219 protein-coding genes, 3 tRNA genes and 1 riboswitch (2 of these 223 only partly in view) are annotated in these 228759 nt (G+C 62.4%); of the genes, 149 read left to right on the forward strand and 73 right to left on the reverse strand.

Features of this window, described 5'->3' with window-relative positions; all coding sequences use genetic code 11:
- The 20 genes from rplP to map form a co-directional block, all read left to right on the forward strand.
- Nucleotides 1–314: the 3' portion of a 50S ribosomal protein L16 gene (rplP, locus tag BMY91_RS02360; RefSeq protein WP_003803795.1), read on the forward strand. The gene continues 103 nt to the left of window position 1, outside the view; only the last 314 of its 417 coding nucleotides appear in the window; the start codon falls outside the window, past its left edge; it ends in the stop codon at nt 312–314.
- A gap of 2 nt (nt 315–316) precedes the next feature.
- Nucleotides 317–637 (forward strand): 50S ribosomal protein L29, encoded by a 321-nt coding sequence (gene rpmC, locus BMY91_RS02365; protein ID WP_014922387.1) that lies wholly within the window; start codon nt 317–319, stop codon nt 635–637.
- Entirely contained in the window at nt 634–930 is a 297-nt protein-coding gene (rpsQ, locus tag BMY91_RS02370; protein WP_011775587.1) for a 30S ribosomal protein S17, read from the forward strand. The genes rpmC and rpsQ overlap by 4 nt, the downstream gene beginning before the upstream one ends.
- 352 nt (nt 931–1282) lie before the next feature.
- A complete protein-coding gene (rplN, locus tag BMY91_RS02375) occupies nt 1283–1651 on the forward strand; it encodes a 50S ribosomal protein L14 (protein WP_003803789.1) in 369 nt (122 codons plus the stop codon).
- A 3-nt stretch (nt 1652–1654) separates the two neighbouring features.
- Complete coding sequence (gene rplX / locus BMY91_RS02380) at nt 1655–2014, forward strand: 50S ribosomal protein L24 (protein WP_062073171.1); 360 nt, start codon at nt 1655–1657, stop codon at nt 2012–2014.
- Complete coding sequence (gene rplE, locus BMY91_RS02385; protein ID WP_011775585.1) at nt 2014–2592, forward strand: 50S ribosomal protein L5; 579 nt, start codon at nt 2014–2016, stop codon at nt 2590–2592. Before rplX ends, rplE begins: the two co-directional genes overlap by 1 nt.
- Nucleotides 2593–2670: 78 nt before the next feature.
- Nucleotides 2671–3069, forward strand: a complete 399-nt coding sequence (gene rpsH / locus BMY91_RS02390) for a 30S ribosomal protein S8 (RefSeq protein ID WP_011775584.1) — start codon at nt 2671–2673, stop codon at nt 3067–3069.
- An 18-nt stretch (nt 3070–3087) separates the two neighbouring features.
- Nucleotides 3088–3624 (forward strand): 50S ribosomal protein L6, encoded by a 537-nt coding sequence (gene rplF / locus BMY91_RS02395; RefSeq protein ID WP_090817769.1) that lies wholly within the window; start codon nt 3088–3090, stop codon nt 3622–3624.
- Nucleotides 3625–3627: 3 nt separating this feature from the next.
- The gene (gene rplR / locus BMY91_RS02400) at nt 3628–4011 is read left to right on the forward strand and encodes a 50S ribosomal protein L18 (protein ID WP_089595796.1); all 384 of its coding nucleotides are present in this window, start codon (nt 3628–3630) and stop codon (nt 4009–4011) included.
- 29 nt (nt 4012–4040) lie between these two features.
- Nucleotides 4041–4712 carry a 30S ribosomal protein S5 gene (gene rpsE, locus BMY91_RS02405; protein WP_011775581.1) on the forward strand — a complete coding sequence of 224 codons (672 nt, stop codon included), beginning with the start codon at nt 4041–4043 and terminating at the stop codon, nt 4710–4712.
- A 2-nt stretch (nt 4713–4714) separates the two neighbouring features.
- Complete coding sequence (gene rpmD, locus BMY91_RS02410) at nt 4715–4921, forward strand: 50S ribosomal protein L30 (RefSeq protein ID WP_090817772.1); 207 nt, start codon at nt 4715–4717, stop codon at nt 4919–4921.
- A complete protein-coding gene (gene rplO / locus BMY91_RS02415; protein WP_090817775.1) occupies nt 4921–5403 on the forward strand; it encodes a 50S ribosomal protein L15 in 483 nt (160 codons plus the stop codon). Before rpmD ends, rplO begins: the two co-directional genes overlap by 1 nt.
- 184 nt (nt 5404–5587) lie before the next feature.
- A complete protein-coding gene (secY, locus tag BMY91_RS02420; protein ID WP_090817778.1) occupies nt 5588–6898 on the forward strand; it encodes a preprotein translocase subunit SecY in 1311 nt (436 codons plus the stop codon).
- A gap of 5 nt (nt 6899–6903) precedes the next feature.
- Nucleotides 6904–7473 carry an adenylate kinase gene (locus BMY91_RS02425; protein ID WP_177179847.1) on the forward strand — a complete coding sequence of 190 codons (570 nt, stop codon included), beginning with the start codon at nt 6904–6906 and terminating at the stop codon, nt 7471–7473.
- A gap of 110 nt (nt 7474–7583) precedes the next feature.
- On the forward strand, nt 7584–8627 hold the full coding sequence (locus tag BMY91_RS02430; protein WP_090817784.1) for a 3-oxoacyl-ACP synthase III family protein: 1044 nt from the start codon (nt 7584–7586) through the stop codon (nt 8625–8627).
- A gap of 23 nt (nt 8628–8650) precedes the next feature.
- Nucleotides 8651–9436: a glycosyltransferase family A protein gene (locus BMY91_RS02435; protein WP_090817787.1), complete on the forward strand. Its 786-nt coding sequence runs from the start codon at nt 8651–8653 to the stop codon at nt 9434–9436.
- Nucleotides 9433–10620, forward strand: a complete 1188-nt coding sequence (locus BMY91_RS02440) for a cytochrome P450 (RefSeq protein ID WP_090817790.1) — start codon at nt 9433–9435, stop codon at nt 10618–10620. The genes BMY91_RS02435 and BMY91_RS02440 overlap by 4 nt, the downstream gene beginning before the upstream one ends.
- Nucleotides 10610–12352 carry a class I adenylate-forming enzyme family protein gene (locus BMY91_RS02445; RefSeq protein ID WP_090817793.1) on the forward strand — a complete coding sequence of 581 codons (1743 nt, stop codon included), beginning with the start codon at nt 10610–10612 and terminating at the stop codon, nt 12350–12352. Before BMY91_RS02440 ends, BMY91_RS02445 begins: the two co-directional genes overlap by 11 nt.
- Entirely contained in the window at nt 12349–13260 is a 912-nt protein-coding gene (locus BMY91_RS02450; RefSeq protein WP_256212528.1) for an NAD-dependent epimerase/dehydratase family protein, read from the forward strand. The genes BMY91_RS02445 and BMY91_RS02450 overlap by 4 nt, the downstream gene beginning before the upstream one ends.
- Nucleotides 13261–13293: 33 nt before the next feature.
- The gene (gene map, locus BMY91_RS02455) at nt 13294–14121 is read left to right on the forward strand and encodes a type I methionyl aminopeptidase (RefSeq protein ID WP_090817796.1); all 828 of its coding nucleotides are present in this window, start codon (nt 13294–13296) and stop codon (nt 14119–14121) included.
- A gap of 58 nt (nt 14122–14179) precedes the next feature.
- Here the strand turns inward: map and BMY91_RS02460 are convergent, their stop codons facing one another.
- From BMY91_RS02460 to BMY91_RS02470, 3 genes are read right to left on the reverse strand one after another with little or no spacing between them, the layout of a single operon-like run.
- A complete protein-coding gene (locus BMY91_RS02460) occupies nt 14180–15526 on the reverse strand; it encodes an ABC transporter substrate-binding protein (protein WP_090817798.1) in 1347 nt (448 codons plus the stop codon).
- Nucleotides 15527–15586: 60 nt separating this feature from the next.
- Nucleotides 15587–16495, reverse strand: coding sequence for a carbohydrate ABC transporter permease (locus tag BMY91_RS02465; protein WP_090817801.1), 909 nt, complete (start codon nt 16493–16495; stop codon nt 15587–15589).
- Nucleotides 16492–17481: a carbohydrate ABC transporter permease gene (locus BMY91_RS02470; RefSeq protein ID WP_177179830.1), complete on the reverse strand. Its 990-nt coding sequence runs from the start codon at nt 17479–17481 to the stop codon at nt 16492–16494. Before BMY91_RS02470 ends, BMY91_RS02465 begins: the two co-directional genes overlap by 4 nt.
- Before the next feature lie 390 nt (nt 17482–17871).
- On the opposite strand from BMY91_RS02470, the gene BMY91_RS02475 reads away from it, so the two are divergent.
- From BMY91_RS02475 to truA, 8 genes are all read left to right on the forward strand, one after another.
- Complete coding sequence (locus BMY91_RS02475; RefSeq protein ID WP_177179831.1) at nt 17872–18810, forward strand: P1 family peptidase; 939 nt, start codon at nt 17872–17874, stop codon at nt 18808–18810.
- Between the two features lie 195 nt (nt 18811–19005).
- Nucleotides 19006–19227 carry a translation initiation factor IF-1 gene (gene infA, locus BMY91_RS02480; RefSeq protein WP_011775571.1) on the forward strand — a complete coding sequence of 74 codons (222 nt, stop codon included), beginning with the start codon at nt 19006–19008 and terminating at the stop codon, nt 19225–19227.
- Between the two features lie 72 nt (nt 19228–19299).
- Nucleotides 19300–19413, forward strand: coding sequence for a 50S ribosomal protein L36 (rpmJ, locus tag BMY91_RS02485; protein WP_011775570.1), 114 nt, complete (start codon nt 19300–19302; stop codon nt 19411–19413).
- A gap of 195 nt (nt 19414–19608) precedes the next feature.
- A complete protein-coding gene (rpsM, locus tag BMY91_RS02490; RefSeq protein ID WP_011775569.1) occupies nt 19609–19986 on the forward strand; it encodes a 30S ribosomal protein S13 in 378 nt (125 codons plus the stop codon).
- Nucleotides 19987–20037: 51 nt separating this feature from the next.
- Complete coding sequence (rpsK, locus tag BMY91_RS02495) at nt 20038–20439, forward strand: 30S ribosomal protein S11 (protein WP_014922380.1); 402 nt, start codon at nt 20038–20040, stop codon at nt 20437–20439.
- Between the two features lie 149 nt (nt 20440–20588).
- A complete protein-coding gene (locus tag BMY91_RS02500; RefSeq protein WP_011775567.1) occupies nt 20589–21599 on the forward strand; it encodes a DNA-directed RNA polymerase subunit alpha in 1011 nt (336 codons plus the stop codon).
- 66 nt (nt 21600–21665) lie between these two features.
- Nucleotides 21666–22226: a 50S ribosomal protein L17 gene (rplQ, locus tag BMY91_RS02505; RefSeq protein WP_090817804.1), complete on the forward strand. Its 561-nt coding sequence runs from the start codon at nt 21666–21668 to the stop codon at nt 22224–22226.
- A gap of 32 nt (nt 22227–22258) precedes the next feature.
- Nucleotides 22259–23149 (forward strand): tRNA pseudouridine(38-40) synthase TruA, encoded by an 891-nt coding sequence (truA, locus tag BMY91_RS02510; RefSeq protein WP_175538559.1) that lies wholly within the window; start codon nt 22259–22261, stop codon nt 23147–23149.
- A 120-nt stretch (nt 23150–23269) separates the two neighbouring features.
- On the opposite strand, the gene BMY91_RS02515 is transcribed toward truA, so the two are convergent.
- The 9 genes from BMY91_RS02515 to BMY91_RS02555 all read right to left on the reverse strand — a co-directional run bounded on the left by BMY91_RS02515 (nt 23270) and on the right by BMY91_RS02555 (nt 31269).
- A complete protein-coding gene (locus tag BMY91_RS02515) occupies nt 23270–24148 on the reverse strand; it encodes a type II secretion system F family protein (protein ID WP_090817807.1) in 879 nt (292 codons plus the stop codon).
- 12 nt (nt 24149–24160) lie between these two features.
- Nucleotides 24161–25102, reverse strand: a complete 942-nt coding sequence (locus BMY91_RS02520) for a type II secretion system F family protein (protein WP_090817810.1) — start codon at nt 25100–25102, stop codon at nt 24161–24163.
- 2 nt (nt 25103–25104) lie between these two features.
- Entirely contained in the window at nt 25105–26424 is a 1320-nt protein-coding gene (locus tag BMY91_RS02525; protein ID WP_090819093.1) for a TadA family conjugal transfer-associated ATPase, read from the reverse strand.
- A 122-nt stretch (nt 26425–26546) separates the two neighbouring features.
- The gene (locus tag BMY91_RS02530) at nt 26547–27746 is read right to left on the reverse strand and encodes a CpaE/TadZ family protein (RefSeq protein WP_090817813.1); all 1200 of its coding nucleotides are present in this window, start codon (nt 27744–27746) and stop codon (nt 26547–26549) included.
- Nucleotides 27743–28510, reverse strand: coding sequence for a Flp pilus assembly protein CpaB (locus BMY91_RS02535; RefSeq protein ID WP_090817817.1), 768 nt, complete (start codon nt 28508–28510; stop codon nt 27743–27745). The genes BMY91_RS02530 and BMY91_RS02535 overlap by 4 nt, the downstream gene beginning before the upstream one ends.
- Before the next feature lie 50 nt (nt 28511–28560).
- On the reverse strand, nt 28561–29607 hold the full coding sequence (locus BMY91_RS02540; RefSeq protein ID WP_090817820.1) for a TadE/TadG family type IV pilus assembly protein: 1047 nt from the start codon (nt 29605–29607) through the stop codon (nt 28561–28563).
- Nucleotides 29595–29996, reverse strand: a complete 402-nt coding sequence (locus tag BMY91_RS02545; protein WP_090817822.1) for a TadE/TadG family type IV pilus assembly protein — start codon at nt 29994–29996, stop codon at nt 29595–29597. Before BMY91_RS02545 ends, BMY91_RS02540 begins: the two co-directional genes overlap by 13 nt.
- A gap of 113 nt (nt 29997–30109) precedes the next feature.
- Nucleotides 30110–30304 (reverse strand): Flp family type IVb pilin, encoded by a 195-nt coding sequence (locus tag BMY91_RS02550; RefSeq protein ID WP_175538560.1) that lies wholly within the window; start codon nt 30302–30304, stop codon nt 30110–30112.
- 320 nt (nt 30305–30624) lie between these two features.
- On the reverse strand, nt 30625–31269 hold the full coding sequence (locus BMY91_RS02555; protein WP_090817824.1) for a prepilin peptidase: 645 nt from the start codon (nt 31267–31269) through the stop codon (nt 30625–30627).
- A 288-nt stretch (nt 31270–31557) separates the two neighbouring features.
- On the opposite strand from BMY91_RS02555, the gene rplM reads away from it, so the two are divergent.
- The 3 genes from rplM to glmM all read left to right on the forward strand — a co-directional run bounded on the left by rplM (nt 31558) and on the right by glmM (nt 34101).
- A complete protein-coding gene (gene rplM, locus BMY91_RS02560) occupies nt 31558–32001 on the forward strand; it encodes a 50S ribosomal protein L13 (RefSeq protein WP_011775554.1) in 444 nt (147 codons plus the stop codon).
- Between the two features lie 38 nt (nt 32002–32039).
- Nucleotides 32040–32546 (forward strand): 30S ribosomal protein S9, encoded by a 507-nt coding sequence (gene rpsI, locus BMY91_RS02565; protein WP_035760464.1) that lies wholly within the window; start codon nt 32040–32042, stop codon nt 32544–32546.
- A 190-nt stretch (nt 32547–32736) separates the two neighbouring features.
- Nucleotides 32737–34101: a phosphoglucosamine mutase gene (gene glmM, locus BMY91_RS02570; protein WP_090817826.1), complete on the forward strand. Its 1365-nt coding sequence runs from the start codon at nt 32737–32739 to the stop codon at nt 34099–34101.
- A 66-nt stretch (nt 34102–34167) separates the two neighbouring features.
- Here glmM and BMY91_RS02575 read toward each other — a convergent pair whose 3' ends face one another.
- A complete protein-coding gene (locus BMY91_RS02575; RefSeq protein ID WP_090819099.1) occupies nt 34168–34959 on the reverse strand; it encodes a M15 family metallopeptidase in 792 nt (263 codons plus the stop codon).
- A 61-nt stretch (nt 34960–35020) separates the two neighbouring features.
- Nucleotides 35021–35992, reverse strand: a complete 972-nt coding sequence (gene coaA, locus BMY91_RS02580) for a type I pantothenate kinase (RefSeq protein WP_026539842.1) — start codon at nt 35990–35992, stop codon at nt 35021–35023.
- Nucleotides 35993–36131: 139 nt separating this feature from the next.
- Here coaA and glmS point away from each other — a divergent pair, with 139 nt between their 5' ends.
- The 8 genes from glmS to BMY91_RS02620 all read left to right on the forward strand — a co-directional run bounded on the left by glmS (nt 36132) and on the right by BMY91_RS02620 (nt 48827).
- Nucleotides 36132–38015, forward strand: coding sequence for a glutamine--fructose-6-phosphate transaminase (isomerizing) (gene glmS, locus BMY91_RS02585; protein ID WP_090817829.1), 1884 nt, complete (start codon nt 36132–36134; stop codon nt 38013–38015).
- A 4-nt stretch (nt 38016–38019) separates the two neighbouring features.
- Complete coding sequence (locus BMY91_RS02590; RefSeq protein WP_018760400.1) at nt 38020–38367, forward strand: holo-ACP synthase; 348 nt, start codon at nt 38020–38022, stop codon at nt 38365–38367.
- 17 nt (nt 38368–38384) lie between these two features.
- A complete protein-coding gene (locus tag BMY91_RS02595) occupies nt 38385–39962 on the forward strand; it encodes an NAD(P)H-hydrate epimerase (RefSeq protein ID WP_177179832.1) in 1578 nt (525 codons plus the stop codon).
- A gap of 69 nt (nt 39963–40031) precedes the next feature.
- Nucleotides 40032–42311, forward strand: coding sequence for a glycogen debranching protein GlgX (gene glgX / locus BMY91_RS02600; protein WP_090817831.1), 2280 nt, complete (start codon nt 40032–40034; stop codon nt 42309–42311).
- Complete coding sequence (treY, locus tag BMY91_RS02605) at nt 42308–44620, forward strand: malto-oligosyltrehalose synthase (RefSeq protein WP_090817834.1); 2313 nt, start codon at nt 42308–42310, stop codon at nt 44618–44620. The genes glgX and treY overlap by 4 nt, the downstream gene beginning before the upstream one ends.
- Before the next feature lie 60 nt (nt 44621–44680).
- The gene (gene treZ / locus BMY91_RS02610) at nt 44681–46453 is read left to right on the forward strand and encodes a malto-oligosyltrehalose trehalohydrolase (protein ID WP_090817836.1); all 1773 of its coding nucleotides are present in this window, start codon (nt 44681–44683) and stop codon (nt 46451–46453) included.
- Nucleotides 46454–46535: 82 nt separating this feature from the next.
- Complete coding sequence (mgrA, locus tag BMY91_RS02615) at nt 46536–47573, forward strand: L-glyceraldehyde 3-phosphate reductase (protein ID WP_090817839.1); 1038 nt, start codon at nt 46536–46538, stop codon at nt 47571–47573.
- Between the two features lie 168 nt (nt 47574–47741).
- Complete coding sequence (locus BMY91_RS02620) at nt 47742–48827, forward strand: inositol-3-phosphate synthase (RefSeq protein ID WP_090817844.1); 1086 nt, start codon at nt 47742–47744, stop codon at nt 48825–48827.
- 526 nt (nt 48828–49353) lie between these two features.
- Here BMY91_RS02620 and BMY91_RS02625 read toward each other — a convergent pair.
- Both BMY91_RS02625 and mshA read right to left on the reverse strand, forming a co-directional pair.
- On the reverse strand, nt 49354–51042 hold the full coding sequence (locus tag BMY91_RS02625; protein WP_090817846.1) for a formate--tetrahydrofolate ligase: 1689 nt from the start codon (nt 51040–51042) through the stop codon (nt 49354–49356).
- Nucleotides 51043–51146: 104 nt separating this feature from the next.
- Nucleotides 51147–52391, reverse strand: a complete 1245-nt coding sequence (gene mshA, locus BMY91_RS02630) for a D-inositol-3-phosphate glycosyltransferase (protein ID WP_090817849.1) — start codon at nt 52389–52391, stop codon at nt 51147–51149.
- 109 nt (nt 52392–52500) lie between these two features.
- Here mshA and BMY91_RS02635 point away from each other — a divergent pair, with 109 nt between their 5' ends.
- Entirely contained in the window at nt 52501–53019 is a 519-nt protein-coding gene (locus BMY91_RS02635) for a GNAT family N-acetyltransferase (RefSeq protein ID WP_090817852.1), read from the forward strand.
- Nucleotides 53020–53031: 12 nt separating this feature from the next.
- Here the strand turns inward: BMY91_RS02635 and BMY91_RS02640 are convergent, their stop codons facing one another.
- Nucleotides 53032–54411 (reverse strand): 6-phospho-beta-glucosidase, encoded by a 1380-nt coding sequence (locus tag BMY91_RS02640; RefSeq protein WP_090817855.1) that lies wholly within the window; start codon nt 54409–54411, stop codon nt 53032–53034.
- 46 nt (nt 54412–54457) lie between these two features.
- Here BMY91_RS02640 and BMY91_RS02645 point away from each other — a divergent pair, with 46 nt between their 5' ends.
- From BMY91_RS02645 to tsaD, 6 genes are read left to right on the forward strand one after another with little or no spacing between them, the layout of a single operon-like run.
- A complete protein-coding gene (locus BMY91_RS02645; protein ID WP_254779654.1) occupies nt 54458–55552 on the forward strand; it encodes a carbohydrate kinase family protein in 1095 nt (364 codons plus the stop codon).
- Nucleotides 55553–55601: 49 nt separating this feature from the next.
- Nucleotides 55602–56849 carry an alanine racemase gene (gene alr / locus BMY91_RS02650; RefSeq protein WP_090817861.1) on the forward strand — a complete coding sequence of 416 codons (1248 nt, stop codon included), beginning with the start codon at nt 55602–55604 and terminating at the stop codon, nt 56847–56849.
- On the forward strand, nt 56846–57424 hold the full coding sequence (tsaE, locus tag BMY91_RS02655) for a tRNA (adenosine(37)-N6)-threonylcarbamoyltransferase complex ATPase subunit type 1 TsaE (RefSeq protein ID WP_090817863.1): 579 nt from the start codon (nt 56846–56848) through the stop codon (nt 57422–57424). The genes alr and tsaE overlap by 4 nt, the downstream gene beginning before the upstream one ends.
- Nucleotides 57424–58095, forward strand: a complete 672-nt coding sequence (gene tsaB, locus BMY91_RS02660) for a tRNA (adenosine(37)-N6)-threonylcarbamoyltransferase complex dimerization subunit type 1 TsaB (protein ID WP_090817866.1) — start codon at nt 57424–57426, stop codon at nt 58093–58095. The genes tsaE and tsaB overlap by 1 nt, the downstream gene beginning before the upstream one ends.
- A gap of 13 nt (nt 58096–58108) precedes the next feature.
- Nucleotides 58109–58621, forward strand: a complete 513-nt coding sequence (rimI, locus tag BMY91_RS02665; RefSeq protein WP_090817869.1) for a ribosomal protein S18-alanine N-acetyltransferase — start codon at nt 58109–58111, stop codon at nt 58619–58621.
- Nucleotides 58608–59744: a tRNA (adenosine(37)-N6)-threonylcarbamoyltransferase complex transferase subunit TsaD gene (tsaD, locus tag BMY91_RS02670; RefSeq protein WP_090817872.1), complete on the forward strand. Its 1137-nt coding sequence runs from the start codon at nt 58608–58610 to the stop codon at nt 59742–59744. The genes rimI and tsaD overlap by 14 nt, the downstream gene beginning before the upstream one ends.
- A 52-nt stretch (nt 59745–59796) precedes the next feature.
- Here tsaD and BMY91_RS02675 read toward each other — a convergent pair whose 3' ends face one another.
- Nucleotides 59797–60948, reverse strand: coding sequence for a glutamate--cysteine ligase (locus tag BMY91_RS02675; RefSeq protein ID WP_090817875.1), 1152 nt, complete (start codon nt 60946–60948; stop codon nt 59797–59799).
- Nucleotides 60949–61113: 165 nt separating this feature from the next.
- Here BMY91_RS02675 and BMY91_RS02680 point away from each other — a divergent pair, with 165 nt between their 5' ends.
- From BMY91_RS02680 to BMY91_RS02690, 3 genes are read left to right on the forward strand one after another with little or no spacing between them, the layout of a single operon-like run.
- The gene (locus BMY91_RS02680) at nt 61114–62265 is read left to right on the forward strand and encodes a GTP-binding protein (protein WP_090817878.1); all 1152 of its coding nucleotides are present in this window, start codon (nt 61114–61116) and stop codon (nt 62263–62265) included.
- A 47-nt stretch (nt 62266–62312) separates the two neighbouring features.
- Nucleotides 62313–62435 carry a type B 50S ribosomal protein L36 gene (ykgO, locus tag BMY91_RS02685; protein WP_011775528.1) on the forward strand — a complete coding sequence of 41 codons (123 nt, stop codon included), beginning with the start codon at nt 62313–62315 and terminating at the stop codon, nt 62433–62435.
- A gap of 25 nt (nt 62436–62460) precedes the next feature.
- On the forward strand, nt 62461–63273 hold the full coding sequence (locus BMY91_RS02690; RefSeq protein ID WP_090817881.1) for a shikimate 5-dehydrogenase: 813 nt from the start codon (nt 62461–62463) through the stop codon (nt 63271–63273).
- Between the two features lie 13 nt (nt 63274–63286).
- Here BMY91_RS02690 and BMY91_RS02695 read toward each other — a convergent pair whose 3' ends face one another.
- Nucleotides 63287–64516: a THUMP-like domain-containing protein gene (locus tag BMY91_RS02695; protein ID WP_090817884.1), complete on the reverse strand. Its 1230-nt coding sequence runs from the start codon at nt 64514–64516 to the stop codon at nt 63287–63289.
- A 67-nt stretch (nt 64517–64583) separates the two neighbouring features.
- Here BMY91_RS02695 and BMY91_RS02700 point away from each other — a divergent pair, with 67 nt between their 5' ends.
- The 5 genes from BMY91_RS02700 to BMY91_RS02720 all read left to right on the forward strand — a co-directional run bounded on the left by BMY91_RS02700 (nt 64584) and on the right by BMY91_RS02720 (nt 70227).
- Nucleotides 64584–64946, forward strand: coding sequence for a hypothetical protein (locus BMY91_RS02700; RefSeq protein ID WP_090817887.1), 363 nt, complete (start codon nt 64584–64586; stop codon nt 64944–64946).
- Between the two features lie 193 nt (nt 64947–65139).
- Nucleotides 65140–65436, forward strand: coding sequence for a co-chaperone GroES (groES, locus tag BMY91_RS02705; protein WP_011775524.1), 297 nt, complete (start codon nt 65140–65142; stop codon nt 65434–65436).
- Nucleotides 65437–65521: 85 nt separating this feature from the next.
- On the forward strand, nt 65522–67135 hold the full coding sequence (groL, locus tag BMY91_RS02710; protein WP_090817890.1) for a chaperonin GroEL: 1614 nt from the start codon (nt 65522–65524) through the stop codon (nt 67133–67135).
- Nucleotides 67136–67299: 164 nt separating this feature from the next.
- Nucleotides 67300–68934: a response regulator transcription factor gene (locus BMY91_RS02715; protein ID WP_090817893.1), complete on the forward strand. Its 1635-nt coding sequence runs from the start codon at nt 67300–67302 to the stop codon at nt 68932–68934.
- A 141-nt stretch (nt 68935–69075) separates the two neighbouring features.
- The gene (locus BMY91_RS02720; protein ID WP_090817897.1) at nt 69076–70227 is read left to right on the forward strand and encodes a flavin-containing monooxygenase; all 1152 of its coding nucleotides are present in this window, start codon (nt 69076–69078) and stop codon (nt 70225–70227) included.
- Here BMY91_RS02720 and BMY91_RS02725 read toward each other — a convergent pair.
- Nucleotides 70122–71117: a DUF389 domain-containing protein gene (locus BMY91_RS02725; protein ID WP_090817900.1), complete on the reverse strand. Its 996-nt coding sequence runs from the start codon at nt 71115–71117 to the stop codon at nt 70122–70124. The two genes, BMY91_RS02720 and BMY91_RS02725, sit on opposite strands and share 106 nt — an antisense overlap.
- Nucleotides 71118–71343: 226 nt before the next feature.
- Between BMY91_RS02725 and BMY91_RS02730 the strand changes: the two genes are divergently transcribed.
- The 4 genes from BMY91_RS02730 (at nt 71344) to BMY91_RS02745 (ending at nt 79227) form a co-directional block, all read left to right on the forward strand.
- On the forward strand, nt 71344–73401 hold the full coding sequence (locus BMY91_RS02730) for an acyltransferase family protein (protein WP_254779708.1): 2058 nt from the start codon (nt 71344–71346) through the stop codon (nt 73399–73401).
- Nucleotides 73401–75494 carry an acyltransferase family protein gene (locus BMY91_RS02735; protein WP_371261015.1) on the forward strand — a complete coding sequence of 698 codons (2094 nt, stop codon included), beginning with the start codon at nt 73401–73403 and terminating at the stop codon, nt 75492–75494. Before BMY91_RS02730 ends, BMY91_RS02735 begins: the two co-directional genes overlap by 1 nt.
- Nucleotides 75495–75733: 239 nt before the next feature.
- The gene (guaB, locus tag BMY91_RS02740) at nt 75734–77245 is read left to right on the forward strand and encodes an IMP dehydrogenase (RefSeq protein ID WP_026539869.1); all 1512 of its coding nucleotides are present in this window, start codon (nt 75734–75736) and stop codon (nt 77243–77245) included.
- 104 nt (nt 77246–77349) lie between these two features.
- The gene (locus tag BMY91_RS02745) at nt 77350–79227 is read left to right on the forward strand and encodes an ABC transporter ATP-binding protein (RefSeq protein ID WP_090817910.1); all 1878 of its coding nucleotides are present in this window, start codon (nt 77350–77352) and stop codon (nt 79225–79227) included.
- 3 nt (nt 79228–79230) lie between these two features.
- Here the strand turns inward: BMY91_RS02745 and BMY91_RS02750 are convergent, their stop codons facing one another.
- Genes BMY91_RS02750 through BMY91_RS02760 form a run of 3 tightly spaced genes read right to left on the reverse strand, consistent with a single transcriptional unit; the run spans nt 79231 to nt 81450 of the window.
- On the reverse strand, nt 79231–79881 hold the full coding sequence (locus BMY91_RS02750; RefSeq protein ID WP_090817913.1) for a hypothetical protein: 651 nt from the start codon (nt 79879–79881) through the stop codon (nt 79231–79233).
- Nucleotides 79878–80516, reverse strand: a complete 639-nt coding sequence (locus BMY91_RS02755; protein WP_090817916.1) for a hypothetical protein — start codon at nt 80514–80516, stop codon at nt 79878–79880. The genes BMY91_RS02750 and BMY91_RS02755 overlap by 4 nt, the downstream gene beginning before the upstream one ends.
- 49 nt (nt 80517–80565) lie before the next feature.
- Complete coding sequence (locus BMY91_RS02760; RefSeq protein WP_090817919.1) at nt 80566–81450, reverse strand: WXG100 family type VII secretion target; 885 nt, start codon at nt 81448–81450, stop codon at nt 80566–80568.
- A 179-nt stretch (nt 81451–81629) separates the two neighbouring features.
- Between BMY91_RS02760 and BMY91_RS02765 the strand changes: the two genes are divergently transcribed.
- The 7 genes from BMY91_RS02765 to BMY91_RS02795 all read left to right on the forward strand — a co-directional run bounded on the left by BMY91_RS02765 (nt 81630) and on the right by BMY91_RS02795 (nt 92643).
- Nucleotides 81630–82766: a GuaB3 family IMP dehydrogenase-related protein gene (locus tag BMY91_RS02765; protein ID WP_090817921.1), complete on the forward strand. Its 1137-nt coding sequence runs from the start codon at nt 81630–81632 to the stop codon at nt 82764–82766.
- 139 nt (nt 82767–82905) lie between these two features.
- Nucleotides 82906–84660 (forward strand): glycerol-3-phosphate dehydrogenase/oxidase, encoded by a 1755-nt coding sequence (locus BMY91_RS02770; RefSeq protein ID WP_090817924.1) that lies wholly within the window; start codon nt 82906–82908, stop codon nt 84658–84660.
- A 48-nt stretch (nt 84661–84708) separates the two neighbouring features.
- Complete coding sequence (locus tag BMY91_RS02775) at nt 84709–85197, forward strand: PTS sugar transporter subunit IIA (protein WP_090817927.1); 489 nt, start codon at nt 84709–84711, stop codon at nt 85195–85197.
- A gap of 65 nt (nt 85198–85262) precedes the next feature.
- Nucleotides 85263–86123: an SURF1 family protein gene (locus BMY91_RS02780; protein ID WP_090817930.1), complete on the forward strand. Its 861-nt coding sequence runs from the start codon at nt 85263–85265 to the stop codon at nt 86121–86123.
- Complete coding sequence (locus tag BMY91_RS02785) at nt 86120–86620, forward strand: DUF3817 domain-containing protein (protein WP_090817933.1); 501 nt, start codon at nt 86120–86122, stop codon at nt 86618–86620. Before BMY91_RS02780 ends, BMY91_RS02785 begins: the two co-directional genes overlap by 4 nt.
- Nucleotides 86621–86727: 107 nt before the next feature.
- Complete coding sequence (gene guaA / locus BMY91_RS02790) at nt 86728–88317, forward strand: glutamine-hydrolyzing GMP synthase (protein ID WP_090817937.1); 1590 nt, start codon at nt 86728–86730, stop codon at nt 88315–88317.
- A 165-nt stretch (nt 88318–88482) separates the two neighbouring features.
- Nucleotides 88483–92643 carry a DUF4011 domain-containing protein gene (locus BMY91_RS02795; protein WP_090817939.1) on the forward strand — a complete coding sequence of 1387 codons (4161 nt, stop codon included), beginning with the start codon at nt 88483–88485 and terminating at the stop codon, nt 92641–92643.
- Nucleotides 92644–92669: 26 nt separating this feature from the next.
- Here BMY91_RS02795 and BMY91_RS02800 read toward each other — a convergent pair whose 3' ends face one another.
- The 3 genes from BMY91_RS02800 to BMY91_RS02810 all read right to left on the reverse strand — a co-directional run bounded on the left by BMY91_RS02800 (nt 92670) and on the right by BMY91_RS02810 (nt 94570).
- The gene (locus BMY91_RS02800; RefSeq protein ID WP_090817942.1) at nt 92670–93470 is read right to left on the reverse strand and encodes an RcpC/CpaB family pilus assembly protein; all 801 of its coding nucleotides are present in this window, start codon (nt 93468–93470) and stop codon (nt 92670–92672) included.
- A 70-nt stretch (nt 93471–93540) separates the two neighbouring features.
- Complete coding sequence (locus BMY91_RS02805) at nt 93541–93801, reverse strand: FmdB family zinc ribbon protein (protein WP_090817945.1); 261 nt, start codon at nt 93799–93801, stop codon at nt 93541–93543.
- Between the two features lie 154 nt (nt 93802–93955).
- Nucleotides 93956–94570 carry a 5-formyltetrahydrofolate cyclo-ligase gene (locus BMY91_RS02810; RefSeq protein WP_090817949.1) on the reverse strand — a complete coding sequence of 205 codons (615 nt, stop codon included), beginning with the start codon at nt 94568–94570 and terminating at the stop codon, nt 93956–93958.
- Nucleotides 94571–94670: 100 nt separating this feature from the next.
- On the opposite strand from BMY91_RS02810, the gene galU reads away from it, so the two are divergent.
- The 11 genes from galU (at nt 94671) to BMY91_RS02865 (ending at nt 102678) form a co-directional block, all read left to right on the forward strand.
- Nucleotides 94671–95603 carry a UTP--glucose-1-phosphate uridylyltransferase GalU gene (gene galU / locus BMY91_RS02815; protein WP_175538562.1) on the forward strand — a complete coding sequence of 311 codons (933 nt, stop codon included), beginning with the start codon at nt 94671–94673 and terminating at the stop codon, nt 95601–95603.
- Between the two features lie 6 nt (nt 95604–95609).
- A complete protein-coding gene (locus tag BMY91_RS02820; RefSeq protein ID WP_090817952.1) occupies nt 95610–96236 on the forward strand; it encodes a GNAT family N-acetyltransferase in 627 nt (208 codons plus the stop codon).
- Nucleotides 96237–96366: 130 nt separating this feature from the next.
- The gene (locus BMY91_RS02825) at nt 96367–97257 is read left to right on the forward strand and encodes a hypothetical protein (RefSeq protein WP_090817955.1); all 891 of its coding nucleotides are present in this window, start codon (nt 96367–96369) and stop codon (nt 97255–97257) included.
- 6 nt (nt 97258–97263) lie between these two features.
- A complete protein-coding gene (locus BMY91_RS02830) occupies nt 97264–98064 on the forward strand; it encodes an SDR family oxidoreductase (protein ID WP_090817958.1) in 801 nt (266 codons plus the stop codon).
- Nucleotides 98065–98100: 36 nt separating this feature from the next.
- Nucleotides 98101–98173 (forward strand) — tRNA-Ala (locus BMY91_RS02835).
- Between the two features lie 320 nt (nt 98174–98493).
- Nucleotides 98494–99036 (forward strand): PadR family transcriptional regulator, encoded by a 543-nt coding sequence (locus tag BMY91_RS02840; RefSeq protein ID WP_090817961.1) that lies wholly within the window; start codon nt 98494–98496, stop codon nt 99034–99036.
- A gap of 5 nt (nt 99037–99041) precedes the next feature.
- Nucleotides 99042–100757 (forward strand): ABC1 kinase family protein, encoded by a 1716-nt coding sequence (locus BMY91_RS02845; RefSeq protein WP_256212532.1) that lies wholly within the window; start codon nt 99042–99044, stop codon nt 100755–100757.
- A 28-nt stretch (nt 100758–100785) separates the two neighbouring features.
- Nucleotides 100786–101307 (forward strand): universal stress protein, encoded by a 522-nt coding sequence (locus BMY91_RS02850; protein WP_090817964.1) that lies wholly within the window; start codon nt 100786–100788, stop codon nt 101305–101307.
- Nucleotides 101291–101725 (forward strand): fluoride efflux transporter FluC, encoded by a 435-nt coding sequence (locus tag BMY91_RS02855; protein WP_256212533.1) that lies wholly within the window; start codon nt 101291–101293, stop codon nt 101723–101725. Before BMY91_RS02850 ends, BMY91_RS02855 begins: the two co-directional genes overlap by 17 nt.
- Nucleotides 101722–102093: a fluoride efflux transporter CrcB gene (gene crcB, locus BMY91_RS02860; protein ID WP_090817969.1), complete on the forward strand. Its 372-nt coding sequence runs from the start codon at nt 101722–101724 to the stop codon at nt 102091–102093. The genes BMY91_RS02855 and crcB overlap by 4 nt, the downstream gene beginning before the upstream one ends.
- 54 nt (nt 102094–102147) lie before the next feature.
- Entirely contained in the window at nt 102148–102678 is a 531-nt protein-coding gene (locus BMY91_RS02865) for a ferritin (protein WP_024817501.1), read from the forward strand.
- Nucleotides 102679–102720: 42 nt separating this feature from the next.
- Here the strand turns inward: BMY91_RS02865 and zapE are convergent, their stop codons facing one another.
- From zapE to BMY91_RS02885, 4 genes are read right to left on the reverse strand one after another with little or no spacing between them, the layout of a single operon-like run.
- The gene (gene zapE / locus BMY91_RS02870) at nt 102721–103872 is read right to left on the reverse strand and encodes a cell division protein ZapE (RefSeq protein WP_256212534.1); all 1152 of its coding nucleotides are present in this window, start codon (nt 103870–103872) and stop codon (nt 102721–102723) included.
- Nucleotides 103869–104864: a magnesium/cobalt transporter CorA gene (gene corA / locus BMY91_RS02875; protein WP_090817975.1), complete on the reverse strand. Its 996-nt coding sequence runs from the start codon at nt 104862–104864 to the stop codon at nt 103869–103871. The genes zapE and corA overlap by 4 nt, the downstream gene beginning before the upstream one ends.
- 10 nt (nt 104865–104874) lie before the next feature.
- Nucleotides 104875–105300, reverse strand: a complete 426-nt coding sequence (locus BMY91_RS02880; protein WP_090817978.1) for a DUF1761 domain-containing protein — start codon at nt 105298–105300, stop codon at nt 104875–104877.
- A gap of 10 nt (nt 105301–105310) precedes the next feature.
- On the reverse strand, nt 105311–105835 hold the full coding sequence (locus tag BMY91_RS02885) for an Lrp/AsnC family transcriptional regulator (protein WP_090817981.1): 525 nt from the start codon (nt 105833–105835) through the stop codon (nt 105311–105313).
- Between the two features lie 172 nt (nt 105836–106007).
- Here BMY91_RS02885 and BMY91_RS02890 point away from each other — a divergent pair, with 172 nt between their 5' ends.
- A complete protein-coding gene (locus tag BMY91_RS02890; RefSeq protein ID WP_090819110.1) occupies nt 106008–107243 on the forward strand; it encodes an MFS transporter in 1236 nt (411 codons plus the stop codon).
- 18 nt (nt 107244–107261) lie between these two features.
- On the opposite strand, the gene BMY91_RS02895 is transcribed toward BMY91_RS02890, so the two are convergent.
- Genes BMY91_RS02895 through BMY91_RS02905 form a run of 3 tightly spaced genes read right to left on the reverse strand, consistent with a single transcriptional unit; the run spans nt 107262 to nt 109725 of the window.
- The gene (locus BMY91_RS02895) at nt 107262–107768 is read right to left on the reverse strand and encodes an Lrp/AsnC family transcriptional regulator (protein WP_011775479.1); all 507 of its coding nucleotides are present in this window, start codon (nt 107766–107768) and stop codon (nt 107262–107264) included.
- Nucleotides 107769–107825: 57 nt separating this feature from the next.
- Complete coding sequence (locus tag BMY91_RS02900) at nt 107826–108464, reverse strand: TMEM175 family protein (RefSeq protein WP_090817984.1); 639 nt, start codon at nt 108462–108464, stop codon at nt 107826–107828.
- A gap of 31 nt (nt 108465–108495) precedes the next feature.
- The gene (locus BMY91_RS02905; RefSeq protein WP_090817987.1) at nt 108496–109725 is read right to left on the reverse strand and encodes an MFS transporter; all 1230 of its coding nucleotides are present in this window, start codon (nt 109723–109725) and stop codon (nt 108496–108498) included.
- 95 nt (nt 109726–109820) lie between these two features.
- Here BMY91_RS02905 and BMY91_RS02910 point away from each other — a divergent pair, with 95 nt between their 5' ends.
- Entirely contained in the window at nt 109821–110795 is a 975-nt protein-coding gene (locus BMY91_RS02910) for a LysR family transcriptional regulator (RefSeq protein ID WP_090817991.1), read from the forward strand.
- Here the strand turns inward: BMY91_RS02910 and BMY91_RS02915 are convergent.
- A complete protein-coding gene (locus BMY91_RS02915) occupies nt 110770–111813 on the reverse strand; it encodes a nitronate monooxygenase (protein WP_177179833.1) in 1044 nt (347 codons plus the stop codon). The genes BMY91_RS02910 and BMY91_RS02915 overlap by 26 nt on opposite strands.
- Before the next feature lie 41 nt (nt 111814–111854).
- Between BMY91_RS02915 and BMY91_RS02920 the strand changes: the two genes are divergently transcribed.
- Entirely contained in the window at nt 111855–112796 is a 942-nt protein-coding gene (locus BMY91_RS02920) for an N-acetylglucosamine kinase (RefSeq protein WP_090817997.1), read from the forward strand.
- 7 nt (nt 112797–112803) lie between these two features.
- Here BMY91_RS02920 and BMY91_RS02925 read toward each other — a convergent pair whose 3' ends face one another.
- Nucleotides 112804–113823 carry a pirin family protein gene (locus BMY91_RS02925; protein ID WP_090818000.1) on the reverse strand — a complete coding sequence of 340 codons (1020 nt, stop codon included), beginning with the start codon at nt 113821–113823 and terminating at the stop codon, nt 112804–112806.
- 50 nt (nt 113824–113873) lie between these two features.
- Here BMY91_RS02925 and BMY91_RS02930 point away from each other — a divergent pair, with 50 nt between their 5' ends.
- From BMY91_RS02930 to BMY91_RS02970, 9 genes are all read left to right on the forward strand, one after another.
- Complete coding sequence (locus tag BMY91_RS02930; protein WP_090818003.1) at nt 113874–115670, forward strand: glycoside hydrolase family 35 protein; 1797 nt, start codon at nt 113874–113876, stop codon at nt 115668–115670.
- A gap of 31 nt (nt 115671–115701) precedes the next feature.
- On the forward strand, nt 115702–116154 hold the full coding sequence (locus tag BMY91_RS02935) for an NUDIX hydrolase (protein ID WP_090818006.1): 453 nt from the start codon (nt 115702–115704) through the stop codon (nt 116152–116154).
- A gap of 215 nt (nt 116155–116369) precedes the next feature.
- Entirely contained in the window at nt 116370–117539 is a 1170-nt protein-coding gene (rsgA, locus tag BMY91_RS02940; protein WP_090818009.1) for a ribosome small subunit-dependent GTPase A, read from the forward strand.
- Nucleotides 117540–117693: 154 nt separating this feature from the next.
- Nucleotides 117694–118788: an ABC transporter ATP-binding protein gene (locus BMY91_RS02945; protein ID WP_090818012.1), complete on the forward strand. Its 1095-nt coding sequence runs from the start codon at nt 117694–117696 to the stop codon at nt 118786–118788.
- Complete coding sequence (locus BMY91_RS02950) at nt 118788–119528, forward strand: ABC transporter permease (protein ID WP_090818015.1); 741 nt, start codon at nt 118788–118790, stop codon at nt 119526–119528. The genes BMY91_RS02945 and BMY91_RS02950 overlap by 1 nt, the downstream gene beginning before the upstream one ends.
- Nucleotides 119525–120268 (forward strand): ABC transporter permease, encoded by a 744-nt coding sequence (locus tag BMY91_RS02955; RefSeq protein ID WP_090818018.1) that lies wholly within the window; start codon nt 119525–119527, stop codon nt 120266–120268. The genes BMY91_RS02950 and BMY91_RS02955 overlap by 4 nt, the downstream gene beginning before the upstream one ends.
- Nucleotides 120265–121221, forward strand: a complete 957-nt coding sequence (locus tag BMY91_RS02960; RefSeq protein WP_090818021.1) for an ABC transporter substrate-binding protein — start codon at nt 120265–120267, stop codon at nt 121219–121221. Before BMY91_RS02955 ends, BMY91_RS02960 begins: the two co-directional genes overlap by 4 nt.
- Nucleotides 121222–121341: 120 nt before the next feature.
- Entirely contained in the window at nt 121342–122562 is a 1221-nt protein-coding gene (locus BMY91_RS02965) for a pyridoxal phosphate-dependent aminotransferase (RefSeq protein ID WP_090818023.1), read from the forward strand.
- Nucleotides 122563–122615: 53 nt separating this feature from the next.
- On the forward strand, nt 122616–123470 hold the full coding sequence (locus BMY91_RS02970) for a polyphosphate kinase 2 family protein (RefSeq protein ID WP_090818025.1): 855 nt from the start codon (nt 122616–122618) through the stop codon (nt 123468–123470).
- 37 nt (nt 123471–123507) lie between these two features.
- Here the strand turns inward: BMY91_RS02970 and BMY91_RS02975 are convergent, their stop codons facing one another.
- Complete coding sequence (locus tag BMY91_RS02975; RefSeq protein ID WP_090818029.1) at nt 123508–123765, reverse strand: exodeoxyribonuclease VII small subunit; 258 nt, start codon at nt 123763–123765, stop codon at nt 123508–123510.
- A gap of 41 nt (nt 123766–123806) precedes the next feature.
- Complete coding sequence (gene xseA / locus BMY91_RS02980; protein ID WP_090818031.1) at nt 123807–125084, reverse strand: exodeoxyribonuclease VII large subunit; 1278 nt, start codon at nt 125082–125084, stop codon at nt 123807–123809.
- A 185-nt stretch (nt 125085–125269) separates the two neighbouring features.
- Between xseA and BMY91_RS02985 the strand changes: the two genes are divergently transcribed.
- Both BMY91_RS02985 and BMY91_RS02990 read left to right on the forward strand, forming a co-directional pair.
- Nucleotides 125270–126133 carry a hypothetical protein gene (locus BMY91_RS02985; RefSeq protein ID WP_090818034.1) on the forward strand — a complete coding sequence of 288 codons (864 nt, stop codon included), beginning with the start codon at nt 125270–125272 and terminating at the stop codon, nt 126131–126133.
- A 24-nt stretch (nt 126134–126157) separates the two neighbouring features.
- Nucleotides 126158–127243: a 4-hydroxy-3-methylbut-2-enyl diphosphate reductase gene (locus BMY91_RS02990; protein ID WP_090818037.1), complete on the forward strand. Its 1086-nt coding sequence runs from the start codon at nt 126158–126160 to the stop codon at nt 127241–127243.
- 74 nt (nt 127244–127317) lie between these two features.
- On the opposite strand, the gene BMY91_RS02995 is transcribed toward BMY91_RS02990, so the two are convergent.
- Complete coding sequence (locus BMY91_RS02995) at nt 127318–128604, reverse strand: DNA recombination protein RmuC (protein WP_090818040.1); 1287 nt, start codon at nt 128602–128604, stop codon at nt 127318–127320.
- Between the two features lie 111 nt (nt 128605–128715).
- Between BMY91_RS02995 and ychF the strand changes: the two genes are divergently transcribed.
- The 5 genes from ychF to BMY91_RS03020 all read left to right on the forward strand — a co-directional run bounded on the left by ychF (nt 128716) and on the right by BMY91_RS03020 (nt 135508).
- Nucleotides 128716–129801, forward strand: coding sequence for a redox-regulated ATPase YchF (ychF, locus tag BMY91_RS03000; RefSeq protein WP_090819114.1), 1086 nt, complete (start codon nt 128716–128718; stop codon nt 129799–129801).
- Between the two features lie 316 nt (nt 129802–130117).
- Nucleotides 130118–131800 carry a peptide ABC transporter substrate-binding protein gene (locus BMY91_RS03005; RefSeq protein WP_090818043.1) on the forward strand — a complete coding sequence of 561 codons (1683 nt, stop codon included), beginning with the start codon at nt 130118–130120 and terminating at the stop codon, nt 131798–131800.
- 124 nt (nt 131801–131924) lie between these two features.
- Nucleotides 131925–132854 (forward strand): ABC transporter permease, encoded by a 930-nt coding sequence (locus BMY91_RS03010; protein ID WP_026539948.1) that lies wholly within the window; start codon nt 131925–131927, stop codon nt 132852–132854.
- Entirely contained in the window at nt 132844–133788 is a 945-nt protein-coding gene (locus BMY91_RS03015) for an ABC transporter permease (RefSeq protein WP_090818045.1), read from the forward strand. Before BMY91_RS03010 ends, BMY91_RS03015 begins: the two co-directional genes overlap by 11 nt.
- A 10-nt stretch (nt 133789–133798) precedes the next feature.
- Complete coding sequence (locus tag BMY91_RS03020; RefSeq protein ID WP_090818047.1) at nt 133799–135508, forward strand: ABC transporter ATP-binding protein; 1710 nt, start codon at nt 133799–133801, stop codon at nt 135506–135508.
- 172 nt (nt 135509–135680) lie between these two features.
- On the opposite strand, the gene BMY91_RS03025 is transcribed toward BMY91_RS03020, so the two are convergent.
- A complete protein-coding gene (locus BMY91_RS03025; RefSeq protein ID WP_256212536.1) occupies nt 135681–136526 on the reverse strand; it encodes an SGNH/GDSL hydrolase family protein in 846 nt (281 codons plus the stop codon).
- Between the two features lie 283 nt (nt 136527–136809).
- Between BMY91_RS03025 and typA the strand changes: the two genes are divergently transcribed.
- The 5 genes from typA to BMY91_RS03055 all read left to right on the forward strand — a co-directional run bounded on the left by typA (nt 136810) and on the right by BMY91_RS03055 (nt 142501).
- Nucleotides 136810–138726, forward strand: a complete 1917-nt coding sequence (gene typA / locus BMY91_RS03030) for a translational GTPase TypA (protein ID WP_062072937.1) — start codon at nt 136810–136812, stop codon at nt 138724–138726.
- A gap of 33 nt (nt 138727–138759) precedes the next feature.
- Entirely contained in the window at nt 138760–139176 is a 417-nt protein-coding gene (locus tag BMY91_RS03035) for a hypothetical protein (RefSeq protein WP_090818053.1), read from the forward strand.
- A gap of 319 nt (nt 139177–139495) precedes the next feature.
- On the forward strand, nt 139496–139822 hold the full coding sequence (gene fdxA, locus BMY91_RS03045) for a ferredoxin (protein WP_024817464.1): 327 nt from the start codon (nt 139496–139498) through the stop codon (nt 139820–139822).
- A 14-nt stretch (nt 139823–139836) separates the two neighbouring features.
- Nucleotides 139837–140985: a succinyldiaminopimelate transaminase gene (gene dapC / locus BMY91_RS03050; RefSeq protein ID WP_090818056.1), complete on the forward strand. Its 1149-nt coding sequence runs from the start codon at nt 139837–139839 to the stop codon at nt 140983–140985.
- A gap of 232 nt (nt 140986–141217) precedes the next feature.
- Complete coding sequence (locus BMY91_RS03055; protein ID WP_090818059.1) at nt 141218–142501, forward strand: citrate synthase; 1284 nt, start codon at nt 141218–141220, stop codon at nt 142499–142501.
- An 84-nt stretch (nt 142502–142585) separates the two neighbouring features.
- Here the strand turns inward: BMY91_RS03055 and galE are convergent, their stop codons facing one another.
- A complete protein-coding gene (gene galE / locus BMY91_RS03060; RefSeq protein WP_090818062.1) occupies nt 142586–143626 on the reverse strand; it encodes a UDP-glucose 4-epimerase GalE in 1041 nt (346 codons plus the stop codon).
- Between the two features lie 80 nt (nt 143627–143706).
- On the opposite strand from galE, the gene BMY91_RS03065 reads away from it, so the two are divergent.
- Complete coding sequence (locus tag BMY91_RS03065) at nt 143707–144333, forward strand: TetR/AcrR family transcriptional regulator (protein ID WP_090818065.1); 627 nt, start codon at nt 143707–143709, stop codon at nt 144331–144333.
- A 102-nt stretch (nt 144334–144435) separates the two neighbouring features.
- On the forward strand, nt 144436–145047 hold the full coding sequence (locus BMY91_RS03070; protein ID WP_090818067.1) for a hypothetical protein: 612 nt from the start codon (nt 144436–144438) through the stop codon (nt 145045–145047).
- 1 nt (nt 145048) lies between these two features.
- Here the strand turns inward: BMY91_RS03070 and BMY91_RS03075 are convergent, their stop codons facing one another.
- Nucleotides 145049–145891, reverse strand: coding sequence for a hypothetical protein (locus tag BMY91_RS03075; protein ID WP_090818071.1), 843 nt, complete (start codon nt 145889–145891; stop codon nt 145049–145051).
- 13 nt (nt 145892–145904) lie between these two features.
- Nucleotides 145905–146930, reverse strand: a complete 1026-nt coding sequence (dapD, locus tag BMY91_RS03080; RefSeq protein ID WP_090818074.1) for a 2,3,4,5-tetrahydropyridine-2,6-dicarboxylate N-succinyltransferase — start codon at nt 146928–146930, stop codon at nt 145905–145907.
- A gap of 95 nt (nt 146931–147025) precedes the next feature.
- On the opposite strand from dapD, the gene dapE reads away from it, so the two are divergent.
- Nucleotides 147026–148150, forward strand: coding sequence for a succinyl-diaminopimelate desuccinylase (gene dapE / locus BMY91_RS03085; RefSeq protein ID WP_090818076.1), 1125 nt, complete (start codon nt 147026–147028; stop codon nt 148148–148150).
- A gap of 6 nt (nt 148151–148156) precedes the next feature.
- Here the strand turns inward: dapE and BMY91_RS03090 are convergent, their stop codons facing one another.
- The gene (locus BMY91_RS03090) at nt 148157–148885 is read right to left on the reverse strand and encodes a helix-turn-helix transcriptional regulator (RefSeq protein WP_090818080.1); all 729 of its coding nucleotides are present in this window, start codon (nt 148883–148885) and stop codon (nt 148157–148159) included.
- 73 nt (nt 148886–148958) lie between these two features.
- Between BMY91_RS03090 and BMY91_RS03095 the strand changes: the two genes are divergently transcribed.
- Nucleotides 148959–149690, forward strand: coding sequence for an alpha/beta fold hydrolase (locus BMY91_RS03095; RefSeq protein ID WP_090818083.1), 732 nt, complete (start codon nt 148959–148961; stop codon nt 149688–149690).
- Between the two features lie 189 nt (nt 149691–149879).
- Here BMY91_RS03095 and BMY91_RS03100 read toward each other — a convergent pair whose 3' ends face one another.
- From BMY91_RS03100 to BMY91_RS03115, 4 genes are all read right to left on the reverse strand, one after another.
- Nucleotides 149880–150773 (reverse strand): amino acid ABC transporter permease, encoded by an 894-nt coding sequence (locus BMY91_RS03100; protein ID WP_090818086.1) that lies wholly within the window; start codon nt 150771–150773, stop codon nt 149880–149882.
- Nucleotides 150770–151420, reverse strand: a complete 651-nt coding sequence (locus BMY91_RS03105; protein ID WP_090818089.1) for an amino acid ABC transporter permease — start codon at nt 151418–151420, stop codon at nt 150770–150772. Before BMY91_RS03105 ends, BMY91_RS03100 begins: the two co-directional genes overlap by 4 nt.
- A gap of 92 nt (nt 151421–151512) precedes the next feature.
- Nucleotides 151513–152388 (reverse strand): glutamate ABC transporter substrate-binding protein, encoded by an 876-nt coding sequence (locus tag BMY91_RS03110; RefSeq protein WP_090818092.1) that lies wholly within the window; start codon nt 152386–152388, stop codon nt 151513–151515.
- Nucleotides 152389–152463: 75 nt separating this feature from the next.
- Nucleotides 152464–153219 carry an amino acid ABC transporter ATP-binding protein gene (locus BMY91_RS03115; protein ID WP_090818095.1) on the reverse strand — a complete coding sequence of 252 codons (756 nt, stop codon included), beginning with the start codon at nt 153217–153219 and terminating at the stop codon, nt 152464–152466.
- 163 nt (nt 153220–153382) lie between these two features.
- On the opposite strand from BMY91_RS03115, the gene BMY91_RS03120 reads away from it, so the two are divergent.
- From BMY91_RS03120 to BMY91_RS03135, 4 genes are all read left to right on the forward strand, one after another.
- Entirely contained in the window at nt 153383–154222 is an 840-nt protein-coding gene (locus tag BMY91_RS03120; protein ID WP_175538566.1) for an LOG family protein, read from the forward strand.
- A gap of 18 nt (nt 154223–154240) precedes the next feature.
- Nucleotides 154241–154582 (forward strand): DivIVA domain-containing protein, encoded by a 342-nt coding sequence (locus tag BMY91_RS03125; protein WP_090818099.1) that lies wholly within the window; start codon nt 154241–154243, stop codon nt 154580–154582.
- Between the two features lie 77 nt (nt 154583–154659).
- A complete protein-coding gene (locus tag BMY91_RS03130) occupies nt 154660–155862 on the forward strand; it encodes a hypothetical protein (RefSeq protein ID WP_090818102.1) in 1203 nt (400 codons plus the stop codon).
- A gap of 227 nt (nt 155863–156089) precedes the next feature.
- On the forward strand, nt 156090–156257 hold the full coding sequence (locus BMY91_RS03135) for a DUF3117 domain-containing protein (protein WP_064721643.1): 168 nt from the start codon (nt 156090–156092) through the stop codon (nt 156255–156257).
- Between the two features lie 82 nt (nt 156258–156339).
- Here BMY91_RS03135 and BMY91_RS03140 read toward each other — a convergent pair whose 3' ends face one another.
- Nucleotides 156340–156972 carry an O-methyltransferase gene (locus BMY91_RS03140; protein WP_090818104.1) on the reverse strand — a complete coding sequence of 211 codons (633 nt, stop codon included), beginning with the start codon at nt 156970–156972 and terminating at the stop codon, nt 156340–156342.
- A 236-nt stretch (nt 156973–157208) separates the two neighbouring features.
- Between BMY91_RS03140 and sigE the strand changes: the two genes are divergently transcribed.
- Genes sigE through BMY91_RS03155 form a run of 3 tightly spaced genes read left to right on the forward strand, consistent with a single transcriptional unit; the run spans nt 157209 to nt 159184 of the window.
- A complete protein-coding gene (gene sigE / locus BMY91_RS03145) occupies nt 157209–157832 on the forward strand; it encodes an RNA polymerase sigma factor SigE (protein ID WP_090818107.1) in 624 nt (207 codons plus the stop codon).
- Between the two features lie 7 nt (nt 157833–157839).
- On the forward strand, nt 157840–158754 hold the full coding sequence (locus tag BMY91_RS03150; RefSeq protein WP_256212540.1) for a hypothetical protein: 915 nt from the start codon (nt 157840–157842) through the stop codon (nt 158752–158754).
- 31 nt (nt 158755–158785) lie between these two features.
- Nucleotides 158786–159184, forward strand: coding sequence for a twin-arginine translocase TatA/TatE family subunit (locus tag BMY91_RS03155; RefSeq protein WP_090818111.1), 399 nt, complete (start codon nt 158786–158788; stop codon nt 159182–159184).
- Nucleotides 159185–159221: 37 nt separating this feature from the next.
- On the opposite strand, the gene BMY91_RS03160 is transcribed toward BMY91_RS03155, so the two are convergent.
- From BMY91_RS03160 to BMY91_RS03170, 3 genes are read right to left on the reverse strand one after another with little or no spacing between them, the layout of a single operon-like run.
- On the reverse strand, nt 159222–160349 hold the full coding sequence (locus BMY91_RS03160; RefSeq protein ID WP_090818114.1) for an Mrp/NBP35 family ATP-binding protein: 1128 nt from the start codon (nt 160347–160349) through the stop codon (nt 159222–159224).
- A 4-nt stretch (nt 160350–160353) separates the two neighbouring features.
- Nucleotides 160354–161085 (reverse strand): DUF1003 domain-containing protein, encoded by a 732-nt coding sequence (locus tag BMY91_RS03165; RefSeq protein WP_090818117.1) that lies wholly within the window; start codon nt 161083–161085, stop codon nt 160354–160356.
- Entirely contained in the window at nt 161066–162349 is a 1284-nt protein-coding gene (locus BMY91_RS03170; protein ID WP_026539974.1) for a magnesium transporter MgtE N-terminal domain-containing protein, read from the reverse strand. Before BMY91_RS03170 ends, BMY91_RS03165 begins: the two co-directional genes overlap by 20 nt.
- A 76-nt stretch (nt 162350–162425) precedes the next feature.
- Between BMY91_RS03170 and BMY91_RS03175 the strand changes: the two genes are divergently transcribed.
- Complete coding sequence (locus BMY91_RS03175; protein WP_177179835.1) at nt 162426–163244, forward strand: YflT domain-containing protein; 819 nt, start codon at nt 162426–162428, stop codon at nt 163242–163244.
- Between the two features lie 79 nt (nt 163245–163323).
- Here the strand turns inward: BMY91_RS03175 and BMY91_RS03180 are convergent, their stop codons facing one another.
- Nucleotides 163324–164925 carry an aminopeptidase P family protein gene (locus tag BMY91_RS03180; RefSeq protein ID WP_090819125.1) on the reverse strand — a complete coding sequence of 534 codons (1602 nt, stop codon included), beginning with the start codon at nt 164923–164925 and terminating at the stop codon, nt 163324–163326.
- Nucleotides 164926–165005: 80 nt separating this feature from the next.
- Between BMY91_RS03180 and BMY91_RS03185 the strand changes: the two genes are divergently transcribed.
- Complete coding sequence (locus BMY91_RS03185) at nt 165006–165851, forward strand: PHP domain-containing protein (protein WP_090818123.1); 846 nt, start codon at nt 165006–165008, stop codon at nt 165849–165851.
- A 13-nt stretch (nt 165852–165864) separates the two neighbouring features.
- Entirely contained in the window at nt 165865–166473 is a 609-nt protein-coding gene (locus BMY91_RS03190; RefSeq protein ID WP_090818126.1) for a MarC family protein, read from the forward strand.
- Nucleotides 166474–166480: 7 nt separating this feature from the next.
- Here the strand turns inward: BMY91_RS03190 and BMY91_RS03195 are convergent, their stop codons facing one another.
- The 3 genes from BMY91_RS03195 to BMY91_RS03205 all read right to left on the reverse strand — a co-directional run bounded on the left by BMY91_RS03195 (nt 166481) and on the right by BMY91_RS03205 (nt 170830).
- On the reverse strand, nt 166481–167365 hold the full coding sequence (locus tag BMY91_RS03195) for a DNA-methyltransferase (RefSeq protein ID WP_090818129.1): 885 nt from the start codon (nt 167363–167365) through the stop codon (nt 166481–166483).
- Nucleotides 167366–167373: 8 nt separating this feature from the next.
- Nucleotides 167374–169080, reverse strand: a complete 1707-nt coding sequence (locus tag BMY91_RS03200) for a DEAD/DEAH box helicase (protein ID WP_090818132.1) — start codon at nt 169078–169080, stop codon at nt 167374–167376.
- A gap of 277 nt (nt 169081–169357) precedes the next feature.
- Nucleotides 169358–170830, reverse strand: a complete 1473-nt coding sequence (locus BMY91_RS03205; protein ID WP_090818136.1) for an RNB domain-containing ribonuclease — start codon at nt 170828–170830, stop codon at nt 169358–169360.
- Nucleotides 170831–170952: 122 nt separating this feature from the next.
- Here BMY91_RS03205 and BMY91_RS03210 point away from each other — a divergent pair, with 122 nt between their 5' ends.
- The gene (locus BMY91_RS03210) at nt 170953–171621 is read left to right on the forward strand and encodes a ferritin-like fold-containing protein (RefSeq protein ID WP_090818139.1); all 669 of its coding nucleotides are present in this window, start codon (nt 170953–170955) and stop codon (nt 171619–171621) included.
- A 22-nt stretch (nt 171622–171643) separates the two neighbouring features.
- Here the strand turns inward: BMY91_RS03210 and thiE are convergent, their stop codons facing one another.
- Entirely contained in the window at nt 171644–172312 is a 669-nt protein-coding gene (gene thiE / locus BMY91_RS03215) for a thiamine phosphate synthase (protein ID WP_090818142.1), read from the reverse strand.
- A gap of 27 nt (nt 172313–172339) precedes the next feature.
- Nucleotides 172340–172458, forward strand: a riboswitch (TPP riboswitch).
- On the opposite strand from thiE, the gene thiO reads away from it, so the two are divergent.
- From thiO to BMY91_RS03235, 4 genes are all read left to right on the forward strand, one after another.
- Nucleotides 172451–173716, forward strand: a complete 1266-nt coding sequence (gene thiO, locus BMY91_RS03220) for a glycine oxidase ThiO (RefSeq protein WP_090818144.1) — start codon at nt 172451–172453, stop codon at nt 173714–173716. It overlaps the preceding riboswitch by 8 nt.
- Nucleotides 173713–173949 carry a sulfur carrier protein ThiS gene (thiS, locus tag BMY91_RS03225; protein ID WP_090818147.1) on the forward strand — a complete coding sequence of 79 codons (237 nt, stop codon included), beginning with the start codon at nt 173713–173715 and terminating at the stop codon, nt 173947–173949. The genes thiO and thiS overlap by 4 nt, the downstream gene beginning before the upstream one ends.
- A 3-nt stretch (nt 173950–173952) precedes the next feature.
- Entirely contained in the window at nt 173953–174750 is a 798-nt protein-coding gene (locus tag BMY91_RS03230; RefSeq protein ID WP_090818150.1) for a thiazole synthase, read from the forward strand.
- 47 nt (nt 174751–174797) lie between these two features.
- On the forward strand, nt 174798–175133 hold the full coding sequence (locus BMY91_RS03235; protein ID WP_090818153.1) for a 4a-hydroxytetrahydrobiopterin dehydratase: 336 nt from the start codon (nt 174798–174800) through the stop codon (nt 175131–175133).
- Nucleotides 175134–175191: 58 nt separating this feature from the next.
- On the opposite strand, the gene BMY91_RS03240 is transcribed toward BMY91_RS03235, so the two are convergent.
- From BMY91_RS03240 to BMY91_RS03250, 3 genes are read right to left on the reverse strand one after another with little or no spacing between them, the layout of a single operon-like run.
- Nucleotides 175192–175494, reverse strand: coding sequence for a cytochrome c-type biogenesis protein (locus BMY91_RS03240; protein WP_090818156.1), 303 nt, complete (start codon nt 175492–175494; stop codon nt 175192–175194).
- A 34-nt stretch (nt 175495–175528) separates the two neighbouring features.
- Nucleotides 175529–175753, reverse strand: coding sequence for a DUF3107 domain-containing protein (locus BMY91_RS03245; RefSeq protein WP_090818159.1), 225 nt, complete (start codon nt 175751–175753; stop codon nt 175529–175531).
- 50 nt (nt 175754–175803) lie between these two features.
- Entirely contained in the window at nt 175804–176538 is a 735-nt protein-coding gene (locus BMY91_RS03250; protein WP_175538568.1) for a TetR/AcrR family transcriptional regulator, read from the reverse strand.
- 6 nt (nt 176539–176544) lie between these two features.
- On the opposite strand from BMY91_RS03250, the gene moeB reads away from it, so the two are divergent.
- Both moeB and BMY91_RS03260 read left to right on the forward strand, forming a co-directional pair.
- Nucleotides 176545–177747: a molybdopterin-synthase adenylyltransferase MoeB gene (moeB, locus tag BMY91_RS03255; RefSeq protein WP_090818165.1), complete on the forward strand. Its 1203-nt coding sequence runs from the start codon at nt 176545–176547 to the stop codon at nt 177745–177747.
- Between the two features lie 40 nt (nt 177748–177787).
- Complete coding sequence (locus BMY91_RS03260) at nt 177788–178774, forward strand: SDR family NAD(P)-dependent oxidoreductase (RefSeq protein WP_090818167.1); 987 nt, start codon at nt 177788–177790, stop codon at nt 178772–178774.
- Nucleotides 178775–178782: 8 nt separating this feature from the next.
- Here BMY91_RS03260 and BMY91_RS03265 read toward each other — a convergent pair whose 3' ends face one another.
- On the reverse strand, nt 178783–180105 hold the full coding sequence (locus tag BMY91_RS03265; RefSeq protein WP_090818170.1) for a glutamyl-tRNA reductase: 1323 nt from the start codon (nt 180103–180105) through the stop codon (nt 178783–178785).
- A 158-nt stretch (nt 180106–180263) separates the two neighbouring features.
- Between BMY91_RS03265 and hemE the strand changes: the two genes are divergently transcribed.
- From hemE to hemL, 9 genes are all read left to right on the forward strand, one after another.
- Nucleotides 180264–181379, forward strand: a complete 1116-nt coding sequence (gene hemE / locus BMY91_RS03270) for a uroporphyrinogen decarboxylase (RefSeq protein WP_090818173.1) — start codon at nt 180264–180266, stop codon at nt 181377–181379.
- Nucleotides 181380–181384: 5 nt separating this feature from the next.
- A complete protein-coding gene (gene hemG, locus BMY91_RS03275) occupies nt 181385–182848 on the forward strand; it encodes a protoporphyrinogen oxidase (protein ID WP_090818176.1) in 1464 nt (487 codons plus the stop codon).
- 75 nt (nt 182849–182923) lie between these two features.
- Nucleotides 182924–183625, forward strand: coding sequence for a hydrogen peroxide-dependent heme synthase (gene hemQ, locus BMY91_RS03280; protein ID WP_090818179.1), 702 nt, complete (start codon nt 182924–182926; stop codon nt 183623–183625).
- A complete protein-coding gene (locus tag BMY91_RS03285) occupies nt 183622–184845 on the forward strand; it encodes a ferrochelatase (protein ID WP_090818182.1) in 1224 nt (407 codons plus the stop codon). Before hemQ ends, BMY91_RS03285 begins: the two co-directional genes overlap by 4 nt.
- Complete coding sequence (hemC, locus tag BMY91_RS03290; RefSeq protein WP_090818185.1) at nt 184842–185840, forward strand: hydroxymethylbilane synthase; 999 nt, start codon at nt 184842–184844, stop codon at nt 185838–185840. Before BMY91_RS03285 ends, hemC begins: the two co-directional genes overlap by 4 nt.
- 70 nt (nt 185841–185910) lie before the next feature.
- Nucleotides 185911–186705 carry a uroporphyrinogen-III synthase gene (locus BMY91_RS03295; protein WP_371261005.1) on the forward strand — a complete coding sequence of 265 codons (795 nt, stop codon included), beginning with the start codon at nt 185911–185913 and terminating at the stop codon, nt 186703–186705.
- Nucleotides 186702–187682, forward strand: coding sequence for a porphobilinogen synthase (hemB, locus tag BMY91_RS03300; RefSeq protein ID WP_090818190.1), 981 nt, complete (start codon nt 186702–186704; stop codon nt 187680–187682). The genes BMY91_RS03295 and hemB overlap by 4 nt, the downstream gene beginning before the upstream one ends.
- Complete coding sequence (locus tag BMY91_RS03305) at nt 187682–188761, forward strand: LLM class flavin-dependent oxidoreductase (RefSeq protein ID WP_090818193.1); 1080 nt, start codon at nt 187682–187684, stop codon at nt 188759–188761. Before hemB ends, BMY91_RS03305 begins: the two co-directional genes overlap by 1 nt.
- A 43-nt stretch (nt 188762–188804) precedes the next feature.
- Nucleotides 188805–190124, forward strand: a complete 1320-nt coding sequence (hemL, locus tag BMY91_RS03310) for a glutamate-1-semialdehyde 2,1-aminomutase (RefSeq protein ID WP_090818196.1) — start codon at nt 188805–188807, stop codon at nt 190122–190124.
- Between the two features lie 86 nt (nt 190125–190210).
- Here hemL and BMY91_RS23350 read toward each other — a convergent pair whose 3' ends face one another.
- Entirely contained in the window at nt 190211–190504 is a 294-nt protein-coding gene (locus BMY91_RS23350; protein WP_256212548.1) for a hypothetical protein, read from the reverse strand.
- Between BMY91_RS23350 and BMY91_RS03315 the strand changes: the two genes are divergently transcribed.
- Complete coding sequence (locus tag BMY91_RS03315; RefSeq protein ID WP_256212549.1) at nt 190503–191510, forward strand: glycoside hydrolase family 3 N-terminal domain-containing protein; 1008 nt, start codon at nt 190503–190505, stop codon at nt 191508–191510. The genes BMY91_RS23350 and BMY91_RS03315 overlap by 2 nt on opposite strands.
- An 85-nt stretch (nt 191511–191595) precedes the next feature.
- Here the strand turns inward: BMY91_RS03315 and BMY91_RS03320 are convergent, their stop codons facing one another.
- From BMY91_RS03320 to BMY91_RS03335, 4 genes are all read right to left on the reverse strand, one after another.
- Entirely contained in the window at nt 191596–192333 is a 738-nt protein-coding gene (locus tag BMY91_RS03320) for an amino acid ABC transporter ATP-binding protein (protein ID WP_090818202.1), read from the reverse strand.
- Complete coding sequence (locus BMY91_RS23285) at nt 192330–193094, reverse strand: amino acid ABC transporter permease (protein ID WP_090818204.1); 765 nt, start codon at nt 193092–193094, stop codon at nt 192330–192332. Before BMY91_RS23285 ends, BMY91_RS03320 begins: the two co-directional genes overlap by 4 nt.
- A gap of 12 nt (nt 193095–193106) precedes the next feature.
- Nucleotides 193107–194057, reverse strand: coding sequence for an ABC transporter substrate-binding protein (locus BMY91_RS23290; RefSeq protein ID WP_090818207.1), 951 nt, complete (start codon nt 194055–194057; stop codon nt 193107–193109).
- A 325-nt stretch (nt 194058–194382) separates the two neighbouring features.
- Complete coding sequence (locus BMY91_RS03335; RefSeq protein WP_090818210.1) at nt 194383–195093, reverse strand: 3'-5' exonuclease; 711 nt, start codon at nt 195091–195093, stop codon at nt 194383–194385.
- A gap of 65 nt (nt 195094–195158) precedes the next feature.
- On the opposite strand from BMY91_RS03335, the gene BMY91_RS03340 reads away from it, so the two are divergent.
- Genes BMY91_RS03340 through BMY91_RS03350 form a run of 3 tightly spaced genes read left to right on the forward strand, consistent with a single transcriptional unit; the run spans nt 195159 to nt 202455 of the window.
- Nucleotides 195159–195575 carry an MGMT family protein gene (locus BMY91_RS03340; protein WP_090818213.1) on the forward strand — a complete coding sequence of 139 codons (417 nt, stop codon included), beginning with the start codon at nt 195159–195161 and terminating at the stop codon, nt 195573–195575.
- Nucleotides 195572–198910, forward strand: coding sequence for an ATP-dependent helicase (locus BMY91_RS03345; protein ID WP_090818216.1), 3339 nt, complete (start codon nt 195572–195574; stop codon nt 198908–198910). The genes BMY91_RS03340 and BMY91_RS03345 overlap by 4 nt, the downstream gene beginning before the upstream one ends.
- Entirely contained in the window at nt 198907–202455 is a 3549-nt protein-coding gene (locus tag BMY91_RS03350; protein ID WP_090818219.1) for an ATP-dependent helicase, read from the forward strand. Before BMY91_RS03345 ends, BMY91_RS03350 begins: the two co-directional genes overlap by 4 nt.
- Here the strand turns inward: BMY91_RS03350 and BMY91_RS03355 are convergent.
- The gene (locus BMY91_RS03355; RefSeq protein ID WP_177179836.1) at nt 202418–203716 is read right to left on the reverse strand and encodes a macrolide 2'-phosphotransferase; all 1299 of its coding nucleotides are present in this window, start codon (nt 203714–203716) and stop codon (nt 202418–202420) included. The genes BMY91_RS03350 and BMY91_RS03355 overlap by 38 nt on opposite strands.
- Before the next feature lie 172 nt (nt 203717–203888).
- Between BMY91_RS03355 and nudC the strand changes: the two genes are divergently transcribed.
- Genes nudC through BMY91_RS03370 form a run of 3 tightly spaced genes read left to right on the forward strand, consistent with a single transcriptional unit; the run spans nt 203889 to nt 207624 of the window.
- The gene (gene nudC / locus BMY91_RS03360; protein ID WP_090818226.1) at nt 203889–204878 is read left to right on the forward strand and encodes an NAD(+) diphosphatase; all 990 of its coding nucleotides are present in this window, start codon (nt 203889–203891) and stop codon (nt 204876–204878) included.
- On the forward strand, nt 204875–207007 hold the full coding sequence (locus tag BMY91_RS03365; protein WP_090818228.1) for an ATP-dependent DNA helicase UvrD2: 2133 nt from the start codon (nt 204875–204877) through the stop codon (nt 207005–207007). Before nudC ends, BMY91_RS03365 begins: the two co-directional genes overlap by 4 nt.
- The gene (locus BMY91_RS03370) at nt 207007–207624 is read left to right on the forward strand and encodes a M48 metallopeptidase family protein (protein ID WP_090818231.1); all 618 of its coding nucleotides are present in this window, start codon (nt 207007–207009) and stop codon (nt 207622–207624) included. The genes BMY91_RS03365 and BMY91_RS03370 overlap by 1 nt, the downstream gene beginning before the upstream one ends.
- Before the next feature lie 51 nt (nt 207625–207675).
- Here the strand turns inward: BMY91_RS03370 and BMY91_RS03375 are convergent, their stop codons facing one another.
- Nucleotides 207676–209115 carry a zinc-dependent metalloprotease gene (locus tag BMY91_RS03375; protein WP_090818234.1) on the reverse strand — a complete coding sequence of 480 codons (1440 nt, stop codon included), beginning with the start codon at nt 209113–209115 and terminating at the stop codon, nt 207676–207678.
- A gap of 210 nt (nt 209116–209325) precedes the next feature.
- Here BMY91_RS03375 and BMY91_RS03380 point away from each other — a divergent pair, with 210 nt between their 5' ends.
- From BMY91_RS03380 to BMY91_RS03400, 5 genes are all read left to right on the forward strand, one after another.
- On the forward strand, nt 209326–210462 hold the full coding sequence (locus tag BMY91_RS03380) for a YlbL family protein (protein ID WP_090818236.1): 1137 nt from the start codon (nt 209326–209328) through the stop codon (nt 210460–210462).
- A 125-nt stretch (nt 210463–210587) separates the two neighbouring features.
- The gene (locus BMY91_RS03385; RefSeq protein ID WP_177179837.1) at nt 210588–213584 is read left to right on the forward strand and encodes a UPF0182 family membrane protein; all 2997 of its coding nucleotides are present in this window, start codon (nt 210588–210590) and stop codon (nt 213582–213584) included.
- A gap of 138 nt (nt 213585–213722) precedes the next feature.
- Nucleotides 213723–213796 (forward strand) — tRNA-Met (locus BMY91_RS03390).
- A gap of 279 nt (nt 213797–214075) precedes the next feature.
- Nucleotides 214076–214149: transfer RNA gene (locus BMY91_RS03395), tRNA-Met, on the forward strand.
- 160 nt (nt 214150–214309) lie between these two features.
- The gene (locus BMY91_RS03400; protein WP_090818242.1) at nt 214310–215107 is read left to right on the forward strand and encodes a GntR family transcriptional regulator; all 798 of its coding nucleotides are present in this window, start codon (nt 214310–214312) and stop codon (nt 215105–215107) included.
- A 90-nt stretch (nt 215108–215197) separates the two neighbouring features.
- Here the strand turns inward: BMY91_RS03400 and BMY91_RS03405 are convergent, their stop codons facing one another.
- Nucleotides 215198–215986, reverse strand: a complete 789-nt coding sequence (locus BMY91_RS03405) for a PspA/IM30 family protein (RefSeq protein ID WP_090818245.1) — start codon at nt 215984–215986, stop codon at nt 215198–215200.
- Nucleotides 215987–216084: 98 nt separating this feature from the next.
- Entirely contained in the window at nt 216085–218139 is a 2055-nt protein-coding gene (locus tag BMY91_RS03410) for a TPM domain-containing protein (RefSeq protein WP_177179838.1), read from the reverse strand.
- A gap of 319 nt (nt 218140–218458) precedes the next feature.
- Between BMY91_RS03410 and BMY91_RS03415 the strand changes: the two genes are divergently transcribed.
- The 6 genes from BMY91_RS03415 (at nt 218459) to BMY91_RS03440 (ending at nt 224962) form a co-directional block, all read left to right on the forward strand.
- On the forward strand, nt 218459–220159 hold the full coding sequence (locus BMY91_RS03415; RefSeq protein ID WP_090818248.1) for a S1C family serine protease: 1701 nt from the start codon (nt 218459–218461) through the stop codon (nt 220157–220159).
- 226 nt (nt 220160–220385) lie between these two features.
- A complete protein-coding gene (locus BMY91_RS03420; protein ID WP_090819130.1) occupies nt 220386–221189 on the forward strand; it encodes an electron transfer flavoprotein subunit beta/FixA family protein in 804 nt (267 codons plus the stop codon).
- Between the two features lie 14 nt (nt 221190–221203).
- Nucleotides 221204–222157 carry an electron transfer flavoprotein subunit alpha/FixB family protein gene (locus BMY91_RS03425; RefSeq protein ID WP_090818251.1) on the forward strand — a complete coding sequence of 318 codons (954 nt, stop codon included), beginning with the start codon at nt 221204–221206 and terminating at the stop codon, nt 222155–222157.
- Nucleotides 222158–222162: 5 nt separating this feature from the next.
- Nucleotides 222163–222942 carry a PIG-L deacetylase family protein gene (locus BMY91_RS03430; RefSeq protein ID WP_090818254.1) on the forward strand — a complete coding sequence of 260 codons (780 nt, stop codon included), beginning with the start codon at nt 222163–222165 and terminating at the stop codon, nt 222940–222942.
- Nucleotides 222943–223016: 74 nt separating this feature from the next.
- Nucleotides 223017–223562: a gluconokinase gene (locus tag BMY91_RS03435; RefSeq protein ID WP_090818257.1), complete on the forward strand. Its 546-nt coding sequence runs from the start codon at nt 223017–223019 to the stop codon at nt 223560–223562.
- Entirely contained in the window at nt 223559–224962 is a 1404-nt protein-coding gene (locus tag BMY91_RS03440; protein WP_090818260.1) for a GntT/GntP/DsdX family permease, read from the forward strand. The genes BMY91_RS03435 and BMY91_RS03440 overlap by 4 nt, the downstream gene beginning before the upstream one ends.
- Nucleotides 224963–225043: 81 nt before the next feature.
- Here the strand turns inward: BMY91_RS03440 and BMY91_RS03445 are convergent, their stop codons facing one another.
- From BMY91_RS03445 to BMY91_RS03460, 4 genes are all read right to left on the reverse strand, one after another.
- A complete protein-coding gene (locus BMY91_RS03445) occupies nt 225044–225877 on the reverse strand; it encodes an anti-sigma factor (RefSeq protein WP_090818265.1) in 834 nt (277 codons plus the stop codon).
- Nucleotide 225878: 1 nt separating this feature from the next.
- Nucleotides 225879–226484, reverse strand: a complete 606-nt coding sequence (gene sigK, locus BMY91_RS03450; RefSeq protein ID WP_090818268.1) for an ECF RNA polymerase sigma factor SigK — start codon at nt 226482–226484, stop codon at nt 225879–225881.
- Nucleotides 226485–226673: 189 nt separating this feature from the next.
- Nucleotides 226674–227141, reverse strand: coding sequence for a tRNA (cytidine(34)-2'-O)-methyltransferase (locus tag BMY91_RS03455; RefSeq protein WP_090818271.1), 468 nt, complete (start codon nt 227139–227141; stop codon nt 226674–226676).
- 76 nt (nt 227142–227217) lie between these two features.
- Nucleotides 227218–228162, reverse strand: a complete 945-nt coding sequence (locus BMY91_RS03460; RefSeq protein WP_090818275.1) for a J domain-containing protein — start codon at nt 228160–228162, stop codon at nt 227218–227220.
- Between the two features lie 122 nt (nt 228163–228284).
- On the opposite strand from BMY91_RS03460, the gene BMY91_RS03465 reads away from it, so the two are divergent.
- On the forward strand, nt 228285–228759 hold the 5' portion of the coding sequence (locus tag BMY91_RS03465; protein ID WP_090818278.1) for a diacylglycerol/lipid kinase family protein. Its footprint extends 458 nt past the window's final position; 475 of the gene's 933 nt are visible here — the first part of the coding sequence; its start codon is at nt 228285–228287; its stop codon lies beyond the right edge, outside the window.

Raw genomic sequence — 228759 nt, forward strand, 5'->3', positions numbered from 1 at the left:
AGGCCCTGAGCCCGGCATACGTGACGAACCGTCAGATCGAGTCCGCTCGTATCGCGATGACCCGCCACATCAAGCGTGGCGGTAAGGTCTGGATCAACATCTACCCGGACCGTCCGCTGACGAAGAAGCCTGCTGAAACCCGCATGGGTTCCGGTAAGGGTTCTCCGGAATGGTGGGTCGCAAACGTCAAGCCGGGCCGGGTTCTCTTCGAACTCTCCGGTGTCAATGAAGAGGTAGCTCGCGAGGCCCTGCGCCTGGCAATCCACAAGCTCCCGTTGAAGGCACGCATTGTGCGTCGCGAAGGTGGTGAATAGAAATGGCAGTAGGGTCGAAGGATCTCGCACCCGCACAGCTGGACGGTTTCGACAACGAGCGTCTCGTTGAAGAACTCCGCAAGTCCAAGGAAGAGCTGTTCAACCTGCGTTTCCAGTCCGCCACCGGACAGCTGGAGAACCACGGTCGCCTGCGCGCGGTAAAGAAGGACATCGCACGCATCTACACCGTTCTCCGTGAGCGCGAGCTGGGCATTCGTGCCGAGGTTGCCGCACCGGTTGTGGAAGCCAAGGAAGAAAAGAAGTCCAAGAAGGCTGCCAAGGCTGAAAAGGCCGAGGTTGAAGCTGGAGAGGACGCCAAGTGAGCGAGAAGGAAACTGTGACGGAAGCAGCAGCCAGCGCTGAACAGCGCGGTTACCGTAAGACGCGTCGCGGCTACGTTGTCTCTGACAAGATGGAAAAGACCATCGTTGTTCAGGTTGAAGACCGCGTGAAGCACGCTCTGTACGGCAAGGTTATTCGCCGCACCTCGAAGATCAAGGCTCACGACGAAGAGAACACCGCCGGCATCGGCGACCTCGTTCTCATCTCTGAGACCCGCCCGCTCTCCGCTACCAAGCGGTGGCGTCTGGTGGAGATCCTCGAAAAGGCCAAGTAAATCCAACGTCAGGCTTGCCTGGCAGGGTTCACTGGGAAGGCCCGCATTCCTTCGGGAATGCGGGCCTTTCCGCATCTCCGGCCGTTTCGGAATCAGGCCGTAAACGTGCTAGGATATTGAGTTTGTATGGCGCCACTTGTGCGTCATCAACTACCTCGTAAACAATCGTGCCGCTGCATACTGCCCCGCGCAGAGTTTTCTGCAAGGGAAGCTGATGCTTGTGGCACGGGCGTTTAGGCCTGTACTGGCAAAATCCAGGCAGGTCAAGAGACACCCCGATCAACCGTTCCGCAAGGCTCATTCCGTATGCATGATTTCGGTCTGAGAACCGGCGCGACGCAAGGAGTAAAAATTGATTCAGCAGGAGTCGCGACTCAAGGTCGCCGACAACACGGGTGCTAAGGAAATCCTTACCATTCGCGTTCTCGGTGGATCCGGTCGTCGCTACGCAGGCATTGGCGACGTCATCGTCGCTACCGTCAAGGACGCTATCCCTGGCGGCAACGTAAAGAAGGGTGACGTCGTCAAGGCTGTCATCGTTCGTACCAAGAAGGAACGCCGCCGTGCGGATGGTTCCTACATCAAGTTTGACGAAAACGCAGCTGTGATCCTGAAGAACGACGGTGACCCCCGCGGTACCCGTATCTTCGGCCCGGTTGGTCGTGAACTTCGCGACAAGAAGTTCATGAAGATCGTTTCGCTGGCCCCGGAGGTGCTTTAGTCCATGGCTAAGATCAAGAAGGGTGACCTCGTTCAGGTCATCACCGGCGCCAAGCAGGAACGCGGCGGCGACCGCGGCAAGCAGGGCAAGGTCCTGCGCGTATTCCCGGACACCAACCGCGTGCTGGTAGAGGGAATCAACCGCGTCACCAAGCACACCAAGGTCGGTCAGTCGCAGCGCGGCACCAAGACCGGTGGCATCGAGGTTGTTGAAGCCCCGATCCACGTTTCCAACGTTGCTTTGGTTGACCCGTCGACCAAGAAGCCGACCCGTGTTGGTTTCCGTCTCGACACCGTTGAGAAGGATGGCGCTACCAAGACCGTCCGTATCCGCGTGTCCAAGGCCACCGGGAAGGACATCTAATGACTGAGACTCTCGAGACTCCAGTAAAGATCGTTCCGCGTCTGAAGACGAAGTACGCAGAGACCATCAAGAAGTCCCTGCAGGACGAATTCAGCTACGCGAACGTCAACCAGGTTCCCCGCCTGGTGAAGGTTGTAGTGAACATGGGTGTTGGAGATGCCGCCAAGGACTCCAAGCTGATCGACGGCGCTGTCCGCGACCTCACCCTGATCACCGGCCAGAAGCCGCAGGTAACCAAGGCCCGCAAATCGATCGCACAGTTCAAGCTGCGCGAAGGCATGCCGATCGGTGCACACGCAACTCTGCGTGGAGACCGCATGTGGGAATTCGTGGACCGTCTGGTTTCGCTGGCTCTGCCGCGTATCCGTGACTTCCGCGGCCTCAACGGCAAGCAGTTCGATGGCAACGGCAACTACACCTTCGGTCTGACCGAGCAGGTTATGTTCCACGAAATCGACCAGGACTCCATCGACCGCGTTCGCGGTATGGACATCACGGTCGTCACCACCGCCAAGACCGATGACGAAGGCCGCGCGCTGCTCAAGGCGCTTGGTTTCCCGTTCAAGACCGAAAACTAACTACGTGACAGGTCCGTCTGCGCAGGCTCCTAAGAGCCAGCGCAACGGAAACCGGTACGAGGAAGGGCTATAGCCCAAATGACTATGACAGATCCTGTCGCAGACATGCTCACGCGTCTGCGCAATGCAAACTCGGCATACCACGACACCGTGTCCATGCCGTACAGCAAACTGAAGGCACGCGTTGCTGACATCCTGAAGGCAGAAGGCTACATTGCCGGCTGGAAGGAAGAAGACGCCGAGGTTGGCAAGAAGCTGACCATCGACCTGAAGTTCGGTCCGAACCGCGAGCGTTCCATCGCTGGCGTCCGCCGCATCTCCAAGCCGGGCCTCCGCGTTTACGCGAAGTCCACCAACCTGCCGCACGTGCTGGGTGGCCTGGGTATCGCAATCCTGTCCACCTCTTCCGGCCTCCTGACTGACAAGCAGGCCGGCAAGAAGGGCGTGGGCGGCGAAGTCCTCGCGTACGTCTGGTAACGGGAAAGGAAGAGAATAATGTCACGTATTGGACGTCTCCCCATCACCGTTCCTGCCGGAGTTGAGGTCAAGCTCGATGGCTCCGTCATCAGCGTCAAGGGTTCCAAGGGCGAGCTGAGCCACACTGTTGCCAGCCCGATCGAGGTCTCCCTGGAAGAGAACACTCTCACGGTCACCCGCCCGAACGACGAGCGCAACTCGCGTTCGCTGCACGGCCTGACCCGCACCCTGATCGCCAACATGATCCAGGGCGTTACCGAGGGCTACGAGAAGAAGCTTGAAATCGTTGGTACTGGTTACCGCGTTCAGGCAAAGGGTTCTGACCTGGAGTTCGCTCTGGGCTACAGCCACCCGGTTAGCGTCTCTGCACCCGAAGGCATCACCTTCGTAGTAGAGGGTCCGACCAAGCTCTCTGTTGCGGGTATCAACAAGCAGCAGGTCGGCGAGGTTGCTGCCAACATTCGCAAGCTGCGCAAGCCTGACCCCTACAAGGGCAAGGGTGTCCGTTACGCCGGCGAAGTCATCCGCCGCAAGGTCGGAAAGGCTGGTAAGTAAACCATGGCCATCGCAATTAACAAGAAGCGTACGAACAAGAGCAAGTCTGCTGCACGCAGCCGTCGCCAGCTTCGTATCCGCAAGCGCATCACCGGTACGGCTGTACGTCCTCGTCTGGTCGTCAACCGTTCGGCACGTCACGTATTCGTTCAGGTTGTCGATGACAGCAAGGGTGTAACCGTGGCTTACGCTTCCACCCTGGAAGCTGACCTTCGCGCATTCGACGGAGACAAGACTGCCAAGGCCAAGCGCGTCGGCGAGCTCGTTGCCGAGCGTGCCAAGGCTGCAGGCGTCGAGGCTGTTGTCTTCGACCGTGGCGGTAACAAGTACCACGGCCGCATCGCCGCCGTCGCTGACGGTGCTCGCGAAGGTGGGCTGGCACTGTGACCGTTGAAAATAACGAAAAGGACATTCAGGTGACTGAAGCTGTAGCTGCTGAAGCAACTGAGACCGCACCCGCTACCGATGACCGCCGCGGCGGACGTCGTGGCGAGCGTGGCGACCGTGGCCAGGGCCGCGGCGACCGTGGTGGCCGTGGTGGCCGCGACGGCGGTCGTGAAGCCGAGAAGAGCCAGTTCGTAGAGCGCGTTGTCACCATCAACCGCGTTGCCAAGGTGGTCAAGGGTGGTCGTCGCTTCAGCTTCACCGCCCTGGTCGTCGTCGGTGACGGCAACGGTATGGTCGGCGTAGGCTACGGCAAGGCCAAGGAAGTTCCCGCAGCAATCGCCAAGGGCGTTGAAGAGGCCAAGAAGTCCTTCTTCCGCGTTCCCCGCGTTGGCAGCACCATCCCGCACCGTGTGCAGGGTGAAGCTGCTGCAGGCGTAGTCCTGCTGCGTCCGGCTTCTGCCGGTACCGGTGTTATTGCCGGTGGTCCGGTCCGCGCTGTACTGGAGTGCGTGGGCATCCACGACATCCTCTCCAAGTCGCTCGGTTCTTCCAACGCGATCAACATCGTTCACGCGACCGTTGCCGCTCTGAAGCAGCTCGAAGAGCCCGCTTCCGTGGCTGCCCGCCGTGGCTTGCCGCTGGACGAGGTTGCTCCTGCTGCTCTGGTGCGCGCGCTCCAGAACCAGAAGGCAGGTGTTTAGTCATGGCTAAGAACCTGACTCCCTCCGACGCCAAGTTGGAAATCACCCAGATCAAGGGCGTCATTGGCGCCAAGCAGAACCAGATTGCGACCCTTCGGTCCCTCGGTCTCAAGCGCATCGGACACACTGTTGTCCGTAACGCTGACGCCGTGACCGTTGGCATGCTGAACACGGTTCCGCACCTCGTGAATGTAGAGGAGGCGAAGTAATGGCAGAGAACAAGACCGCCGCAGAGACTGCTGAGAAGCAGAACGCTCTGAAGGTCCACCACCTGCGTCCCGCCCCGGGTGCCAAGACCGCCAAGACCCGTGTTGGTCGTGGTGAAGGCTCCAAGGGTAAGACCGCTGGTCGCGGTACCAAGGGTACGAAGGCCCGCTACCAGGTAAAGGCTGGCTTTGCCGGCGGCCAGCTGCCGCTGCACATGCGCCTGCCGAAGCTGCGCGGCTTCAAGAACCCGTTCCGGGTTGAGTTCCAGGTTGTGAACCTGGAGAAGCTCAACGAGCTGTTCCCGGAAGGTGGCACCGTCACCGTTGAGTCCCTGGTTGAGAAGGGCGCCGTTCGCAAGAACCAGCCCGTCAAGGTGCTTGGCACCGGCGACATCACCGTCAAGGTTGATGTTACGGCCCACGCATTCTCCGCCAGCGCTACGGAGAAGATTGCTGCAGCAGGCGGAAGCACCACTGCTCTCTAAGAGCCAGTGGGGCTGAGGCCCGTTGAAAAAGATCCCGGTATGCGGGGCTTCGGCCCTGTGTACCGGGATTTTTTGCGTGATTGTGCACTCTCGATTATTAAGACGGCGTCACAAGACGTTAGACTCGGTTGTTGGGTTTCATTGAGCCCCATCACATCCTTGTACTTTCTACTCAGGAGGACGCTTGCTAAGCGCATTCGGCCGGGCGTTTCGGACGCCTGATTTGCGACGCAAGTTGTTGTTCACGCTGGGAATCATCACAATCTTCCGCTTGGGAGCTTTCATCCCCTCGCCTGGTGTGAACTACCAGAATGTCCAGCAATGCTTGAACACAGGTGACACCTCGCAGGGCATCTACCAGCTGGTGAACTTGTTCAGCGGCGGCGCGTTGCTGCAGGTCTCAGTCTTCGCCTTGGGCATCATGCCCTACATCACGGCGAGCATCATCGTGCAGTTGCTCCGGGTGGTTATTCCCCGCTTCCAGCAGCTCTACGAAGAGGGCGCCTCGGGTCAGTCAAAGTTGACGCAGTACACCCGGTACCTCACCATTGCCCTCGGCCTGTTGAACGCCACCACGCTGGTGTCCTTGGCCCGATCCGGCCAGTTGCTGCCGGGCTGTAACCTGCCCATCATTCCTGATGAAAGCATCATCACCACCATCCTCATCATCATCACCTTGACGGCCGGTACCGGCCTCATCATGTGGATGGGCGAGCTGGTAACGGAAAAGGGTGTCGGCAACGGAATGTCGCTGCTGATCTTCACCTCCATCGCTGCAAGCTTCCCCGGTTCGCTGGGTTCGATCTGGAACACCAAGGGACCGGGAACGTTCTTCATCGTTCTGGCTGTCGGGTTGCTGACGGTGGCCCTGGTGGTCTTCGTGGAGCAGTCCCAGCGCCGGGTTCCTGTGCAGTACGCCAAGCGCATGATTGGTCGCCGCACGGTGGGTGGCACCAGCACCTACATCCCCATCAAGGTGAACATGGCCGGCGTCGTGCCCGTCATCTTCGCTTCCTCCATGCTGTACCTGCCCGGCCTGATCTCGCAGTTCAATCAGCCGGCACCAGGGGAGCAGATCGCGCCGTGGGTTGAGTGGATCAACAACAACCTCACCCGTGGCGACCACCCCATCTACATGGCGCTCTACTTCGCCATGATTGTGTTCTTTACCTACTTCTACGTGGCCATCACCTTCAACCCTGAAGAAGTGTCGGACAACATGAAGAAGTACGGCGGGTTCATTCCGGGCATCCGGGCGGGTAAACCGACCGCGGACTACCTGCAATACGTGCTTTCCAGGATCACTTTGCCTGGAGCCCTTTACCTGGGCTTCGTGGCGTTGATTCCGCTGGTTGCACTCGTCCTGATCAATGCCAACCAGAACTTCCCGTTCGGTGGCACGTCAATTCTGATCATGGTGGGTGTGGGCCTGGAAACCGTCAAGCAGATTGATGCGCAGCTACAACAACGTCACTACGAAGGGCTTTTGCGATGACGAGAATGCTGATCATTGGACCTCCCGGTTCGGGCAAGGGTACACAGGCTGAGCGGATTTCCGAGCGCCTCGGCGTAGTCGCCATCTCCACCGGCGACATCTTCCGTGCCAACGTCAAGGGCGAGACCCCCTTGGGCATCGAAGCCAAGAAGTACATGGACGCCGGCGACTTCGTTCCGGACAGCGTTACGAACAACATGGTTCGTGACCGCCTGGGTCAGAGCGATGTGGAGAACGGCTTCCTCCTGGATGGATACCCGCGCACTACTGCGCAGGTTAACTACCTGGACCAGATCCTCGCTGAGGGTGAGCAGGAGCTCGACGTCGTGCTCCAGCTGACCGCCGACGACGAAGAACTGGTGGCCCGTCTTCTGGGTCGTGCCAAGGAGACCGGCCGCTCGGACGACAACGAGACTGTGATCCGTCACCGTCTGGACCTCTACCACGAGCAGACCGAAGCAGTTGTTGCCAAGTACGCCGAGCGTGGCATCCTGACACAGGTTGATGGCATCGGCGGTATCGACGAAGTTACCGATCGTGTCCTCACGGCCATTGAGTCGGCCAAGGCTGTCTAGCGTGTTATCCACATAGCCGGTTCACCGGCGGTGGAGCCGAAGGGTGTGTCCCGTACCATTGGTGCGGGACACACCCTTTTTCGTTTCGCGGCAGACTGTGGGGGAACCGCATGAAGACAGCTCTATCAGGACGCAGCCGGATTTCAGGGCTTGAGGTATACCTGCCACCCGCCCGGCTGGACACGTCCGCCGTCGAGCGCCGTATAGCCGAGTCCAGTCCCGGGTTCCGGGTCCCCAGGGGTCTTATTGGCCGCGTGACAGGAATCCGCTCACGGAGCGTCATGGCGGATACTGAACAAGCGTCGGATCTGGCCGCCAATGCTGCTGCGAAGGTCCTGGCCGGGTGTGGTCTGCAGGCCCCGGACGTGGACTTGCTGATCTTTGCCTCGGCCAGCCAGGACATGGTGGAGCCTGCCACAGGTCATATGGTTGCGGCGAAACTGGGGCTCGGCTGCCCGGTGATGGACGTCAAGAACGCCTGCAACAGCTTCCTGAACGGAATGGAAGTTGCGGATTCCCTGATTGCTGCGGGCCGCTATGCACGAGTGGTGGTGGCCACCGGCGAGTCCCCGTCCAGGGCAGTGCGATGGTCTGTGGCGGACTTTGAGACCTTTGCGTCGAGCTTTCCCGGGTACACCATGAGCGACGCCGGCGCTGCCGTGCTACTGGAGGCGACTGACCCGCCAGCGTCGGAGGTCAACGATGCTCCGGGAATTCTGGGCATGGCCTTCACGGCGAGAAGCCGCCACTGGTCTGTGGGGACGCTCGCGGCGGGAGGGTCTGCATTTCCCAGGGATCCTGAAGCCAGTTATTTCAGCATGGATGGGGAGAAACTGAAGGACGCGTTCCTGGATCTGGGCTGCGATGTCCTGGACCAGACTCTGGCGGGCCTTGATTTGACGTGGACCGATTTCACCGTGGTGTGCGTGCACCAGGTCAGCGCCCCCTATAGGTCGATCTTTGCTGAGCGGGCCGGCGTCCCCACCGAATTGCTGGTTCCGTCCGTGGAAGACTTTGGCAATCTGGCCTCGGCCAGCCTGCCCCTGCAATTGAAGCTTGCTCTGGACAGCGGCCGTTGCGGACCGGGGGATCTCGTGGCCTTGGTGGGGCTGGCCGGTGGCGTGAGCCTGGGCATGGCCGTGGTGCGTCTATGACAATGCAGCAGCCCAGGAGCGGGATGAGCGGCGAAGGACTGAGCAGCACTGCGCCCACCCGTCCGCTATGCATCGCCGTACCCATGCTCAACGAGGAAAAGCTGGTCCAACAGACCCTTGATTCCCTGGCGGCACAGGAGCTGCAGGACTTCACCGTAGTGGTGGTGGACAACGGCTCCGTGGATCGCAGTTGCGGCATCGTTGCCGACTTCGCGAAAGGACATCCGGACATGGACATCCGGTTGATCCGGGAACCTCAGAAAGGCACGGGTGCCGCGGCGGACACGGGAATGCGTTTCGGGGTGGAGCATGGAGCCGAATGGTTGGCACGCACGGATTCCGACTGCCTGGCGGCGCCTGACTGGACGGCGCGGGTCATGGCGGGTTTTCACGATGGCCTGGAACTCATCGCCGGGCAGTTGATTCCACGCTTGGACGAAGGCATCACACCTTGGGAGCGCCGCATGATGTTGCTCGCTGTGGAAGTGGCGTCATTCTTTGGCCGTATCCGTCCGGGCAACAAGGGCGACGGCTATCTGGGCCCCTACCAAATGCTCCCTGGCTGCAACATGGCCATTACGGCGGCCATGTATGACCGCTCCGGTGGCTTTCCCCGGAGCAGGATCGAAGACCTCCATGAGGACCGCGCACTCTCCAACCAGGTCCGCAAGCTGACCCGGAAGTATGCGCTGCGACGCGACGTGGTGGTGTTTGGCTCCTCCCGCAGGGTCAAAGCGTGGGGCCTGAAAAACACTCTGGCGTGGTACGCGGACCATCGATACCGCCCCGAGCATGTGGATATCCGGTGACGTCGCCAACGGTTACTGCTGAGCGTTGGGAGCAACGCATCCACCTGGGCGCGCATCCCTTGTTGTATCCCCTGATCAGAGGTTTGGGACACGCAAGGCCGGTGCTGCGGTTGCCCGGGCTCGGGGTGTTGGTCAGTGAGGCGGGGTTGGTGCGGGAAGTCCTCATGGACCAGCAGCGGTTCGTCAAGAATGGCCCAACAGGCTCGGGTGCGTTGTGGACCCCTGTAGTGGGACCCAAGGCACTGGTAAACATGGATGGCGCGGAACACCGGGAGCTGCGCCAGCGCCTGGGGGACTTGTTCACTCCACGATCGGTGGCTGGCATCGTGGAACCGGCGGCGGGCGCCCTCCACGCGCGGATCCATGGCGAGCTGGATTCAGGGCGTGCACTGGACCTGGTGGACTGTGTCAAAGAGCTGGCCGGGGGAGTGATCGCCCGCCTCCTCGGGGTGCCGGACAACGCCCCCGGCAGGCTCCCGGACAGGGAGCTTTTCAATCTTGGCTCCTCCATCTCATCCCTCGTCCGGCTGGGGCGCCCCACCCTGACGGTGAGGCAAATTGCGAAGGGGAGATCCGCCGTCGGGATTTTGGCTGGACCCGCCACAGCCGCCTACCGCGACAGCGATCCCGGGACTTTTCCTGGAAGGCTCCGCGAGCTGGGAATGTCAGAGGATGAGGCGATGGGCATCATCAGCGCCTTTGTGATGGTGGGCACAGAAACCCTGGTGTCGTTCGTCCCGCGGTTGGTTGCATTATTGGCAGACACTGGGCGTGTTGGCATGTTGGCTAAGGACCGCTCAGCCCTTCCTGGCGCCATCAATGAGGCGCTCCGGTTTACGGTGCCGTCACCCATGATGTTGAGGGACACCGTGGAGGCAGGGGTCATCGGCGGGACAGCTGTCCGGGCCGGCGACCGGATCCTGTTGTCCACCATTCATGCGGCCAAAAGCCTGGGAGGCTTTGATCCGTCCCGGGCCATGCCACCGCAGGCCCGCCAACTCTGGTTCGGTGCAGGCCCGCACTTTTGTATTGGCATGCCGCTTGCCATGGCGGAGATCCACGCGTCGCTGGATGTGCTGTTGAACAGGTACATCGAGCAACCTTGGACAATTTCAGGACGCCGGATCAGCAGGGGTGTGCTTATTCCGGGTTACAAAAGTTTGGAGTTGTCCAATGCTCAATGATTCGGTGGACCAGACTGACCTGATTACAGCCGTCTTCGCTGCGGCGGATCGGGTTCCCGACGCTCCGGCCATCACGGCGCCCGGCAGGGTACGGCGGGTTCTGGGGCGTGGGGGCAACGCAGTTCGGCCGGGACGAACCATCACCTACCGCGGCTTGGTTGACGGGATCGAAGCCACTGCACTCCGGCTCCGACACGATGGATTCGGACCCGGGGAGCGCATGCTGTTCTCGGTGCGGCCCAGTCCAGCAGCATTCATCCTGGCCCTCGGGGCTGTCCGCGCGGGTGGTTCGGTGGTGTTCATTGACCCGGGAATCGGTCCCTCGCTTTTTCGGGACCGGGCAGAACTCGCCGCACCGCGTTGGGCCGCCGCTGAGTCGCTTCTGTATTCGCTGAGCACCAAGAGCCCGCTCCGGCCCCTGGCTCGCAAGCGGGGATTGTTGCTCCCGGACTATGGGGCCATGGACGTCCGCCACTACTATTCGGGGCCGTGGCTCCCGGGCGTCCCGAGGGGAGCGACGCCGGTGAAGGCTCTGGCTTCGCCGTTGGAAGGGCCGGCGTTGGAGGGACCGCCATTGGAGGGGGCGCTGCCGGAGGGGAACTCTCCAAGCGCGGATCATGCCTCCGATCAGGAAGCAGTCATCATTTTTACGTCCGGGACTACGGGTGCTCCCAAAGGTGTCATTCACACCAGGGGCACACTCGCCGCTGGCTTCGGGCAGTTGACCAGCCGCTGTGCCTTTGGCGAGGGCGATCGGGTCCATTCCGAACAACTCATGATGGGACTCCCGGCCCTGATCGCCGGCGCCCACTGGACCATGCCCTCGTACGGGTTCTCCGCACACATTGATCCGCTTCGCCTGGCCAGCGAACTGGGACCGGTGACAAGCAAGGAGACAGAGTACGACGGCGCCACCCACCTTTTTCTGGTGCCCTCACAATTGGCGCCCATCCTGCACGCGATCGAGGACGGCACGGTCACCTTGCCCGGTACGCTCAGGACCGTCATGCTGGGTGCAGCACCCATTCTTGCGCCGTTTCTGAAACGCGCCATGAAGTTGTTGCCGGAGGTCGACTTCAAGCTCATCTATGGGATGACTGAAGTTCTGCCCATCGCCATAGCTGATGGTCGGGAGAAGCTGGCGTTCGCCTCCGGAACAGAAGCGGAATTCACTGCGCCGGATGGCAGCGGCGAAGGCGACTTCCTCGGAGCGCCGCTTCCCGCCGTCGGAATCCGGGTGGCAGATGACCACGAACTGTTTGCCCACGGGCCCAACATGTGCCGCGGCTATCTGGGCGAAGATCCCATGCTGGAACATGCCACCGGTGACTTGGTGCGGCTGGACCACGGTGATTCCGGCGAGCCGAGGTTGGTGATGATCGGGCGCAAAAAGGACATGATCATCCGCGGCAAAACGAACATCTACCCCGCACTGTACGAGCCCGTCATCAGCGGTGTGCCCGGAATCATGCAAGCGGTGATGGTGGGCGTCCCGGATGTCATCGGAGACGAAGCAGTCTGGTTGGCTGTGGTGGCCGATGCCGGCGAGTCTGCGGGGGCCGTGAAGTCCCGGCTTCTGAAGGAACTCCCCAGGCTCATTGATGAATCCGCGCTTCCGGACCACATCGAAGTCCTGGATGCCATCCCGTCGATCGGGCGGCACAGGAAGCCTGACCGGGTAGCACTGCGGCAGGAGTTCGCTTCCAGGCCCCTGAGCGAGGCTGTGACATGAAAATTGCGGTGACGGGAGCCACCGGCTTTGTGGGGGGAGCGGTGGCCAAGGCCGCGGAAGCCCGTGGGTGGGAGGTGGTCCGATTCGCGCGTCGCGCCGGAGCCGGATTGAACTACTGGGACCTGACAGGGCTCCCGCCGGCGCAGCTTCCCGGCGTCGATGCCGTGGTCCACGCCGGTGCGCATGTGTCCGATTGGGGCGACCCTGGCCTCTTCCACCGGGCAAATGTCCTGGGGACGCGCGCCGTTGCCGAGGCCTACGCAGGAACCCGGCTGGTCCATATCTCCAGTTCCAGCGTTTATCCGTGGTGGGAGCCATGTGTCAATCGGGCCGAGGATGAGGTGGCGGCGCGCCACCTCAACGCCTATGGACGCAGCAAGGCGCTCGCAGATGTGGAGGCCCGCAGACATGGCAACGCGGTGGCGCTGCGCCCACACGGCATTTATGGTCCGGGGGATCGGACGCTCCTGCCGCGTTTGGTCAGCAATGTTCGGCGTGGCCGGCTCTTGAGCGTCGGACATGCACGCGTAAAGCATCAGCTGACGCACGTGGACAACCTGACGCGGACTGTCCTGTCCGCCTGCGAGTCGGAGGTGCGGGGCGCTGTCAATGTAGGCGATGCGGAGCCCGTGGAGTTGGGCAGCGTCCTCCGCCAAGTCCTCGACTTTTCCGGTCACGCCGGGGTTCCCATCACGTACCTTCCGGAGCCGGCAGCCATGGCGCTGGCTCGCGCGTTGGAGGTAGTGTCCAGCGTCCGGGGCCGGCCGCCAATGCTGACGCGCTACGCAGTGAGCCAGCTGGGGCGGGAGCGAACCTACCGGCTGGACCGGCTCCGGGGTGAGCTGGGAATCGAGCCAATTTCAACCACAGTCCTTGATGCGGGAAAATGGTTGAAGCATGGGGCCTGATCGGCTCCTACAGCAAACTTTCCAGAGGAGAACATGGCGTTCGGTCAGCCCCGCATTGAATACAAGTCCAACGAGCAGATGCGCACCATGCACCAGGCCGGACTTGTCCTGAGCCGTGCACTCGATGCGGCTGTCGCGGCTGCCAAGCCCGGCGTCACCACCAAAGACCTGGATGATGTCTTCGCCGCAGTCCTCAACGACGCCGGAGCCAAATCGAACTTCCTGGGCTATCACGGATTCCCGGCCACCATCTGCACGTCGGTCAACGAAGAAGTAGTCCACGGTATCCCCGGAGGCCGTGTCCTCAACGATGGCGACATCATCTCCATCGACGGCGGCTGCATCGTGGATGGCTGGCATTCAGACTCGGCGCGGACGGTCATTGTGGGCTCCGTGGATCCGGAAGACCAGCGGCTCTCCGATGTCACCGAGGCCGCAATGTGGCGCGGCATCGCGGCTCTTGCCCAGGGGAAGTTCGTGGGGGACATCGGGAACGCCATCGATGACTACGTCTCCTCTGTCCCGGGCAAGCCCTTGGGCATCCTGGAAGACTACGTCGGCCACGGAATCGGTTCCGAAATGCACATGGCACCGGATGTCCTGAATTACCGGACCAGCCACCGCGGTCCCAAGATCCGCCCGGGCCTCTGCCTCGCGATCGAACCCATGTTGGTACGTGGCGGCATCGAAACAGCAACACTCGACGACGACTGGACTGTGGTGACCACCGACGGCAAGCGCTCCTGCCAGTGGGAACACTCGGTAGCTGTGCACGAGAAGGGCATCTGGGTTCTGTCCGCCCCGGATGGAGGCGCCGAACACTTGGTGCCCCTCGGCGTCGTGCCTGTCCCGATCCCGTAACGGTTGGGAAAAGAGCCGGGCTGCTGAAGCAGCCCGGCTCTTCCATTATCGGCAGGAACTATGCTTTCAGCTTTGGCTTGACGTCCTTGGTGTAGATGCCCTCGAGCGTCTTCTTCAACTCAGTCATGGTTGCCTGCACATCGCCCTGTTGCGTGAGGATCTTGGCCGCTGACTTGGCCATCTCCTGGTCCGCACCCGGCAGGAACACGCGGGCGTTGTCCTGGACCTTGGTGGCCGCGAGCTGGTCCATGGCGGTCTTAATCTGCGGTGTGGCGGCGAGAACGGCCGACATGTCCGCCGACAGCCGGGTTGGCATGTAGCCAGTGGCGGCGGAGAAAGCAGCGGTGTTTTCCGGCTCGGTCATGAACTTCAGGAAGGTTGCAGCGGCCAGTTGCTCTTCCTTGGTGATGCCGCTCGGGATGCCCAGGCCGGCGCCGCCGGTGGGGCACACACCGCTGGGTACCTCGGGACCGCCGGGCAGGAAGCCGACGCCCACGTTGAATTTGGCCGCCTTCAGGACACCAAGGAGTGAACCGGTGGACGAAATGGTGGACGAGGTAATACCGGCGGCAAAGTCATCAGCGGCTTCCTTGGAGGAAACACCCGCCCAGGCGTCCTTGTAGATGGAATCCTGTGCCCACTGGAGTGCCGCTACGGATTCCTTCGAGTCACACGTGATGTCCCAGTCCTTGGACCAGCTGCCGCCCCAGCCCCACAGGTTGTTCTGCAGAGTCCAGCCCGCGTAGCCAGCCAAGGCCGGGTAGATGTAGGCGTACTGTGCGCCGGAGGTGGCCTTGAGTTTGGGGGCCCACTCGGCGAATTCCTGCCAGGTTGCCGGCGCGCGATCCGGCAGGCCGGCTGCTTTGAAATGGTCCTTGTTGTAGTAGAACAACGGCGTGGAGCGGCCGTAGGGGAGCGCCCATTGCTTGTCGTCGTACTTGTAGTCGTCCACCAAGGACTTCTGGAAGTCGTCGATCTTGATGTCCAACTGCTTCACCAGGCCATCAATGGGGATGATGCTGCCGTTGGAGAAATAGCGGAACCACCAAACGTCGGAAAGAACCACCAGGCCCGGCAGGCCGGTCTTGGCTGCCTGTGACGTCTGGAACTTCTGGGCAATTTCCTCGTAGTTGGCGCCTGCCGTTACCAGGTTGACCTTGATGTCCGGGAATTTGGCGTGGAATTTCTCAATGATCGCCTTCTCCACGTCCTGCGACTTGCCCGGGTGGTTGGTCCAGAAATCGATGGATGCCGCGGGCTTCACGCCGGTGAAGTCGATGGCTGCAGTGTCGACGGCGTCTGCCGTGCCCGCCGTGGAGGGCCCGCCGCAAGCGGCCAAAGCGGCTGCTCCGGCTCCGAGGCCTGCCAGCCCCAGGAAATGTCGGCGGTCAAGGTTGGTGCGCATGGTGCTTCCTCTCAATAACTTTCACTAGGGGTACTTCGATGCGATTGGTGCCGTTGGAAATCAGCCGGTGACACTGCCCTGGGTCAGGCCGGCAACGATGTAGCGCTGGAGCGCGGCGAACACCAGCAGGATGGGGACGATCACCAGAACGGCTCCGGCCATGAGGATTCCCCAGCCGGCCCCGTTGCCTTCAGAGTTCTGCAGCAACGTCAGGCCTACGGGAAGTGTCATGGTTTCGGGGCGGTCCGTGATGATCAGCGGCCAAATGTAGTCGTTCCATTCGCTGACGACGGTCACCAGCGCCACGGTCGCAATGGATGGGACGGACACCGGAACGATGATCTGCCACAGGCGTCGCCAGTGGCCCGCACCGTCGATTTCGGCGGCTTCAAGGATGGACGGCGGCAGTGTCAGGAAGTGTTGCCGCAGCAGGAAGGTGCCGAACGCCGTCCCGAGGCCTGGAAGGATGATGCCCCACAGGGTGTTCTTGCCTCCCATCCCTGCGATGAGGATGTAGTTGGGCAGGATGGACACTTGTGCCGGCACCATCAGGGCTACCAGTATCACTACGAAGATCACGTTCTTGAACGGGAAACGGACAAAAACCAGCGCGTAGGCGGTCAGGATGGCCAGGATGACCTTGATGGATGATCCCACCACCGTGACGATGAGGCTGTTGGCAAAGAACTGTGCGAAGGGCACGGTGGTCATCGCGGTGACGTAGTTCTGCAGGTTCAGTGACTCGGGCAGGATCCTCAGGTCCATGGTGACAATCTCGCCCGGTTGCTTGAAGGAGCTCAACAGCATCCACAGCAGTGGCAGGAACACCACCAGGGTGGCAATGACCAGGGGAAGGTAACCGGTGGCAACAGTCTGGAGCAGGTTCGCTCTGGAGAGCGGGCGCGGCAGTTCCTGCCGTGACTCCGGTTCGTGGGAAATAACGACGGCGGCTGGTGACGGCGCGCTCATGAGTAGTGGACCTTTCGCTCGACGAACCGCAGTTGCAGGACCGTAATAACCAGCAGGATGGCGAAAAGGACCACCGAGATTGCGGCGGAGTATCCTGCCCTGTTATACGCCCCGAAGGCCTGCAGGTATGCCTCGTAGATCAGTGTGCTGGTGCCGTTTCCCAGGGGTGTCATGATGCGGATCAGGTCGAATGCCTGCAGCGAGCTGAGCATGGTGGTGATCAGGAGGAAGAACGTGGTGGGTGAGAGGAGCGGGAGGGAGATGTTGAGGAAACGGCGCAGGCCATTTGCCCCATCCAGTGCCGCGGCTTCCATGACGTCCCGTGGAAGGGATTGCAAGCCAGCAAGGTAGACCACCGCGCAATAGCCCAGGTTCTTCCAGATGTACACAATGATCACCATCACCAAGGAAAGCTGGGGATCGTTGATCCACTGCGGGCTCTGCTGCCCCATGCCACGGAGTATCCAGGCGAGCACGCCGTACCCGGGATCGAAGATGAACAGCCACACGAGCCCCACGCCCACCCCGGACAGCACGTAGGGTGCGAACACGGCAGACCGGGCAAACGTTGTGCCACGGACCTTTGAATTCAGAGCGAGGGCAACCAGCAATCCGAGCACCATGGAACCGCCCACGGTTATCAGCGTGAAAACGGCAGTGGTCCCCAGGACTTTGGAGGCATCCTCGCTGGTGAAGAACGTGACGTAGTTCTGCAGTCCAACCACTGTGGCCGAGGCCGAACCGAGCGTCCAGTCCAACGTGGAGTAGTAGATGTTGTTGATGAGTGGCCAATACGTGAAGGTTCCGATCAGGACCAGGTTGGGCAGGGCCATGGCCAGGAAGACCAGGAAATCCTTACGGCTGCGGCCGGACCAGCGACGTCTTTCCGGGCTGGGCTTGCTGGCAGGTGCGGGCGGGGCAGACGGCGATGCCGGCAGCCTGTCTGCGGGCGCGGTGCTGCTGTTGTGAATCAAGGGGGCAGTCATGGGTCACTATCGTTTTCGGGCGAATGTGGGACGCCAGCTCCCGGATCGGGGCGGCGAAGACAGGCCTAGCTCACCACACGCGATGTCCCGGATCGGTCCAAAAGGGGATCCCTTGGCGATAGTTGTCTTACACTTCCCAACCCGTTTACTCAGCGTTTCTCGCGTGTTCGTATTTGAGGCACGGCTCCCACTTGTCGCAGCACATTCCCGCGCTGGCGATGCCAGCCGGGGCGCAACCCTCGGCGCGCTCGGTCGTGCCGTCCCCACGGCCCCCTTACCTCGCAAGCTCGGCCAGGGAATCCGGCCGTCGTGGGCCCACCTTTGACGCGTGGAGGCGGGTCCCGGCGCACCGCCAGTTCGCTCTGCTCCCGGCAGGTGGAGAATGGAGCCATGAATTCGATCACCGATGTTGCCGGCATACGGGTTGGGCATGTGCAGAGGGTGGGGGATGGGTGGCTCAGCGGCGTCACTGTGGTGCTCCCTCCTGTGGGGACCGTAGGTTCCGTGGACGTGCGTGGGGGAGGTCCCGGGACGCATGAGACTGATGCCCTTGATCCGACGACGTTGGTGTCCACCGTTGATGCCGTGGTGTTGACCGGGGGCAGTGCCTTTGGGTTGGCGTCGGCGACAGGTGCTCAGCTGTGGTGCGAGGAGCAGGGCAGGGGTTTTGCTGTTCCGGGGACTGTGGTGCCGATCGTTCCGGCCGCGGCCATCTTTGACCTTGGCAGGGGTGGCGACGTCAAGGCGCGACCCGGTGCGGAGATGGGTTACCAGGCTGCTGCCGCGGCGTTCGCTTCCGGTGACCATGCCGCCGTCGAGCGTGGAAACGTGGGTGCCGGGACTGGGGCTGTTGTTGCCCGCGGGCACTACAAGGGCGGGATCGGTACCTCATCGATCACTCTGGACGGCGGTGTGCTGGTTGGTGCCATTGCGGTGGTAAATGCGCTGGGAGCGCCAGTCGGACTGGGGATCGGCACGCAGTCGTCGGCGGGCGAGCAGGGGCTTAACACGACCCTTGTGGTGATCGCCACCAATGCTGTCTTGGACGTGGCCGAGTGCAAGAGGACTGCCTCTGCAGGCCATGCAGGCCTGGCCCGGGCCTTGGATCCGTCCCATACCCTTGCGGACGGCGATACCGTGTTCGCCTTGGCGACCGGCGCCGTCGAGCTTGACCGCAGTACCGAAGAGGCGCGGCAAGTATCACTGATTACTCTCCAAAGTGCGGCGGCAGAGGCCGTTCGGCTGGCGATTCTGGACGGCGTGCGCTCGGCCGAAAGCGTCACCACAACGGCAGGTGAATTCCCGGCGTTCCGGCCATCGGGAGGGTGACGACAGCGGGTGCTTGCGCTACCATGGACGGATTTAACTTTCCGGCCTGATTGGCGTAGAGTTATTTGTTGGTTGTCTGTGCAGCCACGCCCTTTTTGGTGTCGTGGTTCCAAGAGGGCCAAGCAAACAAAAAACGTCCGCTGGATCTTCGGTGCCTAACTGAAGGACGGTGGCAAACAACAGTTAGCGGAGGATATGGCCAAGAAGGACGGGGTCATTGAGATCGAGGGCGTTGTGACTGAGGCGCTGCCCAATGCGATGTTTCGTGTTGAGCTCACCAATAAGCACGTCGTTCTCGCACACATCTCTGGGAAGATGCGACAGCACTACATTCGAATCCTCCCCGAGGACCGGGTAGTGGTTGAGCTGAGCCCATACGACCTCACACGTGGTCGTATCGTCTACCGCTACAAGTAAATTGCTGGGCGGCAAGGCAACAGTGCCTAAGCCGCTCCAGCAGATCAACTGCAAAACACGCAAAGGAACGCCATGAAGGTCAAGCCGAGCGTCAAGCAGATCTGCGACAAGTGCAAAGTGATCCGCCGTAACGGCCGGGTCATGGTGATCTGCGAGAACCCGCGCCACAAGCAGCGCCAGGGCTAATTCCCCTTAGGGAATCTGCGTCCGCAAGGACAAACCTGGGCTGCTAGCCCACGCAAGTAAATAAAGGCAGCACAAGCTGTGCCAGGACTGCATTACAGAGCCTGGTCAGCGAACCCCCGGTCGGAGGCTGGGGCCACACTGAACGTGTGGGTGTACTGCCTACGACCTCCGGTTTATTCAAGGAGTACTGCCACTATGGCTCGTCTCGCTGGCGTAGACATTCCCCGCGAAAAGCGGTTGGAAATTGCGCTTACTTACATCTACGGCGTGGGCAAGACCCGTGCACACGAAACCCTGGCTGCCACCGGCATCAGCGCTGACGTTCGCGTCAAGGACCTGACTGACGCCGAACTGGTCCAGCTGCGTGACTACATTGAAGGCAACTACAAGGTTGAGGGTGACCTTCGCCGCGAGGTAGCCGCTGACATCCGCCGCAAGGTAGAGATCGGCAGCTACGAAGGCCTGCGCCACCGCAAGGGCCTGCCCGTACGCGGTCAGCGTACGAAGACCAACGCTCGTACCCGCAAGGGCCCGAAGCGCACCGTCGCCGGCAAGAAGAAGGCCGGACGTTAATCCCTCGGGATTGATCCGGTTTTCCCCCGATAACTTTCTGTAGGAGAAACAATGCCCCCGAAGACTCGTGGAGCGGTTCGTAAGCCGCGTCGCAAGGATAAGAAGAATATTGCGCTTGGCCAGGCGCACATCAAGAGCACCTTTAACAACACCATCGTGTCCATCACGGACCCGAACGGTGCTGTAATCTCATGGGCTTCCGCCGGTGAGGTTGGCTTCAAGGGCTCCCGTAAGTCCACCCCGTTCGCTGCCCAGATGGCTGCCGAAGCTGCTGCAAAGCGCGCTCAGGAGCACGGTCTGCGCAAGGTTGACGTATTCGTCAAGGGCCCGGGATCCGGACGCGAAACCGCAATCCGTTCGCTTCAGGCCGCTGGCCTCGAGGTTGGCTCCATCCAGGACGTCACCCCCAGCGCCCACAACGGTTGCCGCCCGCCGAAGCGCCGCCGCGTCTAATTAGGTCTTCCCCGCCTGACCGGCCGGGCCTGCTATGGATGGTTTAGATCATTCATCAGCATGGCCCGGCTGGTCAGGCTGGAAACCGAAGCCGATTTCCACCACCTGTGTTGCGTCATATAGCGGATGCTCGCCGAAAGGAAACCTAAGTGCTCATTGCACAGCGCCCCACCCTGTCTGAAGAAGTTGTATCCGAGAACCGCTCCCGTTTCATCATTGAACCGCTGGAGCCGGGCTTCGGCTACACCCTCGGAAACTCCCTCCGCCGTACCCTGCTCTCCTCCATCCCCGGTGCCGCTGTAACCAGCATCCGGATCGATGGCGTGCTGCACGAGTTCACCACGGTTCCGGGTGTCAAGGAAGATGTCACCGAGATCATCCTGAACATCAAGAACCTTTCGGTTTCCTCCGAGCACGATGAGCCGGTTGTTGCTTACCTGCGCAAGCAGGGCCCCGGAGTCGTCACCGCCGCGGACATCGCTCCGCCGGCCGGCGTCGAATTCCACAACCCGGATCTGCACATTGCCACTCTGAACTCGAAGGGCAAGTTCGAACTCGAACTGACCATCGAGCGCGGCCGTGGCTACGTTTCGGCAGCTCAGAACAAGTCCGGCGACTCCGAGATCGGCCGTATTCCGGTTGACTCGATCTACTCGCCGGTCATGAAGGTAACTTTCCGCGTGGAAGCTACCCGTGTTGAGCAGCGCACCGACTTCGACAAGCTCATTGTCGACGTCGAGACCAAGCAGGCTATCGCCCCGCGCGATGCTGTTGCTTCCGCAGGCACCACCTTGGTGGAACTGTTCGGTCTGGCTCGTGAGCTGAACACCGCAGCTGAAGGTATCGAGATTGGCCCGTCGCCGACGGACGCTGCCCTGGCAGCGGACATGGCTCTGCCGATCGAGGATCTGGACCTCACCGTCCGTTCCTACAACTGCCTCAAGCGTGAGGGCATCCACACCGTGGGTGAACTCGTTGCCCGCTCCGAGGCTGACCTGATGGACATTCGTAACTTCGGTGCGAAGTCCATTGACGAGGTCAAGGCAAAGCTCGTGGAACTGGGTCTGTCCCTCAAGGACTCCCCTCCCGGTTTCGATCTCGCAGCCCGCGCCGCAGCCATCGAAGAGGACGACGCCGCGTTCAGCGACGACGAGCTCTAAACAGCAGATCTTGGCCGCCGGGTCCAGCAATGGACCTGATCGGCTTACATAACAGGAGAAATAACTATGCCTACCCCCACTAAGGGTCCGCGCCTCGGAGGCGGCCCGGCTCACGAGCGCCTGATGCTCGCGAACCTGGCAGCTGCTCTCTTTGAGCACAAGCGCATCACCACCACGGTCACCAAGGCCAAGCGCCTCAAGCCGTACGCAGAGCGTCTGGTCACCTTCGCCAAGCGTGGCGACCTCGCTTCCCGCCGCCGCGTTCTCGGCCTGATCAGCGACAAGGGCGTTGTCCACGAGCTGTTCACCGACATCGCCGGCGCTGTTGCCAACCGCGATGGTGGCTACACCCGCATCACCAAGATCGGCAACCGCAAGGGCGACAACGCTCCCATGGCTGTCATCGAGCTCGTTCTCGAGCCGGTTTCCCCGAAGCAGGCCGTTGTTGCTGAAGCAACCGCTGCCGCTGCCAAGGCTGCTCCGGCTGCCGAGGAAGAGGTCGTTGAGACCGAAGCCGTAGAGACCGAAGCTGCTGAAACCGAAGAGGCTCCGGCCGCTGAGGCAGAGGCAACTGAAGCTGAAGCTGCTGAAACCGAAGAGGCTCCGGCCGCTGAGGACAAGAAGTAATTCACTGAATTCTTCGCAGTAGACTTGAGTCTATGAACGAACGAAAACCCGCTGCCCCCGTTTTGGGGGGCGGCGGGTTTTTGCGTGTCCGGCTTGATCTTTCGTACGATGGCGGACCCTTCAACGGTTGGGCATTGCAGCCAGGGCTTCGGACGGTGCAGGGTTCGCTGGAGGAAGCGTTGGGGCTCCTGTTGCAACGGCCCGTTCGCGTAACAGTCGCAGGCCGGACCGACGCCGGCGTCCACGCCCGCGGCCAAGTGGTTCATCTGGACCTGACTGAAGCCGAGTGGCTGTCACTGCCGCGCGGGCACGAACTTGATCCCGCCGTCGCGCTTCTACGGCGGTTGCGCGGAGCCTTGAGCCGCATCCTTGGTGGCCTCACCGGTGCTGTGGAGGTGCACGACGCCGGTCTGGCGCCGGAAGGGTTCGACGCCCGCTTTTCGGCGTTGTGGCGAAGGTACAGTTACCGGATTGCTGACGGTCCTGAACGGTGGGATCCGGTTCTCCGCGGCATCACTCTGTGGCACAAAGCGCCGCTGGATGTTTCTGTGATGAACGAGGGTGCGTCTTCGCTGCTGGGGCTTCAGGACTTCCGTTCTTATTGCAAACCCCGCGAAGGTGCCACCACCATCCGCGAGCTGCAGAAGTTTGCCTTCTCCCGGGGGAGCGACGGCGTCATTACAGCCACAGTGCAGGCCGACGCTTTCTGCCACAACATGGTGCGTTCCCTGGTGGGCTCTGCGCTGCGTGTGGGGGAGGAGCTTGAGTCTCCGGCGTGGTTGCACCACCGCCTGCTGGAGCGGAAACGCGACGCCAAATCTGTCCTGGCTGCCCCGCACCCGTTGGTGCTGGAGGAAGTGGCCTACCCGTCGGACAGTGAACTCCTGGCCCGGGCTGAGCTGACACGGGCTCGGCGGGAGTAGTCTTCTTTCAGTCCGGGCGTTGGAGGACCCCCTCCCGGCTCTGGGTACCGGAAGGGGGCCGTTGTGGCACTCCGTGGTCTGGGATCCACGAAGTGCCGGTCTATTTCCTGCACGGCAGGGTCAGCTGAATGCCTCCATGATTCTGATACCTGCGGGGCCCAGAAGGATGATGAAGAGTACCGGGAAGATACAGAACAGCAGGGGGAAAAGAACCTTGACCGGCAACTTCATGGCTTTCTCTTCTGCATTCTGACGCCGCTTGACACGGGCTTGTTTGGCCTGCGCACGCAGTACGTTGGCGATGCCGATTCCATACTTGTCTGCTTGAATGACCGCAAGAACGAAACTGCGGACGTCCGTCACAGTCGAACGGTCCGCCAACGCCTCGTAGGCCTCCTGCCGGGGCCTCCCTACTTGGATGTCTTGGAGGGTCCTCATGAGTTCATGTGCCAGCGGACCAGTCCCCTGAGCGGATGCCCGTTCCATGGCAGACTCGAAACCAAGTCCCGCCTCAACCGAAATCAACATCTGGTCGAGGGTATTGGGAAACTCCATCTTCATGGCTTCCTGCCGTTTGGCGCCTTGGTTGTAGACCAACAGGTCGGGAATGAAGTAAAGAAACAGCGAGAGGAAAAGACCAAACCCAACAACCGTGGGGCTGGGGTTTGCAACGAACAGCAGGATGCTGAAGAGGGCGCCGACGGCCGCCATCATCGGCTTGATTGCAATGAGCTTAGTGAGGGGCATGGACTTCGGGCGCCCCGCAAGTGCCAGCCAGTGGTCAAGTTTGGCTTCGTAACTTCCTGGCGTCAGTTTCCGGGCGACACCAAGCAGCATGGGAGGCCGCTGGATGGTGACGCCGGCCCCCTGCGCGAAGCCCGACCCGAGGTTGGTGTTAATGGCCACAATGCCCTTGCGGTCGATGGTGGCCAAGGACCAGACAAAGTAGGCGAGTGGAAGAACAATCGCGGCGATGATCAGCCACACATGGGTCGACATGTCACTTACCTCCTAGAACTTGATCTTTACGGTGCGGTTCATCCAGAAGCCCCCGACGACGAAGAGCACGCAGCTCAGGACGGTTAATCCGATTCCGACGGGGTGGTGGACGAAAACCCGCAGATACCCCGGGTTGATAACGCCAAGTACCGCGCCAACACCAACAGGCAATGCCATCAGGATGACGGCAGACATCCTGCCCTCAGCACTCAGGGATCGGACGTGGCCCTTAATTTCACTGCGTTCGCGGATAGTGCCCGCCACTTGTTCCAAAACTTCTGCCAGGTCTCCACCGACTTCGCGGTTGATTTGTATAGCCTGGCCGATCCAGCGAAAGTCCTCGCTGTCCATGCGGGCCGCGCAATCATCTATTGCTTGGCGGGCGTCCTTGCCAATCCTCACTTCATTGACGATCCGGGCCAGTTCTTCTGATGTCGGACCTTGAGACTCCTGGGCCGCGGCCTCAAGCGACCGCATGATGCTGTGGCCAACACGAAGCCCGCCGATCAGCATCTGTATGGTGTCGGTCAATTGCGTTTCAAATTTGGATCGACGCTTCTCGGTTCGATAGACCAGAACCAGTTTTGCCGCAAAGGGGGTTGTTATGGCAGCCATGACGCCGATCAGGGGATTGGTCAGCAGCGCCCCCAGGATGCCCAGCATCACGGTGGCGAGGGCTACCAGAACCGTAAAGTCAGCTGGAGACTGCTTCACACCTGCGTTGTATAAAACCTCCCTGTTGTAAGGTCCTCCCGAACGGCCAAGGGCAGTGTCAACCACTTGGACGGCAGACTGGGATACTCGCCCCAACGCCGACTCGTCCGGGGTGAAGCCCAGGCGGCGGCGCTCCAGGGGAATGCTTCCGTTGCGGGGCTTCATCACCACGACGACGAGAATCAGGAGGGCGGCAGCACATGAAGCAATCGCGGAAAAGAACAGTACTGGAGTGTCCACGTTTACCGCCTCCCGCTGGTGACCGGTGCGGCTCCGAAGACGGAAGGCGGAACATTGATCCCCAGTTCCGTAAAGCGGTCCAGGAAGCGAGGGCGAATGCCTGTAGGCAGGGCCTTGCCAAGGAAACGGCCCTCGGAATCGAGTCCAGCTGCGTAGTCGAACAGAAATGCATCCTGGAGGGTCACCACCTCGCCCTCCATCCCCTGTACTTCGGTGACGTGCGTGATTCGCCTGCTTCCATCGCGTAATCGCGTGACTTGGACGATCAAGTCGACGGCCGAGGATACTTGCTCCCGCACTGCTCGGAGCGGCAGGTCCATGCCTGCCATCAGGACAAGGGTCTCCAGCCGTGCGATGGCATCGCGAGGGGAGTTTGCATGGACCGTCGACAACGAGCCGTCGTGCCCTGTGTTCATGGCCTGGAGCATGTCGAGTGATTCTCCACCACGTACTTCCCCGACAATGATCCGATCGGGCCGCATACGGAGTGAGTTACGCACCAGGTCTCGAATGGTGACGGCGCCCTTACCCTCGATATTGGGCGGGCGACTTTCCAACCTGACCACATGACGTTGCTGCAGCTGGAGTTCCACAGCGTCCTCGATGGTGACAATCCGGTCGGATTCCGGGATGAACGACGACAACACGTTCAAAAGCGTTGTCTTGCCCGTTCCCGTTCCTCCGGAGACGATGACGTTTAACCGGGCACGCACGCAGGCACTGAGCAGTTCAGCCATTTCGTGGCTCATCGATCCCCAGTCGATGAGATTTCGAACCGTCAAGGGAACGTGACTGAATTTCCTGATGGTGAGAGACGGACCGTTCACGGCCAGCGGAGGAATGATGGCATTGACACGGGAACCGTCCTCCAGCCGGGCATCCACGAGTGGCGAGGACTCATCTATGCGACGTCCGACCTTGGATACAATCCGCTCAATGACTTTTCTGAGGTGGGCATCGGAGCTGAACTGCAGGTCCGTGAAGGCCAAGTGTCCATGCCGCTCGACGTAGATCTGGTCGAAGCGATTCACCATGACTTCCGTGACAGAAGGGTCCTCCAAGAGGCGCTGCAGGGGACCCAGCCCCATCACTTCGTCCGAAATCTCGCGAATCAGCCGCCGCCGCTCTTCGGGACTGAGCGGCACCTGTTCTTCGTCAATGACAGCCGACAGTTCCTCAACTGCGAAGGAACGCAATTCCTCCTCGGAAGCCGATGTGTCCCCAATTCTGCTTCCCATGCGATCAAAGAGCGCCGAAGCTGCCCGTTGTTTCAGGCCGGCAAGAGCATCCACCGCTGGCGCGGAAAGAGTTCCGCCCAACATCGGGCCGCTGGCGGGTGGCAGGGTTTGAGCGCTGCGCGGGTCCTCGCCCTGATGTCCGTCGTCGGAAGCCTGGGCTTCGGCGATAATGTCCGGGTTCTTCTTCGAGAGCCGTTCTGACAGTTTCACGAGACCACCACCCTTCGGTGAAGTTTGCCCTGGGGGACTGTTTCCAGCCGGGGATCGAAGCGTTCCACGAGTTTTTTCAGCCCCTTTACGGCTGAGTCCCGCGAGGTCCCTTGGAGAACAGGCACCCCACGGTTGGTCGAATAGGGGAGATTCCGCGATCGTGGAATCACGGTGTCGATGGGCACTCCAATGGTGGCTTCGACGTCCTGGACGGAGATTCCGCTCTTCCTGTCCGCGAAGTTCAGCACAGTATGCCGGCCTTGCGGCAGGAGTTGGAGTTCTCTCAAAACGCTGAAGCACTTCCGTAAGCCGCGGATGCTGGGTACGTCCATTCCGCATACCCAAACGCCATCCGTCGCAAGCTCCAACGTTGCGAGGCAATGCTCGCCCAAGCCCGGGGCAGTATCCACTACGACGTACCTGAACTCTGTGGCAAGTTGGTTGATCAGCCTTGTCACGTGATCCGCCGTGATGTAATCCGACTCAGACGGCTTCTTGGGTGCGCAGAGCGCGTAGATGCCTGACGGGTGCACAGTGAGGAATGCCTTGAGAACCATGGAGTCCTGTGAGGCTGAGCCATGAACAGCCTCGGTGATGGAATGCTCCGGCTCAAGCAGCAAGCCGGAAGCAACATCTCCGAATTGGAGATCCAGATCCACAATCACGACACTCATCGGGGCAACGGCACCCAGCCCGACGGCAAGGTTCGTCGCAACAGTAGTCTTGCCAACGCCACCTTTGGGTGACATGACAGCTATGACTCTGCCCCTTTCCTGACCGGGTTCGGAAACCGACTGCATTCCACGGCGCCTGCTGGCTGCGGCCAAACAGGCCCTTTCCAAGAGAACCCGTAGCTCGTTGACGTCGATCTCAGGTGTCACGACGTCTCGAATCCCGGCGTGCATGGCGCGAAGGATGATGTCCGGGCTCGGGTCCGATACCAGCAGGAGACTGATTTCCGGGTATTGGAGGTCGAAGACCGTAGCCAGCTTCAGGGCGTCGTCCGGGTTTACGCCAGGCCCCAAGATCATGACTTCCGGCGGTGCCCCGGTCAGCTGCTTGAAAACGTCATCTGTTCCGCCCGTCAGTACATCGGGCGACAGAGTTTGCAGGTCGCCGTGCAGCGCGCCGGTGACGGCTTGACGCACACGGCCTTCGAAGTCGCGGACCGCCGTGATGGCTACGAAGCGGCTCATTGGACCAGCCCTCCAAAATTGGTGGTGGGTGGGTCCGTCTTCACGGTCTTGTCGGTCTGCTTGGAGAGCCAGAGCGTGCCAAATTCAGCGCCAAAGACCATCTTTGCAGCGTTCGCATCGCTGAGGGCGACGGTGACATAGGCGGAACCATTCGGCAGCGCTACTCCCTTGTCGGCTCCGGCCGACTTCTCGGCATCAGGTGCTGCTTGCTGAACTGCTGTCACCAAGACGTCGTGATACAGCAGTTCCGTGAAGTCTTTCCACCCGGTCATACCGGCTGGAAGGCCGGCTCCTGCCGGAACGGCCTCATCCAACTTGAAGGATGCGAATACTGTGACAGCGTCTCCGGCTTCAATTCTTCCACCGAGGATTCTTTCCGGGGCAAGGACAAAGGTAGCTTCCTGCAGGCCGTCCGGCACTGGCACGGTCCCAGGCGCCAGCTCCTTCGGGTCCACGAGCTTGACGCCCAGCAGTTGCTCGCCGGGCTGAAGGTCGGCCGAAGTGACCTTTCCCTTCTGGTCAGTGAGTGCCTGGATGGTGCCAGGCGCTACCGCGGTCTGTGGAAGGGTTTCCACCCGAACCTTTGAATCAAGCTCCTCGGCCTTGGTACCAGCCGGAACACGTTCCTTGACGACCAGGACGTTGACGGGATCGAGCCCTTGCTGCGCACGTTTGTCTGCTCCCTGTACATAGGTAACCAGCAAAACGGTGCCAATGACTGCCAAGAGCAGTGCTGCAATGCCTCCCAGTAGGCGTGTTTTCACTTTTAACTCCTTTCGAGCTTTGGTGATGCATTTGTTGATACTGCGCGCAGCTAATCGGTCAGTGTGACTACGGAGGCGCCGTAGTTGGGGACAGTGCCGCCTATCTGCGAGCCCTCTTCGAGAGATACGAAGCGGGAGAAGTACCCTTGAAGCCCCCGGCAGTTTCCAGTGCAGTTAGGGGCTAGAGGGTCGAGTACCGCCCCTGATCCGCTGAACTTGTAACCGGTGACCTGAAAGGCTGCGAAGCCGATCAGCGTGTACTTTGCATTGCTTCCGTTTCCGGTTGCAGTCTTGAAAAGTGGTATGAGCGCGGGTTCGTCCATGATGGTGGAAAGTACAGCGTCACAAGCGGCCGCGTTGGGGAAATGATTGCCGGTTTGCCCGTTGACAGTCGCGTTGACAGAGATGTTTGTGGAGCAACCCGCGTTGGTGACGAGCCACCCAAAACCACCGGGTTGGTAGCCGTTTTGTGCAGCGCAACCTGGCATAGTGGGGGCGTTTTCGTCGTAGCGAAGCAGGATATGGGTGGGAATTGGGTCGCCGGAGAAGTTGCCTGTGGAGTTGAGCGATGCCAGTTGAGTCGGTGAGAGGTACTTCTTGAAAACGCACTCACTCACAGTCCACGGCAACGTCGTCGCAGCGTTTGGCGCACCCCATTGGGCTTCCGCGGCGGCATCCACGGTTGCTGTGTCCATCCCCAGAACCCGGGCGAAGTACAGTGAGAAGCTGTTCGCCCCTGAGCCGTCATCGCGTGCATTCGTCACAACGCGGACGGTGGTGGACGCCGGAAACGACACGGCGGATCCGCTGGAACCATCATTGGCGTTGCTGTTGGCGAAGCTGTTTGCCGTTGCAGTGCTGTCTCCGCAATTCCCGTTGGCGCAATCGGTTGCGATGGCCAGCGCGGCGGCATCGGCGCCGTTCTGCAGTTGGGCCTTCTCCGCATACAGGGCGCCGACATCTATGGCCAGAGCCGCGAAGCCCAAAAGGACAACCATCAACCCTGCGACAACTATGGTTGCTGCTCCCCGTTCGTTTGACCGGATGTCATTCGGCGGAGTCTGGCTCTTATCCCGGATTTGCTTTAGCCGCCGCATCTCATCACCCCAACCCCTGTCATGTTGAGTGGGAAGATTCCCGGTGCTCCGAAGAAACCGGCGTCCAGGAATCCCGACATCGACGGCAGCGAAACGCTGGTTGTAACTTCGACATTCGAGCCGGGCGTGCAACTGGAAGCGTTGTCGGTGACACTTACCCCTAAACCATCCAACGAAGGCGCTGCGGTCAATGCCGTGCCGGCAACATCCAAACCGCCATCCTGATAGTGAACCGCTGCATAGCGTGCACCCTCCCGTGCCGCTTGTGTCAGGGATACCTGCACGTTAAGCACGCGTCCGAACTCGATGATTCCTATGAGGATGAGAAGCAACAGTGGCAGGAGGATCGCCATTTCAATTGCTACCGCGCCTCGTTCTTTCCGATCCATGTCGATTCCCCGGCTTTCCCAGATAGGGCTGAAAGTGGAACTATTCGGAAAGCAGTTTTGGCTCCGGTGGAACGATGCCACCAGAGCCAAAACTGCGTTTGGGGTGGTGATGCCTAGATGGCGGCGTCCACTCGGGTGAAGAGGTTTGCGATCTGCGGACCAAGGAGGGTGACGGCCGCAAGCACCAGGAGCGCGATGAAGGCGACCATGATGCCGTATTCAACCATCGTCGCGCCCTTCTCCTCTTTGGTGAAGCGGTCCTTGACGCCGGCGATGTACGAGGTGACGGTGAAAATGAAAGCAGACATTGGTAAATCCTTCCCAGAAAAATGATTTGCGAAATAGGTTATAGGTCCAGCAAATTATCGGAATTTGCTTCGACTCCCGAACTACCCCCATGTTTCCTTTAGCGGTTCGGATTTCGATGAGATAAGAATTCACCCTGGGAGGGTTGCCAAACAATGCGTAGTCCTACGCGAATTCACGGGGCGGCGTTATGCCACCACTCGTTCCGGGGCAGGGGTGTACTCGGTTTAGGGGTGAGCGGAAGGGCAGGACTACTTGTTTTTGTCAGCACCCTTAGGGAAACCGGCGAGAATCGAGCCGCATCGAACCCCGCGGGAAGCTCCTATTGGAGTACCAGCACCACGCCAATGGCGGCTGCGATCATGGCGGGCCCGTGAGCGGTTTCTGCGGGCATTTCCTTGCGTCGCAGACGCAACATCAGCACCGTCAGCACCCCGCCCACCACGAATCCCAGGAGGCCGCCATAGAGTACTTGCTCCCAACCCAAGTACCCCAAGTACATTCCGAGGGGTGCCGCGAGCTTCACATCGCCCATTCCGATGCTTCCCGGCGAAAAAAGTCCAAGAATCAGGTAGCCGGAGAACAGGATTGCCCCTCCGGCGAGGGCTCGGAACAGCCCGGGCCAGTCCGGCGTGAAGGCGGCGGCCGGGGCGAGAAGTACTAAACTGCCCGTCAGCAACAGTAAAACCAAGGGGTTGGGCAGCAAATGCAGCGTGAAATCGATCCTCGCAAGCTGCGCGCCAAGCAGTGCCAATAACAGGAACGCCGGCAATTCCGGAGAAAAGCCAAAACGCCACGCAAGCAGGCCAAACAGCAGCGCGGTGACTGCCGCCGTCGTGATCCGGATCTTAAGGGCAGGGAGTCCGCCAAGTCGCGGCAGTATCCGGGCGATCAGGAACTCGGACGCCGGGCTCAACAACAGGCCGCCCAAGGCAACAAGGAGGGGGAGCGTGGGGTCGTGGGTCATGTGCTCTCCCTCTGCGCGGTGCTTGACCCCGAGGGGCGGATACCCCATTTTGACCCGGGCGCCCCGTTGAAGGTATTGTTTAGAGTCGTTGTGCGTGTCCTATCTCGATGACACATGCCTTGCGGGGGATCCAGTTGCAGGATCGCTAACTCCAGAGGCATTTCGAGATCCTGGGATAACTGGTACATAGAGCCCTCACCTCTGCTCCGGTAGCGCATACATAGTAGGTACACGCCTTATTGCGTGTGGCCTAAAACATGAACGCCAGAACAAGAACGAGGCAAAACCGTGCGTACGTACACCCCGAAGCCCGGCGATATCAACCGCCAGTGGCACGTCATTGACGCCACCGACGTTGTCCTTGGTCGTCTTGCCAGCCAGACCGCAACACTGCTGCGCGGAAAGCACAAGCCGACCTTTGCGTCCCACATGGACATGGGCGACTTCGTCATCATCATCAACGCTGAAAAGGTTGCCCTCACCGGCGCCAAGCTGGAGCAGAAGCGCGCATACCGCCACTCCGGTTACCCGGGCGGCCTGACCTCCGTCAACTACGCCGAGCTGTTGGAATCCAACCCGGTTCGCGCTGTTGAGAAGGCCATCAAGGGCATGCTCCCCAAGAACTCCCTCGCAGCTCAGCAGCTGGGCAAGCTCAAGGTCTACGCAGGCCCCGAGCACCCCCACGCTGCACAGCAGCCGAAGACTTTCGAAATCACCCAGGTCGCCCAGTAGTCCTGGCCACCAACCAACTTTTCATTACAAGGAGAACCGTGGCTCAGAACGAAGAACTGACCGCCGAAGCCGTCGAGGCTGAGGAAACCCTCACCAGCTACACCTCTGAAAGCACGTCTGCTGAAGACGCGCCGAAGAAGGAACGCCCGGCACTGACCGTTGCCGGTGCAGCTGTTGGCCGTCGCAAGGAAGCCGTTGCACGCGTTCGCGTTGTTCCGGGTTCCGGCAAGTGGACCATCAACGGCCGCACGCTGGACAACTACTTCCCGAACAAGCTGCACCAGCAGGACGTCAACGAACCCTTCAAGATCCTTGATCTCGAAGGCGCTTACGACGTCATCGCCCGCATCCACGGCGGTGGCATCTCCGGCCAGGCCGGTGCACTGCGCCTCGGTGTTGCTCGCTCGCTGAACGAGATCGACGTCGACAACAACCGCGCTACCCTCAAGAAGGCCGGTTACCTGCGCCGTGACGCCCGCGTCATCGAGCGTAAGAAGGCCGGTCTCAAGAAGGCACGCAAGGCTCAGCAGTACTCCAAGCGCTAAACCCGCTTTCCCGGACCGATGGCCGCTCTCGCGGCCATCGGTGGGGTATCGAACGCCCGTTCCGCCATTTCGGCGGGGCGGGCGTTCGCCGTTTAAAAGGCCACTGCCGCCCACCGAATCCGGGCGCTCATATGACGCTCCGGCACGCCCCTGAACTGATGGCGTCCCGTCGTCGTCTAAACTTGAGCCGATGTCTAGATTATTTGGAACAGATGGCGTGCGCGGTCTCGCGAACGGATTGCTCACCGCTGAGCTGGCTATGCAGCTCGCCCAGGCCGCCGCCGTCGTACTTGGCCATGACCGCGCAACCAACGGCAAACGGCCGCGTGCCGTTGTCGCGAGGGACCCGAGAGCGAGTGGCGAGTTCCTCGCCGCAGCCGTCGAGGCAGGGCTGTCCAGCTCGGGCATCGACGTCTATGACGCCGGCGTCCTCCCCACACCGGCTGCCGCTTACTTGGTGGCAGATCTCGACGCTGATTTCGGCGTCATGTTGTCGGCCTCCCACAACCCCGCGCCGGACAACGGCATTAAGTTCTTTGCCCGGGGTGGCCAGAAGCTCCCGGACCACGTGGAAGATGCCATTGAGGCGCAGCTCGGCAAAGAGCCGCAGCGCCCGATTGGAGCGGACGTCGGACGCATCCAGCGCTTCTCGGACGCTGAGGACCGTTACATCGTGCACCTGTTGGGCACGCTTCCCCAGCGCCTGGATGGCCTGAAAGTTGTCCTTGACTGCGCCCACGGCGCGGCCAGTGGTTGTTCGCCCCAGGTCTTCAAAGACGCCGGCGCGGATGTCATCGTTATTGGCGCCGAGCCTGATGGATTGAACATCAATGAAGGGGTCGGCTCCACGCACTTGGGTCCGTTGAAGGAAGCGGTAGTGAAGCACGGGGCTGACCTTGGTGTCGCCCACGACGGCGACGCTGACCGCTGCCTTGCGGTTGACCATGAAGGCAACGAAGTAGACGGTGACCAGATCATGGCGATCCTGGCATTGGCCCTCAACGAGGCCGGCAAGCTCAAGGACAACATCCTGGTTGCGACCGTCATGAGCAACCTGGGGCTGAAGATCGCCCTCCGTGATGCCGGCATCACCATCCGGGAAACCGGAGTAGGCGACCGTTATGTCCTGGAAGAAATGCGCGACGGCGGTTACAACCTGGGCGGCGAACAGTCCGGCCACGTGATCTTCTCCGATTACGCGACCACCGGCGATGGTGTCCTGACCGGCCTGCAGTTGGCAGCGCAGGTTGCCCTGACAGGCCGGAGCCTCAAGGAACTTGCCACCGCGATGACCAAGCTGCCGCAGCTGATGATCAACGTCAAGGACGTGGATAAGGCACGCGCGGGCACTGACGAAGGCGTGGCGGCCGCAGTAGCCGCTGCCGAGCTCGAACTGGGGGAGACCGGCCGTGTGCTGCTCCGCCCGTCCGGCACGGAGGCACTGGTGCGCGTCATGGTGGAAGCTGCGGACATGGAAACCGCAGAGCGCATCTGCACCGGTCTGGCTGCCGTCGTCAAGGAACGCCTTGGCGCAACCAGCGAACTGGCTGTCTAAGAACTCCCACGGCTTCGGCCCGCACCGCTGGTTGGCCAGCGATGCGGGCCGAACCCTTTTTAAGTGTTAGAGATAGTCGGGCGCTGCTTCCAGCCCGAAGTACTCCTCGAGGGTCGCGATGCCCCGATTGGCCATGTCCGTGGCGGCCTCGACACCTACGTAGCGCAGATGCCAGGACTCGTAGAAATAACCCGTGGTGTCGTGGAACATCCATGGATACCGGACCACGAATCCGAACTTGTGGGCATTGGCTTTGGCCCATACGGCAGCCGGTTGATCGGCAAAACACGGTTGGAAGCTGCAGGCGCCGCCGCCATCCGCGATGTCGAAGGACCAGCCCGTTTGGTGTTCCGAATGTCCGGGGCGGGCCGACGCACGGTCAGCTGCCGCCTGGCCGGTGCTTGCGACGTACCCGTTGTACGTGGCCACCTGCGTGGTGTAAGAGCGGTAGCCCGAAGCCAGGGCCATGACGACGCCCTCGGATGCGGCAGCGCCGAACATCTTTTCTGCGGCAGCCGCCGTCGTGCCGTTAACCATGGATGCTTCGCCGCTGACGGCGAGCCGAACGTTCGGCTGGACGAGGTCTGCCGGAACGAAGTCCTGGGGATTCAGCGGCCGGTGCTTGTTCACGATGACCCAAGGGCTGGTGGGATCCGTGAGGGAATGCTGAGGAGCAACGGCGCTGGAGGGAGCTGCACTGGAAGGCTCCGGGCTGGCCGGGGGAGTTACAGCCGCCGGATCCGTGGTGGGGATACTGGAGGGCGTTGCAGAAGGGGCAGGGGAGGCCATGCTGGGCGCATTGGCAGCGGCGGGGGAGGGAACGGATTTGTCCGGCGTGCAGGCGGCCAGGGCTGCCATACCGGCCCCCGCAGTGAGGAAGCCTGCGAATGCCCGCCGGTTGGGAAGGGGTTTGGCCACGCTAGACCTTCCTTAGCAACATGCGCCGGATGGAGTGGTCCGCGTCCTTGGTCAGCACCAGCTGCGCCCGCCCGCGTGTGGGCAGCACGTTTTCTTCGAGGTTCGGTTCGTTGATGCGCTTCCAAATGCCGCGGGCGGTCGATTCGGCATCGTCGTCGGACAGTGTGGCGTACCGGTGGAAGTAGGACTCCGGCTGCGCGAAGGCAGTGGTGCGGAGCTTCCGGAACCGGTCAACGTACCATTCCTCGATGTAGGAAGTCTTGGCATCGACGTAGATGGAGAAGTCGAAGAAGTCGCTGACGGCCAGTCCTTGTTTGCCATCCATGCGGGGTCGGGCCGGGGCCAGAACGTTCAAGCCTTCCACGATCAGGACGTCAGGACGCCGCACCACGACTTCCTTGCCCGGCACGATGTCGTAGGTAACGTGGGAATACCACGGTGCCCGGACTTCCTCGGCCCCGCCTTTGACTTCGGACACAAAGCGAAGGAGCCCGCGGCGGTCATAGGATTCCGGGAAGCCCTTGCGTTCCAGCAGGTGCCTGCGTTTGAGCTCCGCCAGGGGGTACAGAAACCCGTCCGTGGTGATGAGTTCCACGTTGGGCGTCCCCGGCCAGCGCCGCAGCATTTCCCGAAGGACGCGGGCGATGGTGGACTTACCCACAGCCACCGAGCCTGCAACGCCAATCACGAACGGCGTGCGCTGCGTTTGTTCGCCCAGGAAGGTGGTGGTGGCGGCATGAAGTTGGTGCGAAGCCTGGACGTACAGGTGCAGCAGCCGTGAAAGCGGCAGATAGACCTCCCTGACTTCCTTCATGTCCAGGGGATCGCCAAGTCCCCGGAGACGGAAGATGTCCTCTTCGTTGAGGGGCTGCTCCATCTGTGCCGCGAGCCGGGACCACGTCTGCCGGTCCAGCTCCACGAACGGGGAAGCGCCGTCGCCATTAGCTTCGGTGCGTTGCAAAGTCACGCTCATGATTCTGCCCTCCGCGTGCCGGATCAGGAAATGCGCGACGACGGGAAGGTGAATTGTGAGTGATGGACGTCTCCACCGCAAGGGGAGGAGCTGGGATGTCCCACGTCAGTTGTTTGCGCTAGCCGTTAGGCTTGTACCCATGTGTGGAATCGTAGGCTATGTTGGCAATTCGTCTCGCAAGGCAGCTGGTCACAGCGCCCTTGACGTCGTCGTGGAAGGGCTGCGTCGTCTTGAGTACCGCGGCTATGACTCCGCAGGCGTCGCAGTGGTGGCTGACGGGACGATTTCGTCCCGCAAAAAGTCCGGCAAGCTGAGCAACCTGATCGCGGAGCTGGAAGCAAACCCGGTCCCTGAATCCCTTACCGGCATTGGCCATACCCGTTGGGCCACGCACGGCGGCCCCACGGACCGCAACGCGCACCCGCACCTCTCCGACGGCGGGCGCCTGGCGCTGATTCACAACGGCATCATTGAAAACTTCGCCGAGCTCAAGCAGGAACTGCTCGCCAAGGGCGTTACCTTTGAGTCGGAAACCGACACCGAGGTTGCGGCCGCCCTGGTTGGCGACATCTTCCGCAACCAGCTCAATGGCGACGGCGGCAACCTCACCGAGGCCATGCGCCTTGCCTGCCAGCGCCTTGAGGGCGCCTTCACCCTCCTCGCTGTCCACGCCGACCAGCCTGACGTGGTTGTGGCAGCCCGCCGCAACTCCCCGCTGGTAGTGGGCTTGGGCGACGGCGAGAACTTCCTGGGCTCCGACGTCTCCGGCTTCATCGACTACACCCGTCGCGCCGTGGAACTGGGCCAGGACCAGATCGTTACCATCACCGCGGATTCCGTGGAAATCACCGACTTCTTCGGCGCTCCCGCCGAAGGCAAGGAATACCACGTTGACTGGGATCCGGCATCTGCCGAAAAGGGTGGCTTCAACTCCTTCATGGAGAAGGAAATCCACGACCAGCCCGACGCCGTTGCGCAGACCCTCCTGGGCCGCTCGGACCTTGACGGCAAGCTGACCCTGGACGAGGTCCGCATCGACCCCGAGCTCTTGAAGCAGGTTGACAAGATCATCGTCCTGGCTTGCGGTACCGCAGCTTACGCCGGCCTGGTGGCAAAGTACGCGATTGAGAACTGGTGCCGTATTCCCACGGAAGTGGAGCTTGCACACGAGTTCCGCTACCGCGATCCGATCGTCGACTCCAACACTCTGGTGGTTTCCATCAGCCAGTCGGGCGAGACCATGGACACGCTGATGGCCGTCCGTTACGCCCGCGAGCAGGGTGCCAAGACGATCTCCATCTGCAACACCAACGGATCCACCATCCCGCGCGAGTCCGACGCCGTGCTCTACACGCACGCGGGTCCGGAAATCGCTGTTGCTTCCACCAAGGCATTCCTGGCGCAGATCACTGCTGCTTACCTGCTGGGTCTGTACCTGGCCCAGCTGCGTGGCAACATCTTCTCCGGCCAGATCAAGGACGTCCTTGCGGACCTCAACAAGATCCCGGCCAAGATCCAGCACATTCTGGACAACGCCGGTCCTCTGCGCGAGCTCGCCCGCAGCATGAAGGACGAAAAGTCCGTGTTGTTCCTGGGCCGCCACGTTGGATACCCGGTAGCCCTCGAAGGTGCCTTGAAGCTCAAGGAAATTGCCTACATCCACGCTGAAGGCTTCGCGGCCGGCGAGCTCAAGCATGGTCCCATCGCCCTGATCGACGACGGCCAGCCGGTCTTCGTCGTTGTGCCGTCGCCGCGTGGCCGCGACTCCCTGCACTCGAAGGTAGTCAGCAACATCCAGGAAGTGCGCGCACGCGGTGCCCGTACCCTGGTCATCGCTGAAGAAGGCGACGAGTCGGTCAAGGACTACGCAGAGCAGGTGTTCTACGTACCGGAGACGCCCACGCTGCTGATGCCGCTGCTGACCACCGTTCCGCTGCAGATCTTCGCTGCTGAACTCGCCGGCGCCAAGGGCTATGACGTGGATCAGCCGCGTAACCTCGCCAAGAGCGTCACCGTAGAATAACGCCATGATTGTTGGCATTGGCGTAGACGTCGTAGACATCGAGCGGTTTGGCCGGCAGTTGGAACGGACCCCCGGTCTCCGGGACCGCTTGTTTGTTCCTGCCGAACGGGAACTTAATACCCGGTCCTTGGCTGCCCGTTTTGCAGCCAAGGAAGCAGTGGCCAAGGTCCTGGGCGCTCCGGCAGGCATGAACTGGCAGGACTGCTGGATCGGCCTCGACCAGAACGGCCCTACGGTCCAGGTCAAGGGAACCGTGCTTGCCGTGGCTGAGGCCAAAGGCGTCAAGCGTTGGCACCTGTCCATCAGCCACGACGGCGGCATCGCGACGGCGACTGTCCTCGCCGAGGGCTGAACGGACTCTCAACAGCAATGATCAGCGCCTTCACTGGACAACAGATCAGGGACGCGGAACAACCGCTCCTGGACTCCGGTGAGGGCGCTGTTCTTATGCAGCGGGCTGCCTACGGCCTGGCGCAAACCGTGGCCCGCGAAGTCAAAAGCAGGCGCAAGCTGGCCGGTGCCGGCATCACCGTACTGGCCGGCAAGGGAAACAATGGCGGCGACGGCCTTTTTGCCGCGTCTTTCCTCGCGCGCAGGGGAATGCGCACGACGGCGGTACTCGCCGCTTCTGAAGTGCACCCGGAGGCTCTGGCTGCCTTTGTCGCGGCAGGCGGCCGGACGCTGCGCTTGGAACCCGGGAATGCCGAAGAGCTGGCAGTCATGTGTGCGGGCAACGATGTGATCATTGATGCACTGCTCGGTACCGGCGCCCGGGGCGGACTCCGTGGTGCTTCAGCCGAACTCATCGCCTTGCTCCAGGAGCTGCGCCCAGCCCTGGTGGTGGCCTGCGACCTCCCCAGCGGGCTGGATGCCAACACGGGGGAAGTCCACTGGCCCGTGCTGGACGCGGACGTCACTGTGACTTTTGGTGGCATCAAAGCCGGGCTGATGACGGATCCGGGTGAGGGCTGCTCGGGACGCATCGAGCTTGTGCGCATAGGCATAGAGGAGTCGCTGTCACCCGAAGAGGCCGAACTGCGCCGTATCACTGCGGTGGAGCTTGGCGCGTTGCTGCCCGCTCCCGATCGCCGTGCGCACAAATACTCCAGAGGCGTCCTTGGCGTCGTGGCAGGTTCGGCGAGGTTTGCCGGGGCGGGGGTCCTGAGCGTCCATGCTGCGGCTACGGCCGGAGTGGGGATGGTGCGCTACCTTGGTCCCGAATCTGCTGCGCAACTGGTCCTTGGCCGCACCCCCGAAGCCTTGTGGGAGTCCGGAGACCCCGGCAGGGTCCAAGCGTGGCTGCTGGGTTCGGGTGTTGATGGCGAGGAACAAATGGAGCGTGCCCGGGCCGTTGCTGCCGCAGCCCTCACCGCTGGTTTGCCTGTGGTGGTGGATGCCGGTGCCTTGAGCCTCTTGCCGGAACGGTGCCCGCCTCACTGGATCCTGACCCCGCACGCTGGTGAATTGGCCACGCTGTTAGGCACCCTGCCCTCCACAGGGGAGGTAGCGGTAACCCGTGAAGACATCGAATCCCGGCCATTGCACTTTGTGCGGCAGGCTGCGGAACAAACCGGGGCAACAGTGCTCCTGAAGGGTGCCACCACACTGGTGGCGTCGCCGTCGGGCGTGGTTTTTAGCCAGTCTGAGGGCACTGCGTGGATGGCCACCGCGGGCAGTGGCGACGTTTTGGCTGGCGTTCTTGGTGCACTGGTTGCGCAGTGTGCGGAATCCATCAAGGACGACGCCGGCGCGTACGCAGCGTTGGGCCTGGACCCCGATGACCGCTGGGCTGCTGCGGCCGCCGTGGCGGCGAGTATCCATGGGCGCGCGGGAGTGGCCGCATCCACTGATTTTGCCGGCGGCCCCCTTACCGCATCGGCGATCGCGGCGGCGGTGCCGCGCGTTATGGGTTCGCTCGCGGCGGAATACGACCGAACAAGACCATAAGGTTACTGTCAATGTCGGGGACATGAGTAGGCTTGCAGCAGGTTATCCGCATCACCAAGAGGAGAACGCATGGAAGTCTGGCCTGGATCGGCTTATCCGCTGGGTGCCACTTTTGACGGCACCGGCACCAACTTCGCGCTGTTTAGCGAGAAGGCCGAGAAAGTGGAATTGTGCCTCTTCGACGACGACGGCGGGGAAGTCCGCGTTGATGTCACCGAGGTAGATGGTTTTGTATGGCACTGCTACTTGCCCCAGGTTCAGCCCGGGCAGAAGTACGGCTACCGGGTCCACGGTCCCTACGACCCCGACGCCGGTCAGCGCTTCAACCCCAACAAGCTGCTGCTGGATCCCTATGCCAAGGCAGTCCACCGGCAAATCGACTGGGATCCGGCCCTCTTCTCCTACAATATGGGCGATCCTGATTCCCGCAATGACGAGGATTCGGCGCCCCACATGATGTTGGGCGTGGTCATCAATCCGTTCTTTGACTGGGACGGCGACAAACTGCTGCGGATTCCGTACCACAAGTCGGTCATCTACGAGGCCCACGTCAAGGGCCTTACCCAGATGCACCCGGAGGTTCCGGAGGAGCAGCGCGGCACCTATGCCGGCGTCGCCCACCCTGCTGTCATCTCGCACTTGCAGAAGCTGGGCATCACGGCCATCGAACTCATGCCGGTGCACCAATTCGTCAACGACGGCATCCTGCAGGACAAAGGCCTGAACAACTACTGGGGCTACAACACCATTGGCTTCTTCGCCCCGCACAACAGCTACAGCTCCAAGGGCGATACCGGCCAGCAGGTCCAGGACTTCAAGGCCATGGTGCGGGCCCTGCACACCGCCGGCATCGAAGTCATCCTGGACGTCGTCTACAACCACACCGCTGAGGGCAACCACCTGGGACCCACGCTGTCCTTCAAGGGCATCGACAACTCCGCGTACTACCGCCTGGTGGAAGATGACCAGAAGTACTACATGGACTACACCGGCACCGGTAACTCACTGAATGTCCGCAGCCCGCATTCCCTCCAGCTGCTCATGGACTCGCTGCGCTACTGGGTGACCGAGATGCACGTGGACGGTTTCCGCTTTGACCTCGCTTCCACGCTGGCCCGCGAATTCTACGACGTAGACAAGCTCTCCACCTTCTTCGAACTGATCCAGCAGGACCCCGTAGTGTCCCAGGTGAAACTCATCGCCGAGCCGTGGGACGTTGGCCCCGGGGGTTACCAAGTGGGCAACTTCCCGCCGCAGTGGACGGAATGGAACGGCCAGTACCGCGACACCGTCCGCGACTTCTGGCGTGGCGAACCTTCCACCTTGGGTGAATTCGCTTCCCGTCTGACCGGTTCCGCGGACCTCTACGAACACTCGGGCCGGCGTCCGGTGGCATCGATCAACTTCGTCACCGCCCACGATGGCTTCACTCTTGCGGACCTGGTCTCCTACAACGAGAAACACAACGAGGCCAACGGCGAAGACAACAACGACGGCGAATCCCATAACCGTTCCTGGAATTGTGGTGCCGAGGGCCCTACGGACGATCCCACGGTGCTCGGAATGAGGGCACGCCAGCAGCGCAACTTCATCGCCACCCTGTTCCTTTCGCAAGGCGTTCCCATGCTGCTCCACGGTGATGAGCTGGGCAGGACGCAGCGCGGCAACAACAACGGTTACTGCCAGGACTCTGAACTGACGTGGATCAACTGGGAGAACGTGGACCAGCCGCTCATCGAGTTCACCGCTGCGGTGTGCGCCCTCCGGGCCAAGCACCCCAGCCTGCGCCGCAGCCGCTTCTTTGACGGCCGTCCGGTACTGCGTGGCGAAGGCGAGCGGCTCCCGGACATCGTATGGCTGGACGCCGATGCCAGCACCATGAGCCCCTCGGATTGGGACGAGGCCTTGGGCCGCTCCGTTGGTGTATTCCTGAACGGTGACGGAATTCATGGCCGCGACAACCAAGGCCGGCGCATCACCGACGTAAACTTCCTGCTGTACTTCAACGCAGACCAGGACGAGGTCGGCTTCCGGATCCCTTCGGATGAGTATGCACCGGCGTGGGACGTCATGATTGACACCGCCGGAGAAGGCGCTGAAGCAGGGGTGGTCAAGCCGGACCAGATCCTCATGGTTGGCGGCAAGTCATTGGTGGTGCTGCGGGCACACAGCACCCCTGAAGTTGAGCCGGACCACTCGGTGGCAGCGTCCCTTGCCGCGCTGACCCAGACCAGCACTCCGGAAACGGCATCCATCACGGCACCCGCGGTGACATCGCTGCCGTTCGACTACAAGGGAGATTCCACGGCGGATGAGGACTCCGGTTCGTCGGAGAAGGCTGACTCATGAGGACGCCCATCTCGACGTACCGGCTCCAAATCCGTCCGGAGTTGACGCTGCAGGACGCTGCGCAGCTTACGGGCTACCTGCGGTCCCTTGGAGTCGACTGGGTGTATGTCTCACCAATCCTCACCGCGGAGGAGGGCTCGGATCACGGCTATGACGTCACCGATCCCACCACCGTGGATCCTTCGCGAGGCGGCCCCGAAGGGCTTGCTGCCCTGTCCAAGGCCGCCCGCGAACAGGGCCTGGGCATCTTGGCCGACATTGTGCCAAACCACATGGGTGTTGCCACCCCCGGGCAGAATGCCTGGTGGTGGCAGCTTCTGAAGGAAGGGCGCACGTCCAAGTACGCTGAAGCCTTCGACGTCGATTGGGACTTCGGCGGCGGGAGGATCCGGATTCCGATTCTGGGCAACGACGACGAGCTGGACCAGCTCAGGATCGTTGACGGCGAACTGCACTACTACGATCACCGCCTTCCCCTGGCTGACGGCAGCTACAGCGACGGGGACAGCCCCCAGGACGTCCACGCGCGGCAGCACTATCAGCTGGTGGGGTGGCGCAGGGCCGACGCTGAACTGAACTATCGCCGGTTCTTCGCGGTGAACACCTTGGCCGGCCTGCGCGTAGAGGTGCCGTGGGTGTTTGATGAATCCCACCAAGAGATCGTGCGCTGGTTCCGTGAAGGGCTGGTGGACGGCCTCAGGATCGACCACCCGGACGGTTTGGCAGACCCCGAAGGCTACCTGGCGAGGCTGCGGGAAGCCACGGGCGGCGCGTATCTGCTGGTGGAGAAGATCCTGGAGCCGGGGGAGCAGCTGCCGGACACCTTCGATTGTGAAGGCACCACAGGATACGACGCCCTCGCTGACGTGGACCGCCTCTTTGTGGATCCCGCAGCCGAAGAGTATCTCGATTCCCTGGACGCCAGATTGCGGGACACCGAACAGCCAGCGGATTACGCCGACATGATCCATGGGACCAAACGCCGTATCGCGGACGGCATCCTGCGCTCGGAGGTTCTCAGGCTGGCGCGTCTGGTTCCGGAGTCCTTGGGGCTTCCTGTGGAGAAGGTGGCCGATGCGATCGCCGAAGTCATCTGCTGCTTCCCCATCTACCGGACGTACCTTCCCTACGGTCGGGAAGTCCTGGAGGAATCCATCGGTCACGCCGCCGAGAACCGGGCAGACCTGAAAGCTGTGCTGGAAGACCTGAAGCCACTGCTGCTGGACCGTGACGGGGCGTTGGCCGGGCGTTTCCAGCAGACTTCGGGCATGGTGATGGCCAAGGGGGTAGAGGACACGGCGTTCTTCCGCTTCACCCGGCTGGGCACGCTGACTGAAGTGGGTGCAGACCCTACCGAGTTTGCTGTCACCACTCCGGATTTCCACGAGCGGATGGCCCGCCGCCAAGCGGAGCTGCCGCTCTCCATGACCACGCTGAGCACTCACGACACCAAGCGCAGCGAGGATGCCCGGGCGCGGATCTCGGTTATTTCCGAGGCTGTCCCGGAATGGGAACTGTTTCTTGGAACGGTCCAGGAACTGGCACCGATCCCGGACGGACCGCTGGCTGCCCTTATATGGCAGTCGATTGTTGGGGCATGGCCGGCAGGCCGCGGTCGTCTGCAGGCATATGCCGTGAAGGCGGCCCGCGAGGCAGGAAATTCCACCAACTGGACCGATCCCGACGCCGACTTCGAACGCCACCTGGCTGCCGCCGTCGACGCCGTTTTTGATGTCCCGGAGGTTGCTGCAGCCCTGGAGAACTTCGTTGCCGAGCTCGAACCGTACGGCACCTCCAACTCTTTGTCTGCGAAGCTGGTCCAGCTGACCATGCCCGGTGTCCCGGACGTCTACCAGGGCACTGAGTTCAGGGATGGTTCCTTGACCGACCCCGACAACCGTCGGCCGGTGGACTTTCAAGCCCGCATGGAGGCGCTGGCGGAGTTGGACCAAGGCGCCAAGCCCGCTGCCACCGAGGAATCCGCCAAGCTTCTTGTTGTCTCCCGGGCCTTGAGGTTGCGCCGGGACCGCCCTGAACTGTTTGGTGGCTACCGCGCTGTGGAAGTTCGTGGTGAGGCCGCGGCACACGTGGTTGCTTTCGACCGTGGAGCGGACACGCCGGGTGCTGTGACGGTCGGTACTCGCTTGCCCAAGCGCTTGGAAGCCGAAGGTGGCTGGCGCGACACGTCCATTGAGCTGACAACCAACGTTCGGGATGAACTCACCGGAGCCACATACAGTGCCGGCTCTGTCCCGGTGGGCACCATGTTGGAGCAGTATCCGGTGGCCCTGTTGGTGCCCACAGACTGATTCGCGAACCACCCACACCATCACTGCAACGAACGCTTGAGATTACGTACAGGGAGCATGATGCTGGAGCACGCTGCTGGAAAAGACCGTTTCGACGTCTGGGCGCCTGACGCCGGGTCGGTCCGGTTGCTCGCGGACGGCCGCGAGTACGCCATGGAACAACATCACGACGGCGCCGCCACCGGTTGGTGGCGCGCGCCGGCTGAGGCTGTGGCAGGGGAAGCTGACGGACTGCGCTATGGCTACCTCGTGGACGGGGAAGGGCCGTTTCCCGATCCCCGTTCGCGGAGGGTACCGGACGGCGTTCACGGCTTGTCCGCCACGTTCAATCCCGACGCCCATGCCTGGAAAGATTCCGCCTGGAAGGGACGCAGCCTCCAAGGCTCCGTCATCTACGAACTCCACGTGGGAACCTTCACCCCGGAGGGCACGCTTGATGCGGCCGTCGGGAAACTGGACTACCTGGTGGACCTCGGCGTCGATTTCGTTGAGTTGCTCCCGGTCAACGGCTTCAACGGAGTCCACAACTGGGGCTACGACGGCGTCCTGTGGTATGCCGTCCACGAGCCCTATGGTGGTCCGGCCGCTTACCAACGATTCGTTGATGCGGCGCACGCAGTGGGACTGGGCGTCATCCAGGACGTTGTCTACAACCACCTCGGGCCCAGCGGAAACTATCTGCCCAAGTTCGGGCCCTACCTGAAATCGGGGGAGGGCAACACCTGGGGTGACTCCGTGAACCTTGACGGCCCGGGCTCTGACGATGTGCGCCGCTACATCCTGGAGAACGCCGCGATGTGGCTCCGCGATTACCACGTGGATGGCCTGCGACTCGATGCAGTCCATGCACTGCGGGACGAACGGGCAGTGCACATCCTCGAGGAATTTGGGGCCTTGGCGGACCAGATCGAGGCCGAGACGGGAATCCCAAAGACCCTGATCGCGGAATCGGACCTGAACAATCCGCGGCTCATCTACCCCCGCGAGGACAATGGTTATGGGCTGGAAGGCCAATGGAGCGACGACTTCCATCACGCCCTCCACGTCAACCTCAGCGGTGAGACCACCGGGTATTACTCGGACTTCGACTCGCTCGCAGTCCTGGCGAAGGTCCTGGAGCACGGATTCCTCCATGACGGCAGTTATTCCAGTTTCCGCGGGCGGCACCATGGCAGGCCCATTCGGCATGACCTGGCCCATCCGTCGGCCTTGGTGGTCTGCCTCCAGAACCACGATCAAATTGGCAACCGGGCCATTGGAGACCGGCTCACTGCATCTGTGCCTGTCGGCAAACTGGCCATCGGCGCAGTGCTGACCATGACGTCACCCTTCACCCCCATGCTGTTCATGGGGGAGGAGTTTGGCGCGTCCACACCATGGCAGTTCTTCACCTCGCATCCGGAACCGGAGCTTGGCAAAGCAACAGCCGAGGGGCGGATTAAGGAGTTTGAGCGAATGGGCTGGGATCCATCCGTTGTTCCAGACCCCCAGGATCCGGAAACATTCCAGCGCTCCAAGCTCACGTGGGACGAAGCCGGCGAAGGGGATCACGCGCGCCTGCTCCAGCTGTACAAGGATTTAGCACAGCTGCGCCGCAACACGCCTGAGTTGGTGGACGGCGGTTTCGGGGGGACGTCCGTCGAGTTCGACGACGACGAACACTGGCTGCAGTTCTCCCGCGGCAACGTTCGGGTGGTGTGCAACTTCGGGGATCAAGCACTCGGGACACCACTGGACGGCTCCATTTTGCTGGCCACCGACCCCCAGGCAGCCTTGGACGAGGGCACCTTGACGCTTCCCGGCGCCAGCGCCGCCGTCGTCCGTTTTAACTGACCTGATCCGAACTGAAGGTGACGGCGCCCACATAGCGGACGGCGCCGTCACCGTTTGTTTGTGCAGTGGCAGGATGGAACGTATGACTTATTCGGCTGCGGAAAACCGCTACGAAACCATGCCCTACCGCCGCGTTGGACGCAGCGGACTCAAACTCCCCGCCATCTCGCTGGGTCTCTGGCACAACTTCGGGGACGACAAGCGGTTCGACGAACAGCGCGCCATCCTGCGCCGTGCGTTCGACCTTGGGGTGACCCACTTCGACCTCGCCAACAACTACGGACCGCCGGATGGATCGGCCGAGACCAACTTCGGGCGCCACCTGAAAGACGACTTCAAGCCCTACCGTGATGAACTGGTCATCTCTACCAAGGCCGGCTACTACATGTGGCCCGGTCCCTATGGTGAGTGGGGATCCCGCAAGAACCTGATTTCAAGCCTGGACCAGTCCCTGGAGCGCATGGGCCTGGATTACGTAGACATCTTCTACAGCCACCGCCCCGACCCCGAGACGCCGTTGGAAGAAACCATGGGCGCGCTGGATTACGCAGTCCGCTCCGGCAAGGCACTCTACGCCGGTATCTCCTCCTACACCCCGGAGCAGACGCTGCAAGCCGCGCGGATCCTGAAGGAACTGGGCACCCCGCTGCTCATCCACCAGCCCAGCTACTCCATGCTGAACCGGTGGACCGAGAACGGTTCGCCGAACCTGTACGAGGCACTGGACCAGGTGGGCGCAGGCTCCATCGCGTTCTCGCCGCTGGCCCAGGGGATGCTGACCAATCGCTACCTCAACGGCGTGCCGGCGGATTCCCGTGCCGCCAAGGAACGGTTCCTGTCCGAGTCGCAACTGACCGAGGAGAAGCTGGACCGGGTGCGCGGCCTCAACGCCATTGCCGAGGGACGCGGGCAGACCCTGGCCCAGATGGCGATTGCGTGGATCCTGCGTGACCAGCCCAAGGGATCACCCGTGACGTCGGCACTGATTGGTGCCTCCAGCGTGGCGCAGCTTGAGGACACCCTCAGCGCCATCAACAACCTGGAGTTCACCGCGGAAGAGCTGACGGCGATCGACGAGTTCGCCGTTGAATCAGACATCAACCGGTGGGCTCAGAAGTAGCCTTCGGACGGTGACACAAACAGCAGGGGCCGGGCGGGAACAAAACCGGTCCCTGCTGTGTTGGTTACAATGCAAGTGTGCGCCGAATGGCGCCGTGCCAATTAGTCGCGCCCTGGACTCAGTCAGGGATTCGCCTGGCACCTGAGGTTATTTCTCAAAAGGAGTTCCGTGTCTTCACATCCGATTCGTGTTGCCATTGTCGGTGTAGGTAACTGCGCCGCATCGCTGGTCCAAGGTGTTCAGTACTACCGCGACGCTGACCCGAAGGCCACCATCCCGGGTCTGATGCACGTCGAGTTCGGGCAGTACCACGTCAACGACGTCCACTTCGTCGCAGCTTTCGACGTCGACAGCAAGAAGGTGGGACTGGACCTTGCAGATGCCATTGGCGCCAGCGAAAACAACACCATCAAGATCGCCGACGTTCCTGCAACGGGCGTGACCGTCCAGCGTGGCCACACCCTCGACGGCCTGGGCAAGTACTACCGCGAGACCATCGTTGAGGCACCCGAAGAAGCTGTGGACATCGTCGCAGCCCTCCGTGAAGCCAAAGCTGACGTCATGGTCTGCTACCTGCCGGTCGGTTCGGACCAGGCTGCCAAGTTCTACGCCCAGTGCGCCATCGACGCCGGTGTTGCGTTCGTGAATGCACTCCCGGTCTTCATTGCCGGCACCAAGGAGTGGGCCGACAAGTTCACCGAGGCCGGTGTGCCGATCGTGGGCGACGACATCAAGAGCCAGATCGGTGCCACCATCACGCACCGCGTCATGGCCAAGCTCTTCGAAGACCGTGGCGTCACCCTGGACCGCACGTACCAGCTGAACGTCGGCGGCAACATGGACTTCAAGAACATGCTGGAGCGCGACCGCCTGGAGTCGAAGAAGATCTCCAAGACGCAGGCTGTGACCTCCAACGTTGAGGCCGAACTGCACGCCGACGACGTCCACATTGGACCGTCGGACTACGTTGCCTGGCTCGATGACCGCAAGTGGGCTTTCGTCCGCCTCGAGGGCCGCAACTTCGGCGACGCCCCCGTGTCCCTCGAATACAAGCTCGAGGTATGGGATTCCCCGAACTCCGCCGGTGTGATCATCGACGCCATCCGCGCCGCCAAGATCGGCTTGGACCGCGGCATCGGTGGCCCGCTGCTCTCCGCTTCCAGCTATTTCATGAAGTCGCCGCCGGAGCAGTTCAACGACGACATCGCCCGCGACAAGGTTGAAGCCTTCATCCGCGGCGACATCGAACGCTAAATCCCGACGCTTCGACCAAGCGCCCTTCCACACATGCGGGAGGGCGCTTTGTCGTATCCGGACGCTCTCTCACCTTTTGGGTGTTTTGGCGGGATGCTCTCTCACCTTTTGGGTGTTTTGGCGGGATGCTCTCTCACCTTTTGGGTGTTTTGGCGGGATGCTCTCTCACCTTTTGGGTGTTTTGGCGGGATGCTCTCTCACCTTTTGGGTGTTTTGGCGGGATGCTCTCTCACCTTTTGGGTGTTTTGGCGGGACGCTCTCTCACGTTTCGAGTGTTTTGGTCGGACGCTCTCTCACCTTTTGGGTGTTTTGGCGGGACGCTCTCTCACCCTTCGCTCAGCGTCAACGACGACGGCACCTACGTGATCGCCGACGTTGGCCAGGAGTTCCGACATAGGTGAGAGAGGGTTTGGGTGGGGCGCGCGATGGGTGAGAGAGGGTTTGGGTGGGGCGCGCGATGGGTGAGAGAGGGTTTGGGTGGGGCGCGCGATGGGTGAGAGAGGGTTTGGGCCCTGCCCGGGGAGGCCTAGAACAAGCCGGTGGGCTGACCCTCGGCGTCCACGTCCATGCGCATCGCAGCCGGCTCCTTGGGCAAGCCGGGCATGGTCATGACAGCGCCGGTCAAGGCAACGATGAACCCGGCACCAGTCTTGGGAATGAGTTCGCGCACATGGACCCTGAAGCCCTTGGGGGCACCCAACCTGGAGGCGTCATCCGTGAAGGAATACTGCGTCTTGGCCATGCAAACAGGGAACCCGGACCAGCCGTTTTTCTCGATCTCGGCCAGGCGCCTCAATGCGGGAACGGAGAATTCGACGCCGTCGGCCCCGTAGATCTCTTGCGCAATGGTCCGGATTTTGTCCTCCACTCCCATGTCCAGCGGGTACAAATGGTGGAAGCCGGATGGTGAGTCAATCGCAGCAGCTACTTTGGCAGCGAGCTGGTCACCGCCGTTGCCTCCACCGCCGCGGCCCCAAACATCGGCGACGGCGGCCTCCACGCCTTCCGCTGCGCACCATGCCAGCAGCCACTCCAGTTCTTCGGGGGTGTCAGTGGCGAACTTGTTGATGGAGACCACTGGTGAGATGCCGAATTTTGCCACGTTGCCAACGTGCCTCTTCAGGTTCTCCACACCGGCGGCCACGGCGTCGACGTTGGGTTCACTGAGTTGTTCCTTGGGGACGCCGCCCTGCATCTTGAGCGCGCGGATGGTTGCGACTAGAACGACGGCGGATGGTGCCACCTCTGCGATCCGTGCCTTGATGTCCATGTACTTTTCGGCGCCAAGGTCGGCACCGAATCCTGCTTCGGTGACAACGATGTCAGCCAGTTGCATTGCGGTGCGGGTGGCGATCAAGGAGTTGCAGCCGTGGGCAATGTTGGCAAACGGCCCGCCATGCACCAACGCGGGAGTCCCGGCGATGGTTTGGACGAGGTTGGGCTTGATGGCGTCCTTTAAGAGCATCGTCAGCGCACCCTCAACCCCCAGGTCTGCCACGGTCACTGGTGCGCGATCGTAGGTGTACCCAAAGGTGATCCGGCCCAGCCGGGAGCGGAGGTCATCGAGGTCTCTGGCCAGGCAGAAAACGGCCATGATTTCGGAGGCGACCGTGATGTCAAAACCATCCTGGCGGGGCACGCCCTGCGCTGGGCCGCCGAGTCCGATGATGACTTCCCGAAGTGAGCGGTCGTTCATGTCCAGGACTCGTTTGAACGTCATGCGGCGCGGATCGATTCCGAGTTCGTTGCCCTGGAAAATGTGGTTGTCCACCAGCGCCATGAGTGCGTTGTTCGCCGACGTGATGGCGTGGAAGTCGCCGGTGAAGTGCAAATTGATGTCATCCATCGGCAGGACCTGGGAGTATCCGCCGCCGGTCGCCCCGCCCTTCATGCCCAGAATCGGGCCGAGCGAAGGCTCGCGAAGTGCGATCATCACCTTTTGTCCTGCCCGGGCCAGGGAGTCGGCAAGGCCCACAGTGGTGGTGGACTTCCCTTCACCCGCTGGGGTAGGGGACATGGCGGACACCAGCACCACTTTCCCTGGCGCCTTCCCGGCGGGGTGCACCAGTTTGGCCGGGTTGATCTTGGCCTTGTACGGCCCATAGAACTCCAGTGCCTCCACGGAGATACCCGCGCGTTGGGCGATCTCCTCAATGGGCAGGATGGCGGCGTTGCGGGCGATTTCAAGATCGGTCTTGACCTTGTTCTCAGACATCGTTGTCCTTCGGCTGGGTGTTCCCTTAGCGGGCTGGCGCTTGTGGCGTGCTTACGCTGTGCGCGTCAATCTACCAGCCGTGGGCTCGTATCCCGGGAAGGAAATCAGCGCCGGGGCACCAACAGCCCGCTGACCGCCTCCCGATAGCTCTCCAGGGTGATGGCTGCCGTTCGTTGCCATCCGAAGGATTCGGCGTGGGTGGCCGCCAGCCTTCCCATGTCCTCACGGGTCTGGACATCGTCGTACAGGTCTTCGAGGGCGTCTGCCCAGTCCGAGGGGTCATGGCCGTCCACCAGGATGCCGGTCCGGCCGTCGGAGATGGCCCGGGAAAGCCCGCCGACGTTGGTCGCCACCACAGGGGTCCCGCACGCCTGTGCCTCCAACGCCACCAGGCCAAAGGACTCGCTAAAGGACGGCATGACCACCACGTCCGCCGAACGGAACCAGCTGGCGAGCTCCGGCGCCACAACGGGCGGGCGGTGTGTGACGACGTCGGCAAGTCCTGCATCCTCGATGATGTGCTGGAGGTTGAAGTCCTTGGCCCCGCTGAGAGATCCCAGGATGGTCATCTCCAAGTCGATGTCCGGCCGGCGCTTGCGCAGGATCCCGGCGGCTTTGACGAAAACCTGGGGCCCCTTGAGCCGCTGGATCCGTCCGGCGAAGAGGATGTGGAAGCTGTCTGGCCGAACGTCACGTTCCCTGCGTGACTTGCGCCGGAACGATGGCGTGAATACTTTGAGGTCCACTCCGGGCGGCGCGACGTCGATGCGGTCAAGGTCCGCCCCATAGTGCGACACCAGTTCACCGGCTTCCGCAGGGGTGTTGGCCACCAGGCGCGAGGCTCCGTCCACAATCCGTTGTTCGCCTTCTTCGCGGCGCCGTGGTTCCGGGCGCTCGCCGGATTCGAGGACGAGGTTCTTGACCTTTGCCATGGTGTGCATGGTGTGGACCAGCGGAACGCCCCACAGCTCGGATAACTCAAGCCCGGCCACGCCGGAAACCCAGTAGTGCGAGTGAATGGCGTCGTAGCGGCCATGGAGCTGCCGTTGCCGGATACGGTCGATTTCCTCCACCATCTGGTGCAGGAGGGCCGGCAGCTCTTCCTTTGGCACTTTTCGACGAGGTCCGGCCGTCACGTTATGAACGCACACACCGGGCCCGGGGTGCTCGACGGCGGGCTGGCCGGCTTTGGTGGACCGCGTGAAGATCTCCACCTCAACGCCGGACTCTGCCAGTGCCATGGCCAGTGCCCTCACGTAGACGTTCATGCCGCCGGCGTCCCCGGCGCCGGGCTGCTCCATGGGGGAGGTATGCAACGACAGGAACGCCACACGACGGATCAATGGCAACGTTTTCCTCCTGACACACTGCAAATTCACTTTTGCCCTGCAGAAAACACTACTCCTGCCGGGCAACGCTCTCTTCAGGCAAACCGGCTATGTGGACAAGGCTGCTAGCGTGGCGGCTGTGAGCCAAGAACAGACTTTCGACATCCGCCCTGCAACTCCCGGGGACTGGCCCGGCATCTGGTCAGTCCTGGAACCGGTGATCCGGGAGGGCGAAACCTTTACGTGGGACCGCGATACCACTGAGGACGCTGCCCGGGCCAAGTGGATCAAAGACGCCCCTGGACAGACCTTTGTGGCAGTCCGCCAGGAGACCGGAGAGGTCCTTGGCACTGGCGAGTTCCACGCCAACCAAGCCGGTGGTGGAAGCCATGTGGCCAACGCCGGTTACATGGTGGGGGCGAAGCACAGTGGGCAGGGCATCGCACGGGCGTTGTGCGCGTACTCCTTGGCTGCGGCCAAGGCAGCAGGCTTCCATGCCATGCAGTACAACGCCGTGGTGGAAAGCAACGTCCGTGCGGTGTGGCTGTGGCAATCCATGGGCTTCAAGATCCTGGCCACGGTTCCCGAGGCGTTCAACCACCCGGAGATCGGGTACGTCGGCCTGCACGTGATGTACCGGAAGCTCTGACTCCGGGCAGGGTCAGCCCCACAGCCCCCGCAGTTCGGGAAAAGCGGCCTCATACCCGTCCAGGAGTTGTTCTCCCAGTTGTGCCGATCCGATCAGCGGATGCGCGGCGAACGCTTGCACGGCTGTAGGGCGACCGCCGCCGCGAACAGCTTGTATCGTCAGCCGCTCCACCTCTTTGACGTGCTGCATCAGGGTGAGGAACTGACCGCCGGGCCGTTCCTGCGCCAGCGGCACCGCGCCGTCGGGCGTTACCTCGCAAGGAACCTCGACGACGGCGTCGGCCGGCAGCCCGGGAACGGCCACGTCCGCTTCGGCCGGGCCGCGGGCAGGCACCACAGGCGCGTTGGGCACGTTCAGGATCAACTGGGCGGTCCCGCCGCCAGCCAACGCACGCATAACGGACAGGGCCACCCGCTCATAACCGCCACCGGCGAGGTCGTCCTCGTCCCGTTCCTCGCCGTGCGTGCGGGCCTCGGCCAGGTATCCTTCCTCGCGGGCCCGCCGGGCGGAGTCCCACAGTGCGTAAGGGTGTGAAGTCTGCGCCAGGGCCGGGTACAGCGAATTCTGCTGGTGATGGATGGAGGCCCCGCGGGTCTGCTGTTGCCGGCGGATTGCTGCCGTGGCTTGCGCAGTTTGGTAGTAGTAGAAAAGGTATTCGTTGGGCAGGCAGCCGAGCTGCAGCAGGGTGTGTTGCCCAAACAGCCGCCCTTCCTCCATGGACTCCAGCGCGTGGTGATCAGCCAGTAGCCCTGGGAGCAGGTCACGGCCGCCAGGTGCCAGCCGATAGAGCCAGCCGAGATGGTTCAGCCCGAAGTAGCCCACGCCGTCGAGCGTTCCCTCCGTCAACGGCGCGCCGGCAGCGCGGGCTGCCCGCTGGACAAGGCCGCCGGCCGAGTCGCAGATGCCGATGACCCGGCGGCCCAGCACCGGGACAAGGGCCTCCGTCACCATTCCGGCGGGGTTGGTGAAATTGATCAGCCACGCGTCCGGGCAGTAGCGTTGCATCGCCTCGGCGAGTTCCAGCATCCGGGGAATGGAACGCAACGCATAGGAGATGCCTCCGGCGCCGGTGGTCTCCTGGCCCAACAGGCCAAGATCCAACGCCACGCGTTCGTCGGTGATCCGTCCGGCCGTTCCGCCAGGCCGGATGGCTGCGAACACCATGTCCGTTCCCTTGAGTGCGTGGGCAAGATCAGTGGAACTCACGACGACGGGCGCGGAACCCGCCGCTGCGGGCATATCGCGGAGCACGGCCTCGATGGCCGTCAGCCGTGCCCCATCCACGTCGTAAAGGACCAGTTCGTCCACCAGCCCCGCGAAAGGACCCGCGCACAAGGCCCGGTACACCAGGGGTACCCGGAATCCGCCGCCGCCGGCGATCATGAGCCTCATGGTCCGAGTCTATGCAGCCCCGGGGCCGCAGCGTAGTCTGCCGTGCATGGACGCTATGCCCCAGCGACGTTTTGATCCCCTTGCTGCCGTGCGATCGGACGGCGACAACCAGTGCGACCTGCTGCTGACCGGAACCGTGTTCCAGGACATCATCTTTACCGGTCTGCCGCACTCGCCCGAGCCCGGAACCGAGGTTTGGAGCGAAGGTATGGGCAGCTGCCCCGGAGGTGTCGCTAACCAGGCCATTGCGGCGGCCAGGTTGGGCCTGCGCACCAACCTCGCCGCCACATTCGGCGATGACGGTTACGGGGACTACAACTGGCAGATCCTGGAGAGCCAGGAACACGTGGACCTGTCATTGTCACGCACCATCCCGGGATGGCACTCACCCGTGACGGTTTCCATGTGCGTGAACCAGGACCGTTCCATGGTCACCCACGGCCACCCCGCACCGATCAGTTCCTCCGAGCTGATCGGGCGGCCACCCAAGGCACTAGCCGCGGTGGCGGACCTGGGCGAGGAACTGGAACCATGGATGCTGTCCGCAAAGTCCGCGGGGACCAAGCTGTTTGGCGTGGTGGGCTGGGATCCCACGGGTGAATGGTCCGAACGCAGGCTGGACCAGTTGGAGAACTTCCACGCGTTCCTGCCCAACGCCCCAGAGGCCATGGCGTTCACCGGGAAGACCGACCCCTGGGCGGCCCTGTATTCATTGGCCGACCGTGTACCTGTGGCCGTGGTGACGCTCGGCCCCCAAGGTGCCGTGGCCGTGGACTCCGAGACTGGCGAGGAGGAATGGGTGCCCTCCCTCCCAGTGTCCGCCTACGATCCCACAGGGGCAGGGGACTGCTTTGGAGCAGCCTTCATAGTGGGTTGCCTGGCAGGCTGGCGGTTGGGGGACCGGCTGCGGTTCGCCAACCTGTGTGCCTCCCTGGCCGTCCAGGAAGTGGGAGGTTCGCTGGCTGCGCCCGGGTGGGGAGACATTGCCGACTGGTGGCAAAGGGCCAACGCCAGGAAGGAACGCCAGTCCAGCCAGTGGTTGCGGCGCTTCGCATTCCTGGAGCCGATAGTGAAGGACATCCCCGCGGAGGCCCAACGGAGGGCCCGCGCCACCATCGCTCATTTGTCCGACGCCCAGTGAGGGTGCCGGCAGTTAACCCGAATTCACCGGCGCTACTAGAATCTCTAGGGTGACTTACGAAGCAGCTGCAGATATCGGTATCGGGTCCAGGGCCTCCATAGCAAAGTCGGCGGTGCTTGAACGCTCCGCCGTGATTGACCTCGAAGCCGTACGGCACAACGTTCGTCAGTTCGTTGGTATCGCATCCCCGGCCGCTGTCATGGCGGTTGTCAAGGCAGATGCCTATGGCCACGGCGCCGTGCAGGTGGCCCGCGCAGCCCTCGACGCCGGAGCTGCCTGGCTCGGTGTCGCGCACATTTCCGAGGCGCTCGCCTTGCGTGCTGCCGGAATTGACGCCCCGCTGCTTGCCTGGCTGCACACCCGTGAGAGCAACTTCCAAGCGGCAGTCGCTGCCGGCGTCGACGTCGGAATTTCCGGCTGGGAACTGGACGCCGTGGTCGCGGCAGCGCGGGAACAGGAACGGCCCGCGCGTGTGCACCTGAAGGTGGACACCGGCCTGGGACGGAACGGCTGCACCATTGCCGATTGGGATCAGCTGGTGGGCCAGGCCATGGACTACCAGGACCAGGGCCTCCTGCGCGTGGTGGGTATCTTCTCGCACCTCGCCGTGGCCGACGAGCCGCACCGCCCGGAAACCGATGAGCAGCTGGCGGTCTTCCGCGAAGCAATCGCCATGGCCGAGGACGCCGGCGTGGACACCGAAGTCCGCCACATCGCCAACACCCCAGCCACACTGTCCCGTCCGGACTCGCACTTCGACCTTGTCCGCGTGGGCCTGGGTATCTACGGCCTGTCGCCGTTCGAAGGTGCCACTTCCGCGGAGCTTGGCCTCCATCCGGCCATGACAGTGCGCACGCTGTTGTCCAACTGCAAGAAAGTTCCTGAGGGCCAGGGCGTCTCCTACGGCCTCAATTACCGGACCACCGGGGAAAGTACGCTGGGTTTGGTGCCGTTGGGCTACGCTGACGGCGTCCCGAGGATCGGCACCGGCGGTCCTGTTCGCGTCAGCGGAGTCACCTACCCCGTGGTGGGCAGGATTGCGATGGATCAAATGGTGATCGACCTTGGTGCGCTGGCACCCGAAGAGGCGGCCGCCTTCAAGGGAGCCGAAGCCGTGATGTTCGGCGACGGCGCCAACGGCGGACCCACCGCCGATGACTGGGCGGCTGCCGCCGGCACCAACAACTACGAGATCGTCACGCGCATCAGCCCCCGTGTACCGCGCAGCTACGTCAACGAGCAGCCGGACAGTTCCGCGCCGGAGCACCACGCAACGCCGGAAACGGCCGCACTGTGAGCAAACCCCAATGGGAGCGCACGGTGACGGTCACGACGGCGGAACAGACTCACGCGCTCGCAGCAGCTCTGGGTGAGGTGCTTGAAGGCGGGGACCTCCTGGTCCTCACCGGCGAATTGGGTGCCGGTAAAACGACGTTCACCCAAGGCCTCGGCGAAGGCCTCGGCGTACGCGCCGGCATCATTTCACCCACGTTTGTGTTGGTACGCATCCATCCGAACCTTGCCGATGGCCCCAGGCCTGGCGGTCCGGACCTGGTACATGTTGACGCTTACCGGCTGGATTCGTCGGCGGAGATCGACGACATCGATCTTGAGAACACCATGGACACTGCCGTCACGGTGGTGGAATGGGGCCGTGACAGGGTGGAGCACCTCTCCGACAGTCGCCTGGAGGTTGACCTGCACAGGGCTGTGGGCGGCGAAGGACCGGCACCCGCAGCGGCCGGTGACGTTCTGGATTTCGATACCGACGATGACGACGAGCCCCGCACCATTGTGTTTCGCGGCTTCGGTCCCCGCTGGGCCGCGGCGCCGCACATCCTTGACGTCACCTCCCCAGAGAAGGGCAACTGATGCTGATTCTGGCTATTGACACCTCGGCTGTTGCCAGTGCCGCACTGATATCCGACGATGCCATGGAGAGTGTGGTTGATTCGTTCGCCACTGAAGACACCCGCAGCCATGCCGAAGTCCTTGCCCCGGGTATTGAGAAGCTCTTGGCCGGTGCGGGCATCAATGGCGCAGACATCGACGCCATTGTCACCGGTGTGGGGCCAGGCCCGTTTACGGGCCTCCGCTCAGGGATTGCTACCGCGCGGACCTTGGCTTTCGTATGGAACAAGCCCCTGTATGGGCTGATGAGCCTGGACGCCATTGCCCTTGAAGTGGCGGAATCCACCAAGGCTGCTCCTGAGTTCCTGGTAGCCACCGACGCCCGTCGCAAGGAAGTCTATTGGGCCCGCTACACCCTCGCAGAGGGGCAGCTGCCGGAATTGGTGGATGGCCCCCACGTGGGCTTCGCCTCGGAGCTTCCGGACCTGCCGGTGTTCGGGGCGGGTGCCGGCTTGTACGCCGATGTCCTTACAGCGGATGAAGACTTCGCTTCCACCCAGCCGGATGCGGCCTCCCTGGGCCAGTTCGCCTTGGCCAGGATCACGGCAGGGCAACCGTTGATGGACTCCACGCCGCTGTACCTGAGGGAATCCGATGCGCAGGTCCCCGGCCCCAGGAAACGTGCATTGTGATGGGACGGAAACCGTGAAATTGTCACCCAAGCTGGAACTCGCCGGCGTCTCCCTCCGGGACATGACCGAGGCCGACATCCCGGCCGTGGAGCAGCTGGAACGCCAGCTGTTCCCAGTGGACGCGTGGCCGTTGCAAATGTTCATCGATGAACTCGCCCAGCCTGAAACCCGCCGCTACGTGGTGGCCGAGGTTGCGGGCCGGATCGTGGCGTACGCAGGGTTGATGTGCATTGAGCCGATTGCGGACGTCCAGACGATCGCCGTCGTGCCTGAATTCGAAGGCAAGGGCATCGGCTCCGCTGTCCTTACCGAACTCATCGATGAAGCGCGGCGCCGCCGTGCGGACGACGTCCTGCTTGAAGTCCGGGCGGACAACCCCCGTGCCCAGCAGCTGTACGTGCGCTTCGGGTTTGAGCAGATCCATGTCCGCCCCCGCTACTACCGGGACGGTACAGATGCCCTGATCATGAGGCTTCCCCTCAACGACCCCAACTCTTCCGAAGGAGCCCCGCATGAGCGGCCCTGATCTACAGCAGCCGTTGGTGCTCGGCATCGAGTCCTCCTGCGACGAGACCGGCGTTGGAATCGTGCGTGGCACCACCTTGCTGACCAACACGGTGTCCTCGTCCATGGATGAACACGTGCGATTTGGCGGAGTCATCCCGGAGATCGCGTCGCGTGCGCACCTGGACGCTTTTGTTCCGACGCTGCAGGAATCCTTGCACGAGGCAGGCGTGACCCTGGACGACATTGACGCCATTGCCGTGACGTCCGGCCCGGGCCTCGCCGGGGCACTGATGGTTGGCGTCTGCGCGGCCAAGGCCCTGGCTGTGGCCACCGGTAAACCGCTCTACGCGATTAATCACTTGGTGGCGCACGTTGGAGTTGGCCTGTTGGACCGAAAGCCCAGGACTGACGGAAGGCCCGACGCCGGTGCTGCCGCCGGCTTGGGTGCAGGAACGCTCCCGGAGAACCTCGGAGCGCTGCTGGTATCGGGCGGGCACACGGAAATCCTGCGGATCAGGAGCATTACTGACGACGTTGAGCTGCTTGGCTCAACCATCGACGACGCCGCCGGCGAAGCCTACGACAAGGTTGCCCGGATCCTCGGCCTGGGCTATCCGGGCGGGCCCGCGATCGACAAGCTGGCGCGCCAGGGCAATCCCAAATCCATCCGGTTCCCCCGCGGACTCACCCAGCCCAAGTACATGGGGACCGCCGAGGAGAAGGGCCCGCACCGCTATGACTGGTCTTTCAGCGGCCTGAAGACAGCCGTGGCCAGGTGCGTTGAGCAGTTCGAGGCCCGTGGCGAGGAAGTACCTGTGGCGGACATCGCGGCGGCGTTCCAGGAAGCCGTGGTTGACGTCATCAGCTCCAAGGCCGTCCTGGCGTGCAAGGAGAACGGCATCACCGACGTCCTGCTAGGTGGCGGCGTGGCAGCGAATTCGCGGCTCAGGGAGTTGACAGGGCAGCGCTGTACCTCGGCCGGAATCACGCTGCACGTACCGCCGCTGGACCTCTGTACGGATAACGGCGCCATGGTGGCGGCGCTGGGAGCCCAGCTGATCATGGCCGGAGTGGGTCCGAGCGGGGTCAGCTTCGCGCCGGATTCCTCCATGCCCGTCACCACGGTGTCAGTGCCTGCCTAAGCTTCCCGCCAAGGCAGGCACACGGCCGGGGCAGGCGTCGGGGCAGTGAAGGTCAGGCGTCGGGGCCCTTGCGCATCTGCTTCACGAGGTCCATGACCACTGCCTGCAGGTCGCCGTTGTGTTCGGCGGCCACGCGGCGTTGTCGCTGGTAGCTGGCGCCACGTTCGATGATCTTGAGGACGTCGGCCAACTCCTCCGAACATCCCAGCTTCGCAGCCACAGGTTCCAAGCGCGCTACAGTTTCCGCGAGGTGCTCCGTGACCAACTGTTCGTTCCCTGCAGCATCAAGGATGATGATGGCTTCCATGCCGTAACGGGCGGCGCGCCACTTGTTCTCCTGCACATGCCATGGCGGCATGGTGGGGATGGTTCCACCGGCGTCCAGGATGGAGGAGAACTCGTCCACCAGGCACTGGGTGAGGGCAGCTATGGCGCCCACCTCTTCAAGGGTGGCCAAGCCGTCGCAGATACGCATCTCAATGGTGCCCAGGTTGGAGACAGGCCGGATATCCCAACGGATCTCGGACGTCGCATCGATCACACCGGTGGTGAACATGTCCTGGACATAGGACTCGTAGTCCGCCCAGGTTTCGAACTGGAACGGCAGGCCGGCAGTGGGCAGCTGCTGGAACATGAGCGCACGCTGGGAGGCGTAGCCGGTTTCCTCACCGGCCCAGTAGGGGCTGGAGGCGGACAGGGCTTGGAAGTGCGGGAAGTAGTTAACCAGCCCGTCCAGGACGGGAAGGACTTTGTCCTTGCGATCGATGCCAACGTGGACGTGAACGCCGTAGATGACCATTTGGCGTCCCCACCATTGAGTCCGCTCGATCAGCTTGGCATAGCGCTCTTTGTCAGTGACGGGCTGGAGCAGGGGAGGACTGAAGGGGTGGCTGCCTGCGCAGAACACCTCGACTCCCATGGGGTCGGTGACCTCGCGTACCGCTGCCAGTGATCGGCTGAGGTCCTCTTTGGCGTCCCTGACGGTTTCGCAGATCCCGGTAACAAGTTCCACGGTGTTGAGGAGCAGCTCGCGCTTGATATGGGGGTGTTCGTCGTCCTCGTTGAGGTCGGGGTGGTTTGCGGCTACGCCCTTGAGGACATCGTTCGCGACGGATACCAGTTCCCCGGTGCGTGCATTGACGAGCGCCAACTCCCATTCCACACCCAGTGTCGATTGCCTGGATGGCGCAAAATCAATCTGCACGTAGTCCCCTCATTGTGTTGTATCAGCCGGGCATGTTTCCCCGCTGCGGGGCCGCCAGCGGTCGGGTCAAGTCTAATGCAGCAGGAACACTGGTGATATCGGCGGGTTTCCGGTGCAACGAAACCGTCATTTGCTAATAATAATGATTCTCATTAGAGTTGACGCATGCACCTCACAGTCGTCAGTTCCCTGGACAGCCAATGCCGTGAGGCAGCTGCAGACAGACTTGGCCGCACGCACGCCAATTCGGTGGTGGTCCTCCATGACCTCCTGGACGGTTCGCTGGTCCTCCGCCGGGTTTACCGTGGCGGCCGGTTGTTCGAACGTGAAACCACAGTCCTGGAGCATGGTTGCCTCAGCTGCACCGTCAGGTTGGACGTTGTCCCCACAGCGGAACGCCTCGCTGCGTGCGGCTTCGACCACGTTGTCCTTGGGCTTCCGCCAGGGGTGGCAGCGGGGATGGCCGTTGCGGAACTTCGCAGGGGCCTGAGCCGCCCGGCAATCATCGACAACGCTGTGCTGGCCCTGGACCCGGCGGATCTTGATGACCACATCTGGGACCGCCACACATTGTTCGAATCCGGATTTACCTCCATGCCTCAGGATGACCGCACCAGCGGTGAGTTTCTGATCGGAGAATTTGGGCAGGTGGACACCGTCATGGTGCACCCCGGCTTGGGGGCCGAGCTGACCGGCGATCACCGGGACGGTTCGGCCGCATGGACAACAGGAGTTGAGTTGCTGGGGGAGTTGGCGCCCCACGCAGCCATCGTCGGAGCCGCTGACCTCTTCCGATCGGGATGTTTCGATGACGCCGAAGCGGCGGCACGCAACCGGCCCGGCGTCGTGCGTGTCCCTGTCAGCGAGACGGCCGGCGCCTTCCGGACCGTGCTCCACAAAGCAGGACGTCCGCTGCACCCGGGACGCTTCCGCGATGCGCTGCCGCAACTTGCTGTAGCCAAGCACTGGATGCGTGGGCGCCTGTGGATAGCTTCTGCTCCCAGTATCCGGATCGCCGTTCAGGGGATAGGGCCGAGGGTCTGGCTGGAAAGCACCGGGAAGTGGCTGGCCGATTCCCCCGACGGAACGCGTCGCCCCGCTAACACCGGGGTGACGGGTGCCGACGTCGACTCCTTCCTTGACTGGCACCCAAGCCATGGCGACCGCGGCACGGTCCTGGCGCTCACCGGGCGCTCCGAGGACATGGACGGACAGGAGATCCGCCAGCTCCTGGATGCTTGCCAGCTCACCGAGGAGGAGATGGAACTGGATTACGGCGTCTGGGACGACCCCCTGGAACTTAGCGACGTCCTCTAGCCAGCAACCTAAGCCAGGCCAAACCACCAACAAGAAGGAGAAACACCATGAAGGTCAGGAACTCGCTGCGCGCCCTCAAGAAAATCCCCGGCGCCCAGATTGTGCGTCGGCGCGGGCGTACGTTCGTCATCAACAAGAACAACCCGCGAATGAAGGCGCGGCAAGGCTGAGCATGGGCCGTTGTTTAATGGGGGAATGCCAATCCTGAACAAAGACATGTCCCTGTGCATTTCGCTCGCGGCCCGGCCCAGCAACATCGGTACCCGGTTCCACAACTACCTGTACGATCTGCTCGGCTTGAACTTTGTCTACAAGGCATTCGCCCCTGCTGACATCACCCTCGCGGTGGCGGGCATCCGCGGCCTCCCGATCCGGGGCGCCGCGGTGTCCATGCCGTACAAGGAAGCGGTCATCCCCCTGGTTGACGTGATGGACCCGTCGGCCAAGGCCATCGATTCGGTCAACACCATCGTGAACGACGACGGCGTCCTTACCGCTTACAACACCGACTACATCGCCATTGCCCGGCTCTTGAAGGACCATCAGGTTCCCAGCGGCCACACCGTGCTGCTCCGTGGTGCCGGCGGCATGGCCAAGGCTGTTGCCGCAGCCTTGCGGGATGCCGGGTTCACTGCTGTCACCATCGTGGCCCGCAACGAAGACACCGGCCGTGCCCTCGCGGAACTCTACGGCTTCGCATGGCAGAACGACGTCAACGGTTCCACCGCGGACCTCATCATCAATGTCACTCCGCTTGGAATGGCAGGCGCGGACGAAACGGCCCAGTCCTTCGACGACGCCACGATTGCCGCAGCGAAGGTGGTATTCGACGTCGTAGCCCTTCCCTCGGAGACGCCCCTTATTTCGGTTGCACGCGCCGCAGGCAAGCCAGTAATCACGGGCGCTGAGGTCATTGCCATCCAGGCGGAAGAGCAGTTTGTGCTCTACACCGGGGTACGCCCGACGGCCGGGCAGGTCCGCGAAGCATCGGAGTTCTCGCGCCGCTGACGGCAGGAGCGCATTAGAACGTCACAGGCTCCACGACCACAGCCACTCTCTCCTCGCCAATCCGGGTGAGGACCAGGGTGGCTGTTTTCGCATCCTTGCCTTTGACGGGCTTGGCAGGGAGCAACTGCTTCCGAAGCTCCTCCGGGGTTACCGCGGTGCCGCGCTTCTTGATGTCCAGCACCGTGATGCCGTTTTCCTTCACCCAGGTTTTGAGGGCCTTGACGTTGTAAGGCATCACCTCGAGGACCCGGTAAGCGCGCGCAAACGGCGTGTCATGCAGTTCCGGAGCGCAGATGTAAGCGATGTGCTCGTCCACCAGGTGACCGCCCAGCCGTTCGGCGACGTCGGCCACCAGGCCTGCGCGGATGACGGCACCATCGGGTTCGTAAAGGAAGCCTTCAACACGCCCGACGGCGGCGACCGGACCGCCGTCGAAATCCTCACCGCTGGTGATTTCGGCGGCCCCCTGGCTGCTGATAACCAAAGCGGCCCGACGTACACCGGGACGGGACACTGCGTTGAACCACAACGTCACTTCGGTGACGTCTCCACCCACCGAGACCCACTGGGCCTCGCAACCTGACGGTACGGAGTCGTGGGGGATACCCGGCCCCATCTTGACGCCTATGGCACGTCCGGTGGCGGCCAGTTTTTCCACGAAGGACAGTGGGGGAGAGAACGCTTCGGGGTCCCAGATCCGCTTGGTCCCGGATGAGGACGTGGTTCGCCGGGCGGGATCCAGCCACACGCCGTCGATCCCGTCCAGTTCCACCGCCATGGCATCCGAGTGCACCACCGTGGCGTGCGGGAACGGCATGAGGTTGATGGTTGCGCAAGCGGCGGTGGTCTCGTCCATCTCCACCGCGGTGACTGCGATGTCCATGGACGCCATGGCCATCGAATCGGCGCCCAGACCGCAGCCGAGGTCCGCCACGTGCGCAATTCCGGCCTTGGCAAAACGTTCGGCATGCCTGGCGGCAACGTTCAACCGGGTGGCCTGTTCAAGGCCGGCCTGTGTGAACAGCATCTGACGTGCGAACTCGCCAAACTTGGCTTCTGCACGGGTACGCAGGCGGGACTGCGTCAGGACGGCGGCTACCAGGTCAGGGGAGTGCCCCGCCTTCCGCAGGGTGGCATTGACGTTGAACGAATCGGCTTCCCGGTAGGGCCCCAATGAGGCAAGAAGTTCCCATCCTTCAGTAGTCAGCAAGGGCGCGATCTGTTCCTGCGGTGCATGAGGCATGCCATCAAGCCTAACGGCGCGGCTTATGACAACGTGACTGCTGAATCAGCCAGATAGGGTTGTTTTCATGGAAGACAACGCAGCCCCGCATCCCTCCGCCATCACAAAGTTTGCGCGCCCTGCCCTGATAGCGGGCGCCGTAATCACGGTGGTCTGCATCGGCCTGCTGATCATTATCTTCGCGCTGGATTCCTTTAACGCGGCCACATACTCAGTGGCCGGGAAGAGCGTCAACGACGCCACGGACGAGGCACGGGACATCCGCGAGCTGTACAGCGGCGCCCGGACCGGCGGAATTATCACCTTGGTGATCGCCGGCGTCGTAACTGTTGCTTCAGCCGTGCTGCTGTACTTGAACCGGGGCAATGCCCCGCTGGACGAGGACGATGACGGCGAAGACTATGATCTGGACGACCTCACCGGTCGGTGACGGACGTTCACCGATGACGAAATGCTGGCACTCACCTTGACCGAGTGCTAACGCCTTACATAGAGTCTTATTAGCACTCTCCCCTGGAGGGTGCTAATCACGCCAGGCGTACTTCCGGCACCGCGACGACGGTTGCACGCTCCGGCACCCTAGTTCTTAGTCCATGAATCAGCTCATGAAAAGGAGAGTCCGAGTGTCGGTCTCGATTAAGCCTCTTGAGGATCGTATTGTTGTTCGCCCGCTCGAAGCAGAGCAGACCACGGCTTCCGGCCTGGTAATTCCGGACTCCGCGCAGGAGAAGCCGCAGGAAGGCGAAGTTGTTGCAATCGGCCCCGGCCGCTTCGATGACAACGGCAACCGCGTACCGGTTGACGTAGCTGTTGGCGACGTCGTCATCTACTCCAAGTACGGTGGAACCGAAGTCAAGACCGGCGGCAACGAGTACCTCGTTCTGTCCGCCCGCGACGTCCTTGCGATCGTCGTAAAGTAACTTCCTGGAGCCCCGCACCGCCGCCGCGTTGGATTCATTCCGACCCGACAGCGGTGCGGGTTTTCTGTCTTGAAAGGACACAACCATGGCAAAGCAGCTTGCTTTTAACGATGCTGCCCGCCGGTCTCTTGAGGCCGGTATCGACAAGCTCGCCAACACTGTCAAGGTGACGCTTGGCCCGCGCGGCCGCAACGTCGTGCTGGACAAGAAGTGGGGCGCTCCCACGATCACCAACGACGGCGTAACCATCGCCCGTGAAGTTGAGCTTGACGACCCCTACGAGAACCTTGGCGCACAGCTGGCCAAGGAAGTAGCCACCAAGACCAACGACGTCGCAGGCGACGGCACCACCACAGCCACCGTGCTTGCACAGGCCCTGGTCAAGGAAGGCCTCCGCAACGTTGCTGCCGGCGCCGCTCCGGGTGAGATCAAGCGCGGCATCGAGGTTTCCGTTGAAGCCATCGCAGCCCGCCTCCTGGAAAATGCCCGCGAAGTAGAAGGCACCCAGGTTGCCAGCGTTGCAGCCATCTCCGCTCAGAGCGACGAGGTTGGCGAACTGCTGGCCGAGGCCTTCGGCAAGGTGGGCAAGGATGGCGTCATCACCATCGAAGAGTCCTCCACCACGCAGACCGAGCTGGTTCTGACCGAGGGCATGCAGTTCGACAAGGGCTACCTCTCCCCGTACTTCGTCACCGACGCAGAGCGCCAGGAAGCCGTCCTCGAAGACGCCCTGATCCTCATCAACCAGGGCAAGATCTCCTCGCTGCAGGACTTCCTGCCGCTGCTGGAGAAGGCACTTCAGGCCAACAAGCCGCTCTTCATCATTGCTGAAGACATCGAAGGCGAAGCCCTGTCCACGCTGATCGTCAACCGCATCCGCGGCACGCTCAACGTTGTTGCCGTCAAGGCACCGGGCTTCGGCGACCGCCGCAAGGCCATGCTCCAGGACATCGCCACGCTCACGGGCGCACAGGTTGTCTCCCCGGACCTCGGCCTGACCCTGGACACCGTTGGCCTCGAGGTACTCGGTACGGCACGCCGCATCACGGTCACCAAGGACAACACCACCATTGTTGACGGTGCAGGTTCCGCCCAGGACGTCGCCGACCGCGTTTCCCAGCTGCGTGCTGAGCTCACCCGGACGGACTCCGACTGGGACAAGGAAAAGCTGCAGGAACGCCTTGCCAAGCTGGCAGGCGGCATCGGCGTGATCAAGGTTGGCGCAGCCACCGAGGTTGAGCTGAAGGAAAAGAAGCACCGCATCGAGGACGCAGTGTCCTCCACGCGTGCCGCCCTCGAAGAAGGCATCGTTTCCGGTGGCGGCTCCGCACTCATCCACGCCCTCAAGGCACTGGACGAGTCACCGGCCGTCAAGGCACTGGAAGGTGACGCAGCAGCAGCTGTTGGCATCGTCCGCCGCGCCCTGATCCAGCCGCTGCGTTGGATCGCCCAGAACGCCGGATTCGACGGCTTCGTGGTTGTTGCCAAGGTTTCCGAGCTGGAAGCCAACCACGGCTTCAACGCCAAGTCCGGTGAGTACGAGGACCTGATCGCCGCAGGCGTGATCGACCCCGTCAAGGTCACCCGCTCCGCTCTCCGCAACGCCGCTTCCATCGCAGCCCTGGTTCTCACCACCGAGACCCTGGTTGCCGAGAAGCCCGCTGAGGAAGAAGACGCACACGCAGGCCACCAGCACTAATAGACCTGCCCCAAAGAACCCCGGTCACGTCCGTGACCGGGGTTTTTTGTCGTCTCCCGCCAAGCGCGGGAGGGCTATTGTGGGCGTACGACGGCGGCGGTAACCTGACGCTAAGACGGCGGCTTTGGGCGCAAACCAGGCCGCTTCCACCCACAGGGTGAGCCATGACAGCTCCGGATACGGCATTGGACCTCGGGCGCTCGGCATACTCCGAGCGCCGCTGGCGCGATGCCTTGGAATGTCTTGTCCGCGCTGACGCTGAAGGCGGACTACCTCCCCAGGACATTGAGCTGGTGGCCTCGGTGGCCATGCTGCTGGGCCTGAACGCTGAGAGCGTGGAGTATCTCAACCGGGCGCACGACGAGTACCTGACCTTGGGGGACACGAACAGTGCAGCGCGGTGCGCCGCGTGGTTGGTCATGTTTCTTATGGACATGGGTGAGTACTCACTCGGACAAGGATGGTTGGCCCGCGCCAAGCATTTGCTTGAAGGAAGCGTGGGCCCCAGCGCCGCAGAAGGCTACCTGCTCATTCCTGCCGGGCTGGGTTTGTTGAGGGCCGGCGACCCTCAGGCCGGGCATGGCCTTTTCAGCAGGGCCCTGGAAATCGGGTCCCTCTTCCACGACCGCGACCTTCAGGCCATGGGACAGCTCGGCATGGGTACTTCTCAGGTTTCCCTTGGGCACGCGGATGATGGTCTGGAACTCCTGGATGAGGTCATGGTGTCGGTCACGGCCGGGGAGGTCTCTCCTATCCCTGCGGGAATCATCTACTGCGCAGTTCTGGGCAGTTGCCGCCTGGCCCAGGATGTCCGCAGGGCCCATGAATGGACAGCAGCACTGGAACGCTGGTGCGGGGATCGTCCGGACATGGTCATGTTCAGCGGTCAGTGCCAGGCCAACCGTGCGGAGTTGCTCATCCTTCACGGTGCCTGGAACGAAGCCCTGTCTGTGGCACGGGCGGCAGAGGGGCGGATCAGGAAAGGTGATCCTGACGCCACCTTTGGAAGCTGGTACCAGCAGGGCGAAGTTCTTCGTTTGACCGGGTGGTTGGACGACGCGGAACGTGCATATGCAAAGGCCGCAGAGACAGGCTTTGAACCCGTCCCTGGGGTCGCGTACCTCCACCTGGTCCAGCACAAAGTGGCGCAGGCGAAAAACACCATGCGCCGGGCGTTGGCCGGTGCGGATCCGGCCAACCGTAGGCGACTGCTCCCGGCGGCCGTGGACATTGAGCTTGCCGCCGGCGACGTGGCCGCTGCACGGGCCGCCTTAGATGAGTTGTCTGCACCGCTGCACAACACGAGCCGGCCGCTGGAGCTGGCGCTGGCTTCCCTCGCCTCGGCCGCCGTGCTGCTTGCCGAGGGCCACCCCGTGGCTTCTCTTCAAGCGTCGAGGACGGCTTGGCGGATTTGGTACAGCCTGGAAGCTCCCTATCAAGCAGCACGGTGCAGGGTCCTTGCCGGCCGGGCGTGCGCAGTAATGGGGGATACAGACTCCGCGGCCATGGAGTTCGAGGCGGCCACCGCAGAGTTCGCTGATTTGGGGGCTACCCCGGCAGCGGCAGAAGTCCTGGAACTTGCGGGCGAAAAGCCCAAGGGCCAGTCGTCATTGAGTGCCAGGGAACTGGAAGTCCTGCGGCTCGTTGCTGATGGGCTGGCGAACAAAGCGATTGCACGCGAGCTGTATCTCAGCGAAAAGACGGTGGCCAGGCACGTCAGCAATATCCTCTCCAAACTGGCTGTGCCATCCAGGGCTGCAGCCACCAGCTACGCCTTCGAACACGGCTTGATCCACTGACCTTCACTCAGCTGTGGGTATTAATACCCATGCGCCAGCGCCCGGAATGCGCAATTCGCCCGACGCGGTAGTGGACTTTACAGCAATAAATTGGCTGTATCAGGGACCACCACGGCACCACTCAAGGAAGGGTAAGCAGCCATGGCATCGCAACAGCACACGGAAATAGACACGGTCATCGTAGGAGGCGGACAGGCCGGCGTGGCGCTTGGCTACTGGCTGGCCCAGGAAGGCAGGGAGTTCGTGATTTTGGACGGGAATGCCCGGCCCGGAGATGCCTGGCGGCAGCGTTGGGACTCCCTCCGGCTGTTTACTCCGGCCAAGTACGACGGGCTGCCGGGTAGGCCGTTCCCGGGAGACCGCCTGGCGTTCCCCACCAAGGATCAGCTGGCCGATTACGTGGAGGAGTATGTGGGCCGCTTTAACCTCCCCTTCGTGTCCAACGTCCAGGTGGAAGAGATCCGTGCCGAGGGTGAGGGGTTCGTCGTCCGGGCAGGCGACCGCACGTGGCGCTCGCACAACGTGGTGATTGCCACCGGCGGCCACCGTCTTCCGAGGCGGCCGGCGTTCGCGGCGGAACTGGACCCGCAGATACGCCAATTGCATTCACAGGACTATAAGAACCCTGGGCAGTTGAGGGACGGGACCGTACTGGTGGTTGGGCTGGGAAACTCGGGGGCGGAGATCGCACTTGACGTGGGACAACACCATTCAACTGTTATTGCCGGAAAACCCAGCGGCGAGATGCCCATGAAGCACGGCCGGACGGCAGCACGTTTTGCCCTGCCTGTGGTCAGATTCCTGGGTGTCCATGTCCTCACGCTCAATACGCCCATAGGACGCAAGGCCGCCCCGGGTTTCAAGTCCATGGCAGCTCCGTTGATCCGGACAAAAACCAAGGACCTGGCTGCCGCTGGTGTGCAGATGGTCCCCAGGCTGGCGGGGGTCTCGGAGGTGGGAATTCCGGTCCTGGACGACGGAACACAGGTGGAGGCCGCCAACGTTATCTGGTGCACCGGCTATCACGAGGATTATTCGTGGGTGAAGCTGCCCGTCTTCGACGATCACGGTGAGCCGAAGCAGACCAGGGGTGTAGCCGACGATCTTCCGGGTGTGTACTTCATAGGCCAGGAGTTCCTTTTCTCGGCGGCTTCGGCAACGCTTCCCGGGGTTGCCCGGGATGCCCGCTACCTGGCCCGTCGGCTGGCCAAGGAACGCCGGCCCATGACTGCACGCCGCCAAGAGGCGGCCGGACGCCGCACAGATGAGGGCCGTTTGCCGATGAGCCGGTAGAACATCAGCACGGCCGCTGCAGCTGCCACGATTCCCACGAGGTTGAGTGCCAGCTGCATCGCCGACCCTGCCGCCTTGCTGTATTCGCCCAGCACCAGGGCAACGGCGACGTATCCGGCGGCAGGGACGGTGGTCACGGATATGAAGACCCCCACCAAGGCGGAAGATCTGTGGCTGATCATGGAGAGCATGCCCGCAGCGCCGGCCAGTGCCGCCACAATCAGCGAGTACGGGCCCGGGTGGTAGATGAACTCGACGGCTGATCCCCGGTCCAGCGTGTCCCGGGGAAACAAGCCCAAGGGGATGGATAACCACGCCGCCAATGCCGTCACCACCATGGCCAGTGGGAAGCCGACGCCGAGGGCCACCAGTGAAGTCCGTACCAAACGCCACTTCCGTTCCACCAGTCCCACAGCCAACGCTGCCAGTGGTCCGAACTCGGGCCCCACCACCATCGCGCCCACAATTGCGATGGTGGAATCGGTCACAATGCCGATTGCGGCCAACTGGGTGGCAATGACCAGGAAGGCCAGGAAGCTCCATGTGAGTTTCGAGTCCTCACCGGTTTGCCGTGAGACCTCATCCCAGATGACCGAGTCCGCGGACTCGCCGGGGGCGGAGTCCTCGGCGGCGTCAGCTCGTTTGGACAAGACGAGGTCCGGCGATGAGATGGAGATGGAACCCAGCTCCGGAACCTTGAGGGCATGAAGCCGTTCGATCAGCTCTTCCGCGGATTCCCGGGCGATCTGGACGGTTATCACATCGCCCGGAGGCACCACGGATGCGCCCCTGTGCAGTGCTACCTCTGCGGCACCTGTGTGACCGGAGCAGCATTCAAGGACGGCGTCGGACAACTCCGCAGGCACGCACAGGCGCAGTTGCACGATCATGGGGTTTCCTTTCTGTGGTTCCGATCCAGAGTAGTTCCGTGGAGACGAAAGCAGAGTCATGCGGCACAGGCCACGCACAGGTATGTCTGGGAAGATACATAGCCGGACCTGAGCTAATTGGGCTTCGGAAGAGGGTTCACAGGGCGGTCCCGACTGGGGTGGGGCCGCCAACCCGCGTATGATTGATGCTTTGTGCCACAGCTTTGAGGAACTGCCTAACGTGACTATGCCAACGATCCCAGCCCCTGCCCGGCCCGGCAGGCGGGCTTCGGGACCCGTTGCAAAGTCCAAGTTCCGCCCCGAAATCCAAGGCTTGAGATCCCTCGCCGTCCTCATGGTGGTGAGCTACCACATCTGGATTGGGCGGGTTTCCGGAGGCGTTGACGTCTTCCTCCTCATCTCGGCGTTCCTGATGACTCTTCAGTTCACTGGACGCTATAAACAGGGCCGGCCCATGGACCTGCTGCGGCACTGGCTGCACCTGTTCCGGCGACTGCTGCCGGCCGTCGTCGTGGTTCTTCTGGCTACGCTTGCCGCCACGTTCGCGTTCCTGCCGCCTACCCGCTGGGTTGAAGTTGTCCACCAGGCGTGGGCATCCCTGTTCTATTTCGAGAATTGGCTCCTGCAGGGCCTCGCGGTTGATTACTACGCCGCGGACCACAGCCTGGCCAGTCCTCTGCAGCACTTCTGGTCGCTGTCCATCCAGGGCCAGGTATTCATCATGTGGCCCCTTATTTTCGCCACGGTGGCACTTCTTTGCCGACGTTTTGGTTTGCGGTACCGGGCAACGCTCGCATATGTCTTTGCGATCATTTTTGTCCTCTCCCTCACCTATTCCGTGATCTTCACGGCCAACAACCAGGCCGTTGCCTACTTCGACACCTTCGCGCGGCTATGGGAGTTCGCCCTGGGCACCTTGCTGGCGCTGATCCTTCCTGGCCTGAATTTCGCGAAGCCCGTGCGCGTGGTGATGGGCTGGATCGGCGTGGTTGCCATGCTCACGTGTGGGGTGCTGCTGCAGGTCCAAACGGCATTCCCCGGGTTTGTGGCGCTGTGGCCCACCCTTGCCGCAGTATTGGTGATAGCCGCTGGCCAAACCGGCAGCCGCTTCGGCGTGGACCGGATTCTGAGTTCCAAGTTCCTGGTCCGGCTCGGCGACAATTCCTACGCCCTTTACCTGTGGCACTGGCCCATTCTGGTCATTGCGTTGGCTTGGAGCGGCAAGGACCACGCCGGCTGGCTTTCCGGAACCGCAATCGTTGCTTTGGCGCTTGTCTTGGCGTTCCTCACTACCAAATATGTGGAGAAGCCCTTCCGCGAATGGAAGTGGCCCGAAGTCAAACGCCGCCGCTCGGCGATCGCGATCGCCGCATGCCTGGCCGTGGCATCCGCTCCGCTCCTGGGCTTCCAATACAAACAGGACCTGGACCTCAAAGCAGCGCAGGCGCAGGCCTTCAATGACAACCCCGGCGCCCACGCGCTCCTCCCCGGATACGTTGATTTGGTCAGCGACGGCGCAAAGACGCTGCCCACCGCGGAACAACTTCCCGAGGACTGGGCAACCCTGGCCGGGCCCTGTGAAGGCGACTCCAAGCCAACTGAAAAGATGCTGCAGGACAAATGCCAGCAGAACGCCGTGGGGGACGACGCCGTCAAGGACATTCTGGTTTTGGGTGATTCCCACTCCCAGCAGTGGCTCGCTGCGCTTGGCCCCTTGGCCGAGGCCGAACACTGGAAAGTGACAGCGCTGTTGTTGGGCGGATGCCATTTCATGCCGGACAACCCTGATGCCGAAGACGGCTGCAACGATTTCAATGCGGCTGCTTTCAAGTACGCCGCTGCCCAGGCGCCCGACGCTGTTTTCATGGTGGGGACCATGGCGTCGCCGTCGTCGCCGGACGAGCAACTGGTGTATGGATTTGAGCAGACCGTCACCAACTTCAATGACCTCGGAATCCAGGTGGTGGCCATGCGCGATAACCCGCGGTATGACTACAACGTCACCGAGTGCGCCCTCTCCAAGGGTGTGGACAGTGCTGATTGCAAGTCCGACCAGCCCGATGTCCTCGCCGCAGAAAGCCCCTTTGCGGCAGTGCAGGGAATGTTTGGGAACGCAGCCTTCCTGGATATGACGGATCTGCTCTGCGATGGCGTGACGTGCCCGAGCGTCGTGGGCAACGTCTTCGTGTATTTGGACGACAACCACTTGTCCAAAACCTATGTCACCAGCATGGGCGAGATGTTTGACGAAAGGTGGTTTGCCGCGACCGGGTGGCAGCAATGATGGAGGCACGCAGAACCGCACCGGCACCTGCCGGAGAGAAACGCACGACGCCGAAACCCGGCTTCCGTCCGGAAGTCCAGGGACTGCGCGCCCTGGCGGTGCTCATGGTGGCGGCGTACCACATTTGGCTTGGCCGGGTTTCCGGCGGGGTTGACGTCTTCCTGCTGATCTCAGCATTCCTCCTGACGCTGTCTTTTACGCGCAAGCTCGAAAACCGCAGGCCGTTGAGGCTGCTGAAACACTGGCTGCACGTCTTCAAGCGGCTGCTGCCCGCCGTCGTCGTTGTCCTGTTGGGGGTACTGACCGCCACCTGGGTGTTCATCCCGCAGAGCCGCTGGCCGGATGTCCTCGCCGAGGCGTGGGCATCCCTGTTTTACCGGCAGAATTGGCAGCTTGCTGACGCCGCCGTTGACTATTACGCCCAGGATCATTCCGGCGCCAGCCCGCTCCAGCACTTCTGGTCGTTGTCCGTCCAGGGCCAGGTATTCATCCTGTGGCCGCTGATTTTTGCAGCTGTGGCCTTGCTGCAGCCGCAGCTGGCCAAGGTGTTCCCGCGCGGGAAGGCAGTAGCCCACCGGCCGCTGCTGTTCATGGCTTTCGGAGCTGTTTTTGTGGCCTCCCTGGTCTTTTCCATCGAGCAGACCGCCAGTAACCAGGGGTACGCGTACTTTGATACCCGCACCCGGCTGTGGGAGTTCGCCTTGGGCTCCCTGCTGGCGCTGGCTCTTCCGTACTTGAAGCCAGGACCACGGCTCCGGGTACTCCTGGGTTGGGCCGGCATCGTCGCAATGCTCGCCTGCGGATTGGTCCTGACAGTGGACCGTTCCTTCCCGGGCTTTATTGCACTGTGGCCCACCCTCGCTGCTGCGGCGGTCATCATCGCCGGGCAGAGCAACAGCCGTTGTGGCGTGGACCGGATCCTGAGTTCCAGGCCATTGGTATTTGTGGGGGACAACTCATACGCCCTGTACCTCTGGCATTGGCCGGTCCTGGTGTTTTTCCTCCTCATCTCCGGGACCACCACGCCCAACCTGCTCCAAGGTCTGGGAATCATGGCGGCGTCCATGTTGTTGGCCATCGCCACCACCAAATACGTTGAAATACCCATGCGCCGCTGGGAGTGGCCGGATGTGCGGTCCTGGCGTGCCGCCGTCGTGATTGCATCCTGTGGCGCGCTGCTGGCGCTGCCGGTGACCGCGTGGCAGGGCGCCATTGCGTCCGAAAGCGCGGCGATCGCGGGCCAGCCGAAGGAATTGACGCCCGGGGCTGCGGCCCTGTCCCCGGAATTCGTGGGCGAACCCACCCAGGAAGCCATGATCATCCCGGCTCCGGCCGCCATGAAGGACGAGTGGGCGGACATTGATGGATTGTGCACCGGCGACAACGTGCCCACGGACCCTTTGCTGGAGGGCTGCCTGCAGAACGACGAGCCGGAGGAAGTCACCAAGGAAATAGTGGTCCTCGGTGATTCGCATGCCCAGCAATACATGGCTGCTCTGGGACCTATCGCCAAGCAGCACGGCTGGGAAGTAGTGACGCTCCTGAAGGGCAGTTGCCGTTTCGGCGCGGAGTCCCCGGAGCGAACGGACGAATGCAATGAGTTCAACAAGGCAAGTGCCGCCTACGTCATGGAGCACAAACCTGACGCCGTGTTCACGGTGGCGTCGCTGACGCACGTGACGGAGCCGTTCGAGACGGAAGTTCCCGGCTATCTGGAAGGCATCCAGCCGTTCACGGATGCCGGGATCGATGTGGTGGGTGTCCGTGACAATCCGCGGTTCAGCATCAATATGCCCGAATGTGTGCAGAAAAAGGGACCCGATTCGCCGGACTGCAACGCGCCCTTGGAGCAGTCCCTGGCAGCGTCTTCACCCTTGGACGACTACATCGGCAAGATTGACCGGCTCTACTTGATGGACATGAGCGACTTCATCTGCGAGCAGGGGACGTGTCCGGCTGTGGTGGGCAACGTCTACGTCTATAAGGACGACAACCACCTCACCAAAACGTATGTCCAAAGCATGATCCCCATGTTTGAGGAGCGGCTCCTGGCTGCCACGGGATGGTCCGGCAGGCAAGTGGCGCCCCAGTAGCGGTGCAAAGTGTACGACGCCGGGCTGCTGCCAGTGCTGTTGCTCACACTGAGGCGTCGCGGAATATGGCGATCGGCGCGGAGGTTCTACTATTTATTCAATACCCGGCAGCACTTTTCTCCTGCAGTACCCATGCCGCAGTACGTATGCACAGGCCAGTCCCGTAATGACGGGCTGGTCATCAGTTGCAACCCCTACCAGTTAAGCCCCCCAGAAACCCAGGTAAGAGGCGCACACTCATGACCCAGCCCGAACACGATCCCTTTGGCTTTGTTGGCCTGACGTACGACGACGTCCTGCTGCTCCCGGGCCACACAGATGTCATTCCGTCCGATGCTGACACGTCGTCGCGCATTTCCAAGCGCATCTCCGTGCAGACGCCGCTGCTCTCCGCTGCCATGGACACCGTGACCGAATCCCGCATGGCCATCGCCATGGCCCGCCAGGGTGGACTGGGCGTGGTTCACCGAAACCTGTCCATCGATGACCAGGCTGAGCATGTGGACCGCGTCAAGCGCAGCGAATCCGGCATGATCACCAACCCGTTGACCATTGGCCCCCAGGCCACGCTGCAGGAACTGGACGAGCTCTGTTCCCGTTACCGCGTGTCCGGCCTTCCCGTGGTGGACACCGACGGACGCCTGCTGGGCATTGTCACCAACCGCGATACGCGCTTCATTCCGGAGTCGGAGTTCCCGCTGCGCAGTGTCAGCGATGCCATGACCAAGATGCCCCTCATCACCGGACACGTGGGCATCAGCCGCGAGGAAGCCTCGCACAAGCTCGCTACCAACAAGATAGAGAAGCTTCCCCTCGTAGACGAGCAGGGCCGCCTCAAGGGCCTCATCACCACCAAGGACTTCACCAAGGCTGAGCAGTACCCCCTGGCCACCAAGGACGACGAAGGCCGCCTGCGCGTCGGTGCTGCCATCGGCTTCTTCGGCGACGGCTGGGAGCGCGCCATGAAGCTCATCGATGCCGGCGTGGATGCCTTGTTCGTAGACACCGCCAATGGGCATTCCCAGGGCGTGCTGGACATGATCCGCCGCCTGAAGTCGGACCCGATTGCTGCCCACGTGGACATCATCGGTGGCCAGGCCGCAACCCGTGAAGGCGCCCAGGCGCTGATCGACGCCGGTGCCGACGGCATCAAGGTGGGCGTTGGCCCCGGATCCATCTGCACCACCCGTGTTGTAGCCGGTGTTGGCGTTCCGCAGATCACCGCCATCTACGAATCCGCGAAGGCTGCCATCCCGGCCGGTGTTCCGCTGATCGCCGACGGCGGCCTGCAGTACTCGGGCGACATCGGCAAGGCGCTGGTCGCCGGTGCCGACACCGTGATGCTCGGCTCCCTGCTGGCCGGCTGCGAGGAATCGCCGGGCGAACTCATCTTCGTCAACGGCAAGCAGTTCAAGAGCTACCGCGGCATGGGCTCCCTCGGCGCCATGCAGTCCCGCGGCAAGAACACGTCCTACTCCAAGGACCGCTACTTCCAGGCGGACGTCTCCGGCGATGACAAGCTCATCCCCGAGGGCATCGAAGGCCGGGTGGCCTTCCGAGGTCCGCTGGCTTCCGTTGCTTACCAGTTGGTAGGTGGCCTCCGCCAGACCATGTTCTACACCGGTGCTCCCACCATCCCCGAGCTCAAGGCACGCGGCAAGTTCGTCCGCATCACGCCTGCCGGGCTCAAGGAATCGCACCCGCATGACATCCAGATGACAGTGGAAGCGCCCAACTACGGTTCACGCTAAAGCATCGCCTGTTCCCCGCGGAGAATTCCGTGGGGAACAGTTGTTTAAGGGCCGCCCGTTCCGGGACCAACGGAAATGTCTGCCCGGGAGAATAGGCTGGGGTCATGTCTGAAAAGCCCGCGCAACCGCGGCACCCGGAGTCGGTCCGGCTGAACAACACGCCGCCGCGGAAGCTGGCGCTGCGCCCTTATGCACGCGCCGTCGGGCAGGTCCTGAAGGTGAGCTTCCAAGCCTCGCCCGTGGCGGTGATCATGAAGGTCCTTGGCTCCCTGATTTCTGCCACCCTGCCGCTGGTCACCACCTACTTCGCAGCCCTCACCACCACCGCTTTGGCGGCCGGATACGCAGGAGACCCCGACGCCGGTCCGCGGGCCATCCTGTACGTCATCATCACCGCGGCGCTGGGGCTGTTCTGGGGCGCGTTCAGCAGCGTTGACCGCTACATCCAGCAACTGATGAGCTTCAAGGTTGGCGCGATCGTGGGGGACATGATGTACCAGCGGTTCCTCGCGCTGGAGTTCTGGCGCTACGACGACAAAGAGACGGTGGACCTCTACGACCGCGCCAAGCGGTTTTCAGACTCCTACGCCCGCGTCCTGGACCGCATTGCAGCCATCTTCACGCAACTGGTCTCCGTGATCCTGGCCATTGGTGCGCTGTTCCTGGTCAGCTGGTGGATCGCCGTGATTGTCCTGGTGGCCATCGTGCCCAGTGTCTACCTGCAGTTCAAGCTGTCCCGTGAGCAGATTGCCCATTGGAACACGCAGGTGGATTCGCGGCGGCAGCGCCGGATGATCGAACAGAACCTGCTCCGTCCCCAGCACATCGCGGAGATGCGGCTGTACGGCATCGTTGGGTACCTCATGGATCTGCGATCACGGCTGCGCGATGCTGACGAGAAACGACGCCTGGATTTCCAAAAGCGGTACATCCCCAAACAGTTGGCTGCCGATTCCCTGCAGTATGGGGCAGAAGTGGTGTCCCTTATTTGGGTTGTGGGACAGATTATTGCCAGGGCCCAGCCCGTGGGGCAGTTCCTCTACGTCCAGCAGATCGTGAGCCGGGCGCTTTCAACAGCCAACAACCTGGTCTCGTCCTTGAGTTCCATCGACGAGGACCTTGCCAACCTCAAGGACTATGAACTGTTCATGGCCTTGCCCGTGCCCAGTGGCCACGAGCAACCTCTGCCCTCGTCTCCCGCCACTGTGGAACTGCGGAACATCCGCTTCAGCTATACCGGAAGCGACATTGAGGTCATCAAGGGCATTTCCATGACCATCAAGGCCGGCCAGCACATAGCGATCGTCGGAGAGAACGGAGCGGGGAAGTCCACGCTGATCCGTATCCTCGCCGGTCTCTACACGCCCGATTCAGGCCACGTACTGCTGGACGGCGTTGACCTTGCGGGGATTGACGTCACCAGTTGGCACCGGCACCTGGCAGTCCTGAGCCAGGAGTTCCTCAAGTACGAGTTCGCCACGGCCGCGGAGAACATCTATCTCGGTGATGTGGACCAGCCCCGCAATGATGACCGCATCCGTCGGGCAGCTTCGGATGCAGAGGCCATGGAGTTCATCAACAAACTGCCCAACGGCTTGGAAAACCATGTCAGCAACTGGATGGAAGATCCCCGCGGACGCAAGGGCAGTGGCCTGTCCGGCGGGCAATGGCAGCGGCTGGCAATGGCGCGTAACTTCTACCGGGACGCATCCTTCATGGTCATGGACGAACCCACCTCGGCCATCGATGCCCTGGCAGAACACCGTATCTTTACCAGGCTTTTCGCCGACCGGAGCAGCACCATCATTGCCATCAGCCACCGCCTGGCCACCATCGAGAAGGCGGACATCGTATACATGCTGGAGGACGGCAAGATCGCCGAGCAGGGCACGCACAAGGAACTGGTGGCCTTGCGGGGCCGGTATTTCCGCATGTTCGAATCCCAGCTCTCCGTGGATGAGAGCAGTCAGAACACACCCTGAGGCTTAGAGCGGGCCGTATCCTGCGTTGCCGTAGGGATCACGCCACGTGGCGAGGTCCTGCTCCAGCAGCGCCCGAAAATGGGGATCAGTAGCCGCCTTGTTGCGAAGCGACTCCCTCGAACGGCCTGCGATGGTGGCCGGGACGATGATGCCAACCACGAGGAGGCAAACGATGAACGCAAGGACTGTGGCCAGCGTCAGCAGGAGGGCGGAATCCTGCCAGGTGGATGGTTTGGCCATGAGGGCAAACAGCCCAATGAAGACGAACAGGATGAACCCCACGAAGGAAAGGGCCCCCCGCAAACTCCCGGGCCCACGATTGACCAACGCCCGGCCCGTTTGTGGCAACCGGTCCCGTACCCGCACGTAGAAGATGCAGCAGAGCACGGCGATGGCCGCGCCGGGAAGGCTGAAGGCTGGAATCAGTGCGAACGTGCCGAGCCGAACAGCCAGGACTACACCCAGGAGGACGAGGCTTGCGCCGATCCCGATTCCGGCAGCCCAGGCTCCCATATAGGAGCCGCGCGCGCTGGCGATTTCACGCAGGCGGGAGCGCGCATTGGCTGGAGTAATGGCGGATAGCTCCGCCGAAAGCCAGTAGTCCAGAGGGCGGGCAGGATGGGAAAGTGGAGTGGGGCCTGTCTGGTAGCTCACCCGGGGTACTGCTCCAACCCTGCACGGATGCGGGCGTTGAATTGTTCAGGGGACAGGGGTGAGGCTTTCAGGTTCTCGCCTTCACCTGCCGCAATCGAGAGGGAGCCATCGGCCTCCGCCTTGACGTGAACTGCACGGGAGGTTCCATCATTGAAATGCTGGCGGGTTGTGGCTGCCGCGGGGAATCCGTCCGGTGCCTGGTTTAGATAGTAATCAGCCATTTGCACTGCCGTGGCGATCATGCCTTCGGAGCCCGTCAGGGGATGCAGTTCGTGAACGCCGTACTTGTTCAGGTTGAGCAGTAGTGCGCCCTGTTCTGCGCCGAACATAAAGGAGACATGCTCGGAAGTAGGGGTCACAAGAGCCGTTTCCAGCCATGACGTGGCATCTGCCAGGACAGCCGTCACCGTGGCGGCCGGACCGACCGGCTGGAGCGAGTCGTTGTCAATCTTCATCAATCCACGCTCCAGCAGCGTGGAGACACCGGCCTGTTCCAGCGGGGCGCCGGAGGCATGATCGAGGCGAAACAAGGTCTGGCATCTCAGCGCGGCATCGGTGCCAGCTAGCGCAATGAGAGCGATGAGCTCATGCTCGGTGATGAGCAAAGCCGGGATTTCTTCGGTCTGGGTGGTCATTTCTGCCTTCTGTTCAGCGGTTCTGTATCCAGTCTAGGAAGTGGCGCGATCATGTGAGCCATCCCCAGACCTTCTTTGCGCCGTCGGCTACAGCCTCGCCAACATCCTGGGCCCCTTCCCACACGTGCTTGGCACCGTCAGCCACCATGGAAGAAGCGGAGTCATAGCCCATGTTGGTGGCCAAGAGGCCCAGCCCGCCCCAAGCGATGCCGGCGATGGCGCAGGCAGGGCCGATAACCGGCACAAAGCTGCCCACGGCCAGGGCAGCGGAGATGCCGCCGTCCACCGCGACCCCTGGATGCCCCGTCTGGATGCCCTGGTAGACCTGCAACCCACCGGTGACAAGACCCAAGGCTCCGGAGAGTCTCCCAAGCATCGCGCTGCCATTGAGTAATTGGGTGCCCTTGACGTAACCGGCGCCGGCGGTCTGACCGTATTGGGCGCTCAGCCAGGGCCATTTAGTCAGCTCCGTGACCAACCCGCCCCTGGCCATCTGTGCCAGGAGCGAATCCGCCAGCACGCCGTTCGCGGTCACCAGGGCGTTCCCGGCCCACCACTCCGTGCTGCCGGTGACGCTGAAGAGTCCTTCCAGGCCGGTGGCAGAAGTGTCCTGGCTTCCGTTGCCACCAGGAACCTGTGAACCGTTCGGTCCGCCCGGACCGCCTTGGGTGCTGGCCTTGTGCTGTTCATCGGCTTGGGTGCGGAGCGTCTTGGACACGTCATTCAAGGAACGGGACGCCTTGTGCAGCATAGGCCGCAGTGTGCCGCTCCATTCGCGGCGGAAACGCTCGCCGTCCGTTCCTTTCCATGCAACGCTGGAGATCAGGCCGTTAATTTGGAGCTCCTGGTTTTGGAGCTGGCTGCCGGCCTGGCCCATTTGTTTGGATAACGACCGGAGCTGTTCAATATCGGCTCCGAATAATCCAGGCGCCATGGGTCCCCCTTGCATGGTTTGTGTGTTGCGGCAGGCTATCGGATACGTCCGGGGGACTGCCATGGGCACCCCTGCCCATGGGGATAGCTGCCCGGCGCACGCGCGGATGCCTCCCTTGCCGGGGACATACTTCAGCTGTCGAATCGGGGTTCCGGGAGGGGTCCAGTAAAGTAAGAGCCGTGACTTATGAGATTGAGATTGGCCGTGGCAAGCGTGGGCGTCGTGCCTACTCCCTGGATGACATCGCGATCGTTCCGAACCGCCGGACGCGTGACCCGAAGGACGTCTCTGTCTCCTGGCAGATCGACGCCTACAAATTCGACATGCCTGTCATCGCTGCGCCGATGGATTCGGTGATGTCACCGGAGTCCGCCATCGCGTTGGGGCGCCTGGGTGGCCTCGGTGTCCTGGACCTCGAGGGGCTGTGGACCCGGTACGAGAACCCGCAGAAGGTCCTCGACGAGATCGCCGCCCTGGCTGATGAGACCAGCAGCCCTGCCGTTACGCGGCGCATGCAGGACCTGTACCAGGCTCCCGTGCAGCCGGAACTCATCAGCTCCCGCTTGGCCGAGATCCGCGCCGCGGGCGTGACCGTCGCCGGTTCCCTCACGCCGCAGCGGACCCAGGAGCACTACAAGACCGTGGTGGCAGCCGGCGTCGATATCTTTGTTATCCGCGGAACCACCGTCTCTGCCGAGCATGTGTCCAAGAACCACGAACCGCTGAACCTCAAGCAATTCATCTACGAACTCGACGTCCCCGTGATCGTGGGTGGGGCAGCCGGCTACACGCCAGCCCTCCACCTCATGCGCACCGGTGCCGCAGGCGTCCTGGTGGGCTTCGGTGGCGGCGCCACCACCACCACGAGGCGGGCCCTGGGTATCCACTCGCCCATGGCGTCGGCCATCTCCGATGTCGCCGCCGCACGCCGCGACTACATGGATGAGTCCGGCGGCCGTTACGTCCATGTCATTGCCGACGGCGGCATGGGCACCTCCGGCGACATCGTCAAGGCCATCGCCATGGGCGCGGACGCCGTCATGCTCGGCAGTGCCTTGGCACGCGCCGAGGAAGCGCCCGGCCGTGGCTGGCACTGGGGTCCGGAGGCGCACCACCTCGAATCACCCCGTGGCGACCGCGTCAACGTTGGCACGGTGGGCCCGCTGGAGGAGGTCCTCTTCGGACCCGGACACCACACTGACGGCACGTCCAACCTCATCGGTGCACTGCGTCGCTCCATGGCCACTACCGGCTACTCGGATCTCAAGGAATTCCAGCGTGTCGACGTCGTAGTGTCGCCGTACGCAGGCAACTGACGCCGGCAGTCCCAGCCACTTCAGTGGCATGGCCTCTCTGTCCTGGCGGGTTGGGTCTCTCTGAGAATGGCCCTGCCCAAGGCGGCGGGCAACAAGTAGGGTAGGGGACTACCAGCTGTTGCGTTTGAGGAGGGGTCCGATGAGCAATGTCGCAGGCGGTCCGCAAGTGAGTTCCCCGGGAGCACTGAGCCCGGAATTCCGAGCCGCGTCGATCGACGTCCTGAAAGCCACTGCCGAGGCCGGTAAGGAGCTCGACATCCTGATTGTCGGCGGCGGCGTCGTGGGGGCAGGGGCTGCACTTGATGCCGTGACCCGTGGCCTTACAGTGGGCATTGTGGAGGCCAGGGACTGGGCATCAGGTACCTCGTCCCGGTCCTCCAAGCTCATTCACGGCGGCCTCCGGTACCTGGAGATGCTCGACTTCGGTCTGGTCCAGGAAGCACTCCAGGAGCGGGGACTGCTCATTCAGCAGATCGCCCCGCATTTGGTTCGCCCGGTGCCCTTCCTCTACCCGCTGACCCGCCGTTTCTGGGAGCGTCCCTACGTCGGGGCGGGCATCATGCTGTACGACACCTTGGGACTGACATCCGGGCACAGTCGGGGAGTCCCGATGCACAAGCACCTCTTCAGGCGTGGAACGCTGCGGGCGGCCCCCAGCCTTAAGGATGACGCTTTCGTCGGCTCCATCCGCTACTACGATGCCCAAGTGGATGACGCCAGACTGGTGGTCAACCTGGTGAGGACCGCCGCGCATTACGGTGCGTACGCCGCCAACCGGGTACGGGTGGTTGATTTCCTCCGCGAGGGCGAACGCGTGGTCGGGGCCAAGGTGGAAAACCAGGAGGACGGCAGCGTCTTCGAGGTCAGGGCCAAGCAAGTAGTCAACGCAACCGGGGTGTGGACCGACGAAACGCAAGCGATGGTCACAGACCGTGGCCAGTTGAAGGTCAGGGCATCCAAGGGCATCCACCTCGTGGTTCCGCGCGACCGTTTCCAGTCCACGGTGGGGCTGATCCTGCGCACTGAGAAATCCGTACTCTTCGTGATCCCTTGGGGGCGGCACTGGATTATTGGGACCACGGACACTGATTGGAAGCTGGACAAGGCGCACCCGGCAGCGTCCAGCAAGGACATCGACTATGTCCTGGAGCACGTCAACAAGGTACTCAAGCGTCCGCTGACCCGGGAGGATGTGGAAGGGGTCTATGCAGGGCTCCGTCCGCTCCTGGCGGGCGATAACGATTCCACCGCAAAATTGTCCCGTGAGCACGTGGTTGCACACCCCGTCCCGGGACTTGTGGTGGTAGCCGGCGGAAAATACACCACCTACCGGATCATGGCCAAGGATGCTGTGGATGAGGCAACCAGAGCCATGGACGAACGTGTTCCGTCCAGCTGCACCGACACCATTCCGCTGCTCGGCGCCGAGGGATTCAAGGCAGCCTGGAACCGTCGCGGCAGGTCGGCAGAACAAGCCGGCGTTCACGTTGCACGCGTGGAGCACTTGCTCAACCGCTTCGGTTCAATGACACCCGAAGTCCTGGACATCATCTCCGGCCGACCGGAACTGGGAGAGCCGCTTCCCGGCGCCGACGATTACCTTGCAGCGGAGGTTGTGTATGCGACAACCCACGAAGGCGCCCGTCACGTTGACGACGTTTTGACCCGCCGGACGCGAATTTCCATCGAAGCGTGGGACCGGGGTGTGTCTGCTGCGCCCGTAGTAGCTAAGCTGATGGGAGAAATCCTTGGCTGGAGCGAGACTCAGCGCGAAAGCGAAATCAAGCACTACCTGGCGCGTGTGGAAGCTGAACGACTCAGTCAGCAGCAACCCGATGATGAATCGGCAGATGCCGCGCGCATGGGAGTGGATGACATCGTTCCCCTTCGCTGACCAGCTCAGGGTAATGCGGCCGGGAGGCCACACTGGAGGGAACACGACTTGGCTGAACCACTTGATCGGTATGACGCGGAACTGACAACCCCGGATACTGTCATCCTCGAGCTTGTCGCCCGGGACAAGATCGACGCTGCTGCCCAGCTTGCCCGCAAGCTCCACCAAGCCGGCAGGATTACCAATCTTGAGGGCTTCCTGGAGCAGGTTCATTCGCGGGAGCACCAGCTCGCCACGGGACTCCCGGGGGGCATTGGGCTGCCGCACGCGCGCAGCGAGTTTGTAGACAGGATTTCCATCGCAGTGGGCGTGACCAAATTCGGCCACGCGCTGGACTTCGGGGCAACTGATGGGCCAGCCACTCTGATCCTCCTCATCGCCACCCCTGCCAGCTCATTCTCGGACCACCTTGAGGTCCTGGCCACGTTGGCGCGCTCCCTGTCCAAGGAGTCGTTCCGGGAGTCGCTTCGGCGGGCGCATGATCCCGAGGTTATCTCCGAACTCATCAACTCCAGTCTGGTCTTCTTCGACCACTAAAAGATTTGGGCAGGCCCTTTACCCCCGTTTCGTTGTTCTACAGCAGGACGAAGTACGGTTAAGGGGTGTTGAAAACCGCGTTGAAACCCCGCTGGATCGCAGGACTGGTCTTTGCGCTTCTGTTGTCCGGGGTGTTTGTGCTGCTCAGTCAGTGGCAGCTCAGCCGGTCCGCCCAACACGAGCCCCCTGTGCCTTCCAGCATCGAGGAAGTCAAACCGCTGGTGGAGGTCTTGAAGCCAGGGCAATTCTTCCCCGGCTCGGTCTCGGACCAGATGGTCAGCGCCACGGGAAGCTACGATCCCGGCAAGCAGGTCCTTGTCGAGGGGCGCCTCTACAACAACCAAAAGGGCTTCTGGATCGTCTCGGCATTCGCGGTAGACGCCGCTCCGACGCTGAAAGGCGTCGGTGCCTCGCCGCAGACATGGATCCCTGTGGCCCGCGGCTGGGTGGCCGAAGCCTCCCAAGCCGGCCCGCCGCCGTCGGGAACCATTACGCTGACCGGCCGCCTCATCCCTTCTGAAGCGCCGGTTCCAAACGTCGACGCCGGTCCGGGCCGCGCGTCTGCGGTCTCCGCAGCGGAACTCATCAACAAGTGGGAAGTCTCCAGCTATCCGGGGTTCGTTGCGGCGACGTCCGAAATTGCCGGCGGCTCGCCCATTTCCCTCGGCGACAACGTCAAGGCCCTCAATATCCCGCCGCAGCCCCCTGCTGAGCAGGTCAATTGGCTGAACCTTTTCTACGCGGTGGAATGGGTTGTCTTTGCCGGTTTCTCGATTTTCATCTGGTGGCGGCTGGTGAAGGACGACTACCGGCGCGATCTCGAAGACGATGAGTTCGAGGACGACGACTTAGAGGACGAGCCGGTAGACCCCGGGGCCAGTACAGAACCAACAAGCCCACAGCCAGAACAAAAGGTGCAGCAATGATCGAGCCAAAGCCGGCTATCCAGCCCGAGCAATCAGGTCCCAAGACTAAGAAGCGGCGATTCGGCGGAACGGAAGCCCAAATCCGTTCCGCGTTGAAGTTCTACAAAGTCATGGCCTACCTCACCGGTGCGATGCTCCTGCTGCTGTGCGCTGAATTGATCGCGCGCTACGTCTTCGGCGTCTCCCTCTTCGCCGGCGGTACCAGTGCCGTCACCGGCCAACCGTTCGGCTTCGGGTTTGCAGAATCCGAACCCAAGGGAGTCATCGGAGGGTTCAACATCTCCACATCGGTGCTGATTGTGCACGGCTGGATGTATGTGGTTTACCTCGTTTCCAACTTCCGCCTCTGGTCACTCATGCGGTGGCCGTTCTCCAAGATGATCCTCTTGGCGCTGGGCGGCGTCATCCCTCTGTTGTCCTTCATCGTCGAGAAGAAATTCCACGCACAGGTGGAAGCGGAACTTGCAGCCAACCCCCAGGCATCCAAGCGTTACTAGGCCCCGAAGGCCTTCCACTGTGAGATGCCTAACGGCGAGGCCTCTTTTGGCCCTTGGCCGTCCTCGTCAACGTGCATGGGGGTGGCCAGGCCAAGTAGTCTTGTCTGGTGACTACTCCCACCGCACCCCAGACTTCCCAGAAGCCGGTGCTGGTTGTTGACTACGGTGCCCAGTACGCGCAGCTGATTGCCCGCCGCGTCCGCGAAGCGAATGTGTATTCGGAAATTGTTCCGCATACCTTCACCACCGAGCAGCTTCTGGCCAAAAACCCGGCAGCCATCATTCTCTCTGGAGGGCCCTCCAGCGTTTACGCCGAGGGCGCCCCGAGCGTAGGCGCCGACCTCTTCGAAGCCGGGGTGCCCGTTTTCGGTATCTGCTACGGCTTCCAGGCCATGGCCAACGCACTGGGCGGCAAGGTGGCCCAGACGGGCCTCCGGGAGTACGGCGCCACCGAAGCCCTGGTTGTGGGGGATGCCCGCTCCATTCTTGATGGCGTTCCCGCTTCCCAGAACACCTGGATGAGCCACGGCGACTCCGTCCATGAGGCTCCTGAGGGCTTCGAGGTCCTCGCTTCCACGGCAGGTGCGCCGGTCGCTGCTTTCGCCAACGAGCAGAAGCGTCTCTACGGCGTGCAGTGGCACCCCGAAGTGAAGCATTCCGTCCATGGCCAGCATGTGCTGGAGAACTTCCTGTTCAAGGGTGCGGGCCTGAGCCCCAACTGGACCACGGGGAACATCCTGGAAGAGCAGGTGGACCGTATTCGCCAGCAGATCGGCGACTCCAAGGTCATCTGCGGTCTTTCCGGCGGTGTCGACTCTGCAGTAGCTGCCGCTCTTGTCCAGCGCGCCGTCGGCGACCAGCTGACCTGTGTCTTCGTGGATCACGGTCTCCTCCGTGAAGGCGAAGCCGAGCAGGTTGAACGCGACTTCGTAGCCGCCACTGGTGTCAACCTGTACGTTGCCAACGAGCAGGAACGCTTCCAGTCGGCCCTCGCCGGCGTCAGCGATCCCGAAACCAAGCGCAAGATCATCGGCCGCGAATTCATTCGTGCCTTCGAGGAAGCGGAGCGGGCTATCATCGCCCAGGCCGCCGCCGAGGGTGAAAAGATCAAGTTCCTGGTCCAGGGCACCCTGTACCCTGATGTCGTCGAATCCGGCGGTGGTGAGGGCGCAGCCAACATCAAGAGCCACCACAACGTGGGCGGGCTCCCGGAGGATCTGCAGTTCGAGCTCGTCGAGCCACTGCGTGCCCTGTTCAAGGACGAGGTCCGTGCGGTTGGCGCCCAGTTGGGCCTGCCGCAGGAAATCGTCGGCCGCCAGCCGTTCCCGGGTCCCGGCCTGGGTATCCGCATCGTGGGCGAAGTGACCAAGGAACGCCTGGACCTGCTGCGCAAGGCTGATGCCATTGCCCGCGCAGAGCTGACCGCCGCTGGCTTGGACAACGACGTCTGGCAGATGCCCGTGGTGCTTCTGGCAGACGTTCGCAGCGTTGGCGTTCAGGGCGATGGCCGGACCTACGGTCACCCCATCGTTCTGCGTCCGGTGTCTTCCGAAGACGCCATGACGGCAGACTGGTCGCGGTTGCCCTACGACCTCCTGGCCCGGATCTCCAACCGCATCACCAATGAGGTGGATGGAGTGAACCGCGTGGTACTGGACGTCACCAGCAAGCCACCGGGAACCATCGAGTGGGAATAGCATTCTGAGTGGCCGGCTTCCTCTGGAAGCCGGCCACTTTGCTTGAAGTCCTCAGGTGTGCTCGATCCGTGAAAAACGGCAGGCACCTGTGAAATGACGGCGAATTTCGGGTCGGAACAGCGTTGCGGAACGGGCTGACCGCGTATTCCCGCTACCCTCGAAAGTATGCCGGTATGGTCCAAGGCGTCTAAAGCTAGTACAGAAAAGAAGGCAGAAGTTGTGTCAGTAGGTCAAGGCCAGGAAGAGGGCTCCGAAGAGCTCCGTAAATGGCTGTCTGGTCTTAAGCCCGTCACCGGGGCGGACACGATGCTGCGCTTCGTCAAGACGCCCGAAGGGGCCATCGACCTCAGCAACGCGCACCCGTCCGGGCTTGCCCAGTTGCTGGCAGGCCGCCGAACACGCCTCTCTACCCTGATCAGGGATCGGCAACAGTACCTGGTGGCGGCCCGCGCAGCGCGCAACATCCGGTCCAAGATTTTTGAGCTCAGCAATGACCGCGGTATCGAAGCCGGCTATTTGTCCGCCGGTACCGTTGTGTGGACGTCGGCGGTGGGCGGCAAGCCTCAGCGAGTTTCCGCGCCTGTGATGCTCACCTCCATTGTCCTGACGGTCAGGCCCGGTGAGGACGACTTCGAACTCCAGCTGACCGAGCAAGCACGCATGAACCCGGCGCTGGTGCGTCACCTCAAGACCGTCCACGGCATCGTCTTTGATGTCAACGCGGTAGCGAGGATGGCCTACAACACCGCGAGGTTCGATCCCCAGCCGGTGCTGGATCGTCTGTCCACGCTCGTGCAGCCAATCCACGGTGCCGATGTTGAGTTCAACCTGCTGGTGACCACGCTCGCCGACCTGTCGGGCAATCTCGACGATCCTTGGATCAATACGAACAACCCCACAGTCGCGGCTCTGTCGTTGGCAGCGAACGGCGGCGACATTGAGCCCGAGGCCATCAAGGCGGGCAGGTTCCCCAGCCTTGATGTCCGCGATCCGGCTGATGAACTTCTCTTGCTCGACGCCGACACGGACCAGCAGTACGTGGTGGATGCTGTTCGCGCCGGTGACTCACTGGTGGTCAGTACCCCACCCGGGAGCGGCCAGACACAGACTGCCATTAATGCCATAGGTGCGTTGGTCAGCGCAGGCAAATCCGTGCTCGTGGTAGGGGACAGGCAGTCCAGCCTCGCAGGCCTTTCCGCCCATTTGGAATCACTCGGCCTTGAATCGATGCTGTTCCGCCCTGGCAACGGAACCACGCCGCAGCAGCTTAAGGGGCAGTTGGTCCGGGCCATCATGCGGAACGAGAAAGCACTCGAACCGCAGTTGGGCAACCTGCACCAGACTCTGACCGGTCACCGCCATGCACTCATGGACCATGTGGCCTCGCTGCATAACGTCCGGGAGCGCTGGGGATGCTCTCCTTACCAGGCCATGCAATCGCTTGCTGAGCTGACGTCAATCCACCCCGCGCCCTCAACGACGGTCCGCTTGAAGCGCAGCGTCCTGGACAACATTAAGGACCGTGAGGAACTCGCGGGCCGTTTGCGTCGCGCTGCCGAACTGGGCAGTTTCAGCCGGGCGTCCACTTCCAGCCCTTGGTATGGGGCACGGCTGGTCACCCGCAAGGAGACTGAGGAAGCCCAGCAGCTAGCCCGTTTGGCAGAAGAGAAGCTGCCGGTGCTGCGGGACCGGATGAAGCAGTTGTCCGATCACGCCGAAATTCGTTTGGGGGAAACGTTCACGGAGTGGGGCGCCCAGCTCGAACTGCTCATTGCCGTTCGGGAGAGCCTGGACAAGTTCACGCCTGATATCTTCGACCGTCCGGTGCATGATCTGATATCCGCCACCGCGAGCTCCGCTTGGCGCCGTGAGCGCAACCTTGAGATGCCCTCGATGCAGCGGTCCCGTCTGCGCCGGGTAGCCAAAGAGTACGTTCGGCCCGGTGTGCACATCGCAGACCTCCACAGTTCACTGGTCCTGGTCCAGGAGCAGCGGGCCCTCTGGGCAGGCTACGCCACCACGCAACGTCACCCTGCCGTTCCTTCTGGCCTTGCTGACCTCGGTGCTTTGTACCGGGAACTGGACGGTGAACTACATCGCTTGGGTGATGCCCTGAAGCACACAGGCGCGGGAGGTTCGCTGCATGGGACCCCGTATCTGGAGTTGATGGAGCGGCTGGAACGGCTTGTTGCAGACACTTCTACCTTGGAAACTCTTCCCGAGCGCACACTCCTGATCGAGGAAATGCGCGAGCACGGCTTGGGCGAGTTGCTGTCCGATTTGGCTGCCCGTGAAGTTCCTGCGTCCTCTGTTGCTGCGGAATTGGACCTTGCCTGGTGGCAGTCCGCTTTGGAAGCCATGATCAGCGGGGACGACTACCTTGCCATGTCTGACGGCGACTCCTTGCGGCGCCTCGAAGCCGAGTACCGGTTGGCGGACCAAGCACACATTGCCAGTGGAGCCGCGCGGCTGCGGTGGCAGTTGGCCCAGAAGTGGCGGCAGGGCCTCCTGGAGCACCCCAGGCAGGCTGAGCTCCTCAAGGCGTTGCTGAAGGACGGCCGGGTTACCTTGCCGGCGCTCAGCGCCCAAGCGCCCGACCTCGTACCCCTCCTGGTTCCGGTGTGGTCCGTCAGCCCGTATCTGCTGACCGGCGTTCTTCCGGCCGAGCAGAAGTTTGACTCTGTGGTGGTCATCGACGCAGAGTCGACCTCACTGCAGGCAGTGCTTCCCGCGATAGCCCGGGCGCCGCAGGTAGTGGCTTTCGGTGATGCAAAAATTGCCAATGCCCGCACCTTCAGTGTGGCTGTGGAGCCTCCAGTAGCTGGAGTTGCCAGCCATGAGAACGTGGACAGCGCCTATAAGGCTTTGGCCCGGGTGCTGCCTACGTGGCAGCTGAACTGGGTCTACCGGGCTGTGGATGAGGACCTGATCCTCCAGCTGAGCAAGAACTACTACGACGGCGGCCTGCGCAGGCTGCCGGACGGCAACTCGGTCACCGGCCTGGATCGTTCCATTCATGTGGAGTACATTCCCGATGGCACCGGGCTCCCGGGTGCCGACCACGAGGGCGTCGAGTCGGTCACCGCCGAGGTCAACCGCGTGGTGGACCTGGTTTTTGAGCACGCCAGGCTGCGGCCCCGGACGTCTTTGGCCGTGGTGACGGCCAGCCTGCGTCACGCCGCCCGTATTGGCGAGGCCATCAGGCTTCAGTTGCCCAACCATTCGTTGCTGTCCGCATTCTTTGGAGCCGGTCCGGAATCTTTCCGTGTAGTGGACCTCGAGCGCGCCCAAGGTTTGGTGCGGGATCACGTGATCTTCTCGCTGGGTTACGGGCGTACTCCCCACGGCCGTGCCCTGCATTCGTTCGGCCCATTGTCCGTTGAAGGTGGCCGGAACCGGTTCGCCCTGGCGATGACCCGTGCGCGGCGTTCCATGCACGTTCTGAGTTGCTTCCGCCCCGAGGATCTGGACCTTGACCGCTTGGCTCATGGAGCGGTGGACTTCTACGAACTGCTGGACCGGGAACTCTCCGGAAACAGCAACCTCGGAACGCCTGCATCCCGCGCTGTTGCCAGTGAGCAGGCGCTGGGGGAGGATCCCCTGGTGGCTGATCTCGGTGAACGCCTGCGTGCCCGGGGAGCCAGGGTCTGGCACCTTTACGATGGCGTGCTGGATATCGCTGCCGCAGCGGATCCCGTCCATACGATTGGCCGGGAAGGTGCGGAGATCCCTACTCCCGTGGCCATCGAGTCCGACGGAACGGAACGCTACCGGCGCATGAGCGTCCGCGAACGCAGCCGCCTGCGCCCGCAGCTGCTTGAACGAATGGGCTGGCGTTACATGTCGCTGTGGACGATCGAGGTCTTTACGGATCCCTCGTCCTGTGCAGATCGGATTGGATCCTACCTCGGGCTGGAGAACCACATCCCGAGGCCTGCTTCCCCCCAGCATGGTTTCCTGGACATGGATGTTGAACAATTGACATTGGATAAAGGGCAGCCAAGCTACGCCCACAGTTCGGCCGGGCAGGCGGAGGGCGAAGTCCACGATGCTGCGGGCCACGCGAACAACGTCATAGAGAACGGGAAAGAAGCACCACAGATGGAACAGGAAACCGGCACGGACGACGCAGCCGCTGAGTCCGGCGCACAGGTCGATGCCGCTCCGGAGGAAAGAGCCGGGTCCAAGGCGTCCGCGTCCAAGCCCGGCACTGGCGGGATTCTTCCCACCAAGGCTGCAGAGGACGATCCCCGGCAGTGGGGCGACGAGCCCGGATACGATCATGAGCAGTGGCTGAAGGAGCAAAAGCCGCCGCATTGGGGCTAACTTGCCTGCGGCAATTGCTCCGCTGATCACGGACTGACCAAAACAAAGAAGAGCTTGCCCTGCGTTGACGCGCCGGCAAGCTTTTCTGCTTGCTGGGGATCGGCTGCCACCACTACCAGCCCCTCGGTGTCGCTTGTCCCGAGCCATTCTCCGGCCTTGCCCCCGTGGGCCGAAGTCCAGAGGACGGGAACGGGGCCGGCCAGTACCTCGCTTTGTTTGGGCTCGTCGTAGGAACCCGCTGACGTGAGCACCACCGTTACGAGCTGGCCGGGGGAGAGCAGCTGAATGGACGAGGGGTCAGCCATCCGTAGCGGGACTGCTGCCGAGCCCAAGGGGGCTCCCGTGAGCAGCCCAGGTCCCAGGAGGTTGGATTCAGCAGGGATCTGCCCTTTGCCGAGTGGCGACGCGAGCTGGCGTCCAACCAGGACTCCCGCGTCTGTTACGGATCCGGAGACAGCCAGCTCCGGGGCTACAGCTACATTCGCAAAGTCGGATTCGGTGAGGCTGGTGCCCGTTGGAAGGTCTCGGGCTGCGACCAGTACATTGACCCGCAGTTGGGACTGCGGAGTCATCTGTTGGACTGCGATGCCAGTGGCGAGGCACAGCAGGAGTGCCACTGTCAGCCGACGATTGCGTGCAATCCAAGAGCGTGATGCCTGAACCGGGTTCCGGCGCGCAACGCGCTTGAAGGGTTTGCCCCGGGAGAAGGGTTTGCCCCGATAAACGGTTCCTGGCGGACGGGAATTCGCGACGGGAGGCCGAGGCATGGCAGCTGATGCTGAGCGTTCAGCGCGGGCAAGGAGCGCGCTACGGGACTTCTGTGGCATGCCGCCACGTTAGCCAGCAGACCGGACGGCCTGACAGTAGCTTGAGGCCGTATGTGGAAAAGGAAGAGTCCTAGCTCGCTGCTGCTGCCGGTGCCGGAGCGGCGGCAGGAGCAGGGGACGCTGCCGGAGCGGCGGAAACCGTGCTGCCCTTGGAATCGCGGGAATCAGTCCGGTAGAAGCCGGAGCCCTTGAAGACGACGCCAACGCTGTTGAACTTCTTGCGAAGCGAACCTTTGCACTCGGGGCACTCTGTCAGGGAGCTGTCAGAGAACGACTGGACGATGTCAAAGGCATGGTCGCAGTCTTTGCAGGCGTATGCGTATGTGGGCACTGAAATCCTCCTTCAGGACAAAGTTCAGGTCCTGTGCAGCGTCGGCGGAGAACATCCGCATTAGCAGTCGCAGGGCCTGAGTGCCAATTCTATCATCCGGACTCCGGGAGCGTGCCAGTGAGTGTGCCGGAACTCACCCAAAGGCACAATGCAGTCAGGACCCCTCAGATGCGACGCCGAGCTGGACGACGCCGGAAGGGGTAAGGACTTCGCACACCGGGCGGTCAAAGGCTTCGGCGGGAATCGAACCCGGAGGCAACACATCGTCGTCGTACACCACAGCGATAGTGGGTGGTCGCTGGCCGGAAGCATCCAGACCCTGGAGCAGGCGGTCGTAGTAGCCGCCGCCCTGGCCGATCCTGTTGCCATCCCGGTCAACTGCTGTAGCGGGCATGAAAATACCGGCAGCCCCGGCTATCACGGAGCTCTCCAGGCGTTCGCCAACAGGTTCGTCGATGGGTGCGTAGGCAGATCGGGCAAAGTTCGTGCCGGGCGTCCAGAAGACCCAGCTCAGCTGCCTGCCCGGCTCGCAAACGGGCAGTAGAACCCGGTGGCCAGCGTCATGGAGGGACGTGATCAGGGGCAGGGTGGGTGGCTCGAAGGCGACTCCGACATAGACGGCAAACGTTGCGCCTGCGCCTGGTGAAGTCCTCGCAGCCCACGCTGTTCCATGCCCGGCAATGGATTCGCCCGCCTCTGCTATCTGTTCCGGAGTCAGGGTCCGCCGGTGCAGGCGCCTGCTACTGCGGATGTCTTCCTTGGATGCCATCTGTGTCCGATCGTGAGGTGTTGTTCGTCCTGGTAAGCCGCGTATGCCATCAGTTCCGCGATCCAAATGTGCTAACGGTGCGGCGAGGGTTTAGCCGTTGATGTATTCCTTCCGTTACATTAGTCCCGTGACTCTTGATAACAATGCTGTCCGTAAGGCCGTCATCCCCGCAGCGGGTCTTGGCACCAGGTTCCTCCCTGCAACAAAGGCGATGCCGAAGGAAATGCTGCCAGTGGTTGACAAGCCGGCCATCCAGTACGTCGTCGAAGAAGCCGTAAAGGTTGGCTTGCATGACGTCCTGATGATCACCGGACGCAGCAAGCGTGCCTTGGAGGATCACTTTGACCGCGTGCCAGCGCTGGAGGCGACCCTGGCTGAAAAGGGTGACACCGCTAAGCTTGAAGCTATTCAGTCCGCCACCAACCTGGGTGACATTCACTACGTCCGCCAAGGTGACCCCAACGGTTTGGGCCACGCAGTCCTCCGTGCCAAGCAGCACGTGGGCTATGAACCCTTCGCTGTCCTTCTGGGTGATGACCTGATCGACGCCCGCGAGGACCTCCTGAGCGAAATGATCGCTGTCCAGCAGAAGACCGGTGGGTCAGTTGTGGCCCTCATTGAAGTTGAACCCTCCAAGATCAGCGCCTACGGCTGCGCGGATGTAGAGGAGATCGGCGAAGAAGGCTACGTGCGCATCAAGCAGCTCGTGGAGAAGCCTTCCCCGGAAGAGGCTCCCTCCAACCTTGCTGTGATCGGCCGTTACGTGCTGCATCCCGCCGTGTTTGATGTCCTGGAGAAGACAGCTCCGGGGCGCGGCGGAGAGATCCAGTTGACTGATGCGCTGGAGGTCCTGGCCGCTGGCGAGGGCGAAGGCTACGGCGTGTACGGTGTCGTCTTCCGCGGCCGTCGCTACGATACCGGTGACAAGCTCAGCTATCTCAAGGCATGCATTGAGCTCGCGTGCGAACGTGAGGATCTCGGTCCCGAGCTTCGTGAGTGGCTGCCGACCTTTACCGCTGCGCTTCCCAAGTAACACCGGATGTACGGCTCTGCGATCTGGCCGGTAACGCTGGAAAGCGGAGACTTGCTTCTTCGGCCCATTCGTTACCGCGACAAGCGGGAATGGTCTGAAGTCCGCTCGAAGAACAGTGAATGGCTCGCACCATGGGAGGCGTCCAACCCGGCACCGGGTGGGCGCCTGCCCAGTTACCGTCAGATGGTGGGGTCCCTGAACGATCAGGCCCGCCAGTCCACGGCCCTTCCGTTTGTCATCGTCGAACGGACTCCCGGTTTCCGGGAGCCGCGCATCGTGGGGCAATTGACGGTGTCGTCCATTGTGTGGGGATCGGCCATGATGGCCACACTGGGGTATTGGGTTGATCAGGAGCGGGCGGGCCGCGGAATTGCTCCGACAGCGGTGGCCATGGCCACGGACCACTGTTTCAGGGTGCTGGGACTTCACCGGATGGAAATCAACATCAGGCCGGAGAATGGCCCCAGCCTCCGGGTGGTGGAGAAGCTCGGATTCCGTGACGAGGGTTACCGCGAACGGTATCTGCACATCAACGGGGAATGGGCTGACCACCGTTCATTTGCGTTGACATCGGACGAGGTTCCCGAGGGGCTCCTGCGCAGGTGGCTCCAAGGACAAACGGGCAGGTCATAAGGCTTTTTGACCGTATCTCCAGTCATTTGCGGACTCGCCGACGACACACCGGGCGCAATGCCGCCACCCCCGGGGATTTGCTTCTACGGTTTTGAATGTGGACTTCCCTCTCAGCAGCTCAGTGATACTCGTGGTCACTGTCGCGCTGTGGATGGTCTGGGTGGCGCCTTACGTTCTGCGTAACCGCCGGCAACAAGTCCAAACGGCCACTGTGCCAGCAGAGGCATTCGACGACGAACCAGACGAACCGCAGGCAGGGGTGGTATTGACTTTGGCACCTCAGCAGGAGAAACCGATGGAGACCATGCACAGCAAAGCACAGGCCTCGCCGCAGGATTCCCGCGTGGCAGAGTCGTCCGCCAATCCAACGCCCGTTACCCCCTTCACGATTCGTTACGCGCGGTGCACTCTGGCGTTGTCCGGTGCAGCGCTGCTTTTGACGGCAGTGATTTCCGGGGTGCTTCTGCTTTTCCGCACGGGATCCTTTTGGTTGCCGTTGGTGTCCTTCATTGGCGCGGTCTTCGCTGTCGTGATTCTGCGCAGGCTTGCTCTTCGGGATCTGCGCGAACGACGTGCGCGCCGTGCAGCCCAGGCATCGCGCATCCCCACTCCCGCGCGCTATCTGCCGAAAGAGCCGGCTGTCGAGTCGAAGGAAACCACTGTTTTCGACGCCGAGGCCAGTAGTAGTGAGGCTGCGCGCCTGTCCGCTGTGGAGCTTCGTGAGGCTGCGCTGGCAGTTGCCGTGGCGGCTGGAGACACGTCTGCACAAGCGGCCGAAGACACGAGGGGTTCCAGTTGGCAGCCGGTTTCGGTTCCCAAGCCCACCTACGTTGATGCCGCCAAGGCCCCGAGGCCTGCTCCCGAGCCCTTGGATCTCCCTGAGGCTCCCAAGCCAGTTGGCAAGCCTGTGCTGAAACAGGGCGTTGATCAGATGGATGCTGCTGCGATGTCGGCGGCGTCGGTCAAGGGTCAGAGCGCCCTGAGCAATCTGGACGACGTCCTGCAGCGCCGCCGCGCGTAATTTCCGATGACCAGCATCTGCGTGGCTGGTGGAACCGGTCAGGTGGGCCGCGAGGTTGTCCGGCTTGCCCTGGCTGCCGGGCACTCCGTCACAGTCCTGTCCCGCCACGTGCCCCCGACAGGATCGAACAGGCATCACGACGGCGCCAGCTACTTTGCGGGCGACGTCACCACAGGGGATGGTCTGTCAGACGCATTGGCGGGTGCCGACGTCGTGATCGACTGCCTTGAAGGGCAGTTTGGCAAGGCGCAAAAGCATTTCGCCGACGGCGGTGCCAGGCTTCTGGCCGCGGCCAACCGGGCAGGGGTTGTAAAGGCCGTGGCCCTGTCCATCATCAATTGCGACCAGAGCACGTTTGATTACTATGCGACAAAAGCAGCCAAGGAACAGAAATACGCTGAGTCGACATTGGAAACGGTGGTGGTGAGAGCGACGCAATTTCACAGCTTGGTGGCGGCTGTCTTCGCGGCCGCTGCGAAAGTGCGGGTTATTCCTGTTTTCAAGGGTGTGGGTTTCCAGAGCATTTCTCCCGTGGACGTGGCGAAGGTCTTGCTGCTGGAAGCCGTGGAGGAACCTTCTTCCCAGCTGCACAGGGTCCGCACCATCGGCGGTCCGGACGTGCTGGACATGAGGGCGATGGCGGTGTCCTGGAAGGCCGTAACGGGTGCGCGGGGCAGGATTGTGCAGTTGCCTTTGCCTGGCGCGATGGGCGCTTTCCTGCGTGCCGGCCGTAACCTGATCCCGGAGCAAAGGATCGGGACTGAGACCTTCGTGTCGTGGTTGGAAAAGCGCAAGGAAAGTTTGTAGCCTAGGGACACTGGCCGGGTGCCCACCACCGGTCCAGGGGCTATAGCTCAGTTGGTAGAGCGCTTCGTTCGCATCGAAGAGGTCAGGAGTTCGAATCTCCTTAGCTCCACAAATTTCCCCGGATAATTCCAGCCGAGCCAATCCTCGGAGCGATCAGGTTGCAGGTAGTGCCGGGTCCCAGCCGCTGTAAAAGACGAGTACCTACTACTCGTGTGCGGGCATAGCCGGTTCGTCTTTACTGAACCCAGCGGATCCCCTGCGCCGGCTAATGATCCCCCTCGTTTGCCGGGCAGTCCCAAAGATCCGCGGCCGGGGCCGGGCGACACCACCCAGAAGTGTTGTCCGGTCCTGTGCTTAACCCAGCAGACCCCTTGGGTATATCGTTAACTATCGTTCAGTATCGTTCGCGACGTCCCCGAGGTGAGCAAGATGCATAATTCATTCCCTGCAAACGGATTTATGGGCAACAACCTGGATGGCATGTGGCAGGCTGTCGAAGAGTTTCGCTCCCGCTTCGAGAAGCGTGCCGGCACCCGTGCCGGCCGGGGGGAGTTACGGACGGCTATTCTGGCACTCCTTGCCGAGCGGCCCATGCACGGGTATCAGATCATCCGGGAAATCGAGGAGCGCAGCGGTGGCAACTGGAAGCCCAGTGCCGGCTCCGTTTATCCCACCCTGCAATTGCTGGCAGATGAGGGCTTCGTCAATGCCGAAGAATCAAGCGGACGCAAAATCTACTCCTTGACCGAAGCGGGTCGGGAAGACGTGGCCAGTGCCGAGGCATCCGCGCCGTGGGACTCCGTGGGCACCAGTTCGGGCCCGGGTTTTGCTGCCTTGCCCAAAGCTGGCGTGGACCTTGCGCAGGCCGCAGCACAGGTTGGCCGCACAGGGACGCCCAAGCAGGTTCAGGAGGCCGTTGCAGTGCTGGAAGAGGCTCGCCGCAGGCTGTACTCGATCCTCGCACAGGACTGAGGGCGGTGACGTTGGATCGTCGCCACCGGGTAGGTGCAACACCGGGCGCAGGGGACGCCCGCACCCGATATCGTCGGATCCTGCGGTTTGCTTCATGGAATCTCGCCGTCACGTGGTGGTTTGAGTTGTTCCTGCCCCGGGTGGGTCTGCGGTGGGTCTCTGATCGCAACCGCGCCCAGCGGATGAGGGGCTTTGCGAAGCGCTTCCATGACTTGGCTGTGGAACTTGGTGGCCTGATGATCAAGGTGGGCCAGTTCATGTCGTCCAGGCTGGACGTCCTGCCACCTGAGATCACGGCCGAACTTGAAGGGCTCCAGGACGAAGTCCCGGCGGTGCCATTTTCGGAGATACGTTTACTGGCCGAAGCTGAGCTGGGTGCGCCGTTGGAGACAGTGTTCGCCTCGGTTGAAGAGACACCTATAGCTGCCGCTTCACTCGGCCAGGCCCACCGGGCAAAGCTTCTGGCCGGAAATGCGGAGGACACCGGGCTCAGCAGCGTGGTCTTTAAGGTTCAGCGGCCGGGCATCGATACCATTGTGGACGTCGATCTGGCGGCTCTTCGCAAAGTAGGCGGATGGCTGAGCCGTATCCGCCTCGTATCGGATCGGGCGGATGTGCCTGCCCTGATCAAGGAGTTTGCGCAGACCAGCCTTGAGGAGATCGACTACCTTAACGAGGCCGCAAATTCCGAGCGCTTCGCAGCGGATTTCGCCGGTGACCAGAGGGTGACTGTGCCCGGAGTCGTGTGGGAACGGACAACGCGACGCGTGCTTACCCTCGAAGATGTCACTGCCATCAAGATCACCGACACCGAATCATTGCGGATGGCCGGAATTGACCCAGCGACTGTGGCGCCGGTCTTTGCATCCGTGATGTTTGACCAGCTGTTCACGAACGGCTTTTTCCATGCGGATCCACATCCCGGGAACATCTTTGTCACGCCCATCGCCGGCGCATCCGGCGAGCGACCCTGGAAACTAACATTCATCGACTTCGGCATGATGGGGGAGGTCCCGCCAAAGACCCGGAGCGGGCTGAGGAAGCTCCTGATTGCTGCTGCCTCCCGGGACGGCAAGGGCTTGGTGTCCGCCATCAGCGACGTTGGTGTGCTGATGCCATCTGCTGACACAGCAGAGCTGCAGCGTGCCATGACCCAGCTCTTCTCACGGTTTGGAGGAATGGGGTTCGCAGAGCTCCGCGATGTGGATCCGCGGGAATTCCGCGACTTTGGCTCCGAGTTCGGCGCTGTCATTCGTTCGTTGCCCTTCCAGCTGCCGGAGAACTTTCTCCTCATCATCCGTGCAATGTCGCTGACGTCCGGCGTATGCAGTTCCTTGGATGCCCGCTTCAATTTGTGGGACTCGGTGGAACCCTATGCAGCACAGCTACTCCGCGACGAACGTGGCAACATCGTCAACGACGTCGCGTCCCAGGCTCTGGATGCCGCAACAGTTGCTTTGCGCTTACCGAAACGGCTGGACGGGCTGATCAACCAAATCGAGGACGGTGCCCTGGAAGTGGGCAATCGTCGCCTCGAACGACAAATGGAGAGGCTCATCGTCACGGCGCGCAGGGCTGTAGCCGCCCTGGTCTTCGGGGCGCTCCTGATTGCAGGATCCGTGGTGAGGGCTGACGACGCGGTGCTCGGCAACGTGCTCATGATCCTGTCCGTCATTCCGTTGGTCCATGGTTTGTGGTCCGGGCGTCGTCGTCGTCCGTGAGCTACAGCCGGCGTCGTAGAATTGCCGTGTGACTGAGCCCCCAGCACCTCCTCCCGAGGCATCCAACAGCATGTCAGGTCCCATCCTGGTGGGTGTGATGCCGGGGCAGCGTCCGGTGGTCGTCGAGCAGGCAGCACAAGTAGCTGCCGCTGCGGGCCTCCCACTCGTGTGTGCATTTGCCGATGTCACGGTGTATCCGGTGGATGGCAGCGCCGGGGGTCCGGCTGCGCCCATTGATCCTGACGGGGTTGATGACGATGCTCCCTGGATTCCTGAGGAGTTGAAAACTGCCATTGCCTCGCAGCTGGCAGGGAGAGGCGTGGCGTGGTCCATCGTGCGTCTGGCAGGTGAGCCGGCGCAGGCCTTGGCCCGCCAGGCCAAGGACATAGGCGCGTCGATGCTCGTGGTGGGCACGCGGGAGCACACGCTGTCGGCGGCTTTTAAGGACCTGACGGCCGGCTCCGTGGCCCGGCAACTGTTCCATCGCCAGGACCTGCCGGTACTGGTCATCCCGGTGAACCCCCGGGTTCCGGATGATGATGACGACTGAGGCCAAGCGTCCGGTCCACTTGCACTGGAGATTTATCGGCATCGTGGCGGCGGGCGGCGTGCTGGGTGCCTTGGCGCGGTATGGCCTTGGATTAGTGATCCCGGCGCCGGGTGCGTGGCCACTTCCCACCTTGGTCATCAATCTGACGGGTGCTTTGGCGCTAGGCGCGTTGCTGGAAGGACTCTCCCGCAGCGGACCCGACGTCGGTAATCGCCGCGTCCTGCGCCTTGCCCTGGGAACGGGGTTCTTGGGCGCCTACACCACCTACAGCACATTGGCGCTGGACGCAGTCCATCTCTTCGCTGCGGGTGCAGCCCCTGCGGCCGCGGGCTACCTTCTGGCCAGCCTCCTGGGCGGCGCAGCAGCCACCACTGCCGGTATCTGGCTTGGCGCATGGCACCACAGGCGGAACCAATGACGGTGGTTCTGCTCGCTCTGGCTGGTGGAGCCGGCGCAGGGGTTCGGTTCGTCATCGACGGACTGGTCCGCTCGCGCCTCAAGACGGCGCTCCCTTGGGGAACCATCATTATCAACATCTCGGGTTCCCTGCTGCTCGGCTTTCTTGCTGGTCTTGTCATGCGCGGCCAAGCACCGGAATCCCTCCTCCTGGTTTTAGGCACAGGATTTCTGGGTGGCTACACCACCTTCAGTACGTCCAGCCTGGAGACCATCCGATTGGTCCAAAGTGGCAGGGCAGGACTGGCGCTTGTCAACGCCATGGGGTCAATGGCCGCGAGCGTTCTGGCCTCCGCTGCAGGCGTATTGATCGCTTCACTGCTGCCCTGAGCTGTGGTGAACTTCACCATCAAAAGTGTCATTGCCCGCCTGTAGGATCGAGCCATGGCTAAGAAGACTTTCAATGAGCTGTTGTCCGCCCAGGTCGCCAATGAGTTTGCGGCCTCCCAGCAATACATCGCAGTAGCTGTGTACTTTGACGGCGAGGACTTGCCGCAGCTTGCCCGGCATTTCTACCGGCAATCCCTTGAGGAGCGCAACCACGCCATGATGATGGTCCAGTACATGCTGGACCGCAACGTGCACGTGGAAATCCCTGGCATCGCTCCCGTGCGCAACAACTTCACCAACGCCAAGGAACCCATCGCACTGGCCTTGGAGCAGGAGAAGGAAGTCACCCGGAACATTGAGGAAATGTTCCGTGTTGCCCGCGCAGAAGGAGATGCTCTGGGTGAGCAGTTCATGCTCTGGTTCCTGAAGGAGCAGGTTGAAGAGGTCGCGTCCATGACCACGCTGCTGAACATCACTGAAAGGGCGGAGAACCTCTTCGACATCGAGAACTACGTCGCCCGCGAAACTGTGGGCGATGGCGGAAACGATGCCAGTGCCCCGTCCGCAGCCGGCGGCGTCATCTAGCTGTCCGCGTCAAACCACTTTTGGAGAGAGGCCGCCGGAAGCTTAGCTTCCGGCGGCCTCTTCGCGCGCCGGGGAATCGTCCACGCTGGAACGCCCCAGCAATGCCAGCCGGCTAGCGATGCGTGCCAGGTCCACGGGGAGGATATTGCCGGCGGCACCGATATCCCAGTCGAGGGGTCCTTGGCCGATCAGGAACAGCCGAATGTCCTGATCATGAAGGACGTCCACCACGTTGCTGAAACGCTGCCAGGCAGGAGCGGACGCAGAGTCGGTGATGGAGGGTGAGGGGACATCGTCAATGACCCACGTCGTGTAGGCGTCAGCCAACGCCAGGAAGTCGGAGGCGGACGTCAACCCACCACATAGCTCCTCAAAAGATACCCAGAGGAGATCGGGGTCCGAGTTCTTGACGACGATCGGCTGGGTGGTTGGGCTGAGCACCCGTCTTTGGGATGGCGGTGGCCGGAACAAGCCAAGGCGTCCAAGTTGTCCGGGCGTGCCGGGGGAGATGATGCGCCCTGAGCCGAATGCCTCAAAGCCAGTGCCCGAGGTGGACCCGTCGGCGGGAAAACGACGGAAGTCCCACGAGCCATTGATTTCCACGATGTCCATCATCTCCTTGATGGCCTCGATGGTGGGTAGGAAATGGTCATGCCACAGAGGATTGGGCAGCAAGTCATCAGGCGCGTAATTCGAGGTCACCACCAACGGAACGCGTTGTTGCGCGGCTGTCCGGAGCAGCCGGGAAATGAACATGCCGTCGCCGACGTCATGCACATGGAACTCGTCAAAGAAGAGCACGTCTGTGTCAGCCAGCAGCGCGTCAATTGAGTGTTGGATGGCGGTTCCGTTAACGGCGTCCAACCCACGTGTCCCCGCATGAAGCTTGCGGAAGAAATCGTGGAAGTGGACTCGCCTGGTCCGCAGGCCCAACCGCGCGTGGAAGCTGTCCATCAGCCAGGTCTTGCCGCGGCCCACGGGTCCGTGCAGGTAGATGCTTCGCGGTGCCTTTCGGGAAAATGTGCGACGCCGGCCCGCAATCTGGGCGCCAAAGGCGGCCAGTCGCTCGGCTGCTTGGCGCTGGCTGGACTCAAGCTCGAAACCCGAGCCCGCGGCGTCGTTCTCCATGCCGTCCATCAAAGTCCTGGCAGTCTCCCGCGCAGTGCCGGGAGCAGGCCTTGAAGGAGGTGTCACAGCCAGCCTTTTCTCTTGAAGATGAGGTACATCAGCAGGGCCGCGCCGAACATGAGGGCCACAGCCAGCGGGTACCCGAAATTCCAATGCAGCTCGGGCATATGGTCGAAGTTCATGCCGTAGACGCCGGCAACAAAGGAGGGTGCGAAGAGGATCGCAGCCCAGGAGGAGATCTTCTTGACCTGTTCGTTTTGTGCGGCGCTGGCCTCGTTCTGGCGGTTGGCCGTCAATGTTCCATCCAGCGTGAGCGCATTCTGCAGGAGGTCCCTGAATGAGTTCACCCGGGAGATGACTCGTTGGACGTGGTCCTCAACGTCGCGCAGTGAGCGCTGCAGTTCGATGTCCACGCCGTATTTTTCGAAACCCTTCTCCAGCAGGGCCATCATGTCCGGGAGCGGTTGGATGGCCCGCTGGAACTGGATGACCTCACGGGCCAGTTCGTAGATACGGCGCGACACAGCGCTGTCGCCGCTGAAAAGCTGATCTTCGATTTCGTCGATGTCATTCTCAAGGCCCGCCACGACGGGAGCGTAGTCGTCCACCACTTGGTCAAGAAGCGCGTAGAGCACCGCTTCGGGCCCGTGGCAGAGAAGGTCCGGACGCTGTTCGAGGCGGTGGCGAACCCGGGCGACTCCGCCGGTTTCGGCATGGCGGATGGTCACCACAAAGTTCTTTCCTGTGAAGATGTGCAGTTCGCCGAACTCTACCGACTCTGTGTCATCCAGGTACCGGGCCGGGCGGAGAACGGTAAACAAGTTGGTGTCGTACCGCTCAAGCTTGGGCCTCTGATGCGCCGACACCGCGTCCTCCACGGCCAGCTCGTGAAGTCCGAACTCGTGGGCGACGGCGGCCATCTCGTCTTTCGTGGGCCGGTACAGGCCAATCCAGGCCATGCCGCCATGCTCCGCCAGCGTCTCAAACGTTTGTTCGAGGTTGTGCGGGGTTGCTGTGCGTACGCCGTCTACATATACGGCGTTGTCGATGATGGTCACTGGTTGAACGCTACTGCACGGCTCCAATGATGGCGCCCGCAATGGTCATGGCTACGATGTCGTGGCCGGAGTCGATCACAGTTACTACTGACGGGCGCCCTGCGAAGCCGTTGTGGATGACATGGCCGCCGGCGCGGAAAATCACGGCGGCAACCAGGGCGAAGAAGCCTCCGGCTACGAAGGTGTTGATTTCCAGGGCGCTGATGAGGACGGCGAGGAGGATGCTGGTCAGGGCTGCAGCCACCATCATGGGCACCCAGATGCCTGCCCCGCCCTCGATGTTCTTGAGGTCGTCTTCGGTCTTGCCGATTGCCTGCATCCACCTGCGTCCCAGGACGGCGGGCATGTACCAAATAAAGCCGATCACCATGCTTGAAACGAAGGCCAGAAGTACGGCAAGCCAGTTGATCTGGGAAATGTGTGAGAGCCAATCCATGCCTGAAATCCTAGTCCGTTCCGGCCTCTGAACCGACGCGCTGGCTATCCTGCCTGGCGCGTGTTGGGGCTGCGGCCATCCTTCCGATGAGTGGCTCTGTGCGGTAGGGAATATGCGTGTGCAGGGCCAGCACGGTTTCAGTCCTGATAACTCCCTTGGTGCGAAGGACAGAGCGCAGCGCGGACTGCAGATTGTGGGTATCCGTTGCCACCACCCGGCACCACAGATCTCCGCGCCCTGAGATTTCGTGCACTTCCAGTACTTGGGGAATCAGGCGCAGGGCGCCAATGACGCCGTCCAGTTCCCGGTGGGTCACTTCAATCGTGACGAAAGCGACGACGTCGTACCCCACCTTCTCGAGATCAACTTCCCGCCCCGCCGCCTGCAGCACGCCGGAACGCAGCAGGCGCTTTACGCGGCTCTGGGCCGTGTTGCGGGCTATGCCCAGCGCATCGCTCAACTCTGCGATCTGGATGCGAGGGTCCTTGATGAGCTCCAGCAGTATCTTCAGGTCCATAGGATCCAAGGTGTTCAAATGGTCACTCCAGCTCACTTGGTGGGAAGTACTTTGAGTATTTTGATCAATCTTTGCACTCTTGTAAGCCTTTCAGATCAGCGTTGCTGCATTCTATTGCCATCATTACTTAGCCAAACTGCGCTCCCACAAGGAATCACACAGGGCGGCCACCGAGTCCGAAGGCATGGAAATGACTGTCTTGAGCGAACTCCGCATGCGTCCGGCTACCGCCGAACGCTGGGGATGGGATGCCTCCACCACGGCCAGGCTTGTCCTGGCCGGCGTTGTGATCTTTACGTTGCTGGTGGGCGCCAACCTCGCCACACCCCTCTACCCGTTGCTGCAAGCCAAACTGGGCATGTCGTCCCTGGACGTGACAGTGGCGTTTTCCAGTTACGTCCTTGCCCTCGTGGCAGTTCTCATGGTGGCGGGCCACTGGTCGGATCACATCGGCAGGCGGGCCGCGCTGGTCCTGGCGGTCCTGGTCGGCTTGGTGGGCGGAGTGATTTTCGCGAATGCGGACACGCTTGTTTCGTTGTCCCTCGGCCGGGCATTGCAAGGCGTGGCTGTTGGCCTTGCCACTGGAGCCAGCTCCGCTGCCTTGCGGGAGTTGTTGCCGCAAAGGCCTGATTGGGCTTCCCGGTTTACCCTGCTGTCCTCCGCAGGTGGCGTAGCTGCAGGTCCCGCAATCGGCGGTGTCCTCTCGCTCCTGCCCGACCCCACCCGCACGCCGTACTACCTCCATTCGGCCGTGTTGCTTGCTGCGCTGGTTCCTTTGTGGTTGCTCAAGGCCCGGCCGGCCATCGCACCGGCCCAGGGGCCAAGGCCGCTCAAGGTCCTTGCGCCGCGGAAGCCATCCATCTCCAGCGACGCTCGCGGAGCGTTTTGGATGGCGGCGGCTACCGGTTTCCTGAGCTTCGCTGTGTTTGGGTTTTGCTTGTCCCTGGCTCCGGGCTACTTCGCCAGCGTGGTCCACGCCGATTCGCGGCCATTGATCGGCGTGCTGGCGGGCGTCACTCTTGGGGCCTCGGCCCTGAGTCAGCTCCTGGGGGCGCGCGGGCGCTTCGTGGTCCCGGTGGCTCTTGCTGTTCTGGGAGTGTCGGTAAGTCTGGTGGGGGCCGCCGCTGCGTGGTCCAGTCCGTGGCTGTTGGTGGCCGCGAGCATCACTGCGGGGGCAGGCCAGGGGATTGCCTTCCGGCAGGTCTTCAATGAAGTAGCCGGAAAAGTGGAGGCGGCCCGTCATGCGCAGGTCATCAGCACCGTCTACGTGATCACGTATCTGGGAAGCGCGGTTCCAGTGATTGGCTTGGGGCTGGCCGTCGCGGTGTTTGGCCTGCAGGCCGCCGTCGTGGTTTTCACTGCGGTGTGCGGCGTGGCCGCACTGGCGCTCGCGGCAGGATCTCTTCGGAAGGCCTTGCGGGACTGAACGCCGCTGCGCCGGCCCTTATTCGGGCAGCGGTCCCCGGTTACCCGGGATGTGCTGGAAGACCATGGTGGTTTCGGTGTGACCCACCACAGGGTCGGTGGCGAGGTTGTCCAAAAGCCAGTTGCGAAGGTCGTCCGTGTTGGCCACGGCAATATGGAGAAGGTAATCCACCGAGCCTGTGGTGTGGAACGTGGAAATGACCGCCGGAAGCTTGGGGACTCGCGCGGTAAAGCGGTCGATCTGGTCGCGGTCGTGTGCGCGGAGGCGAACGGCAATGAGGGCCTGTACCGATCGGCCAATAGCCGGAAGGCTCAACACGGCCTCGAAGCCTTCAATGATTCCGCGTTCGGAGAGCGCCCTGGTGCGCATCAAGGCCGTGGAGGGGGCGATCCCCACAAGTTCAGCCAGTTGCTTGTTGGAGATGCGGGCGTCGTCCACCAACGCTGCGAGAATCCGTTCATCAATCGCGTCCAGCGGCTCTGCGCTGCCCGTGCTTGACCGAACATTCTTCGTGGGGTTGCTCACGGATCCTCCTGAAATTGCCTTCCATCCATCATAGGCTGTGAATTCTTCAGGCGACCATCACTTTTGGAGGGCTGCGTGGTCGCGGCGTCTGGCCACGTGTTGAAGCGGTCCGCTCAGCAGCATCAGCAGCAAGGTCAGGTTTCCCGCGTCGGGAACGATCAAGGCCACCAGCAGGGCTGCCAGGAACAAGCCTGCGACGATGCAGCCGCCTCGGATTCCGGACCGTGTCTCCAACGGGTCCAGATCGTGGAGGTCCGGGTGGTAGCGCAAGTACAAGCGCGCTGCCAAAAGCATGAGGCTGGTGGCCAGGAGGGTTCCGATGTAGACCAGAGCCTGGGCGCCGTCCGCCTTCATCTGCGTTGACAGCGAGGTGGCAACAGGCATCCACACAATGGTGAACATCCAGGCGATGGTCAACCACAGCAGGCCTGTGTCTATACGGTGGACTTTCCGGAAGAGCCGGTGGTGATGAACCCAGAAGACGGCGATGAGCACAAAGCTGAGGACAAAACCGAGGAGGGCGTACTGTTCGTCAGCCAACCATTCGGCCGTGGTGCCCTCGTGGTCCGCGAGTTCACCCACGCTTTCCATGAGCGGCAATATCAACAGGGTCAGGGCAATCGCCACGACTGCATCGGTAAACGCCTGCAAACGTTCCGGCGACGACAGTTCCCGGGCTTTCGTGACCTGTGTCATGCCTCCGATTGTAGGACCAGATCGCCCGAAATCAGCTGGAGTGGCGCGCTGGCCGGTGGACTGCCAAGGTGACTGCCGCCGTCGTGAATGAAAGGGCGATGACGCTCAACGCCAAGGCGGGCCAGCCATACGCCTGAAATGCCAGCCCACCCGCCCAGCCAATGACGCTGGAACCGAGGTAATAGGACAGGTTATACAAGGAAGCTGCCTGGGCCCGTCCTGTGGTGGCAATGGTTCCCGTCCACCCTGAGCCGACACTATGGGCCGCAAAGAATCCTCCGGTGAAGATCACCAGCCCTGCAAGGGTGGCTGCCAGGTTCTCCATCAACGTCAGCGCCAAACCGCACGACATGACGGCGATCCCGGTCAGGAGCACATTCCGCCTGCCAAACCTCGAGGTGAGCCCCGCAGCCCACCGTGAGCTGACGGTGCCGGACAAATACGCCAGGAAGATGAGGCTGACCACGGTGGCAGGAAGACCAAACGGTTCTGCATGCAATCGGAATCCGAGGTAGTTATAGACGGCCACAAAGCCGCCCATCAGCAGGAAAGCCTGCAAATACAAGGCCACCAGCTTGGGATTGCTCGAGTGGCCACCCAAGGTCCGGAGGGCTCCGCGAAAGCCCATCGCCGGAGCAGGGCTGAAACGCCTTTGCTTTGGGACAAGCACCAGGAAGAGGACAGCGGAGACAGTCGCGAGGAGGGATACAGCCAAAGCTGCAGCCCGCCAGCCCCAGAGCTCGCCCACGGGGCCGGCCACCAAACGCCCGGTCAGCCCGCCCAGGGTAGTCCCGGCAACGTACGTTCCCGCTGCCAAGGCAGTGTGAATCTTGGTGACTTCCTCGTTGAGGTAGGCAATGGCGATGGCCGGGATGCCACCCAACGCCATTCCTTCCAATGTTCGTAGGCCCAGCAACAACGGCACGGAGGGTGCCAGGGGTACCAGGAGCCCCAGCAGGGTAGCAGCGCCGATTCCGATGGACATGGCACGGACGCGGCCAATCCTGTCGGCCACGAAAGACCACGGCAGCACTGTGATGGCAAGCCCTACCGTGGCCAAGGAAATGCTGAGGGCGGCCTCGGCGGCTGTGATGTTCAGGTCGCTGGCCATGAGGGGCAGGACAGCCTGTGTGGAGTACAACTGCGCAAAGGTGGCCACGCCGGCCAGCGCCAAAGCGGCAAGCAACCGCCGGTATCCCCGGGACCCTTTGGTGTGTCCGTCCCACGTTTCGGCGGTGTTTATGGCGATTGCTTTACTCACCCGGCAAGGTTAGGACGCAGTCGACTCCGCATTCCAATGCATGATTTGAGTACGATTGATGCAGAAATGCATGAGTAATTCAGGCAAGGAGACACGTGGAACCCGATCATCAGCAACTCGTCCAGCTCCTTCCTCTGCTGCCGGTCCTTGCTGAACTTGGCCGCACTGAACACATGACCGAAACCGCTGAGATCCTCGGCGTTCCCCAATCGACAGTCAGCCGCGCCGTGGCCCGGGCCAGTGCGATCGTCGGCATGGACCTGCTGATCCGCGACGGCCGCGGCATCCGCCTGACGCCCGCTGCCAGGACCCTGCTTCCCTACATCGAGGCAGCTCTGGCGGACTTCCAAGCAGGACTGGACAGGGTGCGCCATGAGTCCGATGTGGTGCGGGGGCGCATTGGCGTTTCCTTCCAGCACACCTTCGGCGAAGCCACACTTCCGTTGCTGATCAGCGCTTTCCGTGGCCGCCACCCGCAGACCATGTTCGAGCTGTGGCAGGGGCCGAGGGACGATTGTCTGCAACGGATGGCCAGCGGCGATATGGACTTCGCGCTGATCGCGCCCATTGCTCCAGAAGGCAGGGGGATCCGATCGTTGCCGCTCTACCGCGAGCCGCTGAGGGTGGTCCTGCATTACAGGCACCCCTTGGCGGGGCGGTCCAGCGTGCGCCTTTCCGAATTACGGCACGACCCCTACATCACCCTTCCAGAGGGAGTCGGCCTGAGGGCGCTGGGTGAGGCGCTGCTGCGTGAATCCGGGTTTCGTCCCCGGATCGCTTTCGAAGTCCAGGAGTCCACCTCTGCCCGCGGCCTGGTTTCCGCTGGCCTGGGGTTCAGTATCCTTCCGCCGGCAGGCCCAGGCTCAGGCACGGGCCAATTCCTTCCCGAGGCCGAGCTTGGACTGGTGGAAGTGGCTATCGAATCGGAACTGGCCTTCCGGCAAATCGGGATTGCGTGGCGTGAGCGTAGTTTTGAACCGGATGCCGTACGGCTGTTCCGTGAATTGGTGGTGACGGAGGGCGGCGGATTACTGGCCGAACTGGTCAGAGCCCGTTCAGGAACTCCCTGACCACTTCCTTGGCAGAACCTTCGCGTGCCTGGCGCCAGCCCGTGCCGGCCCACAAGTTGAGGCGCTGGGGATCGCCGGCGGCGGATGAGGCCGCGCGAACAGGCGCTGTGAGGTGGTGAATGGCGGGGTAGCCCTCCGGCGCATCCCGGTGGTCGAGCACGAACTCATTGACCAGCGATCGTGCCAGTCGCCCCGTGAATGCCCGGGTCATGGCTGTTTCCGTGAAGGAAGGATCGCCCAGCGCATCCTTGTGCGGCGTCCGGGCTCCACTTTCGTCGGTGCGGACCAGGGCGGTACCGACTTGCGCGGCTGTTGCACCAGCGGTCAGAACGTCGCGAAGTGCGCTGCCGTCCATGATTCCGCCTGCTGCTATCAGCGGAAGCCCGACGGCGGCACGCACCTGGGCGACCAGTTCCGCCGTCGTCCGGGCCGCCAGTGTTCCCGCACCGTCTGCGCTTTCGGTCAGGAAGGCGGCCGTGTGCCCGCCTGCGGACTGGTGTTGGACGGCGATGGCGTCCGGGCCTTCCTCCGCAGCCGCGAGGGCCTCCGCAACGGTCGTGACGCTGGAAATGACCATGCTTCCCGCCTTCTGCAGCGCGTGGACCACTGGCTTTCCCGGGAGACCGAAAGCGAAGCTCACCAACTCCACGGGATCGGCCAGCAGGGCATCAATCTTTTCCTGCCACGCGTCGTCGTCATCCAGGCGCAAGGAAGGAAGGTCCACCCCGTAGCGGGCAGCGTCGGGCTCCAGCTCACGACGGTAAGCCTCAAGGCGGGCCACTGTATCCGGAGCCGGCGGCAGCTGGCGATGATCCGGCACGAAGAGGTTGATGCCAAACCGAATGTCGAGGGCCCGCGCGGAGGCGATGTCAGCAGCCATGGCTTCGGGGCTCTTGTAGCCAGCGGCAAGGAATCCCACACCGCCACCCTCCTGGACTGCCTGCACCAAAGCAGGCGTTGACGTTCCCCCAGCCATGGGAGCTGCAATAAACGGTGTGCCAAACAGGGAATCGGGCATATGCGGTTTCTCCTCGGGACGCTCCAAGCTAGTCTTTCACGGTGAACAATCTTGACTCTGCCCAGCATTCCCATGCCACTACGGAGGCCTTGAGCGGCACCGTCATCGGGCTCGATATCGGCGGCACAAAGACCCGCGGTGTGAGGTTTGAAGACGGAGCTCCGGTCCGGGACGAGAATGCCGGAAGTTCCAATGTCCAGAACGTGACGCGGGAGCAAGCCATAGCCAACCTGGCCGAGTTGTTCGGCAAGATTGGTGGGGGACGGATTGATGAGGTCTACGCCGGTGCGGGTGGGATTGACACCGACCAGGACGCTCAGGCGCTCGCAGACCTGATCGCGCCCCATGCGCCCGGGGCCCGTATCACTGTTGTTCACGATTCGCGGCTGCTGCTGGCAGCCGGGGGAGCAAGCACGGGAGTGGCAGTGATCGCCGGTACCGGTTCTGCCGCGTGGGGGAAGAACGACGCCGGCCAGGAAGCCCGGGCGGGCGGCTGGGGGTATCTCCTCGGTGACGAAGGAAGCGGCTACTGGCTGGGACGCGAAGCCGTGCGGCACAGTCTTCGGCGGATGAACCAGGGCCTGGAACCTGATCAGCTGAGCCGTGCACTGCTGGATTCATGCGGTGTGGATGAGCCGGGGAAGCTGATCGCCCTCTTCCATTCGCCTGAAACCGGCCGCCGATTTTGGGCTCAGCAGGCCCGCCTTGTAGTGGAGGCCGCTGATGCGGGCGATGAAACCAGCAAAAAGCTGGTGGAGCAGGCAGGCCGTGACTTGGCTGACCTGGCCGCGCAAGCAGTCCTCCAGTTGGGTCTTGACGGGCCAGTGATCCTGGGCAGCGGGCTCGGTATGAATGTTCCGCGGCTTCAGGAAGCCTTCGCTGCCAAGCTGGCCGAAGGCGGCATCGATGACGTGCGGATTTTGACGCAGGATCCTGTCTTCGGGGTCCCGCGGCTCGTGGCAGAGCAGCGCGTCCAGCCGTAGGAAACGTCTAGCCGCGGGTCCTCGGCCGCAGCTTGACACCGGGAAGTGGCGGAGCGGGAATGCGGCCGGCTTCCGGTCCGGCATCAGGGCCGTGGCCTTGGACGAAACCAAAACGGGAGGCCGCGGCAGCGTCGTCGTCGAGCAGTCCCTCGGCTTCCCATTCTTCGCGGGCCTGTTCCACTTCCTCATGGGTCCGGCCCACGAAATTCCACCACATCAGGAGGTCTTCACCGAACGGTTCGCCGCCCAGGAGCATGAATCGGGTGTTTGGCCGGGCGTCGACACGCAGGCTCGACCTGCCGGCGCCGAGGTAAGCCAACGGACCGGCCTCAATGTCCTGACCATCGATCACAACATGACCGTCCAGAACCAGCACCGCGTGTTCAAAGTCAGGGCGCAACGGCAGCTCAAGTGAACCAGCGCCCGTGATGTCGGCTCCCACGATGGGGCTGAACATGCTGGCGGGGGAGCGTTGGCCCGCAAACTCGCCCACCATGACCGTTGCGGTGAAGCCGTCGCCCACTGCCACGGGCAGGTCCTTGACCTGTTCGAAGGACGGCGCGCGGTGGCGGTGCTCCTCCGGCAGGGCAACCCACAGTTGGAGTCCACGGGAAACGGGGATTTCCTCCAGCAGGGGACCTGTGGTGGCGGGAAGGACCGAGAACTCCGAGTGTGAGATCCCTTTGCCCGCGGTCATGATGTTCAGCTCGCCAGGCCGGACCACGACGTCACTGCCCACGCTGTCTCGGTGCCGAACCGCGCCTTCCATGGGCCAGGTCACCGTTTGGAGTCCGCAGTGCGGGTGGGGGAGGACGCTCATGGCCACCCGATCCGGCCCGAAGCTGTCCAGGAAGCACCAGGCGCCTACGGTGGGTAGCCCGCGTTGAGGCAGCGTCCGCATGACGTTCATGGCCCGGACACCACCCAGGGGAACTTCACGCTCAGGCCACAACTGAACGCACGGGCCTTGACCCTCCGGCGCCGCCGGGCATACTTCTTGTGCCGGGGAAGTATCAAGATTGGTCACGTGTTCATCACCTGTGCATAAATGTTGGAAATTGAGCTAATCTGTTCTGTGTGAACAACGCGCTCTTGAGCTACCACGACGCTGTCCTTTACCGTTCGGGTGAACCGTATCGCATCCTCGCCGGAGCCATCCACTACTTCCGGGTTCATCCGGACCTATGGCAGGACCGTCTGCGTCGGCTCAAGGCAATGGGCGCCAACACTGTGGACACCTACGTGGCCTGGAACTTCCACCAGCCGCAGCAGGATGAAGCGCCGGACTTCAGCGGATGGCGGGATCTTGGCCGCTTCATCGACCTCGCAGGCGAGGTGGGACTGGACGTTATTGTCCGTCCCGGACCCTACATCTGCGCCGAGTGGGACAACGGCGGCTTCCCGGCCTGGTTGACCGGCATTCCCGGCATCGGCCTGCGCTGCATGGACCCGGTCTTCACAGGTGCGATCGAGGAATGGTTCGATCACCTGCTCCCGATTATTGCGTCCCGTCAAACGTCTGCAGGCGGTCCAGTGGTGGCGGTGCAGATTGAGAACGAGTACGGCAGCTACGGCGACGACCATGAGTACATCCGTTGGAATCGACGGGTCCTTGAGGAACGCGGGATCACGGAGTTGTTGTTCACTGCCGACGGCGGCAACGACTACTTCCTCGACGGCGGCTCCGTGGAAGGAACCTGGGCGACGGCAACACTGGGAAGCCGCGGCGATGAGGCGGTAGCTACCTGGAAACGTCGCCGGCCTGACGAACCATTCTTCAACGTCGAGTTTTGGGGCGGCTGGTTCGATCACTGGGGCGAACTGCACCACCGCCGTGACGCTGATGATGCGGCAGCGGAAGCACGGAAGATGCTCGATCTCGGTGGTTCACTCTGCGTCTACATGGCTCACGGAGGGACCAATTTTGGCCTGGGGTCCGGCAGTAACCACGATGGCACCATGCTCCAGCCCACAGTCACGAGCTACGACTCAGACGCACCGATCGCAGAGAATGGAGCCCTGACCCCCAAGTTCCATGCCTTCCGCAAAGAGTTCTTCCGCGCGCAAGGAATCGAAGACCTCCCGGAGTTGCCCGCCGAACTGTTGGCAGATGCTCCTGTACTGCCCGCCCAGTCGTTGCCACTGGGCCATGGCTCAGGGCTGTTGGAGTTGGCACGCGCCGCCGGAAAGCAGATCACCAGCGTCAAGCCGCTCAGCTTCGAAGAGTTGGGACTCGACGCCGGTATGGTCCTCTACGCCTCCGAAGCCATCCTGCCGGGCCATTCCGACGCTCCCGCGGAGAGCAGGCTGAAGATCACCGGGCTGAACGACCGTGCCTACGTGTGGGTGGATGACCACTTTGTTGGTGTCCTGGACGACGTCACCGGAGCCGAGGGCCTAACGGTTACTGGCACCGGGATTCCAGCCAAGATCGACATCCTGGTGGAGAACCTTGGACGGATCAACTATGGTCCGTTGACCGGCCAGGGCAAGGGCATCCTGGGAGGCGTCCTGGTCAACCAGCGCTATACCTTCCACTGGACGCAGACTCCCGTAGCGCTGGCCGACTGGAAGCAAGAGGACCTGGAATCCTTGGCAGGAGCCGACTTCGAAGTTGATGAGCCGGCAGACACCTATATCGCCCTGCCTGATTCCGGCAAGGGCTTCGTCTGGCTCAACGGTTTTCTCCTGGGCAGGTATTGGGAAAAAGGACCGCAGGTCACCCTGTATGCACCTGCCCCACTGCTGAACGCCGGCCGCAACAGCATCAGGGTATTGGAGCTCGTGAAGCCCGGGACCGTCGTCGAACTTCGCGAGGAGCCAGATCTCGGGCCTGAAGAAGGCGGCCCGATCGCCGCGGCCGAACTTCCGTAGGGATGTGGGCCAAGGGAATTATGCTGGCCCCATGACCCTGCAGTTCGATACCCGTCCAGCCGCTTACGCTGTGATCGTCCAGGATGGGCAAATCCTCCTGGCCTACTGGAAACAGGACGACAAGGAAGGGTGGACGCTCCCGGGTGGAGGCCTGGATCTAGCAGAACATCCGGTGGATGGATGCCGGCGTGAAGTCTTCGAAGAGACCGGCTATGAGGCCAGGATCGAGCGCATGCTGGGAATCGACGTCGGGCACTGGCCAGGGGAGACCCGGCCGGATGGTTCCGTGAAGGACTTTCAGGCACTTCGGCTGGTGTATGAGGCATCAGTGATAGGCGGCGAATTGACTCATGAGGTGGATGGCAGCACTACCCACGCCGCATGGATTCCCCTGCCGGACATTGAACAGCTGAACCGGGTGTCCCTGGTGGACACGGCGCTCCGCTTGTACACGGAGCGGCCCGAGGACGGCAAGCTCACGTAGAGCGCGGGTCTAGCCAAATTCGGCAGTGGTTGGCTAGGCTAAGCATCGTTGCCGGCATTTCAATGGCCGGCCTGGATGCCAAGGAGGTGGATTTGATGATTGTCATGATCTTGCGTGCCCCGCACTCATTTGCGGCGCACCGTCATCACCCCACCATTCCTGTCCCGGTATCCGCCTGCCAGAGCTAGGTGGCCGGGCCTCATCAGAGGCTTCCATTGAACACTTTCGCTTACTCAAGCAACCCTTTAACCAGCTCCGTCCAGCCCCTCCACGGGCCCATGGAGTACGGCTACACCACTAAAACCGCGGAGCTTTTCCGCGCCCATATGGACCCCAACGGGCACAATAATGCCGCCCCGGGTCGTGTAGTCCGCCTCGACCGGAACCGCGTGCTGGTTGCATCCGGCGACGGACTCCTTCATTTGCCCTACCCGGCTCACAGTGTGGTACCGGCCACCGGTGACTGGGTGTGGGTAGGCCACAATGCCGCAGGTGAGCCGGCCGTCGTCGAGGTCCTGCCCCGGCATTCCGCACTAAGCCGCAAGAGGGCCTTTGAGGCTTCTTCGGAAGAACAAATTTTGGGCAGCAACGTGGACATCGTGGCGGTGGTGGTTCCTGTGGACCGTCCGCTGACCCACAACCGTCTGGAACGGACGCTGGTGGCTGCATGGGATTCCGGTGCCACGCCGCTTGTCGTCATCACTAAAGCTGACCTGGCCGATCTGGCGGATGACGTTGTGGGCGAGGTCATCCTGCAGGCGGCCGGCGTGGACGTTGTCACTACTTCGGCGGAACACGGTGACGGACTCGACGAACTGATGAACCACATTCCCGCGGGTTCAACGTTGGTGCTGCTGGGGCCGTCCGGCGCCGGGAAATCGACCCTTATCAACGCCCTCGTGGGACGCGACGTCCAGCAGACCGGCGCAGTCCGGGCAGGAGACGGCAAGGGAAAGCACACCACAACGTCAAGGGAACTGGTGCCCCTGCCCGGTGGTGCCGTACTGATGGATACCCCGGGAGTCCGTGGCTTCGGGCTGTTCGACGCCGATGACGGGATGGAGGAGATGTTCGGGGACCTTGACCAACTCTTCGCGCGCTGCCGTTTCGCGGACTGCGCGCACCAAGCAGAGCCGGGCTGTGCCGTGCAGGACGCCCTTGCTGACGGAAGCTTGGATCCCCGCCGCTGGGCCAGTTACCTGAAACTGCAACGTGAGTTGGCTGCTCTTGCCAGGAAACACGATGCAGCGGCACGCCGCGCCTACCAGCGCGAATGGCACCAGAAGGTGGTGTCAGCGGAAAGAGGCCAGCGGGCGGCGGAGCGATACAGGCATGACCAAGCTGAAGAACGGTCCGGGAAAAATGGAAAACGACGGAAGCGCTGAACATTGCCGATTCATTACGGAAAACGTGGCGGCGCTGACATCGTCGGTGGTGCTGGCTACGCTGGGTGAAGATTGCTTTGCAGCCAAGTAATAAGAGTGCATATGATCGTGTGGCTCTGCCGATGTTCTCCACCACAGATAGGTAAGCCCGGGTATGGCCGAAGCCATGATTGAGTTCCAGAGCGTCACCAAGCAATACCAGGGCGGGCAACCCGCGGTGGATGCCCTGAGCATGTCCATCGATAAGGGCTCCATTACCGTGTTTGTTGGGCCTTCGGGCTGCGGTAAGACGACATCCCTGCGCATGATCAACCGGATGGTGGAGCCCACCAGCGGCACTATCACAGTGGCCGGCGAGGATGTCTCGCAGGTGCCCGCGGCACAGCTCCGCCGTTCCATGGGCTACGTCATGCAGTCATCGGGCCTGCTGCCGCACCGTTCGGTGCTGGACAACATCGCCACCGTCCCACGGCTGAACGGGGTTCCCAAAGCAGCGGCACGGAAGCGCGCAGCGGAACTGCTCGACGTCGTCGGGCTGGCTTCGGTCCTTGGCAAGCGGTATCCGTCACAACTTTCGGGTGGTCAGCAGCAGCGCGTCGGGGTGGCCCGGGCGCTTGCTGCTGATCCGCCGGTTCTGTTGATGGATGAACCCTTCAGCGCGGTGGACCCTGTGGTGCGCGACGAACTGCAGCAGGAACTGCTTCGCCTGCAGCGTGAACTCGCCAAGACCATCGTTTTCGTCACGCACGACATCGACGAAGCCACAGTGCTGGGCGATAAAGTGGCCGTGTTCGCCGTCGGCGGGAAGCTGGCCCAGTATGCGGCGCCGGAAGAAATCCTGAGGGCGCCGTCCAACGACTTCGTGGCCTCATTCGTGGGACGCGACCGCGGATTCCGCCATCTTGCCTTCAATCCTGCGGACGCCGTAACACTTCACCCGGTGACCATGGTAAATGCTTCTGATGGTCAGCAGGCGGGACGTGGGTCGGGGGAGTGGGCCTTGGTGGTGGATGAGGATTCACGTCCGCTCGGCTGGTCCTCGCCGCGTGACGGTGCCGGTTTGATACCGGGCGGTTCGCTTTTCCGTAAGGGCGATACGTTGCGCCGCGCCCTGGATGCGGCGTTGTCGTCGCCGTCGGGCCTGGGCGTAGCAGTGGACGACGACGGCCGGGTGGCCGGGGTCCTGAAGGCGCCGGAAGTCCTGGCTCTCATCGAGGAAGTCCGGCACCACAGGGAGGACGCCACCTGATGGAGTGGTTCCTCGCCAACAGTGGCATGGTGATGGGGTTGGCCGGTCAGCACATGGTGCTTGCGATCATTCCCATGATCCTTGGCCTGCTGATTTCGATTCCCCTGGCCCAGCTGGCCAGGCGCAACAGTACGCTCAGGTCCGTGGTGGCCACGGCTACTTCGCTGCTGTACACCATTCCGTCCCTGGCCCTTTTCATTATTCTTCCTACCGTCCTGGGGACGCGGATCCTGGACCCGATCAACGTGGTGGTGGCGCTAACAATCTACGCTGTGGCTCTTCTGGTTCGTGCTGCCATGGATGCCTTTGATTCCGTGGACGACGACCTCCGTAATGCCGCCGTCGCCATGGGCTTTAAACCCCTTGCCCGGTTCTTCCAAGTGGATCTCCCGTTGTCCCTCCCTGTGCTGTTCGCCGGGTTAAGGGTGGTATCGGTCAGCAACATTTCCCTGGTGAGCGTGGCGGCGTTGCTGGGCGTGGGCAACCTTGGAGTCCTCTTTACGGACGGTCTGCAGCGGACGTTCATCACCGAGGTGGTGGTGGGCATCATCGCGATCCTGGTGCTTGCCCTGCTGATGGACGCGCTGCTCGTGGTGCTGGAACGGCTCTTGACTCCCTGGACACGGGCAGCGGGTGGAAAGTCTTCGCGACTGGATATCAACTCCCTGGCCGCGGAGCCCAAGGCCGGATCTGCCACTCCGCACGCTGCACTCCAGCCTGATCCGGGGGCGTTCGCATGAACATCTTTGCAGAGACCATTGCCTGGCTCACCGACCCGGCGCATTGGACCGGAAGCGGTGGAATCCCCACACGGCTTCTGGAGCACCTCCAATACAGTGCACTGGTGCTCGTCATCGCGGCCGCCATCGCGGTACCCATCGGCCTCTACATCGGGCACACAGGACGCGGCAGGGTGGTTGCTGTTGCTGTGGCGGGTGCCCTCCGGGCCCTGCCGACCCTGGGTTTGTTGGTCCTCTTCGCTTTGCTTGCCGGCAGTGGGTTGATGCCCCCGGTATGGGCGCTGGTCATCCTGACAGTCCCGCCGCTGTTGGCCGGCACCTACGCCGGCATTTCCAGCGTCGATGCCGTTGTGGTGGACGCTGCCCGCGCCATGGGTATGACCGAACTCCAGATCCTGTTCCGGGTGGAACTCCCTAACGGCCTGCAGGTCATGTTTGGTGGAATCCGCACCGCAGTCCTGCAGGTCATCGCCACCGTTTCGGTAGTGGCCTACCTGCCCTTGGGCGGGCTGGGACGCTACCTGTTTGACGGGCTTGTACTTCAGGACTTCCCAAGGATGCTCGGTGGTTCCCTGCTTATTGCCGGGCTTGCCATCGCCGTGGACCTGATCCTGGCCGGAGTGCAAAGGCTTGTTCTCTCGCCCGGCCTGACCCTCGATTCAAGCGGCCGCCAGAAGGCGGCCGATGATCTCACAGCCACAGCTCCCGCAGGGGCTGCCGTTCAAGGAGGTACACCATGAAAAACCCCGTTCCCATGACCCTTACGCGCCGTGGTCTCGGCGGCCTCGCAGCCGGACTGGGTGTAGCCCTCGCGTTGAGCGCGTGTGGCGGCAGCCCGTTGGCCACTCCCTCCAGCTCGGCCCCCAGCGGCTCGGCTGCCGGTGGCTCGCTGGTGGTTGGTTCGGCCGACTTCCCGGAGAGCCAGGTCATCGCCGAGATCTATGTTGGCGCCTTGAACGCAGCAGGCCTCACTGCCACGTCCAAGCCGAACATCGGTTCTCGTGAGATCTACTTCAAGGCCGTTCAGGACGGCTCCATCGATCTGGTCCCCGACTACTCGGGGAACCTTCTCTCCTATGTGGACAAGGAAGCTACCGAAGTATCGGCCGAGGACGTCTACAAGGCGCTCCCGGGAAAGCTTCCTGAAGGCCTCGCGGTCCTTGAGCCTGCGAAGGCGGAGTCCAAGGATGCCATGGTGGTTACCAAAGCTACGGCTGAGAAGTACCAGCTGAAGTCCATTGAGGACCTCGCGAAGGTGTGCAAGGACTTCACCATGGCTGCACCGGCCACGTTCGAGACCCGTGCCTACGGATTCCCCGGTCTGAAGGCCAATTACAACTGCGAGCTCAAGGGCCTGCAGCCGTTCAACGACGGCGGCGGCAACCTCACGCTCCAGGCCCTGCTGGAGGACAAGGTACAGGTGGCGGACATCTACACCACCACGCCCTCCATCGCTGACAACGACCTCGTGGTCCTTGAAGACCCGAAGAACAACTTCAAGGCTCAGCAGGTCCTGCCTCTGTACAGCAAGGCCAAGATGACGGACAAGGCCAAGGAGGCGCTTAACAACGTTTCCAAGATCCTCACCACGGATGACCTGATCAACCTGAACCGTGCCGTGAGTGGCGACCAGAAGCAGGCCCCCAAGGATGCAGCCGCCGCTTGGCTGAAGGACAAAGGCATCGTCAAGTAACGCTTGAACAAAACCGCGCACGACGGCGGTGACGGACCCGCGTGGGACCGTCACCGCCGTCGTCGTATGTGTGAGTTAAGTCTCAGCTGAACTCCATCACCCATGTGGCATATTTGATGAATGGCGAATTTCAAGCAGTCCACCAAGCTTCATAATGTCCTTTACGACATCCGTGGACCGATTCTTCAGGCCGCCCAGCAAATGGAGGCGGAGGGTCACCGGATCCTTAAACTGAACATCGGAAACCCGGCTCCTTTCGGTTTTGAAGCACCTGACGCCATCTTGGTGGACATGATCCGCCACCTGCCAAACGCCCAGGGTTACAGCGATTCACGTGGCATCTTCTCCGCCCGGACCGCCGTCTCGCAGTATTACCAAACCCGCGGCATCCAGAACATCCACGTGGACGATATCTACCTGGGCAACGGCGTCAGCGAGCTCATCACGATGTCCCTGATGGCGCTCCTGGACGACGGCGATGAAGTACTGATTCCTACCCCGGACTATCCCTTGTGGACCGCTTCTGTTGCGCTGGCTGGCGGGCGCCCTGTCCACTACCTCTGTGACGAGGACTCCGGCTGGCAGCCTGACCTGGAGGACCTGGAGTCCAAGATCACGCCACGCACCAAGGGCATTGTTGTTATCAACCCCAACAACCCCACCGGGGCGGTCTACCCGGAAGAAACACTCAAGAAGATCGTTGCGTTGGCAGAGAAGCACGGCTTGGTTCTTTTCGCGGATGAGATTTACGAGAAGATCCTTTACGAGGACGCGGTCCACATCAACTTGGCCGCGCTTACCGGCGATGACGTCCTTTGCATGACGTTTAGTGGCCTGTCCAAGGCTTACCGCGTGTGCGGCTATCGGGCCGGTTGGATGGCGATTTCCGGTCCCAAAAAGGAGGCTGCGGACTATCTTGAAGGCATCAACCTGCTGGCCAACATGCGGCTGTGTGCCAACGTCCCGGCGCAGCACGCCATCCAGACTGCTCTCGGTGGCTACCAGAGCATCAACGATCTCATCCTGCCCGGCGGCCGGCTGTTGGAGCAGCGCAACAAGGCATACGACCTCCTCAACGCCATTCCCGGTGTCAGCACGCAACAGGCCAGGGGTGCACTCTATTTGTTCCCCAAGCTGGATCCCGAGGTCTACCACATCAGGGATGACGAAAAGTTTGTCCTGGACCTGCTGAAGGAGCAGAAAATCCTGGTATCCCATGGACGCGCCTTCAACTGGGTCCGCCCGGACCACTTCCGAATGGTGACCTTGCCCAACGTGAAAGATATCGAAGAGGCGATTGGCCGCATGGCGGACTTCCTGTCGAGGTACCCGGGCAACTAGCCTGAGGCCATGGCCGCGTCATAGGGGCGCGGCCCGGCAGAAAGGCACGCCCCATGGCCGTTGCAGTTGAGTTCGCCAAGAGTCCCGCCGAAGTCCTGAGGGTTGGCCCAGGTTTTTCGCTGGCCGACGTCGACCAAAAGTCAACGCCGGGGTACACCGGTGCCAAAGCCGATGGACGCACCTTGCTTGAGGCACAGGACGGCCGGCTGGCGGAACTGCAGGAGCAACTCTTCGCCCAGGGCAAATTCGGCAGCAATAAGCGGCTGCTGCTGATCCTGCAGGCCATGGATACTGCGGGCAAGGGCGGCATTGTCAGCCATGTGGTGGGTGCCATGGACCCCCAAGGTGTTCAACTGTCCGCTTTCAAGGCTCCCACGGACGAGGAAAAGTCCCACGATTTTTTGTGGAGGATCGAGAGGCAAGTGCCGGCGGCAGGAATGGTGGGAGTGTTCGATCGGTCCCATTATGAGGACGTCCTCATCCACCGCGTCCATGGGTGGGCAGACGGACCCGAGCTTGAGCGGCGGTATGCCGCGATCAACGACTTTGAGGCCCGGCTTGCCGAGCAGGGCACCACCATCGTCAAGGTCATGCTCAACATCAGCAAGGACGAGCAGAAAGAACGACTCATAGCCAGGCTTGACGACCCCAGCAAGCATTGGAAGTACAGCAGGGGCGACCTCGCTGAGCGTGCCTACTGGGATGACTATATGGACGCCTACAGCACAGCGTTCGAGAAGACATCCACCGAGGTGGCTCCCTGGCATGTAGTACCGGCCAACAAGAAGTGGTACGCACGCATTGCCGTTCAGCAGTTGCTGTTGGACGCCCTCGAAGGGTTGCAATTGGACTGGCCAAAGGGCGACTTTGACGTTGCAGCTGAACGCGCGCTTGTGGAGAAGTCCTAGCAGTTCAGCAGCCACATCCGCACGGCGTCATGCGCGGTTAGTCCGTGCCTGCCGCAGTCCCGGCGTCGTTGTTTGCGTCGCGTGCGGTTGCCAGCCGCTTCCGGGCGCCTTCCAGCCAATCCTCGCATCGCTTGGCCAATGCCTCGCCCCGTTCCCAGAGGGCCAAGGATTCCTCCAGGCTCGCTCCGCCAGCCTCCAGCCGGCCAACGACGCCCACAAGTTGCTCGCGGGCTTCCTCGTAGCTCAAGGAATCAAGGGCGTCGGGTGAGGCGGCCATTGGGTTGTTGTCGGTCATGATGTCCTTTGTTTTGATGATGGCTGGTGATGTGGCGGGGCTCAGGGCTCGAGGAGTTGTCCCTGACCAGTAGAGACGGCCCGGAAACGTCCCTCGGCAACGCGTATGGCCAGTGCCGTCCCGTCAGGGGCTTCTTCCGGGCTGCTGATCACGTGGTGTCCGGCTTGGTCCTCACCGAGTAGTTGGACCACTGCATATCCGCGGTCCAGAGTCTTTTGCGGTGACAGCGCCCTGACTTGGGCCCGCAGGTGATGGACTTGGTCCAAGGCGCGGACAACGGCTGTGCTGACCGAAGAATGGGAACGCTGTTGGAGCCGGCGAATGTCATCGGCACGGGCTTCCACCATGGAGTCCGGAGTCGCCAGGACCGGCCGTGACCTCAGCGAGTGGAGCCGGTCCGTTTCCCGATCCACCATCCGGCCGATGCTTCGGCGGAGGTGGTCCCTGGCCTGCCGCACCATGGCCAATTCCTCTGCAACGTCCGGAACTATCCGTTTGGCAGCATCCGTAGGCGTTGAGGCGCGGAGATCCGCTACGTCGTCCAGGATGGGACGGTCCGCTTCGTGGCCTATTGCGCTGACAACGGGTGTCGTCGCCGCCGAAACGGCGCGAATCAGGTCCTCGTTGCTGAATGGGAGGAGATCCTCCAACGCGCCGCCACCGCGAGCGAGGACGATGACGTCTACGTGAGGATCGGCGTCGAGCTTCTTCAGTGCTGCGATGATCTGGGAAACGGCGGTGTTGCCTTGAACCGCAACCTCGCGAACGTCGAACTCAACTGCCGGCCAGCGCAGTGCGGCATTGCGCAGGACGTCTTTTTTGGCATCCGAATCCCGGCCTGTGATGAGTCCGATGCGATGGGGCAGCAGGGGCAGTTTGCGTTTGCGGGAATCCGCAAACAGCCCTTCGGCTGCAAGGGCCTGCCGAAGTCTCTCGATCCGGGCCAGCAGGTCGCCCAGGCCCACTGGACGGATGTCCTTCACAGACATGTTGAGGCGTCCCGTTTTGACCCAGAAGTCCGCCTTGACCAGGGCAACCACGCGGGATCCGCGTTCGAGGGGTATTTTTTGCCGGTCGAGCACAGTGGACCAGACTGAGGCCGGCAGGGAAATTTCGGCATCAACGTCCCGCAGAGTAAGGAATGCGTTGCCGCCCCGCCGGTTCAGCTCGATGACCTGGCCCTCGATCCAGGCTGCAGGTGCCCGCTCAATATGCGCCTTGAGTTTGCGCGACAAGAGTTGCAGCGGCCAAGGGTTGTCCGGACTTGTTTCAGCGGCAGTTCCGGGCAGGGTGGTCTCCGGTGTTTGTTCAGCGGACATTGGCGTTCTCCGCCTGGTCCAGTAACCGTGGTTGTGCCTGCATGTGTTTCTGTCCTCGCTCAGGGGTGCGGCCATGGGTCCCAGCCGGCCTTCCAACTCTATCCATAGCTTTAGCGCAGCGCCCTGACATTTTCCCTATCATGTGGACAGTTCTAGGATGGTGGCACAGCCCCCGAGTCCCGAGGATGACCTTGCGTACATTTGTTTCAGCAGTGGGAGTGGTCCTCGCTTTACTGCTCACTGCAGTGGCCGTTCCTGCCGCCTGGGTAGACCAGAACATCGTCAAGGAAGAAGGCTTTGTCCGCATCGCCGGAGGCCTGGGGAACGATCCCGACTTCCAGAGCCGTCTAGCCACCGCCGCCGTCGGAACCTTCGAGTCCTCAGTGGAGCTCCCGGGACCCATCCAGTCCCTTGCCGCTGATGCGCTTCGGAATGCCGCAACCGGGATGCAGTCGTGGAGCGATTATCCTGCCGCGTGGGAAGAGACCGTCAGGAACAGCCACAGGCTGAACTTCGGCGCAGCCCCGGAGGCGGAAGAATCCGCGGCCTCAACGGCCCTGGTTCTGGATATTGGTCCCCTGGTCAGGCTCATTCGCGACCATTTTGCCGAAGCCACCCGGATTCGGCTGGACGTGCCGGCGCAAAGCCTCGTGTCCTTGGGGGAGCCCTCCCATAGGCAGTTGGTGGAACGAGTGGCCACCTTTGCGCCGATGTGGTGGATTGCTGCGGCGGGTGCGCTGGTGGCGGGCCTTCTGGCGCTCGCGGCAGCGCGACGCCGGTCCCTCGTCCTGGTTTTCCTCGGTTTGGGTGGCTTGGCGCTTGCTGCACTATGGGCCGCAGGCGCGGACTTTGCTGGAAACATGGTGGGGAACCTCGCCAGTGCCAACGGTGTGGCTGAGCTATTCAAGCAGGAGTTCCTCACAGCTGCACGTACAGGATTTGGGCAGTGGACTCTGATCGCTGCAGTAGCCTCAGGGGTGGTCTTCGTGCTGGGCGTCATCTCTACGGTGGTGTCAGGGCGACAACGGTCACGTTCTGCCCGTAGCTAAAGGCTGGGCCGGTAGCATGGAGGGATGACCAGCACAGCAGTTTCCATTCCTATGCCCACGGTGCCCCGCAGACGCCGATCTCCGGAAGAGGTACAGGCAGCGGCACCCGTCACGGGTCCCAAAAAGGTTCTGCTCGCTGCCCCACGCGGTTACTGCGCCGGCGTGGACAGGGCTGTCATCGCCGTCGAAAAGGCGCTGGAGCACTACGGTCCTCCCGTGTACGTCCGTAAGCAGATCGTCCACAACGTGCATGTGGTCAGCTCGCTGGAAGAACAAGGCGCCATTTTCGTCGAGGAAACGGACGAAGTACCCGAGGGTGCCCTGGTGATATTTTCGGCGCATGGCGTTTCGCCGGCGGTGGTCCAGTCCGCAGAGGATCGCGGTCTGCGTACGATCGACGCCACTTGCCCCCTGGTGACCAAAGTCCATAAGGAAGCCGTGCGCTTCGCCAAGGAAGATTACGACATCCTGCTCATCGGCCACGAGGGCCACGAGGAAGTCGAGGGAACCGCTGGTGAAGCCCCCGAGCACATCCAGATCATCAACGGCCCGCACGAGGTAGACAAAGTCACCGTCCGCGACCCCGAGAAGACCATTTGGCTCTCGCAGACGACACTCAGCGTGGATGAAACCATGGAGACCGTCCGCCTGCTCAAGGACCGTTTCCCCACGCTCCAGGATCCGCCCAGCGATGACATCTGCTATGCCACCACCAACCGCCAGGTGGCTATCAAGAAGATCGCCCCGCAAGCGGACCTAGTGATCGTTGTTGGTTCAGCCAACTCTTCCAATTCTGTTCGGCTGGTTGAGGTTGCCCTTGAGTATGGTGCCAAGAGCTCGTACCGGGTGGACTTTGCCAATGAAGTTGACGAAGCCTGGTTTGAAGGGGTTGCAACCGTAGGTGTGACGTCAGGTGCATCTGTTCCCGAGGTACTCGTCCAGGACGTGCTGCGCCTCTTGGCCGACTACGGCTACGGCGAAGTCCAGGAAGTTGTCACGGCCGAGGAAGACTTGCTCTTCTCGCTGCCTAAGGAACTCAGGGCAACCCTCAAGAAGGCCGGAGATGTTTCCCGCGCCCTCGGCGGCCGCGGGAACAGGCCCACCTCCTAGGAATAACCGACCTCATGGAGCAGGCCCGTAGCGGTTGCCGTCACTAGGACGACAACCGCCACGGGTCGCTTCGTTTAAGCTGCCGATTCGCGGTCTTCCCTGTCCTGGTCACTGTCATCGTGACGGCCCAGGGGTGAGTGCTGATCGTAGGTGTCGAAAGCCAGCAACTCAGGGGCCGCCAAGGCACGGGGGACGGCCTCCACGGACATTGGCGCGGCTAGACCGGCATCGTCCATGGTGTTGAGCTTGCGCGCGGTAGGCAGGACGCGGGCCTCCAATGTGCCCACCATGGCGTTGTAGCGGTCTACGGACGTCTTCAGCGAACTGCCCAGCTTGCCGACATTTTCACCCAAAGTACCCATGCGCTCGTAGAGCTGCTTGGCGAGCTCGAACAGCTCGTGCGCGCTGTCGGTGAGAACGTCCTGCCGCCAGGTGAACGCCACCGACTTGAGGACCGCCAGCAGGGTCCCGGGAGAGGCCAGCACAACATTTCTGGACAGAGCATGTTCCAATAGGGCCGGGTCGGCTTCCAAGGCTGACGCCAGGATGGACTCGGCCGGGAGGAAACAGATCACCAGCTCGGGGGAGTTCCCCGGAATGTCCCAGTACTTCTTGGACGCCAGAGCATCGATGTGGGCTTTGAGTGCCTTGGCGTGCTGTGCCAGCAGCGTCTTGGAGTCGTGGTTGGAGCCAGGGGTTACTGACTCTCCGAAGGCCCCATCGCCGTGCATCTGTTCCTGCGCAGAGAGGTAGGAAGCCAGCGGCACTTTCGCATCCACCACCAATTGCTTGCCGCCAGGCAGTTGGACCACCAGGTCAGGACGGAGCGTATTCTCGCTCCTGCCGGAATGAACCTGTTCGTGGAAGTCCACGTGCCGGAGCATTCCCGAGGCCTCCACCACCCTGCGGAGCTGAACCTCGCCCCACTGGCCCCGGGCGCTGTTGGAACGCAGCGCTGAAGCAAGAGCGTGGGTGGAGCGCAGGAGCTGTTCGTCAGACAGGCGGGCGTCCTGCAGTTGCTGGGCGAGCTGTCCGTACTGCTCCACCCTGTCCCGCTCAAGGAGCGATACCTGTTGCTGCACCGCCGTGAGCTTTTCGGCCACTGGAGCGAGCGCACGCAGAACGCTGCCATCCGAGTTCCTTGCTGCGCTCAGCTCGCGGTTCTGTGTGAACAAGAGCCGCCGCTCGGCGTCGGCTGCTGCCAGCTGTGCGGTCACCTCTGAAAGCCGCGACGAAACGGCGTCGAAGTCTTCTTCCAACCCTGCCCCCCGGCGTCGGAAGACGACGTATCCAGCCGCGAGACCAACCGCGGCACCTATCAGCAGCATGAGCAGGGCCAATACCAATCCAAATCCATCCATGTGGCAACCCTGTCACAGGGGTACGACAGTTTTAGAGAGGCTGTATGCCTGCGCCCCATTCGCGGGCACTGACAACGCCGGACGTGGTTCCACCGGGTAGAATCAATGCTCGTGGCTCTTACTATTGGCATCGTCGGACTGCCCAACGTCGGCAAATCAACTCTTTTCAACGCACTGACCCGTAACCAGGTGCTCGCTGCGAACTATCCGTTCGCAACGATTGAACCCAACGTCGGCGTGGTCAACCTGCCGGATCCGCGTCTGGCCAAGCTGGCGGAGATCTTCGGTTCGCAGAAGTTGCTGCCGGCTCCCGTGTCCTTCGTGGACATCGCCGGCATCGTCAAGGGTGCCTCCGAGGGCGAAGGCCTGGGCAACAAGTTCCTGGCCAACATCCGTGAAGCAGAGGCCATCGCGCAGGTCGTCCGCGTCTTTGACGATCCCGACGTCATCCACGTGGATGGCAAGGTTGATCCGCGCTCCGACATGGAGACCATCAACACCGAGCTGATCCTGGCAGACCTTCAGACCATCGAAAACGCCATCCCGCGTATCGAAAAAGAAGTCAAGATCAAGAAGCGTGAAGCAGCCGAGCTGGCCGCCATTAAGGCAGCCCAAGCGGTTCTGGAACGCGGCGACACCATCTTCTCCTCGATCAAGAGCGACAAGCTGGAGATGGCTCACCTCAAAGAGCTCGGACTTCTGACTGCCAAGCCCTTCATCTACGTTTTCAACGCAGATGAAGGGATCCTGGGGGATCCGGCAAAGCAGGACGAACTGCGTGCCTTGGTGGCCCCTGCTGATGCAGTGTTCCTTGATGCCAAGCTAGAAGCCGACCTCGTGGAACTGGATGAGGAAGAAGCCCGCGAGATGCTGGAAATGAATGGCCAGAGCGAATCCGGCCTGGACCAGTTGGCCCGCGTTGGCTTCCACACCCTCGGCTTGCAGACTTATTTGACGGCTGGCCCGAAGGAAACCCGCGCATGGACCATCCGCCAAGGCGACACCGCACCCCAGGCGGCCGGTGTGATCCACTCCGACTTCCAGCGTGGCTTCATCAAGGCCGAGGTTGTCTCGTTCGATGACCTCATCGACGCCGGTTCCATGTCCGAGGCAAAGTCCCGCGGCAAAGTCCGGATCGAAGGCAAAGAGTATGTGATGGCCGACGGCGACGTGGTGGAGTTCCGCTTCAACGTCTAGTCAAGGCTGAGCGCCTCAGCTTCTGGAAGGGTCCTGGTTCGAAAGAACCAGGACCCTTTTTTGGTGCCAAAAACGTCCTGTCCTGCTGTCAGACAGCGAATGCTACCACCGAGTAGTGTTTGACTTGAAATTCCCGGCAATTTAGGCATCTGTAGGTTGCGGAACGGTTACAGTTTGGCCAGCATGTCCCAACATCCGGACGCAATGTGGGTAGGCTTACACTCACATGTAGGCAACGTCACAGTAGGAAACTGTGCCCGCGCCTGGGGGAATCACGAGTTTTCCCTGCTCAACTCCACGACTCATAGGAGGCGGAATGCGTTTCTCGCGCACTTCCAAAGCTCTAGGCGTAGCGGCGATCATCGCCCTCGCAGTGACCGGTTGCGGCGGCGGTGGCGGCAGCAATACGAACAGCTCTGCCGCGGCTGACCCGAACAAGGTCATTTCCGCATACAGCAACGAACCGCAGAACCCGCTGCTTCCGGCCAACACCAACGAGGTGTACGGTGGCCGCGTCGTCGAGCTGCTGTTCGAAGGCCTTCGCGCCTACGACTCGGACGGCAAGCCCGTCAACGCATTGGCGGAGTCGATCGAAACCACCGACTCGCAGAACTGGACCATTAAGGTCAAGTCCGGCGCCAAGTTCACCAACGGTGAGGCCATTACGGCCAAGACGTTCGTTGATTCCTGGAACTTCGCCGCGCTGAGCACCAACCTCCAGAACAACGGCTTCTTCTTTGAGTCCATCGAAGGCTACGCCGATGTCAGTGCAGTCACCGAGACCACCGGTGCTGACGGCAAGAAGACCTCCACTCCGGCCCCGACGGCGCAGACCATGTCCGGTCTGGCAGCGACTGACGACCAGACCATTACGGTCAAGCTCGGTCAGCCTGAAGCTGACTGGTCGCTGCGCCTGGGTTACTCCGCCTTCTACCCGCTGCCTTCCGAGGCTCTGAAGGACCCGAAGAAGTTCGGTGAGAACCCGATCGGCAACGGACCGTACAAGTTCGAGAAGGAAGGTGCCTGGGTACACGACCAGTCCATCTCCCTGGTCAAGAACGCTGACTACACCGGTCCCCGCGCTGCCAAGAACGGTGGCGTGACCTTCAAGTTCTACACCGATCCGGGCCCCGCATACACGGATCTTCAGGCCGACAACCTCGACATCACTGACGTCGTGCCGTCCAACGCACTGAAGACCTACACCACGGACTTCCCGGACCGTAACTCCACTCGTCCGAACGCCAACAACTCCACCTTGAACATCCCGGGCTACAACCCGAACTTCCAGGGTGAAGCCGGTCTTCTGCGTCGCCAGGCTCTGTCCCACGCCATCAACCGCGATGAGATCACCAAGGTCATCTTCAACGGCACGCGTACTCCGGCCACCGAGTTCACGGCTCCCGTCCTCGATGGCTACAACGACGCCATCCCGGGCAGCGATGTCCTGAAGTTCGACGCCGCCAAGGCCAAGGATCTCTGGGCACAGGCCGAGAAAATCAAGCCGTACGACGGATCCAAGCCGTTGCTGATCGCCTCCAACACCGACGGTGGCAACAAGGAATGGATCGACGCCGTTGCCAACGGTTTCAAGAACAACCTCGGCATCGAAGCAGAAATCCAGCCGTTCGCTAAGTTCGCTGAAGTTCTGGACCTGCGCAAGTCCCAGTCCCTCCCGGGCCTGACCCGCGCCGGTTGGCAGGGTGACTACCCGTCGCTCTACAACTTCCTCGGACCTGTATGGGCAACCAACGCTTCGTCCAACTACGAGAAGTACTCGAACCCTGAGTTCGACAAGCTCCTCAAGGAAGGCCTTGCAGCCAAGACTCCGGAAGACGCCAACACCAAGTTCAACCAGGCACAGGAGATCCTGTTCAAGGACCTCCCCGGCCTGCCGCTTTGGTACCGGGCAACCCCGATTGTTTGGAGCAACAACGTTGTCTCAGCCGAAACCGGCTGGAACGGCGGCATCCGTTACTTCGACATCGAGGCCAAGTAGTCCTCAGGATCTGAACTTGCCTTAGGGCATCGGGGGTCCGGCCACAGCGCCGGGCCCCCCTTGCTTGCTTGGCAGGAAGGCACACATGACACAGCAACACCCGACCAACGGAGAGGGGTGACCCGTGGTTCGCTTCATCTTCCGTAGGCTCCTCCAGGTCATCCCGGTATTCCTGGGGACCACGCTCCTCGTGTACTACATGGTCTTCGCACTACCCGGCGACCCTATTGCTGCCCTCTTCGGGGATCGCCAGCCACCGCAGAGCGTCATCGACGCTCTCAGGGCCCAGTACAACCTGGACCAGCCATTCTGGGTTCAATACGGGCTCTTCATCAAGAACTTGTTCACGTTCAACCTTGGCGTCGACTTCACCCAGCAGCCAATTGCCGATTCCCTGGCAAGGGCGTTCCCTGTCACGGCAATGCTCGCCATTGAAGCCCTGATTATCCAGGCCGTGTTTGGCATCGCCTTCGGCGTCTTCGCGGGCCTCAAAAAGGGCAAGCTCTTCGACTCCACCGTTCTGGTCGTTTCGCTCCTGGTGATCGCAGTCCCGACTTTCGTTCTGGGCTTCGTTTTCCAGCTTGTGTTCGGTGTCCAGCTCGGCTGGGCCAAACCTACTGTGGGCGCTAACGCCGACTGGGGCAACCTGATCCTCCCCGCCGTCGTGCTGGGACTGGTGTCCTTCGCGTACGTGCTGCGCCTGACCCGCGCCTCCGTCAGCGAGAACATGAATGCGGACTACGTGCGTACGGCAACAGCAAAGGGCCTTTCGCGTCCCCGAGTCGTGATGGCCCACATCCTCAGGAACTCGTTGATCCCCGTCGTGACCTACCTGGGTGCCAACCTGGGTGGACTCATGGGTGGTGCCATCGTTACCGAGGGTATTTTCAACGTCCCTGGAGTGGGTAACAAGCTCTTCCAGGCCATTCAGCGCAGCGAGGGTCCAACCATCGTCGCGATTGTGAGTGTCCTGGTTCTAGTCTTTGTCATTACCAACCTTCTGGTTGACCTCCTGTACGCCTGGCTTGACCCGAGGATCCGCTATGACCAGTAATACTGAACACTTCGTGGCTCCCGTAGAGGAGACGCCGCTTCTGGCCACTGACGCTGTCAAAACAGATCAGGCGCCTCTGAGCCTCTGGGCCGATGCGTGGCGGAAGCTTCGCCGCCGGCCCATGTTCATCGTCTCCTCGCTGCTGATCCTGCTCTTGGTGATCGTCGCGGTCTTCCCGGGACTTTTCACCAGCGTGGAACCCAATAACGACTGCCAACTGGCCAACTCCGAAGGTGCGCCCACTGCCGGGCACCCGCTGGGGTTCACCCTGCAAGGCTGCGACGTTTATTCCCGCGTGATCCACGGTACGCAGGCTTCCTTGTCTGTCGGTGTGTTGTCCGTGCTGGCCGTAGTACTCATTGGCGTCACCCTTGGTGCGCTGGCCGGTTACTACGGCGGCTGGCTGGACTCAGTCCTGGCACGTCTCGGCGATATTTTCTTCGCGTTGCCCATCATCCTCGGCGCACTTGTTATCACCCAGCTGCCTTTGTTCCGCGAGAACAGGAGCGTGTGGACGGTGGTCTTGACGATATCCCTGCTTGCGTGGCCTCAAATGGCGCGCATCACCAGAGGTGCCGTCATCGAGGTGCGCAATGCGGACTTTGTCACTGCGGCCCGATCGCTGGGAGTCTCCAAGTTTGGTGCCCTGGTCAAACATGCGCTGCCCAACGCTTTGGCTCCCGTCATTGTCTTGGCCACGCTGGAACTGGGCGTGTTCATCGTCCTGGAAGCCACTCTGTCCTTCCTGGGTGTCGGTCTGCCCGGCAGCGTGATGTCGTGGGGTAACGACATCTCAGCGGCCAACGCGTCCATCCGCACCAACCCGGGAATTCTGCTTTACCCGGCAGCCGCCCTGTCCATCACCGTCCTGAGCTTCATCATGCTTGGCGACGCCGTCCGCGATGCTCTTGATCCCAAGAGCCGTCAGCGCTAAGGAGGCGAACATGACTTCTGCCAACATCAGAATTGATGAAGCCACGGCACCAGTACGGCCCATCCTGGAGATCAAGGACCTGGCCATCACCTTCAAGACCGGTTCCGGTGAGGTCAAGGCGGTTAAGAATGCCCACTTGTCCATCATGCCGGGCGAAACGGTCGCCATTGTGGGGGAGTCGGGTTCTGGAAAGTCGACGACGGCGCTGGCCGCCATTGGCCTCCTGCCCAACAACGGTCGAGTCTCGGGCGGTCAGATTCTGCTCGACGGCGAGGACATCGCCCACGCGTCGGAAAAGCGCATGATCGAACTCCGTGGCAGCCACATCGGCATGGTTCCGCAAGACCCCATGTCCAACCTGAACCCGGTATGGAAGATCGGCTACCAGGTACGGGAGACCTTGAAGGCCAATGGTCGTCCGGACGGCCCCGAGGACGTAGCCCGCGTCCTGGCGGAAGCCGGCCTACCGGATGCTGCGCGGCGTGCCAAGCAGTATCCACATGAGTTTTCCGGTGGCATGCGCCAGCGCGCGCTCATCGCCATTGGCCTCAGCTGCCAGCCCAAGCTTCTGATTGCTGACGAGCCAACCTCTGCGTTGGACGTTACGGTGCAGCGCCGGATCCTGGATCACCTGGACAAGATGACCACTGAGCTGGGTACTTCCGTATTGCTCATCACCCACGACCTCGGCCTTGCAGCTGAACGCGCGGACAAGGTCATCGTCATGTACCAGGGGAACGTTGTGGAAGCAGGTCCCTCGTTGGATCTGCTGCGCAATCCCCAGCACCCGTACACCCGTCGCCTTGTCGAATCGGCACCTTCCCTGGCTTCGCGGCGTATCCAGGTGGCTAAAGAGCAGGGCGTGGAAGCCGGTGATCTGCTGGCACCTGTAGCGGCCGCGAAGGATCGCTCCCAGGATGAGGTTCTGCAGATCAAGAACCTGCGCAAGATCTACAAACTGCGTCAGGGACTCGGCCAGACGTCCGATTTCGCGGCTGTTGACGATGTCAGTTTCAGCGTCAAGCGCGGAACAACCACGGCAATTGTGGGCGAGTCCGGTTCGGGCAAGTCAACTGTCGCCAAGATGGTTCTGCAGCTGGAAAAGCCCACTGAGGGCCAGATCGTCTTTGACGGTGTGGACACAGCGGGGCTGAAGGGCAAGGAACTCTTTAAGTTCCGCCGCCGTGTGCAGCCCATTTTTCAGGACCCGTATGGTTCCCTGGACCCGATGTACAACATCTTCAGGACCATCGAAGAACCGTTGCGTGTGCACAAGATCGGTAACGCGGCCAGCCGTGAAAAGAAGGTTCGGGAACTGCTGGACCAGGTAGCCCTGCCGCAGTCCATGATGCAGCGGTACCCCAACGAGCTCTCAGGTGGTCAGCGTCAGCGCATCGCGATCGCACGGGCCTTGGCCTTGGATCCCGAAGTGATCATCTGTGATGAGGCTGTCTCAGCACTCGACGTTCTGGTCCAAGCGCAGGTGCTCAACCTGCTGGCTGACCTTCAGGACAACCTGGGCTTGACGTACTTGTTCATCACGCACGACCTCGCGGTAGTGCGCCAGATCGCGGATCACGTCTGCGTCATGGAAAAGGGCAAGCTCGTGGAAACGGGCAGCACGGATGATGTCTTTGACAATCCCCGTGAGGCCTACACCCAGGCTCTCCTGGATGCTATCCCCGGTGGTTCGCTGCTGCTGCCGCCTGCGGTGGCCTGACCCGGCGTCGTACGTTTTACAACGCGTTCAGCGCAAGAGCCGGTGGTTCCCACGAGGGAACTACCGGCTCTAGCCGTTTAACACATTTGTTGTGGGGCCTGCTTTGCGCGCCAAAGAGCGCAGTAAGCGCGCAGAGCGGACCCCGCAACGCCCGTTATGACGACGCCGCGGGCTACTTAGCTGGCTCGGAAGTGTCCTGACGGGACGTGAGGCCCAGGGCCGTGAGCTGGCCCGCCAGGATTGCACCAAGCTTGCTGTGTCCTGAGGGCTTCAGGTGCACGCCATCCTGGAGATCACCCACTGCGTCGTACCGGGTGAGCCAGTCGCCCGTACTGACGAACGGGATGCTGTGTTTGGCTGCGACCCGGCCCAACAGGGCATCCACTTCGGTGCGGCGGCCGCCTCCGTTGCTTGCACCGCGTGCCAAGGTGCCGATCATGGCGAGCTGGGCGCCGGGGTAGCGCTTCTTCAGCGCTGCCAGCAAGCGGTCTGCGTTGCTCGTGATCTGAGTATCAGTAGCTTTCTGCGAGGCATCATTACCGCCGCCCTGGACAACTATCAAGGGCGGATCGCCGTAGGGCAGGATCCAGTCGCCACGCTGCAACGCGTCAATGTAGTTGCCCGTCTTGCCGTTGGAAGCCACGAATCCCGTGCCGCCCATGCCCACAACGTGCAGCTTGTATCCCAAAGCTGCAATGCCTTGCTGGGGCCAGGAATCTTTTGGCATCGCCTGCGAGTCGCCGATCAGCACCGCGGTGTGGCGGACGTCAGCCAGCACCACTTCGTTGCGGTTGTTGGCAGGGTTCTTGTATAGCGATCCCACGGGCAAATCCAGTGAGCTGGGTGTGGGCGCAGCTTGGAGCGGCTTGCCGGCTGCGGCCGTCTGGGCAGGAGCGGGCGCGGCTGAGCGCGTGGGGACGGGTACTGTGGTGGCTTGGTTTGCTCCGCAGCCCACCGACAGAACGCCCACGGCGATCAAAGGTGCGAGCATGCGGATCGCGGCCGAGGCTTTGCGCATCGTGTGGTCTCCGTGTGGCACTGGTTCTGCAGCAATCATGGGGCACGAAGCCGGGAAAATCCAGCATCTGGACTTGCGGTTACAAAAGCGTAATGACATGTGAGCCGCACCACATCCCGGACGAGAATGGCTTGCTTTTTAGGCTCAGAAATGCAACTGCGTTTAGACTGGATGCAGGTGCCCTGTGTCCCGGGGTCTTTTCGCTGTGTGTTCCGATCAAGTAGATCAGGTATGCGCGCGGATACAAACAGCTGACTTCACCACTGAAACGAGTCATTAACGCATGTCTGAAACCATCACCAACACTGCGTCGCGGAGCGATCTGCGCAACGTCGCGATCGTCGCACACGTTGACCACGGTAAGACCACCCTGGTCGACGCCATGCTCAAGCAGACCAACTCCTTCGCTTCCCACGGTGAGGTTGAGGACCGCGTCATGGACTCCGGTGACCTGGAGCGCGAAAAGGGCATCACCATCCTCGCCAAGAACACCACGGTTGCCTACAACGGCCCGTCGTCCAACGGCGAGACCATCACCATCAACGTCATTGACACCCCCGGCCACGCCGACTTCGGTGGCGAGGTAGAGCGCGGTCTCTCCATGGTTGATGGAGTTGTCCTGCTGGTTGACTCCTCCGAGGGTCCGCTGCCCCAGACCCGCTTCGTGCTCCGCAAGGCCCTTGCCGCGCACCTGCCGGTTATCCTCCTGGTCAACAAGACTGACCGTCCCGACGCCCGCATCGACGAGGTTGTCCACGAGTCCATGGACCTGCTCCTTGGCCTCGCTTCGGACCTCGCGGACGAAGTTCCGGACCTGGACCTGGACAAGGTCCTCGAAGTTCCCGTTGTCTACGCAGCCGCCAAGGTTGGCCGCGCATCCCTGGACCAGCCAGCCAACGGCTCGGCCCCGGAGAACGAGGACCTTGAGCCCCTCTTCAAGACCATCATCGAGCACATCCCCGCTCCGACGTACAACCCGGACGGCGTGCTGCAGGCACATGTGACCAACCTGGACGCCTCGCCGTTCCTTGGCCGCCTCGCCCTGCTCCGCATCTACAACGGCACGCTCCGCAAGGGTCAGACCGTTGCTTGGGCACGCGCAAACGGTGAGCTCAAGAACGTCAAGATCACCGAACTGCTGGCCACCAAGGCACTCACCCGTGTTCCTGCCGAATCGGCCGGTCCCGGTGAAATCGTGGCTGTCGCCGGCATCGAGGAGATCACCATCGGTGAAACCCTCACGGATGCCGAGAACCCGCAGCCGCTGCCGCTGATCACCGTGGACGATCCCGCGATCTCCATGACCATTGGTATCAACACCTCGCCGCTGGCCGGCAAGGTCAAGGGCGCCAAGGTCACCGCCCGCCAGGTGAAGGATCGCCTGGACAAGGAACTGATCGGTAACGTGTCCATCAAGGTTCTCCCCACCGAGCGTCCCGACGCCTGGGAAGTTCAGGGCCGTGGTGAGCTCGCGCTGGCCATCCTGGTTGAGCAGATGCGCCGTGAAGGCTTCGAGCTGACCGTGGGCAAGCCGCAGGTTGTCACCAAGACCATCGACGGCAAGCTCCATGAGCCGATGGAACACATGACCATCGACGTGCCGGAAGAGTACCTCGGTGCTGTCACGCAGCTCATGGCTGCCCGCAAGGGCCGCATGACCAACATGGCCAACCACGGTACCGGCTGGTGCCGCATGGAGTTCATCGTTCCTGCGCGTGGCCTGATCGGCTTCCGCACCCGGTTCCTCACGGACACCCGCGGCGCCGGTATTGCTGCTTCCATCTCCGAAGGCTACGAGCCGTGGGCCGGCCCGATCGAATACCGTACCAACGGTTCCATGATCGCCGACCGCGCCGGTGTTGTGACACCGTTCGCCATGATCAACCTGCAGGAGCGCGGTTCCTTCTTCGTGAAGCCCACCTCCGAGGTCTACGAAGGCATGATCGTGGGCGAGAACTCACGCGCTGACGACATGGACGTCAACATCACCAAGGAAAAGAAGCTCACCAACATGCGTGCGGCTTCCTCTGACACCTTCGAAAACCTGACGCCGCCGCGCGACCTGACCCTCGAAGAGTCCTTGGAATTCGCCCGCGAGGACGAGTGCGTTGAGGTCACCCCGGAATCGATCCGTATCCGTAAGGTCATCCTGGACTCCAACGAGCGCGCCAAGGCTAACCGCGCCCGCGCCAAGTCCTAGCCTGAACTGACTGACACGGTCAGGCATAGCTGAATGAAGAGAGGGGTCGCCGGTACGGTCCGTGGCATCGCCACGGCCGTGCTGGCGGCTCTTTTCGTTGCTGCGGCAGGAACCGCCCTGCACCGCCAAGCGCTGCCTTGGTCCGGCGTCGAGGTCCCGTGGGGCGTAGCTGGGGCTTTGCTCCTGCTCGCGTCTGTCCAGTTGTGGCTCGCCGCCTGGTCGCGTTCGGTGGTCCCGACGGCGGTGGCCGGCGTGGTGACTTATGCCGCCGTCGGCGTCTTCTCATCTGCAGGACCGGCCAAGCAGTTGGTGCTGGGCGACGCCGTGGGCAACGTGTGGGTGTTCGGTATCGCTGCGGTTACTGTGGTGATGCTGGTGGCAGCCAGCCGTCTCCGCGCGGGACGGCCTGCCGCCGCGGCGGTGGCGGTGGAACCTCCTTCGCCGCGATGATCATCGCCAACGGAATTTCGACGTCGGCGTTGCGTGTTCGTATGGTGCAACTGCTCTCGCTGGCGTCCAGCAGGTAACCCAACGCGTCCGTGAGGCCGCCGTCAATTCTGTACCGGACCACCACCCGCACGCCGGGCTGTGCAGTGAGTAGGAATTGTCTGGGCGGCAAATGCGGGGGAGTCACTGATTCATACTAAGACGCGGGCTAGGTTGGCGTCAGCGCACTGTTGGATAATAGGCTCGGAAGTTGAGTGCCCGGCATGATGCCGGCAGTATTACCCCGGCCATCGCCGGGACAAACCGTGGAGAGGTCTGGGACGTGACGTACGTAATCGCGCAGCCGTGTGTGGATGTCAAGGACAAGGCATGTATTGAAGAGTGCCCTGTCGACTGCATTTACGAAGGTGAGCGTTCCCTCTATATCCACCCCGATGAATGTGTCGACTGTGGTGCCTGTGAACCCGTGTGCCCTGTTGAGGCCATTTACTACGAGGATGACACCCCGGAAGAATGGGCCGACTACTACAAGGCCAATGTTGAGTTCTTCGACGACCTCGGTTCCCCGGGTGGAGCGGCCAAGATCGGCAATACGGGTAAGGACCACCCGTTCATCTCCGCACTGCCCCCGCAGAACCAAGACCACTAAGGGCGGTTGTTTCATTGATTTCCGCGGCGCCGGCTTTCGGCCTGAACCTGCCTGACTACCCGTGGGAGGCTATGGCGCCGTATGTTGCCACAGCCGCTAAACACCCCGGTGGCGCAGTGAATCTTTCCATTGGCACGCCGGTGGACCCCACTCCCGGACTCATCCGTGAGGCCCTGGCCGCGGCCTCGGACGCCCATGGCTACCCCACGGTGCATGGCACCGAGGCCCTGCGCCAAGCCGTGGCGGACTGGTTCGCCAGCCGCCGTGGAGTGCCGGGGCTGGACCCCAAGGACGTCATGCCAACCGTCGGCTCCAAAGAGCTCGTGGCCTGGTTGCCGTTCCTGCTCGGTTTGAGTGCCGGCGATGTTGTTGTCAGGCCTACCGTTGCTTACCCGACGTACGATATCGGCGCCTCACTTGCAGGTGCCACGGCGGTTGCTGCGGATGACCTCGACGAACTTGATGCAGCCACCCGCGCGAAGGTTCGTTTGATCTGGATCAACTCGCCCGGCAATCCCACGGGCAGCGTCCGTGATGTCGAGTCTCTCCGCAGGATCGTTGGCCAGGCCCGCGAGCTCGGCGCCGTTGTGGCTTCGGATGAGTGCTACGCCGAGCTGGGTTGGGGCGAATGGGATGTCCAACGCGGGGGAGAAGCTGTGCCCAGCATCCTGGATCCCCGGGTTACCGGTGGTTCCACCGATGGCCTGCTCTGTGTCTACTCGCTGAGCAAGCAATCCAACCTGGCCGGATATCGTGCCGCCTTCGTCGCTGGAGATTCGGCCATCATGGCCAATCTGGTCAACAGCCGCAAACACGCGGGCATGATCGTCCCTTACCCGGTGCAGGAAGCAATGCGGGTTGCCTTGGGCGACTCCGGGCACGTCCTGGCGCAGAAAGACCTGTACCGCGGCCGGCGCGAGCGAATCGTTCCCGCCCTTGAAAGCTTCGGATTGCAGATCCAGGAATCCAAGGCTGGGCTTTACCTGTGGTCCACGGCGGGCGAGGCTACTTGGGACACAGTTGCCCGTTTCGCTGAGCTTGGCATCGTGGTTGGACCTGGGGTTTTCTACGGGGATGCGGGCAACGGCTTCATCCGCGTGGCTCTGACAGGCAGTGACGAACGCATCGATGCAGCGGTTGAGCGACTTGGACACGGCGCATAACAATGCTGTGACTTGCACCACGATTAGCGTCATTCCGCCAGTAACCGGACGGCACGGATTAGTTCCGCAGGGTTACTGGCGGTAGCTTTTTAACTGACTATCAATGGTGGCCTTCACTAAGAAAGCACTTCGGCCGTTGGAGCCCTGCAACAGTAGGGCCGAAGGCGGCGGCACCAGAAGTTGGTTGGACAAGCGTTCGATAGAGGCCCAAAGGCCTCATGAAGGGGACTCCATGACTGAGACCACCAGCGCAACACTGCGCCATGCCGGCGGCGAACTCGAACTGCCGCGCATCCAGGTTGTAGAAGGAAACGAAGGCTACGACGTTTCCAAGCTGCTGAAGCAGACGGGCGCCGTTGCCTATGACCCCGGCTTCATGAACACAGCGGCCACCACCTCGGCCATTACCTACATCGACGGCGACGCAGGCATCCTGCGGTACCGCGGTTACCCCATTGAGCAGCTCGCGCAGCACTCGAGCTTCCTCGAAGTTTCCTACCTTCTGATCTACGGCAACCTTCCCACCCCCACTGAGTTGGAAGAGTTCGATCAGAAGATCCGCCGTCACACTCTCCTGCACGAAGAGCTCAAGGGCTTCTTCGGCGGGTTCCCGCGTGACGCCCACCCCATGCCGGTGCTCTCCTCGGCTGTTTCTGCGCTGTCCACGTTCTATCAGGACTCGCTGGATCCCTTCAATGCGGAGCACGTGGAAGTTTCCACCATCCGCCTGATGGCCAAGCTGCCGGTCATCGCCGCCTACGCGCACAAGAAGTCCATCGGCCAGCCGATGCTCTACCCGGATAACTCCATGAACCTCGTGGAGAACTTCCTGCGCCTGAGCTTCGGTCTTCCGGCCGAGCAGTACGAAATGGATCCGGTAGTAGTCAAGGCACTGGACCTCCTGCTCATCCTGCACGCCGACCACGAGCAGAACTGTTCCACGTCCACCGTGCGCCTTGTGGGCTCCTCCAACGCCAACCTCTTCGCGTCGGTTTCCGCCGGCATCAACGCCCTCTTCGGCCCCGCACACGGTGGCGCCAACGAGGCCGTGCTGAAGATGCTCCGCCAGATCCAGGCCGACGGCATCAAGCCCGAGGACTACATGGAGAAGGTCAAGAACAAGGAAGACGGCGTCCGCCTCATGGGCTTCGGGCACCGCGTCTACAAGAACTACGATCCCCGCGCCAAGATCATCAAGGCAACGGCACACGAAGTTCTGGGCAAGCTCGGCGGCAACGACGAACTGCTGGACATCGCCATGCGCCTGGAAGAGAAGGCCTTGGCTGACGACTACTTCATCCAGCGCAAGCTGTACCCGAACGTCGACTTCTACACCGGCCTCATCTACAAGGCCATGGGCTTCCCGGAGAAGATGTTCACGGTCCTGTTCGCCATCGGCCGCCTCCCGGGCTGGATTGCCCAGTGGCGCGAAATGATTAACGATCCCCAGACCAAGATCGGCCGTCCGCGGCAGCTCTACACAGGGGAGCCGGAGCGCAACTACCCGGCCAACTGACACGGTAACAGCGTCAATAACGACGGCGGCCGCTCACCTCGTGCGAGGTGGGCGGCCGCCGTCGTTGTTGCTGTGGTTGGTGACCTAAGCGTTGTTTGCCGCGGCAGGCTCAGCGGCGTTGTACCCGTAAGGGTTGTTCTTCTGCCAACGCCAGTGGTCCTCGCACATTTGGTCCACGGTCTTGGTGGTGGACCAGCCGAGGTCCGCCAGCGCGGAGGACGCATCGGCCCAGAAAGCCGGAAGATCGCCGGCGCGGCGACCCGTGATCTCGTAAGGAATCGGCTGGCCGACGGCCTTCTCGAAGGAGCGCAGGACCTCCAGGACCGAGGAGCCGCGGCCCGAGCCGAGGTTCCAACGGCGCACTCCTGCGCGTTCTGCGATGTAGCTCAGGGCTGCTACGTGGCCATCTGCCAGGTCAACCACGTGGATGTAATCGCGCTGCGCGGTGCCATCGGGGGTGTCGTAGTCGCCGCCGAAGACCATCAGCTTCTCGCGGCGTCCCACTGCTACCTGCGCAATAAAGGGCACGAGGTTGTTCGGGATCCCTTGCGGGTCCTCGCCGATGCGGCCGGACGGGTGGGCCCCCACGGGGTTGAAATAGCGCAGCAGTGCGATATGCCAGCGATCGTCAGCGTTGCCCAGGTCAGAGAGGATGTCCTCGATCTGTTCCTTGGTGCGGCCATAAGGGTTGTTGGCGCCGATTTCCATCTTTTCGATGTAGGGGATCGGGTTGTGTTCGCCGTACACGGTGGCAGAAGAGCTGAAGACAATGGATCGCACATTGTGCTTGTCCATGGCCCGGAGCAGGTTCAGGGTGCCCACAATGTTGTTGTAGTAGTAAGCGAGCGGCTCCTGGACGGATTCCCCCACGGCCTTCAAACCCGCAAAGTGGATCACGGCGTCGATCTGGTGCTGGTCGAACACAGCCTCAACTGCGGGCTCGTCCACCAGGTCAACCTGGTGGAAGGCGGCAGCCTTGCCGGTCAGCTCGGAAACGCGGCGGAGGGATTCCTCGCTGGAATTCACGAGGTTGTCCAGCACGACGACGTCGTGGCCGGCTTCCTGGAGGGACAGAACGGTGTGGGAACCGATGTAGCCGGTGCCGCCCGTGACAAGAATTTTCATGGTCCCTACGCTATCGGAAATCGGAGCCACGCCGCTCTGTGTTGAGCGGTGTTGAAGCACGTTCGTGCTAAAAAATACTGGTGCCCAAAATTGTTGATGCCGAAGCCCGGCGCCAGGAAGTTGTCCAAGCCGTCTTCCGGATCATCGCCAGTGATGGCTTGGAACGGGCATCCTTGAGGGAAGTAGCCGATGAGGCAGGACTGGCAGTCGGCTCTGTACGGCACTATTTCGCCAGCAGCGACGAACTCCTGGTCTTCTCTTTTGGCGCAGTGATCGACCGGATTGTCGGCCGCTTGGAGTCCGCCATGACGGCAGTAGAGGCGGAACGTCCGGGCGGCTCGGCACAGCAGGCCGCTGTGCTGAATCTCCTCGGACAGTTCCTTCCCCTGGACGAAGAACTCGCGGTGGATGCCTGCGTATGGATGGCGTTCCGCCACGCTGCACGTATCAAGCCTGTCCTGGCAGCCGAAGCTGAGCGCAGCCACCGCGCTGTGGCGGCCGTCGTCGGGCGTTTGATCATGATGTTGAGCCCCCAAGAGGCTGAGGCCCAACAAACCCTTGTAGCGGAAGCGGAGAGGCTCCTGGCCACCATGGATGGGCTGTGCATGCACGCATTGCTGCAACCGGAGTGGATGACAGCGGAAATGTGCAGCGACGTCCTGACGGCGCACTTACGTTCTTTGGCTGGAGCACCTGCTTCGTCCTGAACCACCGAGGCCTCTGCCAAGCAGTGCCTCCGCGCCACTACCGTCTGGACTCATCGGGAATAGACTGGGAGAAGTCGGGAACCTGCCAAGGGAGGAATTCGGATGCATGAGTCATGCGGCCCGGGATGGCGTATCACCATGGACACGTCCGGGCCGATGCTCATCGCCCTCTATTTGCGCGATGTCGCGGGGTTGGATGGTGCTGGCAAACCTGTGTTGTCGCACGCAGCTCCCAAGGTCCGGCATGCCGATCACAGCCACCTCACCTCCGATGTGGGGGGAATTCACGCTCTCAAGACGGAATGGGAAGCGTGGTGGGAGAACCTGGTTAAGTCCTACCCCAACCCGGCATCGGAACTGGCGCCTCCCAGCTTCAAGGCATTCGGGAATTCGCCGGCACTCCAGCGCGTCCTGCAGGCCCACTTCGGATCGGCCCTGGGGTGGGCGACGGATCGCATTGACGAGTATGCAAGCCTTGAGGCTGCCCGCGAAGCAAACGGCGTGACACAGGTCCTGAACGAAATGGTGGAGGACAGGCTGCTAGAAGTCGGCCGCAGTTCCCGGGACTTCGATCTCACCATCATTGAGCTACCCCTCAATGAACCCCGCGCCTGGTATTTGGAACCCAGCACTATGATCATGAGCCACCGGTTGCTGGCCGAGCCAGATGTCTTCCGCAGCTATGTCCAGCCAGTGGTGGAGTTGCTTGCCTGAGTCAGGTGGTGGGGGCGGACACCGTGATAGTGACTCCCTCGGACGGATCGGCAGAAGCATGCCAGCCGTCCCTTTTCTCCCTGTTCCACGTCTGGCCGGCAGCGTCCACTTGGGTGATGGACAGGGATTTCGCGTTTGCTACGGCCCAGTGGGCAATGGCCCATGCCTGTGTTCCAGCGACCTCCAGCTGGACCGAACGGCCCTGAACCGTGGCCGCGTGGCCGCCGAACGCCGTCGTGATGCCATCGACGACGGCGGCAGGGTCGCCTGCCGCTTCGGGCATACGCAGCTCACAGTTCAACGATGATTCGGAGTGCCCGGTCAGGGCGGAGGCGAAAGCACGACCCATGGCTTCATGCTGGGCATAGGCGCGTGGGAATGCCGATCGCTGGACGGCTTGGGCGGCCTGGGTGATTTCCATGGTCTCGAACCCGGGCACTTTGACCAGTCCGTCATAGAACGCGTTGCTCGCATAGACGGGGTCCATGACCTGGGCCTCGGTGCCCCAGCCCTGTGAGGGCCTCTGTTGGAACAGGCCACGGGAGTCCGGTCCCGCTTCATCGCCGTAGTTGATGTTCCGGAGACGGGATTCCTGCATAGCGGTGGCCAGCGCAATGCTCGCCGCCCGGGGCGGCAACCCCCGCTGCACGGATATGGCCGAAATGAGTGAAGCGTTGGCAGCTTGGTCTGTGGCCAGCTCGTGGGTGTCGGAACCTGCGACGGCGACGCAGCGCTCCGTGACCAGGGTCTCGGAGCGCTGCAGTACAGCAACTATCGCGTAGATGGCACCTGCTACGAGGGCCAAAGCCAGCACCGCAACGATGGCGCGGCGGAACCGGCGCATTGAACGTCTCCTGCTAGTTGGCGTGCAGAGCCTCGTTCAGCTCCACGGTCTGACCCTTGCGCGGCAGAACTTCCACGCCGCCGGTGGTGGAGTTGCGGCGGAACAGCAGGTTGGGAACGCCGGAGAGTTCCACCGCCTTGATGATCTTGCTGGTGTCCTCCCCGTTCTCGTCCTTGGGTCCCGGGACGCGCACGCGGGTTCCGGCGGTGACATAGAGACCGGCTTCGACCACTGAGTCATCGCCAATGCTGATGCCGACGCCGGAGTTGGCGCCGAGCAGCACGCGCTCACCCAGGGCGATCTTTTCCTTGCCGCCGCCGGAGAGCGTGCCCATGATGGATGCTCCACCGCCCACGTCCGTGCCGTCACCGGCAACGACGCCTGCCGAGATGCGGCCTTCCACCATGGAGGTGCCCAGCGTACCGGCGTTGAAGTTGACGAAACCTTCGTGCATCACGGTGGTGCCTTCGGCAAGATGGGCACCCAAGCGAACGCGATCGGCGTCGGCAATGCGTACGCCTGTGGGGACAACATAGTCCACCATCCGCGGGAACTTGTCCACGCCATAGACCACAACGTTGCCGCGCTTGCGCAGGCGTGCACGGGTCAGTTCGAAGCCGTCAACCGCGGCGGGGCCGAAGTTGGTCCACACCACGTTGGGCAGCTTGCCGAAGACACCGTCCAGGTTGATGCTGTTGGGCTTGACCAGGCGGTGTGAGAGAAGGTGCAAGCGAAGGTAGGCGTCAGCGGTGTCTGCCGGCGCGGCGTCGAGGTCGATCTGTGCGAAGACCACCTTCTGCTCGGTGCCACGATCGGCGTCGTTGCCTTCATCGGCGAGTGCAGTGAGTGAGGGGTCTGCGTTTTCGATGTCGCGCAGCGACTCGGCCGCTACGCCAAGCGCAGGCGCCGGGAACCAGACATCCAGCACGGTTGCTTCCCCGGAGGCCGAGGTGGCGATGGTCGCGAGGCCGAATCCGTAGGCCGAACGGTCGGTGGCGGGCGCGTTTGCGGGCACAGCAGAAGCAGCAGTTTCAGTCATGGGCCAAGTCTATCCAGCAGTCGGAGGTCGGTTAAAACCCGTCTCACGCCGTGAAGGTCGCATTTGACGTTGTGTCCGGGGATTAAGCTGGACGGGTGACCCTGAACCCTGCTCCCGCCCTCCTTGACCTGCGCCAGGACGTTGCTTTGCTGACGGCCGCGATCATCGACTTCAACAGCGTCTCCGGTAACGAGACCGAACTGGCCGACGCGGTGGAGGCCGCCTTGCGTGCCATCCCCGCTTACACCGTGGTCCGGGACGGTGACGCCATCATTGCGCGAACCGAACTTGGCCGTCCTGAACGCGTCATCCTTGCCGGGCACCTGGACACAGTTCCACTGCCCACGGTTGAGGGATCGTTGGGCACCGTTCCCGCGACGTGGGAGTCCGGCGTTCCCGGGGAAGGCGTGCTTTACGGCCGGGGGACCACCGACATGAAGGGCGGGGTCGCGGTGCAACTCGCACTGGCGGCAACACTGTTCGACGACGGACGGCAGCCGGACAAAGATGTCACCTTCGTCTTCTACGACCATGAGGAAGTGGAGGCAGTGAAGAGCGGCCTTGGCAGATTGGTACGCAATCACGGCGACCTGCTGGACGGCGATTTTGCGATCCTCCTGGAGCCCACGCACGGCACCGTGGAAGGTGGGTGCAACGGCACCAGCCGTTTCGAAGCCACCACCATCGGTGAGACTGCCCACTCCGCGCGTGCGTGGATGGGCAGCAACGCCATCCACGCTGCGGCTCCCATCCTTGCCAGGCTGGCTGCGTATGAACCCAGGACCATCAACGTGGACGGCCTTGACTACCGCGAAAGCCTTAATGCCGTGAAGATCAACGGCGGCACAGCCGGTAACGTCATTCCCGATCGCTGCGTGGTGGAAATCAACTACCGTTTTGCCCCTGACAAGACTCCTGACCAGGCCGAGGCCCATGTTCGGGAGCTGCTGGAGGGTTTCGACGTCGTTCGGACCGACGCAGCTGCCGGCGCTCGTCCGGGACTCAACCATCCGGCTGCCGCGTCCTTTGTTGCCGCAGTCGGGGCCGAGCCGAAGCCCAAGTACGGCTGGACCGACGTCGCTCGCTTCAGTGAGCTGGGCATCCCGGCGGTGAACTTCGGCCCCGGCGATCCGCTGCTGGCGCATAAGGACAATGAACACGTCGACGCCGATGCCGTCCGTGAGTGCCTCCGGGCACTGAGGACGTGGCTGGCGCCGTAGCTGGCTCTACTGACCCGAGGGGTTGCTTGGGTGGCCTGGCCCGCCCCTACCATGCACTGGTCTGGCGTTCGGTGGGGGTTCGCCGACTTCGTGGATGGTATGGCCGCTGCAAGGCGTTCCGGTTGCGCTGGCCCGCTCGATGCGCGAGACGGTGAACCATCGCATTGCATCGCGTAGTTGGCACCACCCAACCAGGTACCACTGGCCGTTCGTGGAGGCGAAGAGAACTGGTTCAACGTCGCGGGTAGTGGTGGTCCCGTCTCCCGAGGTGTAGCGAATGCGGACCACCCGCTGCTCGGCCATCGCCGCCTCCAGAGCCGACCTGATGGTGCGTGAAGATGATGGAAGCGGGTTGACCCACACGCGGCCGGCCAGCTGCTCGGCTCTTGCACGTGTTTTTGGATCGAGGACGTCCAGGATCTTCTGGATCCCGGCCGCTGCCAGATCGGAGTACGGGGCGTCAGGTGCAGCGGACACGGCCGCCATCAGCGCAACAGCTTGCGCTGGGGACAAGCTGACAGGCGGCAGGGACGCGCCTATGGCCAATCCGTAGCCACCGCCCGGACCCGGGCGCGACCAGACGGGCGCTCCGCTGTTCTCGAGCGCAGCGAGGTCTCTCTTGACTGTGCGCACGGACACGCCGAACTCTCTCGCCAGCCGTTCGGCGGAGCAACCCCGGGATCCATTGCGGCGCAGCATTTCGGACAGGGCATGCAGTCGCTCTGTTCGCTTCACCCTTCTGCCTGCAGCAAATTCATGACATAAATAGTGACATACTCCTGTCTGCACCGCCTACGAAGCTAGTGATATGACAATCGCAACGAGCAATCCGCACATCATTCTCATCGCCGGCCACTGGCTGGGCGCTTGGGCGTGGGATGAAGTCCTCGAATACCTGAAAACCGACCACACCCGTGCTATGGCCATGACACTGCCTGGTTTGGAGGGGGACGATCCTGAGCGTGCCTCGAAGACTCTCGACGATCAAGCCGCAGCGGTCATGGACCTCATGGTCCGGCTTGGGGTTTCCGAGGACGAGCCTGCCGTAATCGTCGCTCACAGCGGGGCAAATGCTCCCGTCAGTCTTGTCCTGGACCGGCAGCCTGAGCTTGTTCAACGGGTGGTATGGGTGGACTCTGGTCCTGTGGTGACGGGCAGCGTCTTTGCCGCAGACCTCCCGGAGGGGTTGGAGGAGCTTCCGCTGCCGCCCTTCGGTGCGCTGGCACAGCAGGCCAGCCTCGAGGGCCTGAGCGCAGACGTCCTGGAGCGTTTCCGGAGCCGGGCAGTCCCTGAGCCAGGCCCCGTGCTTCGTCAGCCCGTCGAGCTCACGAACGATGCCCGCCGCACGGTCCGGACAACTCTGGTGTGCTGCTCGATCCCGAGCGCCCAGGTGCTGGAACTGGCCCGCGCAGGCCATGCCATGTTTGCCGAAGTCGCGAACCTCGTCACCCTCGATGTCATTGACCTCCCAACGGGCCATTGGCCCATGTGGAGCCGACCCCGCGATCTGGCCAGGGCCATTCTGGCGGCGTCTTCCTGAATGACCTGAACCGCTTGTACAACCTGAGGGGCCAGCCGATTCCGGCTGGCCCCTCAGTCCGCGAGGAAATTCAAGACACAGCGCCACGCTGCTCTCACGGCGGAGCCAGCCCCTAAAAAGCCAACCCCTAAAAAGGGAGAAGGTCCGCAGCCTGTTGGCTGCGGACCTTCCTTGTGCGGTGCAGGATGGCTACTTCGTGCCCGGTCCCTCCACAGAGTCCTTGGCGACGGGATCATTACCGCCGGCTGAAAGGCCTGTGCGAATGCTGGCCGGAGCCACGCCCCCAGCGGCCTTCTTGGAGCCGCGACGCTCGATCATGATCGCAATCCGGGAAACGGACAGGTTGATCAGGATGTAAATTGCGGCGCCCACGAAGAACGCTGGGAACAGGAAGTCCGGACCCAGGAAGTCAGCCATGATCTGGATCTTCCGCAGGAGTTCTTCGTAACCGACGATGTAGCCCAGCGAGGTGTCCTTGAGGAGCACCACCAGCTGCGCAATCAACGATGGCAGCATGCGTCGTACGGCCTGGGGGAACTCGATGGACATGCGCGACTGGAAGCTGCGCAAACCGATGGCCAGCCCGGCCTCGCGTTGTCCCTTGGGCAGGGACTGGATGCCTGCTCGAAGGATTTCGGCGAAGATGGCGGCGTTGTAGAGCACCAAGCCAACCACGACCGCCTGGAACTGTCCGGTGGCGAAGACCAGCAGAACGAACAACATCATAAGGACCACGGGCATGCCGCGAAGGAACTCAAGGACCACCTGTGTGGGTATGCGAATCCAGGAGATCAAGGAGATGCGCAACAGGCAGAGCGCGATGCCCAACGGGAAAGCAATGACGGCTGCCACTGCGGCCGCAGCCAGGGTGGACAGGATGCCTTGGCCGATCAGGCTCCAGACGTCCGGCGCCAGGGGACCGTAGAAGATTTCCCAGCGGTCCGCGTCGAAGATGCCTTGCTGCGCCAAAGTGACGACGGCGATTGCGAGGACTCCGAGGATGATCAGAATTCCGGCGGCTGATCCTATCAGCGAGTAGAGGCGGGCTTTCGGCCCGGGGACGTCGTACAGGACCGATGTCATCGGGCAATCGCCACCTTTCGTTCAACAAAGTGAGCCAGGAGCCCCAGCGGAACCGTAATCAGGAGGTAGAAGAACGCTACCCCTAGAAGGATCCAGAGGACTTGGTCGCCGTAGTCGTTGGAGAGCTGGCGGCCGTAACCGAACAGCTCCAGGACGAAGAACGCGCCTGCCACGGAGGAGTTCTTGACCAGTGCGATCAGGATGTTGATCAAGGGAGGAATGACTGTGCGGACTGCCTGGGGGAGGACGATGAACCCCAGAACCTGGGTAAAGGTCATGCCGACGCTGCGGGCGGCTTCTGCTTGACCGACGGGCACGCTGTTGACGCCTGAACGGACGGCTTCGGCAATGAAGGCGGCCGTGTAGCTGCTCAGCGCAATAATGGCGGCCACTTCGAATTGCTCGAATTTGACGCCAAGTCGGGGCAGGACAATGGCTGCGAAAAAGAAAATGATGGTCAGTGGGGTATTTCGTGCGACTTCAACATAAAACATGCTGAAACCACGGAGTGCAGCCACGGGGGAAACCCTCATGGCCGCCAGGAGTGTGCCGACGATGAGGGCAATGATTCCTGAAATTACGGAGAGATAGAGGGTGCGGAGAAATCCGTCCCAGTATTCGGGGAGGCTTGCTATGACGGCGTCCATGGCTTCCTTCGGCTGCAGCTAATCAGGGAACAGGGTCCTGGAGTCATCAACTGCCGCCGCCCGACGGGGCGGCGGCAGCTAACTGATCCCGACTAGTAGCGGTTGACTGCGGGAAGTTCAGGAGTGGTCTTGATGACCTTGCCTGCAGTGGCTTCCCAAGCCTTCTTGTACTCGCCGTCCTTCTGGAATGCTTCGAGCTGGTCGTTGATCCAGTTGCGGAAGACGGTGTCGTCCTTCTTCAGGCCGATGCCGTAGGGCTCCTTGGTGAAGGTTTCGTCCGAAGCAAGCTTGAAAGCGTCCGGTTCTTTGTCCACGTAGCCGGCGAGGATCACGTTGTCAGTGGTGACAGCCACAACCTGCTTGTTGCGCAACGGCTCCAGGCAAGCGGTGTAGGTGGCGGCCGGAACAACCTCTGCGCCGTACTTCTCGGCGATGGTCTTTGCCGGGGTGGAACCTGTCACGGAGCAGACCTTCTTGCCCTTGACGTCCTCAGGCTTGGTGATGGAGGTATCGTCCTTGTTCACCAGCAGCGCCTGGCCGGCTTCGTAGTACGGGCCAGCAAAAGCGACCTTTTCCTTACGGGCATCGTTGATGGTGTAGGTAGCGATGACGAGGTCAACGCGACCCTGCTCGATGAACGACTCGCGGTTCTGGGAGACGGTCTCTACCCACTCGATCTTGTCTGCAGCAATTCCCAGCTTGGCGGCGATTGCCTTGCCCATTTCAACGTCGAAACCGACAGGCTTGCCGTCCAGGCCCTTCTGGCCGAACAGCGGCTGGTCAAACTTGGTGCCGATGGTGATTTTCTGGGCCTTGTTCAGCTTCTCCATGGTGGTGCCGGCTTCGAAGCTTGCCGAGGCAACAGGGGGAGTGGTGGTGCTGCTGCCGCCACAAGCACTCAGTGAGAGGGCGAGCACGGCAGAAGCGGCCACCAGCAGCGACTTCCTCCGGGTAATGAAAGCCTTCATGACATTCCTTTCTTAGGTTGGCCGTCTTAGGGCCTGGGTGCGGTCTCTACAGTCTTGGGTGGGGGCGATAGAGAGCTAGTGGGTCAAGAGCTTGGACAGGAAGTCCTTGGCGCGGGTGCTCTTCGGGTTGGTGAAGAATTCCTCGGGGGTTGCATCTTCCACGATCTGACCGTCGGCCATGAAGACCACGCGGTCGGCAGCTTTGCGGGCAAAACCCATCTCGTGGGTTACCACGATCATGGTCATGCCTTCTTTTGCCAGCTGGATCATGACGTCCAGGACTTCGTTGATCATTTCGGGGTCCAACGCGGACGTCGGTTCGTCGAACAACATCACCTTCGGCTTCATGGCAAGAGCGCGTGCTATGGCCACACGTTGCTGCTGGCCGCCGGAGAGCTGTGCGGGAAGCTTGGGAGCCTGGTGTCCGACACCGACGCGTTCAAGAAGCGCCATGGCCTCTTTGTCGGCGGTTCCTTTGGCAACCTTCTTGACCTTGATCGGTCCCAGCGTGACGTTCTCAAGAATCGTCTTGTGGGCGAACAAGTTGAAGGACTGGAAGACCATTCCGACGTCGGCGCGCAGGTGCGCCAGATCCTTGCCTTCTTCGGGGAGTTTCTTCCCGTCAATGGCGATGTCGCCGTCGTCGATCGTTTCCAGACGATTGATCGCACGGCACAGGGTGGACTTACCGGAACCGGAGGGTCCGATAACCACCACGACTTCACCCTTCTTGACGTGGAGGTTGATGTCTTTCAGGACGTGCAATTGACCGTAATGCTTATTGACGCCGTTCAGGGAGACGAGGGCATCGCCGGACGCTTGAGTAGTCATACGACGAATCTAGCGAACAAAGAAGCAAATATGACCACGGTCACGCCAAGTTCCTGAAGATCGTGACTGAACAGAAACCTGCTCCCCAGCGATATACCAGACTGCAATGCAAGAAGCGGGTCGCAGCGACTGAGCAGGCATCCATAGGCGCTAGCCTTGGGCAATGAGCATCAGCCAGCACCCAGTACCCCACCCGGATGCCAACGGCCACGTCAGGGCAGCCCATGTGCCCCTGCCCTCGGAGGTTGCACCGGCCAAGCACAAAGGCTCTTTGGAGCTTCGCCGCAAACAAGCGGATACGGGGATGTCTGACCAGCACTTGCTGGACACCAGTGGTGCCGGGCAATTCATTCACACTGATCCGTGGCGTGTCCTGAGGATTCAAAGTGAGTTCGTTGAAGGCTTCGGAGCCTTGGCGGATCTGGGACCGGCTGTCAGTGTGTTCGGTTCGGCGCGCACCAAGCCCGGGACCGAGTACTACGAGATGGCCGTGGACGTTGGACGCAAGCTGGCCGAAGCCGGCGTAGCGGTCATCACCGGCGGTGGACCTGGTTCCATGGAAGCGGCAAACAAGGGCGCCGTGGAAGGCAACGGAGTTTCCGTTGGCTTGGGTATTGAACTTCCCTTTGAGCAGGGCCTCAATCAGTGGGTGGACCTGGGTATCAACTTCCGGTATTTCTTCGCCAGAAAGACCATGTTCGTCAAGTACGCCCAAGGATTCGTTGTGCTCCCGGGCGGCCTCGGAACCTTGGATGAACTCTTCGAGGCCATGGTGCTCGTGCAGACCCGCAAGGTGACATCGTTCCCGATCGTCCTTCTGGGCGTCAGGTTCTGGGGCCCAATGATCGAGTGGATCAGGGAAACTCTGGTGGCGGAGGGCATGGTGTCGGAGAAGGATCTGGACTTGATCCAGCTCGTGGATGACCCTGCTGACGCCGTGCACCGTGTCCTGCACGGGGCACCCCTGCCGCCGGCCGCCAACGGCAACCAGCGCCCGGAGTAGCCAGGCGCATCTGGCACGATGGACCTTGTGAGCTTTTTCCTGGTGTTTCTCGCGATCGTTCTTATTGGTGCTGCACTGTATTTCGGTGCAGGAATCGTCCGGGGGCGCTCTATAGGGGCGGGGTTTGATGACCCCGGTCCCACTCTGCCGCCTGTGCTCCTGCCTGCCGAAGCCAAGCCTTCCGACGTGGATTCCCTGCGCTTTGCCTTGGGACTGAGGGGTTATCGGATGGACCAGGTTGATCAGGTCCTGGATGAACTGAGGGACCAGCTTGAGGCGAAGGACCGTGAAATCGAAAGACTCGGGGCTTTGGCCCAGCCCGGGCTGGAGGACGGCGAGACCAGCCGGACCAAGCAGTGAGCCCACAAGGCCCGGTTTCGGCTGGGGAAGGACTCACGGCACGGCTTTCGCGCGCAGTGTCTTCTTCCGGGGCACGAATGGCGGGATGGCCGTGGTGGCTTCAGGTCGCTGTGGTCTTTGTTGTTGCGCGCCTTGTCAGCGCCTGCATCTTCATGGCGGCAGCAATTCACCAAGGCACCAACCCCTGGTTCCCGCCTGCGCCTGACTACTGGAATTTTGTCACCATCTGGGACGGCCGCTGGTACCAGGAAGCCGCTGAGAAAGGCTATCCCACGGTCCTGCCCGTGGACGCGAATGGCGTAGTCAAGGAAAACGCGTGGGCCTTCTACGCACTCTTCCCTTTCCTCGCCCGGGGTTTGTCCGCCATGACCGGGATGGGAATTTTGCCCGCACTGACGGCAATCGCCATGGTGGCAGGTCTCGGCGCAGCGTTGGTCATCTTCCAGCTCTTCAGGGAGTTCGCGGGCAGGCGAACGGCCATGTGGGGCGTCATTTTTGTTTCCACGTTTCCGGTATCCCCTATTCTGCAGGTCCCGTATGCAGAGTCCTTGAACCTGTTGCTCCTTGCGGCGTCATTGTTGCTGGTTGTCCGGCGGCACTATCTCGCCGCCATTCCCGTGGTCCTCCTGATGTGCTTGTCCAGGCCCACCGGAGTGCCCTTCGCTGCCATGCTCGGGCTGCTGTTCCTCTGGCGGTTGTGGGGCAGGCTCCGGCCGTCGTTGTCTGCCCAGCCACCAGAAGGCGGCGCGGCAACACGCCCGACGTCGACACGCAGCTTGGTGTCACTGGCCGTCCTGGTGTTCGCGACCGCGCTCGGAGCCTTGGCGTGGCCGACCATCGCCTGGGCCGTGACAGGTGACCCTGCCGCTTACACGCGTACCGAGACCGCCTGGCGGGGACACGATCTTGTCCCCTTCAAACCGTGGTTCGATACCGGCCGGATGCTGTTCGGCCCCGTTCTAGGAGTGCTGGCGCCTTTTGTCTTCACAGCGCTTTTCGTGTTGCTGATGATTTCCAGGCCCGTCAGGGCCATTGGAATGGAACTCCGGCTGTGGTGTGCCTGCTATATGGGTTATCTGCTGGTGTTCCTGCATCCGCAGACCAGTACCTTCCGGATGCTGTTACCGCTGTTCCCGCTGGCCTTGGGTGCGGCGTTGCTGTCCAAGTCCAAGGCTTACCGGGGGACCGTGGTGGTGCTGTTCGTCCTCCTCCAGATCGTCTGGGTGGTATGGCTGTGGGCCTGGGCTCCGTTGCCCGGTGGGGGCGACTATCCGCCCTGACGTGGAGCTTTGCCCGGGAAACACAATATGTACAAAGCCCGGACAAATAGCCCGCTGATTCGCTACGGACGGGTAAGTACGGGATAATGGACTACGAGCAAGGACAAAGCACCTAAAAGTGCCCGGCCAAGGCGGCCTCCCAAGCGGTGCCGCCGGCTGCAATTGCGAAGCGGATCCAGCCCGGCCGGGTTGGGCGTGACTTGGGACAAATGGAGGGGATTTTCCTAATGGCGGCTATGAAACCACGTACTGGCGACGGCCCTATGGAAGTTACCAAAGAGGGACGCAGCCTTATCATGCGTGTGCCACTCGAAGGCGGAGGGCGACTTGTCGTCGAGCTTAATGCCGCCGAAGCGGAAAACCTCAAGGAATGCCTCGTAGGTGTGACCGAATAGATTTAGGAGCAGGGCCCGGCGGGAGCTGGGCCCTGCTTTTTGTTTAAGGAACGTTCCGCGCTGAATACTGCAAGCGCTGCGCCTACTTCTTGACCGCGACCAGCAACCCATCGCCGGTGGGCAGCATTGCCGAGGCCAACCGCTCGTCATCGCGGATGGCTTTGCCAATCTGGCGCAACACCACGGTGGTGGAGTCCCGGGCGGCCGGGTTGGCTACGCGGTCTTTGTCCAAGGCATCGTTGATGACCAAGGTGCCACCGGACTTCAACAGACGGATCGCCTGTTCCACGTACTTGGGAAAGTTCGGCTTATCGGCATCAATGAAAACAAGGTCATAGGCGGAGTCCGTCAGGCGAGGCAACACGTCAGCGGCGCGGCCCGAAATGGTGCGCGTCCGGTTGGCTGGGCTCCCTGACTCAAGGAACGCTTCCCTGGCCGCCTTGAGGTGTTCCACATCGACGTCGATGGTGGTCAGGACTGCCTGCGGGCTCAGGCCCCGCAGAAGGCAGACGCCGGACACTCCGGCGCCGGAGCCCACCTCAACCACGGTCTGCGCCTTGGATGCGGCAGCCAGGACCGTCAGCACGGCACCCACGCCGGGACTGATGGGCGTGACGCCCAGCTCGAAGGACCGCTCGCGGGCGCGCAACAAGACGTCATCCTCAGCCGGCAGATCTTCTGCGTAGGACCAGCTGCTTGACTTGTCGGCACTCATGAAGGGTTTCGCTTTCCGCGGGTAGGGGTGTTTGTACCAGACTACTGGGTCCGCCCTTGTAATCCCGCTGTTGGTCAACCGCCCAGCGGTTGTGTCCGACGTCGGATTCAGCCTTGCGGGAAAAATGCCCGCCAGTCAGGAAATTCCCAGACAACCTTGGGATGATAATGCTCCGGTCATCCATGAGGTGGGCGGCGCCGAATTCTTGGTGAATCACAGTTTGAGGGGAGTGGACGATGCCGGCATCGCATGCTGCGCCAGTCCAAACATCGGAAAGCGTTGAGGCCGTTGCTGAGTGGGTCATGCCCAGCTGGGAGGAAGTGGTAGCGAACCACTCCGCCAAGGTATATCGCCTCGCCTATCGCCTGACGGGAAACAAGTTCGACGCCGAAGACCTGACCCAGGAGGTCTTTGTCCGCGTGTTCCGTTCGCTTGAAAACTTCAAGCCGGGAACTCTCGACGGCTGGTTGCACCGTATTACCACCAACCTGTTCCTCGACCAGGCCCGCCGCAAGAGCCGGATCCGCTTCGACGCGCTTGCCGAGGATGCGGAATCCCGCCTGCCGGGCCGCGAACCCGGACCCGAGCAGAGCTTCGAGCACAACAACCTTGATCTTGACGTTCAGCGCGCACTGGAGGAGTTACCGCCCGACTTCCGCGCCGCCGTCGTGCTGTGCGATCTCGAAGGCCTGTCCTATGACGAGGTCGCAGAGGCCCTGGGGGTCAAGCTGGGCACTGTCAGGTCCCGTATCCACCGCGGCCGCACCATGCTGCGCGAGAAGCTTGCCCACCGCGATCCTCGTCCGGCGGAGGCTCGCAAGCCACGCCTGAAGATGCCGCGCATCGCCAGCATTCTTTAGGACGTCGATGCCTCGACATCCACGTCGTCCGGGATTTCTGTCCCGGCGCAAACTGGTTGCGCTGCGCCACACGCGAGCCCCCGAACACCTTGAGGTATGCGCGGAGTGCCGCAATGCCCTGCAACGGGAACGTCAGTACCTTGAACGTCTCCGGTGTGCCTCTGTGCCTGAGGCCAGCCACGATCTCGCAGCGCGTCTCATCCAGCACACGGAACGGCTTGCCAACCAGCCAAGCCAGCCGTTTGCCACCCAGCAGGCCCCTCGCGGAGGGCGGCGGGCAGTCCGCCTTGCGGCCGTGGCGGCCAGCACGCTGGCGGTCAGCGCCGGAGCCCTTGCTGTGTCCGCTTATGTGGTGGCAGGTGATGACGAAAAGCAGGCGTTTGGAGGGACAAGCGACGTCGGTGCCCTGGCCGGAGCCTGGACGGGAAGCCCGGCAGAAACCATGGTGGGACCGGCGTTCAGGGCCGGCAGCACAGTCAGCTTGAGTTCTGCGCAGCTGGATACGCTGAGGAAAGAAGGATGGGCGTGCCCCGAGCTGTCGGCGATGGGTTTCCACGTCGTGTCAGCCCAAGCAACCATGCATAACGGCCACGCGGCGGTTGAGATCAAGCTGGAGAGCAACGGACACTACGCCACCATCGTGGAAGAGCACCTGCCGGAGGATCGCACTGCCGTGGGTACTTCGACGCCTGCCCGGCTTTCCGTTACCCAGGGGATGCCTTGGAAAGCCGTGTACACAATGCCTGCAGCCGTGATCAGCTACTCGTCAGACCTCCCCGCGGACACCGCTGATGATGCAGTCCCCGAAATCGTCCGCGCCGGCGAGTCCCTGGGAGCCATACCAACCAACGAAAGTCCCGAAGCCTGGCACGACAGACTGCTGCGCGGGCTCCGGACCCTTCTCCGGCCCGCCGGTTTATGAGCGACACCACAGACAAGGTAATCTTCGTAGCGTGTTAGGAATCAACGGCCCGGAGTTCATACTCCTTCTGATTATCGGCGTGCTCGTCATCGGTCCCAGCCGTTTGCCCGAATACACTCAAAAGCTCGCAAATCTGGTCAAGGAAGTCCGCCGGATGGCTTCGGGTGCCCGCGAGCAGATCAAGGAAGAAGTCGGCATCGATATCGATGAGGTCGACTGGAAGAAATATGATCCCCGTCAGTACGATCCCCGGCGCATCATCAAGGATGCACTCCTGGACGATGACGCCAAACCCGTGAGTCCGGGAGCGCCGGCTGTAGCGGCGACCGCTGCCGCCGCAGCGGTACAGACGAAGCCACAAACACCCACCAGGGTGATCGAGCGCTTGGCCGAGGGAGAACCTGCACCCTTCGACTCTGAGGCCACCTAAAACCCGTTGTTGGGCGGTTGTCCGCAGTTGTCCCTGCCTAGCGGGGTTGGATTCCCAGCGGAAGGCCCGACAGTCCGCGCGGCCGTGATGCCAAGGCCTCAGCGATCGTCTCCATAGCTCTTGCAGCTACAGTTTCCGGTGCTGCCAGGACCACGGGTTTCCCGGCATCGCCTCCCTCCCGCAAACGGATGTCCAAGGGAATCTGGCCAAGCAACGGAACCTCGCTGCCCACCGCGGCAGTCAACCTCTCAGCCAGGATGGCGCCGCCGCCGCTTCCGAACAGTTCCATGCGACCGCCGTCGGGCATCTCCAGGAACGACATGTTTTCGATGACGCCAGCCACCTTCTGGCCAGTCTGGGTGGCAATTGTTCCAGCGCGCTCCGCGACGTCCGCGGCAGCTGCCTGCGGCGTGGTCACCACCAGGATCTCAGCGTTGGGCAGCAACTGCGCCACGGAAATCGCGATGTCGCCGGTGCCGGGGGGAAGGTCCAGGAAAAGGGCATCGAGGTCACCAAAGTAGACATCGGTGAGGAACTGTTCCAAGGCCCGGTGCAGCATGGGACCACGCCACGCCACCGGCTGGTTGCCGGCCACGAACATTCCGATGGAGATGACCTTAACGCCGTAAGCCACGGGCGGCAGAATCATGTCGTCCACTTGCGTGGGCTTTTGCGTGATCCCCATCAGTGCCGGTACTGAGAAGCCGTGAACGTCGGCGTCCACGATGCCCACCCGGAGACCCTGGGCGGCCAAGGCGCAGGCGAGATTGACGGTGACGGAGGACTTGCCCACTCCGCCTTTTCCGCTGGCTACGGCGTACACCTTGGTCAATGATCCCGGCTTGGTGAACGGAATGCCGCGCTGTCCACCAGGGCCGCGGAGCTGCTCCTTGAGGGCCTCGCGCTGGGCGGAAGTCATCACCTTGAGTTCAACATCCACGCTGGTGACCCCAGGGACCCGTGAGAGGGCCTCGGTGGCGTCGTTTGTAATGGTGTCACGGAGGGGGCAACCGGCAATGGTCAGCAAGACAGCCAGTTGGACGGCTCCGGCAGCATCGGCAGAAACCGATTCCACCATCCCGAGTTCCGTGATGGGGCGGCGGAGTTCGGGATCAATGACAGTTGCCAAGGCAGCCTGAAGCGCCTCGGCAGATGCGGTGCTCATACGGTCAGGCCCGGCTTTCAGGGTTCTCAGTGGATGGTTTCGCAGAGGAATGCTGTGGCCCGGTGTTCCGCGGAGGGCGGACCTTGGGGATCTGCTGCGTCCGCGGACCGCGCGACTTGTCGCGCTTCTCCTTCAATTTTTCCTTCACCTTGTCGCCGGCCGATTCGGTGCCGTCAGAGGCCGCCTCATTGTCGCGGAGTTCCTCCTGAGCATCGATGATGTCCTCCAGGAGGCTACGGAGCTCGGCCCTGACGTAGTCACGGGTGGCCACCTCGCGCAGGGCGATGCGCAACGACGCCAGTTCCCGGGTGAGGTACTCGGTGTCGGAGAGATTGCGTTCGGCCCTCTGGCGGTCCTGCTGAAGCGAGACACGGTCGCGGTCATCCTGCCGGTTTTGGGCCAACAGAAGGAGGGGTGCGGCGTAGGAGGCCTGGAGGGAGAGCATCAGAGTGAGCAGGGTGAACCCCAACTCCATCCGGTCAAACTGCCAGTCGGTGGGAGCAAAGGAGTTCCAGGCCAGCCAGAACACACAGAACACCGTCATGTACACAAGGAACGTCGGCGTACCCATGAAACGGGCGAAGCCTTCCGTCGCGTTGCCAAAGGCATCCGGGTTGGGCGAGAACTTGGGGAGGATCCGTTGGCGGCCACTCAGCGGCGTATCGAGGCTGCTGCCCGAGCGTCCCGTGGACTTGGCGGATCGGGTGGCGTTGTTATCAGCCAATGCGGCCTCCAAGTTTCCTTATAGGGGCGTCGTCCTCGTGGGCGCGCCAGTCATCCGGCAACAGGTGATCCAGCACGTCATCAACAGTCACCGCCCCCACAAGGCGGCCGTCGTCGTCGACGACTGGAAGGGAATTCAAGTTGTATGTGGCCAGGGTCCGGGCTACCTCGCTGATGTGCGCCTGGTCCGAGAGCGGTTCCAGGTTCTTGTCCACGAGGTTGCCCAAGGGTTCCGGCGGGGGGAACCGGAGAAGCTGCTGGATATGCACCACGCCGAGGAAGCGGCCGGTGGGCGTTTCCAACGGCGGACGGGCGATGAAGATGGAGGAGGCCAGCGCGGGGGAAAGCTCCTCGCGGCGGACATGGGCCAGGGCCTCGGCCACAGTGGCCTCGGGCGGCAGGATGACGGGGACAGGCGTCATGAGGCCACCGGCGGTGTCTTCGTCGTACTCCAGGAGGCGGCGTACGTCTTCAGCTTCCTGCGGCTCCATGAGCTGCAACAACTCTTCGGCCTGGGCAGAGGGGAGCTCGGCGAGGAGGTCGGCGGCGTCGTCCGGATCCATCTCCTCAAGGACGTCGGCTGCACGCTCCACGTCCAGTGCGGACAGGATCTCCACCTGGTCGTCTTCCGGGAGTTCCTGAAGGACATCGGCGAGGCGCTCATCCTGCAATTCACTGGCTACTTCGAACCGGCGTTTGTCACTCATTTCCTGCAGGGCTTCTGCGAAGTCGGCTGGCTTGAGGTCTTCGTGCGTGGCGACGAACTGTGTGGCGGCCTGAGGCTCGTTGTGGGCGCCTGTCTGGGCGTCGGCCCAGTCAATGATCAAGGTTTCGTTGCGGCGCAGCCGGCTCAATGGCGACAGGGAATGTCCGCGGCGGACAAACAGCTTGCTGACAAACCAGTCCTTGGAGCGGTGCTGGTCCATGGCGATGTCCTCGATCGTGGCGTCTCCGCTGCCGTCGGCAAGCGTGACCCGGCGATCGAACATTTCCGCCACCACCAGCGTTTCAGCACCACGCTGTTCGAAACGGCGCAGGTTGACCAAGCCAGTGCAGATGATCTGCGTCTGGTCGATGGACGTAATCCGGGTCATGGGTACAAAAACCCGCTTCTTGCCCGGCACTTCCACCACGATGCCCACCACATGCGGGGCACCACGGGTCCCGCGCGAGAGCACCACGACGTCGCGCAATCGGCCCAGACGGTCGCCCAAGGGGTCGAAGACGTCCAAGCCGAGCAGGCGCGCGACAAAGACGCGTGAAGGATGTGTGCTCATGTTTACAGGCTACCGAGTCTGCTCTCTTTTAGCTGAATTCCAGCCTCTTCACATGTCCATGAGACACAATGGGGCTATGTCTAACATTTTTGGTGGTCCCAAAGCCATTGAGGAATCCCGCAGCGTCCCCCAAGGAGACACCGTGGGGTCGTACACCTCTTATTTGGATGCCCAGAAGGCGGTGGACTACCTCGCGGACCAACAGTTCCCGGTTCAGCTGGTGTCAATCGTGGGCAACGACCTCAAAATGGTTGAGCGGGTGACCGGCCGCCTGAGCTACCCGCGGGTGGCCTTGTCCGGCGCTCTGAGCGGCATGTGGTTCGGCCTGTTCGTCGGTGTGATGCTCTCCTTCTTCACTCCAGCCGGCGGTCCGTTCTCCATCATCACCTCGGTGCTGATGGGCGCGGCTTTCTTCATGCTGTTCGGCATCGTCACCTACGCCACCCAGAGGGGTAAGCGTGACTTCACCTCCACCAGCCAGGTGGTGGCCACCAACTATGACGTCATTGTTGCCGTCGAGGCATCCCATGAGGCCCGCCGCCTGCTGCAGCAATTGCCCATGAACCCCTCGCAGGCAGCTGCGCCGCAGGGCAGCAACTACAACCCCCAGAACACTCCGTTCCAGCAGCCCGGCCAAGCTCCTGAGCGTCCCACCACCTGGAACGACCCCTACGGCCAACGTGGCCCGGAGTCCGGCGCGCCGGAGGGCCAGCAGGCTCCTGCAGCCGCGGCGGCACCCGGCCCGCAGCCTGCACAAAACCCCACACCGGCCGCGGTCCGTTACCCGGACCTTCCGGATGGTCGTCCGCAGTACGGTGTACGCGTGACAGAGGGCCAGAATGCACCCCGGGAAGACGGACAGCAGTCCAGCTCCGAAGACTCCTCCAAGCAGTAACAGCCGGAGCAAAGCATTGCGGGAAGGCCACCGGATCCATGATCCGGTGGCCTTCGCGGCGGAATGCGTTCGCGGCGGGCTACGCCTTGGTGCTGGCTTGGCCCTGCGCCTCCTGGTAGATGCCGGCCATCCAGGACTCGACGTCGTCTGCCTTGCGCGGCAACGCGGCGCTGAGGTTCACGGGGCCATCGGCGGTCATGAGGATGTCGTCTTCGATCCGGACGCCGATGCCGCGGTACTCAGCGGGGATGGCGAGGTCTTCGTCCTTGAAGTACAGGCCGGGTTCGATGGTGAAGACCATGCCTTCGGTGAGGATCCCGTCGAGGTAGAGTTCGCGCTTTGCCTGGGCGCAGTCGTGAACGTCCAGGCCCAGGTGGTGGCTGGTTCCATGCGGCATCCAGCGGCGGTGCTGCTGGCCCTCAGGGCTGATGGCTTCCTCGACCGACACCGGCAGCAGGCCCCACTCAGCGAGGCGCTCGGCCAACACGGTGGTTGCCGCTGTGTGGATGTCGCGGAACCGGACACCTGGCTGGGCGGCGGCGAAACCGGCGTCGGCGGCATCCAGGACAGCCTCGTAGACCTTGCGCTGGACATCGGTGAACGTGCCGGTGGCTGGCAGGGTGCGGGTGACGTCCGCGGTGTAGAGGGAGTCGGCTTCCACACCGGCGTCGAGCAGGAGGAGCTCACCGGCGTTGACGGTTCCCGAGTTGCGGTTCCAGTGCAGCACAGTGGCGTTATTGCCGGAGGCAGCAATGGTGTCGTAGCCGAGTTCGTTGCCTTCCTCACGGGCGCGGGCAAAGAAGGCACCCTCAACAACACGTTCGCCGCGCTTGTGGGTCAGCGCCCGGGGGAGTGCACGGACGACGTCGGCGAAGCCTTCCACGGTGGCCGCGACAGCGATCTTCATCTGCTCGATTTCCCACTCGTCCTTCAGGAGGCGCAGCTCGGAGAGCGCTTCGCTGAGCTTTTCGTCCAAGGCGTCGAGTTCACCGAGGTCCAGGGTTTCGGGGTCCTTGGCGGTGTTATAGCGGGCGGTGTCCACCAGGGCGTCAATGTTCTCGTCCACCTTGCGGACCAGGCGGATGGAGATGCCGCCGATTTCCGGAGCGCCGACGTTCTTGGTGATCGCCATTTCAAGCTCGGAAATGTGTGCGGTGGGCAGGCCCAGGCGGGCTTCGAACTCGGCCAGTGTGGGGCGTGCACCGATCCAGAACTCACCGGCGCGGGAATCAGCATAGAACTGTTCGGTATCGCGGCCGGCCAGCGGCCGGAAGTAGAGCGTCGCAGTGTGGTGACCGCCGTCGTCGCCCTTTCCTTCAGCCACCGGCTCCAGGATCAGGACGGCGTCAGGCTCGTGGTCCAGGCCCAGCCCCGTGAGATGGGCGAAACCGGAGTGGGGGCGGAAGCGGTAGTCGCAGTCGTTGGAGCGGACCTTCAGCGGACCGGCCGGGATAACAAGCCGTTCGCCTTTGAACAGTTCGGAGATGGTACGACGGCGGCGCGCGGCATGGTCTGCAACGGCGTCTCGCGCAGGGGTCACCTGCGGCGCCGGCGCCCAATTGCTGGCCATGAATGCCTTGAAGGCATCTGATGTGGGCCTCTGTGAGCGGTTGTTGACACGCTCCTCCAGGGGCTGGGAATTTGCGGTGTCCATGTTTTGGGTGTTTTCGGCATCGTTCACCGTTACATCGTCCCACCAGTTCCGTGAGGAGGCCAACGGCGCAACGCTCCAAGGGGCCGCACATCCCATAGGCTGGGGAAGTGAGGATAGACCTGCATGCGCACTCCAATGTTTCCGACGGAACCGAGACACCCGCCGGGGTGATCATTTCCGCCGTGACGGCCGGCCTGGACGCCGTCGCGCTGACTGACCACGATTCCACGGATGGCTGGGAGCCCGCCGCCGCTGCGGCCTTGGAACATGGCATCGCGTTTGTTCCAGGCATGGAAATCTCCTGCCGGACGGAGCAAGGCATCAGCGTCCACCTGCTCAGTTATCTCCACGACCCCGCACATCCTGGATTACTGGAGGAGATCACCAAGTCGAAGGATGCCAGGCTCACCCGGGCCGAGCACATGGTCACCTTGTTGTCCGAGGATTATCCGCTGACATGGGATGACGTCATCCACCATGTGGCTCCCGGCGCAACAGTTGGACGCCCGCACATTGCCGATGCCCTGGTTGCCGCCGGTGTGGTGGCCGACCGTACGGAAGCGTTCACCTCCATCCTCACCTCACATTCGCGGTACTTCGTGCAGCACTACGCGCCCAACCCTGCTGTCGCCGTCGAGCTTGTCCGGGCCGCTGGCGGCGTCCCGGTCTTCGCCCATCCAGTGGCGTCGGCCAGGGGACGCATCGTAGGGGAACGCACGTACAGGGACATGATCGACGCCGGTTTGCTGGGGCTTGAAGTGGAGCACCGCGACAATCCTGAGGAAGGCCGCATCTTCCTGCGGGGCCTGGCGGCCGAGCACGGCCTGTTCATCACAGGCTCCTCCGACTATCACGGAACGGGAAAACCAAACCTCTTGGGCGAGAACACGACGTCGCCTGAGGTCTTGGCGCAGATCGAGGAGCTGGCAACAGGATCTACGGTGATTCGGTGAAGGGGCTCCGCTGATGGATTTGCAGCTGCTCGCATCGGTAGTCGTCACGTTGTTCGTGATCATGGATCCGCCCGGAACGGTGCCTATTTTCATGTCCTTAACGGCCCAGATGTCCGCGAAGGACCGTAACCGCTCCGCGTTCCAGGCGCTCTTGGTGGCCACCGGCGTGATAGTGGTTTTCGCGATCTTTGGCCAGTCAATCCTGAACTACATGCACATCTCGCTGGCTGCCTTGCAGGGTGCGGGTGGTCTGCTCTTGGTTCTTATTGCCCTGCAGCTGCTGACCGGGTCCACCAGTGGCGAAGAAAACGCCGCCAAATATAAGAATGTGGCGTTCGTGCCGCTGGGGACTCCGCTCATGGCTGGTCCCGGTGCGATCGTGGCAGTCATGGTCTTCGTCCAGCAGTCCAGCGAACTGTCAGAGTATCTTGCAGTTGGACTTGGCATTGCGGTGGTGCTTGCCTCGCTGTACCTTGCGATGCGGTTCGCGGGCGTGGTTCAGCGCGTCCTCGGCGAAAATGGTGTGGAACTTGTCACCAGGATCGCCGGCCTGTTGCTCTCAGCCATTGCCGTGCAGATGATCGCGGACTCCGTGACGGCCTTCGTGAAGGGCGTCGCCTGATCCCGGGTCAGGCTTGGGACACCGAAGGCTGGATGTCGTGGAACACGGCTTTGCTGCCCAGCCGCTTGCGCATGACCTCGATGGCCTGCTCGTTTTGGTCGACACACACGAAGCTGCGGCCCAGCTTGGCTGCGACAGCACCGAGCGTCCCGGAACCTGCGAAGAAATCGAGGCACCAATCGCCCTCGCGGCTCGATGCGGAGACAATCCGGCGCACCAGGCCTTCGGGCTTCTGGGTGGGGTAGCCGGTCTTCTCGCGGCCGGTCGGTGAAACAATCGTGTGCCACCAGACGTCTGTGGGCAGCTTGCCGAGTTCACGTTTGGCGGGGGTAACCAGGCCGGGCGCCATGTAGGGTTCACGGTCCACCTCGGCGTTGTCGAAGTGGTATTTGGTGGGGTTTTTCACGTACACCAAGATGTTGTCGTGCTTGGTGGGCCAGCGGTTTTTGGCGCGGGCACCGTAATCGTAGGCCCAGATGATCTCGTTGAGGAAACATTCCCTGCCGAAGATCGAGTCAAGCATCACCTTGGCGTAGTGCACTTCGCGGTAATCGAGGTGCAGGTACAGCGTGCCGTCATCTGCCAGGAGACGCCACGCTTCCACGAGTTTGGGCTCCAGGAACGACCAGTAGTCGCTGAAGGCGTCGTCGTAACTGTGTAGGGCGCCCTTGATGGTGTCGTAGGAGCGGCCCTTGAAGCCGACGCGGTCGCCGTCGCCGTCCGCGTTGCGGACCATGCGGGTTTCCTGGCGGCGTTGGACCCGGCCGGTGTTAAAGGGCGGATCCACGTAAATGAGTGTGAAGGCGCCGTCCGGCAGCGTAGGGAGGAACTGCGCGTTGTCCGCGTGCACCACCAAATTGCCGCCGTCCGGCGCCCAAACAGTTTCAGTCATTGAGGGTTTTAGGCCTCGGCGCTGCCGGATTGGGCGGCAGCGGTCTCACCGGAAACCACTTCGCCGTTGCGGCGACGCGTACGGGTACGGCGCGTGCGGGCGGGCTTCTCAGCGTTGTCAGCGGTGGCGGTGCGGGCTTCTGCGACGCCTGCAGCCGGGGCTGCTTCGCCATCAGAGGTACGACGACGGCGCGTACGGTTGCGTCCGCCGTCGCCCTTGGACTCGCTGGAGTCTGAGTCGCCGGACTTCCCGGAGCGGCCACGGCCGCCATCGCGGCCACGTCCGCCGTCACGACCGGCATTGCGGTCAGAGCCGCCGGAGCGGGCGTTCTTTTTGCCGGTCTCGCCAAGGTCTTCGAGGACCTCGGCGTCCACGCCTGCGAGAACGCGCTTGTTGCGCGGCAAGCGGCCCTTGGTGCCCTCGGGAATATCGAGGTCGCTGTAGAGGTGCGGCGAGGAAGAGTAGGTCTCGATGGGCTCCGGAACGCTGAGTCCCAAAGCCTTGTTGATCAAACCCCAGCGCGGCATGTCGTCCCAGTCAACAAACGTGACGGCGGTGCCCTTGTTTCCGGCGCGGCCGGTACGGCCAACACGGTGCAGGTAGATCTTCTCGTCTTCAACGCACTGGTAGTTGATGACGTGCGTGACGTCATCAACGTCGATACCGCGGGCCGCGACGTCGGTGGCCACCAGGACGTCCACCTTGTTGTTGCGGAAAGCGCGAAGGGCTTGCTCGCGGGCACCCTGGCCGAGGTCGCCGTGAATGGCAGCAGCCGCGAAGCCGCGGTCAACCAGTTCCTCGGCCACCTTCGCGGCAGTGCGCTTGGTCTTGGTGAAGATGATGGTGCGGCCACGCCCGCGTGCCTGCAGGATGCGGGCCACAACCTCGGTCTTGTCCATGCTGTGTGCACGGTAGATAAGTTGGCGGATATCGCGCTTGGTGAGGCCCTCATCATTCGGGTCAGCTGCCCGGATGTGGGTCGGCTGTGTCATGTAACGGCGTGCCATCGCGATGACGGGGCCGGGCATAGTTGCTGAGAAGAGCAGCGTCTGGCGGACGGCCGGCGTGCCGGCGATCAGGGTCTCAACGTCCGGAAGGAAGCCAAGGTCCAGCATTTCGTCGGCCTCGTCAAGAATCACCATCTTGACGTTCTTGAGGCTCAGGTGCTTTTGCTTGTAGAGATCGATCAACCGGCCCGGGGTGCCCACAACGATTTCGACGCCCTTTTGCAGGGCGTCAATCTGGGGTTCATAGGCACGGCCGCCGTAAATAGTGGCGATGCGGGCGTTGCGCTTGCGTGATGCGGTCTGGAGGTCGTTGGCAACCTGCACGGCAAGTTCACGCGTGGGAACGATCACCAAGGCCTGGGGTGCACCCGGCACGGCAAGCTTTTCGTAGCCGGCGTCATCGCGGCCTGATACGCGCTGCAGGGCAGGGATGCCGAAGCCCAACGTCTTACCGGTACCCGTCTTGGCCTGACCAATGATGTCGTGGCCGCTCAGTGCAACCGGCAAGGTCATTGCCTGGATGGGGAAGGGGTGCGTAATGCCGGCGTCGGCCAAGGACTCGACGATGTCGGCGCGGACGTTGTAGTCAGCAAACGACTTTTCTTCGATCTCGTGGGGCGTCTCATCCGAGATGATCGTTTCCTCGGGTTCGATGGATTCAGTTCCGGTGGAGTCCGTCAGGACTTCATGGGTATGCAATTCACTCACAGGGAGTTTCCTTATTCATTTGGGCATTGGCGCTGCATGCTCAACGGGGGCGGCGGAGCCGTACCGGAGCACGAACGGGCGCGCAAGCAAGTCCAGTGGAAGCCGATCGCGGGCTATCTAAGTACTGGCACTGGTGACCAGTTGGTACATCTCAAGATCGCGTAGGGGCGGGCTTGTTGAGTTCAAAAATTAACTGAATCAACGACCGGGCATCCATTACTACAGGCCCAGTCTATCCTCTGGGAGCCATAAAGCCCGGATCGCCGGATGCATCGCGTCACCGCTGCAGTTCGAACCTGATCTCACGGCTGGCAATATCGGCCTTGACAAGCCGCACCCGGACCTCGGTTCCTGACTCCAACTCGCCGTCGCACCGGGCGGTAACAGCGGGTTCCGCAATCTGGACAACGCCGTAAGGGCCGCTCCCGTTTCCGTTGCCGTTTCCATTCCCATTGGAGGGCTTGGAGCCGGAGATCACCACGGCATCGAATTCCTGGCCCACATGGTTGGCCACGAGGGCTGCTTCCACCGTGTCCAATGCCGCCCGCTCAAGACGTCCAGCCAATTGGTCCGAAGACGCCATGATGTCCGGCAATGAAGGGAGGGCCTCGCGTGCCCAGCGTGGAATTTCCCTGTTGTTGCTGAGTGCCTCGCAGATCACCAGGACGAACCTGTCAATGAGGCGGCGCAACGGCGCTGTGGTGTGGGCGTATGGCGCACCAATGGCCGCTTGGATCACTGTGTCTGGCACTTCGCCGTCAAAGGGGGTATATCCGGCGCCCCTGAACAGTGTCCCGGCCGAGTGCAGGATGGCCAGTTGCTTGGGATCTGAGGCATCCAGCGTCCGCAAGTACTCGCCATAGGTAATTTGACCATCCCAAGGCTTGCCAAGCGCAGTGGTTTGCCTCTTGAAGTGCTGCAGGGAGCGCTGGTCCGGGGCGGGCATGGTGCGAAGGATGCCCACTTTCCCGTCAAGCATCAGCTGGGCAGCCGCCATCCCCGTCATCAGCGAGATTTGTGCATTCCAGTCCTCCACCGGCAGCGAGGGGACGGCCACGATCCTGTAGCCACCGCCGTCGGTTGCCTGGACAATTTCCTGCTCCGGCATGTTGAGGCTTGCGCCGCCGCGCAGCCTTTCCAGCTCAACGCGCTTGAGTCCTACTTCCTTCAGGAGCTGCAGGACGGGCGGGGCTGTTCCATCATCGATGTGCTGCTGGGCGTCTTTGTAGCTCAGCTTGGCTCTGCTGCGCACGGCGGCGCGTGCTACTGACACTGTCTGCACTTTCGCACCCGCGTCCAGGTCGAAATCCCAGACGAAGGCGCTGCAGTCCTGATCGGCCAGCAGGCTCCCGGCGTTCTCGCTGATGACCTCCGGGTGCAGCGGGATACGGCCGTCCGGGGCGTAAAAGGTCTGTCCGCGGTGACGCGTTTCGGCATCCAGCGCCCCACCGGGAGCCACGAACGACGGGACGTCGGCGATGACGTAGAGGACTTTGTACCCTGCACCGGCGCGGTCAATGAACAGCGCCTGATCGAGGTCGGTTGACGTTGCAGGATCAATGGTCACAAAGGGAACGTCCCGCAGGTCGCGCTCCGGGATCTCGTGTGTCGCCACCGCACGGCGTGCCTCCTCCACGGCTTCTGTGGGGTACGCGCCTGGGAGTTCAAGCTCAGTCCTCAGGGCTGCAAGGGCCGCGGCGAGCTGATCAGTCGAGTCGTCGACGTTGGGAGCAATCCGATGATGTGACACGAAAGTCAGGTTAGCCCGAATCGGGCGGATAGTCTCACATTGGGCCAGCCTGGCAGGGACAACGCCCGAAGCGGCCACAGGGGGCCGGAGAAGCGGAGGACATCCGGGGATAGTCTTGACCCATGGGCACTTCCCCGGACGCCTCGCCTCCCGCCGGGCAACTCGCAGCCGAGCTCCTCGGGGCAATGGCCTACGGTGAGTTGTCCGCTTTCGGGCGGCTCTCCTTCGATTCCCGCTTCGCTCCCACACTTCATGACCGGTCGGTGCTCGCAAAAATCGCCGTGGGCGCCTACGGGAACTTTGCCCTGCTCAATGATCGGCTCACGGAAATGGGCATTGATCCCGAGGAAGCCATGCTGCCGTTTCAACGATCGTTTGACCACTTTCATGAGCGGACCAAGCCCGGAGACTGGTACGAGTCCGTGATGAAGGCTTACGTCATCGATACCGTGTCATCGGATTTCTACAGATCAGTTTCGGCTTTTCTGGACTCCGCGACCCAGCAATTCGTTGAGCGGGTGGCCTCTCCCGATCAGGCTACCGAAGTCCTCCGGGTCCTCCTCAGGCGGGCGTTGGCCGATGACCCCAGGCTCGCCTCGCGGCTGGCTATGTGGGGCCGCCGTTTAGTGGGCGAAGCACTCACACAGGCGCAACGGGTTGGCATGGAACATCCCCGCCTGGGACCTACCCTCAAGAGCGGCGGAGATGCCCGGGCCGCCATCAAGAGGTTGACAGGAGAACTCGCCGAAAAGCATGGGCGACGAATGACCGGTCTGGGCTTGACGGTTTGACCAGCTGCAGGCTTGACGTTCGCTAGACCGCGTCCAGGGCTTGCAGCAGCGACTTGGCAGCCGCCGTCGGATCCGTTGCCTCAGTGATCGCGCGGACCACCACCACACGGCTGGCTCCGGCAGCTACCACCTTTTCTACGTTGCTGAGGTCAATGCCACCGATGGCGAACCAGGGAAGCGTAGTTTGGTTGGCGTTCTTGACCGCTTCTGCGGCAAATGTGACCAGGTCCAGTCCGACGGCGTCGCGGCCGGGTTTTGTGGGTGTTGCCCACACAGGACCTACGCAGAAGTAATCCAGTCCGTACTGGCCGGAAGAGGCAGCAATGGCAGCGTCAATCTGCGCAGGAGTGTGTGTTGAGAGCCCGATGCCGGTGCCGCCTGGCAGCAAGGTCCTGGCCGCTTCCAAGGGCAGGTCCATTTGACCGACGTGGAAGACCGGAGCCCCGGAAATACGGGCAACATCGGCCCGATCATTGACCGCCCAGAGCCGTCCGTGGCGCTCGGCGACGCTACGCAGAACCGCCAGCAGTTCCAATTCTTCGGCCGCTTCAATGGTCTTGTCACGGAGTTGGATGATGTCCACGCCGCCCTCGAACGCGGCATCCACAAAGTCTTCAAAATCGCCCTGCCGCTTGCGGGCATCGGTGCACAGGTAGAGGCGGGCTGAGGCGAGTGATTCAGGCTGGGTCATGGGAACCAGAGTAGTTCCTCTAAACTGGGCACGTACTGCGGGAGCCGCGACGTTCGTCATATGACTGTCCGGCTGAGAGGGCTTCAGCGCCGACCGCTTGACCTGATCCGGCTAGTACCGGCGTAGGGAAGGAATCCAATGGCAGGTCCCCGCCATACCAACCTCCAAGCAGATGTGGCCGTCATCGGCGGCGGCGTGATCGGGCTTGGCATAGCGCACGAGGCCCGACGAGTGGGTCGCTCCGTGGCCCTGATTGATCCCGCGCCGGCAAGCGGAGCAAGCTATGCGGCGGCCGGAATGCTGGCCCCGGTAAGTGAACTGCACTATCAGGAGGAAGACCTCCTCGAGCTGATGCTGGAATCCTCCCGTTTGTGGCCCTCGTTTACTGCCGGCCTCCCTCAGGGGTCTGAAGCCACCGGATACCGCACGACGCCGACCCTTGCGGTGGGTGCCGACGCGGCCGACCGCCGTGCGCTCGCAGACCTGAGGTCAGTACAGCTGGCAGCAGGATTGGGTGTGGAGCCCCTGGCCCTGCGCGAGGCGAGGGACCGCGAGCCCCTGCTCAGTCCCCAAATCTCCTGTGCTTTCGATATCCCCGCTGATCACCAAGTGGATCCGCGAAAATTGGCTGAATGCCTGTTGGCCGGCCTGGCACTCCACGCACCTGGCAGCACCACGTGGGTCCCCGGCGCAGAGAACGGGTTTGCCGTGACATCCCAGGCCCGCGGTTTGCTGTGGGAATCGGGAAGAGTCTCCGGCGTAGAACTTGAATCTGGTGCACCAGTGGCGGCAACCGAGACGGTTGTTGCCAACGGCCTCGGCGCAGCCAGCCTGGCTGGCCTGCCTGAAGGGCTCACGCTGCCCTTGCGTCCGGTGTACGGCGACATCCTCCGGCTCCGCGTCCCCGAACACCTCCGGCCCCTCGTCACCGCCACGGTGCGCGGCATGGTGCGTGGCGTCCCCGTCTACATCGTGCCCCGGGCAGACGGCACGGTGGTCATCGGAGCTACCCAGCGGGAGGACGGATTGTCCGCGTCGTCCAACGCAGTCTCAGCGGGAGGCGTTTACCAGCTCCTGCGCGATGCCCAAGTGCTGGTTCCGGCGGTGGCAGAGCTGGAACTGCTGGAGGCCACCGCCCGCGCCAGGCCCGGGACTCCGGACAACGCACCGTTGCTGGGACGCGTCGCCGCAACCAATGGCGACATTAACGGCTTGGTGATTGCTACTGGCTTCTTCCGTCACGGAGTCCTCTTGACACCCATCGCCGCAAGGATCGTGGGCGAACTGATCGGCGGTTCGACGGACCCCCGATGGGCTCCCTTCCGGCCCGGCCGTTTCGCAGGAGACGCGGCCACTCCCGACGACCTCATCCCAGTCCACGCTCCCAACAAGGAATCAGCATGAACATCAAACTCAATGGATCCGACCATTCAGTGCCGGACGACGCATCCGTCAGCACCCTCGTCAGTGCCATCACAGGCCGCATCCTGGACCCCCGCGGGCAGGCGGCCGACGGCGGCAAGTTGGGCGTCGCCGTCGCACGCAACTCCGAAGTAGTGCCGCGCAGCCAATGGTCTGCAACGGCGCTCGCCGACGGAGACGAACTCGAACTCGTTACAGCAGTCCAAGGAGGCTGAACAATGACAGCAGCAAACACTGAGGTCCGCACCGACGCATTGGTGATTGACGGCGTCGAATTCGGTTCCCGCCTGATCATGGGCACCGGAGGTGCGCCGAGTCTGGACGGGCTTGGCGCAGCGTTGCTTGCCTCGGGGACCGAACTCACCACCGTCGCCATGCGGCGCTATTCTCCGGCCGAAACGGGCTCGCTGTTCCAGCTTCTGGTGGACAACGGCATCCGGGTGCTGCCCAACACCGCTGGCTGTTTCACGGCCAAGGACGCGGTGATGACCGCGGAACTGGCCCGCGAAGCACTCGAGACGGATTGGGTGAAACTGGAAGTCATCGCGGACGAGCACACGCTCCTCCCGGATGCTGTGGAACTCGTAGACGCCACTGAGCAACTGGTGAACCGCGGATTCAAGGTCTTCGCCTACACCAACGACGATCCCGTGCTGGCGCTCCGTCTGGAGAACCTTGGCGCTGCCGCCGTCATGCCGCTCGGTTCACCCATTGGAACCGGCCTGGGCATCCTGAACCCGCACAACATTGAACTGATCGTGTCCAGGGCCTCCGTTCCTGTGGTTCTGGACGCCGGAATCGGGACAGCATCCGATGCCGCACTCGCCATGGAGCTTGGCTGCGACGCCGTTCTGTTGGCCACTGCCGTAACCCGTGCACAGAACCCGGTGCAGATGGGCCAAGCCTTCAAACACGCTGTGATCGCCGGTAGGCTGGCCAGGCAGGCAGGCCGGATTCCGCGGCGGGAGCACGCTTTGGCGTCGTCAGCCATGGAAGGCCGTGCAGAGTTCCTCTAGGCGCAGAGTTCCACTAGGCGCAGAGTTCCACTAGACAAGGAGCAGTCATGGCGGGCATCGGAGACCAACTGTCGCAAGCGGACATCGACGCCGCCCTGAAGGACCTCCCGGACTGGAAGTTTCAGGACGGCCTGGTGACCGTATATAAAAGTCCGACGGCGGCCGGCGCGCTGGAGTTCATCGCCGCCGTTGGCCGGATCGCCGAAGAACAAAACCACCATCCGGATCTGGAGTGGCGTTACAACAGGGTCTTTCTCCGTTATGTTTCCCACGACGCCGGACAAGCCATAACGCGGCGTGATGTCGACGCTGCAGTTTCCGTGAGCGTGGCCGCAGCCAGACTCGGTGCCGCCGCTGAACCGGGGCGCTATCCGGCGGCGTGAATGCCCTTAAAAGGCGATGACCACCACCCTGGGGGTGGTGGTCAACGCCTTTACTCTTTTAGAGCCTCAAAGCCTTGGTCAGCTCCGCAGTATCGTGCTTGGTGCGTGTCCGGCCCAGAAAGACTACAACGCCTGCGGCGGTGGCGGTCCCCAGTACGATCGGCAGGATCCAGGGGATCCAGGTCGCACCGGGCTGGTAGCCCAACCCGGCGCTGATGAAAGCGATCCAGCTGAGCACACCAACGGCCGCAGAGATCCCAGCAGGCAACGCGATCCCGTACTTACCGTGCCGCTTGTCGTTGGCCCACACAATAAAACCGGTAGCAATGGTAGCCAGAACCACCACGACGAGTGAAAGCATCAAGACTCCTTAGCGGACGTGAAGCGGGAAAGGCCTAGAGGGCGCCGAAACCCACGCGGCGGACTTCTTCAGCACCGATTTCCACGTAGCCCAGCACGTTGCCGGGAACGATGATCTGGCGGCCTTTCTCGTCCGTCAGGCGCAGTTCCGAGCCCTTGGACACAGCTTCGGCCACAATCTTGGCTACGGCGTCGGCGTCCAAAGAGGATTCGAGCACGATCTCACGGCCAACGTTCTGAATGCCGATCTTTACTTCCACAGCAAGGCCTCCAAGCCAATCAAGTGTTAAGTCAGTCCTCTATTTGTAGCCTAGGACTCTTTGGGGAATCGACTGATTCCGCGCCAAGCTAAACGATAGATCAGATCACTGGCCACATCGAGGTCAAGATTTCCATCCGTTTCAAGCCAATAACGGGCGCTGACCTGCGCCATTCCGGCCAGGCCGCGTCCCAAAAGCTGCGCCTCGAGCGGTGGCAACTTGGTGTCTTCGGCAATGACATGCGCCACCGCATCCGCGAACGTTTTGTTGAAAGTCTCCAAACGGGAGCTGACATCAGGATCATTAATGAGGTCCGATTCGAACACCAGGCGGTGGGCTTGATCGTCGTCAGCGATGAACCGGTAATAGGCGCGCATCACAGCCTTGACGCGTTCCTTGTTGTCCGTGGTGGAGTTCAATGCGCTGAGCATCAGCTCTGTCAGTGTGGCCAGATGGCTGTCCAGAAGGGCCATGTAGAGCTCGCGCTTGGAGGGGAAGTGTTGGTACAGCACGGGCTTGCTCACGTGGGCAGCCTCTGCGATTTCGTCCATGGCCGCGCCATGGAAACCGTTGGAGACGAAAACTTCCAACGCCGCATTCAGCAATTGTGCGCGGCGCTCGTCCCGCGGCAACCTTGGTGAACGCGTTGAACCAGTCCGTTCCTGCTTGGCTGGTGCCCCATCGTTTGCCCGTGTGCCGTCAGCCACAGTCTGCCGCCTTTCCTTTGCAGTTATGACCACTCTACCGGTGGGTAATATGACCGGGCGGCATCTGCAGGCATACATTGGGGTATGGCCTCAATTGTTGCTGCCCACACCGCTGCGCCCGCTGTCCTGCCGCCCCTCGTTGAACCTGCTGCCGAACTCACGCCGGCCGAGGTGGAGCGATACTCCCGGCATCTCATCATTCCGGAAATCGGCGCCGTGGGCCAACGCAGGCTTAAGAATGCGAAAGTCCTTGTCATAGGCGCAGGGGGGCTCGGTTCTCCTGCGTTGTTGTACCTGGCTGCTGCCGGGGTGGGGACCCTGGGCATTGTGGACGACGACGACGTGGACCTTACCAACCTCCAGCGCCAGGTCATCCACGGCGTGAAGGACGTGGGCACGCCAAAGATTGAGTCCGCCCGCAACGCCATCGCTGAGCTCAATCCCTTGGTGAACGTGGTCCTGCACAACGTGCGCCTCGACTCCTCGAACGCCCTGGACTTGTTTTCGCACTATGACCTCATCCTCGACGGCGCTGACAACTTTGCCACGCGATACCTCGTCAACGATGCCGCAGCCATTCTGGGGAAACCGTATGTGTGGGGCTCCATCTTCCGTTTTGACGGCCAGGTGAGTGTTTTCTGGGCCGAGCATGGCCCCACCTACAGGGATCTGTATCCGGAAGCTCCTCCCGCGGGATCCGTACCGTCCTGTGGTGAGGGCGGCGTCTTCGGCATGCTGTGCGCAGCGGTCGGATCACTCATGGTGACTGAGGCAGTGAAGCTGATTACCGGCGTCGGACGCTCTTTGCTGGGGCGCGTGGCGCTCTTTGACGCCCTGGGCGGCAGCTGGCGCGAGATCAAGGTATCCAAGGATCCGGAAGCCGACCCCATCACGGAGCTCACTGATTACGAGGCGTTTTGCGGTGTGACGCCCTTGGCGCCCACTGACCAGGACCACACTGTGTCCGCCAAGGAACTCGCCGGAATGCTGGCCGAGCGGGAAACGGGGGAGAGGGACTTCGAGCTGGTGGATGTCCGTGAATCGGGCGAGCACAGCATCGTGAGCATCGACGGTTCCGTCCTCATACCGCAAGGCAGGATCCTCTCCGGTGAAGCCTGGGTGGACTTGCCGCTGGACAAGGACATCATCTTCCACTGCAAGGCAGGCACGCGCTCCGCTGCTGTCCTGGAGGCGGCGCAGAAGGCAGGCTACAGCCGGGTCCGCCATCTCGACGGCGGTATTCTCGCCTGGGTCCGGGATGTAGAGCCGGAGAAGCCAATCTACTGAGTTCGTTGCTGCTTGGCCGGTGTGTCTGCGAAGCTCAACCATGAGTGAAATCACGGACACACCTCAGGAACCCCTCGGATCGGAATTCGGACACGGTTCCACGGCCATGGACGTTGTGTCCGGAGTTTACCTCTCTGGCAAGACGGCCATTGTGACTGGCGGATATTCAGGCCTCGGATTGGAGACAGTGCGCGCCCTGGTTTCAGCGGGAGCCAGGGTGACGGTTCCGGCCCGCAGACTGGAGCATGCCAAGGCTGTTCTGGCGGAAGCCGGGTTGGAAAACGAGGTAGAGACTGACCGCCTGGACCTGGCAGACCAGGACAGTGTGAAGGACTTTGCGGCACGCTTTCTTGCCGGGCATGACACCCTGGACATCTTGATCAACAACGCAGCGATTATGGCAAGCCCGGAGCAGCGCGTGGGGCCAGGGTGGGAAGCGCAGTTCGCCACCAACCATCTGGGGCACTACACGCTGGTCAACGTTCTCTGGCCCGCCCTGGTGGCTTCCGGGGACGCCCGCGTTGTCTCCCTGTCTTCCACTGGACACAAGCTGTCACCTCTCCGGTTCGACGACGTCGACTTCGCTTCCGGCTACGACAAGTGGCGCGCCTATGGCCAGGCCAAAACCGCCAATTCGCTCTTCGCCGTCGAGCTGGACCGGCTGGGCAGGGAGTTCGGCGTGCGGGCCTTTGCAGTTCACCCCGGCGGCATCATGACCGAACTGCAAAGGCACTTGCCCAGGGAGGAAATGGTGGCCGCCGGCTGGATGGACGCCGAAGGCAATCTTCGTGAGGGGTTCAAGACACCGGAACAAGGGGCTGCAACGTCGGTGTGGGCAGCGACGTCCAAAGCGCTGGAGGGCAAGGGCGGTGTTTACTGCGAGGACTGCGATGTAGCCCATCCCACGGATAAGGAATCACCACTGGCGCGGTATCAGGGAGTGGACGCCCACGCCGTGGACAAGGACTCGGCAAGGAAACTGTGGGAGTTGTCCGCCGGGATGACAGGCGTTAACGCCTTCGCCTAGCGTGTGCCTCAGGCGCTTTCGGAGCGAAGCTGCTGGTGGTCCACGGGGCATTCCGCGGCCGGGGCTGCGGACCGGGGCTGTTCCACCTGGATTCCGTACAAGGCCTCCAGCGCGGCGACGTAGTCCTCTTGTTGGCCGTTGGCGGCGAGCTCGCGGGCGCGGACCGTGGGGATGTGCAGGAGCTGCTTCACCATGCGGCGCAGAGCGAACTCCACTTCTTCGGCTGCGGCCGTGCAACCGTGCCGGGCGCGCACCTTTTCCATCTCCGCATCCAGGACATTCATGGTGTGACGCCGCAGCGCCACGATGGCCGTGTCCACGGACCGGGCTTCACGCTCTGACTCAAAGGACGCGGCCGCCCCGGTGACGATTGCGCTGGCCTGGGACAGGGATTCGGCCTGTTCCTGGGGTGCGGCGAGGCGAACGGACTCAAGGGTCAGGAGCTCTACGCCGTCCAGTTCGCCCACAGCGGGATCGAAATCATGGGTCAGGGCGAGGTCGATCGCGATCAACGGCTTGCCCGAAGTTTGCCGGACACGGGCAAGGTCAGCGGCCTCAACCCGGTTGTCGGAACCGCTGCAGCCAATCATGACGTCGGCCGCAGCAACAGCAGCGGGGAGGGTGTCGGCGTCGAGCGCAATTCCACCGCGGGTGGCGACGAAGCCTTCGGCGCGGCCTGAGGACGAGTAGACGGAGACTTCAGTGCAGCCGCGTTCCCTCAGGAGTGACATAGTGGCGCCGGCGTACGCTCCGGTACCGAAGACCACTACCTTCTTGGTGGCCCAATCGTCGTTCTCTGCAAGATCCGTCGCGAGGTCCAAAGCAACGGAGACGATGGACAGGCCGCGGGAGCCCAGGGCGGTCTGCGCGCCGACGTCCTTTGCCGTTTTGGAAGCGGCCTGGAAAAGGCGGACCAAGCCGGAGCTGGCTGTGCCTTCCTGCTGTGCGGTGATGAGTGCCCTGCGCACCTGGCCGGCGATTTCCCGTTCGCCCACAACTGCGGAGTCCAGGCCCGCACTCACGGCGAAGAGGTGCCGGGTGACATCGGAGCCCGTGTGGGTGGCGAAAGAGCGGGAAACCAGTTGCTCGCTAAGGCCGCTCAGTTCGCTGATCTGGGAAACGAGAGCTGAACGGGCTGCTTCAAGGTCAGCCCCGTTGGCCGTTTCGCCGTATACCTCGTAGCGGTTGCAGGTGGCCAGCACCACCGCTCCGGAGACTACGGGGGAATCCGTGAGCGCCGCAGAGGCAAGCCCAGAGGAACCGTTGCTCAACTGAGCGACGGTTTCGAGGTCGATGTCGGCGTGTGTAGCCACCAATGAGAAAAGAACCACAGCACCCCAATCATAGCTTTTTCGTAGCCCGGTAGAACAATACGGCGCCGTGGTGATCCACACGCAGGTGAGTGATCCCCGCCACAACGGCCCGGGCGGGGCACAACGTGACAGCTTGTCGTTATCTTTTGCCCCGGATTTTCGGCACAATCGAAGGCATGACTTCTAGTGCGGCAGCATCCAACAGTACGGCCTCCACCGCCCCGGCGGGAACCCTTGGCACCAACCACCCGCTGAAGGACGGCCGCACCTCGGACTCACCGCTGATCACGGCCTATCGCGGCGGAAAGCCATCGCGCAGGCCCGTATGGTTCATGCGCCAGGCAGGCCGTTCCCTGCCGGAATACCTCAAGGTCCGTGAAGGCGTCGCGATGCTGGATTCTTGCCTGCGGCCCGAACTTGCCGCCGAGATTACCCTTCAGCCGGTCCGCCGCCATGACGTCGATGCCGCCATCTTCTTCTCCGACATCGTCATCCCTTTGAAGCTTGCGGGTGTGGGCGTGGACATTGTCCCCGGCGTGGGTCCCGTGTTGGACAAGCCAGTGCGTACGGCTGCAGATGTAGCGGCGCTGCCCACGCTGACCTGGGAAGCGCTGGAACCCATCCGTGAAGCCGTCCGCCTGACAGTCGCCGAACTGGGGAAGACGCCGCTGATCGGTTTCGCAGGTGCACCGTTCACCCTCGCGGCCTACATGGTTGAGGGCAAGCCGTCCCGTGACCACCTCGGCCCGCGGACCATGATGCACGCCGATCCTGAAACCTGGGCGGCGCTTGCAAACTGGGCTGCCGATACCTCCGGCATGTTCCTCCAGGCACAGCTTGAGGCGGGTGCCTCGGCTGCGCAGCTCTTCGATTCCTGGGCAGGTTCCCTGGGTCTGGCCGATTACACCAAGTACGTGGCCCCGGCCTCGGAACGCGCGCTCGACCATGTGCGTGGTTTGGGAGCCCCTTTGGTCCACTTCGGCACCGGCACGTCCGAGCTCCTGGTTGCGATGCGTGATGTCGGGGTGGATGTGGTGGGCGTCGACTACCGCCTGCCCCTGGACGAGGCCAACCGTCGCTTGGGTGGCACCGTGCCGCTCCAGGGCAACATCGATCCCGCGCTGCTTTCGGCGCCTTGGGAGGTCCTGGAAGCACATGTGCGCGAGGTCATCAGCGCGGGTTCCCATGCCCCGGGGCACGTCCTGAATCTCGGCCATGGCGTTCCTCCGGAGACGGATCCCACGGTCCTGACGCGGGTTGTGGAGCTCATTCACTCGATCCCCGCAGAGTAGGGCCGATGCGCGGGGGACACCCACGTCCAAGGACGCACGAACCCAGGGAGTCCGCCGTTGTAGTGGGCGGTGGTATCTCCGGCCTCCTCGCTGCGCGCGAACTCGCCGTGGCGGGTTTGTCGGTCACCATCCTTGAGGCAAGCCAGGAGTGGGGAGGGTGCGTCGGGAGCCACGTTGTGGCCGGGCTGCACCTGGATAGCGGTGCCGAGTCCTTCGCTACACGGTCCACCGCCGTAGCCGACCTCGCGCGTGAGCTTGGCCTGACGGACAACATCGTCGCGCCGCACCCCGGAGGTGCCTGGGTGCAATTGCCGGACGGCCCGCAGGAACTCCCGAAGACCGGCGTCCTGGGAATTCCAGCCAATCCATGGGATCCCGAGGTGCGGCGTTCCTTGGGGCTGATGGGTGCCATCAGGGCATCCGCGGACCGTTGGTTGCCGGCATCAGTGGGAACCTCGGTCGATGTCACCAGCGTCTCCTCCTTGGTTCGTTCCCGCATGGGTAAAAAAGTGCTGGAGCGCTTGGTTGCCCCGGTAGTGGGTGGTGTTCACTCCGCGGATCCCGGCCTCCTGGACGTCGATATGGTCGCGCCAGGGTTGAGGGCAGGAATCCGCAAGCACGGTTCGCTTGCTGCTGCCGTGGCGGCCCAACGCAGCGTCTCCCAACGCAAGGCATCCGGTCCTGCGAAGGCTGGTTCCGCCGTCGCAGGCTTGAAGGGCGGCATGAACACGCTGGTAGCTGCGTTGGTGGGTGATCTGCAGAGGCGTGGGGTGGAGTTGCAGGCGGGTCAACGCGCCGAGGCTGTGGTGAAGACGAGTCTCGGCTGGCACGTCACCGCTGGCGATTCCACGTACGACGCCGGCCGGCTGGTGGTAGCGCTCGACGGTCCGGCCGCCGTCGGGCTGCTGGAGCCGTGCCTGCCGGAGCTATCCGGATTGCGCCCCGCTCCCGGGCCCCTGGTGAGCCTGGTGACAATGGTGGTGGACCTGCCGGAGCTGGACCGCCGGCCCCGCGGAACCGGAATACTGGTGGCACCGCAGACTCCTGGAATCAAAGCCAAGGCCCTGACCCACGCCACCGCCAAATGGGATTGGCTGGCCGAAGAGGCCGGCCCGGGCACCCATGTGCTGCGCCTTTCCTACGGCCGGCGTGAAGCTGCCGGGGGAGCGGACGTTGTTCTGGATGAAGGGTCCCTCTTGGACGCTGCCCTGGAAGACGCGTCCATCTTGCTGACAGTTCGGGTGTCCCGTTCAGACATCGTGGATTGGGATGTGGTGCGCTGGTCCGGCGCCCTTCCCTTTGCCGCTGTCGGTCATAAACAGCGTGTAGCGCAGGTGCGCAAGGTATGCGCTGAAGTGGACGGTTTGACTGTCGTGGGCGGCTGGCTGGCGGGAAATGGCTTGGCTGCCGTGGTGGCAGATACCCGGGCGCAGCTTGCTGAGGCTTTTGCTCACAAGCCCTCGCTTTAGTGATTTGCGTCACTTCTACTGCTTGTAGAACTGATCCGTTTCGACTTAGGGGCTGGCACGGGGCAAACTTGAACCATGAGCCACACTTCTGCCGAATCTGTCACTAAAACTGCTGAAACTGAAGAACAGTTCTACACGCTGTGGACGGTCTTCAAGCGCTCGGCCGACGTCCTTCGCAGCGGCGATGCTGCCCAGGAATTCGAAGCCCTTGCGGACAAGCTCGCCGAAGGCGGCGTGATCCTGCGGGGTAGCTACGACGTCTCAGCCATGCGCTCGGACGCTGACATTATGGTGTGGCTCCACGGACCCAAGCCGGAGGACCTGCAATCCGCCGTCCGCTCCATTCGCCGCAGCAAGCTCTTCGCGGGAACCGAGATCGTTTGGTCCGCCATGGGCGTGCACCGCGAAGCCGAGTTCTCCAAAAGCCACGTTCCGGCCTATGCGCGTGGCGTGGAGCCCAGCACTTGGCTGTGCGTGTACCCCTTCGTGCGCTCCTACGAGTGGTACATCCTTCCGGCCGAGGAACGCGGCGCCATGCTCCGCGAACACGGCTTGCTGGGCAGGGAATTCCCGCAGGTCATCTCCAACACCGTCTCCTCCTTCGCGCTGGGGGACTGGGAATGGATTCTTGGACTCGAGGCACCGGAACTCGTGGACCTTGTTGACCTGATGCGCCACCTGCGGGACAGCGAGGCCCGCAACCATGTCCGCGAAGAAATCCCGTTCTACACCGGCCGCCGCGTGTCCGCCGCCGAGATTGCCGAGGTCCTTGCATGAGCACTCCAGTCGTTTCCACGGCCGTCAATGAAGTCACTGAGCGCGGCCGCCAGGAAGCCAAGCGCTACGACGCCGTGCTGCTCGCGTCCTTCGGTGGCCCGGAAGGTCAAGATGACGTCATCCCCTTCCTCCGCAACGTCACCCGAGGCCGGGGCATCCCGGACGAGCGCCTCGAAGAGGTTTCGCACCACTACCGTGCTTTCGGCGGGATCAGCCCCATCAACCAGCAGAACCGTGAGCTGAAGGCCGCCATCGAGGCCGAGCTGGCCAAGCGGGACATCGAGCTGCCCGTACTCTGGGGCAACCGCAACTGGGATCCCTACATTGCGCCCGTCCTGCAGGACGCTTACGACGCCGGACACCGCCGGATCCTGATGCTCACTACCAGCATCTACTCCTGTTACTCCAGCTGCCGCCAGTACCGCGAAGACATCGGCATTGCCCTGACGGAGACGGGCTTGGACGGCAAGCTGGAAGTGGACAAGATCCGCCAGTACTTTGACCACCCCGGCGTGGTCCAGCCCTTCCTCGAAGGCACTGCCGCCGGTCTGGAAGAAATCCGAGGCAAGCTGGCCGCTGCAGGCGAGGCTGATCCGGATTCGAAGATCCGGGTGCTGTTCGCCACGCACTCGATTCCTACCCGGGATGCAGAGGCCGCCGGCAGGTCCGAGGACGAGCCGCGCGAGTTCGCTGAAGGATCCGCCTATGCCGCGCAGCATCTTGCCAACGCCCAGGCCATCATGGACACCGTGGCACCGAACGTTGCCTGGGACCTGGTGTACCAGTCCCGCTCCGGCGCCCCGCACATTCCTTGGCTTGAACCGGACATCAACGACCACCTTGAGGAAATTGCCCCCGAAGGCGTCCGCGGCGTGGTAATCGTTCCTCTGGGGTTCGTCAGCGACCATATGGAAGTTGCCTGGGACCTGGACACCGAGGCGCTGGAAACCTGCAAAAACCTCAACATCGAGGCCACCCGTGTTCCCACCCCGGGGACGCACGCGGCGTTCGTGTCCGGTCTGGTGGACCTTATCTGTGAGCGCACGGTGGAAAACAACATCGCCGATCGTCCCCACGTGACGGACCTGGGCCCTTGGTATGACGTCTGCCGTCCCAACTGCTGCGAAAACTTCCGCGGGGCAAAACCCGTCATTTCCGAAGTTGGCGTCGGCATCGGTATCGGTCACGATGCCTACCCCGCTTCGGAGGCTGCCAAGTGACGGTACGCATCGGCACCAGGGCAAGCAAACTTGCCCTGACGCAGACGCAGCAAACAGCGGACCGCTTGGCTGCCGTTGGCGGCTTCCCGGTGGAGCTCGTGCACATCAAGACCGAGGGCGACGTCAAGACCGGGTCACTTTCCCAGATGGGCGGTACCGGCGTGTTCGTCGCCGCGTTGCGTGACGCGTTGCTGGCTGACAGCTGCGATGTCGCCGTGCACTCCCTCAAGGATCTGCCCACTGGGGCTGCCCTGGGCCTCAGCATTGCAGCGACGCCCAAGCGCGTTGATGTCAGGGACGTACTTTGTGCCCGCGATGGACTGACCCTCGCGGAGCTTCCGGGTGGGGCAAGGGTGGGCACAGGCTCACCCCGGCGGGCCGCGCAACTCCGTGCGGCGCGGCCGGATATTGAGGTGCTGGACATCCGCGGAAACGTGGACACCCGCCTTGGCCGCGTACCCGGGCTGAGCGGAAATGCCACCGATGAAGTTGTTCCCGGCAAGTCCTGCGATCTGGACGCCGTGGTGCTGGCCGCCGCCGGCTTGGAACGAATCGACCGGCTGGACACTGTGAGCGAGTTCTTCGCCACGGACGTCATGCTTCCCGCTCCCGGACAAGGCGCCCTGGCCATCGAGTGCCGAACAGAGGACGCTCCACGCCAGGTGGGAACCACTGAGGGCTCCAACGGTGTGCTGGCACAAGCACTCGCAGCATTGAATGACGACGATACCCGGCTGGCTGTAACAGCAGAACGGGCCGTCCTGGCAAGGCTCGAAGCCGGTTGCGCCGCACCCGTCGGCGCGTATTCCTTCCGTAAGGGCAGCATGCTGCATCTGGAAGCCGTTGTCTGCGCCGTGGACGGCACTAAAACTGTCCGCGAGAAAAAGGCCACGGACGGCCTGACCGAAGTTGGAGCCACGTTGCTCGGCATCGAAGTGGCGGAGCTTTTACTCGCTGCCGGCGCCGCGGAGATCGCGGACCTTGCCGCATCCTGATCTGCATGATCGCCAGGGACTGAACGGTCGGCGCGTCCTGATTACCAGGAGCGCCGACCGTGCCAGGCCATTGGCTTCGCTATTAGGCAGCTTGGGAGCAGAGCCGTTGGTTCTGCCGCTTATCGATTTTGAGACGGCGGAGGACCAGGCGCCCCTTGATGCGTACCTGAATCAACTGGCCGCCGGCGATTTTGACTGGTTGGTGCTCAGCAGCGTCACCACCGTGCGGGTTCTGTTGCAGAAGGCTGCGGGGTTTGGAAAATCCCTCGCGGACATCGTTCCTGCCGGAACCAAGGTGGCGACCATTGGTCCATCTTCCCGGGACGTCCTCGAATCCCTTGGCCTCGCGGTTGCCTTGGCACCCACGGACCTCCAGTCCGCCGAAGGCTTGCTTGCTGTGTGGGAGGCTGCCCCGGTGCGGGTACTCCTGCCGCAGGCCGACATTGCTGCGGCGGGTCTGCGGGACGGTTTGGCTGCGAAGGGTGCGGACGTGACCACCGTGGTCGCGTACCGCACCGTCGACTACCCGGCCCGGCCGGAGCGGCGGCTGACAGCGCAACTGCCTGCCGCCGTCGTCAATTCCGAATCCGAACTACCGCCAAGCCTCACCCCTGAAGACGTACTGTCGGCGCTCGAAGCAGGGACAGTGGACGCTGTGGTTGCTGCCTCACCCAGCGCCGTCCGGCGGATCGCCACGGTGTTTCCGACGTTGGGTGCCTGCCGTTTGGTTGCCATAGGGCGTCCGACGGCGGCAGAGGCTTCCCGCCTGGGTCTCACCGTCGCTGCCACAGCCAAAGAACCAACCCCGGACGGCATCGTGGCCGCCTTGGAATCTGTTTTCGTCAACGAAGGGAACCCGCAATGAGCTTTCCAAACCATCGTCCCCGCCGCTTGCGCACAACTCCCGCCATGCGCAGGCTCACCGCTGAGAACCGACTGGCACCCGCAGACCTGATCCTGCCCGCTTTTATCCGGGAGGGACTCACTGTACCCAGCCCCATCAGCTCCATGCCGGGAGTGGTCCAGCACACCACCGATTCGTTGAAGCGGGCGGCCGCCGAAGCCGTGGAGCTGGGCGTGGGAGGCATCATGCTGTTCGGTGTACCCGCGGTACGGGATGCGCGGGGTACGGCGTCCCTTGAACCCGACGGTGTTCTCAACAAAGCCATCCGCGACGTCAAAGCGGAGGTCGGTGACAACCTGGTGATCATGGGCGATGTTTGCCTGGACGAATTCACCGACCATGGCCACTGCGGTGTGCTGGACGCTGACGGCTACGTGGACAACGACGCTACCCTGGAGATCTACGGCCAGATGGCTGTTGCACAAGCCGAAGCCGGAGCCCACGTACTGGGGCCCTCGGGAATGATGGACGGCCAGATCGCCGTGATCCGCCAGGCGCTGGAGGAATCCGGCAACAAGAACACTGCGGTCCTGGCCTATGCCGCCAAATACGCATCAGCGTTCTATGGACCGTTCCGGGAAGCCGTCGATTCCCAGCTCACGGGCGACCGCCGGACCTACCAAATGGACGCGGCAAACCGCCGCGAGGCCATCCTGGAGGTTGAGCTGGACCTCGAAGAAGGTGCGGACATGGTGATGGTCAAGCCGGCCATGAGCTACCTCGACATTCTGGCCGACGTCGCTGCCATGAGTCCCGTCCCGGTGTCGGCCTACCAAATTTCAGGCGAGTACGCCATGATCGAAGCGGCTGCGGCCAACGGTTGGATCGACAGGCGTGGGGCCATTACCGAATCGGTGCTTGGAATCAAGCGTGCCGGAGCCGATACCGTCCTGACCTATTGGGCCTCCGAACTGGCAGGCTGGCTGAAGGAGTCCTGATGACCTCCGTTCCCTCCGATCCCGCGGCGCCGGTAGCGTCAAACCAGATCCTGCTGGGCCTGAACACCTTCGGCGACGCAGGCCTGGACGCCCAGGGGAACCCCAAGGAACATGCCCTCGTGCTGCGCGAGCTGCTGGAGGAAGCAAAGCTGGCTGACGCCGTCGGGATCCATGCTTTTGGCGTGGGCGAACACCACCGGCGGGACTTTGCCGTCTCCGCGCCCGAAGTTTTCCTCGCGGCCGCGGCCGCAGTGACCTCCCGGATTCGCTTGGGATCGGCCGTCACGGTCCTCAGCTCGGATGATCCCATCCGCGTCTTCCAACGTTTCGCCACCGTGGACGCCATCGCCAACGGCAGGGCCGAGGTGATGCTGGGGCGAGGATCGTTCGTGGAGTCCTTCCCGCTGTTTGGCTTGGATCTGGCAGACTACGAGGTCCTCTTTGAGGAAAAGCTGGAGCTGTTCCACAAGGTGCGCGCGCAGAAACCGGTCCACTGGGAAGGGCGCACCCGGCCGAACGTCAGTGGACTTCAGGTCTATCCGCGGTTGCAGCACCACCTGCTGCCGGCATGGATCGGCGTGGGCGGCACACCGGAGTCCGTACTGCGCTGTGCTGAATACGGGTACCCGATCATCTTCGCCATCATTGGTGGTGAGCCCCGCCGTTTTGCCCCCTTGGTGAATCTGTACCGCGAAGCCATGGGCAAGTACGGCCATCCGATGCGCCAGATCGCAACCCATTCGCCCGGATTCATTGCTGATACCGATGAAGCCGCACGGGAGGAGCTCTTCCCGCACTGGCTTGAGCAGCGCAACAGGATCGGTGCCGAGCGTGGCTGGGGACCGGGAAACCGGGCCGAGTTCGATGCCATGTGCAGTCCTGAAGGTGCGCTCTACGTGGGCTCGCCGGAAACCGTCGCGCAAAAGATCGCCCTCCTTAAGAGGAACCTTGGAGTGGACCGCTTCGACCTCAAATACAGCAACGGGACGCTGCCGCACCAGTCCATGATGCGCTGCATCGAGCTGTACGGCACCGAGGTTGCCCCACGCGTCGCTGAACTGCTGGCTGACGCCTCATAACTTGCGGCCTTGCCGCCGATGAATCACTGAAAGAATAGGAACCATGACTTCCAACACCCCTGTCTCCGATCAGCTCTTTGACCGTGCACGGTCCCTCATGCCCGGCGGTGTGAACTCCCCGGTCCGTGCCTTCGGCTCCGTGGGTGGAAACCCAAAGTTCATGGTCTCGGCCAAGGGTGCCTATCTCACGGACGCCGATGGCAAAGAATACGTGGACCTGGTGTGCTCCTGGGGACCGGCACTGCTGGGGCATGCGCACCCCGCTGTGCTCGACGCCGTCCACGCGGCTGTGGACCGCGGGCTGTCCTTCGGTGCTTCGACACCGGATGAAGCCAACCTGGCAGCCATCGTCAAGGAGCGGGTCGCCGCCGTAGAGAGGCTGCGGATGGTGTCCACGGGCACTGAAGCCACCATGACTGCGGTACGGCTGGCCCGCGGCTTCACCGGCCGTAACCTGATCATCAAGTTCGCAGGCTGCTACCACGGCCACCTGGATGGCCTGCTTGCCGCCGCAGGCTCCGGCGTCGCCACACTGGCATTGCCGGGCTCGGCCGGCGTCACCGAAGCTACGGCTGCGGAAACTCTGGTTCTGCCGTATAACGATCTCGACGCCGTTGAGGCCGCCTTCGCTGCCCACGGCAAGAACATCGCTGCCGTCATTACCGAGGCCGCTCCGGCGAACATGGGCGTAGTCACCCCGGGGGAGGGCTTCAACGCCGGGCTGTCCCGCATCACCAAAGAACACGGCGCCCTCCTCATCCTCGACGAAGTCCTCACCGGGTTCCGCACCGGCTACGCCGGCTACTGGGGGCTGACGGGCAGGCAGGAAGGCTGGGCACCGGATCTGCTCACCTTCGGCAAGGTCATCGGTGGCGGAATGCCGACGGCGGCACTCGGCGGCCGCGCCGACGTCATGGACTATCTTGCTCCTGTTGGCCCGGTCTACCAGGCAGGCACCCTTTCGGGGAACCCCGTGGCCATGGCCGCTGGTGTAGCAACGCTGACTCACGCAACTCCTGACGTCTACGCCTATGTTGATGCCCGTTCGTTGGAACTCTCTGCAGCTCTGTCCGCGGCCCTGGACGCTGCTGGCGTGGACCACTCCATCCAAAGGGCGGGAAACCTGTTCTCCGTTGCTTTCGGCACTTCGGCCCACGGCGTGCACAACTACGCCGATGCCCAGGGCCAGGAAACGTTCCGTTATGCGCCGTTCTTCCACTCCATGTTGGACTCCGGGGTCTACCTTCCGCCGTCCGTCTTCGAAGCCTGGTTCCTGTCAGCGGCCCACGACGACGCCGCGATGAACCGCATTGTGGACGCCCTCCCGGCAGCTGCGAAGGCGGCTGCCGCAGCCTCCGCCTGATCGCTGATGCCCCGGGCGACCGCTGCCCGGGGCAGTGTGGCGCCCGCACGGGGTAGGCTCGTAGATGGAAACCCAACCCCAACGAATTAACGGTTTACCATGCGCAAGACCCAGACAATTGCATCCCTCCGTATGAGCATCGCGGCGGCTGGAGCTTTCCTCGCCATGGCGTCCGGCTGCTCAACCGGGAGTGGAAGTTCCGCACCGACTGCCACGGACAGGACGCCGTCGGCCTCTGCCCCTGCGTCGTCAGGCACTCCGGTTCCCACCACCGCGCAGGCGACGTCACCACCGCGATCCCCGGCTCCTTCCACGCCACCATCGGCCCCTGCATCAGGGACGAGCGCGCCGTCCGTGGCGGACCAGCAACTTGCGGCCATGAGCCTGGAACAGCGCGTGGGGCAATTGTTCATGGTGGCGGCCAAGGCAACTGGTGCTGAGCCGGGGACCATGGAAGCACTGAAGAAGTATCACACGGGCAACGTCTACCTCAGCGGGCGCAGCAAGGCAGGAACCGGGGCCACCACGTCAGTTGTCTCGTCCCTGACGGGCACGGTCTCTCCAGCTACCACAGGTGGTGTGCCCCTTTTTGTAGCCACGGACCAAGAGGGTGGCTACGTCCAAGTCCTCTCCGGCCCCGGTTTCTCCACGATCCCCACCGCGTTGGTCCAGGCGGGGTCCGGGGCGGCTAAGCTCCGCGCTGACGCCGCCGTATGGGGTAAAGAGCTGCGGAGCGTCGGCGTGAACGTCAACCTTGCTCCGGTCTTGGACACGGTGACCAGCCCGGAGTTTGCGCCGTCCAACGCCCCGATCGGGCATTTCCAGCGAGAATACGGTTACGCACCGCCGGCAGTTTCTGCACTCGGCAACGCCTTTGCCGACGGCATGAAGGACGCCGGTGTCGCGCCAGTGGTCAAGCACTTTCCCGGTCTGGGCAGAGTTGTCCCCAACACAGATGTGACCAGCGATGTCAGGGACACGGTAACAACCCGGAACGATCCCGCTCTGGAACCTTTCCACACAGCGATCGAGTCGGGCACGCAGTGGGTCATGGTGTCCAACGCGTTCTACGACAAGATCGATCCTGCCAACATTGCGCCGTTCTCCCCGATGGTCATGGACACTATGCTGCGGGCAGACGCGGGCTTCAAAGGCATCGTTCTCTCGGATGACCTCTGCAGTGCCGCTCAACTGGAAGCCTGGTCTGATGCGGACCGGGCCCTGAACTTCTTTAGCGCCGGTGGAACCATGCTGGTGTGCGCCGATCCCGCGGCCATTCCATCAATGCACCAGGCCGTAGTGAAGAAAGCGCAATCCGATCCCGGGTTCCTGGCAAAGGTGGATGCCGCTGCCCTGACGGTGCTTAAAGTCAAAGCCGGGCAATAAGCGCAACGGGGAAACCCCGCCCTTCCTGATCAAGCACGAGGCTTGATGCGCGGAAAGACGGGGTTTCAGTGGAAGCTGGCGGTGGCTACAGGACGTCTGAAAGGAAGCCCTGCAGACGTTCCGTTTGAGGATCGGTGAAGAGCTTTTCCGGCGGACCGGATTCCACCACAACGCCTGCGTCCATGAAGGTCACGATGTCCGAGACATTGCGGGAGAAGCCCATCTCGTGGGTCACCACCACCATGGTCATGCCTCCTTGCGCCAGATCCGTCATGAGGGCCAGTACGCCCTTGACCAGTTCAGGGTCCAGCGCTGAGGTTGCTTCGTCGAAGAACATGACCTCCGGCTTCATAGCCAGCGCGCGGGCGATCGCCACGCGCTGCTGCTGGCCACCGGAGAGGTTGGCAGGACGGGCATCGGCCTTGTGCTTCAGTCCGACCAGGTCGAGTTGGGCCAGGGCCTCGTCCCGTGCTTCGTCCTTGGACATGCCACGGAGCTTGCGCAAGGCGAGGGAGATGTTCTCAGCCACTGTCTTGTGCGGGAAGAGGTTGAACTGCTGGAACACCATGCCGATACGGCGGCGCAGTTCGTCCGGGTTGTCCTTCAGAACTGAACGGCCATCGAGGAGAATGTCGCCTTGGTCCGGTTCGATGAGCCGGTTCATCACACGGAGCAGCGTTGACTTTCCGGAGCCCGAAGGCCCGATCACAGAGGCCGTGGTGCCCTTCTCCACGTGAAGGTCAATGCCGCGCAACACATGGTTGCTGCCAAATGACAGGTGGATGTTCTTCGCAGACAGCGTTCCTGAAGCGAATTCGCTCATGCCTGGGCTCCCTTTCCAACGACGGCTGCTGCCTCGTCCGGTTCCTTCTTCTCCGGGCGACCGGCTCGCATGCGGGCATCAATCCAGTTCACGAAGTGAGTGAGCGGGATGGTCAATGCCAGATAGAAGATGGCTGCAGCTACATACGGCGACAGGTTGCCGCTGTTGGCAGCAGCGTCCTTGCCGATCTGGAAGATCTCACGTTCCGTTGCCAGCAGGCCAAGCATGAAGACCAAGGACGATTCCTTGATCAGCGCGATGAACTGGTTGACCAGCGCCGGAAGGACGCGGCGGATGCCCTGGGGCACCACCACCAGACGCATGGACGAACCGTAGCTGAACCCCAAAGCGCGGGTTGCCTCGAGTTGGCCCTTGTCCACGCTCTGAATACCTGAGCGGAAGATCTCGCCGATATACGCACCGGACATCAAGGACAACGCCGCGATGGCCATGGGGTACGGGCTCGTGGAACCGGTCAGTTCACGGATGACGGGGCCGAAGCCGAATCCGATGACCAGGATGGTCAGGACGGGCGGAAGGCCACGCAGGATGTCCGTGTAGATGCGGGCAATCCACCGTGCTGCTGCGTTCCGGGAGATCCCCATCAGGGCAAGCAGCATTCCGATCGCCGTCCCGATGATGCCTGATATAACAGCCAGGATCAGCGTATTCGGAAGGCCGATGGCGAACATCTTGGGGATGACTTGGCCCATCGCCTCCCAGTCAAAGAAGGTGTCGGCAAGTTGATTGAGGATATCCATGGAACGCCCGGGTTACTTTGCGGGGACTTGGACGGCCTTGCTGCCCGGCGTCCAGCCCTGCGGGGTCTGCTCGGCAGCAGTCGGACGGTCCTTGTACCATTCGGCGGTGAGCTTGGCCCACGTGCCGTCAGCGATCACTGCGTCGAGGCCGGAGTTCAAAGCGTCGATCAGCGGCTGGTTGTCCTTGTTCACGGCGTAGGCGGTGAAGTTCTGGGTGTTGACAACCTTCTCGGCGATCTTGGTGTTGTCGCCTTCCTTGACCTGGCCCTCAGCCTGCTGCGACGGTGCAACCCAAGCGTCGATCTGGCCGTTCTTCACGTTGCCGTAGACGGTGTTGTAGTCGGGGAAACGAACCGGCTCAATCTTGAGGGTGTTCGTCATGTAGTCGTCCTGGACGGTGCCCTGGACTACACCAACCCGCAGGCCTTCCTTGAGGTCCGCGAAACCCTTGACAGCGGAATCGTTCTTGGTCACGACGGCCATGTAGCCGAAGTCGTAGCCATTTGTGAATCCGACGGTCTTGCGACGTGCGTCAGTGGTGGAGATCGAGGAGGATCCGACGTCGAACTGCTTGTTGGCTACCTGGGACAGGAGGGCCGAGAAATCCGTGGAGGCGAACTCGACCTTAAGGCCCAGCTTGTCGCCGATGGCGCGGAGGAGTTCGTTGTCGTAACCGGTGAACTTGCCGGAGGGATCGATGAAGATGTTCGGCGGGGCATCGGAAAGGGTGCCCACGCGCAGGGTGCCGTCGGTGATGAGGCCGAGCTTGGACTTGTCGATCTTGTCCAGGGGAGTGACGTCAGCGGTGGTGAACTTGTCCAGGGTCTGCTGGTCACTGCCGGCGAGGGCGTCGGTGGGCGAGCCGCTGGGCTCGGAGGTTCCTCCGCCGCATGCTGCCAGGGAAATCACCAAGGCTGCGGCCACCGGGGCAACAGACAGCCACTTAGGGGCTTTGAATTTCATAAAGAAATCACTTTCATCGGGTCACTGAGACGTTTCGCGGGTGGGCGGGGAATGTGGCAACCGTGAGAAGGTTGGCTGCCCTAGCAGACTTCAACCCGCCAAACTTAATTATGTCACCAGCCCACCGGCGCATGGTGAATCGAATAAACGGATTTCGGCACTCGATTTCACCGAATAAAGTTCCCGCGGATGACGCTATGCGCCTTGGTCTGTTCCGACTGTTGCCTTCGAGATGAAATCCCCGCGCGACTCAGCTTTGAATGGGGGGTTCCCGAATTTCATGTGACTTGCGTCGCAGTACGTAACCTGCGGGAGTGCTCCCGGCTTAGAAGCCACCCCGGCTTGCATCCTCGGGTGGGAGGACGGGCCATTCGCCTTCAATGACTGCTGTAGGTTTGCTGCGCCGCAGGTATTGCTGGAAATCGGCAGCCTGGGATGCGGCCCAGTCTACTTGCAGCTGGTGGAGGGTGGATGCGGGCATCTGCAGTTTGGGGAACTTGCCGGCCATGGCGTCAAGGACGCGGAGCGTGGCCAGTGCGTCAGCCGCGGACGTGTGCGCGTTGCTCAAGTCCACACCGTATTCCTCGCACAGGGCCGTCAGGGTGCGCTTGCCCTTGCGGTAGCGGTCCACCTGCTTGTTCATCACATAGGGGTCCAATACTGGAAAGCGGGTCAGCTGGGGGACACCATATCGAGCGGACTCCGCCGCAAGGACCGTGAAGTCGTAGCTGGCGTTGAAAGCGATAACTGGAGTGCCGTCGTCGAACAGCCGCTGAAGCACCTCCGCGACCTCACGGGTGACATCCGCTGCCGGCCGGCCCTCTGCACGGGCTTTCTCCGTGGTGACCCCGTGCACTTCACTTGCTTCAAGAGGAATCTCCACGCCGGGATCGGCCAGCCACTCGTGCTCTGCGATGAGCTCGCCATGAGCATCCACCACCGTGATCGAAGCGGTGACGATCCGGGCCGAACGTGAGTTCTTTCCGGTGGTCTCGAGGTCGAATGCGGCGCGGGAGAGGGTGTTCCAGGAACTCATGACTTCAAGCTACCGGCTGGCTCCGACACTATTGGGCACGACACTCCTGCCGTTACGCTGAACACATGCGGATGGAGTATGTGACGGCGGTGCTGGCCGTCGTGGACCTCGTACCGTCTGGTTCTGCAGTGTCCTACGGAGATGTCGCCGAGCTGCTCGGAGCCGGGGGACCGCGGCAGGTTGGCGCAGTGATGAGCCACTATGGAAGTTCCGTAGCCTGGTGGCGGGTGCTGCGCGCAAGCGGCGAGGCACCTCCGGGCCATGAAGCAGATGCCTTGCGGCACTACCTGGCGGAATCCACTCCACTGCACGGCGCCTACGAGGCATTCATGCGGACGGGCGAGGGCCGATGGCGTGTGGACCTGACAACCGCTCGCTGGGCGCCCACCGACACTGACTTCGACCAACTTGATGTGATCTCTGACCAGTTGGAGCGTCAACTCCATATTTTGTCGGTGCCCAATGATGAAATGACTGTGTGACCGCGACTCCCACCAAAACCCGGCAGGCTCCCGCAGCCCTTCGCCTGCTGCCGCCTAGAGAGACCCACTTCGCGGCACCTGATTTGTCCCAGGACCAACTCGCAGTGGTTTCCATCGCGCAGGGAAGTGGCCCCATCCTCGTTCCCGGGGGCCCGGGCACCGGCAAGTCCACGGTGCTCGTCGAATCTGCTGTCCGCCGTGTACGCCAGGATGGCCTTGATCCTGAAGAGATTCTCATTCTCGCTCCGGGTCGTCACGCGGCAGCAGCTTTGCGGGACACCTTCACGGGGCGGTTGGACCGCAGCCTCAGTACGACGCCGGCACGCACCTGGGCGTCCTACGCTTTTGATGTAATCCGGCGCGCCAAGGCAGAAGGCATCTTGCCGCTGACCCGGCCACCGAAGCTCCTCTCGGGTCCCGAGCAAGACCTCATCATCAAGGAACTGCTGGAGGGGCACTCCCGTCCCGGTTCCCGGTTGCCTTGGCCGGAGGATCTTGCGGCAGCACTTCCCACGCGCGGCTTCCGCCACGAGATCCGCCAATTGTTCGACCGCATTATTGAGTCTGGACGCACCGCCGAGGACTTGGTTGGCCTCGCCTATGAGTGTGGTCGGCCGGACTGGATGGCTGCGGCCGAACTCTACAGCGAGTACAGGGACGTTCTGGATCTCCGGATGCCGGAGGCCTTCGACCCCGCGGGCATCATTACCACCGCACGGCAAATTTTTCAGGACTCTCCGGCTTTCCTGGCCGCGGAACGCGAACGGCTCAAGCTCATCCTGGTTGACGACGCCCAGGAATCGAACCCCGCAGTATTCGAGCTCCTCGCGGACATCGCCGAGGGCAAGGACGTCGTGGTGACCTATTCACCGGATACCGTGGTTCAGGGCTTCCGTGGTGCGCGCCCGGACCTTGTTGCAGAATTGCCGTCCTTGCTGGGTGGCGCGGAACAGGACGTTCTTGAGCTTCCCCTCTGGGTCACGCACCGGCACACGCCAAGGGTTGCTGAAGCGTGGACGCGGGTTGCGGCCCGGATTTCCCAGCGCTCCGGGGGGCAATTGGCCCGGCGCCTGGAGCAACCGCCCCAGCAGGACAAGGACACCCTTGGGCTGTCCGGCGACGGAGGCGTGGAGGGGCACGTCCTTCCGTCGGCTGTGCACGAACTGCGATACGTTGCGCAGCGCATTTTGGAAGCGCAGCTCCGTGAAGGCCGGGAGTTCAGCGACATCGCGGTCATCGTTCGAAACGGCGGACAAATTTCTCAAGTGCAGCGCTACCTCAGCGGTCAGGGCATCCCCGTGCGCGTACCCGTGGCGGATTCTGCCGTCCGTGATGAAGTGGCCGTGCGTCCGCTGTTGGAGGCATTCGCGATTGTCCTGGATCCCTCCAAGCTGACGCCGGAGACCGCAGTGTCGCTCCTGACGTCCCGCATTGGTGGTGCCACCGCCATCGAGCTGCGCAGGCTCCGGCAGTCGTTGCGCCGGGAGGAACTTCTTGGCGGCGGCGGCCGCTCCAGCGATGCCTTGCTGGTGGAGGCCCTGCTTCAACCGGGGGCGTTGGCCTCGATCGGAATCGAAGGCAGCTCGGCGCGACGGCTGGCGCGCATGTTTGCGGCAGGCGCCGCAGCTGCAGGCGTACCGGGGGCCAACGCGGAGTCGGTTCTCTGGGCCCTATGGCAAGCTACTGGCCTGTCCTCACGATGGGCCGAGGCGGCTCTGGAAGGTGGAACCTTCGGAGCTCGGGCAGATCGGGACCTGGATGCCATGATGGCCCTGTTCCATACGGCAGAACGTTTCGTGGACCAATTGCCGGGGTCCGGTCCGGAGCAGTTCCTGGAGTACTTGCTCAACCAGGAGCTTCCCATGGACACCCTTGCCGCGCGGGCGCAACTGGAAGCCTGCGTTGAAATCATGACTCCAGCCAGTGCAGCCGGTCGTGAATGGCCTATGGTGATCGTCGCTGGCCTCCAAGAGGGAGTCTGGCCCAACACCCGCCTCCGTGGTGAACTGCTCGGCAGCACGCTCTACGCCGATGCCGTGGAGCACGGAGTGGACTACGCACTCCGTCGCGGGCCATTGAGCCGGCTCCGGGATATCCGCTACGACGAACTGAGGAGCTTCTCAACGGCAGTTTCGCGTGCCCGCGAGGTCCTGATTTGCACAGCGGTTTCCTCTGAGGATGAACAGCCCTCGGCCTTCCTGGACTACGCGGCACCACTGGGACCAGGTGAATACCGGCGCGATTACACGCCGGTGGACCGGCCCATGACGCTTCGCGCGCTGGTTGCTGAATTGCGGCAGCATGCTCAGTCCCATGATGCAGCCGGCAATGGTTCCTCGCAGGAGGCGGCACGGATCCTGGCCCGTCTCGCCACAGCGGAGCCGCCTGTACCTGGCGCGCATCCGGACACCTGGTGGGGCTTGGCGCCGCTGAGCTCCCACGAGGCCGTGGTCCCGCCCGGGGGTACGGTCTCGGTGTCGCCTTCCAAAGTGGAATCCGTCCACAAGTCACCGTTGGATTGGTTTGTTCAAGCAGCGGGCGGTGAGGCTGCCACCGATTTTGCTCGCAGCCTCGGGACCTTGGTCCATAGCATCGCCCAGGAGCTCCCTGACGCTTCGGGCGCCGAGTACGTCGCGGAACTAGTCCGGCGGTGGCCAACCTTGGGCATGAAGGACAACTGGGAGGGCAAGCTCGACTTCCAGCGTGCTGAACTGATGGTCCGCAAATTGGCACAATATGTGCTCATCATGCGCAGCGAAGGCAGGAGCCTGCTGGCCGTGGAACGCGACTTCGAAGTCCAGCTTCCTGACATTCAGGTTGATGCGGCCCCCGCTGAGGAGACCGAGGCCGACACCATGCGCCATGCGGTACTCCGTGGCCAGGTGGACCGTTTGGAGCTCGACCAGGAGGGCCGGCTGGTCATTGTTGACCTCAAGACCGGCAAACGCCAACCTGGTAAAGCCGAGGTTGCCCGGCACCCACAACTGGGCGCATATCAGGCGGCAGTCCTTCAGGGAGCCTTCCAGGACGCAGGAACCAACGAGGAAGCACCCGACGCCGGTCCGGTGGCCCAGCCCGCCCAGGACGTAGTTCCGGGCGGGGCTGTGCTGGCCCAGCTCGGAACCAAAACCAAGAGTCCCGCGGTGCAGCAACAGGCACCATTGGACCCTGCGGAGAATTGGGCGGAGAGCCTGGTGAATGAGGCAGCTGCGCTCATGGCTGGCGCGACGTTCGATGCCAGGCACGATCCCAGCAAGAGCGGCCACGGCGGCCACGGTTGCCGGCTTCCGGATATTTGCCCATTGTGCGCCAGAGGAAAGCAGGTCACCGAATGACAACAGAGCTTTTGGACGGTTCTGCTTCCGGCTCCGTTGACCTTCAAGGAGTTCCACAACCACGGTTCTCGCCCACGGAACTGGCGGATATCCTGGGCGAGAAGAACCATCCCACCGCTGAACAAGCGGGCATCATTGCCTCGTCTCTTTCACCGCGGCTGGTGATCGCCGGCGCGGGTTCCGGCAAGACGGCCACCATGGCTGACCGGGTGGTTTGGCTGGTGGCCAACGGCTGGGTGCGTCCTGAGGAAGTGCTTGGCGTGACTTTCACACGGAAAGCGGCTGGTGAACTGGCCAGCCGGATCCGGACCAAGCTGGCCACACTTCAACGGATTGCAGCTGAGGACAACGGCAGTATCGGTTTTCCGGAAGGACTCCTGGGCGAAGACGACCTCGAGCCCAAAGTATCCACCTACCATTCCTACGCCAGCGGTATCGTGTCGGATTACGGACTGCGACTAGGCATCGAACGTGATGTCGTATTGCTCGGTGGCGCGCAATCCTGGCAGTTGGCCAGCGAAGTGGTGGAGGCCTACGACGGTGACTACGAACACTTCACCGCAGCCAAGTCCACCCTGGTCAACGCCGTCATCCAGTTGGCGGGCGAATGCGCCGAGCATCTTCAGGATCCGGCCGAAGTACGTGACTGGGTTCTGGAACGGGTGGAGACCTTCGAGGCACTTCCGTATCTGGCCGCTGCCAAGAAGAACCCCACCCAGGCCGCCGCAGAACTGGCAGCAATGCTCCGTACCCGCGCCAGTGTCGCGGATATGGTGGTGCGCTACCAGGAAGCCAAGCGGCAGCGGGGCGTCCTTGACTTCGGTGACCTCGTGGCCCTTGCTGCCCGGATAGCCAGCGATATTCCTCTCGCGGCGGAGACTGAGCGGGCCCGCTACAAGGTGGTGCTGTTGGACGAATTCCAAGACACTTCCCATGCCCAGCTGGTGCTCTTCTCGCGTCTGTTCGGGCAGGGCCACGCGGTGACGGCGGTGGGTGACCCCAACCAGTCCATCTATGGATTCCGGGGTGCTTCGGCAGGGCAGCTCTTTCACTTTGTGCAGGAGTTTCCGGTGAGGCACCTAGCTGGGTCAGGCGACACGGAGTCCTACACCGTAGCTCCCACCTCTTACCTGACCACAGCGTGGCGGAATGGCCGCAACATTCTTGAGGCCGCCAACACCATCGCCTCGCCGTTGAATAAAGCAGCAGCATCGGAAGGTCCGGCGGGGGAGAGGGGTACAGCCGCCAGCGTCTCAGTCCCGGCACTGGTCCCCAGCCCAGCGGCCGTGGACGGCAGTGTGGTGATCGGGCGGTTTGGGACGGATGAGGACGAAGCCGCCGTCATAGCCCGCGATGTCCGGCGCTACCAGCGCACCGTCTTCGAGGAGGAAAAGGACGGCACGCCTGTCAGGCCGACCATGGCTGTTCTGTGCAGGAGAAGGGCTCAGATGGAGTGCCTCCGGCGTGAGTTCGAAGTTCAGGGAATCGCCTACGAAATTGTGGGACTTGGCGGCCTGCTGGACACGCCGGAGATTGTTGATCTGGTGGCGACACTTCGAGTGCTTGCCGATCCGGGGCGGTCCGACGCCCTGATGCGGCTTCTTGCCGGGGCACGTTGGCGGATTGGCCCGGCAGACTTGATGGCCTTCAGCGACTGGTCCCGTTTCCTTGCCCGCCGTCGATCCGCACCTGATACACACCCTGATGCCACGGATGCCAACGAGGAACCGGCGGCGGTGGTGGTTGAAAGCGACATCACCGATGCCGCAAGCCTTGTGGAGGCACTGGACTTTCTGCCCAAGCCTGGCTGGACTTCGGGGCACGGCCGGAGCCTGAGCGCTGCGGCCTTGGATCGCCTGACCGGCCTCGCCTCGGAACTTCGCTTCTTGAGGAGCTACATCGGTGATGACCTCACAACGCTCCTTGGCGAGGTTGAACGCGCCATGCTGCTTGATATCGAGGTGGCAGCCAAACCAGGCACCAGTATTCATCAGGCACGCCGTAACCTTGATGCGTTCCAGGACGCCGCGGCGGGCTTCCTGCAGACGTCCCAGCGGATAGACCTGTTGGCTTTTCTGTCCTGGCTGGAGGCGGCGGCATCCGAAGAAGGCGGCTTGGACGTTGCTCCGGTCGAAACCAACCGGGAAGCCGTTCAGCTGCTTACGGTCCATGCCTCCAAGGGGCTGGAATGGGATGTTGTCTTTGTTCCCGGGCTGAACGCCGGTTCCTTCCCCAGCAACCGGGATTCACGCTGGAGCAGCGGCGCCGCGGCGTTGCCATGGCCTCTGCGGGGGGACCGTGCGGATCTCCCGCAGTGGGACCTCGATCAGCCAGACCAAAAGGGATGGCTGGACGCGGAGAAAGACTTCAAAGCCGAGGTCCAGCATCATGGTGAAGCAGAGGAGCGCAGGCTGGCATATGTCGCCTACACCCGCGCAAAGTTCGTTTTGTGGGCGTCCAGTGCAGCGTGGAATGGCTCCCGATCGGGTATGGCGGCGATGTCTGGCTTCCTTGCCGAACTTGCACCTCTCGCCGCTGGGGAGGGGGAGGAAAACGACATACGGAGGCCGCGTCCGTCCGGTATGGCGGTCGTTCATGCGGAGTCGGTAATTGAGGAAGCACTGCCGGAAGAGAGCCCGCTCACCGCAGCGCTTGAGGTTGCCCGGTTCCCCTACGATCCCCTTGAAGGCCCTGTGGACCCCCGCACCGGCGCCCGACTCCGGCTTGTTCCGGGCCGTCGGCTTGCCATGGACCAAGCGGCGGCAACGGTGCGGGGATACATTGCGGAACCCGCCCCGGCGCCGCAGCTGGTTGAGACAGCTGGTGCGGCGCTCAAATGGTCCCAGGAAGCGGAACTCCTGCTGGACCGTCAGCGGCAGCGCAAGTCAGTGCAGGATGTCCACCTGCCCAGCCATATTTCTGCTTCGCTTTTCGTAGACCTCGGCGCTGACCCAGCCGCCGTTCTCTCCCAACTACGCAGGCCTGTTCCCCGCGAACCAGGCATTTCGGCGCGCAAGGGGACAGCCTTCCATGCTTGGGTTGAGGAGTACTTCGGGACAACGGGCATGCTGGACCTGGACGAAGCACCTGGCTCCGACTCCCATATCGACGAGGCCTATGGACTTGATGAGATGGTGGCCGCGTTCAAGCAGTCCGAGTGGGCACAGCGCGCACCCGCCTTTGTCGAAGTTCCCGTCGAAACCCGGATAGGCGACGTCGTCGTCCGCGGACGCATCGACGCAGTGTTCCGCGATGCCGATGGTCGCTGGCAGCTCATCGACTGGAAAACCGGCCGACGCCCGGCCGGACGCCAACTGGCAACCCGGGCCGTGCAATTGGCCGTCTACCGGCTCGCCTGGGCACGCCTGAAGGATGTGCCCCTCGAGGACGTCAGTGCAGCCTTCTACTACGTCGCCGATGACTCAGTGGTTCGTCCACACGACCTGGGCAGCGCAGAAGAACTGGAGCAGATCGTGGCGAGGGCCCTGGCAGACAACAACCAGGGAATCAGGAACGATCAGCAGCATGAAGCGGCGTCACGTTAACCACACTGATCGAGGCGGTGGAGGTGTCGTCATGATCGGCGGCCGCGGGAAAGTCGCCGTCCGCTGCCTGTGAGCGCCGTTCTGCCGTTCCATCGCTAGCTGCCGGCTCCGCCTCTTCGTTTCCATTCAATGATGGCTCGGGGGAGGGCTCGTGATGAGTTTCAACTGAATCATCTCTGGCCTGCGAATCGCTTGGTATGGCGGCCACTGTAACGGTCGGACCGGCGTCGGGAATGGCAGTGACGCTGACTGCTGGCTGCTGTCCGGCCGGCGCCTCCGAAGCCTGCAACGCCGCAGCCTCGTTCTCCGCGGCTTCGTCCTCTGCGGCCTGGGCCGCGTCGCGTCGTGCCTGCTCGTCGATGTCGTCGGACAGGGTCTGCAGCATGGACTCCGCCTCTGCCGTCATACTCTGGTGCCCGGCGGCCATGGCCTTGACCAAGTACTGGGCCAAGGCAAATTCGGCCAACAGAGCGGCCCGGCGAAGCAAGTGGACATCAGGGGTCTCCCTGCGTGCCTGTGTGTACTGCCCCAGGACGGCCTCAACAAAGGAGGATTCGTTGGATGCCACAAGCCACGCAAAGTCATCGGCGGGGTCGCCGATTCTGAGGTCCGTCCATCCTGTCAAGGCAGTCACGGAGTCGTCCTGGACCATCAGGTTGTCTTCGTGGAGATCCCCATGGACAACAGAGGTGTTGAAACGCCAGAGCGCTACGTCTTCGAGGGCATGTTCCCAGCGGCGCAGCAGCGTAGCCGGGATCTTGCCGGTAATGGCGGCCTGATCGAGTTCGTTGAGCTTGCGCTGGCGGAACTCATTGGCCGAATAACTTGGCAGATCGGCGTTGGTGACCAAGGTCAGCGGAAGGTCATGAATGGCTGCCAAGGCTGTGCCGATTTCCTGTGCCAAGGCAGGGCTGCCCGCAGAGAGTTCCTCGATGGAGAGCATGGAGCCCTGCAAGTGGGCATAGACAAACGTGGTGAGCGCACCTTGGCGGACCGTGCCGGCAATCGTGGGCACATGGAATGGCAGTTCAGCCCGGGTGGCCGGGGCGAACGCACGCAGCACCATGAATTCGGTCTCCAACCGTGTGCTTGCTTCCGGATGCCGCGGCGAGCGGACGCGCCAGCGCTTGCCTTCCGCGTCGAGCAGCAACGCCGAGTCGAAGTCGGCGTCGTCGTCCGGGGAATAGGCTGTGGCCGTCGGCGCCAGGCCGGGCACCGCCGCGGTTGCTATGGCGGCCAGTTCTAGCGGTGTTCTTCTCACGTTCTCCACGGTAGAGTGAGCGCGGCCTGTGGCCATGATGCAGTGCGGCGAGTCTTCATATCGGCCCCAAAACAAGGCCATTCTGCCTGCCCTTGCCCGTTCAAGGGAATGCGTCCACAAGGCGGGACCCTTCCAAATGTTTTTTGTCGGTACGAGTCAGTACGGTAGATACATGAGCTATACGGAGTCACCGGCGCTGGCCAACCACCTGATGGACACTGTTCTTCCAGTGCGCCCTGCCATGGTGGATCGCGGCTCAGGCGCCCGTATGAAGCCCGGGATGGTTGAGGACCTCATCGCGTCGGGCACAGCCAAGGCTATGGTGATCTCCCAGCGCAAGGCGCTGGTGACCGCTGACGGACTGTGGTTCGGCGATGCCACGCGGCTGTGGGATGCCTTGAACGGATCCGACGCCGGTGCTGCCGCCGCCATCTATTTGGGGACTACTTTGGGCCCGTCCTCCTTGCCGCAGGGGACGCCCGTTTTGCTGTTTACTGTTCCGGAACCACCCGCGCAGGGTACAGCCTTGGTACCTGGGGACGCTCAATGGGCCGGCTTCCGGGAAGTCGCTGGACGCCTGGACGCGAACGACACCGCATTGTTCATCGAGGCCAGCGCAATTTCCAACTGGCACGCCACCCATACCCATTGCCCCCAGTGCGGTAACCCCACAGACATTGAGGCGGGTGGTTGGGTGCGGCGTTGCCCCAAAGACAACTCAGAGCATTACCCCCGCACGGATCCGGCGATCATCGTCACAGTCGTGGGACCGGATGGCAGGCTTCTCCTGGGTGGGGGTGGCCCCACCGATGCGAAGAATTACTCCACGCTTGCCGGCTTTGTGGAGCCTGGCGAGTCGTTGGAACAGGCTGTGGTTCGGGAGATCGGCGAGGAAGTGGGCGTCCGGGTGTCCGCCTGCCAATACCTCGGTTCGCAGTCGTGGCCGTTCCCTGCCTCGCTCATGCTGGGGTTCACCGCCACCACTGAAGATTCCGTGGCCCGGCCGGACGGCGTCGAAGTGACTCGGGCGCGTTGGTTCAGCCGCGATGAATTGCAGGCAGCGGTGTCCAGCGGCGAGATCACCATCTCAACGCGCCTGTCCATCGCGCGTTCGTTGATTGAGCATTGGTACGGCGGCGTCATCGAAGACCTCCAGCCGTGACAGAAGACATTTTCGACGCCGGTGGTTCACTGGAGGAGCGTATCCTCGGCGGCTTGGATGACGAACAGCGCGAGGTAGCCAGCACCCTGACGGGCCCCTTATGTGTACTTGCAGGTGCAGGCACGGGGAAGACCCGGGCCATCACCCACCGCATCGCATACGGAGTCCACTCTGGTGTGTATAGCCCGCAACGGTTGCTGGCCGTCACCTTTACGGCGCGCGCCGCAGCGGAAATGCGCAGCAGGCTTCGCGACCTGGGTGTGGCAAACGTCCAAGCCCGCACTTTTCACGCAGCCGCCCTGAGGCAGCTGCAGTTCTTCTGGCCGCAGGCAATCGGCGGCACTTTGCCCAACCTGTTGGACCACAAGGCCAACATGATTGCAGAAGCGTCCCGCAGGCTCCGCCTCAGCACCGACCGCGCCTCCATCAGAGATCTGGCTGCTGAGATCGAGTGGGCCAAAGTATCCATGTTGACGCCCGCCAACTATCTTGAAAACGCCCAGGACCGCGGAACACCCGGAGGCTTTGACCTCACTGCGGTGTCGCGGGTTTTCCAGGCCTATGAGGACATCAAGACCGACCGGAACGTCATCGACTTCGAGGATGTCCTTCTCATCACTGTCGGCATCCTTCAGGAGGACCCGAAAGTGGCGGCCACGGTTCGCGAACAGTACCGCCATTTCGTGGTGGACGAGTACCAGGACGTATCGCCGCTGCAGCAGCGGCTCCTGGATTTGTGGCTGGGCGGCCGGAACGAACTATGCGTGGTGGGCGACGCCAGCCAGACTATCTATTCATTCACCGGCGCCTCACCGAAGCATCTGCTGGGATTCAAGGCCCAGTTCCCGGAGGCGACTGTCGTTAAACTCATCCGCGATTACCGATCCACTCCGCAGGTGGTGAAGTTGGCCAATGAACTCCTCGGTTCCAGGCGCAGCGGCGGGCCTGTAGCAGATGCGGCATGGGCGCCGCCACTTAAGCTGGTCGCTCAACGTCCCTCGGGGCCTGAGCCACGCTTCATGGAGTGCCCGGATGACGAGGCCGAGGCCGCAGTAGTGGCAGGCCGGATTCAGGAGTTGTTGAATTCGGGCGTCAAGGCGAGTGAGATTGCCATACTGTTCCGCACCAACGGCCAGTCCGAAGCCTACGAACAGGCCTTGGCTTCTGCAGGCATCGGATACCAACTGCGTGGTGGAGAGCGGTTTTTCGCCCGCAAGGAAGTCCGCGATGCCATCCTCCAGCTCAGGGCCGCCACCAGGGCTGTGGCGGAGGGACCGCAGGAAGCACTGGGGCAAATCGTTCGGGACATTGTGGCATCACTTGGCTACACCGATGCCGCGCCGCATAGTGGTGGAGCGCTCCGCGAGCGGTGGGAATCCTTGGCCGCGCTCGTCGCCTTGGCTGATGAGCTCGCCATCAGCCGTGGTGAGTCCTTTACTTTGGCGGAATTCGTGAATGAGCTCCAAGAACGCTCCGTGGCACAGCATGCCCCCACGGTTCAAGGCGTCACGCTGGCCTCGCTCCACGCGGCCAAGGGCTTGGAATGGGACGCCGTGTTCCTGGTGGGCTTGAGCGAAGGACTCATGCCGATTTCCTTCGCGGACAGCCCCGAAGACGTAGATGAAGAACGCCGGTTGCTTTACGTCGGAATCACCCGGGCGCGGGAGCACTTGAATCTTTCCTGGTCCACGGCCCGTACACCGGGTGGCCGGGCCAACCGTAAGCCCTCACGATTCCTTGACGGACTGCGCCCCAATTCCGTCGCGTCCGCAAACGCACGCAGCAAAACAGGCCCCACGCGCCGAAAAGCTGCGGCGCCGGCGTCGTGCAGGGTCTGTGGAAGCATGCTGGCAAGTGGTGCTGAACGCAAGGTTGGGCGCTGCAACCAATGCCCGCCGTCTTACGAGGAACAGACCTTTGATGCACTGAGGCAATGGCGCAAGGACGAAGCGAAATCCGCGGATGTCCCGGCTTACGTAGTCTTCACCGACGCCACGCTCACGGCGATCGCTGAGGCCAAGCCGTCATCCCTTGAAGAACTGGCTGGGCTGGCTGGAATTGGCCCCTCCAAACTTGAACGCTACGGCGAAGCAGTCCTGGAAGTACTGGCTGAGAGTACAGAACTCTGATGGCCCGCCTCCGGGCCAATGACGTTGGCGTTCCGCTGGTCACAGATGACGGCGCTCCTGTCGTGGTGCGCCGATCCGCCAGGCGCCGCAGGACCGTGGCTGCGTTCTGGGAGGATGGCAAGGCGGTGGTGGCCATACCGGCCAGCTTTACCAAATCCCAGGAACAGGAATGGGTCCGGCGCATGCTGGCGAAACTAAAGCGCCAGGGCGAACAAGGGTCAGGCAGGAACAAGCGGCGCCCAGCCACAGACGAAGTCCTCGCTGCACACGCCGCTCACCTGTCGCGGACCTACCTTGGCGGACGGGCCGTTCCGACGTCGGTCCGCTGGGTTGGCAACCAGAACTCAAGGTGGGGTTCCGCGACGCCTGCCGATGGCACCATCAGGCTTTCAAACAAGCTGCAGCCCATGCCGCAATGGGTCATCGACTACGTGCTCGTGCACGAATTGGCTCACCTGGTGGTGGCGGGGCACACTGCAGACTTTTGGAGATTGGTCGAGGCGTATCCCGAGACGCAGCGCGCCAAGGCATTCCTGGAAGGCGTTGCCTTTGCGACGTCGCGGGGCCTCCCCACGGACTCGGACATCGATCATCCAGCTGTAGATCTGGACTCCTGAGAGAACAGCAAAGGCCGCCGTGTGACACGGCGGCCTTTGCTGTCTGTCGGCCTACTTGCCGGGATCTTGAGGATCTGAGCCGTCCGAGTCCGGTTCCTCGGTGGACTCCGCTTCGTCGCCCGCGGCGTCGCCCTGAGCATCATCGGTTTCGTATCCACCACTGAGCAACTTCTGCAGGGCGTCGTCAACCTCACTGTCGCTGGCCTCGGCAAGCCGACGGCGTTCCGAGAAGCCCTTGGGATCATCCAGGTCCTCTCCGGTTGGCAAAAGGTCCGGGTGGTGCCAGATGGCGTCGCGACCCTCGATGCCGCGTTCTTCCTTCAACGTCGCCCACAAGGTGGCTGCCTCCCGGAGCCTGCGGGGACGCAGTTCCAGACCCACGAGGGACGAGAACGCGTGTTCGGCGGGCCCGCCGGTGGCACGACGTCGTCGTACGGTTTCACGCAGTGCCGTGGCGGATGGCAGGACCTTGGCCGTCGCTTCGGCCGTCAGCTCGTCCACCCAGCCCTCCACCAGCGCGAGTGCTGTCTCGAGCTTCTCCAATGCGGCTGTCTGAACGGGGGTACGTTCCGGGGTGAAGACGCCCTGGGACAACGCTTCCTGGATGCCTTCCGGGTTGCTGGGATCAAGATCCCTGGCCAGGTCTTCAATGCGGGACATGTCGATGTGGATGCCGCGGGCATAAGCCTCAATGGCTCCGAGCAGGTGTCCGCGCAACCAAGGGACCTGAACGAAGAGGCGCGCGTGGGCGGCTTCGCGAACAGCGAGGAAGAGTCGAACGTCGTTCTCGGGGAGGCTGAGGCCTTCGCCGAACTTGGCCACGTTGGCCGGCAGCAGCGCCATTTCCAAATCGGCCAATGGAACGCCGATGTCGGTGGAGCTGACAACCTCTGCCGAAAGCGCGCCGATTGCCTGTCCAAGTTGCATGCCAAAGATGGCGCCGCCCATATTTTGCAGCATGGAGGATGCGCCGCCCATCATGGACTTCATTTCCTCGGGCATTTGCTGGGTTAGGGCATTCGACAGGGCATTGGCGATGCTGTTTGCCACGGGTTCAGTCAGGCGCTTCCAGGTACCGAGGGTTGCTTCAACCCATTCAGCCCGCGACCAAGCGCGGCCGATCAGACCGGTTGCCGAGAGATCAGTGACGGGGTCGAGCCATAGTTCCGCGAGCCTGAGGGCCTCATCGATATCCCTGGTTTGCTGGGCATTGACCGAGGGATCACTGCCAGCGGCCGCAACCCGCCGTGCATTCTCGTGGGCAAGCTGCCAGTTAACAGGGCCTTCTGACGTGGAGCTCATCATGGCTTGGACCTGGGCGAACATCTGCTGGAGAAGCTGGGGGTCATTGGGCAGGCCCGCAGCCTTGGCCAGTTCGGCGGGATCGATGTTACCCATGCCCTGGCCGCCCATCAGGTTCTGCAGCATTTCTGCCAGCGGATCCTTTGGGGTTTCGTCGTCGTTGGACGGGTTGTTGGGGTTGGATGTCATGGTGCCGCCGATCGTCGAACTGGCTGGTGATCTCTTTCACCGTACCCCGCAGCCGGTGGGCTGTCTGCCCGGATGCTGCGTCGTTCGCTGTAGGCAAAGCAGACCCGCAACGTCTGACCGCGTAGTGTTGATGTTTGGTATGTGCCGCCACCGTGTTCGGTGGCACGAGCCGTGGAACCGGTCACGTAACGCCGGCATAGAGAGGCCTCAATGCTTACTTCGCCCAGCCCCGAGGGCTCACTGGATCCGCGTCGGACGCCCGACGCCGATCCCTCCTCAGTGCCTCCGGCACCTCCCCGCGACACCAGGTACATGATCATGGTGATTTCAGGGCTGGTGGCGCTTGGTTTGGGCATAGGCGCGGCGGCCCTGCCGGTCCCGTATGTCATCGAGTCGGCGGGACCCACCTTCAATACGCTGGGCAAAGACGGAGACAAACCGGTCATCAGCATCTCCGGCCGTGAGTCTTTTCCGGCCAAGGGCAACCTGGACCTCACCACCGTCGTGATGACCGGAGGCCCCAAGAGCCCCGCAACGATTTTCGATGTCTTCCGAGCATGGTTGGACAGTTCCAAGGCCATCTACCCGGAAGAACTCATCTATCCCAAGGGCACCACTGCAGAGCAGACGGTGCAAGAGGGCGAGATTGCCATGGAGACGTCACAGGAGAATGCCTTCGCTGCAGCGTTGCGGGAGTTGGATATTCCGTTTGAGCAGCGGCTGAATGTCGCAGGCCTCTCAGACCCGTCACCCTCTGCCGGAAAAATCCAGGCAGGCGATCTCCTGAAGTCCATCAACGGCAAGGCCATTACGTCCATGAGCGTGATCCAGGCCGAACTTGCCGCGGGGGCTGGAGCCCCGGCGGTGGTTGTAGTGGACAGGAACGGCGCCCCAGTGACGGAAACTATTACGCCCACCAAGAATTCGGCCGACCGCTATGTACTGGGTGTTCTTTTGGCCAGTGACTTCACATTCCCGTTCGACGTGCGTATTTCCTTGGAGAATGTGGGCGGCCCCAGCGCTGGAATGATGTTCGCCCTGGGCATCGTGGACAACCTCACGCCAGGGGACATGACGGGCGGCAAGCACGTGGCTGGTACCGGCACCATTACGGCCGACGGCGTCGTGGGACCCATCGGTGGCATCGCCCAGAAGATGATCGGTGCCCGTCAGCAGGGGGCCACCATGTTCCTCGCCCCGGCCGCCAACTGTGCGGATGTGGTGGGCCATGTTCCGGACGGTTTGCAGGTGGTGAAAGTGGAAACATTGGCTGATGCCACCTCGGCCGTGGAGCGGCTCGGGACCGGGGACGACACGGCAGGCCTTCCCACCTGCACAAACAACTAGACTGACGGTGGAACTTAGCTTCACCGCCACTCGTGGCATATATGACGGCCTCCGCCATATCCCAGCGGCTGAGATTGTCAACCCTCGCACACCGACTGTCCACTGACACCAATGAGGTACAGAGTTTGTCCCGTCCCGCCAGCTCCAACCCGCCCGGAAGATCACCGCTGAGACGAGGTGCCCTGACTCCGACGCTCATCGTCGTGGCGGTGGCCGTCGTCGGGTTTATTTTCTTCGCCAATGTGTGGACTGACGTCCTCTGGTACCAGCAGCTTGGGTTCTTCGAAGTTTATCTTCGGGAGAACCTCGCCAGGATTATTACTTTCCTGGTTGGTTTCGCAATGATGTTTGCTGCTGTTTTCTTTGCCATCAGAATCGCCTACCGCTCCCGTCCGGTCTATGCACCTGATGCTGAGTCTCGGGACAACCTGAACCGCTACCAGGCGCAGCTTGAACCTGTGCGCCGCGTGGTCATGATCGGTCTCCCCATTCTCTTCGGTCTCTTTGCCGGCAGCGCCGCAGCCAGCCAGTGGCAGAAGGCACTTTTGTTCTTCAACCAGGAACCGTTCGGTCAGACGGACCCCCTGTTTAACCTCGACATCAGCTTTTACCTCATGTCCTTGCCGTTCCTGGGCTTTGTCACGGGATTCCTGATCAGCATCGCTGTGGTAGCCGGTATCGCCGGCATCCTGACCCACTACCTTTACGGCAGCATCCGCCTCATGGAACGCGGTATCTTCACCAGCCGCGCGGCGCAGATCCATATCGCTGTGACCGGCGCCCTGTTCCTGATCCTGCTGGGTATCAACTTCTGGCTTGACCGGTACACGACCGTCCAGAGCAACTCCGGCCGTTGGGCCGGTGCGCTCTACACAGACGTCAACGCCGTTGTGCCAACCAAAGCCATCCTTGCCGTCGCGGCAGGTCTGGTGGCAATCCTCTTCATCATTGCTGCGATCATCGGACGCTGGCGCCTGCCCGTGATTGGTACCGCGATGCTCGTCATTACGGCCATCCTGGCCGGCGGTGTCTACCCATGGGTGATCCAGCAGTTCCAGGTGCGTCCGTCGGAAAACACCTTGGAAAAGGAATTCATAGACCGCAACATCACCATGACGCGGGCTGCCTATGGCCTGGACAAGATCGATGTGTCCGCTTACAACGCCACAACCACCGCCACGACCGGTGCATTGGCAGCTGACGCTCAGACCACCGCCAACATTCGCCTTCTGGATCCGAACCTTATTTCTTCGGCATTTGCCCAGCTTGAGCAGTACCGCCCGTATTACCAGTTCCCCCAGACGCTGAACGTTGATCGTTACGTGGTGGATGGCAAGGTCCAGGACACGGTTATCGCCGTTCGTGAACTCAACCCGGATGGCCTAAGCGCCAACCAGCAGACGTGGGTCAACCGGCACATTGTCTACACCCACGGCTACGGCGTAGTGGCGGCCAAGGGCAACAAGTTCACCGCCGACGGCAAGCCGGAGTTCCTCCAGTCGGGCATCCCGTCCAATGGAGTCCTCGGAAACGACACCACCTACGAGCCCCGTATCTACTTCGGCGAGAATTCTCCCGAGTACTCCATTGTGGGTGCACCCGACGGTGCTCCCAACCGTGAGCAGGACCGGCCCGCGGGCCGTGAAGGCGGGGGAGAGACGCAGTACACCTTCAGCGGCAACGGTGGACCCAACGTTGGAAACTGGCTCAACAGGATTCTGTACTCCATCAAGTTCCAGTCATCGGATCTGTTGCTGTCCGACGGCGTGAACGCTGAGTCTCAGATCTTGTACGAACGCAATCCCCGCGAACGCGTCGAGAAGCTGGCACCGTACCTGACGGTTGACGGTAACGCCTACCCGGCAGTTGTTGACGGACGGGTGAAGTGGATCGTCGACGGTTACACCACCAGCCAGTACTTCCCGTACTCGCAGCCGCAGCAGTTGCAGAACGCGACTGCTGATTCGCAGACCAACGCCGGACGCACCGTTGCCTTGCCGAACAGCTCCGTGAATTACATCCGGAACTCTGTGAAGGCCACAGTGGATGCCTATGACGGCTCAGTAAACCTTTACGCCTGGGATGACCAGGATCCGATTCTGAAGGCGTGGCAGAAGGTCTTCCCAACTGCCATCAAGCCCTACTCAGAGATGTCGGGCGATCTCATGAGCCACGTCCGGTACCCGGAGGACCTCTTCAAGGTCCAGCGTGAACTGCTCGGCCGCTACCACGTAACGGACCCGGACAGCTTCTACCAGAACAATGACGCGTGGAGCGTTCCGAACGATCCCACCGTTTCGGAGGCCGTAAAACAGCCGCCTTTCTACATGTCGTTGCAGATGCCTGATCAGGAGAAGCCAGCCTTCCAGCTGACGTCGTCCTTTATTCCGCAAACAGTCAACGGCAGTGCCCGTAACATCCTGTACGGATTCCTGGCAGCTGACTCCGACGCTGGCAACGTGAAGGGCGTCAAGGGGGAGAGCTACGGAAAGCTGCGGCTGCTGGAACTCCCGACTGACACCCAGGTGCCTGGACCCGGACAAGCGCAGAACAAGTTCAACTCTGATCCCACCGTGTCCCAGGCGCTGAACCTCCTGCGCCAAGGTGCATCCGATGTGCTGAACGGAAACCTGTTGACACTTCCCGTGGGTGGCGGCCTGCTTTACGTGCAGCCCGTTTATTTGAAGTCCACCGGTGAAACGTCCTACCCGACGCTGCAGCGCGTGCTGGTCGCGTTCGGTGACAAGATCGGATTCGCGCCCACCTTGGACGCAGCACTGGACCAATTGTTCGGCGGCAACTCCGGTGCCACAGCCGGCGACGCGGACAACAATGGCCAAACACCCACCGCACCACCCGGTACCACCACGCCACCGGCCGGACCTACCGACGCCAAGGCTGACCTGAAGGCAGCCCTGGACGAGGCCAACAAGGCCATCCAGGACGGTCAGGCAGCGCTGGCCAAGGGCGACTTTGCCGGCTACGGCGCGCAGCAGACCAAGTTGTCTGAAGCGCTGAAGAAGGCGCTGGACGCTGAAGGCCGTTTGGGTGCGACCTCCACGCCGGCTGCGACTCCGGAGGCTACTCCGAGTGCGACTCCGTCGCCTTCGCCGAGTAGCTGACGCGACAGCTTGATTGAAAAGGCCCGTGTTGACTCCCGCCAAGGGGTAGTCGACACGGGCCTTTTCTGCGGGGGAGACACACATCACGCAGTCAGGATTTGGTCTGGCATTCACCGGGCGGTAATGTTGTTCTTGCGACGCGGGGTGGAGCAGTTCGGTAGCTCGCTGGGCTCATAACCCAGAGGTCACAGGTTCAAATCCTGTCCCCGCAACTGGAAAAAGGTCCGGATCAGTAATTACTGATCCGGACCTTTTGCTTTTCCCGAATGGCACACTTTGAATTATTAGTGATCTCCCATCCGCAATCTTGAAAGCAGCCAGGACATTCCTGCGAGCCTGAATTCCCATCCCGCCGGTTCTTCTTCAGTAAACGGCGGAAGTGCGTTTAGACGGGTTCTCAGGTCCCTCGGATGCTATGGAGTGATCTACGGCACCATTGCTACCTTATGGTCAAGAGCACCCCAGCGGGTGCGGTAGAGTTGTTCTTGCGACGCGGGGTGGAGCAGTTCGGTAGCTCGCTGGGCTCATAACCCAGAGGTCACAGGTTCAAATCCTGTCCCCGCAACTGGAGAAAAGGTCCGGATCAGTAATTACTGATCCGGACCTTTTGTTTAAGCCCGGACCTCGTGTCCAGCCGGGAACTTTTGATGAGCCAGTTGTCGGGCAACCCAGTGCTAGCATCAAACCCGGATTTACTGAGGCACGAACGATGGATAGGACGCCCAATGGTCAACGACGACTTCACTGCCGGGGCCGATCGCGACGTTCTTCAGCGGGACAGTCCTGTTGCTGTCTACCAGCAAGTGGCCGATGTTCTGACGGAGCAGGTCAGCCGCTTGGAGCCTGGATCCCGGATAGCCACTGAAGAGTCGCTGATGGACCAGTACGGCATCAGCCGGACCACGGTCCGCAAAGCGATCGAAACGCTCGTGGCAAAGGGCCTGCTGGTCCGCAGGCAGGGCAAAGGGACGTTCGTGATGGCCCAGCGTCCAGTGAAAATGTTGAACCGTCTGGCACCCTTCATGGAGACGTTTACGGCGGCAGGGATGAAAACCGTCAAGGGCCTCATCGAATATAAATGGATGGAAAAGGACACATCGGTTCCGGCCAAACTGGTTTCCGATGACAACCTTGTGCTTGTGATCCGGCGCTCCTATTCAAGCGCTGGCTGGCCCTACGCAATTGCAGAAATCTTCATCCCCTCCCATATCGGGCGCCACATCAGTTTGGCGGACGCCGAACGCAACTCCATTTATCAGGTCATCCAAGACAGGACGCTGAAGCCGCTGCAGCGGGCTGAAATCACTGTGACCATGCATGCCCCGCCGGAACACCTGGCAGATGCCCTGAACGTCCGTGGGTTCGCCATGGTGCCGCGTCTGGAGCGCACTACGCTGGGCGATCATGGAGAGGTGCTGGAGTGCACCGTGACGTACTTTCACCCCAAAGGATTTGAAATCCGGGCCGAGGTGGCAACGGATGCCAGCCCTATCCAAGACTCCGCAGTTCACGGTGCAGGGTAGCTGCACAGCAGGAAGGGGCCGGATTCTTGTCAGAATCCGGCCCCTTCCGTGGTTCAGCGGTACGATACCGGCAATGCGCCGGCCCCAAGCTTAGAGCTTGTCGAAATCAGCTTCGTCGACGGTTGCCCCGCTTGATGCGGTGGCGCCGGCGCCGATGGCAGGTTTGGAGCCGCCCGACTTCAGAGCGGCAAGGCGAGCCTCAATTTCGGTCTGCTCGCCCAGGTCCTCAAGCTGGTTGAACTGGGCATCAAGGCTGGAGCTTGCAAGTTCCTGCTGGCCCAGGACCTTGGCCTCTTCACGGCGGATCTTCTCTTCGAAGCGGCCCACCTCGCTGGTGGGATCCATGATGTCGATGCTCTTGAGAGCATCGTGAACCTGGGACTGCGCGGCCGCAGTCTTGGAGCGGGCCACCAGCTCGTTGCGCTTTGCGGTGAGCTGGTTGAGCTTGTTCTTCATCTGGTCGAGCCCGGTCTTGAGCTTGTCCACGACCTCGGTCTGTGAGGCGATGCTCGGCTCTGCAGACTTTGCCTCGGACTCCGCGGTCATCTGGCGCTGGATGGCTACCTTGGCAAGGTTGTCGAACTTCTGGGCATCCACGGTGTCGCCTGCGTTGCGGTACTCGTCGGCCTTCCGGGACGCTGCCAGGGCCTTGTTTCCCCAGTCCTGGGCGTTCTTGACGTCCTCGTTGTAGTCGGCCTGCAGCATACGGAGATTACCGATGGTCTGGGCCACGGCTGACTCGGCCTCGGCAATGTTGTTCGTGTAGTCGCGGACCATCTGGTCCAGCATCTTCTGCGGGTCCTCAGCCTGGTCCAGCAAGGCGTTGATGTTTGCCTTGGCGAGCTGTGAGATCCGACCGAAAATGGACTGCTTAACCATGGTGATGCCTTTCGTCCTGCTCAGTGGTGCCACTGAAGTCAGTGATCAGTTGTTGTACCGCTTCTATGCGGGGCATGGACCCCACGTAGTCTGTCTGGCTAGAAGCTGCCGGAGTCTCCGCCGCCGAAGTCGCCACCGCCGCCGAAGTCGCCTCCGCCGCCGGAGTCACCGCCGAAGAAGCCGCCACCTCCGCCGCCGTCATTGCCGCCGCCCCAGCCGCCCCCGCCGCCATTGAGGATGGAATTGATGAGGATGCCGCCGAGGATGGCACCGCCGAGGCCGCCGCCTCCGCCGCCACCGCCGAACATGCCACCGCGTCCGTAGCCTTGGCCCTGGTCTGCATAGCCGAACTGGTCGACGTCCGACTGCGCAAGCTGGGCCGCCTGGGCGGCGAGTGAATGCGCCTGCTGGGCATATGTCAGGGCCGTGACGGGATCGTTGCGCGAGATGGACAGTGCGTAATCGAGGTTGCGTTGAGCTTCGGCCAGCCGGGTCCTTGCCTCTGTGCCCACGCCGCCGCGTCGGGCAGTGATGTAGTCGGAGGTGGCGCTGATCTGGGCCTGGGCAGCCATGATGGTCTGCTGCAGAGATGCTTGTGCCCGGCGGGCCTGCTCCTGCTGGTCGCGAATACCGGACAGGGACTGGTCCAAAGCCTGATGGGCTGACTCCACGCGGCTGAGGGTCGCGATGGGATCGATCTTTCCACCTTGGATCTCGGTCTTCACTTGTGCCAAGGCGGCTTCGACACCAGCTACGGGGCCGGCAAGTTCAGGGTGCTCGCCCGATTGGATCATGGCCCTGGCCTGGGCGAGGTCCTGGCTGGTCTCCGCAACTGCGCCTTCAAGCGATGTGCGGGCCTCATCCAGGCTTCCAGCCGTCTTTGTTATCGCGTCGATCAGCACATTCGTCTGGTGCAGGCTTTCCTCGGCCGCGCGAACGGCTACTGCGGCCAAGCTGTTCTCGCCGACCGCCAATTTCTCCTGTGCAGCGGTGACAGCATTCTGCACGAATGCGAGTCGCTCTTTAGCCTGCAGGATGTTGTCGGAGACCTGCGTCAAGGCGGATTCAGCGTACTTTGCGCGCAAGCCCTCAAGTGATTGCTCGGCGTTTGCGATCTTTGAGTCCGCGTCCTTGGCTCCAGCGGACACCGCTGCCAGGGCCTGGGGGGCATTCTTTTCAAGCTCCCGCAAAGAGTCGAAGTCTGCCTTTTGGTCGCGCAGTGACGCAAGTGCTGCCTCTGACCTGCGAATGATTTCGCCGAGCCAGCTCCGCTGTTGCTCTTCAGTGTCCGGAATGTGGTCATCAAGCTGCTGCTGAAGCTTGAAGGATTCCGTCATGTGGCCCTTGGCTTCCTCCAGGGCTTTGGTGAAGTTCCCGATTGCGGAGTCGCCGTACTGTGCCTGGGCAAATCCGAGTTCCTGCTCGCTGGACTTGATGGCGTCGTCCGCCTCGATCAACAGCGAGCCGCTCTTTTGCCGCAGTTCCGGGATGCTGAGGCCAGCCAAGGGGTCAAGCTGCTCACCTTGCGGTCCATAACTGGCGCTGGTGGCCTGGCTGCCCTTCTTGCGGCGGTTACGCAAGTACAGGTATGTCCCTGCGCCACCGGCGGCTACAACACCGACTCCAACGAGGACGCCAACTCCGGCGTTGCCGCTGGGCACTGTCCCGCTTCCACCGCCTGCAGCGTCGCCGATGGCTGCAGCCGTATCTATGGCTGCTTGGGCATAGTCCTTCTTGCCGCCTGCCAGATTGGCAACAACGGCATTCTGAGCGATTGCCGACTGTTTGGAGTAGATGGAGCTCCCCGAGTTCAGGGCGAAGTTGTACTGGCCAGCCGTGGAAATCGCCAGAATGGCGTCCGGCTTACCCATGAGCTTCTTATCGGCAACGGCCTTGGTCCACTCTTTGGGGTCCGACGGGTTGGTGAAGGAGTCCACGGTGACCACGTAAAGGTTGTACTTGTGATCCTTGAGCGTTTTTTGGATGGCGTCCTGGACTTCGCCTTTTCGGCTGCCCAGCACGTTGGCGTCGTCCACGATGTTTTGTCCGGACGGAATGGTCACCGGATCGGTGGCCCAGGCAGCTGAGGCCGGGAAGGCCAACAGTCCAGCCACGCCAATTCCGGCGAGTACGCGTTTAAATATTGACCGCATGTGCAACCCTTCAGCACGTCTGCGACTGGAACAAGGCGTACCAATCGTCACAGAATGCTCAGCGCCCCCACGCATGGTGTAAAGCCGCAGGTCGCTGTGGCAATTCCTCTTGATTCTATGGTGCACCCCATGGCCCGTCCACAGCAGTGAATATGCCACCAGCGAAATATAGGAGAGAGCCGGATTGTTCAGCCGTTGAGGGAATTTTGGAGAGCCGGCCACAGGCGCCCACGCCTTTCAGGAAGCTCCCAGCGAACGTCCGCTTTTGTTCCAGTAATTGGGTACATAGTTGTTGAAGACGAGGACGAAAGGAACCCCCATGACGGAGAACCCAGCGCAGGGCACCGCACCAGAGAACCGCGAGCCTGCTGAGCCGCGGGACGTGACGGGAGAGCACAATGATGCCGCCGCCACCCAGCAGCAGCCTGCCTGGTCTTCAGGGCAGGGCGCGGGCGAGCAGGCCGGGAATACCGAGCAGGCCGGGAATACACAGCCAACAACTCCCATGCCGGCCTTCCAGCCACCTGCAACCCCGGCCCAGCACAGCACGCCGGACCAGCACAGCACGCCGGACCAGCAGGGCACCGCGCCACACTACGGTGCTCCCGCACAGGCGAACCCGACCGCGCAGCAGCCGCACTACTACGGCGCTCCGCAACAGCAGGACCCGGCGCATCGCCCCAGCTACCCCCAGCACCAGCCGTTCTACGGCGGCGGTTCGAATCCCGGCGACGGCAACGCGCAGTTCAATAGCGCTCAAGGCCAGCAGGGTCCTGGGATGCAGCACACTCCAGGGCACTCATCGGCGGTAGCCACCAAGCGCAAGCCGGCATTCGGCGTCGGTACCCTGGTTGCGAGCATGCTGGCAGCGGGTCTGGTTGGCGGCGGTGTAGTGGCCGGAACCAACATGCTCTGGGACAACCCTGCTCCGGCCGCCTCCACGAGTGGACAATCCAGCACGGTGATCGTGAACAACAAGGACGACGTCAACGTCATCACGGCTGCCGCCGCCAAGGCGTCGCCCAGCGTGGTGACCATCAAGGCAACCAGCGGCAACGAAGGTGGGACCGGCTCTGGCATCATCCTGGATGACCAAGGCCACATCCTCACCAACACGCACGTGGTGACCCTTGACGGCGCCACTGCCAACGCAACCATCGAGGTCCGCACCAATGATGGCAAGGTCCTCAAAGCCACAGTTGTTGGCACGGATCCGTTGTCTGACCTGGCAGTCATCAAGGTCAGCGATGCCTCCGGACTGGTACCGGCAACGCTTGGTGACTCTTCCAAGATCAACGTGGGGGACACCGCCGTCGCCATCGGTTCGCCGCTGGGCCTGACGGGTACGGTGACGGACGGCATCGTCTCCACGCTCAACCGCACCATCAGCGTCGCGTCGTCCGCCGTTCCGGAAGGCACCCCTGATGAAAGCCAGGGTGGTGACGAGGGCTTCCAGTTCGCACCGCCGAACGGTAGCCAGAGCCAGAACACGGCCAATGAGGGCTCGATCGCGATCAACGTCATCCAAACCGACGCGGCCATCAATCCGGGCAACTCCGGTGGTGCGCTGGTGAACAGCAAGGGTGAAGTCATTGGCGTCAACGTTGCCATCGCATCGGCTGGCAGCAGCACGTCCCAGTCTTCAGCCGGCAACATCGGTGTGGGCTTCAGCGTCCCGATCAACCACGCAAAGCGTGTGGCGCAGGAGATTATTGATAACGGCAAGGCAAGCCATGGACAGTTCGGTGTATCTGTTCGTTCGAAGTCTTCCACTGGCAGCGATTCCGGCTTCTCTGTGGGAGCTGAGGTTGCCTCGGTGACCAGCGGATCGGCCGCAGCCAAGGCCGGGCTTAAAGTTGGCGACGTCGTGACCAAGTTCGGTGATTACACGGTCAGTGATCCCAACCAGCTGACCGCAGCCGTCCGGGAACAGCCGGCCGGTGCAAAGGTCAAGGTAACAATCCTGCGTGGTGGCCAGTCACAAGAGGTTGAGGTCACCCTCGACGCCGCTCAACAGTAGTCGGTACAGGCAACGCACGACGACGGGCGGCACCTCATGGGTGCTGCCCGTCGTCGTGGCGTCCCCGGTATTGCCCGGCTGAAACAGGCGTTAACGCTGGGAGTGGTTTTCTGCGGGCAATATGCTTAGCTAGGACGAGCCCACGCGCTGGGCAATTCGCGGCCACGCTCTTGCGGTTGGCCGTCCACAAGCATGGAAGGCTGCTTCGAAGACAGTGGAAGAGACATTGAAGATTGTCGTTCTGGTCAAGCACGTCCCGGACGCGCAGTTCGACCGGCACATCACCGGACCTGGCAACACGACCGACCGTGACGAGAGCATCTTGTCCGAACTCGATGAGTACGCACTTGAGGCAGCCTTGCAGCTGGCGGAAGAGCGTGGTGGTCCGAAGGCCGGCAACGAGGTCATAGCCTTGAGCATGGGTCCGGCCGGTGCGGTCAACGCGGTGAAGAAGTCGCTGCAGATCGGCGCGTATTCTGGCGTTCACCTCAGCGATGACGCTCTGGCAGGTTCTGACGCAGCCGCCACCTCGCTGGCCCTTGCCGCCGCCATCCGGCACCTTTCGGCTGACGGCCGTCCGGTGGACCTGGTCCTGACCGGCATGGCATCCACCGATGGAGAGACGTCGCTGATTCCCGCGCAGCTCGCGGAGCGGTTGTCATTCCCGCAGGTGACCTTTGCTTCCAGCCTTGACATTGCGGGTGGCCAGGTCACTGCACGCCGCGACGCCGGAGCATACTCGGAGACCGTCGAAGCGCAGCTTCCTGCCGTGGTTTCGGTGACGGACCAGATCAACGAGCCCCGCTACCCCAACTTCAAGGGCATTCTGGCCGCGAAGAAGAAGAAGATCGCTTCCCTGTCCCTCGCGGACATCGGCGTGGATGCCTCGCAGGTAGGCCTGGCCGGCTCCTGGACGGTAGTGGAATCCGCTGATGCCCGGCCACCGCGGACAGCCGGCACCATCATTACCGACGACGGCGACGCCGGCATCAAGCTGGTCGACTTCCTCGCCGCACAGAAGCTGCTCTAAAGGGGACTCCAACCATGGCACATGCACTTGTTTTCATTGACAATCCCGGAGCAGCTCTCAAGAAGAGTAGCCTGGAACTCCTGACCATCGCCCGTTCGTTGGGTGAAACCGCCGTCGCCTTCACCGGTGAATTGAACGACGACGTCGCCGCCACCCTGGGTGCCTATGGCGTCACCGCCGTGTACCGGCCGTCGGCCGACGACCTTGACGATTATCTGGTGGGCCCCAAGGCCGTCTACCTGGCCGCCGCTGTGGGAGCTTCCGGTGCCTCAGCCGTTCTGGTGGACAATTCCCCGGAGGGCAAGGAAATTGCGGGCCGGCTCGGGATCAAGCTGAATGCCGGCGTTATTACTGACGTTGTGGGCGTGGAGCCCGACGGTACTGCACATAAGTCGGTTCTTGCAGGCTCGTACACCACCACCGCGAAGGCCACCACCCCGGTGACGATTCTTTCCGTCAAGGCCAACAATGTTGAGCCCGCACCGGCCGCCGTGGCTACGGCTCCGGCTACCGCAACTGTAGATGTCCCGGCTGATGCGGCCGCGAACTCCGCCCGCATCGCCACGCGCACCGAGAAACCCGTCAGCGGCCGGCCGGACCTTGGCGAAGCCAGGATCGTGGTAGCCGGCGGTCGCGGCGTAGACGGCGATTTCGGACCCGTGGAAGAGCTTGCTGACGCCTTGGGTGCAGCTGTGGGTGCTTCACGTGCTGCAACAGATGCGGGCTGGATTGGTCACGACGCACAGGTTGGCCAAACCGGCGTCACGGTCTCCCCGCAGTTGTACATCTCTGCCGGCATTTCAGGTGCCATCCAGCAAAAAGCCGGAATGCAGACCTCCAAGGTCATCGTGGCCATCAACAAGGACGCCGAGTCACCGGTGTTCGAAATCGCGGACTATGGCATCATCGGAGACCTTTTCAAGGTGCTCCCGCAGGCTACTGCCGAAATCAAGAAGCGGAAAGGCTGATCCCTTTGCCCACTGACGTTCCGTCAGCAAAGAGCCCGTTCGACGCCTCCACGGAGCGCGTTGAGCGGGTGCTTTGTTTTACTGCCCATCCCGACGACATCGATTTTGGTGCTGCAGGGACCATCGCGGCCTGGACGGCGGCCGGCGTTCAAGTCAGTTATTGCATCATGACTGACGGCGATGCCGGCGGCTTCGATCCCGCGGACCGCGAACGGATCATCGAGCTGCGGGCCGAGGAGCAAAAGCGCGCCGCTGCTCTGGTGGGTGTTACGGATATCCGCTACCTTCACGAGCGGGACGGGTACCTGGAACCGACACATGGCGTCATCAAGCAGGTAGTGAAGCTGATTCGCGAAATCCGTCCGGACATCGTGCTGACCATGCACCCGGAACGGAACTGGGACCGCCTCCAGAAGAGCCACCCGGACCACCTTGCAGCGGGGGAGGCGGTGACCCGGGCCGTGTATCCAGCAGTGGAGAATCCGTTCGCCTACCCGGAGCTGGCCGCGGCCGGACTAGAGGCCTACAAGTTGCCGTGGCTGTGGTTTATCTCCAGCCCGGAGTCCAGGGAGAACCACTCTGTGGATGTTTCGGAGCATGTCGACGCGAAGCTTGCCGCTATCAGGGTCCATGCGAGCCAGCATCCTGATATCGAGGGAATGGAACGCGTGGTCAGGGACATGATGCTGGGCAATGGTGAGCGGGCCGGCCTGCCCGGCGGAGCGAGCGCTGAGTTCTTCCACGTAGTTGCAGTCAACGGATCCACCACCATCGCAGGTTTCTGACGTTGCCGTGGTGTAACCCGTGTCATATGCTTGATCTCGGTTAAATCATATTTATTCGAGGAAGGCAGACTTTGATGGCGAAGACTGCGCAACAACCCGTACTGGTGATTATGGGAGTCTCCGGTTCCGGTAAGTCGACCGTGGCAGGCGTTCTCGCTGGGAAGCTTGGGTGGGACCTTGCCGAAGGCGACGACCTGCACCCAGAGGCCAACGTGGCCAAGATGCAATCGGGGCTGGCTCTCAGCGATGACGACCGGTGGCCCTGGCTGGGCATCATCTCGGACTGGATCCGTGAGCGCGCGGATGCCGGAACTCCGGCAATCATTACGTGTTCGGCACTGAAGAAGAAGTATCGCGATGTGCTCCGCGGCGAGAACGTTGTTTTCGTCTTCCTGCAGGGGAGCAAGGACAAGATCTCCGATCGGCTCGCCTCCAGGCACGGCCACTTCATGCCGCCGTCACTCTTGGAATCGCAGTTCGACGCTCTCGAGGAACCGACGGAGGACGAGAGCTACATCTCGTTGTGTGTTTCGGCGTCTCCTGCCGAAGAAGCGGACGAAGTCATTGAACGTCTTGGTCTGCGCCCTGTAGTTGCAGGTACCGAAACGAACGCTTCGTGAGGCTCCTGGAGACCGCCACAGAGGTACAGGAATGGACGGCGCATGACACCCAGTTGCTGGTGGTCGCAGCGCTGGGCATCGCCCTGATTGTGGTGCTGATCGCCAAACTGAAACTGCACCCGTTCCTGGCCCTGGTTCTGGGCTCGGCTTTTGTTGGCCTGGCGTCAGGCGTGGAGCTGGGCAAGGTCATCACCAACTTCGAGGACGGCGTTGGGGGAGTCCTCAAGGAAGTTGGCCTGCTTATTGCGCTGGGGGCCATGCTCGGCAAGCTGCTGGCCGATTCCGGTGGCGCCAACCGTGTGGTGGACACGTTGCTGGCCAAGGCGAGCGGAAACAAGTTGGTCTGGATGATCACGCTTGTAGCCGTCATCATCGGCCTGCCGATGTTCTTCGAAATCGGGCTCGTCCTGTTGCTTCCGGTGATCGTCCTGGTGACCCAGCGATCCAAGATGAAACTGATGCGCATCGCGATCCCGGCGCTGGCTGGACTGTCGGTCCTCCACGGGCTGGTGCCGCCGCATCCGGGACCGCTGATCGCGATCAGTGCAGTCAAAGCGGAATTGGGAACAACACTGGGCCTGGGCATCCTCGTAGCGATTCCCACAGTGATCATCTGTGGTCCGCTTTTCTCACGGTTGGCTGCCCGCTGGGTCCCTGTTGATGCGCCCGCCGTAGCCGGCGGCATCGACACCCAGCACGCAGCGGACCTGAGCGAAGTGAAGCGCCAGCCGTCGTTCCTGGTGACCCTGTTGACCATCATTTTCCCCGTGGTCCTCATGCTGCTGAAGGCTTTGGGCGGCATCATCTGGCCCAACCCTGAAACAGCGCCCGCCATCCGGATCTTCTTCGACTTCGTGGGCCAGCCGTTGGTGGCCATGACACTGGCAGTCCTTCTGGCGATCGTAACGTTCGGATACGCCGTCGGATTCACAGGCAGCAGGATCACTGCGAAATTGGGCGAAAGCCTGGGACCCATTGCGGCGATCCTCCTCATTGTGGGTGCCGGTGGCGGGTTCAAGCAGACGCTGATCGGTGCGGGCGTGGGTGACGCCGTCAAGAAGTGGGCCGAGGGCGCCAACATGTCGGTCCTGGTCCTGGGTTTCATCGTGGCCGTGGCACTCCGCCTGGCCACTGGGTCAGCGACTGTCGCTACGGTGACCGCAGCGGGCATCGTGGCACCGTTGGCAAGCAGCCTGAGCCCAACACACGCGGCTTTGCTCGCCCTGGCCATCGGTGCAGGCTCGCTGTTCCTGTCCCACGTCAATGACGCCGGCTTCTGGCTGGTCAAGGAACTCTTCGGACTCACCGTTGGGCAGACGTTCAAGACGTGGTCAGTGATGGAGACACTGATCTCCGTTGTGGGCTTTGGCTTTGTGATGCTTCTGTCGCTCGTGTTGTAGCCCCAGGAAACCACGGAAACGCCCGACGGCGGCCGTCCCCGCAGGTGGGACGGCCGCCGTCGGGCTTTTAACGTCTGCGACTCAGGCGGTAAGCGCCACTACCAGGACCGGAGCGGTGGTGGGTGCGTTCGACCCGCCCGTGGGTTCAACAGTGATGGCCACGGATGACGCCGAGGACAAGCCCTTCACGACTGCAGGTTTGGATAGCGTCTGGGCGTCCATGGTGCCCTGGGGTACGGGGGCCGAGCCGTCCTTGGGCAGTGTCCACAGTTGATAGACCTTGCCGTCGGGTGCGGGAGCCACACCGTCCATCAGGACCACGAAGGAATCCTTCGCCGATGACGCGGAGATGGTGGCAGTACCGCCACCGGGAACGGGTGCGGACTTCTTCTGGACGTCCTGGGCCTGCAACACCTGATTGACGGGGTCGTTCTGCGCCGACACGTAGGTGCCAACTCCGATGCCCCCGAGCGCAATCACGGCCGCTGCCGCTGCCCCCACAATCCACCGGCGTGCGCCGCTGGCGCGCGTACGTTCTTCCCGCCTCATCCTCGCAGCAGCGAGGTCGTCGACTGCGGGGCTGGCCTCCGTGGGCGCTTCCGGCTGTACGGGGGGCTGCGTGGCAGCATCCTTGGTGATGCGCTCCATGATGTTGTCGAAGAGACCCGCAGGCGGTTCCTCTTCGGGAACGAAGCTGACAGCCAGGGTCTCGCGGGCTTGGCCAACCCGCTCCAGGAACTCGGGGCGTTCCGGGGCGTCTTTGATGTAGTCGTCGATCATAGCCCGTTCGTCGTCACTGACGGCGTCCAGGGCGTAGATTTCCGCCAACTCAAGGACCCGGCCCTCGGCAAGGTCGGTAGCGATGTCATTGGCAAACATTCTGCGGATAAAGCCTCCACCGGTGTTTTCACTCATGTCAACCCACCCCCAGGCAGGTCTTCAAGCGCAGCAGTCCGTCGCGGATGCGGGACTTAATGGTTGGGACGGCGGCGCCGAGGTGCTCGGCAACCTCCCGATACGTCAGTCCGCCGTAGTAGGCGAGCCTGACTGATTCACGCTGGGTGTCCGTCAGTGTGCCCAGGCACCGGCTGACGGCCTCGGCCTCAAAGTTTGTGTCGGCCTCTTCCGCCACCACATCACGGTCGGGGTCTTGGCTCGCAGCACCATATTTGGCTTCGCGGTCTGTCGCGGCCTGCACAGCGCGGACGCGGTCGATGGCCCGCCGGTGTGCGATGGTCATGAGCCAGGCCAAGGGGCTTCCTGAAGCGCGGTCGAACCTGGCTGCTCCTTGCCATACCTGGATAAAGACTTCCTGGGTGGCGTCTTCGCTGAGATCAGGATCGATCAGGACGCGCCTGGCCATGCCAAAGACGCGTCGGGATGTCAGGCGGTAGAACTCGGCGAAAGCCTGTTGGTCGCCTGCTGCCACGAGTTCGATCAAGCCAGCCAGTTGCGAGTTCAAATCTGACGCAGTGCCGGTGGCCTCGAAAACCGGGGGGCCGGGGTTGTTGGGGGTGTCCATCACCGTCCAGCATATGTCGTCCCGTTTGAATCCGGCAGCACAACCGGCTGACGTTGCGGGCGCGGCGGCGTATCGGCTTGGTGCCTTCACCCTGGTCTGCAGCGCGCTCACGTAGGCTCCCTCGATAAATATCAAAGGCAGGACTTGTTCCTGCATAAGGTATTCGGCGCAGATGCCCCGTTGGATGGGCTAGACCTTGGCGCCGGAGAATCCGTTCTGGCGCCAAGCTTCAAAGACTGCGATGGAGGCGGCGTTGGCCAGGTTCAGTGAACGCAACGAAGGCTTCATCGGAAGACGAACCCGTGCGGTCACATGTGGATCCTGCTTGAGCCAGTCCGGCAAACCGACCGATTCGGGACCGAACATGAGGACATCGCCCTCGCGGTAGTTGATGTCCGTGTAGGAGGTCTCGCCATCGGAGGTGTAGGCAAAGACGCGGTCAGGCTGCAGGGCAGTCCAGGCCGCCTCGATGTCCTTGTGGACCGTGACTACCGCGAGATCGTGGTAGTCAAGGCCGGCGCGGCGCAGCTTGGCATCGGAAAAGTCGAAGCCGAGGGGCTCCACCAGGTGGAGCTCGGCTCCAGTGATGGCGGCCAGTCGTATGGCGTTGCCCGTATTGCCCGGGATTTCTGGGGTGTGGAAGAGGATGCGGAACACTGTTACATCTTAGTCAGGCCGCACCCTTGCTTCCCTCGCGCTGCACTTGATGCACGCAGGGCGCCTGGAGGTGGGGCTAGTGCATGCCGCGCAGCAGACGGGCCAGGACCGGCACCACCACGGTGTTTGGGGCCGGACCTGAGCTCAGGAACTGCTTGAGTCCCCGGACCAAACCAGCGCCATTGACTACCTCCACGGAGTTCAGGCTTGACTGTCCCTTGCCGTACTGGTCAATGACGGGCTCATGAAGATTGCCATCGGGGCCGTGCAGAACCACCCAGCCGGTGACGTTGAGCTCGGGAAAGATGTCCTGCATGTGCCGGACAATATGGGCCAGTTGCGGGGGAGCGACGGATCGTCCACCGTGCCGGAGTGATTGGCCGTCCCATGCATAAGCGCCTTTGGGCAGCAGCATGGATCCCACCAGCGCCAGCCTGTAGCCGGAGAGCACCGCGTGGTCGATGTGGTTGTTGTCCGAAGGGGAACGGAGGCCGTTGATGAGCCGGGCTGCCGGTATGGCGGGCAGGACCTGCCGGCTGATGAGTTGAACCGTACGCATCTCCCGTTGGATGCGCGCTTCGGCACCAAAGATGCCGCGCTTGCGGGGAAGTCCGTGGACCTGCTGGGCCGCTTCCGCCAGCGAGATGAGCGGGACTTCGTTGGGATCGTCAAAGGCCGGTACATAGACCGGTGGATCACCGGCCGTGTTGCGTGGCGCCGAGGGTCGCTTGACATTGGCAGTGGCCGTGGGGCCCGGCGCCGGAGTGCCCGTGTAGTCGCCAGGGCGCGCCTGGCCACGGCTCGCAGCTCCGCTGGCGTACCGGCGGTCGTACTCGGCCCTCCGCTGAGGGTCGATGAGTGTTTCGTACGCGAGAGTGACCCGCCGGAACATTTCGGCTTCTCCACCGTGATCGGGGTGGGCCTTCCGGGCAGCCTTACGGTAGGCCACTTTGATCTCCTTGTCGGTCGCGGTGACGGAGACACGGAGAACCTGATAGTGCGAACTGCTGCCCTCGGCCAAGCACGGGCCCTTCTCTAAGGTGATGATCCGCTCCAGAGCTGGCGCGGTACTGGAAGTTTATCCATCCACAATGTGAACGTGGGCACCGGGGTGCCGGGTTCCCTGCTGGCATAATTCACGCTGTGACTTCACCGGAACCCGCGCATCCCTCCAACAAACCGGGGAAGATCGCACTGGCCATCAATCCAGCGGCGTCCTTTGGCCGCACCCGCGACGCCGGGGACCATGCCGCACAGTACTTCCGCGCCGCCGGCCGGGACGTCGTCGTGCTGGAGGCTGACAGCTATGACGCCCTGCGGAGGATTGTCCGGGATGCCTTGGCACCCGGTTCCGCGGTGGAGGCTCTGGTGGTGGTAGGCGGCGACGGCATGGTCCATCTGGGAGTCAACGCGCTCGCAGGGCTGGAGATACCTCTTGGCATTGTTCCCAGCGGTACCGGCAATGACGTGGCACGGCTGTTGTCTTTGCCGCTGGCTGACACTGCGGCCGCCTGCGGCCGGGTGCTGGCAGCGATGGCGACAGGCGGACGGAGGATCGACGTCGGCCGGGTCACCGCGGCGGGCCGGACCACGCGCTTTGCCGGTGTGCTGTCAGCGG

The sequence above is a fragment of the Arthrobacter sp. yr096 genome (assembly GCF_900108925.1).
Lineage (GTDB): Bacteria > Actinomycetota > Actinomycetes > Actinomycetales > Micrococcaceae > Arthrobacter.

Excerpts from the sequence above, each read along its gene's own strand:
- rpmC (WP_014922387.1), top strand. The coding sequence starts at position 317 with ATGGCAGTAGGGTCGAAGGATCTCGCACCCGCACAGCTGGACGGTTTC.
- rplX (WP_062073171.1), top strand. The coding sequence starts at position 1,655 with ATGGCTAAGATCAAGAAGGGTGACCTCGTTCAGGTCATCACCGGCGCC.
- rplE (WP_011775585.1), top strand. The coding sequence starts at position 2,014 with ATGACTGAGACTCTCGAGACTCCAGTAAAGATCGTTCCGCGTCTGAAG.
- rpsH (WP_011775584.1), top strand. The coding sequence starts at position 2,671 with ATGACTATGACAGATCCTGTCGCAGACATGCTCACGCGTCTGCGCAAT.
- rplF (WP_090817769.1), top strand. The coding sequence starts at position 3,088 with ATGTCACGTATTGGACGTCTCCCCATCACCGTTCCTGCCGGAGTTGAG.
- rplR (WP_089595796.1), top strand. The coding sequence starts at position 3,628 with ATGGCCATCGCAATTAACAAGAAGCGTACGAACAAGAGCAAGTCTGCT.
- rpmD (WP_090817772.1), top strand. The coding sequence starts at position 4,715 with ATGGCTAAGAACCTGACTCCCTCCGACGCCAAGTTGGAAATCACCCAG.
- rplO (WP_090817775.1), top strand. The coding sequence starts at position 4,921 with ATGGCAGAGAACAAGACCGCCGCAGAGACTGCTGAGAAGCAGAACGCT.
- BMY91_RS02425 (WP_177179847.1), top strand. The coding sequence starts at position 6,904 with ATGCTGATCATTGGACCTCCCGGTTCGGGCAAGGGTACACAGGCTGAG.
- BMY91_RS02430 (WP_090817784.1), top strand. The coding sequence starts at position 7,584 with ATGAAGACAGCTCTATCAGGACGCAGCCGGATTTCAGGGCTTGAGGTA.
- BMY91_RS02435 (WP_090817787.1), top strand. The coding sequence starts at position 8,651 with ATGAGCGGCGAAGGACTGAGCAGCACTGCGCCCACCCGTCCGCTATGC.
- BMY91_RS02445 (WP_090817793.1), top strand. The coding sequence starts at position 10,610 with ATGCTCAATGATTCGGTGGACCAGACTGACCTGATTACAGCCGTCTTC.
- BMY91_RS02450 (WP_256212528.1), top strand. The coding sequence starts at position 12,349 with ATGAAAATTGCGGTGACGGGAGCCACCGGCTTTGTGGGGGGAGCGGTG.
- map (WP_090817796.1), top strand. The coding sequence starts at position 13,294 with ATGGCGTTCGGTCAGCCCCGCATTGAATACAAGTCCAACGAGCAGATG.
- BMY91_RS02460 (WP_090817798.1), bottom strand. The coding sequence starts at position 15,526 with ATGCGCACCAACCTTGACCGCCGACATTTCCTGGGGCTGGCAGGCCTC.
- BMY91_RS02465 (WP_090817801.1), bottom strand. The coding sequence starts at position 16,495 with ATGAGCGCGCCGTCACCAGCCGCCGTCGTTATTTCCCACGAACCGGAG.
- BMY91_RS02470 (WP_177179830.1), bottom strand. The coding sequence starts at position 17,481 with ATGACTGCCCCCTTGATTCACAACAGCAGCACCGCGCCCGCAGACAGG.
- BMY91_RS02475 (WP_177179831.1), top strand. The coding sequence starts at position 17,872 with ATGAATTCGATCACCGATGTTGCCGGCATACGGGTTGGGCATGTGCAG.
- infA (WP_011775571.1), top strand. The coding sequence starts at position 19,006 with ATGGCCAAGAAGGACGGGGTCATTGAGATCGAGGGCGTTGTGACTGAG.
- rpmJ (WP_011775570.1), top strand. The coding sequence starts at position 19,300 with ATGAAGGTCAAGCCGAGCGTCAAGCAGATCTGCGACAAGTGCAAAGTG.
- rpsM (WP_011775569.1), top strand. The coding sequence starts at position 19,609 with ATGGCTCGTCTCGCTGGCGTAGACATTCCCCGCGAAAAGCGGTTGGAA.
- rpsK (WP_014922380.1), top strand. The coding sequence starts at position 20,038 with ATGCCCCCGAAGACTCGTGGAGCGGTTCGTAAGCCGCGTCGCAAGGAT.
- rplQ (WP_090817804.1), top strand. The coding sequence starts at position 21,666 with ATGCCTACCCCCACTAAGGGTCCGCGCCTCGGAGGCGGCCCGGCTCAC.
- truA (WP_175538559.1), top strand. The coding sequence starts at position 22,259 with ATGAACGAACGAAAACCCGCTGCCCCCGTTTTGGGGGGCGGCGGGTTT.
- BMY91_RS02515 (WP_090817807.1), bottom strand. The coding sequence starts at position 24,148 with ATGTCGACCCATGTGTGGCTGATCATCGCCGCGATTGTTCTTCCACTC.
- BMY91_RS02525 (WP_090819093.1), bottom strand. The coding sequence starts at position 26,424 with ATGTTGGGCGGAACTCTTTCCGCGCCAGCGGTGGATGCTCTTGCCGGC.
- BMY91_RS02530 (WP_090817813.1), bottom strand. The coding sequence starts at position 27,746 with ATGAGCCGCTTCGTAGCCATCACGGCGGTCCGCGACTTCGAAGGCCGT.
- BMY91_RS02540 (WP_090817820.1), bottom strand. The coding sequence starts at position 29,607 with ATGCGGCGGCTAAAGCAAATCCGGGATAAGAGCCAGACTCCGCCGAAT.
- BMY91_RS02545 (WP_090817822.1), bottom strand. The coding sequence starts at position 29,996 with ATGGATCGGAAAGAACGAGGCGCGGTAGCAATTGAAATGGCGATCCTC.
- BMY91_RS02550 (WP_175538560.1), bottom strand. The coding sequence starts at position 30,304 with ATGTCTGCTTTCATTTTCACCGTCACCTCGTACATCGCCGGCGTCAAG.
- BMY91_RS02555 (WP_090817824.1), bottom strand. The coding sequence starts at position 31,269 with ATGACCCACGACCCCACGCTCCCCCTCCTTGTTGCCTTGGGCGGCCTG.
- glmM (WP_090817826.1), top strand. The coding sequence starts at position 32,737 with ATGTCTAGATTATTTGGAACAGATGGCGTGCGCGGTCTCGCGAACGGA.
- BMY91_RS02575 (WP_090819099.1), bottom strand. The coding sequence starts at position 34,959 with ATGGCAGCCCTGGCCGCCTGCACGCCGGACAAATCCGTTCCCTCCCCC.
- coaA (WP_026539842.1), bottom strand. The coding sequence starts at position 35,992 with ATGAGCGTGACTTTGCAACGCACCGAAGCTAATGGCGACGGCGCTTCC.
- glmS (WP_090817829.1), top strand. The coding sequence starts at position 36,132 with ATGTGTGGAATCGTAGGCTATGTTGGCAATTCGTCTCGCAAGGCAGCT.
- BMY91_RS02590 (WP_018760400.1), top strand. The coding sequence starts at position 38,020 with ATGATTGTTGGCATTGGCGTAGACGTCGTAGACATCGAGCGGTTTGGC.
- BMY91_RS02595 (WP_177179832.1), top strand. The coding sequence starts at position 38,385 with ATGATCAGCGCCTTCACTGGACAACAGATCAGGGACGCGGAACAACCG.
- glgX (WP_090817831.1), top strand. The coding sequence starts at position 40,032 with ATGGAAGTCTGGCCTGGATCGGCTTATCCGCTGGGTGCCACTTTTGAC.
- treY (WP_090817834.1), top strand. The coding sequence starts at position 42,308 with ATGAGGACGCCCATCTCGACGTACCGGCTCCAAATCCGTCCGGAGTTG.
- treZ (WP_090817836.1), top strand. The coding sequence starts at position 44,681 with ATGCTGGAGCACGCTGCTGGAAAAGACCGTTTCGACGTCTGGGCGCCT.
- mgrA (WP_090817839.1), top strand. The coding sequence starts at position 46,536 with ATGACTTATTCGGCTGCGGAAAACCGCTACGAAACCATGCCCTACCGC.
- BMY91_RS02625 (WP_090817846.1), bottom strand. The coding sequence starts at position 51,042 with ATGTCTGAGAACAAGGTCAAGACCGATCTTGAAATCGCCCGCAACGCC.
- BMY91_RS02640 (WP_090817855.1), bottom strand. The coding sequence starts at position 54,411 with ATGAGGCTCATGATCGCCGGCGGCGGCGGATTCCGGGTACCCCTGGTG.
- BMY91_RS02645 (WP_254779654.1), top strand. The coding sequence starts at position 54,458 with ATGGACGCTATGCCCCAGCGACGTTTTGATCCCCTTGCTGCCGTGCGA.
- tsaB (WP_090817866.1), top strand. The coding sequence starts at position 57,424 with ATGCTGATTCTGGCTATTGACACCTCGGCTGTTGCCAGTGCCGCACTG.
- tsaD (WP_090817872.1), top strand. The coding sequence starts at position 58,608 with ATGAGCGGCCCTGATCTACAGCAGCCGTTGGTGCTCGGCATCGAGTCC.
- BMY91_RS02680 (WP_090817878.1), top strand. The coding sequence starts at position 61,114 with ATGCACCTCACAGTCGTCAGTTCCCTGGACAGCCAATGCCGTGAGGCA.
- ykgO (WP_011775528.1), top strand. The coding sequence starts at position 62,313 with ATGAAGGTCAGGAACTCGCTGCGCGCCCTCAAGAAAATCCCCGGCGCC.
- BMY91_RS02690 (WP_090817881.1), top strand. The coding sequence starts at position 62,461 with ATGCCAATCCTGAACAAAGACATGTCCCTGTGCATTTCGCTCGCGGCC.
- BMY91_RS02695 (WP_090817884.1), bottom strand. The coding sequence starts at position 64,516 with ATGCCTCATGCACCGCAGGAACAGATCGCGCCCTTGCTGACTACTGAA.
- BMY91_RS02700 (WP_090817887.1), top strand. The coding sequence starts at position 64,584 with ATGGAAGACAACGCAGCCCCGCATCCCTCCGCCATCACAAAGTTTGCG.
- groL (WP_090817890.1), top strand. The coding sequence starts at position 65,522 with ATGGCAAAGCAGCTTGCTTTTAACGATGCTGCCCGCCGGTCTCTTGAG.
- BMY91_RS02715 (WP_090817893.1), top strand. The coding sequence starts at position 67,300 with ATGACAGCTCCGGATACGGCATTGGACCTCGGGCGCTCGGCATACTCC.
- BMY91_RS02720 (WP_090817897.1), top strand. The coding sequence starts at position 69,076 with ATGGCATCGCAACAGCACACGGAAATAGACACGGTCATCGTAGGAGGC.
- BMY91_RS02725 (WP_090817900.1), bottom strand. The coding sequence starts at position 71,117 with ATGATCGTGCAACTGCGCCTGTGCGTGCCTGCGGAGTTGTCCGACGCC.
- BMY91_RS02730 (WP_254779708.1), top strand. The coding sequence starts at position 71,344 with ATGCCAACGATCCCAGCCCCTGCCCGGCCCGGCAGGCGGGCTTCGGGA.
- BMY91_RS02735 (WP_371261015.1), top strand. The coding sequence starts at position 73,401 with ATGGAGGCACGCAGAACCGCACCGGCACCTGCCGGAGAGAAACGCACG.
- guaB (WP_026539869.1), top strand. The coding sequence starts at position 75,734 with ATGACCCAGCCCGAACACGATCCCTTTGGCTTTGTTGGCCTGACGTAC.
- BMY91_RS02745 (WP_090817910.1), top strand. The coding sequence starts at position 77,350 with ATGTCTGAAAAGCCCGCGCAACCGCGGCACCCGGAGTCGGTCCGGCTG.
- BMY91_RS02755 (WP_090817916.1), bottom strand. The coding sequence starts at position 80,516 with ATGACCACCCAGACCGAAGAAATCCCGGCTTTGCTCATCACCGAGCAT.
- BMY91_RS02760 (WP_090817919.1), bottom strand. The coding sequence starts at position 81,450 with ATGGCGCCTGGATTATTCGGAGCCGATATTGAACAGCTCCGGTCGTTA.
- BMY91_RS02770 (WP_090817924.1), top strand. The coding sequence starts at position 82,906 with ATGAGCAATGTCGCAGGCGGTCCGCAAGTGAGTTCCCCGGGAGCACTG.
- BMY91_RS02785 (WP_090817933.1), top strand. The coding sequence starts at position 86,120 with ATGATCGAGCCAAAGCCGGCTATCCAGCCCGAGCAATCAGGTCCCAAG.
- BMY91_RS02795 (WP_090817939.1), top strand. The coding sequence starts at position 88,483 with ATGCCGGTATGGTCCAAGGCGTCTAAAGCTAGTACAGAAAAGAAGGCA.
- BMY91_RS02800 (WP_090817942.1), bottom strand. The coding sequence starts at position 93,470 with ATGCCACAGAAGTCCCGTAGCGCGCTCCTTGCCCGCGCTGAACGCTCA.
- BMY91_RS02810 (WP_090817949.1), bottom strand. The coding sequence starts at position 94,570 with ATGGCATCCAAGGAAGACATCCGCAGTAGCAGGCGCCTGCACCGGCGG.
- galU (WP_175538562.1), top strand. The coding sequence starts at position 94,671 with ATGTATTCCTTCCGTTACATTAGTCCCGTGACTCTTGATAACAATGCT.
- BMY91_RS02820 (WP_090817952.1), top strand. The coding sequence starts at position 95,610 with ATGTACGGCTCTGCGATCTGGCCGGTAACGCTGGAAAGCGGAGACTTG.
- BMY91_RS02830 (WP_090817958.1), top strand. The coding sequence starts at position 97,264 with ATGACCAGCATCTGCGTGGCTGGTGGAACCGGTCAGGTGGGCCGCGAG.
- BMY91_RS02840 (WP_090817961.1), top strand. The coding sequence starts at position 98,494 with ATGCATAATTCATTCCCTGCAAACGGATTTATGGGCAACAACCTGGAT.
- BMY91_RS02855 (WP_256212533.1), top strand. The coding sequence starts at position 101,291 with ATGATGATGACGACTGAGGCCAAGCGTCCGGTCCACTTGCACTGGAGA.
- crcB (WP_090817969.1), top strand. The coding sequence starts at position 101,722 with ATGACGGTGGTTCTGCTCGCTCTGGCTGGTGGAGCCGGCGCAGGGGTT.
- BMY91_RS02865 (WP_024817501.1), top strand. The coding sequence starts at position 102,148 with ATGGCTAAGAAGACTTTCAATGAGCTGTTGTCCGCCCAGGTCGCCAAT.
- BMY91_RS02880 (WP_090817978.1), bottom strand. The coding sequence starts at position 105,300 with ATGGATTGGCTCTCACACATTTCCCAGATCAACTGGCTTGCCGTACTT.
- BMY91_RS02890 (WP_090819110.1), top strand. The coding sequence starts at position 106,008 with ATGACTGTCTTGAGCGAACTCCGCATGCGTCCGGCTACCGCCGAACGC.
- BMY91_RS02900 (WP_090817984.1), bottom strand. The coding sequence starts at position 108,464 with ATGACACAGGTCACGAAAGCCCGGGAACTGTCGTCGCCGGAACGTTTG.
- BMY91_RS02915 (WP_177179833.1), bottom strand. The coding sequence starts at position 111,813 with ATGCCCGATTCCCTGTTTGGCACACCGTTTATTGCAGCTCCCATGGCT.
- BMY91_RS02935 (WP_090818006.1), top strand. The coding sequence starts at position 115,702 with ATGACCCTGCAGTTCGATACCCGTCCAGCCGCTTACGCTGTGATCGTC.
- BMY91_RS02945 (WP_090818012.1), top strand. The coding sequence starts at position 117,694 with ATGGCCGAAGCCATGATTGAGTTCCAGAGCGTCACCAAGCAATACCAG.
- BMY91_RS02950 (WP_090818015.1), top strand. The coding sequence starts at position 118,788 with ATGGAGTGGTTCCTCGCCAACAGTGGCATGGTGATGGGGTTGGCCGGT.
- BMY91_RS02955 (WP_090818018.1), top strand. The coding sequence starts at position 119,525 with ATGAACATCTTTGCAGAGACCATTGCCTGGCTCACCGACCCGGCGCAT.
- BMY91_RS02960 (WP_090818021.1), top strand. The coding sequence starts at position 120,265 with ATGAAAAACCCCGTTCCCATGACCCTTACGCGCCGTGGTCTCGGCGGC.
- BMY91_RS02965 (WP_090818023.1), top strand. The coding sequence starts at position 121,342 with ATGGCGAATTTCAAGCAGTCCACCAAGCTTCATAATGTCCTTTACGAC.
- BMY91_RS02970 (WP_090818025.1), top strand. The coding sequence starts at position 122,616 with ATGGCCGTTGCAGTTGAGTTCGCCAAGAGTCCCGCCGAAGTCCTGAGG.
- BMY91_RS02975 (WP_090818029.1), bottom strand. The coding sequence starts at position 123,765 with ATGACCGACAACAACCCAATGGCCGCCTCACCCGACGCCCTTGATTCC.
- xseA (WP_090818031.1), bottom strand. The coding sequence starts at position 125,084 with ATGTCCGCTGAACAAACACCGGAGACCACCCTGCCCGGAACTGCCGCT.
- BMY91_RS02985 (WP_090818034.1), top strand. The coding sequence starts at position 125,270 with ATGACCTTGCGTACATTTGTTTCAGCAGTGGGAGTGGTCCTCGCTTTA.
- BMY91_RS02990 (WP_090818037.1), top strand. The coding sequence starts at position 126,158 with ATGACCAGCACAGCAGTTTCCATTCCTATGCCCACGGTGCCCCGCAGA.
- BMY91_RS02995 (WP_090818040.1), bottom strand. The coding sequence starts at position 128,604 with ATGGATGGATTTGGATTGGTATTGGCCCTGCTCATGCTGCTGATAGGT.
- BMY91_RS03005 (WP_090818043.1), top strand. The coding sequence starts at position 130,118 with ATGCGTTTCTCGCGCACTTCCAAAGCTCTAGGCGTAGCGGCGATCATC.
- BMY91_RS03015 (WP_090818045.1), top strand. The coding sequence starts at position 132,844 with ATGACCAGTAATACTGAACACTTCGTGGCTCCCGTAGAGGAGACGCCG.
- BMY91_RS03020 (WP_090818047.1), top strand. The coding sequence starts at position 133,799 with ATGACTTCTGCCAACATCAGAATTGATGAAGCCACGGCACCAGTACGG.
- BMY91_RS03025 (WP_256212536.1), bottom strand. The coding sequence starts at position 136,526 with ATGCGCAAAGCCTCGGCCGCGATCCGCATGCTCGCACCTTTGATCGCC.
- typA (WP_062072937.1), top strand. The coding sequence starts at position 136,810 with ATGTCTGAAACCATCACCAACACTGCGTCGCGGAGCGATCTGCGCAAC.
- BMY91_RS03035 (WP_090818053.1), top strand. The coding sequence starts at position 138,760 with ATGAAGAGAGGGGTCGCCGGTACGGTCCGTGGCATCGCCACGGCCGTG.
- BMY91_RS03055 (WP_090818059.1), top strand. The coding sequence starts at position 141,218 with ATGACTGAGACCACCAGCGCAACACTGCGCCATGCCGGCGGCGAACTC.
- galE (WP_090818062.1), bottom strand. The coding sequence starts at position 143,626 with ATGAAAATTCTTGTCACGGGCGGCACCGGCTACATCGGTTCCCACACC.
- BMY91_RS03070 (WP_090818067.1), top strand. The coding sequence starts at position 144,436 with ATGCATGAGTCATGCGGCCCGGGATGGCGTATCACCATGGACACGTCC.
- BMY91_RS03075 (WP_090818071.1), bottom strand. The coding sequence starts at position 145,891 with ATGCGCCGGTTCCGCCGCGCCATCGTTGCGGTGCTGGCTTTGGCCCTC.
- dapD (WP_090818074.1), bottom strand. The coding sequence starts at position 146,930 with ATGACTGAAACTGCTGCTTCTGCTGTGCCCGCAAACGCGCCCGCCACC.
- BMY91_RS03095 (WP_090818083.1), top strand. The coding sequence starts at position 148,959 with ATGACAATCGCAACGAGCAATCCGCACATCATTCTCATCGCCGGCCAC.
- BMY91_RS03100 (WP_090818086.1), bottom strand. The coding sequence starts at position 150,773 with ATGACATCGGTCCTGTACGACGTCCCCGGGCCGAAAGCCCGCCTCTAC.
- BMY91_RS03105 (WP_090818089.1), bottom strand. The coding sequence starts at position 151,420 with ATGGACGCCGTCATAGCAAGCCTCCCCGAATACTGGGACGGATTTCTC.
- BMY91_RS03110 (WP_090818092.1), bottom strand. The coding sequence starts at position 152,388 with ATGAAGGCTTTCATTACCCGGAGGAAGTCGCTGCTGGTGGCCGCTTCT.
- BMY91_RS03115 (WP_090818095.1), bottom strand. The coding sequence starts at position 153,219 with ATGACTACTCAAGCGTCCGGCGATGCCCTCGTCTCCCTGAACGGCGTC.
- BMY91_RS03120 (WP_175538566.1), top strand. The coding sequence starts at position 153,383 with ATGAGCATCAGCCAGCACCCAGTACCCCACCCGGATGCCAACGGCCAC.
- BMY91_RS03125 (WP_090818099.1), top strand. The coding sequence starts at position 154,241 with ATGGACCTTGTGAGCTTTTTCCTGGTGTTTCTCGCGATCGTTCTTATT.
- BMY91_RS03130 (WP_090818102.1), top strand. The coding sequence starts at position 154,660 with ATGGCGGGATGGCCGTGGTGGCTTCAGGTCGCTGTGGTCTTTGTTGTT.
- BMY91_RS03135 (WP_064721643.1), top strand. The coding sequence starts at position 156,090 with ATGGCGGCTATGAAACCACGTACTGGCGACGGCCCTATGGAAGTTACC.
- BMY91_RS03140 (WP_090818104.1), bottom strand. The coding sequence starts at position 156,972 with ATGAGTGCCGACAAGTCAAGCAGCTGGTCCTACGCAGAAGATCTGCCG.
- sigE (WP_090818107.1), top strand. The coding sequence starts at position 157,209 with ATGCCGGCATCGCATGCTGCGCCAGTCCAAACATCGGAAAGCGTTGAG.
- BMY91_RS03150 (WP_256212540.1), top strand. The coding sequence starts at position 157,840 with ATGCCTCGACATCCACGTCGTCCGGGATTTCTGTCCCGGCGCAAACTG.
- BMY91_RS03160 (WP_090818114.1), bottom strand. The coding sequence starts at position 160,349 with ATGAGCACCGCATCTGCCGAGGCGCTTCAGGCTGCCTTGGCAACTGTC.
- BMY91_RS03170 (WP_026539974.1), bottom strand. The coding sequence starts at position 162,349 with ATGAGCACACATCCTTCACGCGTCTTTGTCGCGCGCCTGCTCGGCTTG.
- BMY91_RS03175 (WP_177179835.1), top strand. The coding sequence starts at position 162,426 with ATGTCTAACATTTTTGGTGGTCCCAAAGCCATTGAGGAATCCCGCAGC.
- BMY91_RS03190 (WP_090818126.1), top strand. The coding sequence starts at position 165,865 with ATGGATTTGCAGCTGCTCGCATCGGTAGTCGTCACGTTGTTCGTGATC.
- BMY91_RS03195 (WP_090818129.1), bottom strand. The coding sequence starts at position 167,365 with ATGACTGAAACTGTTTGGGCGCCGGACGGCGGCAATTTGGTGGTGCAC.
- BMY91_RS03210 (WP_090818139.1), top strand. The coding sequence starts at position 170,953 with ATGGGCACTTCCCCGGACGCCTCGCCTCCCGCCGGGCAACTCGCAGCC.
- thiE (WP_090818142.1), bottom strand. The coding sequence starts at position 172,312 with ATGACCCAGCCTGAATCACTCGCCTCAGCCCGCCTCTACCTGTGCACC.
- thiO (WP_090818144.1), top strand. The coding sequence starts at position 172,451 with ATGGCAGGTCCCCGCCATACCAACCTCCAAGCAGATGTGGCCGTCATC.
- thiS (WP_090818147.1), top strand. The coding sequence starts at position 173,713 with ATGAACATCAAACTCAATGGATCCGACCATTCAGTGCCGGACGACGCA.
- BMY91_RS03230 (WP_090818150.1), top strand. The coding sequence starts at position 173,953 with ATGACAGCAGCAAACACTGAGGTCCGCACCGACGCATTGGTGATTGAC.
- BMY91_RS03235 (WP_090818153.1), top strand. The coding sequence starts at position 174,798 with ATGGCGGGCATCGGAGACCAACTGTCGCAAGCGGACATCGACGCCGCC.
- BMY91_RS03240 (WP_090818156.1), bottom strand. The coding sequence starts at position 175,494 with ATGCTTTCACTCGTCGTGGTGGTTCTGGCTACCATTGCTACCGGTTTT.
- BMY91_RS03250 (WP_175538568.1), bottom strand. The coding sequence starts at position 176,538 with ATGTATGCCTGCAGATGCCGCCCGGTCATATTACCCACCGGTAGAGTG.
- moeB (WP_090818165.1), top strand. The coding sequence starts at position 176,545 with ATGGCCTCAATTGTTGCTGCCCACACCGCTGCGCCCGCTGTCCTGCCG.
- BMY91_RS03260 (WP_090818167.1), top strand. The coding sequence starts at position 177,788 with ATGAGTGAAATCACGGACACACCTCAGGAACCCCTCGGATCGGAATTC.
- hemE (WP_090818173.1), top strand. The coding sequence starts at position 180,264 with ATGACTTCTAGTGCGGCAGCATCCAACAGTACGGCCTCCACCGCCCCG.
- hemG (WP_090818176.1), top strand. The coding sequence starts at position 181,385 with ATGCGCGGGGGACACCCACGTCCAAGGACGCACGAACCCAGGGAGTCC.
- hemQ (WP_090818179.1), top strand. The coding sequence starts at position 182,924 with ATGAGCCACACTTCTGCCGAATCTGTCACTAAAACTGCTGAAACTGAA.
- BMY91_RS03285 (WP_090818182.1), top strand. The coding sequence starts at position 183,622 with ATGAGCACTCCAGTCGTTTCCACGGCCGTCAATGAAGTCACTGAGCGC.
- hemB (WP_090818190.1), top strand. The coding sequence starts at position 186,702 with ATGAGCTTTCCAAACCATCGTCCCCGCCGCTTGCGCACAACTCCCGCC.
- BMY91_RS03305 (WP_090818193.1), top strand. The coding sequence starts at position 187,682 with ATGACCTCCGTTCCCTCCGATCCCGCGGCGCCGGTAGCGTCAAACCAG.
- hemL (WP_090818196.1), top strand. The coding sequence starts at position 188,805 with ATGACTTCCAACACCCCTGTCTCCGATCAGCTCTTTGACCGTGCACGG.
- BMY91_RS03315 (WP_256212549.1), top strand. The coding sequence starts at position 190,503 with ATGAGCCTGGAACAGCGCGTGGGGCAATTGTTCATGGTGGCGGCCAAG.
- BMY91_RS23350 (WP_256212548.1), bottom strand. The coding sequence starts at position 190,504 with ATGGCCGCAAGTTGCTGGTCCGCCACGGACGGCGCGCTCGTCCCTGAT.
- BMY91_RS03320 (WP_090818202.1), bottom strand. The coding sequence starts at position 192,333 with ATGAGCGAATTCGCTTCAGGAACGCTGTCTGCGAAGAACATCCACCTG.
- BMY91_RS23285 (WP_090818204.1), bottom strand. The coding sequence starts at position 193,094 with ATGGATATCCTCAATCAACTTGCCGACACCTTCTTTGACTGGGAGGCG.
- BMY91_RS23290 (WP_090818207.1), bottom strand. The coding sequence starts at position 194,057 with ATGAAATTCAAAGCCCCTAAGTGGCTGTCTGTTGCCCCGGTGGCCGCA.
- BMY91_RS03335 (WP_090818210.1), bottom strand. The coding sequence starts at position 195,093 with ATGAGTTCCTGGAACACCCTCTCCCGCGCCGCATTCGACCTCGAGACC.
- BMY91_RS03340 (WP_090818213.1), top strand. The coding sequence starts at position 195,159 with ATGCGGATGGAGTATGTGACGGCGGTGCTGGCCGTCGTGGACCTCGTA.
- BMY91_RS03350 (WP_090818219.1), top strand. The coding sequence starts at position 198,907 with ATGACAACAGAGCTTTTGGACGGTTCTGCTTCCGGCTCCGTTGACCTT.
- nudC (WP_090818226.1), top strand. The coding sequence starts at position 203,889 with ATGAGCTATACGGAGTCACCGGCGCTGGCCAACCACCTGATGGACACT.
- BMY91_RS03370 (WP_090818231.1), top strand. The coding sequence starts at position 207,007 with ATGGCCCGCCTCCGGGCCAATGACGTTGGCGTTCCGCTGGTCACAGAT.
- BMY91_RS03375 (WP_090818234.1), bottom strand. The coding sequence starts at position 209,115 with ATGACATCCAACCCCAACAACCCGTCCAACGACGACGAAACCCCAAAG.
- BMY91_RS03380 (WP_090818236.1), top strand. The coding sequence starts at position 209,326 with ATGCTTACTTCGCCCAGCCCCGAGGGCTCACTGGATCCGCGTCGGACG.
- BMY91_RS03400 (WP_090818242.1), top strand. The coding sequence starts at position 214,310 with ATGGTCAACGACGACTTCACTGCCGGGGCCGATCGCGACGTTCTTCAG.
- BMY91_RS03405 (WP_090818245.1), bottom strand. The coding sequence starts at position 215,986 with ATGGTTAAGCAGTCCATTTTCGGTCGGATCTCACAGCTCGCCAAGGCA.
- BMY91_RS03410 (WP_177179838.1), bottom strand. The coding sequence starts at position 218,139 with ATGCGGTCAATATTTAAACGCGTACTCGCCGGAATTGGCGTGGCTGGA.
- BMY91_RS03415 (WP_090818248.1), top strand. The coding sequence starts at position 218,459 with ATGACGGAGAACCCAGCGCAGGGCACCGCACCAGAGAACCGCGAGCCT.
- BMY91_RS03425 (WP_090818251.1), top strand. The coding sequence starts at position 221,204 with ATGGCACATGCACTTGTTTTCATTGACAATCCCGGAGCAGCTCTCAAG.
- BMY91_RS03435 (WP_090818257.1), top strand. The coding sequence starts at position 223,017 with ATGGCGAAGACTGCGCAACAACCCGTACTGGTGATTATGGGAGTCTCC.
- BMY91_RS03445 (WP_090818265.1), bottom strand. The coding sequence starts at position 225,877 with ATGAGTGAAAACACCGGTGGAGGCTTTATCCGCAGAATGTTTGCCAAT.
- sigK (WP_090818268.1), bottom strand. The coding sequence starts at position 226,484 with ATGGACACCCCCAACAACCCCGGCCCCCCGGTTTTCGAGGCCACCGGC.